Below are 226,091 nucleotides of genomic sequence, written 5' to 3' on the forward strand. Positions count from 1 at the left end.
CCCTTTGGCGCTGCCCCCCCGTTCGGGGGCCGCCCGCCCCCGCCCCGCTGGGGGGGGGGGGGAGCGCGGCGGCCCGATGCCGACTGCGCCACATCTCTCCACCGTCAGGCAACCGCACGGAGCTCCCAGCGGTCGTACCCGGTGGAGAACAGTGGGCACAATTGTCCTGGAGCACCGGGGCCACCGGCCCGGGCGCTCCAACGACTCTCTCTCAGGCCCGGGGCGACACAAGGGGAGGCTGGACCACGGTGGCTGATGGCACCAAGGCGGTCGTCGACACGTCAGCAGCTGACGGAGCGGCGGACGAGGCCGCGCTGGCCGCGGCGATCGACGAACTCGCCGACGGCACGGCCCGGGCCACCGGGGCCGACTCGCCGGCGAGCGAGCGCCCCGCCTCGGGCGGCTCCGCCACCCGGAAGGGCCCGGCCGCCGCGGCGGACACCGAGGACGACACCGCCGCGGAGGACGCCACCGAGGACGGGCCCTCCGCCGGGGGCGACACCGAGGACGGCAGCGAGGACGGCAGCGAGGACGACGAGCCGGCCGCCGGCACCCCGGCCGGGAGCGAGGAGACCTCGGAGATCACCGCCCCGCTGTCGGCCACCGAGATCGCCGCCGAACTGGCCGCCGGTGACGCCGCCCGCCGGGCCGAGGCCGCCGCGAAGGCCGCCGCCAAGGCAACCGCGAAGGGCGACCCCACCGCCGCCAAGCGCCCGCCCCGGGACCCGCAGCCCACCCACGACCCCCGGGACACCGCCACCCTGCCGCAGACCCTGCCCGCCCCGCTGCGGCACAGCGGCGACCTCATCGGCCACCGCTACCGGCTGGAGGAGTGCATCTCCTCCACCGAGACCTTCAGCAGCTGGCGCGCGGTCGACGAGAAGCTGCGCCGCGCCGTCGGCGTCCACCTGATGGCCGCCGGCCACCAGCGCGCCCGCCAGGTCCTGGCCGCCGCCAAGTCGGCGGCCCTGCTCGGCGACCCGCGCTTCGTCCAGGTCCTGGACGCCGTCCAGGAGGGCGAGCTGGTCTACGTCGTGCGCGAGTGGCTGCCGCACGCCTCCGACCTCGCCAAGCTGCTCGCCGACGGGCCGATGGAGCCGCACGAGGCGTACCAGATGGTCCGCCAGGTCACCGACGCGGTGGCCGCCGCCCACCGGCGCGGCCAGGCCCACCTGCGGCTCACCCCGCGCTGCGTGCTGCGCACCGACAGCGGCCAGTACCGGATCAACGGCATCGCGGTGGACGCCGCCCTGCGCGGCCTGCCCGCCGAGGGCTCCGACGAGGACGCCGAGCGCACCGACACCCGGGCCATCGGCGCCCTGCTGTTCGCCGTGCTCACCCACCGCTGGCCCTTCCCCGAGGACCGCTACGACCTCCAGGGCCTGCCCAGGAACGTCGGCGAGGTGGCGCCGGACCAGGTCCGGGCCGGGGTCCACAAGGGCCTGTCCGACCTGGCCGCCCGCGCCCTGTTCGACCACCCGCCGCACCACGCCGAGCCGATCACCACCCCCGAGGCGCTCGCCCGGGCGATCGCGCTGATGCCGCGCATCCGCCAGCCCGAACCCGAGCTGCCGGTCTTCACCAACCCGCCGCGGCACAACACCCACGCCCTGCCGACCGCGCCCAACCCGACCCGGGTGGTCGCCGCCCCCGGCACCGTCCCCACCCCCGTGGCGGCTCCGGTGCGGCGCGCCGGACGGCGGCTGCGCCGGGTCGTCAAGGTGACCGCCTGGACGGTCGCCCTCGGCGCCATCGGCGCGGCCTCCTGGCAGTTGGTCGACTACCTGCGCCCGGGGAGCTCCGCCATCGCGGCCCCCCAGCCCAGCGGCACCTCCGCCGCCCCCACCGCCCACACCGCGACCCACGACCCGATGCCGATCCCGGTCAAGGAGGCGATCTCCTTCAACCCCCTGGGCGACGGCCCGGAGGGCACGTCGAGCCTGGCCAAGGCCATCGACGACGACCCGAACAGCGAGTGGGTCACCAACTGGTACAACGACCTCTTCCCCAAGGGCAAGGAGGGCACCGGCCTGCTGCTCGACCTCGGCTCGGCGCAGACGGTCTCCAGAGTGAGCGTGAAGTTCGGCACCCCCACCACGGCCGAGCTCCGCGTGCCCGGCAAGGGCGTCGCCAACCCGCCGACGGCCAAGCAGAACGACTTCACCACCCTGGCGAAGAAGGCCGGCACCAACGTCGAGTACACCCTGGACAGCCCGGTCACCACCCGCTACGTCTTGATCTGGCTGACCAGCCTGTCCAAGAATCCGGAAGGCACCAAGGACGCGGGCAAGTACCAGGCCCACCTCCTCGACGTGAAGGTCTCCGGCTGACCCACGGGTGGTGCGGCGGGCAGGGCACGAACGGCGAGGGGTGGACGTGGCGGAGGACGGACCGGGGCGCGGCGACGACGACGCGGCGCTCCTCGCCCGGCACGTCGCGGGCGACCGGGAGGCCTTCGGCCTCCTGGTGAACCGCCACCGCGACCGGCTCTGGGCCGTCGCCCTGCGCACCCTCGGCGACCGCGAGGAGGCCGCCGACGCCCTGCAGGACGCCCTGGTCTCCGCCTTCCGCTCCGCCCACACCTTCCAAGGCCGCTCGGCCGTCACCACCTGGCTGCACCGGATCGTGGTCAACGCCTGCCTGGACCGCGCCCGGCGCACCGCCACCCGCCGGACCAGGCCGCTCGACGACGACCCGCAGCGGCTGGACGCCCTGGTCGGCTCCGCCGAGCCCGCCGACTCCCCGGTGGTCCGCGCCGAGGTGCACCGCGAACTGTCCGCCGCGCTCGCCGAGCTGCCCGCCGAACAGCGGGCCGCACTCGTCCTGGTCGACATGCAGGGCTATCCCGTCGCCGAGGCCGCCGCACTCCTGGGCGTGCCGGTCGGCACCGTGAAGAGCCGCTGCGCCCGCGGCCGGGCCCGGCTGCTGCCGCTCGTCCGGCACCTGCGCGAGGAGCGCGCGGGGACGGACGCCGGGGCGCCGGCGGCCGGTGTTTCACGTGAAACGGTGTCCGCCCCCGGCGCCGCCCCTCCGCCCGGGAACCCACCCGGGCCCCGTACCGTCACAGGGACAGTCCCGGACCCAGCCCGGCCGATTCTGGAAGGAGACGCGAGCACACGATGACGGCGCCCCTCTCCTCCCCCGACCCCGCCGCGGGCGCGCACCCCGAGGTCGACGAGCTGGCCGACCTCGCCGAGGACCTGCTCCCGCCCGCCGAGGCCGACGCGCTGCGCCGGCACCTGACCGGCTGCGCCGAGTGCCGGGAGACCGTCGACGCGCTCGCCGAGGTGCGGACACTGCTCGGCGGGGCCGAGTTCCCGCCGATGCCGGACGACGTCGCCGCCCGGATCGACGCCGCCCTCGCGGCCGCGGCCTCCGAGGCCGCGGAGCCGCCCCTCCCGGCCCCGCAGACCGTACGGGCGACCGCCCGGCCCGAGGACCCCCGATCCGGCCGACCGGCGGCCCCGGCAGCCGCTCCGCCCGCCCGTCCGGCCGCCGCCACCGGACCCGGCCGCACCGCCCGCCCCCGGCGCCGTCGGACCCTGCTGCTGGGCTCGGCCGCCGCGCTGCTCGTCCTCGGCCTCGGCGGGGCCTTCCTGGCCCGGCCCGACGCCTCCCCGAAGCAGGACGCCAGTACCGCCGCCAACGCGGCCGCTCCCGGCGGCACGGCCGCCGCCAAGGCCGACCGGTCCACCGGAGGCACCGTCTACCGGGAGGAGCAGCTCGCCGCCCAGGTCCGGGAGCTGCTCGCCGGGACCGCCGCCGGCCGCCCCGTGCTGCCCACCAAGCCGTCCGCCGGCGTCGGCGCCGGCAACGGCGCCGCCCCTTCGGACGGCTCCGGCCCGACCGCCGTTCCGCCCGCCGAGGGCGGCCAGGACCTCGGCGGCGGCCGCTCCACCCCGGGCTGCCCGCCGCCCAGCACCGCCGCCCTGCTGGCCACCGACCGCGGCAGCTACGCCGGGGCCCCCGCCGATCTGCTGGTCTACGCCCTGCCCGGCCGCTCCGACCAGCTCGACGTCTACCTCCGCTCCCCCGAGTGCGGACTCCTGCTGCACCGCACGATCCCGGCCGGCTGACCGTTGGTTCCCGTGCGATCCATGCCGACGGCCGCACGACACTCCCAGAGTGCGGGCGCCTGGTACTGATCCTCCTGGGAATGCGAGACACTGGTCAGTCGTTGTCCCGGGCGGCGGAGCATGACCGCCCTCCCCGCAGCAAACGCGGGTCGCGATGCGAACCAGGAGATGCAGTGAGCGACGTCCGTAACGTGATCATCATCGGTTCCGGCCCGGCCGGCTACACGGCTGCGCTCTACACGGCCCGTGCCTCCCTCGATCCGCTGGTCTTCGAGGGCGCCGTCACCGCCGGTGGCGCGCTGATGAACACCACCGAGGTCGAGAACTTCCCCGGCTTCCGGGACGGCATCATGGGCCCCGAGCTGATGGACAACATGCGGGCGCAGGCCGAGCGTTTCGGCGCCGAGCTGATCCCCGACGACATCGTCGCCGTGGACCTCACCGGTGACATCAAGACCGTCACCGACTCCGAGGGCAACGTCCACAAGGCCCGCGCCGTGATCGTCACCACCGGCTCCCAGCACCGCAAGCTGGGCCTGCCCAACGAGGACCAGCTGTCCGGCCGCGGCGTCTCCTGGTGCGCGACCTGCGACGGCTTCTTCTTCCGCGACCAGGACATCGCGGTGGTCGGCGGCGGCGACACCGCCCTGGAGGAGGCGACCTTCCTCTCCCGCTTCGCCCGCAGCGTCAAGGTCATCCACCGCCGGGACACCCTGCGCGCCTCCAAGGCGATGCAGGAGCGCGCCTTCGCCGACGAGAAGATCAGCTTCGAGTGGGACAGCGCGGTCGAGGCGATCCACGGCGACCCGAAGCTGACCGGCGTCACCCTGCGCGACACCACCACCGGCGAGACCCGCGAGCTCCCGGTCACCGGCCTGTTCATCGCCATCGGCCACGACCCGCGCACCGAGCTCTTCAAGGGCCAGCTGGACCTCGACGCCGAGGGCTACCTCAAGGTCGAGTCCCCCTCCACCCGCACCAACATCCCGGGTGTCTTCGCCGCCGGCGACGTCGTCGACCACACCTACCGCCAGGCCATCACCGCCTCCGGCACCGGCTGCTCCGCCGCCCTGGACGCCGAGCGCTACCTGGCCTCGCTGGCCGACCTGGAGGCCCAGGCCGCCACCGTCGCGGTCTGACCCCCACCGACCCCCCTCCGGGTGGGTGTGTTCCACGTGAAACACGCCCACCCCGCCGGGCCGAAACAGAACCGCCCCGCGCGGTGTTGTAGACCTGGCAGAGCCCCCCTCCCGCTTGACCCTTAGGAGTGATCGTGGCCGGCGCCACCACCACCGTGACCGACGCGACGTTCGATGCCGACGTCATCAAGAGCGACAAGCCCGTCCTCGTCGACTTCTGGGCCGAATGGTGCGGCCCGTGCCGCCAGGTGGCCCCGGTCCTGGAGGAGATCGCGGCCGACGAGAGCGACAAGCTCACCATCGCCAAGCTCGACGTCGACGCCAACCAGCAGACCGCCGCGGCGTACAACGTCATCTCCATCCCGACCCTGATCCTCTTCAAGAACGGCGAGCCGGTGAAGCAGATCACCGGCGCCCGTCCGAAGGCCGCGCTGCTGCGCGAGCTGGACGGCCTGATCTGAGGCCGCTCCCCCAGGACGCCACGAGGGCGGGACTCCCCACCGGGGGTCCCGCCCTCGTTCGTCGCCGGCCTCATCCGTGGCCGGCCCCGTTCGTTCGCCGGCCCCGTTCGTTCGCCGACGCCGCCGCCCGCGGACGGACCGCGCTCAGAACGGCCGCAGCGCCGGTTCCTTCCGCCCGCCGCCCAGCAGCCGCTCCAGCGCCCCCTCGACGTCCCCCCGCCAGGAGAGCGTGTTCCGCGCCTCCAGCCGCAGCCGCGGATAGCGGTGGTGCGGGCGGACCGTCTTGAAGCCCACCGCCAACAGGTGCTCGGCCGGCAGCACGCAGCTGACCGGCTGCCGCCCGACCGCCCCGAACGCCTCGATCGCCCGGAACCCCCGGCCCAGCAGGTCCTTGGCCACCGTCTGCACCAGGACCCGCCCGATCCCCTGCCGCTGGAAACCCGGAAGCACCCGGCTGACCATCAGCTGAACGGCGTCCGAGGAGACCGGGCTGGTCGGGAAGGACTGCGAGCGCGGCACATAGGCGGGCGGGGCGTACAGCACGAAGCCGGCCGGCCGGTCGTCCACGTAGACCACCCGGCCGCAGGACCCCCACTCCAGCAGGACCGCGGAGATCCACCCCTCCTTCTCCAACCCGGGCTTGCCGGACTCGACCGCCGCCCGGCCACTGACCGGGTCCAGCTCCCAGAACACGCAGGACCGGCAGGTCGACGGCAGGTCCGCGAGGTTGTCCAGCGTCAGCGGAACGATCCGGCGTCCCATGCCCCGCACCTCCTCGTCCACTCCACAGTCGAGCATTCCCCCCGAACGCCGACGGGTGCATGTTTCACGTGAAACAGCGCTCACGCGAACCATGCACCCGTCGCCACCGCCATGCCGACTCCGGCTCAGCCCTGCGACAGCCGCAGCCCGTCGTCGCCGGGCGCCATGCTGTCCAGGATCCGGTTGAGGTCCTCCACCGAGCCGAACTCCAGGACGACCTTGCCCTTGCCGAGCTTGCCGCCCCGCTGCGAGACCTCGACCTTCACCCGGGTGTCGAAGCGGTCCGAGAGCCGGCTCGCCAGGTCGTTGAAGGCCGGCGAGAGGATCTTGCCCGCCTTGGGTGCCTGGCGCTTGGGCTTGGGCTCCTCACCGTTCATCAGCAGGACCAGTTCCTCGGTCATCCGGACGGTGAGCGCCTCGGCGATCACCCGGGCGGCGAGCTCCTCCTGCCGCTCGGCGTCCGCGAGCCCGAGGATCGCCCGGCCGTGTCCGGCCGTGATCGTCCCGGCGGCCAGCCGCCGCTGCACCCCGGGCGAGAGCTTCAGCATCCGCAGGGTGTTGGACACGTGCGAACGCGAGCGGCCGATCCGGTCGGCCAGCTCCTCGTGGGTGCAGGAGAAGTCCCGCAGCAGCTGGTCGTAGGCGGCCGCCTCCTCCAGCGCGTTCAGCTCGGCCCGGTGCAGGTTCTCCAGCAGCGCGTCCAGGAGCAGCTTGTCGTCCTCGGTGGCCCGGACGATCGCCGGGATCTGCTCCAGCCCGGCCTCCCGGGAGGCCCGCCAGCGCCGCTCGCCCATGATGAGCTCGAAGCGCCCGGGCGCCGTCTGGCGCACCACCACCGGCTGGAGCAGGCCCACCTCCTTGATCGAGGTGACCAGCTCGGCCAGCTTGTCCTCGTCGAACACCTCGCGCGGCTGGCGCGGGTTCGGGGTGATCGCGTCCAGCGGCAGCTCGGCGAAGTAGGCCCCGGCCACCGGTGCGGGCTGCGCCTCGGCGGCCTGCTCCCGCAGGCTCTCCGCGGCCGCCCTGGCCGCCAGCGTGCCCCGGCCGGACGGCAGTACCGGCACCGCGGTCGGCGAGACCGCCCCGGGCGAGGCCACCGGGACCGCCGCCGGCTGCGCCGCGGCGCCGGTCCCGGCTCCACCACCCGCCGGGACGGCGGGGCCGATCAGCGCCTCGAGCCCTCGTCCCAGACCCCTGCGACCACCACTCACCGATTGCCCTCCGTCGTACCGTGCTGTGCCCCCGGGGCGCCCTGCCCCGAACCGTGCCGCTGCTGCCCCACCAACGAGCCTCCGCCCCCTGCGGACACCGCCCGCAACGCCAGTTCCCGGGCGGCCTCCAGGTAGGAGAGCGCCCCGGTGGAGCCCGGGTCGTAGGTGAGCACCGTCTGACCGTAGCTGGGCGCCTCCGAGATGCGGACCGAGCGCGGGATCGCGGTGTGCAGGACCTCCTGCTGGAAGTGCGTCCGGACCTCCTCCGCCACCTGGGCGGCCAGTCTGGTCCGGGCGTCGTACATGGTGAGCAGGATGGTGGAGACGTGCAGTGCCTGGTTGAGGTGCGCCCGGACCAGCTCCACGTTGCGCAGCAGCTGGCCGAGGCCCTCCAGCGCGTAGTACTCGCACTGGATCGGGATCAGCACCTCCTGGCCGGCGACCAGGGCGTTGACCGTCAACAGGCCCAGCGAGGGCGGACAGTCGATGAGGATGTAGTCCAGCGGCTGCTCGTAGGCGGCGATGGCGCGCTGCAGCCGGCTCTCCCGGGCCACCAGCGACACCAGCTCGATCTCGGCGCCGGCCAGGTCGATCGTGGCGGGGACGCAGAACAGCCCCTCGACCTCGACCACCGGCTGCACCACGTCGGCGAGCGGCTTGCCCTCCACCAGGACGTCGTAGATCGAGGGCACCTCGGCGTGGTGGTCGATGCCGAGCGCGGTCGAGGCGTTGCCCTGCGGGTCGAGGTCGATCACCAGCACGCGCAGGCCGTGCATGGCCAGCGAGGCGGCGAGGTTGACGGTGGTGGTGGTCTTGCCCACCCCGCCCTTCTGGTTGGCCACCACCATCACCCGGGTGGCCGCGGGGCGGGGCAGTCCCTCGCCCGCTCGGCCGATGGCCTGGACCGCAGCCTGGGCAGCACGCGCGATGGGCGTGTCATCGATCTGGTCGATGGTCTCCGAGTCCTGCATGGGGCTCAGTGTTTCACGTGAAACCGGAGCGGCAACAGTCGCCGCCCGGCTGCGCGAGAGGATTCCCGAGAGGAGAGAGCGACGTTTCACGTGAAACACCATGCCCGCAATGTCGGAATTCTGACGATGCGACACTCCGGTGGTCCGATGTCGTCCTCCCGTCCCCCCGTCCGTCACCCGAACGCCGCCGGGCGCCGAACAGCACACGGGCGGGGCGGTCGAAGGACCACCCCGCCCGTGTCGGGCCTCACATCCGGCTCAGCGGCCGCGCCGCCGAGGGGTCCGGCCGCGGTCGGCACCGCGCGCCGGGCTGCCGGCCCGGCCGGCCCTGGCCGCGGCCTTGGCCCGGCGGGTCGCCGCCTTCACGCCGCCCGGGCTCTCCCCCACCTTGACCTGGACCACCCGGGTCGAGGTCTCCAGGGTGCCCTCGCCGACCGCGATCACCGACCACTCCACCGCGCCGAGCTTCGCCAGCCCGGCCCGGGACTCGGCCAGCTCCTGCTCGGCGCTGTCGCCCTTGAGCGCCAGCATCTGGCCGTGCGGCCGCAGCAGCGGCAGCCCCCAGCCGGCCAGCCGCTCCATCGGCGCCACCGCACGCGCGGTCACCACGTCCACGGCCAGCTTGCCGACCATCTCCTCGGCACGGCCGCGGAGCACGGTGACGTTCTCCAGCCCCAGCTCGCGGACCACCTCCTCCAGGAAGGTGGTCCGCCGCAGCAGCGGCTCCAGCAGGGTCACCGAGACGTCCGGCCGCGCCAGCGCCACCGGGATGCCGGGCAGGCCGGCCCCGGAGCCGACGTCGCAGAGCGTCGTCCCGGCCGGCAGCAGTTCGGCGAGCACGGCGCAGTTCAGCACGTGCCGGTCCCAGAGCCGGGGCACCTCGCGCGGGCCGATCAGCCCCCGGGTCACGCCCGAGGTGGCCAGCAGCTCGGTGTAGCGGACCGCGGCGTCGTACCGGTCGCCGAAGACCTCCCGGGCCACGGCCGGCGGCGCGGGCGGCGGCTCGACCGCCGGACGCCCGCCGGCCGCCGCACCCTCGGTACCCGGACCGCCGGCGCCCGTCTCCGACCCGCCGGCAGGCGCGCTCTCCGTGTCCATCTCGAACTCTCCGCTCCCCGGATCCACCGACCCGCTCCTGCACCGTTTCACGTGAAACATCTCTCGCGGGGCCACCGCCCGCGAAGGGACGACGACCCCGCCCGCGCGTGGCGGACGGGGTCGGGTCCTCGTGTCGCATACCGACCGCCGAAGCCGCCGGCGGTCACCCTGCCGTCAGGCCGGCAGGACGACCACGCACCGCTGGGGCTCCTCGCCCTCCGACTCGCTGCGCAGACCGGCCGCGGCCACCGCGTCGTGGACGACCTTGCGCTCGAAGGGGGTCATCGGGCGCAGCTTGACCTGCTCCCCCGAGCTCTTCACCTGCTCGGCGGCCTGGCCGCCGAGGGCGGCCAGCTCCGAACGCTTGCGCGCCCGGAAGCCGGCGATGTCCAGCATGAGGCGGCTGCGCTCGCCGGTCTCCCGGTGGACGGCCAACCGGGTCAGCTCCTGCAGTGCCTCCAGCACCTCGCCGTCCTGGCCGACCAGCCGCTGCAGCGAGCGGTCGTTGCCGTCGCCGACGATGGAGACCAGGGCGCGGTCGCCCTCGACGTCCATGTCGATGTCACCGTCGAGGTCGGCGATGTCGAGCAGACCCTCCAGGTAGTCCGCCGCGATGTCGCCCTCCTGCTCCAGGCGGGCGACGAGGCTCTCGTCGGCGCCGGCCTCGGCCTCGGCCTCGACGGCGGAGGTGATGCCTTCCGTCACTGATGGACTCCTTCGGAGATGGGCCCGGGTGGTGGGCCGGTAACGAGGTTCAGGGGGCCGCGGGAACGATCCGGAGCGGACCGGTCACTTCTTCTTCGGCCGCTGACCGCCGCCGCGCTTGGGCTGCTGCCGGCCGCTCTGCTGACGGGCCGCACCCGACTTGGCGCCTGCCGGACGGGCCGCGGTCTGCTTGGCCGCACCGGAGCCGGCGGAGGCCGTGGACGTACCGGAGGTGTCGGCGGACTCCGCCGGGGCGGCGTCGGCGGGCTCCTCGGCCGGGGCGTCCTTGGTCAGGCCGACCGGCTGGGCGCCGCCGTGCTGGCGCTGCGACTTGGTCTGCTTCCGCGGCTGCTGCCGGCGCACCTGCACCGACTCCTCGACCACGGCCTCGGCGCTGACGGCCGACTTCTTCGCGGGGAGCAGGCCGAACAGCGGGCCCTTGATGACCGAGCCGTCCGGGTTCAGCCGGCCGGCCTTCCTCAGGCGCGCCTGGCGCTCGTCCCAGGCCTTGCTGCCCGGCGTCGGGTTGTTGCGGATGACGATCAGCTGCTGGCCCATCGACCAGACGTTGGTGGTCAGCCAGTAGACCAGGACACCGACCGGGAAGTTGATGCCCATCACGGCGAACATGATCGGGAAGACGTACATCAGCATCTTCTGCTGCTGCATGAACGGCGTCTTCACGGTGAGGTCGACGTTCTTCGTCATCAGCTGGCGCTGGGTGACGAACTGCGACAGCGACATCATGATGATCATCACCGCGACGACGATCTTGACGCTGACGTCGCTGCTGCCGACGAAGGTCGCCGAGAGCGGGGCGCCGAAGATGTGGGCCTGCTGGGCGCTGTCGAGCAGGGTTCCGTCGATCACGCCGATCGGCTTGCCGTCGGCGACCTTGGCCAGCACGCCGTAGAGCGCGGTGAAGAACGGCGCCTGCACGAGGATGGGAAGGCAGCTGGAGAACGGGTTGGTACCCGCCTCCTTGTACAGCTTCATCATCTCTTCGGACTGGCGCTGGCGGTCGTTCTTGTACCGCTCCTGGATGGCCTTCATCTTCGGCTGGATCGCCTGCATGGCCCGGGTCGCCTTGATCTGCTTCACGAAGAGCGGGATCAGGCAGATCCGGATGACGACCACCATCGAGGCGATGGCCAGACCCCAGGCCCAACCACCGTTCGGATCGAAGACGTGGCTGTACAGCGAGTGGAACTGGACGATGATCCAGGACACCGCTGTGTACAGGGGGTTGAGGAACGAGAAGGTCACCGGTCAGGCTCCTTGGACATTGGGATTGGCCCCATGGGGCCAATGGTCGCCGGGCCCTCGGGGTCCGGACCGGCGGGGGGCATGATCACCGGCTGATCGGCGGCGGACCGGCCCTTCAGCCGGTCCCGCAGCCGGCGGTGCCACACCGGATGCTTGCGCGGCGGGACATGATCGACCCCGCCGGGAGTCCACGGATTGCAGCGCAGGATGCGCCACACGGTCAGTGCGCCGCCCTTCACCGCCCCGTGCGTCCGCACGGCCTCGAAGCCGTAGTGGGAGCAGGAGGGGTAGTAGCGGCACACCGGACCGAGCAGTGGGCTGATGGTCCACTGGTAGACCCTGATCAGACCCATTAGCAGGTACTTCATCGCCCTGCTCCCGTCGGCGCCGAGGCGGCGTGCTCAGCCTTGAGCAGCCGCTTGAGCGCCGCGTCCAGGTCGCGTTCGAGTTCCTGGTACGAGGCGGACGCGGCCGGGGGCAGCGCACGCACCACTATCAGGCTACCGGCGGGCAGCCGGGACAGACGATCACGCACAAGGTGGCGCAACCGGCGCTTGACCAGGTTGCGCGTGACCGCCGGGCCGACGGCCTTGCTCACGACGAAACCCGCACGCGCCGAAGGAGTCCCCTCGGCGACGTGCGGGCGGGTGTCGCTGGTCCGGTCGGTGCGGCCCCCGGGGGCGTCCTCTCTGGCGAGATGGACGACCAGCAGGGGCCTACCGGCCCGGCGACCGCGTTTCACCGCGGTCGCGAAGTCCTGGCGCCGCCGCAGCCGATTCTCGGAGGGCAGCACAACAGACTCTGGTGCGGATCAGGCGGACAGGCTGGCGCGGCCCTTGCCACGGCGGGCAGCCAGGATGGCGCGGCCGGCGCGGGTACGCATCCGCAGCCGGAAGCCGTGGGTCTTCGCGCGACGACGGTTGTTCGGCTGGAAGGTGCGCTTGCTCACTCGGGGGCTCCTGAGGTGAATCGTAGGATGACGGGGAATCGCTTGGCCGTCACCGTGCGTCCGCGTGATCTCCCCATGTATCGGAAATCCGGCCCATCGCCCCAGTTCGGCTGGGGTTTGAGGCAATCCACGGCGCCCGTGCTGCGCGCCTTATGGAGCGGGTGGACCCGCGGACATGCGGCAGCGGCCATCGACAACTCGACCTGGTTACGGTACGCGGGACGGGGCGCGAGGGTCAAACCAGCCGCCTGGAGGCCGTTTACCCACAGCCTGTGGACAACGACTTGATCCGTCTCTGTTCGCTGACTACCGTTGCAGGACTTGTCTGGTTTGTTCATCGGAAAGCGTGCACCAGTGGCTGATGTCAACAGCGACCTTGTCCCGGTCTGGGCGAGGGTCGTCGAGCGGCTGGTCGGCGACCCGGACATCGGGGAGATGGACAAGCAGTGGGTGCAGCGCACCCAGCCCATGTGGATGATGCACGACACCGCCCTGCTGGCGGCCCCGAACGAGCGGGCCAAGCAGGTGCTGGAGGGCCGGCTGCTGCCGCAGCTGACCGAGGGGCTCTCCCGCGAGCTGGCCCGCCCGGTGCGGATCGCCGTGATGGTCGACGCCAACGCCGTGCCGACCACCCCCGCTCCGCAGGCCCCCGCCGAGCCGTACCCGAGCCCGTCCGAGCAGGACGCCGGCGGCTACGGCGACCAGGGCTACCCGCAGGGCTACGAACAGGACTACGAGCAGGGCTACGAGCGGCCCTCCTACGACACCGGCGGCTACGAGCAGCACCCCGCGCCGTACGGCGGCCCGCCGGCCGCCCACGCCTGGCCCGGCTACCAGGAGCAGCCGCCGGCCTACCGCGAGCCCGAGGAGCCGGCGCCCCGGCCCGCGCCGCGCCCGCTCCCCGCTCCGCCCTCGACCACCCAGGGCGACCTCTTCGGCGGCGCCTACGGCCCCGGCCCGGGCGAGCACCCGCGGACCGCCCCCGGCCGCCGCTCCCCCGCGGCCCGCCCGGCCGGCGGACGCGGCGGCGACAAGGCCCCCGCCGAGCGCGGCGCCGACCGCCCGGCGGTCACCGGCGTGCCGGCCCCGCCCGGCGCGCCCCCGGCCGGCGGCCCCCGCAAGGACGAGCCGGCCGCCCGGCTGAACCCCAGGTACCTGTTCGACACCTTCGTCATCGGCGCCAGCAACCGCTTCGCGCACGCGGCGGCGGTGGCGGTCGCCGAGGCCCCGGCCAAGGCGTACAACCCGCTCTTCATCTACGGCGAGTCCGGGCTGGGCAAGACCCACCTGCTGCACGCCATCGGGCACTACTCGCGCAGCCTCTTCCCGGGCACCCGGGTGCGGTACGTGTCCTCGGAAGAGTTCACCAACGAGTTCATCAACTCCATCCGGGACGGCAAGGCGGACACCTTCCGCAAGCGCTACCGGGACATGGACATCCTGCTCGTGGACGACGTGCAGTTCCTGGCGAGCAAGGAGTCCACGCAGGAGGAGTTCTTCCACACCTTCAACACCCTGCACAACGCCAACAAGCAGATCGTCCTCTCCTCCGACCGGCCGCCCAGGCTGCTGACCACGCTGGAGGACCGGCTGCGCAACCGCTTCGAGTGGGGGCTGATCACCGACGTCACCCCGCCGGAGCTGGAGACCCGGATCGCGATCCTGCGCAAGAAGGCGATCCAGGAGCAACTCAACGCTCCCGCCGACGTGTTGGAGTTCATCGCGTCCCGGATCACCCGGAACATCCGGGAGTTGGAGGGGGCCCTCATCCGGGTCACCGCCTTCGCCAACCTCAACCGGGCGCCGGTGGACCTGGAGCTGGCCGGGATCGTCCTCAAGGACCTCATCCCGGGCGGGGACGAGGACGCCGGACCGGAGATCACCGCCCAGGTGATCATGCAGCAGACCGCCGCCTACTTCGGGCTGGGGGTCGACGACCTCTGCGGATCCTCGCGCAGCCGCGTGCTGGTGACCGCGCGTCAGATCGCCATGTACCTATGCCGGGAGCTCACCGACCTCTCGCTGCCGAAGATCGGCGCGCAGTTCGGCGGCCGCGACCACACCACCGTGATGCACGCCGACCGCAAGATCCGGTCACTCATGGCCGAGCGGCGCTCGATCTACAACCAGGTCACCGAGCTGACCAACCGCATCAAGAGCTAGCCGGCCGGCCCGTCGGGGCGCGGCCCCCCGATGGCCGGAAAAGGGCGTCAGGAGCGATCCTGGCGCCCTTTCGGCATGTCCACAGGTGTGCGGGGCGCGCCGGCGGGGCAGGGATGCCGGTGACGGACGCTCCGCCAGTCCACAGCCCGCGCCGAACATCTGACCGGTGATTCGAACTCCACCGGCGCGCGAGGCGGAAATCCACAGGCCGGGGCGGTTCTCCGTCATCCACAGGCCGGGGCGCCGTGAGTTATCCAGAATTCCTCCACAGGGCGGCCGCCGCTACGCTCTTCCGCGCAGGTCAGGTGCCTGTGGACTTGTGCACAACCGTTATCCACAGGCTGTGGACAATTGGCGGCCCGTCAGTGGGCCGTCCGGGTTGTCCACCAGTTGTCCCCAGGCCGGGCGGAGTTATCCCCAGGTTGTCCACAGGTGTGTCCACAGTTCGACAAGCTTCTGCCGTCGTTCATGCCCAGGTGTGAAAGCCGTCACGAAAAGTTGACCGGGGCCCGTGGATAACCGCCTCCGGATCTGGGGATGGTGCTGGGGATAACCTGTGGATACCCAGCGTGCCCTGTGGGTAACGCTCCGCCGTCCACAGCGGGCCGTGTTCGTCCACAGCCCCCATCCACATGTCCTGTGGACAAAAAACCGGGTCTGACCTGCGCAAACAGGGTTATCCACGGTTTCCACAGGCCCTACTACTACCACTACACCTATAGACCGTTCGCCTGGTTCAAAAGCGGGTGGGCCCGAAATCTGTGGACAACCGCTCCCCGACATCCGTTCGACTTGCTTCCGCCCGTCTGCCCCGTCTGTCGGTGGAGTACGTCAGACTGTCCTCGGCGACTGGAAGCGGAGCGGCGGAGCTCGGCGGACAGCCGCACCGAAGACCAAGATCAGAAGAACCAGACGTGCGAGCGGGAGCGCTCGATCCAGGAGGCGGTTACCGGTGAAGTTCCGGGTGGAGCGTGACGTCCTCGCGGAGGCGGTGGCCTGGGCTGCCCGCAGCCTCCCGGCACGGCCGCCGGTGCCGGTGCTGGCCGGCCTGCTGCTGACGGCCCAGGACGGCAGCCTGGCGCTGTCCGGCTTCGACTACGAGGTCTCGGCCCGGGTCGAGCTGGAGGCCGACATCGAGGAGGCCGGCACGGTGCTGGTCTCCGGCCGGCTGCTCAACGACATCTCGCGCAACCTCCCCAACCGGCCGGTGGAGATCTCCACCGACGGCCAGCGGGTCAGCGTGGTCTGCGGCAGCTCCCGGTTCACCCTGCCCACCCTGCCGGTGGACGAGTACCCGGCCCTGCCGCAGATGCCGACCGCGACCGGCACCGTCCCCGGCGACGTCTTCGCCTCCGCGGTCAGCCAGGCCGCCGTGGCCGCCGGCCGGGACGACACCCTGCCGGTGCTCACCGGCGTCCGGGTCGAGATCGAGGGCGACCGGATCACCCTGGCCGCCACCGACCGCTACCGCTTCGCGGTCCGCGAGCTGCTGTGGAAGCCGGAGCAGGCCGACATCTCGGCGGTCGCGCTCGTCCCGGCCAAGACCCTGCAGGACATCGCCAAGTCCCTGGGCAGCGGCGACAGCGTCTCCATCGCGCTCTCCTCGGGCGGCGCGGGCGAGGGCCTGATCGGCTTCGAGGGCGCCGGCCGGCGGACCACCACCCGCCTCCTGGAGGGCGAGTTCCCCAAGTACCGCAGCCTCTTCCCGACCGAGTTCAACGCGATCGCGGCGATCCAGACCCAGCCCTTCCTGGAGGCGCTGAAGCGCGTCTCGCTGGTCGCCGAGCGCAACACCCCGGTCCGGCTGAACTTCGAGGAGGGCGTGCTCACCCTGGAGGCCGGCTCCGGCGACGACGCCCAGGCCACCGAGCGGATCGACGCCTCCCTGGAGGGCGACGCCATCTCGATCGCGTTCAACCCGGGCTACCTGGAGGAGGGCCTCAAGGCCATCGACTCCGCCTACGCCCAGCTGAGCTTCACCACCCCGACCAAGCCCGCGCTGCTCAGCGGCAAGGCCGCGGTGGACGCCGAGGCGGACGAGGCCTACCAGTACCTGATCATGCCGGTCCGCCTCTCCGGCTGAGCCGGCCGGACTCCCCGGTCGGGCCGGCCGCCACCGGCCCGACCGGGGAGTCGTTCGTCCACGGCTCCGTCCACAGCCCTGTGAACAACCCTGTGGAAGCCCCCCGGTCGGCCCGACCGCGAAGGGGCCCTTCCGCTCCAGCACGTAGGCTCAAGGAGGCGCGGCAAAGGCGCCGCCCGCAGGGACGTCACCACAGGTAAGGATTTGGCTATGGAGCTCGGCCTCATCGGTCTCGGCAAGATGGGCGGCAACATGCGCGAGCGGATCCGCCGCGCCGGCCACACCGTCATCGGCTACGACCGCAACCCCGACATCTCCGACGTCGAGAGCCTCCAGGAGCTGGTCACCAAGCTGCAGGGCCCGCGTGTCGTCTGGGTCATGGTCCCGGCGGGCGCCGCCACCCAGGCCACCGTGGACGAGCTGGCCGAGCTGCTCTCCCCCGGCGACGTGGTCGTCGACGGCGGCAACTCCCGCTGGACCGACGACGTCAAGCACGCCGAGGCGCTGGCCGCCAAGGGCATCGGCTTCGTCGACTGCGGCGTCTCCGGCGGCGTCTGGGGCCTGGAGAACGGCTACGCGCTGATGTACGGCGGCGACGCCGAGCACGTCGCCGAGGTCCAGCCGGTCTTCGACGCGCTCAAGCCCGAGGGCGACTTCGGCTCGGTGCACGCGGGCGCGGTCGGCGCCGGCCACTTCGCCAAGATGGTCCACAACGGCATCGAGTACGCGATGATGCAGGCCTTCGCCGAGGGCTGGGAGCTGCTGGAGGCCGCTCCCGAGGTCACCGACGTCCGCGAGGTCTTCCGCAGCTGGCAGGAGGGCACCGTGATCCGCTCCTGGCTGCTCGACCTGGCCGTGCGCGCCCTGGACGAGGACGAGCACCTGGGCAAGCTCAAGGGCTGGGCCGCCGACTCCGGCGAGGGCCGCTGGACCGTCGAGGCCGCGATCGACCACGCCGTCCCGCTGCCGGCGATCACCGCCTCGCTGTTCGCCCGCTTCGCCTCCCGCCAGGACGACTCGCCGCAGATGAAGATGATCGCCGCGCTGCGCAACCAGTTCGGCGGCCACGCGGTCGAGTCGAAGTAGTCCCCGCAGGTCCCTCCCCAGAAGGCGAGCGCAGTCCACCGTCATGCACGTCGCGCACCTGTCGCTCGCCGATTTCCGCTCCTACGCCCGGGCCGAGGTCGCCCTCGACCCGGGCGTGACGGCGTTCGTCGGCCCCAACGGCCAGGGCAAGACCAACCTGGTCGAGGCGGTCGGCTACGTCGCGACCCTGGGCAGCCACCGGGTCGCCACCGACGCCCCGCTGATCCGGCTGGGCGCCGAGCGCGCGGTGATCCGCACCTCGGTGGTGGACCGCGGCCGCTCCACCCTGGTCGAGCTGGAGATCACCCCCGGCAAGGCCAACCGGGCCCGGATCAACCGCTCCGACAACGTCCGCCCGCGCGACGTGCTGGGCCTGCTGCGCACCGTGCTGTTCGCCCCCGAGGACCTCGCCCTGGTCAAGGGCGACCCGGGGGAGCGCCGGCGCTTCCTGGACGAGCTGCTGACCGCCCGCGCCCCCCGGCTGGCCGGGGTCCGGCAGGACTACGAGCGGGTGCTCAAGCAACGCAACGCCCTGCTGAAGACCGCTGCGATGGCCCGCCGGGCCGGCGGCGGCAAGGGCGCCGACCTGTCCACCCTGGAGGTCTGGGACGGCCACCTGGCCCGGGCCGGCGCCGAGCTCACCGCCTTCCGCCTCCAGCTGGTGGCCTCCCTCCAGCCGCTGGTCACGGCCGCCTACGGGCAGCTCGCGCCGGGTGGCGGCGAGACCGGGCTGGAGTACCGCAGCTCCTTCGAGGGCGAGCTGCCGACCAGCCGCGAGCAGGCCGAGGAGCAGCTGCTGGAGGCCCTGCGCACGGTCCGCAAGCAGGAGGTCGAGCGCGGGGTCACCCTGGTCGGCCCGCACCGCGACGAGCTGGTGCTCAAGCTCGGCCCGCTGCCCGCCAAGGGCTACGCCAGCCACGGCGAGTCCTGGTCGTTCGCGCTGGCGCTGCGGCTGGCGTCCTACGAGCTGCTGCGCGCCGACGGGGGAGAGCCGGTGCTGATCCTGGACGACGTTTTCGCCGAGCTGGACGCCGCCCGCCGCGACCGGCTGGCCGAGCTGGTGGCCGGCGGCGAGCAGGTGCTGGTGACCGCGGCGGTGGCCGAGGACGTTCCGAAGGCGCTGGCCGGCGCCCGGTACGCGGTCGCCGACGGCGCCGTCCAGCGCGTCACCGGCTGACCGCGCCCCGACGCCCGGCACCCCCCAGCCGCCCGACGGGCCCGACCGCCCCCGACCGACCGCCGCCGGCGGTCGCACACCCCGCGTCCGTACCCCCGGCGAACGCCGACCCGAGCCGACGCGTGCCTCCCCGGCTCCCGTACGCTGGACGGCTCACCGTTGTCCACAGGGTGGGGATAAGGAGATCGCCGTGAGCGATTCGGCGGAGCACCCCGAGCCGACCGGTGCCGACCTGGCGCGTTCGGCGCTGCGGGCGGCCCGGGCGCAGGCCCGCCAGCGCGGTGAGCAGGTGCGCGAGAAGCGCGAGGCGAAGCGGCACGGCCTGCGCAGCGGGGCGCGTTCGGACGGCCGCGACCCGGTGCCGCTGGGGGCGGCGCTGACCCGGCTGCTGACCGAGCGGGGCTGGGAGTCCTCGGCCGCGGTCGGCGGGGTGATGGGCCGTTGGCCGCAGATCGTCGGCCCCGACATCGCCGCGCACTGCACGCCCACCTCCTACGACGACGAGGCCGCGGTGCTCACGGTGCAGTGCGACTCCACCGCCTGGGCCACCCAACTCCGCTGGCTGGCTCGACAGTTGGTGGCCCGTCTGAACCACGAGCTGGGCCACGGCACGGTCCGCACCATCAAGGTGCTCGGCCCCGCCGCCCCGGTGCGCGGCTACGGCCGGCTGCGCGCCCCCGGCAGCAAGGGCCCCGGCGACACCTGGGGGTGAGGGGCGGGGGGCCGCGGGCGGAGCGGACCGTAATCCTCCGGAACCCCTGACGGCCCTGCCAGGCGGTCTGAGCCCCCCGGGCGAGTATCGGGACATGTCCCGAGGGGATTCAGGGCGCCATTTCTGCCCTCAGAGGCTGCCAAACGCCCATCGATGTCAGTCGTACCGGTAGACTGGGGGCCAAACACTGTTGCTAGTGGCAACCGAGTCGAAACGCCGTGGTCGCACGCCCGCCCGTAGGGAGCGGGGATGCGGCCCGCGCTGTGCCAGAGAGGGCGCTTCGTGGCCGATTCCGGCAACCCCAGCCAGATCCCAGACCAGACCGACCAGTCCGACAGGTCGTACGACGCGAGCGCCATCCAGGTGCTGGAGGGCCTCGACGCCGTCCGCAAGCGCCCCGGCATGTACATCGGCTCGACCGGCGAGCGCGGCCTGCACCACCTGGTGCAGGAGATCGTGGACAACTCCGTCGACGAGGCGATGGCCGGGCACGCGGACACCATCGACGTGAGGCTCCTGGCCGACGGCGGCGTGCGCGTGGTCGACAACGGCCGCGGCATCCCGGTCGGCATCATGCCGGGCCAGGGCAAGCCGGCCGTCGAGGTCGTGCTGACGGTTCTGCACGCGGGCGGCAAGTTCGGCAACGGCGGCTACGCGGTCTCCGGCGGTCTGCACGGCGTCGGCGTCTCCGTGGTGAACGCGCTGTCCACCCGCCTCGCGGTGGAGATCCACACCGACGGCCACCGCTGGACGCAGGAGTACAAGGCCGGCACCCCGGTCGCGCCGCTGGTCCAGCACGAGGCCGCCGAGCGCACCGGCACCAGCGTCACCTTCTGGGCCGACCCGGAGATCTTCGAGACCACGGTCTACTCCTTCGAGACGCTCTCCCGCCGGTTCCAGGAGATGGCGTTCCTCAACAAGGGCCTGACCATCGCGCTGACCGACGAGCGCCCCGAGCACGTCGACGAGGACGGCAAGCCGCTCTCCGTCACATACAAGTACGACGGCGGCATCGCCGACTTCGTCGCCCACCTGAACTCCCGCAAGGGCGAGGCCGTCCACCCCTCGGTGATCGACTTCGAGGCGGAGGACAAGGACAAGGCGATCTCGGTGGAGATCGCGATGCAGTGGAACTCCTCGTACACCGAGGGGGTCTACTCCTTCGCCAACACCATCCACACCCACGGCGGCGGCACCCACGAGGAGGGCTTCCGCGCCGCGCTGACCGGCCTGGTCAACCGCTACGCGCGGGACAAGAAGCTGCTCCGGGAGAAGGACGACAACCTCTCCGGCGAGGACATCCGCGAGGGCCTGACCGCGATCATCTCGGTCAAGCTCGGCGAGCCGCAGTTCGAGGGCCAGACCAAGGACAAGCTGGGCAACACCGAGGCGAAGACCTTCGTCCAGAAGGTCGTCCACGAGCACCTGAACGACTGGCTGGACCGCAACCCCAACGAGGCCGCGGACATCATCCGCAAGTCCATCCAGGCCGCCACCGCGCGCGTCGCCGCCCGCAAGGCCCGCGACCTCACCCGCCGCAAGGGCCTGCTGGAGTCCGCCTCGCTGCCCGGCAAGCTCAGCGACTGCCAGTCCAAGGACCCGGCCGAGTGCGAGATCTTCATCGTCGAGGGTGACTCCGCCGGCGGCTCGGCCAAGCAGGGCCGCGACCCGCGCATCCAGGCGATCCTCCCGATCCGCGGCAAGATCCTGAACGTCGAGAAGGCCCGGATCGACAAGGTGCTGCAGAACACCGAGGTCCAGGCGCTGATCTCGGCCTTCGGCTGCGGCATCCAGGAGGACTACGACGAGTCCAAGCTGCGGTACCACAAGATCGTCCTGATGGCCGACGCCGACGTCGACGGACAGCACATCCGCACCCTGCTGCTGACCCTGCTGTTCCGCTTCATGCGGCCGCTGGTCGAGGCCGGCTACGTGTACCTGGCGATGCCGCCGCTGTACAAGATCAAGTGGGGCAAGGACGACTTCGAGTACGTCTACTCCGACCGCGAGCGCGACGCCGTGATCGCGGCGGGCGTGGCCGCCGGGCGCCGGCTGCCGAAGGACGACGCGATCCAGCGGTTCAAGGGTCTCGGCGAGATGAACGCCGAGGAGCTCCGGGTCACCACCATGGACCAGGCCCACCGCCTGTTGCTCCAGGTCACCCTGGAGGACGCCGCCCGCGCCGACGAGCTGTTCTCGATCCTCATGGGCGAGGACGTCGAGGCCCGCCGTTCCTTCATCCAGCGCAACGCCAAGGACGTCCGCTTCCTGGACGTGTGACGCCTGCCCGCAGGCCCCGCACGTACCAGTCCGCGTGAAAGGAAACTGACCACCAGTGGTCGACGACAACCGTCCCGAAGGCGAGCAGCCCGAGACCCCCGAGACCGCCAACGCGGTCACCCTGCGGATCGAGCCGGTCGAGCTCGAGACCGAGATGCAGCGCTCGTACCTCGACTACGCGATGAGCGTCATCGTCAGCCGGGCCCTGCCCGAGGTGCGCGACGGCCTGAAGCCGGTGCACCGCCGGGTGCTGTACGCGATGTACGACGGCGGCTACCGGCCCGAGAAGGGCTACTACAAGTGCGCCCGCGTCGTCGGCGACGTCATGGGCAACTACCACCCGCACGGCGACACCTCGATCTACGACACCGTGGTCCGCCTGGCCCAGCCGTGGTCGATGCGGATGCCGCTGGTGGACGGCAACGGCAACTTCGGCTCCCCGGGCAACGACCCGGCCGCGGCCATGCGCTACACCGAGTGCAAGATGGCGCCGCTGGCGATGGAGATGATGCGCGACATCGACGAGGAGACCGTCGACTTCGCGCCGAACTACGACGGCCGCTCGCAGGAGCCCACCGTCCTGCCCGCGCGCTTCCCCAACCTGCTGGTCAACGGTGCCACCGGCATCGCGGTCGGCATGGCCACCAACATCCCGCCGCACAACCTCCGCGAGGTCTCCTCCGGCGCGCTCTGGTACCTGGAGAACCCGGAGGCCTCCAACGAGGAGCTGCTGGACGCCCTGATCGAGCGGATCAAGGGCCCGGACTTCCCGACCGGCGCGCTGATCGTCGGCCGCCGCGGCATCGACGACTACTACCGCACCGGCCGCGGCTCGGTCACCATGCGCGCCGTCGTCGAGGTCGAGGAGATCCAGGGCCGGCAGTGCCTGGTGATCACCGAGCTGCCCTACCAGGTCAACCCGGACAACCTCGCGCTGAAGATCGCCGACCTGGTCAAGGACGGCAGGATCGCCGGCATCGCCGACGTCCGCGACGAGTCCTCCTCGCGCACCGGCCAGCGCCTGGTGATCGTGCTCAAGCGCGACGCCGTCGCCAAGGTCGTGCTGAACAACCTCTACAAGCACACCGACCTGCAGACCAACTTCGGCGCCAACATGCTGGCCCTGGTCGACGGCGTGCCGCGCACCCTGTCGCTGGACGCCTTCATCCGGCACTGGGTGAACCACCAGGTCGAGGTCATCGTCCGGCGCACCACCTTCCGGCTGCGCAAGGCCGAGGAGCGCGCCCACATCCTGCGCGCGCTGCTGCGCGCCCTGGACATGATCGACGAGGTCATCGCGCTGATCCGGGCCTCGGCGAGCGCCGACGCCGCCCGCACCGGCCTGATGGAGCTGCTGGCGATCGACGAGCTCCAGGCCAACGCCATCCTGGAGATGCAGCTGCGCCGCCTGGCCGCCCTGGAGCGCCAGCGCATCATGGACGAGCACGACGAGCTGCAGCGCAAGATCGACGAGTACAACGCGATCCTGGCCTCGCCGACCCGCCAGCGCGGGATCATCTCCGAGGAGCTCACCGCGATCGTCGAGAAGTACGGCGACGAGCGGCGCTCCACCCTCATCCCCTCCGACGGCGACCTCTCCATCGAGGACCTCATCGCCGAGGAGGACATCGTCGTCACGATCACCCGCGGCGGCTACGTCAAGCGGACCCGCTCGGACCTCTACCGCTCGCAGAAGCGCGGTGGCAAGGGCGTGCGCGGCGCCCAGCTCAAGCAGGACGACATCGTCGACCACTTCTTCGTGACGACGACCCACAACTGGATCCTGTTCTTCACCAACAAGGGCCGGGTCTACCGCGCCAAGGGCTACGAGCTGCCGGACGCCGGGCGCGACGCCCGCGGCCAGCACGTGGCCAACCTGCTGGCCTTCCAGCCGGACGAGCACATCGCCCAGGTGATGGCCGTGCGCACCTACGAGGACAAGCCCTACCTGGTCCTCGCCACCCGGGCCGGCCTGGTGAAGAAGTCCCCGCTGAAGGACTACGACTCCCCGCGCTCCGGCGGTCTGATCGCGATCAACCTGCGCCAGGACGACGAGGGCCGGGACGACGAGCTGATCGGCGCCGAGCTGGTCTCCGCCGAGGACGACCTGCTGCTGGTCTCCCGCAAGGCGCAGTCGATCCGCTTCACCGCCACCGACGAGGCGCTGCGCTCCACCGGGCGCGCCACCTCGGGCGTCAAGGGCATGGCCTTCCGCGAGGACGACGAACTGCTCTCGATGAACGTGGTCCGTCCGGGCACCTACGTCTTCACCGCGACCGACGGCGGTTACGCCAAGCGCACCGGGGTCGACGAGTACCGTGTCCAGGGACGCGGCGGCTACGGCACCAAGGCGGCGAAGATCGTCGAGGGCCGGGGCTCGCTGGTCGGCGCGCTCGTCGTGGACGAGACCGACGAGATCATGGCGATCACCCTGTCCGGTGGAGTGATCCGCACGAGGGTTTCCGAGGTTCGTGAAACCGGACGTGACACCATGGGCGTCCAACTGATCAACCTGGGCAAGCGCGATGCGGTCGTGGGAATGGCCCGCAACGCGGAGGCCGAGGACGAGGAGTCGGCGGAGGACGAGGTGGCGGGCACCGAGTCCACCGAGGCGGCCGAGGGTACGGAGACGGCGCCGGGCGGCGGGACCGCCCAGGCCTGACCTCGTACCGCGTCGGCCGGTACCGTCACGTCCGTACATCCGTACACGGCGTGGTGGTACCGGCCGGTGACCAGTACCGGGCAATCCCGCCGGGCGCTGGATGACGAGTGACGAAGCAGGGCGGTGCGCCGTCCCTGGTGGGAAGTGCGGGAGGACCAGTGAGTGGAGCCACGGGTGCTGGGGGAGGCGCCGCCGGCGGCCGTCCGGGCGCAGCACAGGGCGGTGGGGCGTACGGCGTTCCGCAACCGCCGGCCGAGCACTCGTCCGCGTCCACCTCGCTGATGCCGCCGGTCGGCGGGGCGGGTCAGGGCGGGACGTACGGCGGCCAGCCGACGCCTCCGCCGCCGCCGGGCGCTCCGGCGGCGGGCAACGGCTTCTCCCAGCCGACCACCTACGCCAAGGGGCAGCCGACCCCCGCCCGGGGCACCCGGGTCGGCGGCGGCAACACCCCGCCCGGCGGGACGCCCGCCGCGGGCGTGCGCCGTCCGGCCGCGCCGCCGGCCTCCGGCGGCGGGCTCGGCCGGACCAGGAAGGCGCGGCTGCGGGTGACCAAGGCCGACCCGTGGTCGGTCATGAAGGTCAGCTTCCTGCTGTCGCTGGCGGTCGGGATCATCATCATCGTGGCGGCCGCGGTGCTGTGGATGACGCTGGACTCGCTCGGCGTCTTCGACTCGCTCGGCAAGACCCTGAAGGACGTCACCGGGTCGGAGAACAACGGCGGCGGCCTGAACATCATGGACTACGTGGGCTTCGGCAAGGTGATGACCTTCACCTCGCTGATCGCCGTGGTCGACGTGGTGCTGCTGACCGCGCTCTCCACGCTCTCGGCGTTCATCTACAACGCGGCGGCCGGCTTCACCGGCGGCATCGAGCTCACCCTGGCCGAGGAGGACTGATCACCCGGGCCTGATCCGGGGTCAGTTCCCGCCTCGTGCGGGGGCCTTCCGTCCGCGGGCGGAATCAGCGGGCCCCATCGACTGTTGCAGTCGGTGGGGCCCGTCGGCATTCGGGTGGTCGCCGCTGAGCGCGGCGTGCCGCCCGGACGGGCCGGGGTCGCGGTGGGCTTGGATGGGTCCGCTCGTTCCGCGCCACCCGGCCGCCGCAGGCCTCCCCGGTCCCCGCCGGACGGGTCCGGGACGGCCGCTCAGGCACGGCAGGACGGAGACGCGCGATGGCGGAGCTCGCAAGGCGGCTGGTCGAGGCCCTGGACGGGCTGCTGGGGGTCCCGGGGCCGCTGCGGGTGCAGGCCTGGGACGGCAGTGTCGCCGGCCCGCCGGGGGCGCCCACCGTGGTGCTGCGCAACCGCCGGGCGCTGCGCCGGCTGCTCTGGCACCCGGGCGAGCTGGGCCTGGCCCGCGCCTACGTCTCGGGGGACCTGGAGGTCGCCCCGGGCACCGACCTGTACGACGTGCTGCGGGCCGTGGCGCGCTTCGCCGAGCGTCCGGAGATCCGCACGCTGCGGCTCGGCGCCGGGGACGTGCTGGGCGCCAGGGGCCGCCGGGCGGTGGGCGCGCTGCTGCGGGCCGGTGCGCTCGGTCCCGAGCCGGTGCCGCCGCCGGAGGAGGCCCCGGTGGGCCGCGGCCGGCTGCACAGCCGCGGCCGGGACCGCGCCGCGATCCACCACCACTACGACGTCGGCAACGACTTCTACGCCCTGGTGCTGGGGCCGTCGATGGTCTACTCGTGCGCCTACTGGGAGCCCGCCGCGAAGAGCCTGGAGGCGGCGCAGGAGGCCAAGCTGGACCTCATCTGCCGCAAGCTCGGCCTGCGGCCCGGGATGCGGCTGCTGGACGTCGGCTCCGGCTGGGGCTCGCTGGTGCTGCACGCGGCCCGGCACTACGGGGTGACGGCGGTCGGCGTCTCGATCTCCGAGGAGCAGGTGGCGCTGGCCCGCCGGCGGGTCGAGGAGGCCGGCCTGGCGGACCGGGTGGAGATCCGGCTCCAGGACTACCGGGAGATCCCGGACGGCCCGTTCGACGCGATCTCCAGCGTGGGCATGGCCGAGCACGTCGGCGAGGCCCAGTACCGGGTGTACGCGGAGGGCCTGTACCGGCTGCTGGTGCCCGGCGGCCGGCTGCTCAACCACCAGATCGCCCGCCGCCCCGGTCACCCCGGTGAGCCGTACCGCCCCAGCCCGTTCATCAACCGCTACGTCTTCCCGGACGGCGAACTGTCCCCGGTCGGTTCCACCGTCTCCCGGCTGGAGGAGGCCGGCTTCGAGGTGCGGGACGTCGAGTCGCTCCGCGAGCACTACGGGCTGACCCTGCGTGAGTGGGTGGCCAACCTGGAGGCACGCTGGACGGAGGCGGTCGGGCTGGTGGGGCGCGGCCGGGCACGGGTCTGGCGGCTCTACATGGCGGCCTCGGCGCTGGCCTTCGAGGAGAACCGGATCGGGGTCAACCAGATCCTCGCGGTGCGTACCACCGCCGGGGGCGCCGCGCACCTGCCGGCGACCCGCGCGGAGTGGCTGGCCGCCCCCGGCGCGGTCCCCGGCACCGCCTCCGACCTGCCGGTCCCGGAGGGGCCCGGCGCGGGCCCGGCCGCAACGGATTTGGGGGATCGGGGATCGGTCCGCTAATCTTTCAGTGCGGCAAGGGGCTATAGCTCAGACGGTTAGAGCGCTTCCCTGATAAGGAAGAGGCCACAGGTTCAAGTCCTGTTAGCCCCACCACCGCGAAGGGCCCGGAGCATCGCTCCGGGCCCTTCGGCGTTGGGGTCGCGTTCCCGGAACCACGGGTGCCCGCCGGGTGTTCTACCGGTGGAGGCCGGGGCCCGCCCCGGCGGCGTCCGACGGTGGAGGCGGTGACGCAATGGGTCTGGTCTTCGCGATGACCATCCCCGGCCTGGTCTGTCTGCTGGTGGGGCTGGCCTTCGTCGACCAGTTGGCGCTCAGGGCGCGCAGGTCGCGCCTGGTGCCCTGGCGGGGGACGGGCCGGGAGGGGCAGATCTCGGCGACCGGTTTCGAGCAGCTGCACGCGCAGTTCGCGGCCGGCAAGCAGCACCAGCTCGACGAGCGGCAGAGCACCCTGATGCTGCGCGACGAGGAGGGCGACGGGGCCCCGCCGCGCACCCGGGTGGACCTGGCCTCGGGGGTGGCGGTGGTGGTGCCGCCGTCCGCTTCCGGGCCCGCTCCGCGGCCGGGTTCCCGGCCCCGTCCGCAGCCCGGTCCGGGGCCCGCTCCCGGGTCCTTCGGGCGGGAACGGTGACGGCTCCGCGCAGGCTCCGCGCCGGGCGGACCGTACGACAGGAGGTGTGGCGTCAATCCTCCGGCCGGACGGGTCGGTTGGAGGCAGCGGTGGCTGGTCACGATTGGGACACCGGTGTGTATCATCGGCCGCAAGGGCAGTCCGGCATCCCGACCGCCCGTTCGTGCTCGTAACACAACCACGGACTCGTCGGCCCGATCGGAACGATCGGCGCCCGGCTGCTGAGTCCGTCAACGCAAGAAGGACGAGGTCCCGCGGTGAAGAAGCTTCTCCTGGTCGCCCTGGTCGCCCTCGGCGGCTTCTTTGTCTACCGTCAGGTCCAGGCCGACCGCGCCGAGCAGGACCTGTGGACCGAGGCCACCGACCCGGTCCCGGCCGGTCGCTGAGGCCCCCGACGATCCGACGATCGACAGTCTTCGGAGGCGCCGCACGGCGCCTCCAGGGCCGGCCGGCCCGGTCGGGTGACCGGGCCTGCCGGAGTTTCCGGCCCCGCACGGCAGGAGTGCCGGAACGGGGCACCGGATCGGTACCGGAACCGGGTACGCTAGTGTCCGGCGGTGCGCCTGGTGCCGCCCCGGGGCTTTAGCTCAGTTGGTAGAGCGCTGCCTTTGCAAGGCAGATGTCAGGAGTTCGAGTCTCCTAAGCTCCACAGTCCTCTCCACCGTGTGTGGACGGCGATCGGCCGCTGACCTGATCTCGGGTCAGCGGCCGTTGCGCGTTCTCACTGCGGTTCGCGCGGGTCCTGCGGCTCGGAGGAGTCCTCGGCGGGTGCCGCGCTCGACGCGGGGCCGGTGGCGTCCGGCGAGCCGTTCACCGGGGCGTCCGGGCCGGTGCCCGGGGCCTGCGAGCCGGCCGGGCGGGCGAGCGACGGGGGTTCCACCAGCCACTCCGGGTTGCTGCGGTGCCGCCACCACTGCCAGGTGGCGATGCCGCTGCCGATCGCGATCAGGCCGGCCACGGCCAGTCCGGTCGCCCAGCCGGTCCGGCACGACCTGCGGGCGTTGCGGGCGGCGAGGTCGCTGATCTCGGCCGAGGTGACGTTGCCGCGCATGGCGGTCAGCGCGGCGGCGCCGCGGGTCTGGGCCTCCTGGGCGACCGGAACGACGGCGGCGCGGGCCTCCTCGACGGCGTGCGCGACCTTGGGGGCGACGGTGCACCGCGCCTGGTCGGCGGCCCTGGCCGCCGAATGGCGGGCGGCCAGGGCGGCCTCCTGGGTGCGGTGCAGGGCCTTCAGGGCGTTCTGCTGGGCCTCCGGCGGCAGGCTGGCGAAGGCGTGACCGACCTGGGGGGCGATGTGCCGGTCGTACTGGACGCGGACGGTGTGGGCGGCCTGGGAGGCCTGCTGCCGGGCGCTGTCCGCGAAGCTGCCGGCCGTCGCTCGGGCCGAGTCCAAACGGGTCACGAGTCTCTCCTCCTGGTGGCGTCCTTTATGCACATATCCACCTGAATGCTGATCATGCATCCTGATTTGTCCGGTGGCATGCCGGAGTGGGCCGTACGCGGGGCGTGCCGGGCCGCCGGGAGGCCGCCGGAGGGCCGGTCCGGGGCCGAACGGGCCGCTCGGTCGGGTGTGCGGCCGCAGTAGGCTGGCGGTTCCGGCGGGGGTGCCCGCCGGGAGCGCGTACGTGTCGTCGCAGCAAGTCGTGGCAGAAGGGGATAGCCGATGCTCCCGGACGAGCCGAGGCCGCCGACCGACCCGACCCCCGGGACGGGTGGCGGGAGCGGGCTGTCGCACTGCTACCGGCACCCCGAGCAGGAGACCGGCATCGGCTGCTCGCGCTGCGGCCGGCCGATCTGCCCGCAGTGCATGGTGAACGCCTCGGTGGGCTTCCACTGCCCGGAGTGCGTCAGCGAGGGCGGCCGCCAGGTCCGGCGGGCGACCACCCGCTTCGGCGGGCGCCCGACCGCGGACGGCGCGCTGGTCACCAAGGCGCTGATCGGCATCAACCTGGTGGTCTTCGTGCTGGCCGGCTACGTGCTCACGCCCTGGCTGGGCCTCGACCTCGAACTGCGCAGCTTCGCCCCCGACCGGTTCTACCCGTTCCCGTCCGGCGTCGCCGAGGGCCCGGACCAGTGGTACCGGCTGCTGACCGCCGTGTTCCTGCACACCGCGCCGTGGCACATCGCCACCAACATGATGGTGCTCTGGGTGCTCGGCCCGCAGCTGGAGTCGGCCCTGGGGCGGGCCCGCTTCCTCGCGCTCTACCTGCTCTCCGGCCTGGCCGGCAGTGCCTTCGCCTTCCTGCTGGCCGGGGACGGGATGCGCTCGCTGGGTGCCTCGGGGGCGGTCTTCGGCCTGCTGGGCGCGACCGTGGTGCTCTACCGCCGGGTCCGGGCGCCGCTCGGGCCGATCATCGCGCTGCTGGTGTTCAACCTGATCGTCACCTTCTCGGTGCAGGGGATCGACTGGCGCGCGCACCTCGGCGGCCTGATCGCCGGGATGCTGACCGCGGCCGGCCTGATGTACGCCCCGCGGGCCCACCGGGCGACCGTGCAGGGGCTGACGCTGGCGGGCGTGGCCGGCCTGGTGCTGGCGATGGTGCTCGTCGGGACGGCCGCCTACGGCGGGTGAATCCCCGACGGCGGACCGTGCGGACGCGCGTCCGCTGCCCGCACGGTTGTCCACAGCCGGTACGGGGTTGTGCACAGGCCGTGCGAACGGCCCCGGCCGGACGCCTGTTCTACGCGTGTCCCGCTGTGCGGATCCGCGGGACGAAGTGAGGGCGCGCGGCGGTGCGGCAAGCGCCCCCGGCGCAAGTTATCCACAGGCTGGTGTGACTTTTCCCCAGTGTGGATAACCGTGTGGATAAGCGCGATGAGCAGATCATCGCCAGTGGTCTCCCGGTGGAAGCCCGCTGTCCGGGCGCACCACGAAGCCGCCCCGGGACGGACCCGTCCGGGGCGGCGGTGGAGGAGCTCAGGGCAGCAGCCCCGGCGTCACTTCCACTGGGTGGAGACGCCGAAACCCGCCGCGATGAAGCCGAAGCCCACCAGGATGTTCCAGTTCCGCCAGCTCTCCACCGGCCAGCTGCCGCTGGTCACGTAGTAGGTGACGATCCAGACCAGACCGATCAGGAACATCGCCAGCATCAGCGGCGCGACCCAGCTGCGGCCCGAGCTGATCTTCACCGTGGTCGTGGTCGGCGGGGTGTAGTCGGACTTCTTGCGGAGTCGAGACTTCGGCACGAGGAGCTCTCCTGTCGATGCGCTGTGACCGCGCAGGGGTTCACGGTGGTGTGGCGGCGTCCGTTAGCGTAGTGGTTCGGCGGGTCCGAAGGAGATAAGGGTACGGTGCCTAATTTGTCGATTCCCCCTCGGCCGGCCCGTACCCGCGCCTCCGGCACCCGAATTGTCGGACGTGCCCTGACCTGCGCCGTCTTCGCGCTCGCCGGACTGCTCTTCTACATCAGCGCGCAGACCGCGCGCGGCACCGACCTGCGCACCGACAACTCGCTGCTCAGCCTCTCCGACGTGATACGGCAGCGCAGCGCCCAGAACCAGCAGTCCCAGGCCCAGCTCGCCGAGCTCCAGGAACGTGCCCAGCGGCTCACCGACCGGCAGGGCAGCCCGGCCGACGCCGCCCAGCTCACCGCCCTGGAGCAGGCCGCCGCCCTGGACCCGCTCCAGGGCCCCGGCCTCACCGTCACCCTCAACGACGCGCCGCCGAACGCGACCTCGCGCCTCCCCGGGGTGCGCGAGCCGGACGTCAACGACCTGGTCATCCACCAGCAGGACATCCAGGCCGTGGTCAACGCGCTCTGGCGCGGCGGCGCCGAGGGGGTCCAGGTGATGGACCAGCGGCTGATCTCCACCAGCGCCGTCCGCTGCGTCGGCAACACCCTGCTGCTCCAGGGCCGGGTCTACTCGCCGCCGTACGTCGTCAAGGCGGTCGGGAAGACCGACGCGCTGCGCGCCGCGGTGGAGGCGGACCCGACGATCCGCAACTACCTGCAGTACGTACAGGCGTACGGACTGGGCTGGAAGGTGCAGGAGAGCGGCGACCTCGCGCTGCCCGGCTACTCGGGAACGGCCGACCTGCGAGCGGCCACCGGCCAGCAGTAGACCGGCGGGAAGGGCCTGACGCCGACGGGCCGGGGTCTAGTCTTGACCCCAGTCCGCTACGTCGAGGGAGCACCATGTACGGCTGGATCTGGCGTCACCTGCCGGGGAACACCCTGGTCAAGGCCGTCGTCTCGGTGCTCCTCGTGCTGGGGATCGTCTACCTCCTCTTCACCTACGTCTTCCCGTGGGCGGAACCGCTGCTCCCCTTCGGCGACGTCACCGTGGACGGAGACGGCGACGGCGCCGTCGGCTGACCCGGCGGCCCCGCCACCCGCTCCCGTCCCCGCACCCCCCGGAGAACGCGCGCCCATGACCTCCCGGCCGACCCCGCCCCGCATCCTGGTCGTCGACAACTACGACAGCTTCGTCTTCAACCTGGTCCAGTACCTCTACCAGCTCGGCGCCACCTGCGAGGTGGTCCGCAACGACGAGGTGACCGTCGAGCACGCGGTGCGCCGCGACGGAGACGCCGGCTTCGACGGGGTGCTGCTCTCCCCCGGCCCGGGCGCCCCCGAGGAGGCCGGCGTCTGCATCGAGATGGTGCACCACTGCGCGCGGATCGGGCTGCCGGTGTTCGGCGTCTGCCTGGGCCTGCAGTCGATCGCGGTGGCCTACGGGGCCGTCGTCGGCCGGGCGCCCGAGCTGCTGCACGGCAAGACCTCGCCGGTCGAGCACGAGGACGGCGGGGTGTTCGCCGGCCTGCCCTCGCCGTTCACCGCCACCCGGTACCACTCGCTGGCGGTCGAACCCGCCACGGTGCCGGACGAGCTGGTGGTCACCGCGCGCACCGGGAGCGGCGTGATCATGGGGCTGCGCCACCGCGACCTCGCGGTGGAGGGCGTGCAGTTCCACCCGGAGTCGGTGCTCACCGAGGGCGGTCACCGGATGCTCGCCAACTGGCTGGCCGAGTGCGGCGACCCGCAGGCCGTAGACCGGTCGGCCGGGCTCGCCCCGGTGATCGGCCGGGGCTGAGCGGCGTGACCGCGGTGCGTCCGGAAGCGGACCCGCAGGGCGGCGGCGCGTACCGGCAGCCGTACCCCCCGGCCTCGGAGCACCCGTACCAGCAGGGGCAGCCGGGCCAGTTCGGTGAGCCGGGCCAGTTCGGCGAGCAGGGCCAGTACGGCGGGGCGCCGTACCCGCCGGGGCCGTACCAGCAGGGCCAGTACCAGGGGTACGACCCGTACCAGGAGCAGCAGCTCCGGCAGGGCGGCTGGATCCCCGCCCAGCCGAACCAGGGCCAGGGCCAGGACCACAGCCAGGGCCAGGGCCACGGCTGGCCGGGCCAGCACGGGGCCGAGGACGGCTGGGGCGTCTACGAGCAGGCCGCACCCCCCGTGGCGCCCGAGCGGGCGGAGGAGGCGCTCCGCCTGCACCTGGAGAGCCCGGACGCGCCCGGGACGGAGCAGGCGGTGTTCGCCGCCGCCGAGACGGTCACCATGGACGCGGTGGCGGGCGAAGCGCCGCAGCCCGTCCCCGGCGGGCGGGCCGAGCGCCGCCGGGCCGCCCAGGGGCGCGGACGGCGCCGCGGGGGAGCCCGGACCGCCGCCGCGGACCGGCCGCGGCCGAAGGAGTCGGCGGCGGTGGTCCTCGCCCGGTTCCTCGGCGAGCTGTGCATCACCCTCGGCCTGGTCATGCTGCTGTTCGTCTCCTACCAGCTCTGGTGGACCAACGTGCAGGCCGACGCGGCCGCCGACGGGGCCCGCAGCCGGCTGGAGGAGCAGTTCGACGCGGCCGCCCCGGCCCCGGCGCCGGGACAGCCGGCCCCGGATCCGGCCAAACCGGAGACCTTCGAGCCCGGCAAGGGTTTCGCGATCATCCACCTGCCGAAGCTCGGCCAGAAGTTCCCGATCGCCGAGGGCACCGCCAAGGGCGCGGTGCTCGACAAGGGCCTGGTGGGGCACTACACGGGGACCGGCATGCCGGCCGACAAGGCGGGCAACTTCGCGCTGGCCGCGCACCGCAACACCCACGGCGAGCCGTTCCGGCGGATCAACCAGCTCGGCAAGGGCGACAGGATCGTGGTGGAGACCGCCACCGCGTACTACACCTACGAGGTCACCGGCGGCATCCCGGAGACGCCGCCGTCCAACGTGAGCGTGATCAAGCCGGTGCCGAACGGCGCCGGGTACGGCGGCGCGGGCCGCTACATCACGCTGACCACGTGCACGCCGGAGTTCAGTTCGAAGTACCGGCTGATCGTTTTTGGCAAGATGATCGAGGAACGGCCGCGCAGCCAGGGCAAGCCGACCGCCCTCACGGGAGGCTGACCGCGAGCGGGCGAGTAGCAAGGGGAGAGACGTGACGCAGCAGACCGGAGCGCTGGCGGAGGAGGCCTTCCCGGAGCCCGGGCCGGAGGCGGGGAACCGGCCGCCCCGGCGCGGGCGCGGGCGGGCACTGGCCGTGCTGGGGGTCTTCGGCGAGCTGCTGATCACCCTCGGCCTGGTGCTCGGCCTGTTCGTCACCTACTCGCTCTGGTGGACCGACGTGCTGGCGGACCGCTCCGCCGCCGCGGCCTCCGACCAGCTGCGCGACTCCTGGTCGGCCGGCGGGCCGGCCGCCCTCCCGTCCGGTGCCCCCGCCGGCTCCCCGTCCGGTGCCGCCACCCCGGGCGCCCCGGCGGCCGACGGCGGTCCGGCGTCCGGCGCGGACGGCACCGGCGGCGCGGCCGCCCCGGCGGGAACGGACGTCGGCTTCCTGCACGTCCCCGCGATGGGCCGGAACTACCAGGTGCTGATCCGGATGGGCACCGACGCCGACACCCTGGCCGAGGGCGTCGCCGGGGTCTACGAGCAGCCCTACCGCGCGGCGATGCCCTGGGACGCGTCCGGCAACTTCGCGCTGGCCGCCCACCGGGACGGGCACGGGGCGAAGTTCCACAACCTCGACGCCCTGCGCAAGGGCGACCCGATCGTCGTCGAGACCCGGGACAAGTGGTACGTCTACCGGGTCGACAGCACCCTGCCGGAGACCACCAAGTTCGACACCGGCATCGTCGCCCCGGTGCCGAAGGGCTCGGGCTACACCGAGCCTGGCCGGTACATCACGCTGACCACCTGCACCCCGGTCTACACCTCGCGCTACCGGATGGCGGTCTGGGGGAGCCTGGTGCGGGTGGACGACGTGGACGCCAAGCGCACCCCGCCCGCCGAGCTGCGGCGCGGCTGAGGCCCCGGAGAGGGCAGGGAACGCCGGGGAGCCCCCGGAGCGCACGGAAACGCCCGAGGGCCCGTCGACACCTCGTCGACGGGCCCTCGGGCGTTCCGGGGGACAACCCGGCCGGCCGTCCCGGTCCTGAGGGGCTCAGAACCAGGGGAACCAGGGCCTAGTTGTTGTTGGGTCCCCCTTTGGTGTTCGTGGGGTTGGGGAAGCCGGGGATCCCGGGGACGGTGGGTGTGTCCCCCCCTTTGGGCGGATCGACGGCCTTGGTCATCAGCCCGACCGAGGTGTTCGGGTCCACCTGGGTCCCGGCGGCCGGGTTCGAGGCGAGGACGATCGCGTTCGGGTCCTGCGGGCCGCCGGTGACGCTGTACTTCAGGCCCATGCTCTCCAGCTTCGCGATCGCGTCCTTGAGCGGGAGGTTCTGCATCGGCGGGACCGAGACCTTGTCCTGCGCCTTGTAGATGGTCAGGGTGATCTTGGTGTTGGCGGGCTGCTTGCCGCCCGCCGGGCTCTGCGAGGCCACCGTGTTGACCTTGGTCGGGTCGTTGGTCTGCGTCGTCTTCGAGGCGTCGACCTGGAAGCCCGCGCCCTCCAGCGCGGCCTGCGCGGCCTCCTTCTGCTGGCCGACCACGCTCGGCACGTTGATCTTGGCCTTGCCCTGCGAGACGGTCAGCTTGACCGGGGCGGTCGGGTCGGCGCCGCCGCCGGCCGGGTCCTGGGCGATGACCTGGTCCAGCGGGGCGTTGTCGTCGTCCTTGTAGTCGGTCGTGACGTTGGTGAAGCCGGCGTCGGTGAGCGCCTTGAGGGCCTGGTCCTTGGTCTTGCCGACCACGCCCGGCACGGTGGCCTTGGCCGGGCCGGAGGACAGCTGCACGGTGATCGTGGCGGTCTCGGCCACCTGGCCGCCGACCGCCGGGTTCTGCGTGCAGACCTGGTCCTTCTTGACGTTGGCGTCCGGGCAGGCGACCTTCTCGCCCTCGGTGACCACCAGCTTGGGACCGGCCTGCGCGGCGGCCGTCTTGGCGTCCGCCAGGGTCTTGCCGACCAGGTTGGGCACCGCGATCTGCGGCGCATCCTTCTTGTCGTCGCCCTTGTTGCCGAACATCGCCTGGGCGACGAAGAAGGTGCCGACCAGGACCAGCACGGCGGCGACCGCCAGCACGATCCAGGAGGTGTTGCTCTTCTTCGGCGGCTCCTCGCCGCGCCGGCCGCCGCGGCCGTAGCCGTCGTCGTAGCCGTCGTTGCCGCCGCCCGGGGCGCCGGCGTAGGTCTGGCCGTAGCCGTCGTCGTAGCCGCCGGCCTGCGGCTGGCCGGGGTAGCCGGCCGGGGAGGCCTGCGGCAGGACGGTGGTCGGACCGCCGGGAGCCTGCTGCGGCAGCACGTTGGTCTGGCCGTACGGGTCGTGCTGCTGCGGGTAGCCGTTCTGGTCGTAGCCGTACCCGGCGCCCATGCCGTAGGCGGCGGCCTGCTGGGCGGCGGCCACCGGCAGGCCGTCGAGGAAGCGCTCGATGTCGTCGCGCATCTCGTCGGCGGTCTGGTAGCGGTAGTCGCGGTCCTTGGCGAGCGCCTTGAGCACGATCGCGTCGACCTCGGGGCGGACCTCGGGGTCGAAGACGGACGGCGGCTGCGGCTCCTCGCGGACGTGCTGGTAGGCGACCGCCACGGGGGAGTCGCCGACGAACGGCGGGCGGACGGTGAGCAGCTCGTAGAGCAGGCAGCCGGTGGAGTACAGGTCGGAGCGGGCGTCCACCTGCTCGCCCTTGGCCTGCTCCGGGGAGAGGTACTGGGCGGTGCCGATGACGGCGGAGGTCTGCGTCATCGTCATGCCGGCGTCGCCCATCGCGCGGGCGATGCCGAAGTCCATCACCTTGACGTTGCCCTGCCGGGTCAGCATGACGTTGGCGGGCTTGATGTCGCGGTGCACGATGCCGGCCCGGTGCGAGTACTCCAGGGCCTGCAGGATGCCGATGGTCATCTCCAGCGCCCGCTCCGGCAGCAGCCGGCGGCCGGAGTGCAGCAGCTCGCGCAGGGTGGAGCCCTCGACGTACTCCATCACGATGTACGGGATCGAGATGCCGTCGATGTAGTCCTCGCCGGTGTCGTACACGGCGACGATCGCGGGGTGGTTCAACGACGCCGCGGACTGCGCCTCGCGGCGGAAGCGGGCCTGGAACGACGGATCACGGGCCATGTCGGCCCGGAGCGTCTTCACGGCGACGGAACGGCCGAGCCGGGTGTCATGGGCGAGGTACACCTCGGCCATGCCGCCGCGTCCGAGGACGCCGCCGAGCTCGTACCTGCCGCCGAGGCGACGAGGCTCTTCCATAGTTCCGACCCTCTCCCTCACCGGCCGGTGAGGTTGTGACGTAGGTGTCCCCACACGCTCCGTGTGACGCCGTCCGGGCCCCGGGTGGTTCTGCGATCAGGACCGTCCGGCACCGCGCGGACGGCAACGGACACACCCGTTGCTGCGGATACGCTACCGGTCGGACGGGGTCGGACCCGAGTCGGCCGCAGGCCGATATCAGACCGGTATCCGGACAGGGGTGCCGATCGTGACATTTCCCTCACTCGCGGACGCATGCCGTCACTTGCCCAGGACGGCCTGCATCACCGACTTGGCGATCGGCGCGGCGAGTCGGCCGCCGCTGATGCCGTCGCGGTTGTTGGAGCCGTCCTCGACGACCACCGCGACCGCGACCGAGCGGCCGTCGGAGGCCTTGGCGTACGAGGTGAACCAGGCGAACGGCAGGCCCGCGTTGCCCTCGCCGTGCTGGGCGGTGCCGGTCTTGCCGCCGACCGTCAGGCCCGGGATCTTGGCGTTCTTGCCGGTGCCGTTCTCGACGACCGAGACCATGAGGTCCTGCAGCTTCTGCGCGGTGGCCGGGCTGACCGGCTGGGAGAACTGCTTGTCGGTGTGCTTGGAGATGGTGGTCAGCGAGGCGGAGCGCTCCTCGGCGACCAGGTAGGGCTGCATCAGCGTGCCGTTGTTGGCGATCGCCGCGGAGACCATCGCCATCTGCAGCGGGGTGGCCTGGGTGTCGTGCTGGCCGATCGAGTCCTGGGCGGTGCCGTCCGGGGTGGAGTTGGACGGGAAGACGCTCTTCTCGGAGCGGATCGGGGTGTCCACGGTGCTGTTGAAGCCGAACTTCTCGGCCTGCACCCGCATCTTGTCCTTGCCCAGGTCGGCGCCCATCTTGGCGAAGACGGTGTTGCAGGACTGGTCCATGCCGGACTTGATCGTGGCGTTGCCGCACTGCTCCCGGTCGGACTCGTTCTTCAGCACGAAGTTGGTGCCCGGCAGGGTGTACGGGTCCGGGGTCGCGGTCTGGTCGTCGATGTTCTGGTACAGGCCGTTCTCGAACGCCGCCGCCGCGGTGACCAGCTTGAAGGTCGAGCCGGGCGGGTAGGTCTCGCGCAGCGCGCGGTTGAGCATCGGCTTGTTCGGATCGGCGTTGAGGTCGGTCCAGGCCTTCTCGTCCGACTTCTCGTTGCCGGCGAAGCTGGCTGGGTCGTAGGACGGCGTGGAGACCAGGGAGAGGATCGCGCCGGTCTTCGGGTCGAGCGCGACGACCGCGCCCTTCTTGTTGCCGAGGCCCTCGAAGGCGGCCTTCTGGGCCTTGGAGTTGATCGTGGTGACGACGTCGCCGCCGCGCTTCTGCTCGCCGGTCAGCATGTCCAGGGTGTTGCGGAAGAACAGCCGGTCGTCGCTGCCGGAGAGGACGCCGTCCTCCAGCTGCTCCAGGAAGCTGGAGCCGTAGGCCTGCGAGGAGTAGCCGGTGACCGGGGCGTACATCTGGGGGTCGGTCCAGGACCGCTTGTACTTGTAGCGCAGGCCGTTCACGAAGGTGGACTGGGTGATCGGCTGGCCGTCGACGATGATGTTGCCGCGCGGGTAGGCGTAGCGGTCGTAGACCTGGCGCTTGTTGTACTTGTTGCTCGCCCAGGCGTCGGCCTGCACGCCCTGGATCCAGTTGGTGCGCACCATGAGGGCCAGGATCAGCACGAGGCAGAAGATCGAGACCCGGCGGATGGGCTTGTTCACGAGGCGGTACCCCCCTGGATCTCGGGTGTGGGGGTGGGTTCCACCCCGGGGCGGCGGGCGTTGTCGCTGATCTTCAGCAGGATCGCGACCAGCGCCCAGTTGGCGACCACCGAGGAGCCGCCCTGGGCGAGGAACGGCATGGTCATACCGGTCAGCGGGATCAGGCCGGTGACACCGCCGGCGACCACGAAGACCTGCAGCGCCATCGCCGAGGAGAGGCCGACGGCGAAGAGCTTGCCGAACGGGTCGCGGGCGGCGACCGCGGTGCGCAGGCCGCGCTGGATCAGCAGGGCGTACAGCATGAAGATCGCCATCATGCCGGTGAGGCCCAGCTCCTCGCCGAAGGAGCCGAGGATGAAGTCGCTCTTGGCGGCGAAGTCGATCAGCCAGGAGCGGCCCTGGCCGAGCCCGGAGCCGGTCACCCCGCCGGAGCCGAAGGACATCAGCGCCTGGCCGATCTGCTCGGTGGCGCCCGGCGGGTGCTTCGGTTCGAAGGCCGCCATCGGGTCGAGCCAGGCGTCGATGCGGGTCTTCACGTGGCTGGTGGTGGAGGCCACCGCGACCGCGCCGCCGATCGACATCAGCAGGCCGAAGACGATCCAGCTGGTCCGCTCGGTGGCGACGTAGAGCATCACCACGAAGAGGCCGAAGTACAGGAAGGACGAGCCGAGGTCGTTCTCGAAGATCAGGATGAGCAGGCTGAGCAGCCAGATCACGATGATCGGGCCGAGGTCGCGGCCGCGCGGCAGGTACAGGCCCATGAAGCGGCGGCTGGCCAGCGCCAGGGCGTCCCGCTTGACCATCAGGTAGCCGGCGAAGAACACGGTCAGGATGATCTTGGCGAACTCGCCGGGCTGGATCGAGAAGGAGCCCATCCGGATCCAGATCTTGGCGCCGAAGTCCTCCTTGCGCGCCGGGAAGAACGCCGGCGCGGCGAGCAGCACCAGGGCCACCGCCATCGAGATGTAGGTGTAGCGCTGGAGGACCCGGTGGTCCTTCAGGAAGACGATCACCACGATGAAGAACGCGATGCCCAGGCCCGACCACATCAGCTGGTTGGCCGCGGCCGGGAAGTTGTTGTGTATCAGCGGCCCGGCCTTGTCGAGCCGCCAGATCATCACCAGCCCGAGCCCGTTCAGCAGGGTGGCGATGGGCAGCATCAGCGGGTCCGCGTACGGCGCGAACCTGCGCATCAGCAGGTGCGCGATCAGCGCGAGCGCGCCCATGCCGAGGCCGTAGCCGAGCATGCCGGTCGGCAGCGCGTCGTCCATCGCCAGGCCCACGTTGGCGTACGCCAGGACGGGCAGCACCACCGCGAAGGCGAGCATCGCCAGCTCGGTGTTGCGCCGGTTGGGCGTGGCCTGCGGGGAGATGGTGGTGTTGCGGCGGCGCCGCGAGGACGCGCGGTCGGCCGGCACGCCGGAATCCCGGCGGTTGGCGTCGCTGCTCACATCGAAGGTACTCACGTCGTAGCCGCTCCCTGACGGCCGGCGGGCCCGCGCCGGGTGGGCCTATGTCGGGTCGCGTCCATCACGGCTTCGGGCAGGAGTCGGCGCGCTGCCGCTCCTCGTCGGTCAGGCCGGGCAGGTCGCCCTGCGGGGCGGCCGGGGCCACCGGGGCCGCGGTGGCCGGGGCGGTGGCGCTCGGGGTCGGGACCGGCGGGGTCGTGGGGACGCCGGCCGCCGGGGCACGGCCGGTGGCGGACGGGCTGGGCGGCGTGGTGGCCGTCACGAACCCGGCGTGCGTCGCCACCGTTCCGGCGGCCTGCTGGGCCGCCGGGTTGGCGGCCGGGTTGGCGGCCGCGGCCCGGACGTCGGCGACCTTCTTGCAGAGCGCGGCCTGCTCGCCCAGCTTCTTCACCTTGTCGTCGGCGTCGCCGAGGCTGCTCGCCGAGATGGTGTTGGTGACGTGGGTGCGCTGGTCCTGCGGGAGGTACTTGAGCTCGATGTCCTTGTACGGCGTGTGCACCGAGGACAGGTTCAGCCCGGCCAGGCTCTGGTTGACGCCCTGGTAGACGGCGACGTGGTCGCCCTCGGCGCCGACGTAGTACTGGCCCTGGGTCCACTGGTAGCCGAAGAAGCCGCCCGCGCCGAGCAGGCCCACGGTGACCAGGCCGACCAGCGAGAACGTCAGCGCCCGGCTCCTGCGCTTCTTGCGCGGCGGCGCGTCGCCGAAGTCCTCGGTCCCGTAGACCGGGGGCTCGCCGCCCTCCGGGTAGCCCTCGGCCGGCCCGAAGCCGCCCTGGCCGTCGGGGTGGCCGGCGCCGTAGCCCTCGGCGGGGCCGAAGGCGCCCTGCGGGCCACGGCCCAGCCCGGCGGCGCGGCCGGCCGGGGTGTCCGCGATCGAGCGGTCGGCGGCGGACGAGGACGGCGGGGTCTCGGCGACCGCGCCGACCACCACCGGCACGTCGTTGAACCGGCCGCTCAGGGTGTCCGTGGCGCCGACGTCGAGGACGTCCGCCACGATGCAGGTGATGTTGTCCGGACCGCCGCCGCGCAGGGCGAGCTGGATCAGCTCCTGCACGGTCTGCTCGGGCGCGTAGAAGCTGCCCAGGGTGTCCTGGAGGGTCTGGTGGCTGACCGGGCCGGAGAGGCCGTCGGAGCAGATCAGGTAGCGGTCGCCGGCCCGGACCTCGCGGATCGACAGGTCGGGCTCGACCTGGCCGCGGCCGTCCAGGGCGCGCATCAGCAGCGAGCGCTGCGGGTGCGTCTCGGCCTCCTCGGGCGTGATCCGTCCCTCGTCGACCAGCCGCTGCACCCAGGTGTGGTCCTGGGTGATCTGCACCAGCGCGCCGTCCCGCAGCAGGTAGGCGCGGGAGTCGCCGACGTGCACCAGGCCCATCCGCTGGCCGGTCCAGAGCATCGCGGTGAGGGTGCAGCCCATGCCCTCCAGCTGCGGATCCTCCTCGACCATCTGGCGGAGCCGGTCGTTGGCGCCCTGGACCGCGTCGCCGAGCAGGGTCAGCAGGTCGGCACCCGGCACGTCCTCGTCCAGCCGGACGATCGAGCCGAGCACCTCGGAGGACGCGACCTCACCGGCCGCCGCGCCGCCCATGCCGTCGGCCACGGCCAGCAGCCGCGGGCCGGCGTAGCCGGAGTCCTCGTTCCCCTCCCGGATCAGTCCCTTGTGGGAGCCGGCGGCGAAGCGCAGCACCAGGGTCATGCGACCTGTGCCCCCCTCTGGGTCATGGACGGGATGCTGTCCCTCATGCGCTACTACTTCCGCAGTTCGATGACGGTCCTGCCGATACGGATCGGCATGCCCGGCTGGAGCGGGGTCGGCGCGGTCAGGCGCTGACGGTCCAGATAGGTGCCGTTGGTGGAGCCTAGATCCTCCACCGTCCACTGCCCAGTCTGGTCGGGATAGATCCTGGCATGCCGGGAGGACGCGTAGTCGTCGTCCAGCACGATGGTGGAGTCGTGGGCCCGGCCGAGCGTGATGGTCTGGCCCTGCAGCGCCACGGTGGTCCCGGCCAGCGAGCCCTGCACCACGACGAGCTGGGTCGGGGCGCCGCGGCGGCGTCCGCCGCCCTGGGTCGGCGGGCCGCCCGGGGCCGGCTGGCCCTGCGGGGCGCGCCCGGCGGCCGCGGCCGCTCCGGCGGCGGCCGCGGGGGCGGACGCGGTGGGGGCGCCGCCCCGGCGGGAGGCCCGCGGGTTCACCCGGGTCCCGAACAGATCGCTGCGGATCACCTGGACCGCGACGATCACGAACAGCCACAGCACGGCCAGGAAACCCAGCCGCATGACCGTGAGGGTCAGTTCTGACATAACCGCGCCCGCTCTACCCTTCGACCTGTCGGTAGACGATGGTGGTGGAGCCCACGACGATTCGAGAGCCGTCGCGGAGCGTAGCGCGCTGGGTGTGCTGCCCGTCCACCACGATGCCGTTGGTGGACCCCAGGTCCAGCACCATCGCCGGGGTGCCGGGGCGGATCTCGGCGTGCTTGCGGGAGACCCCGGGGTCGTCGATGCGGACGTCCGCCTCGGTGGAGCGGCCGAGCACGCAGGCGTTGCCGGTGATCTGGTGCCGGGCGCCGTTGACCTCGATCCAGCGGCGGACCGAGGTGCCGTGGCCGGCGCCCGGGAACGGGCGGACGTTGCCGCCGGCCGGCGCGGGCGGGCCGGGGGGCATGGCGGGGGGCGCGGCAGGCGGCGGGGGCGCGCCGTACGGGGCGGCGCCGGGCTGCTGCCACGGAGCACCGGGGGCCTGGGCGGCCGGCGGGCGGCCGTAGCCGGGCTGGGTCGGCTGCGCCGGGGCCTGCTGCTGCGGGTCCTCGGCGGCGAGGGTGCGGCTGCGCACCCGGTACAGGCCGGTGTCGAGGTCGTCGGCCTTCTCCAGGTTCACCTGGAGCGGTCCCATGAAGCTGTAGCGCTGGGCCTCGGCGTACTCGCGGACCATGCCGGCGAGCTCGTTGCCCAGCTGCCCGGAGTAGGGGCTCAGCCGCTCGTGGTCGTGCGGGCTGAGCTCGACGATGAAGTCGTTGGGCACGACGGTGCGGTCGCGGTTCCAGATGCTGGCGTTGTTGTCGCACTCGCGCTGCAGCGCGCCGGCGATCTCCACGGGCTGGACCTCGGACTTGAACACCTTCGCGAAGGTGCCGTTGACGAGACCCTCGAGTCGCTGCTCGAACTTCTTCAGCACTCCCATGGGGCACCCCCTTCCAGGGTTCGGTCGCCTGCCTGCCGACCGGTTCCCGGGGAACCGGTCACGCCTACTTGCGGTACTTCCGTACTGATCGTATCCACGCCGGGGCCATCCGTACGGTTCCCGGACCACGTGGTGCCCGGGGGTGGGCTCGGACACACAGGGTGACGCATGCGGGCGGCAACATGCCAGGGCCACCCGCCCGGCGGGGCCGCCGTCCGTCGCTCGCCTGTTCGCCGGGCATCCGTTCGGATGCGCCCGGGTGCCCCGGGGAACGGATTCGGAGGCGACCCGCAGGTCGTGCTACTGTTTTCCATGTCGGAAGGGGCGCCCACCGGGTGGCCCGATCGAAGAACCGCGAGGGCCACATGGTACCGAGCGGAACGGCTGATCGACCGGCAAGCGGTGAAAACACCCATGCGCGGGTGGCGGAATAGGCAGACGCGCTGGATTCAGGTTCCAGTGCCCGAAAGGGCGTGGGGGTTCAACTCCCCCCTCGCGCACAGCGAAGCCCCGCAGATCTTCGGATCTGCGGGGCTTTCTCGTTCTTCCCGTCCGGCTCCTCCGGGGCGGTTCCCCCGGGGGCGGCGCGGGGCGGCTCAGGAGGTCGGGGCCGGCAGGTCGGCGAGGACCTCGAATCCGCCGTCCGGGGTCGGACCGGCGGTGAGCGAACCGCCGAGCAGCTGGGCGCGCTCGCGCAGCCCGACCAGGCCGTGGCCGCCGCCCGGCAGGGTCTGCACGGGGCGGACCGGAGGCGCCTCGTTGCGCACCTCGACCCGCAGCCGCCGGCCGAGGGCCCGGATCCGGACGTGCACCGCGGCCTCGGGCGCGTACTTGGTGATGTTGGTGAGCGCCTCCTGCACCGTGCGGTAGGCGGCCCGCTCGACCGCCTCCGGCCAGGGGTGGTCGCCCGGGAGGAGCTCGGTGTCGGCGGCCAGCCCGCTCTCCTCGATCAGCCGGGGCAGGTCGGCCAGCCGGGGCTGCGGGGCCAGCGGGGTGTCCATCCGCGGACCGCCGGCCCGCAGCACCCCGACCATCTGGCGCAGCTCCTCCAGGGTGCGCACGGAGAGTTCGCGGATGGTCCGGGCGACGCCCGCGGCCGCCGGGTCGGGGGTGGACACCTGGAGCGCGCCGGCCTGGATGCTGATCAGGCTGACCTGGTGCGAGACCACGTCGTGCATCTCCCGGGCGAGCCGGCCGCGCTCCTCGCTGAGCACCCGCTCGGCGAGCAGCCGGCTCTCCCGCTCCTGCCCGCGGGTCAGCTCGTCCAGCCGGGAGGCCAGCTCCCGCCTGGTCCGGGAGAGCAGACCGGTGGCGGCCGGGCCGGCCGCGAGCATCACGGACTGGATGGCGTACAGGGCGGTGTCCCGGCTGATCGTGAAGGACTGCTCGGAGACCGGCCAGTGGAAGAACTCGACGAGCGCGAACAGGACGGCGCAGGGCACCACCACCCGGGGCCGGGGGCGTTCGGCGGCCACCGTGTAGACGGCGGTGATCGGGGCGAGCCAGATGTCGTCGACGTAGCTGCCGGGCATGGTCAGCAGCAGCACGGTGACCGGGAAGCGCCGCCGCCACGGCAGCGCGACGGCGGCCAGCACCGACAGCAGGCTCTGCCAGAGCGGGGCGCCCCGGGCCACCAGGGCGGCGTCCACCAGCGAGTAGAGGGCGGGCAGCAGGAGCATCAGCCAGGGCGCGGTCAGCCCGGCCAGGAGGCGTCGTGCGGGAAGGGCTCCGCCGCTCATGCCCCGTCGCTCGGCTTCGGGCGGACCAGCCCGGCCCGGTGGGCGATCACGGCCGCCTGGACCCGGTTGGCGGCGCCGAGCTTGCCGAGGATCGCGCTGATGTGGTCCTTCACCGTGCCGGTGCCCAGGAACAGCCGGTCGGCGATCTCGGCGTTGGACAGGCCCTCGCCCAGCAGCGCCAGCACGTCCAGCTCCCGGCCGGTCAGGGTGCGGGCCAGGGTGGCCGCCTCGGCGTCCGGGCCGCCGCCGTCCACGTAGCCGCCGATCACGGTGCGGGTGACCGTCGGGGAGAGGATGTTGCCGCCGGCCGCGAGCACCCTGACGGCGTGCACCAGCTGCTCCGGGGCGGTGTCCTTGAGCAGGAAGCCGGACGCGCCGGCCCGCAGCGCGGTGCCGATGTACTCCTCGGTGTCGAAGGTGGTGAGCATCGCCACGGCCGGCGGGTCGGGCAGCGCCCGGAGCCGGCGGAGCACCGAGATGCCGTCCAGGTCGGGCATCCGGATGTCGAGCAGCACCACGTGCGGGCGCAGCCGCCGGACGTGCTCCTCGGTCTGCGCGCCGGAGCAGTCGCCGACCACCTCCAGGTCGGGGGCGGAGCCGACGATGAGGCCGAGCCCGGACCGGACCAGGATCTCGTCGTCGACGATCAGCACGCGGGTGGTGGTGATGGGTCCCTCCTCGGTTCGGCGGCCGGGCCGGGCCGGTCCGCATGACTGGAATCGAGGGTAGGCCCTGACCGGGGGCTATGGCCGACCCCGAGACCGGTCAGGGGCACCCCCGCCGAACGGCGGGGGTGTGAATCCGCTACCTGGTTCACGCCATTCTCACCGTCAGTGGGGAACCATGGAATTGGCTGCCGCTCAGTCGGCCTGCCGGCCGAGGTGGGCGTCCGCCGGGTCGTGTGCGGATGCGACCCACCACCTGATCGTTTGGAATTGAGCTGTGTCGTCCACTGTGAAGCCGGAGCCGTCCACCTCCCCCACCGGGTCCGGGTCCGAGCCCGGCGCCGTCGTGGCGCGCTGGCGCCCGCGGGCCGCCGCGGCGACGGTCTGGTACCTGCGGCTGATCGCCCTGCTGAACCTCGTCACCGTGCTGCTGGTGCCGTTCCGGGACCAGGTCGAGACGCACAACGAGGGCGAGTACTTCACCCCCTACCTGATGACCGCGGGCCTGAGCAGCGCGGTGCTGTCGGTCTTCCTGGCGATCGCCATGCGGCGCCGCAAGCGGGCCGCCTGGATCTTCAACATCGCCCTGGCCGGGGTGTTCGCGCTGCTCTACCTGGCGGCCATGTCGCTGCCCGACGAGGGCTTCGACCGGCACCCGCTGAACTATGTCTCCACCGTGCTGACCTGCGGTTTCGTGCTGGCACTGCTGGTCGGCCGGAAGGAGTTCACCTCCAAGGGCGACCGCTCCAACCCGAAGACCGCCGCCGCGACCTTCGTGGCCGGCCTGGGCTTCGGCGGCGTGGTCGGAGCCGCGCTGGTCGCGCTGACCAACAACCTGCCGACCGCGGACTTCTGGGACATGTTCCGCTACTCGGTCGGCCGGATGGTCACCGTCACGCCGTCCGAGCACCTGCGCTCCGTGATCGACGCGCCGACCTGGGTGAACGCGGTCATCAACGCGATGGGCGCGCTGCTCTTCCTGCTCGTCCTCTACGTGGCCTTCCGCAGCCCGCGCGGCACCGAGCTGCTCAGCGCCGAGGACGAGCAGCGGCTCCGGGTGCTGCTGGACAAGCAGGGCGAGCGGGACTCGCTCGGCTACTTCGCGCTGCGCCGGGACAAGGCGGTGGTCTTCTCGCCGAGCGGCAAGGCGGCGATCGCCTACCGGGTGGTCGGCGGCGTCTCGCTGGCCTCCGGCGACCCGATCGGCGACCCGGAGGCCTGGCCGGGCGCGATCGACGTCTGGCTGGCCGAGGCCCGCGAGCACGCCTGGGCGCCGGCCGTGATGGGCGCCTCCGAGGAGGCCGGCGTGATCTACGCCCGGCACGGCCTGGACGCGCTGGAGCTGGGCGACGAGGCGATCGTCGAGCTGGACGAGTTCTCGCTGGACGGCCGGGCGATGCGGGTGGTGCGCCAGGCGTACAACCGGGTCAAGCGGGCCGGGTACACCGTGCGGATCCGCCGCCACGAGGAGATCCCCGAGTGCGAGATGGCCGACCTGGTGGCCAAGGCCGACCAGTGGCGCGACGGCGCGACCGAGCGCGGCTTCTCGATGGCGCTGGGCCGGCTCGGCGACCCGGGCGACGGGCGCTGCGTGATGCTGGAGTGCCACGACGCCGACGGCGAGCTGCAGGCCCTGCTCAGCTTCGTGCCGTGGGGTGCGGACGGGCTCTCGCTGGACCTCATGCGCCGGGCCCGGGACACCGAGAACGGGCTGATGGAGTTCATGGTGATCGAACTCCTTCAGCGCGCCCGTGAGGTGAATCTGGCGCGGGTCTCGTTGAACTTCGCCATGTTCCGTTCCGTTTTCGAACGCGGGTCGAAGCTCGGTGCCGGGCCGGTGCTGCGGCTCTGGCGTTCCGTTCTGGGCTTCTTCTCGCGCTGGTGGCAGATCGAATCCCTCTACCGGGCCAACGCGAAGTACCGGCCGATCTGGGAGCCGCGTTATCTGCTCTTCGAGAAGAGCAGCGAGATTCCGCGGATCGGCATCGCGAGTGCCCGGGCCGAGGGCTTCATCACCGCACCGAGCCTGCCCGCGCTGTTCCGTCGCCGACACCAGGGGCCGCCCGCCGCCGAGGCGCCCCGCGTGCCGGTGGCGGCACGGAACGGGAAGGGGTAGACCCTCCGCCGGGGGGCGGAGGGGGCCGGTCGTCCGGATGGGGGGATTTCGGGGTGATCCCTCCCCCCAGAGGATGACGGGGATCCGCACAAATGCCGATGTGGATTACCGAGGCGCCTTCTAATCTGGGGGTAGTCGGGAAGGCGCTTGCGCCGACGGGGATTTGGAGAACCGGTTGTGATGCGGAGGACCCACGCGGGGGGCGTGCGAAAGGGGCCGGTGGCTATTGCCGGAGAGGCCGCTGTCGCCGAGTGGGGAACGCTGTTCGGCACGGTGCGGGAGCAGGTGGTGCGCAAGAAGTTCGCGGCCGTCCCGCTGGCGACCGCGGCGACCTGTCTGATCCTGCTGTTCAGCATCGTCCAGCACCTGCCGGGCGGGGAGCACTTCGTCACCCGGATCGGCGTGGTGAAGGCGGCCCTGCCGCTGGACGTCTCGCTGCTGCGGACGCCGCTGTCGCTGTACGTGCCGGCCCTGGACCTGCCGGTGTGGGGCGCGCTGGCGCAGGTCTTCGTGGTCTTCGGGATCGCCGAGATCGTGCTCGGCCGGCGGCTGACCCTGGTGGTGGCCTACACCTGCACGCTGGCCGGGACGCTGTTCGCCCGGGTCGGGGTGGCGATCGGGCCGGACCACCTCTTCGGGTTCCCGAAGTGGGTCGCCCACGTGCGGGACACCGGGCCGTCGGCCGCGGTGGTGGCGCTGGCGATCTGCATCGCGTTCCGCTGCCGGGCCTGGTTCACCGCCGGGCTGGTGGTGACGCTGATGGTCGGCGAGGCGATCGTGCTGCCGAACCTGGCGGGCATGGAGCACGTGGTCGCGGTGATCGCGGCGCTGCTGATCGCGGTCTCGGTGGAGGTGTTCGGGGACTTCTGGCCGCGGGTGCTGGCCGGGGTCGGGGCGGCCACCGTGGTGGCGACGGCCGCCGAGCCCCGCCGCCGGGCCCCGGCCGGCGCCTGAGCGCGCGGGCCCGCGGCCCGAAGCGCCGGGTCGAGGCGGCCCGGAGGCGAGTGGGCTCCATCAGAGCGGCAGTTCGAACCAGACCACCTTGCCGACGGCCTTGCGGGCGGTGCCCCAGCGGTCGGCGAGCTTGGTGACCAGGGTCAGACCGCGGCCGGTCTCGCCGAGTTGTTCGGCGGGTTCCAGGGACGGCAGGTTGTGGCTGTCGTCGCTGACCTCCACCAGCAGCTTGTCGACCCGGATCAGCTGGAGCTGGACCCGGTCGCGGGCGACCCGGACGGCGTTCGTGACCAGCTCGCTGACCAGCAGCACGGCGGTGTCGCCGATCGACTCCAGGTGCCAGGCGGCGAGCTGCTCGCGGACCAGGGCGCGGGCCCGGCCGACCTCGCGCTGGTCGACGGTGAGGTCCCAGGTGGCGACCTCGCTCGGCGCGACCCCGTCGAAGCGGGCCACCAGCAGCGCGACGTCGTCCTTGCGGTCGTCCGAGTGCAGCCGCTCCAGGACCACGTCGCAGGCCTGCTCGGGGCTCTGCGTCGGGTCGATGAGGTTGCCGCAGAGCGCGGCCAGCCCGGCTCCTATGTCGCCGCCCCGGACCTCGACCAGACCGTCGGTGCACAGCACCAGCATCGAGCCGTCCGAGACGTCGATGGTCTTGGCGACGAACGGGACCCCGCCCACGCCGATCGGGGCGCCGGCCGGGATCTCCAGCAGCTCGCCGGTCCCGTCCGGGTGGACCAGGACCGGCGGGACGTGGCCGGCGCTGGCCAGCTCGCAGGTCCGGTTGATCGGGTCGTAGACCGCGTACAGGCAGGTGGCGAGGTGGTCGTCGCCGAGCTTGTGGGCCAGGTTGTCCAGGTGGCGCAGCAGTTGGCCGGGCGGCAGGTCGAGTGCGGCGAGGGTCTGCATCGCGGTGCGGAATCGGCCCATCGCGGCGGCCGAGTGCAGGCCGTGGCCCATGACGTCGCCGACCACCAGGGCGACCCGGCTGCCGGGCAGCTGGATCGCGTCGAACCAGTCGCCGCCGACCTCGGCCCGGGAGTCGCCGGGCAGGTAGCGGTGGGCGATCTGGACGCCGGGGATCTGCGGCGGCCGGGTCGGGATCATCGACCGCTGGAGGGTGGTGGCGACCCGGGCCTCGGCCCGGTGCAGCCGGGCGTTGTCCAGCGAGAGCGCGGCCCGGGCGGCCAGCTCCTTGAGGGTGGCGGCGTCGCTCTCGTCGAAGGGGCCGCGGTCGGGGAGCCGGAGCAGCTTGAGGATGCCGAGCACGGTGCCGCGGGCGGAGAGCGGCACCACCAGCATCGAGCGGCCGGAGACCACCGGGACGAGTTCCGGGCCGCCGAGCGCGGCGGCGTAGTCGACGGCGACGTCCACGGTGACCACCGGGACCAGCACCGGCTGGTTGAGCTGGAGGGCCATCCCGGGCGGGGTGCGGCGGGGCATCGCGACCAGCGAGCCCTCGGCGAGCACGTGGTCCCACTGGCCGGTGGACTCGTTGCAGGCGAGCGCGACCCGGCGGAGCATCGTGTCGTCGTCCGGGCGGGCCTCGGGCAGCTCGGAGTCGGAGATCAGGCCGTCGACGAGGTCGACGCAGGCGAAGTCGGCGACCCGGGGGACGAGCACCCGGCACAGCTCGTGGGCCGTGAAGCCGAGGTCGAGGGTGGTGCCGACCTTGCCGCCGACCTCGTTGAGCAGGGCCAGCTGCTCGCCGGCGTGGCCGTTGGTGAGGAACGGGCCGAACCGGCCGGCCGACGGCGCGGGGGCGGGCGGCGCGGCGGGCGGCTCGTCCGGGAGGAGCCGGTGCCCGTTGGCGGGCGGCCCGACGGTGGTCTCGACGGTGGTCTGCTCGATGGCGGTGCCTCCTCTCGGCGGGGCCGGGACGGCCGGGCCGGCGGCCGGCGTGCCGAGGCCGGCCGCGGTCGGGGCGGTGGAGGTCGGGGCGTTGGCCTGCGCGGCGGCGGCCTCGCGCTGGGCGGGCAGCGGTCCGGCCGGACGGCGGCCGGGCGCGGACTGCTCGGGCTGCGGGGGCGGGCCGAGCCGGGCGGTGCGCTGCTGCGCGGTCGGGTAGCGGCGGCCGATCCCGGCCGCGGCGTGCGCGGTGCCGGCCGCCGGGTCGGCCGGGCGCAGCGGCAGCACGGTGGCCGGGTCCAGCCGCAGGGCGGGCAGCCCGGCGCGGGCCAGGGCGGCGAGCAGCGGTCCGCGGCGTTCGGTGGAGCCGGGCAGCAGCGCGGCGAGCGGCTCGGGGACCGGCCGGCCGGGGGCGGTCAGCGCGGCGGAGAGCCGGTGGAACCCGCCCAGCGCGCCGGGGGCGGCGGCGAACGGCAGCAGCCGCTCGCCGACGGCCAGCCGGGGGCCGGAGGAGCGCAGCGGGCGGGCGTCGGCGGCCAGCGCCAGCAGTGCGCCGGCCGGGCCGTGCACCGGGTAGGCCCACCAGAGCACGTCCCGCAGGTGGTCCTCGCGGTCGACCACGGGCAGCTGACCCGCCCAGGGGGTGCCGGCGGCGGTCAGTTCGGCGAGGGTGGTGAAGGTGTCCCGGCGGCGTCCGGCGGCCGGGAGCGCGGCCGGGCCGGGCACGCTGCGCGGCTCGGCGGCGGGCAGCAGGCCGGCGGCCGGGCGGTCGTGCACGGCGTCCGCGCGGTGTCCGAACAGCTCCTCGGCGGCCCGGCTCCACTGGGCGATCCGCCCGTCGCGGTCGACCAGCACGAGGGCGAGCCGCACCAGGGCGACCACCCCTGGGGGTTGGTCGCCCGGTGCGGTGGCGGGCCCCGGGTCGGTGCCCGCCGGACGCGGTGTGGAGTTGGGATCGTCCACCATGGATTCGGTCTGCTCCCGCCTGGCCGCCCTGTCGGGAGACGGCCGTTTCTCCGGAGGAAGGCATGCTGTGCGGATACCAGCGAAGCACGGACGGGCCGGGAGTCGATAGCGAAACGGGGAGATTCCTCGGTATCAGTTGCGTGTCACGTGCCGTGCGCCGGTGCGCGCTCCCCGGCCATCGCGGGGCGGCCCCGCGCGGGCGGACGGTAGGGTCGCAGGACGGCACGCAGGAGGAGGCGAGAGGTGACCGCGCAGATCCCGGTCCGCTGGACCGATCCGGAGCAGCAGGAGCTGGAGGAGCGGGTCGAGGCCGCCGAACTCGCGTGGCTCACCATGGACGTCGACGTGCGGACGCTGCGGGTCGAGATCGACAACTTCGCGCTGATCCACCACCAGCTGCTCGGACCGCTGTACGCCCGGCTGGACGAGCTGGACGCGCTGCTCGCCGAGGCGGTGGCCGTCCGCACCGGGGACCCGGAGGACCTGCGGCGGGCCCGTGCCGCGCGGCAGCGGGTCGAGGACCTGCCGGACCTGGACGCGCTGTTCGACAGCGTCCGGGAGCAGAGCGAGCAGGAGCAGGCCCCGCCGCCGCCCGCCGCGCCCGCCCGGGTGCGGCCCGGCCGGGACGCCCAGCGGATCTACCGCGAGCTGGTCCGCCGCGCCCACCCGGACCTGTCCACCGACCCGGCGGAGCAGGGGCGCCGGGCGGCGTTCCTGGCCCGGGTCAACGAGGCCTACGCATACGGCGACACCGGCGCGCTGGAGGCGCTGGCCGCCGAGTGGTCCACCGCGCCCGAGGCGGCGCCCGCCGTCGACTCCCCCGACCGGCTCGGCTGGCTGCGCCGCCGGCTGGAGTGGCTGACCGGCCGGATCGGCGAGCTGGCCACCGAGCAGGTCCGGCTGGAGCGCAGCGCGATGGGCGAGCTGCTGGCACTCGCCCCGCAGGACCCGGACGGGCTGCTGACCGAGTTGGCCGAGCAGTTGCTGGCCAAGGCCGCCGCCCAGCAGACCGAGCTGGAACGCCTGCTGGGGACCCGGCCGGTGGGGGACAATGGCGGGGCCGATCCCGACCCCCAGGAGAATCAGACGATGTTCGCGCAGATCCCCACCATCACCGCCGCCGCCGTGCCGGCCGACGCCGCCCTGCTGGACGTCCGGGAGCAGGACGAGTGGGACGCCGGGCACGTGGAGGGCGCGCTGCACATCCCGATCGGCGAGGTGGTCGCGCGGATCGGCGAGCTGCCGGACGAGAAGCTGTACGTGCTCTGCCGGGTCGGCGGGCGTTCCGCGCAGGTCGTCCAGTACCTGGTGCAGAACGGCCGGGACGCGGTCAACGTGGACGGCGGGATGTTCGCCTGGGACGGCGCGGGCCGTCCGATGGTGAGCGGCGACGGACAGGACGCCTTCGTCCTGTAGGGCCGGTCCGAAGGGCGCGACGGGCGGGGGCGGCGGGGCGGACGGACCGGGGGGGTCCGCCGGGCACCGCGCGTAGGGCAGGATGGGCGCGCGACCGGGCCGGCGCGGTGCCGGCCCCACCCGTCCCCGGGGGAGTTCATGGCCGAGAGTGCCGAGGCCGCCGAGAACGCCGAGACCGTCGACAGCACCGGGAACGCGGACCCGCCGCCGGTCCGCCGGACCTGGTCGACGCTGGCGCGGGCCGTCCTGGGCACGGCCGCCGCACTGCTGGTGTCGGCCACCGGGCTGTTCCTCGGCGCGGTCTTCCTGCACGTGGCGCCCGCCAACCCGCTCTCCCGGGAGTACCGGGAGCAGCTGGACGGCCTGATCTACCCGGAGTTCGAGCAGAACTGGAAGCTGTTCGCGCCCAACCCGCTGCAGCAGAACGTCGCGGTGGACGCCCGGGTGCGCACGGTGTCGGCGGACGGGGAGCCCGTGGTCCACGACTGGGTGGGGCTGACCGCGCAGGACGTCGCGGCGATCCGGGGCAATCCGGCGCCCAGCCACGCCGACCAGAACCTGCTGCGCCGGGCCTGGGACTTCTACGACGGCTCGCACAGCGCGCAGGACGAGTCGCCGACCACCGAGCGCGGGCGGCTCGCCGAGGAGTACCTGAAGCGGATCGCGGTGCAGCGGATCGGCCGCGGTGTGGCGGGGCGGCCGGTGGTGGCGGTCGAGCTGCGGGTGACCACGGCGACCATCACCCCGCCGGAGTGGAGCGGGGAGGCGGCGCCGCCCGCGCCGAAGGTGCGCGAGCTGCCCTGGTGGCCGGTGCGGGACGAGGACGTGCGGGGGCTGTGGTGAGCGGCACGACACCGGCCGGAGCGCAGGAGCGGCTGCTCGACGGGATCCCGCGCCAGCCCGGACCGGCGGCCGGCGAGGGCGGGCCGGCCGGTCCGCACCGGCCGGGGCCGGCCGGGCTCGCGGCCCGGGCGTTCGCGGTGTTCACCGGCCGGGTGCTCGGGCGGTACCAGGCGGCGGCGGTGCGGATCGGCTTCGGGCTGGTCTGGCTGGCGTACCTGCTGCGCGAGTGGCCCAACCGGCGGCTGCTGTACGGCGACACCTCGCCCTGGTCGGCGGAGCTGGCGGACCGGCTGCTGGCGGACAACGGGGCGTTCACCGTGCTGCCCTGGTTCGGCGGGCGGCTCTGGTTCGAGCTGGTGTACCACCTGGCGGTGCTGGCCGCGCTGGCGGTGCTGCTCGGTTGGCGGACCAGGGCGGCCACCGTGCTGTTCCTGGTCACCGTGCTGTCGCTGCAGAACCGCAACGTCTTCCTCGGCGACGGCGGCGACAACATCGTCCACCTGATGGCGGTCTACCTGGTCTTCACCCGGTGCGCCGAGGTGTGGTCGCTGGACGCCCGGCGGGCCGGGTCCGGGCGGGGCGGGGCGGCCGGGGTGCTGCTGTGGGCGGTGCTCGGGGCGGTGCTGCTGCTCTGTCAGCTGGGGGGCTTCGCCGGGACGAGCCTGGACTGGACGGTCCCGGCGTTCCCGTACGTCGGCTGGGGGCCGCTGTTCTGGCTGCTCTGGGCGGTGGCCGGGCTCTGGTGGCTGGTGGACCGGCTCGCGCCGCGGGGCGAGACCCGGGCGGTGCTGGACGCGCTGGCGACCATGGTGCACAACTGCGCGATGCTGGTGATCGCCGTCGAGGTGGTGCTGATCTACGCGACGGCCGGCTGGTACAAGGTGCAGGGCTCGCGCTGGCAGGACGGCACCGCGCTGTACTACCCGCTGAACCTGGACTACTTCACGCCCTGGCCGGGGCTGTCCGGGCTGGTCGGCGGGGCGCTGCTGCCGGTGTTCCTGATCACCTACGGGACGGTGCTGCTCCAGGTGGCCTTCCCGTTCACCTTGGTGAACCGGCGGATCAAGAACGCGCTGCTGGTGGTGATGATGGCCGAGCACGCCGGGATCGCGGTGCTGCTCGGGCTGCCGGTGTTCTCGCTGGCGATGATCGCGGCGGACGCGGTGTTCCTGCCGACGGCGGCGCTGCTGTGGGCCGGGGCGCGGGTCGCGCGGATCCGGCCGGGGGGCCGCCACTAAGCTGACCGGTATGTCCTGGTTCGCCGCTCTTCGAGACACCGCGCGGACCGGACTGACCGTCGACCGGGAGCTCACCGACCCCAAGCGCGCGGCGCGCGGGGCGGTCGCCGTCGCCCTGGTGCTCTTCCCGACCCTCGCGCTCGGCGACGCCCGGCTCGCCACCTCGGCCGCGATGGGCGCCTTCATCGCCGGGACGGCGACCTTCCAGCGCAGCTTCCGCCCCCGGGCCACGCTGGCCGTCGCGGCCGGGGTCGGACTCGGCGTCAGCACCTTCCTCGGCTACCTGGCCGCCGGGGTGACCGGGCTCTTCCCGGTGCTGCTGGCGGTGTGGGCCTTCGGCGCCGGGCTCGCCTGGGCGGTCGGGCCGACCGCCGGGGTGGTCGCCGCCAACACCCTCTCGGTGATGCTGATCGTCGTCCAGCTGCCGGTCAGCGCGCTCACCGCGCTCGGCCACGGACTGGTCTGCGCGCTCGGCGGTGCCGTCCAGGCGCTGGTCATCACCGTCTGGCCGATCGGCAGCTGGACCGCCCAGCGCGAGGCGCTCGCCGACACCTACGCCGAACTCGCCGACTACGCCCGCCGGCTGCGCCAGGACCCGACCGCGCACGTGGACCCGGAGCCGTTCATGGAGGCCCGGCACGCCGCCGCGCTGACACCCTGGCAGGACCGGCACCGGCCGCCCGAACTGCGCGGCCTGCGCGGCCTCGCCGAGCGGATCCGGCCCACCCTGCCGGCGATCGCCGACCCCAAGGTCGGCGCACCGGAGGAGGGGCCGGAGCGCGACCGGGCCCGGGAGGTGCTGGCCGCCTCCGCCGAGGCGATGGACGCGCTGGCCCGGGCGATCCGCACCGGTGCCCCGCTCCAGTTGCCGCGCTCCGCGCCGGCGCTCACGCTGGTCGCCCGGACCGAGGGGCCGGAGCTGCGCGGAGCCGCCCGCCGGGCCGCGCGCCGGCTGGCCGGGCTGCTCCGCAAGGCCTCCGACACGCTCGACCGGAGCTCCGAGGACACCATCGACACCCCCGTGCTGCGGCCCGGCGGGGCGCTGCGCAAGCCGCCGCTGATCCGGATGCTGCCGACGGCGCTGCGCGCGGTGCGGCGGCAGTTCCATCCGCGCTCGGCGGTGTTCCAGCACGCCGTGCGGCTGTCCGGCGTGGTCACCGTCGCCTATCTGATGGCCCGGCTGGTCGGCTTCCACCACGGCTACTGGGCGCCGATGACGGCCGCGATGGTGATGCGGCCGGACTTCGCGCAGACCTACAGCCGGGGCGTGGCCCGGCTGGCCGGGACGGTCGTCGGGGTGGCCGTCTCCACCCTGGTGGTCCAGCTGGCCCGGCCCGGCGAGTGGGTGCTGGCCGCGCTCGCGGTGGTCTCGATCGCCGGCGCCTATCTGACCCTCCGCACCGGCTACGCGGTGATCACCGTCTGCATCTCCTCCTACGTGGTCTTCCTGCTCGGACTCCAGGAGGGGAACCCACTGGTCACGGCGGTGGAGCGGGTCGGGCTCACGCTGCTCGGCGGCTCGGTCGCGCTGCTCGTCTACGCGCTCTTCCCGACCTGGCAGACCGCCCGGCTCGGTGAGCGGCTGGCCGAGTGGCTGGCCGCCGGCGGGCGGTACGCGGCCGAGGTGGTCGCCGTCTACGAGCGGCCGGCGGCGCCGCGCGGACGGGAGGTCCGCGCGGCGCTGCTGGACTCCCGGGAGGCGCGCTCGGAGCTGCTCCAGGCGATGCAGCGGGCCGACGCCGAGCCCGGCCGGCACGCCTCCGGGCTGCCCGGGGTGAGCCGGCGGCAGTTGGACCGGGCGCGCGCGGCGGTCGGCCACCTCGGTCGGGTCGCCGTCCTGTTGGAGGCCCACCTGCCCGGCGCGGACGCCGAACCGGTGCCGGGGGCGGGCGAGTTCGCCGAGGAGCTGCGGCTGGCCACGGCGCTGGCGGCGGGGGCGCTGCTGACCGGCCGGCCGGTGGAGTTCGACGCCGTCCGGGAGGCGCAGGCGCAGTTGGAGCGCCGGCTCGCCGAGCAGCCGGCCGGGGTGCAGGGGGACGTCGTGCGCTCCGGTAGCCGGCTGATGCTCCAGGCGCTGAAGGACCTCGAACGGGCCCTGCGTGGCGGCGGTACGGCGGCCGCCGCCGAGCGGCGCGAGCCGGAGCCCACCGCGCGTTAGCGCGCTTCCCCGGCTTCCCCGGCGGCCTCGGCTTCCCCGGCGGCCGCGGCGGCCTCCAGCCAGTTGGCGAACTCGCAGGCGAAGTGCCACTGGTGACCGGTGGACAGCTCGGCCGGGGCGGCGGCCGGGAACTCGACGGTGAGCCGGATCCGCAGGCCCTCGGGGGAGTCGGCGAACTCGTGCATCACCCGCAGCACCTCGGAGCCGTCCGCCAGGTGGCCGGTGCCGCCGATCCGGACCGGGTACCGCGCGGTGGCGGGGGTCGGGTGGAAGCGCAGGAAGAAGCGCAGCGGGCCGCCGCCGACCGTCTCGACGATCTCGACGGTGTCGCCGGCGGAGTCGGCCAGGTAGTGCTCGGGGTTGGCGGCGAGCAGGGCGGCCCGGTCGGGGGCGTGCAGCCGGCCCCGCCACCAGTCGAGGAAGGCCGCGGCGTCGATGCCGGTGGCGGTCAGCTCGGTGACGGCGGCGCGCCACCGGCCCCCGGAGGCGCGCAGCCAGCCGGCCATGGCGGTGTCGGCGGCGGCGGTGTCGGGGGCGAGCAGGTCGCGGGTGCGGTCGTCGCCGAGACGCCGCTTCAGCAGGCGCAGGGCGGTCCGGCCGCGCTCCAGTTCCCAGCCGAGGACGGCGGCGCGGTCGTGCCGGACGCCGTCGATGTCGGTGCGGATGCGCAGGGGGGTGGTGGTCGTCATGGCGTTGCTCCTCGGAGGGTGCCCGACTGAAGCGGAGAGATTTTCTCCGTCTCTGCTGACGCTAGCATAGGAGGAGAGAATCTCTCCGGTTAAGGAATTGGTGATGAGGGCGGACGCGGAACGCAGCCGGCGCAGGATCCTGGACGCCGCCTGCGAGGTCTTCCTGGAACGCGGTCCGGACGCCCCGCTGGACGCGGTGGTCCGCCGGGCCGGGATCGGCCCGGGCACCCTCTACCGGCGCTTCCCCGACCGGACGGCGCTGGTCCGGGCGCTGGTCACCGACCTGCTCGGCCGGCTCGCCGAGGCCGCCCGCGAGGCCCGGACCGCCGAGCCCGACCCCTACCGGGCGCTGCGCCGCTTCGCGCACGCCGCCGCCGACCTGCGGATGGGCGCGGCGATCGTGGTGCTGCTGGACCGGCTGGTCGTCGACGCGGACCTGGTCGCCGCCCGCTCCCGCGCGGTGGCCGGGGCCGAGGCGCTGCTGCGCGCCGCCCAGGACGCCGGGCAGCTGCGGGCGGACGTCGGCACGGGCGACCTGGTGCTGCTCTGCGTGCGGGTCTCCCGGCCGCTGCCGGGCGGCCTGGCCGCACTGGACGCCGACGGCACGCTCGTCCACCGGCACCTGGACCTCGCCCTGGCGGGCCTGCGGCCGGGCGGCGGCGACGGTGAGGGGGAGGGGGAGGGGGAGGCCGGCGCGGTGCCGCTGTCGTTCGCACAGGTGATCGCGGCCGCCGGGCGGCCCGGTGAGCCCGGCGCGACCGGGATGGCAGAGTGAGCGGGATGAACGAGGAACTGCTGCGGGGCTGGCGGGCCGGTGCCGAGGAGCCGGGAACGGTGCTGCTGGACGGGTTCCACCCGCTGAAGCACGCGCTGCGGTTCGGCGGCGCCGTCCGGCGGGTGCTGACCGCCGACCGGGCCGCACTGCTGGCGCTCGCCGCCGAACTCGCCCCGGACGTCGCCCCCGCGCTGGACGCGCTGGCCGTCGAACTGCCGGAGGCCGCGCTGCGCACGCTCGCGCCCCGGCTGCACCCCACCGGGGTGATCGCGCTGGCGGTGCGGCCCACCGCCGCGGCCAACCGCGCCGCGCTGGCCCGCTCGCCCCGGCCGGCGCCGGTCGTGCTGCTGGAGAACCCGCGCAACCTGGGCAACGTCGGCGCGGTGATCCGGCTGGCGGCCGGCTTCGGCGCGGCGGGCGTGGTCACCACCGGCGAGCTGGACCCCTGGCACCCGGCGGTGCTCCGCGGCAGCGCGGGCCTGCACTTCGCCACCGCCGTCGAGCGGCTGACCCTGCCGGAGCTGCCGGCCGGCCCGCTCTACGTCCTGGACCCGGAGGGCGCGGACATCCGGGCGACGGCCTTCCCGGACGACGCGGTGCTCGCCTTCGGCACCGAGCGGCACGGCGTGACGCCGGAGCTGAAGGCGCGGGCCGACGAGCTGGTCGCGGTGCCGATGCGGCCCGGGGTCTCCAGCTTCAACCTGGCGACCAGCGTGGCGATGGGCCTGTTCCACTGGATGTCCGGACGCCCGCCCGGCACGCCGGCGTGAACCGGCGGCCGGGGCGGGGCCGGGGCGTGTCCGACCGTCAGGAGAACAGCCGCTTCCAGGTGTCCGGGCCGGGGTAGCCGTCGGCCTCGGCGCCGCGCCAGCCCTGGGCCTCCTGGAAGGCCTGCACGTTGCGCCGGTCGGCGTCCGTCCAGCGCGGGCCCGGGCCCTGGGTGTAGAAGCGGCCGTAGCCCTTGCGGAGCAGCTGCTCGCCGAGAAGGCGCACGAAGTCGTTGCTCGCGCCCGGACCGAACGCGTCGGCGCCCGGGAAGGCGGGCACCCCGGTGCCGGGGTTCACCGGCGGGGTCACCGGGGGGTTCACCGGCGGGGGCGGCTGCGGGGTGCCGCCGCCGATGTCGCGGCCCTTGCCGTTGACCAGGTAGTCCCAGGTGGCCTTGCCCGGGATGCCGTCCGCCTCGCTGCCGCGCCAGCCCTGGGCGAGCTGGAAGGCCTCGGTGGCCCGCCGGTCCGCCTCGCCCCAGCGCGGGCCGGGACCCTCGCGGTAGAACTGTCCGCCGCCGCGCTGCACCAGCAGCCGGCCGAGCTGGGTGACGTACGCGTTGTCGGCGCCCGGGCCGAACGAGCCGGCGCCCGGGAAGGCCGTCGACGAGGAGCCCCCGGTGCCGCCGCCGGTGGAGAGCCCCTTGTAGCGGTACGGGACGTAGGAGGCCGAGTTGTTCCAGTACGCGTACGGGGTGGAGCGCTTGAGGGTGCTCGGGGAGGTCTGCTCGTACGCCACGTAGCGGGTGCGGCTGGAGTCCGTCCAGCCGCCGAAGATCGTCACGTGCGAACCGGACTGCGGGCTGGCCGGGTTGTTGTAGATCAGGACGTCGCCGGGCTGGAGGTCGGCCTTGGTGATCCGCTCGGCGAAGTCCGGCAGGGTCCAGGTGGTCTGGCTGCTGCCCAGCCCCCAGGCCATCGAGACGAAGCCGGAGCAGTCCTGGCGGTAGCCGTCCGACCAGTAGCGGCTCATGCTGTACGGGACCTTCTGGTCGACCCAGCGCTGGGCCCGTTCGATGATCTGGGCCCGGGTGACCGGCGTCGTCGTGGCGCGCGGGGCGGCGAACGAGCGGGCGGAGGGTGACTCGCCGTAGAGGCCGCTGACCTCGCCCTGCGGGGTCCCGTCGCGGGGGACGGCCGGGCCGCCCGGGGTGGGCGCGGGGGCGGCGACGGCGGTGGCCGCGCCGGCCGCTCCCCCGCCGAGGGCCGTGCCGACGGCGGCCATCAGCACGGCGGCCCGGCGCCGGACGCTGTGGGCCGCCGCGTGTCCGCCCTCGTGCACCGGCGCGGAGCGCATCCGGGCGCGGCGGCGGGTGCGGCAGCCCCCGCATATGCAGTCGTCCTCGGGTTCCACCTCGTCGAATTCCCACAGGGGGGTCAGCTGCTCGGTTCGGGTCATTCTCCGCCTCTTGTCTCTCCTGGTGGGGGCGCTGCGGTCAGGCCGCTGACGGCGTGACAGCACGGTCCTTCCCAGGGGCACACCGCGTGTTATCGGGACCAAAGTCCCAAAGCGGACGCCTGTTCGGCGCGGCGGACTGATCCGAACGGGTGAAAGCTGTTCGGAGCCCCGGGCCTGGCGCGGTGCGGCGAGGGGTGCTAGGGCGTGTCTGACAATTCCCGCCGGGCGCGCATTGTCAGACGCGCCCTAGGCGGTCCTCCCGCCGGTGCGGTGGCGGGCCGTCAGCCGACGGGGTGTCGGACGGACGGCGGGTTGGCGGGCGAGTGGGCGGGCTCGGTCCAGGTCAGCGGGGTGGCGTCGGCCAGTTCGACGACGCCGGTGACGGTCAGGTCGACCACCCGCTCGGCGCCCGGCAGCTCGGCGGCGGCCGGCCCGGTCCAGTCGGTCCTGGCCTCGCCGGTGATCAGCAGCGCGCCGCCGGTCTCCCAGTCCGGGACGAGCAGCCCGGCCCGGGGGTCGAGTTCCAGGTTTCCCAGCGTCATGAACATGCTGTTGCCCGGGTAGTCGGGCCAGCGCAGCCGGTCCGGTCCGAGCACCCGCAGGAACCCCGGGTTGCCGCCGCGGTGCGAGGCGTCCATCCGGCCGTCCGGCCCCGCGGTGGCGATGAAGAAGGTGTCGGCGGTCGCCGCCAGCAGTTGCTGGGCGGTGCTCAGCGCGGTGCCGGCCGCCACCCGGCGCGGGGTGCCGGCCCCCGGGCGGTCCACCGGGTGGCGGCGCTGGATGTACTTCGGGCAGTTGGCGTACACCTGGTCGGCGCTGATCACCAGGCCGCCCCGGCCGTCCGGCACGGAGCGGCCGTTGACCCGCATCCGGCGCCGTCCGGCCGGGTCCAGGGCGATGGTGCCCACCTCGGCCGGGCCGGCCAGGGCGGCCGCCAGCGGGTCCTCCTCGGCCGGGCGGGCGGCCACCGCCACGGTCCGTTCACCGGTGGCCCGCAGGAAGCCGGCCGGGCCGCTGAGCTGGGTGGCCCAGAGCCGGCCGTCGGCGTCGGCCGCGCCGGCCACCAGCACCCGGCGCTCGGTGAGGAAGCGGGCGGCCACGGCCGGGACGGTGCCGCCGACGGCGCGCCCGGAGTGGTCGGCGCGGTCCGTCCGGCCGGCCCGGTGCTGCACGGCCCGCTCGCCGGGGTGGTAGGGCCCGGGGTGGTGCGGGGTGGCGGCGGTCATCGCGGGTGCCTCCCTCGGGGGTGCCGCGGCCTAGAAGAAGCCGCAGGTCGGGGCGGACGGGGTGGGGGCCTCGGCGCCGGTGCCGCGGACGCCCGTCGGGGTGTAGATCTCCAGCCGGATGCCGTCCGGGTCGGTGAAGAAGATGCCGCCGGAGTCGGCGCCCTCGCCGTGCGGGACGACGCCCTCGTGGGTGAAGGAGGCGCCCAGCTCGTGCAGCAGCGCCTCGGCGGCGCGGACCTCGTCGAGCGAGTCGACCTGGAAGGCGAGGTGGTGCAGGCCGGGCGCGCCGACGGGGAAGGAGCCCTCGCTCTGCTGCCAGAGGGTCAGCACCGGGCGGCCGTCGCGGCCGAGGAAGGCGAAGGGCTGCTCCGGGTCGGTGCCCTCCTTGACCAGCTCCAGGCCGAGGACGCGCCGGTAGAACGCGGTCGAGCGGGCCAGGTCGGTGACGTTCAGTCCCACGTGGCCGGTCTGCAGGGTGCTGCTGATGGTGCCGGACATGCCTGATCACTCCCGTGGTCGGGCGCCTCGGGGCGCCGTCCTTAACCGTTGTGATCGACCGTAGGGGTTAGAAAGGAAGGGGGTCAACCGGTACTGTCGATTTCAATGGTTAGATTTTTCGGGAATGGCTGCGCCATGACAAGAATGGCGGGAGGGCGTGCGGAGGAGGCGGCGCGCGGGCGCCGGGCCGCGGTGCGGCTACTCCCACTCCCAGCGGACGCCGATGTGGCCCGGCTGCTGGTCGGGGGCGAGGACGTGGGCGCTCGCCGAGGCGCCGATCCAGAGCTGCTCGCGGCGGCGGTCGACGTCCGCGCCCGGGTCGCGGTCGTACCGCTCGCAGTGCACCGGCACGGTCGCCGGGTCGAAGTGGACCTGGAGCACGTACTCGCGCACCGGCGTGGCGAAGCGGCGGCTGTACTCGGTGGTCTGGGCCCCGCCGGACGGGATCTCCACCTCGTACTCGAAGACGGTGCTGTCGCCGAGGCCCAGCGGGCGGTCCAGCATCACCTCGCCGACGATCAGTCCGGCGTCCGGGCGGCGGCGCACCCGGCCGAGCCGGCCGTGCCGCACGCCGGTGATCTCCGGACAGCCGGTCGCCTCCTCGTCGGCCTTGTGCACCACCAGGCAGCGGGTCACCCCGGCCACCGTGGCGCGGACCACCTGGCGCAGCCTCAGCAGGTTGCCGCGCCGGTCGGCGTCCACGTAGTAGGAGTCGTGGACCGAGAGCCGCTCCAGCTCGCCGGCCGGCGGCGCGTCCAGCTCGGCGAACACCTCGGAGATGTCCTGCTCGCCCGGCCAGACGTCCTCCAGCCGCAGATGGCTGGTGCTCGCGTTGGCCGCCCAGCGGCCGCGCGGGCGCGGCGGGCCGAGCAGCGCGGACAGCGTGGAGTGCGGCAGCCCGAGCAGTTCCTCGAGCAGGTGCACGGCGCGCAGCGAGCTGGCCCGCTCGGGCTGGCTGCGTCCGCGCCGCCAGTAACTCAGCGTCGTGACGCTGACCCTGACGCCCCGTTGGGCGAGTGCGGCGCGGATCCGGTCCAGGCTGAGGCCGCTGGCCTCGATCGCCACGTGCAGGGTGTCGGCGAAGCCGCCGGTGGGGCTGGGGCGTCCGGGCGTCGGGGCGGGCGACAGCGGCGGAGCGGGTGGCCGGGGGGCGGGCGCGGAGGCGTCCTGGCGCGGCCCGACCAGTCTGAGTCGTGCGTCCTGGGGGTGCTGTGAGGCCATGTGGTTACCTTCCCCACCGAGCGGGTTCGGCAGACCCGGTACGGCGCCGGAACGCGCCGTCAATGGCCTCGCCGAGCTGTGGGGAACCCTATGCACGGTCGAGAGGCTACGTCATCAGTCGTGCGTATGACAGTGGTCACGGGGGGTGGACCGCCCGGTGAGCGATCTTGAAACAGTACGGAAACAGACCGCCCGCTCCCCGGGCGGGCGGCGGGATCCGGCCGGTCGACTGTCCGGTTCCGGCCAGGAACCGCCCGGGCGGTGCCGGACGTAGACTCGGGGACCGTTCGAGAGCGAGGGAGTGCCGATGACGGAGCGGACAGCAGACCCGCGGGACCCGCGCCCGCTGCTCGGAGAGCCGCTCGCGCTGGACCTGTTGAACACGCGGTGGGCCGGGGTGCCGGTCAACGACCTGCTCGCCGCGCCGGACGGCCACGGGATCTGGCTCTCCTCGGCCGGGCTGGCCGGGCGGTGCGCGGCGGACGAGGCCGGGCTGACCGCCCTCCGGGAGGCGCGCGAGGCGCTGGCGGCGGCGGTCCGCGAACTGGACGCGGGCCGGCTGCCCGGGGCGCCCGCGCTGGCCGGGCTGGACGCCGTGCTGCGGCACGGACGGGTCCGGCGGGAGGCCTCGGCGGCCGGGCCGGTGGACCGGGTCGAGGTGGACGAGCCGCACCGGCTGGCCGCCTGGCTGGTGGTGGACGACTTCCTGGGGCTGCTGGCCCAGGGGCCGGGGCGGATCAAGAAGTGCGCGCACGAGGCCTGCATCCTGCACTTCTTCGACACCTCGCAGAACGGCCGCCGCCGCTGGTGCCGGATGGCGGTGTGCGGCAACCGGGCGAAGGCGGCCCGGCACTACGAGAAGGCGAAGGGCTGACCCCGGGACGGTCCGTCCGCCCCGGGGCCGCCCCGGGGGGTCAGGCCTCGCCGAGCCACTCGGTGAGCGCGGCGCGCAGCTCGCCGGCGCCCGGGTCGACGGCGGCCCAGGCGGCGTAGCCGTCCGGGCGGATCAGCAGCACGGTGTCGCGCAGCTTGCCGTGCGGGTCGGCCGGGGCGGCGGTGACCAGGCGGTCCGCCCACGGGGCGGCGGCCGCCACCTCGTCATTGCTGACCAGGACGAACTTCCCGGCCCGCAGGGCCTCGTAGAGCCGCTGCGGTGCGGCCGGCCCGCCCTCGCGGGGCGGCTCCAGGCCGGTCAGCCGGAGGTCGGGGACGCGCTTGCCGACCAGCGGGTGGGCGTCCTTGGGCGCCGGGTAGGCGATGCCGATGCCGGAGATGGTGCGGGCGCCGCGCTCGACGACCGCGTCGAGGTGACCGGCGACCGAGACCAGCGCGCCGCGCAGCGCCCGGGTGGCGGCGGACTGCGCGACGGCCACCCGGATCATGGCGCCGGACACCCGCAGCGCGGCCTTGCCGACCGGGTGCCGCTCGGCCTGGTAGCTGTCGAGCAGCGCGTCGGTGGCCCGGCCCCGCAGGACGGCGGCGAGCTTCCAGGACAGGTTGGCGGCGTCCTGGAGGCCGGTGTTCATGCCCAGGCCGCCCGCCGGGGAGTGGCAGTGGGCGGCGTCGCCGGCCAGCAGCACCCGCCCGGAGCGGTAGGAGGGGGCCTGCCGCTCGTCGCTGTGGAAGGTGGAGCTCCAGCGGACGTCGTGCAGTCCGTAGTCCTCGCCCAGGGCGCGCCGGGCGATGGCGGCCAGCAGGTCGAGCCCGGGCTCGGCGCCGTCGGGGAGCCGCTCGTTGCGGTCCCAGGCGAGGACGCGGTACCAGCCGTCGCCGAACGGGACCAGGAGCGCGAGGCCGTCGTCGTCGGCGCCCGCGGCCAGGCCGTCCTCGGGCTCGCGCTCCAGCCGGACGTCGGCCAGCAGCACCGACTCGATCACCGACTCGCCAGGGAAGGGCAGGCCGAGCAGGTCGCGGACGGTGGAGTGGACGCCGTCGGTGCCGACCGCGTAGCGGGCCCGGTGGACGGCGGGGGCGCCGTCCTCGACCGTCTCCAGGGTGACGCCCTCGGCGTCCTGACGCAGGCCGGTGACCTCGGCGCCGCGCAGGACCACCGCACCCGCCTTCACGGCCCGGTCGAGGAGCAGCCGCTCGGTCCGGTACTGCGGGGTCATCAGGACGAAGGGGAAACGGGTGGGCAGGCCGCCGAGGTCGATCCTGGCCCGGTTGAAGGCGAGCAGCGAGGTGACCGGGCGGCCGTCGGCGATGAGCTCGTCGGCGAGGCCGCGGGCGTCGAGCAGTTCGAGGGTGCGGGCGTGCACGGCGAAGGCCCGGGTGAGGCCGGAATCCTCGGTGCGCTTCTCCAGCAGGGTGACGCCCACACCGGCGGCGGCGAGGTCGCCGGCCAGCAGCAGGCCGGTCGGTCCGGCGCCGACCACGATGACGTCGGTGACGGTCTGCTTCTCGGTCATGTGTCAGCTCCCGGTGCTCGAACAGTGGCTGGACGCCGGGTGTGGCGTTTCCCCGCCACCATCATCGCTGCCCGGGAGCGGCGTTGTGAATCTCCGGTCCCCGGCGAGTGGCCGGGGACCGGAGGAGGGCACGGTCAGCTGTGGCGGCGGATCTCCACAGTGCGGAACCGGTTGGCGACGAAGGCGCCGTCGCAGTACGCGGAGTTGGCGGCCGGGTTGGCGCCGGTGCCGTGCAGGTCGGAGAAGGCGGCGGTCTGGTTGGCGTACACCCCGCCGGTGAGGTTGAGCGAGAGCGAGACGCCGGCGTCCAGGGCGGCCTCGACCAGGGCGGCCTCGACCTCGGGCGAGGTGGTGTAGCCGGAGGCGGTCATCGCGCCTTGGGCCCGGACGGTGTCGCGCAGCAGCCCGACGGCGGCGGCGGTGTTCTCGACCGCGACGGCGAAGGAGACCGGGCCGAAGCACTCGCTTTGGTAGACCGCCCGGTCGTCCGGCTTGTCGGCGTCCAGCTTGACCAGCGCGGGGGTGCGGACCGTCGCGCCGGGGAACTCCGGGTGCTCCACCGCCCGCGGGGCGAGGGCGAGTTCGCCGTACTCGCCGCCGGCCGCGGCGGCCGAGCGCTGCAGCACACCCGGGTTGACCACGGCGCCGAGGACGGCGGTGGCGCGGGCGTCGTCGGAGAGCAGCCCCTCGATGGCGGCGGCGAGGTCGCGGACCACCTCGTCGTAGGACTTGGCGCCCTGGTCGGTGTCGATGCCGCCGCGCGGGATCAGCAGGTTCTGCGGGGTGGTGCACATCTGGCCGCTGTACAGCGAGAGCGAGAAGGCCAGGTTGTTCAGCATGCCCTTGTAGTCGCCGGTGGAGTCGACGACCACGGTGTTGACGCCGGCCTTCTCGGTGTAGACCTCGGCCTGCCGGGCGTGCTCCTCCAGCCAGTCGCCGAAGGCGGTGGAGCCGGTGTAGTCGATCAGCTTGATCTCCGGGCGCACGGCCAGGACGGCGGCCACCGTGCCGCCCTCGTGCTCGGCGGCCAGGCAGACCAGGTCGGGGTCGAAGCCGGCCTCGGCGACCACCTCGCGGGCGATCCGCACGGTGAGCGCCAGCGGCAGGACGGCGCGCGGGTGCGGCTTGACCAGCACCGGGTTGCCGGTGGCCAGCGAGGCGAACAGGCCGGGGAAGCCGTTCCAGGTGGGGAAGGTGTTGCAGCCGATCAGCAGCGCCAGGCCGCGCGGGACGACGGTGAAGTCCTTGGTCATCACCAGCGGGTCGCGCTTGCCCTGCGGCTTGGTCCAGCCGGCGGTCTCGGGCAGCCGGGTCTGCTCGGCGTACGCGTAGGCGACGGCCTCCAGGCCGCGGTCCTGGGCGTGCGGGCCGCCGGCCTGGAAGGCCATCGGGTAGGCCTGGCCGGTGGTGTGCATGACGGCGTTGGCGTACTCGTGCGAGCGGGCGTTGATCCGGGCCAGGATCTCCAGGCAGACGGCGGCGCGGGCGAGCGGTCCGGCGGCGGCCCAGGCCGGGCGGGCGGCGGTCAGCGCGGCGATCAGGGCGTCCGGGCCGGCGTGCGGGTAGCCGATGCCCAGCTCCAGGCCGTACGGGGAGGCCTCGCCGCCGACCAGGTCGCCGTCGGCGGGGTGGCCGGGCAGCTCGAAGGGCCGGTTCAGCAGGGACTCGAAGGCGGCCTTGCCGTCCGCGGCGGCGCTCTCGCCGTAGGCCTTGGGGAACTCGGGGTAGGGCGACCAGTAGTCGCGCTTGGCGGCGGCGTCGACGGCGGCCTCCAGGGTGGCCCGGTGGCGTTCGACGAGCTCGGCGACGTGGGGGTGGGTGACCGCTGCGGACATGGTGTGCGCTCCTCAGAGGGGAGGACGGGACACGTCACAGAGTAACCGAACGATCGGTCGGCTCAAGAGGGCGAACCGGGCAATGACGGAGGGGCGCGTCCGGATCAGGACGCGCCCCTCCAGGTGGTGGGAGCCGGGGTCTACGGCACGGTCTACGGGATGCCCAGCTCGAAGATCACGTACCCGCCGTACCAGCCGGAGGCGATCGCGCCGGTGCCGAGCACGCCGGCCAGCACCGGCCAGCTCAGCTTGCGCATCGCCACCGCGAGCGCGATCAGCAGCGGGAAGGCCGGCAGCAGGTAGCGCGAGGTGTTGCCGAAGATGCCCAGGCTGCCGAGCACCGAGACGATGGTGGCCAGCGTGTAGGCGGTCAGCACCAGCGGCGGGCGCAGCCGGATCAGCAGCACGATCAGCACCGGCAGGCTCAGCACCAGCAGCGTCGCCAGCATGTCGGCCGTGTGGTACGCGAACGGGTAGTCGTTGCGGCCCAGCAGCACGCCGCGGACCGCGTACCAGGTGCCCTGGCCCCAGTCGAAGTAGTGCAGCCAGGCGTCCCGCTGGAGCGTGAAGTAGCCGCCCCAGTCGCCCATCCGCCAGCCCACCCAGCCGACGTAGCCGAGCAGTCCGACGGGGGCCAGCAGCATCGCGGTCAGCGGGCGCAGCACCCCGCTCTCCCGCCGGTACAGCTCCACCAGCGCGGCCAGGCCGACCGCGCCGATCAGGGCCGCCGAGGTGGGCCGGTTGAGGCCGGCGATCAGGGTGATCACCCCGGCCGCCACCCACTGCTTGCCCATCGTGAAGTAGCAGGCCCAGGCGGCCAGCGCGATGAACAGCGAGTCCGAGTAGAGCGCCCACTCGGCGCCCGAGCCGGGGGCGATCGCCCACAGCCCGGCCGCGATCACGCCCGCGCGCGGACCGGCCATCCGGTCCACCACGGCGTAGATGCCGGCCGCGGCGAACAGCGAGGCGACCACCGAGACCAGCATCCCGGCGCCGTACAGGCCGAACGGGCTGATCTCCGAGACCAGCCGCATCAGGCCCGGGTAGAGCGGGAAGAAGGCGGCCGAGTTCTGCTCGATGGTGAAGCCGGGGGTGCCGCCCGGTACCGGTACCAGGGCCGGGTGGTAGCCGAACTGGGCGACCTGCTGGTACCACCAGCCGTCCCAGCTGGCCAGCACGTCCCAGGGGTTGGCGCCGCCGCCGAACCGGGGGTGCTTCTTCAGGTAGTCCCCGGAGAAGGAGAGGAGCTTCATGAAGACGGTGAAGCCGACCAGCTTCAGCACGGCGTAGCACCAGACGGCCGGGCCGAAGCGCAGGACCAGCTCGCGAGCGCGTTCGCGCCAGTCGGCCGCGGACTCGGCCGCCGATTCGCCGTGGCGCTGTTCGGGCAGATCGGATTCGACTGCCGGTATTGCGCTCATGCGACTTCCCCACCTGCTTGCTCATGGACGGATCGTCCGCCGAGTCTAGGGTCTGCCGCCGCTGTTTGGTGTGGACCAGGGCACCCGGGCGCCGCCGTACCGGGGCGGGCGGGGATACTCGGAGGATGGCCGATCACACCACGCGTACCGCCTACACCGTGGAATCCCTGCTCGCGGTGACCGTCGACGTCTTCAACGAGCGCGGCTACGACGGCACCTCGATGGAGGACCTGTCGCGTGCGGCCGGGATCTCCAAGTCGTCGATCTACCACCACGTGCGCGGCAAGGAGGAACTGCTGCGGCTCGCCGTCGGGCGGGCGCTGGACGGGCTGTTCGCGATCCTGGCGGAGCCGGCCGCGCTGGACGGCCCGGCGGTGGAGCGGCTGGAGCACGTCGTGCGGCGGACCGCCGAGGTGCTGCTGGCGGAGCTGCCCTACGTCACCCTGCTGCTGCGGGTGCGCGGCAACACGGCCACCGAGCAGTGGGCGCTGGAGCGCCGCCGGGAGTTCGACCACCAGGTGGCCGAGCTGCTGCGGGCCGCCGTGGCGGACGGCGCGCTGCGGGCGGACGTCGAACCGCGGCTGGCCACCCGGCTGCTCTTCGGCATGATCAACTCGATCGTGGAGTGGTACCGGCCGGGCCTCAAGGCCGCCGACGGGGTCGCGGACGCGGTGGTCCACCTGGCCTTCGACGGCCTGCGGGCGCGCTGAGCCCAGGGGCCTCCAGCTAGTCGGGCGGGACCTGGTCGGTCTCCTCGAAGACCAGCATGGTGCGGGTGCCGAGGACCTGCGGGATGGACTGGATGCGGTTCAGCACCAGCTCCCGCAGGGCGTGGTTGTCGGCGGTGTGCACCAGCAGCAGGACGTCGTAGTCGCCGCCGACCAGGGCGATGTGCGCGACCCCCGGCAGGGCCAGCAGCTGCTCCCGCACGGTGCGCCAGGAGTTCTGCACGATCTTCAGGGTGATGTAGGCGGACGCGCCCTGACCTGCCCGTTCGTGATCCACCCGGGCGGTGAAGCCGCGAATGACGCCGTCCTCGACCATCCTGGATATCCGGGCGTACGCATTCGCCCGGGACACGTGCACCCGCTCGGCCACCGAGCGGATCGAGGCGCGACCGTCCTGCTGCAGCAGCCGCAGGATCGCCCGGTCGACCCGGTCGAGTCTGGACATCTGTTCAGCCGACATGACCCCCCACCCCCACGGATTGGACGCACTGCCACCAGTCGACCGCCACCCGGGCCGATTGTCCACCACCTTCGCACGCTTCTGGTCAAGATGAACAGACGACCGAACAATCGGTAGGGAGCCCCCGCCACCCCTGGAGGTGCCCCGAGATGACCGTTCTCGACCACAGACACCACACGGCGGTGCCCGGTTGGCTGCCCGGGGCCACCGCCCCCCGCACCGACCCGTCCCCGCTGCTCCCGGACCCCGCTCCGGTCCGCGTCCTCGGTACCCCCGCGCTGGAGAAGTACGACCCGGCCCTGCTCCGCGAGCTGTACCGCCGCCTCGTCGTCGGCCGCCGGTACAACCAGCAGGCCACCACCCTCACCAAGCAGGGCCGGCTCGCCGTCTACCCGGCCTCGACCGGGCAGGAGGCCTGCCAGGTCGCCGCCGCGCTGGTGCTCGGCGAGCGCGACTGGCTGTTCCCCAGCTACCGCGACACCCTGGCCGTCGTCTCGCGCGGGGTGGACCCGCTGGAGGCGCTCACCCTGCTGCGCGGCAACGCCCACACCGGCTACGACCCGCGGGCCAGCCGGACCGCCCCGCTCTGCACCCCGCTGGCCACCCAGGGGCCGCACGCCGTCGGGCTGGCGCACGCCGCCCGGCTGAACGGCGACCCGGTGGTCGCGCTGGCGATGCTCGGCGACGGCGGCACCAGCGAGGGCGACTTCCACGAGGCGCTGAACTTCGCCGCCGTGCTGCGCGCGCCGGTGGTCTTCCTGGTGCAGAACAACGGCTACGCCATCTCCGTCCCGCTCAGCGCGCAGTCCGCCGCCCCGACGCTCGCCCACAAGGCCGTCGGCTACGGGATGCCCGGCCGACTGGTGGACGGCAACGACGCGCCCGCCGTGCACGGCGTCCTGGCCGAGGCCGTCGAGCGGGCCCGGACCGGCGGCGGCCCGACCCTGGTGGAGGCGCTGACCTACCGGGCCGAGGCGCACACCAACGCCGACGACGCCACCCGCTACCGGACCGAGGCCGAGGTGGCGGCCTGGCGCGAGCACGACCCGATCCTGCTGATGGAGCGGGCGCTGCGCGAGCTCGGAGTGCTGGACGACGCCCTGGTGCAGGAGGCGGCCGACGAGGCCGAGGCGCTCGCCGCCCGGATGCGCGCGGAGTTCCACGCCGACCCGGAGCTCGACCCGATGTCCCTGTTCACCCACGTGTACGCCGAGCCGACCCCGCAGCTGCGCGAGCAGGCGGCGCGGCTGGCCGAGGAGCTGGCCGCCGAGGCCGAGGTGCAGCACTGATGACGACGGCCTCATCCACCCCCGCAGCCGCCGGGGCCCGGACCGCCAGCATGGCGCAGGCGCTCAACTCGGCGCTGCGCGACGCCCTGCGCGAGGACCCGACGGTGCACGTGCTCGGCGAGGACGTCGGCGCGCTCGGCGGCGTCTTCCGGATCACCGACGGGCTGACCGCCGAGTTCGGTCCGGACCGTTGCCTGGACACCCCGCTGGCCGAGGCGGGCATCCTCGGCACCGCCGTCGGCATGGCCATGTACGGGCTGCGGCCGGTGGTGGAGATGCAGTTCGACGCCTTCGCCTACCCGGCGCTGGAGCAGCTGTTCTCGCACGTCGCCAAGATGCGCAACCGCACGGCCGGCCGGCTGCCGCTGCCGATCACCGTCCGGATCCCGTACGGCGGCGGCATCGGCGGCGTCGAGCACCACAGCGACGCCTCCGAGGCGTACTACGCCGCGACCCCGGGCCTGCACGTGGTCACCCCCGCGACGGTGGCCGACGCGTACGGGCTGCTGCGGGCCTCGATCGCCTCGGACGACCCGGTGGTCTTCCTGGAGCCCAAGCGGATGTACTGGGGCAAGGCGGAGTTCGACCCGGCCGCCCCGGTCGAGCCGGTCGGGCGGGCCGTGCTGCGGCGGACCGGCAGCTCGGCGGTGCTGATCACCTACGGTCCCTCGCTGCCGGTCTGCCTGGAGGCGGCCGAGGTGGCGAAGGCCGAGGGGTGGGACCTCGCGGTGCTGGACCTGCGCACCCTGGTGCCGTTCGACGACGAGACGGTCTGCCGGGTGGTGCGCTCGCTCGGCCGGGCCGTGGTGGTGCACGAGGCCGGCGGCTTCGGCGGCACCGGCGCGGAGATCGCCGCCCGGGTCACCGAGCGCTGCTTCCACCACCTGGCCGCGCCCGTGCTGCGGGTCACCGGCTTCGACATCCCGTACCCGCCGCCGATGCTGGAGCACCACCACCTGCCCGGGGTGGACCGGATCCTGGACGCGGTCGCCCGGCTCCAGTGGGAGGACTGAGGATGATGCCCGTCGTGCGCGAGTTCACCCTGCCCGACCTCGGTGAGGGGCTCACCGGGGCGGAGGTGGTGCGCTGGCTGGTCGAGGTCGGCGAGGTGATCGCGGTCGACCAGCCGGTGGTCGAGGTGGAGACCGCCAAGGCGGTGGTCGAGGTGCCCTGCCCGTACGGCGGGGTGGTGACCGCGCTGTTCGGCGAGGTCGGCCAGGAGGTCGCCGTCGGCGCGCCGCTGGTGACGGTCGCGGTGTCGCCGGGCGAGGGCGAGCAGCCGCTCGTGGCGGTGGCGGCCGCGGCGGTGCCGGCGGAGCCCGCGGCGGAGGTGGAGCGGCCGCTGGTCGGGTACGGGGTCGCCGAGCCGGGGCGGAGCGGTCGGCGGCGCCGGGTCGGGGTCGCGGCCGCGGCTCCGGTCGCTCCCGTGGCCCCGGTGGTCGTGCAGGAGCCGCCGGCCGTGCGGGCGTCGGCCGTGCCGCCGGTGATCTCGCCGCTGGTGCGCCGGCTGGCCCGGGAGCAGGGGGTCGACCTGGCGGCGGTCACCGGCAGCGGGCCGGACGGCCTGATCATGCGGGCGGACGTCGAACGGGCGGTCGCGGCGAAGGTCTCCGGACGGGCCTTCCCACCGGTCGGCGCACCGGCGACCGCGCAGGTGCCGCCGGCACCGTCGGTGGCCGCCGCCGGGGAGGTCGTCCCGCTGCGCGGGCTGCGCAAGGCGGTGGCCGAGAAGCTCGGCCGCAGCCACCGGGAGATCCCCGCTGCGACCTGCTGGGTGGACGCCGACGCCACCGGACTGATGGCGCTGCGGCGGCAGTTGAACGCCGCTGCGGGTCCCAAGGTGAGCGTGCTGGCGCTGCTCGCCCGGATCTGCACGGTTGCGCTGGAGCGCTTTCCCGAGCTCAACTCCAGTGTGACCGCGGACGGTTCGGGCATCCTGCGGCACCCGGCGGTGCACCTGGGCTTCGCGGCCCAGGGCGAGCGCGGGCTCGTCGTCCCGGTGGTGCGGGACGCGCAGCGCCTGACCACCGAGCAACTCGGCGTCGAGCTGGGCCGGTTGACCGAGGCGGCGCGGACCGGGTCGATCGCCCCGGCCGAGCTGACCGGGGGCACGTTCACCCTGAACAACTACGGGGTGTTCGGGGTGGACGGCTCCACCCCGATCCTCAACCACCCGGAGGCGGCGATGCTCGGCGTCGGCCGGATCGTCGCCAAACCCTGGGTTCACCAGGGGGAGTTGGCGGTGCGTGAGGTCACCCAGCTGTCGTTCACCTTCGACCACCGGGTCTGCGACGGCGGTACCGCGGGCGGGTTCCTGCGGTTCGTGGCGGACTGCGTCGAGCAGCCGGGCACGCTGCTGCGGCAGCTCTGAGCGGGCCGGGCCGGAGCAGGGTCGCCCTGGGTGGCGGAGCCGCCACCCAGGGCGACACGGATCGAGCGAGAGTAGCGCGTCCCGGGGGCGGGTGTCCGGGCTTCGCGCGATTCGTCGGATGAGCAGTCCGGGCGTGGCACGCTTCCTGGGCGTCAGCAGAGACAAGCCAGGTGGTGGCGAAGGCCGGCCGGAGGCGAAACGATTCTCTTGGGTACTCGAAACGTTGCGGTGAAGTCCCGCAGAACACTCCTGGTCCGGACCGGTCACGGCTCGGCGGCGGCCTCGGCCGTGCCCGGTCTGCCGGGCGCCGCTCCGGGTGCCGCGCAGGCCGTCCGACCGGTGCCGCCGGTGCCGTTGGACCCGCCGGACCTGCCGCCGGCCGTCCCGCCCGCGGCACCGGCGGCCGCACCGCCGGTCGTGCCGCCGCGGCCGGTCGACCCGCCCGCGGTCCCGGCGCCGAGCCGCCCGGACGCCGCCGTGCCGGGGCCCGTGCCCGAACCGCTGTTCACCAGCGCCCCCGGCCTCAACTGGGCCGCCCCGGCACCCGCGCCGGTGCCGCCCGCGCCGGCGCCGCCCGGGCCGGACCCGCGCGCGGCGGCCGATCTGCCGCCCACCGCCCGGGACCTCGAACTGATCCGGGCCAGCCTGGCGGTGGTCGAGCCGGTCGCCGACCGGGCCACCGCGCACTTCTACGCGCTGATCTTCCTCGGCCACCCCGAGGTCCGGGCGCTCTTCCCGGCCGCCATGGACGTCCAGCGCGACCGCCTCTTCCGCGCCCTGCTGCTGGCCGCCCGCGGCGCCGGCGATCCGGCGGGCCTGCGCGCGTACCTGCGGGCGCTGGGCTGCGCCCACCGCCGGTACGGCACGCTGACCGGCCACTACGGCCCGGTCGGCGACTGCCTGGTGGCGGCGCTGGCCAGGTACGCGGGCAGCCGGTGGACCGCCGAGACCGAGCTGGCCTGGCGCCGGGCCTACCGGCTGATCTCCTCGATCATGATCGAGGCCGCCGAGGAGGACGCCCGCACCTCGCCGCCCTGGTGGCAGGGCGAGGTGGTCGCGCACCAGCGCCGCACCCCGGACGTCGCGGTGCTCACGGTCCGCCCCGACCAGGCGTACCCGTACCGGGCCGGGCAGTACACGAGCCTGGAGACGCCCTGGTGGCCGCGGGTTTGGCGGTACTTCTCGTTCGCCTCGGCGCCCCGGCCGGACGGTCTGCTGACCTTCCACGTCAAGGCGGTGCAGGCGGGCTGGGTCAGCAACGCGCTGGTGCACCGGGCCGCGCCCGGGGACGTGCTGCGACTCGGTCCGGCGGCCGGCGGGATGACCCTGGACCACACCGACGGCGCGGACCTGCTGCTGGTGGGCGGCGGTACCGGGATCGCGCCGATGCGGGCGCTGGTCGAGGAGGCGGTGGAGTACGGCGCGGCGGGCCGCTCGGTGGAGGTGTTCTACGGCGCCCGGCGCGCCGAGGAGCTGTACGAGCTGGCCGGTTTGCGGGAGTTGGCGCAGCGGCACGGCCGGCTGACCGTCCGGCCGGTGCTGTCCGGTCCCGGGGCCGGCCCGGCCGGGGCGGCCACGACCGGCCCGCTGACCGGCGAACTCCCGGAGGCTGTGGCCCGGTTCGGGCCGTGGACCGGGCGGACGGCGTACCTCGCCGGGCCGCCCGCGATGGTCCGGCGGACCACGGGGGTCCTGCTGCGGGCCGGGGTGCCGGCCGAGCGGATCCGGCACGACCTGGCCGCGCGGTGAGCGGGCCCGGGAGCCGGGGGCGGGGCCGGCGTCAGCCGAGGTCGGGCGCGAGCAGCGCGCGGATGCCCTCGATGTTGGCGGCCAGGTACGCCCGCAGGGTCGGCGGCACCACGTTGACCGAGGTGACGCCCTCGCGGGTGAACGGCACCCGGACGACCTCGTAGCCGCCGTTGGGCTCGTCGACCTCGGGGCCGTGCCGGCGGTCGAGGTCCATCGAGGCGAGCCGGCAGACGAAGAAGTGCTGGACCTTGACCCCGTGCGGGTGGAGCAGGGTGCCGTCGGGGTGGTGGGTGTGGCTGATGGTGTCCACGAAGGCGGGGACCACGTCGACCACCTTGCCGCCGAGCTCCTCGTCCACCTCGCGGTGCAGCGCCTCCACCACCGTGCGGTCGCCCCGCTCGACACCGCCGCCGGGGGTGATCCAGTACGGATGGGGGGAGCCGGGGCGGGTGCGCTTGATCAGCACGAGCGAGGCCGGTCCGTACGGGTTGTCCGGGTCGACCTCCAGCAGGATCGCCCGGGCGGTGCGCTGGACGACGGGACGGGGCGGGGTGCGCATGGCGACCTCCGGGGCTGGAGCGTTGTGCGGGAGTCTCCCGCGACCCGGCGTGCCCGAAACGCGGCTTGCCGACCGGTGCGTCCGTCCGTGATGGGTTCGTTGCGGCGATAGATCTTGGATAGCGAAGATGAACATTGAACAGATCTTCGGAATCCAGGTTTTACGCTTTGATGACCTTTGATTCGAAGGATTTTACCGAGTGAACCGTGTCAGAGTCATTGCAGCCGCGCCGCGCCTGTGCTGCAATGGGCGACTATCGGGCAAATCGGAGTGATTCACTCCGCATGCTCTTCTCTGCAACGACTCGGGCTGGGGGCTGGCTGTGGCCATGGATCGGATCGCAGAGCGTACCGCGCCGCCGACGCGGCCGGCGCGCGCTTCGCGCAAGGAGCGGCAGCCCACCCTGATCTCCTCCGTCCAGCGGGCCTTGCACCTGCTGGAGGCCGTCGGAGGGTTCCGGCACGGGGCCACCGCCAAACAGCTCGCCCGCGCCGCCGGCCTCCCGCTCGGCACCGCGTACCACCTGCTGCGGACCCTGACCCACGAGGGCTACCTGCGGCGGGCCGACGGCCGCTTCTTCTACGGCGACTCGGTCGAGGGCATCGTCCGGGCCGACGACCAGCAGGCCGAACGGCACGGGCTGCGGGTGCGGATGGAGCGGTTAAGCGACGAACTCGGCGCGGCCGTCTACTTCGCCCTCTACCAGGACGGCGAGGTCACCGTGGTGGACACCGTCGACGGCGCCCACCAGCCGGCCGTCGAACCGTGGGCCGACTTCCGGGCCACCGCCCACGCCCACGCGATCGGCCAGTGCCTGCTGAGCCAGCTCCCCGAGGAGGACCGGCGCGACCACCTCGCGCGCCACCCCCCGGTGGGGCTCACCCCGGCCACGCTCGCCGACGAGTCGGCCGTCCTGCGCCGGATCGCCGGGGTGCGGCACACCATGCCGGTGGTCGAGCGCCAGGAGTACGCGATCGGCACCGTCTGTGCGGCCGTGCCGATCACCGTCGGCTCGGTGGTCGCCACCATGGCGGTCTCGCTGCCGGTCGAGCAGGCCGACCGGCTCGCCGTGGTCGCGGGCCAACTGCGGCGCGGCGTCGGTGCGATGACGCCTTCGTTCGTGCTCTGACCGCCCCGCCGCACCCGACCGGTCCGGCCGCGGACCGGGCAATCCCGCTCGTTCACCATTTGAAAAAGCACATCTTGTCCACGACGTCCCCGGGCGGGGACGATGAGGCTGGACGTAGCGCACGCAATTCCTCCCCCTGTCAGCCAACAGCCTTGTCCGGGTACCCGCGAACCCTCACCCACGCGCGGCCGGGCAGAACGAGAGGTGTCGGTGCCATGCAGCACAGCACAGTCCAGGGCCACCTGACCATGAACCTGGTGGTCTCGGAGGAGCTCACCTTCCGCATCGTGGTCGACCTCGACTACGACCCCGCCGACCCCTACGCGGTCCGCTTCACCTTCCACCTGCCCGGCGACGAGCCGGTGACCTGGGTCTTCGCCCGCGAGCTGCTGCTCGACGGGCTGGCCCGGCCGTCCGGTGAGGGCGACGTCCACATCCACCCGGTCGGCGGGGAGCTGGGCGAGGTCTGCCTGGTGCTGCGCTCCCCCGAGGGCGACGCCGTGCTGCACGGCGCCGCGCCGCCGCTGATCGCCTTCCTGGCCCGCACCGACCGGCTGGTGCCGATCGGGGAGGAGGCCGCCGCCGGCGACCTCGACGCCCAGCTCGCCCTCATCCTGCACGGCCACGAGAACGCCGGGTGAGCCGCCGGCGGGCACCGGACGCGCATCGAAAGGGGCCCGTACCCGGGTGGTTCACCGGGTACGGGCCCCTTCCGTGCGGGTCGGCACGGGAGGCGCTCAGTCCTCGTCGAGGGCGAGGCTGAGGCCCCAGGACACCAGGCTGACGATCAGCGCGCCGAGCAGCGCCGACCAGAAGCCCTCGACGTGGAAGTCCAGGTCGAGCTTGTCCGAGGCCCAGGAGGTCAGCCAGAGCATCAGCGCGTTCACCACGAAGGTGAACAGGCCCAGGGTGAGGATGAACAGGGGGAGCGAGAACAGCTGCACCACCGGCTTGATCAGCCAGTTGACCACGCCGAACACCAGCGCCACGGCGAGCACCGTGAGCGTCTTGTGCTGCCAGTCGTCCCCGGTGAGCGTGATCCCGGTGACGATCCAGGCGGCGACCCAGATGGCCGCCGCGTTGATCAGTGTCTTGATGACGAAACCCTTCATGGGGCCAGCGTCCCAGGTCGGTCAAGGTGGGGCCATGTCCTGACCGGCTCGGTGGTGTTGAATGCCGGTGGGCCGAAGCCGCACGAGGAGGGGTGCCCCGATGAAGTTGTTCCGGCTGGACCGTCTGGACGCCGAGCGCGCCGCCAACGACGGCGCGTACCTGCGCTTCCTGCGCGAGCCGCGGATGTCCGCCGGCCTGTACGCGCTCTCCCCCGGCGACACCGACACCCAGACCGCGCACGCCCAGGACGAGATCTACCAGGTGATCAGCGGCCGGGCCGAGCTGACCGTCGGGGACGAGACCGCCACGGTGGGCCGGGGCACCGTCGTCTACGTGCCGGCCGGGACGCCGCACCGCTTCCACCACGTCACCGAGGAACTGCGGGTGCTGGTGGTCTTCTCGCCGCCGGAGGATTAGGGCGCTCAGGGCTCCGGGCAGGCCCCCGAGCAGGGCCGGTTAGGGTCGGGGCATGAGCAGCCTGAGCCTGACCGAAGAACTCTGGGCGGCGATCGAGCCGGTCTACGCCGAGATCCTCGCCCACCCCTTCATCGCCGGCCTGACCGACGGCACCCTGCCGCGGGAGGCGTTCCGCCACTTCGTCGTCCAGGACTCGCACTACCTGCGCGACTACGCCCGCGCGCTGGCCGTCTGCGCGGCCAAGGCGCCCGGCGAGGAGGAGGTGCGGGCCTTCGCCGACGACGCGATCGGCGCGCTGGCCGCCGAGCAGGGGATGCACGCCGAGTTCCTGGACGCCTTCGGCGACACCGCCGAGGGCGCCGCCGCCGAGCCGGTGCTGCCGACCACCCGCGCGTACACCAGCTACCTGCTCGCCACCGTCTACGGCGGCTCCTTCGCGGAGGCGGTCGGCGCGGTGCTGCCCTGCTACTGGATCTACGCCCGGGTCGGCGACCGGCTGCTCGCCGAGGGCTCCCCGGACCCGCTGTACGCGAAGTGGATCTCCACCTACGGCGACGAGGCGTTCCAGTCGGTGGTGCGCCGGGTGCTGGCACTGACCGACCGCCTCGGCGAGGAGATGTCCCCGGCCGAACGGCGCCGGGTGACCGAGCACTTCGTCACCACCTCGCGCTACGAGTGGATGTTCTGGGACGCCGCCTGGCGCGGGGAGTCCTGGCCGGTCTGAGCCCCGCCGCAGGACCGCGCCGGGGCCGTGGCGGGGCCGTGCCGGGGGTCCTGTCCGGGGTGTTCCCCGAGGTCGGGGCGGGGGTTCACCCCGGGGCCGGGGTCGGGGGGATCTCCGGGTTCTCTCGGGGCCGTTGGGCCTCGTTCCGCCTCTCGCGTCACCGTACGATCGAAGTACCGAAAGTGAACGGGATGCGGCACCGGACGGCAGCCGACCCCCTGGGGAGAGAAGGAACGGACATGGCTGAGCTCTGGAAGTCGCTGCCCTCGTGGGTGCGGAACATCGTCGTGCCGGTGCTGGTCCTGGTGCTGGCGTGGAACCTGCTGACGTTCGTCTTCGGGGTGGTCGGCGCGCTGCTGGCCTTCGCCGTCAAGGCGCTGGTGGTGGTCGGCATCGCCGCCGCCGTGGTGGTGCTGGTGAAGAAGGCCGCCAAGAACTAGGACACCAGGACACCCGGGACACCGGGAGCAGACATCGAGGCCCGACGCCCGCGCCCCTCCGGGGGGACGCGGGCGTCGGGCGTTCCCGGGGGCGCTCAGACGGCGGGCCCGCGCAGGAAGGCGTCGAGGTCCCGCTGCGGCCGCCAGCCCTGGGAGCGGGCGCGGGCGAGGTCCAGCACCACGCTGCGGGAGAGCTGGTCCACCGCGTACGGGGTCAGGCCGGGGAGCCGTCCGGTGCGGGCGGCCAGCCGGGCCAGCGGGGCCGGGACGTGGTGGATCCGGGCGCTCACCCCGTGCGCGGCCAGGACCGCGCGGACCACCGCGTCGCGCCGGTAGGGGCGGGCGTCGGCGATGTTGTAGGCGACCGGTGTCCAGGGGCGGTCGCCGGTGCGGCCCGCGCCGACCGCGGACAGGCAGGCGTCGGCGAGGTTCTGCACGGCGGTGAGGCTCAGCCGGACGTCGCCGCCGGGCAGCAGCAGCCGGCCGTGCCGGACCCGCTCCAGCAGCCGGGGCACCAGGTGCGGGTCGCCCGGGCCGTAGACGGCGCGCGGGCGCAGCACCACGGCGCCCGCCGCCAGCGCGAGCCGTTCCCCGACGGCCTTGGTGCGGCCGTACGCGTTGAGGTGGCCGGCCTCGGTGGGGTGGTGCTCCTGGACGGACTCGCGGTCGGACCGGGGGTCGTAGACGCTGGCGCTGGAGACCCAGGCGAGCGGCCGGTCCCCGGCGGCGCGCAGCAGGCGCTCGGTGCCGGTGACGTTGACGGCGTGCTGGGCGGCCTCGGCCGCGGCCCCCGGGGGCAGGTCGGCGACGGCGGCGGCGCAGTGCACCACCGCGTCGACGCCGGTGAAGTCGGGCTCCCCGGCGGTGGCGTCCCAGCGGACGTGGTGCCCGGCGGGGCCGGGGCGGCGGCCGTAGCAGAGCACGTCGTGGCCGGCGGCGACGGCGGCCCGGACGACGTGCGAGCCGCAGAAGCCGCTCGCGCCGGTGACGGCGATCCGCATCGGAGGTCTCCTCGGGGGTGCTGTTCGGGTGGGAGCGGGTGGGGGTCAGGCGGGTGTGCGGGTGGCGCGCAGGGTGAGGGCGGACCAGCCGGGCAGGGCGGACCGGCGGTCGGCGCGGGCGCCCGTGACCACCGGGGCGTACGGCGCGAGCGCGAGCAGCAGCTCGGCGAGCAGGGCGCGGGCCGCTCCGGCGCCGGGGCAGGCGTGCGGGCCCGCGCCGAAGACCGCCTGGGCGGCGGCGGGTCCGGGGGACGGCGCCGGGCGGTGCGCGCCGGCGGCGTGCCGGGCGACCAGGATCAGCCGGTCGCCCTTGCGGACGGCCCGGCCGGCCAGCTCGGCGTCGGCGGCGGCCACCCGGGGGAGCAGCGGTGAGGGGGCGGTGAGCCGGAACAGTTCGGCCGCCAGCGCGGGTGCGCCGGCGGCGTCGGCCGAGGACCAGAGCCCGGCGTCCGCGCACCAGGCGGCGGCCCGGGGGAGGGCGGCGACGGTGGTGTTGACGGTGGCCACCGCGACCATCGCGTCCCGGGGGTCGGGCAGCAGGGCGGCCAGCTCGGCGGCCCGCGCGGCGGCGGTCCGGGCGGCGCCGGGCGGGCGCGGGCCGGGCAGGTGGTCGCGGGCGGCGGCCGCGGCGGCCTCGGCGGCGGCGCCGGCCAGGGCCTGCGGGCAGCCGGTTGCGCCGGTCAGCGCGGCGGCCGTCACACCGGCCAACGCGCGGGACAGCGCGACGAGTTCGAGTTCCCCGGCGGCGAGCGCCGGGATCCGGTCGGCGAGCACCGCCTGCCAGCGCGGGCGGAGCCGGTCCACCGCCGCCGCGTCCAGGGCGGCCGCCAGCTCCCGGCGGGCGGTGCGGTGGCCGGCGCCCTCCTGGTCGAACAGCACGCCGCCGTCGGTGAGTTCGGCGGCGGCTCCGCCGGTGGTGCCGGGCGCGGTGCGGTCCAGCGGGATCCGGGTGAGCGCCTCGCGGTAGGCCTCGGGGCCGTGCACCAGCACGGTGCGGCCGAGCCGGGCCACCGGACGGCGGCGGGTGGCGGCGAGCAGCGCGAACAGCAGCGGGTGGCTGCGCAGATAGACCCGGCGGTCCCGGCGGCGGGCGCCCGGGTGCCGGGCCGGCTCCGGTCGCGTCGCGCCGTTCACAGCGCCAACTCCCGGGCGCAGTGGGCCGAGGCGGCCGCCCGGTCGGGCTTGCGGGAGCGGCCGGCCAGCGGCACCTCGCCGAACAGCAGGGCGTCCGGGCGGGCCGAGCCCATCCGTTCCAGCGGGCCGGCCAGCGCGCCGCGCAGCCGCCGCGGGTCGGTGCCGGGCGAGGGCTGGACCAGGGCGACCAGCCGTTCGTCGCCCTGCCCGTCCGGGACGCCGACCAGCACCGCGAGTTCGACGCCCGGCAGGTGCAGGGTCGGCTCGTACAGGCCCGGGTAGATGTTCTCGGCGCGGCGCAGCACCATGTCCTTGAGCCGGCCGGCGAGCACGATCCGGCCGTCCGGGCCGAGCGCGGCGCGGTCGCCGGTGCGCACCCAGGGCTCGGGTTCCTCGCCGAGGTGGCGGTGGCGGGCGCCGGGGCCGGCGAGCAGCAGTTCGCCGTCCGTGCCGAGTTCGGCGCGCACGCCCGGCAGCGGGGCGCCGACCAGGTCGCCGGGCCCGGTGAAGGCGCTCTTCTCGGCCTCCTCGACGGCCGCCGCCGGGAACAGCTCGGTGAGCGCGTAGACGCCCCAGGCCTGCTCGGCCCCGGCCTGTTTGACCCGGCGCAGCAGGGTCGCGTCGGCGGGCGCCGAACCGGTCCAGACCCGGCCGGTGAACCGGGCCCCGGCGGCGAGTGCGGCGCGCAGCTGCGGCGGGGTGAGGTAGCTGTGGGCGGGGGCGAGCCGGCCGAGCTGGCGGGCCAGTGCGGCGGGCTCGCGGGCCGGCAGGGCGACGGCGGCGCCGGCGGCGAGCGCGGGGACCAGCACGAAGAAGGTGCCGCCCAGCACCACCGTGCCGGGCCGCGGGTCGACCAGCTCGGTGACGGTGCGCAGTCCGGCGGCCAGCCCGTCGCGGGAGTGCACGACGGCGCGCGGGCGGGCGGTGGTGCCGGAGGTGAAGACGATCACGGCGTCGCCGTCGCGTTCGGGCGTGTCGCGTCCGGGGATGCTCGGCACCGACGCGCCGAAGGGGTTGGTGCGCAGCCGGGGCGCGCAGCCGGGCAGCCGGCGCCCCAGGGTGGCGACCGGGCCGAGGGCGTCGAGCGGGGGCAGCGCGAGGCCGGCGCGGCGGGCGAGCGGTCCGGCCCAGCCGGCCACCGCCTGGGCGGCGGCGTCGGCGAGCACCAGGTCGGGCCGGGCCAGCGCGAGCCGGGCGGCCAGCACGTCGGGGCCCGCGGTCGGGTCGAGGACGGCGGTGCGCAGGCCGAGCCGGTGCGCGGCCATCAGGACGGCGAGGGCGCGCGGGCCGGGGCGGACCGCGACACCGAGGGTGTCGCCGTCGCGCAGGCCGCGGGCGCTCAGGGCGACGGTGTGGTTGTCCGCGAGGTCGGCGAGTTCGCCGCGGCGGATCCCCACCCGGGTGGTGCCGAGCCGGGTGTGCCGCAGCACGGCCGGGCGGTCGGGGTGGACGGAGCGCAGGGCGTGGGCGAGCCGGTCGAGCACGGCGGGTCCTCGGGTTTCGGCGGGGCGGGACGGGCGGGACGGGCGGGGGGAGGGGTCAGCGGACGTCGACGGCGCGGGCGCCGGCGCCGCGGTCCAGGTACCAGCGGGCGGTGCCGACCACCCCGTAGGCGCGGATCCGCCGGGTGGAGTTCTGCACCACCATGTCGCGGCGGCGGACGATCGCGCGGGTGTGCCGGCGGACCCGGTTGATGAACAGCCGGTCGGTCGGCGAGGGGCGGCGCGGCATGCCGCCGACCGCCCGGTACAGCTCGGCGGTGATCGCCATGTTGTTGCCCGCGTGCATCCGGTACGGGGTGAGGTAGCCGTGCCGGCGCCGGTGCGCGGGCCGGATCCGGCCGAAGAGGGCGCCGAGCGCGACCAGGACCAGGAAGACGGCGCGCCCGGCCGGCCCGTGCTCGTCCCGGCGGGCGGTGACCCGGCCGCAGACCAGGCCGCCGCCGGCGAGCAGCGCGGCCCTGGCGGCGGCCGTCCAGCCGGGTTCGGGCAGGCAGTCGGCGTCGGTGCGGGCGAGCAGGGCGGCGCCCCGGGCGATCGCGTGCCGGAACGCGGTGTCGACGGCGGAGCCCACGCCCTTCTCCGGCTCGACCAGCACCTCGACCGGGAACGGCGCCCGGGCGGCGAAGGCGCGGACGGCGTCCACGGTGCCGTCGGTGGAGCCGTTGTCGGCGACCAGCAGGGTGAAGTCCCGGTCCCGCTGGGCGGCGAGGGCGTCCAGGGTGGCGGTGATCCGGGCCTCCTCCTGGTAGGCGGGGACGATCACCCACAGCGCGGTCACGACGCCTCCCAGACCATGGTCATCAGACTGGCGCCGCCGCCGAGGCCCACCATCAGCACCTTGTCACCCGGAACCAACGTCGAGCGTATTCGGTCGAGTTGGACGCCGATCGTGGCACTGGCGACATTGCCGAGCTCGGGCACGGTGACCACCAGCTTCTCCTCCGGGACGCCGGTGGCCTCGACGAACCGCTCCAGGTAGGGGACGGTCACCTGGTGCACCAGCACCCGGGCGTAGTCGTCCCAGCCGAGGCCGGTGCGGGCGGCCGTCCGGGTCAGGATGTCCGCGCCGATCTTCTCGAAGACCGTACGCAACTCCGTGCCGCCGCCCCGGAAGTAGCTGTACTCGTCGCCGCGCGGATGGCGCGAGCCGCCGCCCGGGATGCCGCCGACCTCCCAGTGCTCGGAGGCGGTCTCGGTGTCCACGTCGAGGATGCCGCCGCGCTCCACCGCCTCGACGACCACGGCGGCGCCCGCGTCGCCGAAGGTGTAGCCCGCGAAGCCGTCGCGGAACTCCTCCGCGCCGCGCGGGTCGCGGCGCATCGCCCGGCTGGGCGTCTCGCCGGTGACCACCAGGGCCCGCCGGGCCCGGCCGGCCAGGATCATCGCACGGGCCAGGTCGATCCCGTTGAGGAAGCTGTTGCAGGCGTTGCTGACGTCGAACGCGTGGGCGCGGGAGCCGAGTTCGGCCTGGACGAGGTGGGCGGTCGCGGGCTCGGCGACGTCCCGGGTGGCGGAGGCGAAGAGCAGCAGGTCGAGGTCGAGCGGGTGCAGTCCGCGGGAGTCCAGGGCGCGCCGGGCGGCCCCGACGGCCAGGGTGGAGGCGTACTCGCCGTCGGCGGCGAAGTGCCGGGTGACGATGCCGGTGGCCTTCTCGAAGGTCCGCTCCGGCAGGCGCAGCCGGCCGCCGGCGGTGATCTCGTCCTGGAGCTGCCGGGAGGTCAGTCGGCGGGCGGGGAGGTGGGATCCGACGGCGGTGATGCCGATCCGCGCGGTGGCTGCTGGATGCATGCCCTCATCGTCCGGCGCACCCGGTCGCGGGGGGGGGGGGGGCCCGGCGGGGGGGGGGGCCCCCCCGGGCGCCCAAACCCCCCCGCCGGCGGGGGGGGCCTGGGGGCGCCACCCCCCCCCCCCCCCCCCCCCCCGGGCCCCCCCCCCCCCCCCCCCCCCCCCCCGCCCCCCGCGACCGGGCTACCCAAACGCGTCAGTCCTGGTCGGGGGCCTGCTCGGCGAAGCCCGCGGGCACCGCGTCCACCGGCCCCGCGTCCACCGGTGCGGCGTCCAGCGGCACCGGGACGGCCGCCTGCGCCGCCGACGCCGGTCCCGCCCCCGGGCCGGCGCCGTCCGGGCCGACGGTGGACAGCAGCTGCCGGGCCAGCCCGAGCCCGGTGCCGCCCATCGCGAGCGCCTTGGCGAACAGCTCGCCCATCCCGTCGGCCCCGTTCAGCAGCACCATGTGCTCGACGTTGCCGAAGGACTCCGCGGCGGCCCGGACGATCTGCGGCCACTGCTCCGCCAACTCCTGCGCCACCACGGCGTCCTGGTTCTCGGCCAGGGCGTTGGCGCGCGCCTTGATGCCCTCGGCCCGGGCCAGCCCGATCGCCCGCGCCGCCGCCGCGTCGGCCAGACCGCGCGCCTCGGCCGCCGACGCCTCCGCCTGCCCGGTCGCCGTGGTCGCCTCGGCCTGCGCCAGCCCGCGCACCCGGGTGGCCTCGGCGTCCGCCTCGGCCGCGATGCGCACCCGGCTGGCCTCGGCGGCCGCCGCCAGCTCGGTCTCCCGGGCCTGCGCCTGCGCGGCCGAGATCCGCGCGTCGCGGGCCGCCTCGGCGGAGGTGCGGGTGTCGTACGCGCGGGCGTCGGCGGGCTTGCGCACGTCGATCTGGAGCTGCTGCTCCTTGCGCTGCGCCTCCAGCTCGGCGACCCGGGTCTCCTGGACCACCACCTCCTGCCGGGAGGCGGCGTCCGCGAGCGGACCGGCCTGCCGGGCGCGGGCGGTGGCGGTGTCCATCTCGGCCTGGTACGAGGACTGCTGGATCTCGCTGTTGCGGGTCGCCTCGGCCTTGCGGGCGGCGGCCTCCTGCTCGGCCTCGGTGGCCAGCCGGTCCGCCGCGGCCTGGGCGATCCGGGCGTCCCGCTGGACGGCGGCGGCGTGCGGGATGGCGAGGTTCTTGATGTAGCCGGTCGGGTCGATGATCTCCTGGATCTGCAGGGTGTCGATGATCAGCCCGAGCTTCTCCATCTCCAGCCCGGAGGCGGCCCTGGTCTCGCCGGTGAGCCGCTCGCGGTCGCGGATCATGTCCTCGACGGTGAGCCCGCCGACGATCGAGCGCAGGTGGCCGGCGAAGACGTTGTGGACGCGCTGGCTGATCAGCTTCTGCTGGTCCAGGAAGCGGCGGGCGGCGTTGGCGATCGAGACGTCGTCGTCGCCGACCTTGAAGATCACCACGCCCTTCACCCGGACCGGGATGCCCTGGGTGGTGACGCACTCGACGTTCAGCTCGGCCTCGTTGAGGTCCAGCGAGAGCCGCCGCACCCCCTGCAGGCCGGGGGTGACGAGGGTGCCGCGCCCGGTGACGATCCGGAAGCCCAGACCGTCGCCGACCCCCTCGGTGCGGTGCCGGGAGCCGGAGATGATCAGTGCCTCGTTCGGCTCGGCCACCCGCCACATGAGTTTGAAGAGCGTGATCCCGATGATCACTGCCCCGGCGGCCGCCGAGGCGATGATGATTCCCATGGTTCAACTCCCCCTTCCGGCGCAGCAGATGCGCCGATTCGGATTGTCCGCCCGGGCCGGTCCCGGGAAAAGGGAAGTGACATGACCCACCGTCACAAGGTCGTCACCGGAGGGTCATCGGAGTGTCACGGGCCGATCGGCGCCACGTACACCGTCCGCGGCGGCTGGTACTCGATCACCACCACCGGCGTCCCGACCGTCAGCCGCTCGCCGGGCACCGCCAGGTAGGCGAGGAACGCCTCGGTGCCCTGGCGCTCCGGCACGTGCACCATCACCTCGCCGACCAGCCCCGCGCCAACCGCCCCGGTGACCCGCCCCGTGCTCCCGACCACGCCGGCCTCCTCGCCTCGTCCGCTACGGGGCCAGTCTGCCCGCAGCGGCGGCCTCGCGCCCCCCGTTCACCGTCCGGACCTCGACGTTCCCCCTCCCCGACCCGCTCTGGACCTCCGGCGATCGGCTCGCTACGGTGTTGGACGTCATGCGCGGGCAACACCGCCTGCGGACGCGGGAGCTCGGAGCACCGGGCTGAGAGGGCGCTGAACGGGACGTCGACGGACGGACCGGCGGCTGCGTCGACCGCAGGAACCTGACCGGGTAATGCCGGCGTAGGGAGTTTGAGGTCCGATGACCACCTTCGATGCACAGCCGCAGTCTGCCCAGGCCCAGGCCCAGGCCCAGGACCAGGACCAGGACCGGTCCGGCCCGGGAGCCGCCGTCACCAGCGCGGGCACCGGCTACCCCACCCCGGCCTGGCGCAAGGCCCACCGCGAGGGGTCCCGCCCCGACCTGCGCGTGCCGTACCGCGAGGTCGTGCTCACCAACGGGAGGACCGTCCCGCTCTACGACACCTCCGGGCCGTACACCGACCCCGCCTACGAGCCCGACGTGCGGCGCGGCCTGCCCGCCCTGCGCGACGCCTGGATCCGCCAGCGCGGCGACGTCGAGGAGTACGACGGCCGCGAGGCGCGGCCCGAGGACGACGGCATCCGGCACACCTCGCCGCGCGGCGGCGACCTGCGCAACCTCGACGCGGTCTTCCCCGGCCGCCCGCGCCGCCCGCTGCGCGGCCGCGACGGTGCCGCGGTCACCCAGCTCGGGTACGCCAAGCGCGGGATCGTCACGCCCGAGATGGAGTTCGTGGCCCTGCGCGAGGGCCTGGCGCCCGAGTTCGTCCGCGAGGAGGTCGCCCGCGGCCGCGCCGTCATCCCGGTCAACGTGAACCACCCCGAGGTCGAGCCGGCGATCATCGGCACCAACTTCCTGGTGAAGATCAACGCCAACATCGGCAACTCGGCCGTCACCTCCTCGATCGAGGAGGAGGTGGAGAAGATGACCTGGGCCACCCGCTGGGGCGCCGACACCGTCATGGACCTCTCCACCGGCCGCAACATCCACACCACCCGCGAGTGGATCCTGCGCAACTCCCCCGTGCCGATCGGCACCGTCCCGCTCTACCAGGCGCTGGAGAAGGTCGACGGCAGGGCCGAGGAGCTCAGCTGGGACGTCTACCGCGACACGATCGTCGAGCAGTGCGAGCAGGGCGTCGACTACATGACGGTGCACGCCGGCGTGCTGCTGCGCTACGTGCCGCTGACCGCCCGCCGCAAGACCGGCATCGTCTCGCGCGGCGGCTCGATCATGGCCGCCTGGTGTCTGGCGCACCATCAGGAGAACTTCCTCTACACCAACTTCGAGGAGCTCTGCGACATCCTGGCGCGCTACGACGTCACCTTCTCCCTCGGTGACGGCCTGCGCCCCGGCTCGATCGCCGACGCCAACGACGAGGCGCAGTTCGCCGAGCTGCAGACCCTGGGCGAGCTGGGCCGGATCGCCCGGGCCAAGGACGTCCAGGTGATGATCGAGGGGCCGGGCCACGTCCCGATGCACAAGATCAAGGAGAACATGGATCTCCAGAAGGAGATCTGCGACGAGGCCCCCTTCTACACCCTGGGCCCGCTCACCACCGACGTCGCGCCCGGCTACGACCACATCACCTCGGGCATCGGCGCCGCGATGATCGCCTGGTGGGGCACCGCGATGCTCTGCTACGTCACCCCCAAGGAGCACCTGGGCCTGCCCAACCGCGACGACGTGAAGACCGGCGTCATCACCTACAAGATCGCCGCCCACGCCGCCGACCTCGCCAAGGGCCACCCCGGCGCCCAGGCCTGGGACGACGCCCTCTCCGACGCCCGCTTCGAGTTCCGCTGGGAGGACCAGTTCAACCTGGCCCTCGACCCGGAGACGGCCCGCGACTTCCACGACGAGACCCTCCCCGCCGAGCCCGCCAAGACCGCCCACTTCTGCTCGATGTGCGGTCCGAAGTTCTGCTCGATGAAGATCTCCCAGAAGATCCGCGACGAGCACGGCGACGGCTCCACCGCGGTCGGCTCCGGCTACGACGCGGATGCCCTGGCCGGCATGGCCGAGAAGTCCGCCGAGTTCGCCGCCCAGGGCAACAAGGTCTACCTCCCCCTGGCCGACTGACCCGCGACACCCGAGCGCCGCCCCGGTCGCCCCGGGGCGGCGCTGTGCCGTCCCCGGCTACTCCTCGGCGCCGCCGAAGACCATGCGGTGTCCGCGCGCGGTGTCCAGGTACTCGCGGACGCGGTGGATCAGCCCGTCGCGGAGTTCGAAGACGAGGCAGTAGTCGTTGGCGTAGTGGCGGCCGTCGGCGAGCGTCGCGGTCATGGTCTCCTCCACGACCACGCGCTCGCCGTCGGCGTGGAAGCCGTGGAAGGCGACGTCGACGTCACCGGCGAACAGGCGGGAGAAGTCCTCGGCGAGGAAGCGCGTGATCGCCGCCCTTCCGACCATGTGGCTGGGGCGGTCCAGCGCGGTGGCCGTCGCGTTCCCCGGAGGTGCCAGCCACTCGGCGTCCTCGGTGAAGACCGCGGAGATCTCATCGGCGTCGTGGGTGGCGAACGCCTTCCAGGCGGCCCGGACGACGTCGCGGCTGCTCGCCGGGTCGCGGTCGGGGCGGGCACCGGTCCGGGCGGGGGCCGAGGGAGCGGCCTCCAGCGTGCGGCGGATCACCGTCGAACCGTGCTCGACGAACTCGGCGATCGGTGCGGCCAGGGCGTCGGGCAGGACATCGATGTGCCACACGAATCTCGTCCGGCCGCCGGCCTCCGGAAGGGCCTGCATGGACGCGTGGTGGTGGGACGGGTGGAGGCTTCCGCCGACGACCGTGTAGGCGACCCGCATCGCCTCGTGGTCGAGGTCGACGAGCCGTTCGAGCACGATCGTGCCGTCGGCGAAGGTGACGGTGCGCGTGTCCGAGCTCAGCCGGGTGCCGGTGACGAACCCGGGTGCCATCCGCTCGTGCACCGCGCCGTAGTCGCTGAGCACCGACCACACCGCTTCGGGGCGGGCATCGATGACGATTTCCTTGTGGATCGAGGCCATGGACGGTTCCCTTCGTGTCATCACGTGAGCCCCAGCATCCGGGGCGGTGGCGCCGGAGGTCTTGAAGATCCTTGCGGGCCGTCCTGTCCTACCCGGCGGGTACCGTTCGCGGCATGCTGTCCGCCTCGACCCTCGCCGCCCGGCCGGAGTTCACCGTGACCGTGGTGGGGTGCCGCTCCGACCACGCCCGGTGGTCGCGGCCGGAGACCCGCGACGACCACCGGCTGGTGCTGGTGCGACGCGGCAGGTTCCGGCGGTCGGCCGACGGCGCCGACGCCGATCTGGACCGGACCACGGCCTACGTGGGCACGCCCGGCGAACAGGAGCGCTTCGCGCACCCGGCCGGCGGCGACGTCTGCACGTCGGTCAGCTTCGAGCCCTCCCTCCTCGGGCGCCCGCCCGCCGCGACGACGGTGCACGTCGACGCGCGCGTCGATCTCGCCCACCGCCGTCTGGTGGCCGCCGCGGGCACCGGCGACATCGACTACGCGCTGGCGGAGGAACTGCTCCGCCTCGTCGCGGCCGCGGCCGGCGGGCCGACCGTCCGCTCCCGGCCGGCCGACCGGGCACTGGCCGCGGCGGCGCGCGAGGCGATCATCGAAGAGGCCCCGGAGGCCGCGGGGCTCTGCGCACTGGCCGCGCTGCTGGAGGTGTCGCCCTACCGGCTGAGCCGGGTGTTCTCCAGGGAGACGGGCGTCCCGCTGACCCGCTACCGCAACCGGGTGCGCGTCGCCCGGGCCATGGACCGGATCGCCGAGGGCGAACCCGGCCTCGCCGACCTGGCGGCACAGCTCGGCTTCGCCGACCAGGCGCACCTGACCCGCACCATCCGCGAGCACGTGGGACACACCCCCACGGCGCTGCGCCGGCTGCTCGCCCCGGCCCGCACCCGCCCCGGGCCGACGGGCCGGTGAAGGTGCCGCCTTCGGGCCGAAGTCGTCCTTGACGATTTCGGGGAGGCCGTCCACATTCCGGAGCCGTTCGGCTTCACCCTCGACACCGCGGTTCTGCTTCCGTACTGACGGGCTCGCCCGGTACGGCGCCCGGGGGCGCCGGAGGTCAGGCGGCGTCCTCGGGGTACCAGCGGAGTTCGACGGTGTTGCCGTCCGGGTCCTGGACGTAGACGGAGGTGGCGTTGCCGCGGGCGCCGTAGCGCTGGACGGGGCCCTCCAGGACCGTGAAGGTGCCGGCGGCGATGACCTCCTGCCAGTCGAGCGGGTCGACGGTGAGACAGATGTGGTCGACGTTGGACTCGCCGCGCGGGCGGTCGGTCAGGTCGATGATCGTCTCGGGGGTGATCCGGACCGACACGAACGGGGCCTTCCCGGCCCGCCACTCGTCGACCCGGACCGGCTCCAGGCCCAGCTGCCCGCTGTAGAACTCCAGCGAGCGCTCGACGTCGCGGACGTTGAGCACGAGGTGGTCGAAGGCCTTCACGCGGAGGGCGGTCATGGTGGCTCCAGTCGGGAGGGAGGCTGCCGGGTGACGTCTTCCACGATCCGCCGGGCGGCCGGTCCCATCAAGGGGCGGTCGGTGAACGATCATTGAGCCGGACTGAATGACGGGAGGGGTGCACAGGGCGTTCGTCCGGGCGGCGGCGGACTCGGCGGCCGACTCGGTGACGGCCCCCGAGTAGCCCCGGAGCAGCCCCGGGGCGGGCCGGGCCCCGCGGGTCAGACCGGGAGGCGGGAGACCAGCAGCCGGCCCTCCATCGTCACGCCGCCGTCCATGGCGACGGCCAGTTCGTCCGCGTAGACGTACGGGCCCGGGACGTGCGGCGGCATGCCGTCGTCGGCGTGCACCGCGCCGGTGAGGTACGGGATCGGGCTGTGCCCGTGCACGACGCGCGCGCCGCCGTAGGTGTCCAGCAGCTCGCGGACGGCCATCGGGCCGGCGTCGCCGCGGAAGGCGAAGCGCTTGGTGAACCGGCGGAAGCAGTCCCACCACTCGTCGACGCCCTCGTCCGCGAGCAGGTCGTGGACGGCGTCGTTGACCTCGGCGATGGACTCGCCGTACTCCAGGTACGCGGTGGTGTCGGAGTGCAGCAGCAGGTGGCCGTCCTCCAGGGCGACCGCCGGGAGCCGGGAGAGCCAGCTGATGTGGTGCGCCTCCAGGCGGTCCAGGTCGTTCTGCTGGCCTCCGTTGAGCCGCCAGGCGGCGAGGAAGGAGGCGGTGCCGGCGGTGGACTGGACCGGCTCGTCGCCGTACCGGGCGGCGCCCAGGAAGAGCAGTTCGTGATTGCCCATCAGGGCACGGCAGTAGCCGCCGGCCGCGGCCGCCTCGGCGGCGAGCTGCATGACCAGGTCGATGACGCCGATGCCGTCCGGGCCGCGGTCGGTGAAGTCGCCGAGGAACCAGATCCGGGAGCGGCCGGCCGACCAGTGGCCGTCGGCGTCGATCAGGCCCTGGTGGCGCAGCTCGGCGCGGAGCTCGTCGAGGTAGCCGTGCACGTCCCCGACCACGTAGAGCGGGCCGGGCGGCTCGCCGGGGCCGGGGGCCGGGTACGGGTGGTAGGGCAGGGCGGGTTCGGTGAGCGGGGGGCCGAGCTCGATGGTCGGCGGGTCGTCGCCGCCGCTCTGGGCGTGCACGGTGTGGCCGTGCTCGGGGCCGGCGGCCGGCCAGTGCTGTTCGAGGTAGCGGGCGCCGCCGTAGCCGCTGTAGGTCTCGGCCTCGTAGCCGCCCCCGGAGTAGTCGGCGACGGGTTCGGGTTCGTAATAGGTGCCGTACGGCAGCACGTCGAGGTCCGGCTGGTGGCGTGGGCCTGAGTCCGGGTGTTCAGGCCCGGGGAAGCGGTCCTCGGGTGTCATTCGCCCATCATAGGAAGACCACTCTCCCGGCGTCGTCACCTGGTGGGTATCCAATCCTCCGGAGCGTCAGCCGGTCGGTCCGTCAGGTCCGATTTGTCCCGACTCGGCAGGGGGGTGGGCCACACACCCGGGGGTGCGGCCCGGGGTCACACCTCGCCCGGCGGGCGGGGCGGGCTGACCGTGGTGCGCGGGCTCCGCCGTTGGGAGGAGGCCCGGACGATGAGTTCGGTGGGCATCAGGGTGCCGGGCGGCGGGCCGGTTCCGGCGGTGCGGAACCGCGGCGGGAAGAGCCGGGCGATGTCGACGCCGGTGCCGGAGTCCACCCCCTCGATGGCGTCGATCAGCAGGTTGACCACGGTGGTGCCGATCCGCCGCGGCTTGAGCGACAGGGTGGTGATGGGCGGCTCGGTGGTCGCGTACACGTCGCTCTCGCTGCAGCAGACCAGCAGCAGGTCGTCGGGCACCCGCAGCCCGTAGCGGCGGGCGGCGGCGAGCAGGTCGGTGCCGTTGGGGTCGAAGAGGCCGTAGACGGCGTCCGGCCGGTCGGGTCGGGCGAGCAGCCGGTCGGCGGCGACGGCGCCGGCGGCCGGGTCGTGCGCGGGGTAGGTCTCGTAGACCGGCTCCTGGCCGACCTTGGCGCACCAGCCGAGGTAGGCCTCGGTGGAGAGCCGGGTGTAGGTGTCGGTGCTGGTGCCGGTGAGCAGGCCGATCCGGCGGGCGCCGGCCTCGGAGAGGTGGTCGAGGATGCCGAGCACGGCGGCCTCGTGGTCGTTGTCGACCCAGGCGGTGACCGGGCAGTTGCCCGGCTTGCCGTCGCTGACCACCGGGACGCCGGACCGGTACAGCTCGCTGACCAGGGGGTCCTGGTCGGGCGGGTCGATCACCACGGTGCCGTCCAGGGCGATGTTGCCCCAGACGTCGTGGCGGGAGGAGGCGGGCAGCACCACCAGCGCGTAGCCGCGGCCCAGGGCGGCGCTGGTGGCGGCCCGGGCCATCTCGGCGAAGTAGGCGAACTCGGTGAAGGTGAACGGCTCTTCGCCGTAGGTGGTGACGGTCAGCCCGATCAGGCCGGACCGTCCGGTGCGCAGGGTCCGTGCGGCCGCCGAGGGGCGGTAACCGAGGCGCTCGGCGACTTCGCGCACCCGGCTTCTGGTCTCGTCGGGCAGGCGGCCCTTCCCGTTCAGCGCGTCGGAGACGGTGGTGATCGACACTCCGGCGGCTGCTGCCACATCCCGGATGCCGGCCCGCTCCAGACGCCGTGAGGTGGTGGGACGCCGACCGCTCTGGTTGGCTGCTGCTGTCATGGCGGACCGATCGTATGGCTCCTGACAAGGGTCTGTGACCGGCGCATTGGGAGCCTGTGGAGATACGTTTCTCCATGAGTGAGCCCGCGCGCGCCCCTTCGATCCCCGGACGAAACCAGCCGGTTTACCTCTGACATGTGCCAAAGGAACCCGGCAGAATGGCTGATCTGCACCTGTAGCCCGACCGGGCATCTCACTCCTACGGGTGAGTGCTGATCGGTATCGTTCAGGGCACCCGACCGGGGTGGACCGGGTGCGTTCCCAGATCCCGGGCACGGCGGCGATCCCGACCGTGGCGGGCGAACGCAGCGGGAAAGACAGAAGGAGACCGACCGTGACCGCAGCACAGGGCCCCCGCCTCAGGCCGACCCTGGACGGCATCCCCACCTACAAGCCCGGCAAGCCCGCCGGCGCCGACGCGTACAAGCTGTCGTCCAACGAGAACCCCTACGAGCCGCTCCCCGGCGTGCTGGAGACGGCGGTGGCGGCGGCCGGCAAGCTCAACCGCTACCCCGACATGGCCGCCACCGAGCTGACCGCCGTGCTGGCCGAGCACTTCGACGTGCCGGCCGAGCACATCGCCACCGGCACCGGCTCGGTCGGCGTCGCCCAGTCGCTGATCCTCGCCACCGCCGGCCCCGGCGACGAGGTGATCTTCGCCTGGCGCTCCTTCGAGGCCTACCCGATCATCACCCAGATCGCCGGCGCGACCCCGGTCCCGGTGCCGCTGACCGCCGGCGGGGACCACGACCTGGACGCGATGCTCGCCGCCGTCACCGAGCGGACCCGGCTGATCTTCGTCTGCAACCCCAACAACCCCACCGGCAACGTGATCCACCGCGCCGAGCTGGAGCGCTTCCTGGACGCCGTCCCGTCCGACGTGCTGATCGTCGTCGACGAGGCGTACATCGAGTTCATCCGCGACCCCGAGGTGCCCAACGGCATCGACCTCTACCGGGACCGCCCGAACGTCTGCGTGCTGCGGACCTTCTCCAAGGCCTACGGCCTGGCCGGGATGCGGGTCGGCTTCGCGATCGCGCACGAGCCGGTCGCGGGCGCGCTGCGCAAGACCGCGGTGCCGTTCGGCGTCACCCAGCTCGCCCAGGACGCCGCCGTCGCCTCGCTGCGCGCCGAGGACGCCCTGATGGTCCGGGTGGACGCGCTGGTGGAGGAGCGGACCCGGGTGGTGGCCGGGCTGCGCGCCCAGGGCTGGGAGATCCCGGACTCGCAGGCCAACTTCGTCTGGCTGGAGCTGGGCGAGCGCTCGCAGGACTTCGCGGCGGCGTGCGCCGAGGCCGGGGTGATCGTCCGGCCGTTCCCGGAGGGCGTGCGGATCTCGATCGGCGAGGTCGAGGGCAACTCGATCTTCCTCGCGGTGGCGGAGGCGTTCCGCAAGGAGCTGTGACCCCTGCTCCGGCACGCGGCGGAGCGGGCGGCCCGACGGGGCGGCCTGCTCCGCCGCGGCGTTTCCGGGGGCCGGCGGCGGGTCCGGTGGACCAGGGCCCGGTGGATCAGGGTCCGGTGGACCAGGGCCCGGTGGATCAGGGTCCGGTGGACCAGGGCCCGGTGGATCAGGAGTGCCTGGGGGTTCCTGGGAGGCGGCTGGGAGGTCGGTCAACGGCGGACCCGGCGGCCGCCAAGGCGGCGCCCGGCGGCGGGCGAACCGTGGACATATGCCCGGTTCGGGCGGTCAGCCATCTCCCAGGCGGTGTCCAGGGCGGTGCAAGAGCGCCCCGGGATGCTGTCCGCCATGAAGGTGTTCCCGCGACGGCGAGGCGCGGTCCTCGTCAACTCCGCGCTCGGCGTGGCCCTGATCGGTGCCGCCGCGCTGGCGTACACGGTGCTGGACGACGGCACGGACAGGGCGGCCGCCAAGGCCCCGGTCCGGACGGCGACCGTGGCCAGGGGCACGGTCCTGGCCACGGTGTCCGGAACCGGCACCCTGGCCTCGCCCACCGACGCGGCCCAGGACTTCACCACCGGAGGGCGGCTCACGGCCGTCGAGGTCGCCGTCGGTGACACGGTGGCCAAGGGACAGGTGCTCGCCACCGTCGACACCACCTCGGCCCAGCAGCAGGTGGACGCCGCGCAGGCCGCGCTGAACACCGCCACGGTCAACCTGGCCAAGGCCCGGGCGGGGGTCACCACCACCACCGTCCAGCAGCTGCCGGCCAAGTCCAGCGGCTCGTCCGGCTCGGCCGGGTCGAGCGGACGCGGGGCGGGCGGGAGCAGTACGTCCGCCCCGCAGTCCGACCCCTCCGCGCAGTCCGGCCCCTCCCAGCAGTCCGACCCCTCCGCGCAGACCGGCCCGTCCGCGCAGGCCACCGCCCCGGCGGCGCAGAACACCGTGCCCGAGCCGCAGACCACCACCATCAGCACCACCAAGGTCGACGACGCGGCGGTCGCCCAGGCCGAGCAGCAGCTCGCCACCGCGCAGACCAACCTCGCCAACGCCCGGGCGGCGCTGGCCGGGACGACGCTCACCGCCTCGGTGGACGGCACGGTCGCCTCGGTGGCGGGCAAGGCCGGCGACACGGTCGGCTCGACCGGCGGCGGCTCCTCCTCGGCCTCGTCCGGGACCAAGTCTTCGACCGGCTCCTCCACCGCCCCGAGCGGCTTCATCGTGCTGACCAACCCGACCGGGATGCAGGTCACCGCCAACTTCTCCGAGCTGGACTCGCTCAAGCTGAAGAAGGGCGAGGCCGCCACCGTCACCCTGAACGCGCAGTCCGACAGCACGTTCAACGCCTCCGTGCTGTCGGTCAGCCCGCTGCCGGTGAGCGGTTCCGGCGGGGGGTCGTCCGCCGTCCAGTACGCGGCGACGCTGCAGCTCTCCGGGGACGTCGGCAAGCTGCGCACCGGTCTGAGCGCGACCGTCTCGGTGGTCACCGGGGAGGCGGACAACGCCCTCTCGCTGCCCACCGCCGCGCTGTCCGGCACCGGCGCGAGCCGGACCGCCACCGTGGTGCACGCCGACGGCGGCACCGAGCGGGTCACCGTCGAGGTGGGCGTCGAGGGCGACACCACCGTTCAGGTGCTCTCCGGGCTGGCCGAGGGCGACACGGTCGAACTGGCCTCCACCAGCGGCTCGAACGGCTTCCCCAACGGCTCCTTCCCGGGGACCGGCGGCAACCGGGCCGGCGCCGGCGTGGCCGGGATCGGCGGCGGCACGGGCGGCACGGGCGGTGCGGGCGGCGCCGGCGGCGCGGGCGCCGGACGGGTCGGTGGCCGCTGATGCCGCACCGCCTCCCCGCCCGCCCCGAGGCCCCGGCCCCGGTGATCAGGATCCGCAGCCTGACCAAGTCCTACGGCCACGGCGACGCCACCGTCCACGCGCTGCGCGGCCCCGTCGACCCGGCCACCGGCGCCCCGCCGGGCGTCGACCTGGACGTCGAACAGGGCGACTACGTCGCCGTGATGGGCAGCTCCGGCTCCGGCAAGTCCACCCTGATGAACATCCTCGGCTGCCTCGACGTGCCGACCTCCGGCCGCTACCTGCTGGACGGCATCGACGTCGGCCACCTCGACGAGCAGCAGCTCGCGCTGGTCCGCAACCGCAAGATCGGCTTCGTCTTCCAGTCCTTCAACCTCGTTCCCCGCACCACCGCGCTGGCCCAGGTCGAGCTGCCGCTCGCCTACGCGGGCGTGCGGTCCGCCGAGCGCCGCCGCCGGGCGCTCGCCGCGCTCTCCCTGGTCGGCCTGGCCGAGCGCTCCGGCCACAAGCCGGGCGAGCTCTCCGGCGGCCAGCAGCAGCGCGTCGCGGTGGCCCGGGCGCTGGTCACCGCGCCCGCGATGCTGCTCGCCGACGAGCCCACCGGCAACCTGGACAGCCGCTCCACCGAGGAGGTGCTGGCGCTCGTCGACGGCCTCAACGCCACCGGCCGCACGGTCGTGCTGATCACCCACGAGGACGAGGTCGCCCGGCACGCCAAGCGGGTGCTGCGGCTGGTCGACGGCGCGATCGTCGCCGACGTCCGGCAGGCCCCGGTGGACGGGCCGCCGCCCGCCCTGCTCCGGGCGGGGGTGCCGGCGTGATCCTCTGGCAGACGCTCCGCTTCGCCGCCGGCGGCCTGGCCGCCAACAAGGTGCGCTCCGCGCTCACCATGCTGGGGGTGCTGATCGGCGTCGCCGCGGTGATCCTGCTGCTGGCCGTCGGCAACGGCTCCTCGGTCGCGGTCAAGGAGTCGATCACCTCGCTCGGCACCAACGCGCTCACCGTGACGTCCGGCTCCGCCACCGGCGGTGCCCGCTCGGCCGGCACCGCCAGGAAGCTGACCGTGGCCGACGCCAAGGCGCTGGCCACCGGGACGGACGCCGAGGCCGTCCGGTCGGTGGCGCCGGTGGTGACGGCGAGCGGCACCGCGCTGTACGGGGACATCTCCTACAGCCCCGGCTCGATCGTGGGCACCTACCCGGCGTACTTCGAGACCGCCAACCAGAAGGTGGAGCACGGCGAGTACTTCACCGAGGACGACGTCCTGAACTCCCGCAAGGTGGCGGTGCTCGGAGCGACCACCGCCCGGCAGCTGTTCGCCGGGGCCGACCCGGTCGGCCGGTCGATCACCGTCGGCGGGACCCCGTTCACCGTGGTCGGCGTGCTGCGGGCCAAGGGCGGCACCGGGTTCACCGACCCGGACGACGTGCTGATCGCCCCGCTGCCGACGGTGCAGAACGCGTTCACCGGCTTCGGCTCGGTCAACCAGATCCTGGTCCAGGCCGGTTCGGCGGACAGCACCGCCGCGGCCCAGTCCGAGATCACCCGCGTCCTGCTCGGCACGCACGCCATCGCCGACCCGAGCAAGGCGGACTTCCGGATCAGCAGCCAGGCCTCGCTGCTCAGCGCCCGTGAGTCGACCACGAAGACCTTCACGGTGCTGCTCGGCGCGGTGGCCGCGATCTCGCTGCTGGTCGGCGGGATCGGCATCACCAACATCATGCTGGTCACGGTCACCGAGCGGACCAGGGAGATCGGCATCCGCAAGGCGCTCGGCGCCCCGCGCGGGGTGATCCTCGGGCAGTTCCTCACCGAGGCCACCCTGCTGTCGGTGGTCGGTGCCGGGCTGGGCGTGCTGGTCGGGATCGCCGGCGCGCACGTCAGGATCGTCGGCATCGAACCGGTGGTGATCCCCGAGTCGGTGCTCGGGGCGTTCGGCATCGCCGTCGCCATCGGCCTGTTCTTCGGCAGCTACCCCGCCAACCGGGCCGCCTCGCTGCGCCCGATCGACGCCCTCCGCCACGAGTGACCAAGGACCGGACCATGAGCAACGAGATCGAGCCGCGCACCCCCGCCGAGCAGGTCGCCCTGCTCTCCACCGCGCCGGACGCCCGGGACGTCGGCGGCGAGCTGGCCGCCCCGCCGCGCCGCCGGCTGCCCTGGGTCCCGCTCGTGCTGTCCGGGGCGGTGATCGCCACGGCGGCCTTCGCGGGCGGCGTCGGGTACCAGAAGGACCAGGGCTCCGACCGCGCCGGCGGCTCCGGCCGGACGACCGCCTCCGGGGCGCAGCAGCCGCGGGGCGCCGGGGCGACCGGCTTCCCCGGCGCGGGCAACGGCAGCCGCCGCAACGGCCAGGGCGGCCAGGGCGGCCAGGGGACCGGTACCGCTCAGGGCGCTCAGGGCGGCTTCACCCGGGGCACGGTCAAGGCCGTGGACGGCACCACGGTCTACCTCACCGACGCCAACGGCAACACGATCAAGGTGACCACCGCCGACAGCACCAAGGTGCAGCTCAGCAAGGAGGGCAAGGTCGGCGACCTGCAGCCCGGCCGGAGCGTCACGGTGATGGGCACCCCCTCCGGCGACGGCGGCTACGCCGCGACCCAGCTGGTCGAGGGCACCGCCGGCTTCGGGGCGGGCGGAGCCGGCGGTGCCGGCTCCGGCGGAGGGCCCGCCGCCGCCCCCTCCCGAACCGCGTCCGGCGGCTGACCCGGCCGCCCCGGACGCCCGCGCGGCCCGGCCGTCTCCTCCGGAGGCCGGGCCGCGCACCCTTCCCGCGCCACCGCGTGCCGCCGCGCACCCGCCCGCCGCCGGAACCGTGCGCACACCACCCGGGCCCGCCCCCCGCGGGTCCACACGGACAAAACCGCCCGATAAGGTGTTAATCCAACATTCATCGATGGCCCATAGCCTCCCCGGGCTAGCCTCAAGCTGAACGCCATCGTCCGACCGGGAGGCGGAACCCCCGTGCAAGGCACTGTGTCGACACCAGGAACCTCGGCGGTGAACAGCGGCGGGCAGGGGGAGGCCTTCCTCCTCGTCGTCGACGACGAACCGAACATCCGCGAACTGCTGTCCGCCTCGCTCCGCTTCTCGGGCTTCCGGGTGGCCTCCGCCGCGACCGGCGCCGAGGCGCTCCGGCTGATCGCCGCGGACCGCCCCGACCTGGTCGTCCTCGACGTGATGCTGCCCGACCTCGACGGCTTCACCCTCGTCGGGCGGCTGCGCGAGCAGACCAGCCGCGGCCTGATCGCCGGCCCCGCCCACGGCCACGCCGGCGACCACCTGCCGGTGCTCTTCCTCACCGCCAAGGACGGCGTGGGCGACAAGGTCCAGGGCCTCGCCGCCGGCGCCGACGACTACGTGACCAAGCCGTTCAGCCTGGAGGAGCTGATCGCCCGGATCCGCGCGATCCTGCGCCGCTCCGGCGGACCGGCCGAGGACGGCCGGCTGATCGTCGCCGACCTCGTCCTGGATCCGATAGCCCACGAGGTCACCCGCGGCGGCAGTGTCGTCGCGCTCTCCCCGACCGAGTTCAAACTGCTGCACTACCTGATGGCCAACGTCGGCCGGGTGGTCTCCAAGGCGCAGATCCTCGACCACGTCTGGGCCTACGACTTCGGCGGGGACCTCTCCATCGTCGAGTCCTACATCTCGTACCTGCGCCGCAAGCTCGACTCCGGTCCGGCGCACGGGCCCAAGCTGATCCACACCGTGCGCGGCATCGGCTACGCCCTGCGCCGCCCGCCGCAGGGCTGAGCGGCCCGCAGGTGGCCACCGCAGAATCGACCGCCGCGGAGCCGGCCCCCGCCCCGCGGCGGCGCCGCGGCCGGGTGTCGCTGCGCGCCCGGCTGCTGGTGCTGGTGCTCGCGCTGGTCACCACCGGGCTGGTGGTCAGCGACACCGTGGTGCTCGGCACCGTCCGGCACCAGCTGGCGCAGCGGCTCGACGAACAGCTGGAGCGCTACGGCGAGCCGCTCGCCCGCCGCGCGCCGTCCCGGCTCAACTGGCCGGAGGCCAAGCAGCAGCAGCTGCCCGCGGTCGGCGGCAAGCGTTCCACGCCGCAGTACCTGGCCGCCCTGCCCAGCCAGTACCTGGTCCAGTACCTGTCCGCCGACGGCAAGGTGCAGTTCGTGGTGCGCCAGCCGGTCTCCGAGAACGACCCGGCGCCGCAGCTGGCCGGCTTCGACCCCGCCCGGGTCGACCCCGACACCCCCTTCGACCTGCCCGACCAGCGCGGCGGCCGGCACCGCTGGCGGGCGCTGGTGCTGCCGGTCCAGCGGCAGACCAGCGCCCCGGCCAGCGTCTTCGCCGCGCCCGCGCCCAGCTCCGCGTACGTGATGGTCGCCGTCTCCCGGGAGGACATCGACGGCACCGTCGCCCGGCTGCGCACCGCCTTCCTCGGCATCGGCGGCGCCGTCCTGGTGCTGATCGCCGCGCTCGGCTTCTTCGCCGTCCGCACCGGGCTGCGGCCGCTGCGCAAGATCGAGGAGGGCGCCCAGCGGATCGCCGCCGGCGAGCTCTCGCACCGGATGCCCGCCCTCCCGCCGCACACCGAGGTCGGCCGGCTCTCCATCGCGCTGAACGGGATGCTGGCGCAGATCGAGTCCGCGTTCGCCGCCCGCGCGGAGTCCGAGGCCCGGATGCGGCGGTTCGTCGCGGACGCCTCGCACGAGCTGCGCACCCCGCTGGCCGGCATCCGCGGCTTCGCCGAGCTGTACCGGATGGGCGCCCTGCCGACCGAGGCCGACGTGCGGCGCACCATGGGCCGGATCGAGAACGAGGCGGTGCGGATGGGCGCCCTGGTCGAGGACCTGCTGGTGCTCGCCCGGCTCGACGAGGAGCGCCCGCTCGACCTCGCCCCGATGGACCTGCGCACGCTCGCCGCCGACGCCCTGCACGACCTCACCGCGCTGGACCCGAGCCGCCCGGTCGCGCTCACCGGTCCGGCCGGCAGCGGCCCGCCCGGTCCCGCGCCGGTCCTCGGCGACGAGGCCCGGCTCCGCCAGGTGGTCACCAACCTGGTCGGCAACGCGGTCAAGCACACCCCGCCCGGCACCCCGGTGCGGATCGGCGTGGGCACCGACGGCGGCCTCTGCCTCCTGGAGGTCGCCGACTCGGGCCCCGGCCTCACCGCCGACCAGGCCGCCCTGGTCTTCCACCGCTTCTACCGCGTCGACGCCTCCCGCAGCCGCCACGACCGCCGCGGCGGCGCCGGCCTCGGCCTGGCCATCGCCACCGCCCTCACCCACGCCCACGGCGGCGCCCTCACCCTCCACACCGCCCCCGGCACCGGCGCCACCTTCCGCCTCGAACTCCCCCACCAGCGCTGAGCCCGGCCGGGCTCACCGGGGGCCGGCCGGGGCGGCCTCCTCGTCCAGCAGGCCCCGGGCGAGGAGGCCGGCCTGGAAGCGGGAGGTGGCGCCGAGGGCGGTCATGAGCTCGGCGACCCGGCGGCGGTAGGTGCGCAGCGAGACGCCGAGCAGGCGGGCCCCGGCCTCGTCGGTGTGGCCCGCGGCGAGGGTGCGCAGGATGTGGCGGGCCCGCTCGTCCAGCGGGGGCGGCGGGACGGCGCAGTCGGCGAGGTCGGTGGCGGTCTCCCAGCTGGCGCGGAACAGCGAGCGCACGCCGTCCACGACCTCCGGGGTCTGCACCACGGTGTAGGAGCGGACGCCGCGCACCGGTGGGCCGGCCAGGATCGCGGTGCGCCGGTCGATGACGACGGCCTCGCGGGCGATCGGCCCGTCGGAGATCCGGACCTCGATGCCGGTGCCGGCGATCCGCCGCAGCCGCCGGTGCTGCTCGGGGTCGGCGAGGGCGCGCCGGGTGTACAGCTTGCGCATGGTCAGACCGGGGACGACGTGCGGCCGCTTCCCTTCGCGGAAGGCCGCGTTGACGCCCGGCGACCAGGTCATCAGATCGGCGGCGGCGACCAGGAACTCCTCGCGCGAGCCGAGGAAGAGGTGGCCGGCCCGCTGGACGAGTTCACGTTCGCCGCGCAGGGTGATGATCTGATCAGTACTCATGGCAGCAAGCTGCCAGATCGGACGGTGCCCCGGCGAGCCCGGGTGAGGCTGAACGCCATGACGACGACTCCTCATGCCTCCGCCGCCGGCACCTTCCCCCTGGGCGGCGGGCTGCCCGTCTCCCGGATGGGCTTCGGCGCGATGAAGCTGCCCTCCCGCGACTGGGGCGGCCCCGCCTGCGACCCCGAGCAGAGCCTGCGGGTGCTGCGCCGGGCGGTGGAGCTGGGCGTCGACCACATCGACACCGCCTGGTTCTACTTCTTCCGCGACGTCTCCGCCAACGGCCTGATCCGGCGGGCCCTGCACCCCTACCGGGACGACCTGGTGATCGCCACCAAGGTCGGCCCCGGCCGCGAACCGGACGGCGCGTGGATGGACCCGGCCGACCGGGACGGGCTGCGCGCGGCGGTCCACCGCAATCTGCGCGAGCTGGGCGTGGAGCGGCTCGACCTGGTCTACCTGCGCCGGCTGCCCAGTCAGTCCTCGATCGCCGAACCCTTCGCCGCCCTGGCCGAGTTGCGCGAGGAGGGCCTGATCCGACGGCTGGGCGTCAGCAACGTGGACGCGGCCCGGCTCGCCGAGGCCGAGGCGATCGCCCCGGTGGTCGCGGTGCAGAACAGGTACAGCGTGCTGGAGCACGACGAGGCCGACGACCGGCTGCTGGCCGACTGCGCGCGGCGGGGCATCGCCTTCGTGCCGTTCTACCCGCTGGGCGGCACCGGTGTGCCCGACCACCCGGCCCTGCGCGCGGTCGCCGAACGGCACGGCGCCACCCGGGCCCAGGTGATGGTGGCCTGGCTGCTGGCGCTCTCCCCGGCGATCCTGGCGATCCCCGGCACCTCCTCGCCGGCGCACCTGGAGGAGAACGTCGCCGCCGCCGCGCTGCGCCTGGACGCGGCGGACCTCGCCGAGCTCGCAGAACTGACAGCTCCTGCCAACTAGGACCGTCTGATCAATCCGGCGCCGGGTTTCCCCGCCGGACGGCCGGGAAGGGCCCCGCCCGTACGCGAAGGTCCCGCAACTCCCAGGAGATTCCCGGATGGCAGCGTCAGCAGCGTCGGAAGCGTCGGCAGCACGTCCCGGGGTGTCCTTCCGCCGGGACCTCTCCGAGTGGCGGATCGTGCTCGTCGCCTGGCGGCTGCTGGTGCTCCAGGCCTCCCACCCGGTGGTCGCGGCCGGGATGGAGGAGCACTCCACCTACCGCGGCCACCCCTGGCGCCGGATCGAGCACACCCTCGGCAGCGGGCGGCGGCTCTTCCAGGCCGACCAGGAGCAGCTCTGGCGCGAGGTCCAGCGGCTCGACCGGGCGCACCGGCGGATCCGCGGCACCACCGAGGACGGCCGGTCGTACGACGCCCACGACCCGGCCACCCGGGCCTGGGTGCTGCTCACCCTCTTCGAAGCCGTGGCCGCCATGCGGGAGTTGAGCGGCGATCCGTACACGGCGGACGAACTCGACGCCCTCTACCAGGAGTTCGCCGAGATCGCGGCGGTGTTCGGGCTGCCGCCGGGGGAGTTGCCCGCGACCGCCGCCGAGCTGCCCGGCTACCTGCGGCGGACGGCCGCCGAGCGGCTGGAGTTCACCGGGACGGTGCGGCACCTGCTGTACGACATGCTGCACGAGGCGCCCTGCCCGCGCCGGCTGCGCTTCCTCGGGCCGGTGGGCTGGCGGGTGCTGCGGTCGGTGGTGGCCCGGACGGTCACCGAGCTGACCGTCGCGGACCTCCCGGCGGTGTACCGCGAGCGGTTCGGCCTGGTCCGCACCCGCCGCGGCGCACTGCTCTCCCGGGTGCTGCACCGCGGCGGCCGGGCCGTGCTGACCGGGCTGCCGGACCGCTACCGGTACCGCGCCCCCGGTGTCCGCCCGCCGTCCGGCCCCCGGCGGATGCCGCGCCAGGACACCCGGCCGCCCCGGCTGGAACGGTTCTTCCGGGAGGTCCTCGACCAGACCGGCGACGGCCTGCTGACGGCCCGCGACCTGCAGGCGATGGCGCACAACGTCTGCTGGCAGCTGGAGCTCTCCGAGGAGGGCGAGGACCGGGTGCACGCCGCGTTCGAGGCGTGGTGGGAGCAGCTGCGGTCGACCATGGACACCGACGGCGACGGCCGGATCGGCCGGGACGAGTACGTCGCCGCGACGCTGGCCGGCTGCGACCGCGACCCGGCCTACCTGGAGGGCGGCCTGCTCCCCGCGCTGCGGGCGGTGTTCACGGCGGCCGACGCCGACGGGGACGGCCTGCTGGACTTCGCCGAGTACCGGGTGCTGTTCGGCGGCCGGCGGGTGCACCCGGCCGAACTCTCGCACGGCTTCCGCCGGCTGGACACCGACGGCGACGGCGTCATCACGGCGGCCGAGTTCCTGCGCGGCTTCGTCGACTTCTTCACCGCCCGCGCCCCCTCCGCCCCCGGCACCCAGCTCCTCGGCCGGGCCTAGGCGTCGGCAGGCCCGGAGAGCGGCCCCGGCGCCGACGACCGGGGCGTCGGCGACCGGGGCGTCCTCGAATCCGCCGTCCTGGATGATCCGACGGCTGTCAATGGACGGATCGTCCAGATTTTCCGCGGCGCGCGCCCGCCCGCTCGTTGTGGTCCGACGACCCCCTTCGCAGACTGTGCGCACGGCATCGCTGCCGGTCAAACCCCACCCCGCCGGTGAATCACCTGTAAGGGTGGTGGATACTGATGCTTGTGAACGTGTTCACGTTCACAAGCGGACAAGCTTGCGCGCTTGAGCAGCGGTCTCCCGCTATAGATGAAGTTTGTCCGGAAATGTGACCTCGACAGGGTCGGTTGGAGAGAGGGCGACGTGGAACTGGCAATCGCTCACGAGACCATCGCGCGATGGCAATTCGGCATCACCACCGTCTACCACTTCCTCTTCGTCCCGCTCACCATCAGCCTGGCCGCGATCGTCGCCGGCCTGGAGACCGCGTGGGTGCGGACGGACAAGGAGAAGTACTTCCACGCCACCAAGTTCTGGGGCAAGCTCTTCCTGATCAACATCGCGATGGGCGTGGTCACCGGCATCGTCCAGGAGTTCCAGTTCGGCATGAACTGGTCCGACTACTCCCGCTTCGTCGGCGACGTCTTCGGCGCCCCGCTCGCGATGGAGGCGCTGATCGCCTTCTTCTTCGAGTCGACCTTCATCGGCCTGTGGATCTTCGGCTGGGACAAGCTGCCCCGGAAGCTGCACTGCGCCTGCATCTGGATGGTCGCGCTCGGCACCGTGCTCTCCGCCTACTTCATCCTGGCCGCCAACTCCTGGATGCAGCACCCGGTCGGCTACGCGATCGACCCGGCCACCGGGAAGGCCCAGCTCAACGACATCGCGCGGGTGCTGTTCCAGGACACCACCGTCACCGTCGTCCTGCACACCCTGACCGCGGCCTTCCTCACCGGCGCGGCGTTCGTGGTCGGCATCGCCTCCTTCCACCTCTGGAAGGCCAAGCGCAAGCCGGAGACCGCCAACCCCAAGCGGGTCGCCGCGATGCGCACCTCGCTGCGCCTCGGCCTGGTCCTCGCCGTCATCGCGGGCCTCGGCACCGCGCTCAGCGGCGACCAGCTCGCCAAGGTCATGTTCCGCCAGCAGCCGATGAAGATGGCCGCCGCCGAGGCCCTCTGGGACACCAAGGCGCCCGCGCCGTTCTCGATCTTCGCGGTCGGCGACGTCAGCAAGGGCCACAACTCGGTCGAGCTGGAGATCCCCGCCGCACTGTCCTTCCTCGCCAACAGCGACTTCAGCTCCTCCGTCCCCGGCATCAACGACACCGCCGCCGCCGAGGCCGCCAAGTACGGCGGCGACCCCAAGGACTACATCCCGAGCATCTTCGTCACCTACTGGGGCTTCCGCCTCATGATCGGCTTCGGGATGACCTCCTTCGTGGCCGGCCTGATCGGACTCTGGACCACCCGGAAGAAGCGCTTCCTGGCACCGGAGTTCCGCACCGGCGACGAAGAGGTGCCGAGGCTGATGCTCACCCCGAAGCGGGAGCTGGGCCCGTTCCTCACCAAGTGGAGCTGGCGGATCGGCATCCTCACCATGGGCTTCCCGCTGATCGCCAACAGCTTCGGCTGGATCTTCACCGAGATGGGCCGCCAGCCCTGGGCGGTCTTCGGACTGATGACCACCGCCAGCGCCGTCTCGCCCAACGTGAGCGTCGGCACCCAGATCGGCGCGCTGTGCACCTTCACCGCGCTGTACGCGATCCTCGCCGTCATCGAGGTCAAGCTGCTGGTCAAGTACGCCAAGGCCGGCCCGGCCACCGACGAGCAGCCGCCCGCCAAGGATCCGTCCCTGCGCGGCCCGGCCTCCGACGACGACGCCGACAAGCCGCTCGCCTTCGCCTACTGAGGCCTCTGAGGATCGATAGGACCGACACACCATGGAACTTCACGACGTCTGGTTCGTCCTGATCGCCGTCCTCTGGATCGGCTACTTCTTCCTGGAGGGCTTCGACTTCGGCATCGGCGTCCTGACCAAGACGCTGGCCAGGAACACCACCGAGCGGCGGGTGCTGATCAACACCATCGGCCCGGTCTGGGACGGCAACGAGGTCTGGCTGCTGACCGCCGGCGGCGCCACCTTCGCGGCCTTCCCGGACTGGTACGCCACCCTGTTCAGCGGCTTCTACATCCCGCTGCTGATCATCCTGGTCTGCCTGATCGTCCGCGGCGTCGCCTTCGAGTACCGGGCCAAGCGGCCCGAGCCGCGCTGGCAGCGCAGCTGGGAGGAGGCGATCTTCTGGACCTCGCTGATCCCGTCCTTCCTCTGGGGCGTCGCCTTCGCCAACATCGTGCGCGGCGTCGACATCGACGCGCAGAAGAACTTCGTCGGCAGCTTCTGGGACCTGCTCAACCCGTACGCGCTGCTCGGCGGCCTGGTGACGCTCGTCCTGTTCGTCTTCCACGGCTCGGTGTTCGCCGCGCTCAAGACGGTCGGCGACATCCGCGACCGGGCCCGGGCCACCGCCCTGCGCACCGGTCTGGCGACGGCGGTGCTCGCCGCGGTCTTCCTGATCTGGACCCAGGTCGACCACGGCAACGGCTGGAGCCTCGCCGCCCTGGTGATCGCGGTGCTCGCGCTGGTCGGCGCGCTGGCCGCCAACCAGGTCGCCCGCGAGGGCTGGGCGTTCGTCCTGTCGGGCGCGACGATCGTGGCCGCCGTGGCCATGCTCTTCCTCTCGCTCTTCCCCGACGTCATGCCCTCCACGCTCGACCCGGCCTGGAGCCTGACCGTGAGCAACGCGGCCTCCTCGGCCTACACGCTCAAGCTGATGACCATCGTGGCGGTGGTCTTCACCCCGCTCGTGCTGCTCTACCAGGGCTGGACGTACTGGGTGTTCCGCAAGCGGATCGGTGTCCAGCACATCCCCGGGCACGACCCGGCCGCCGCCCTCGACCAGGCCTGACGCCGTGAAGCCGGTCGACCCCCGACTCCTCGGGTACGCCCGCACCACCCGGGCCTTCCTCGCCGGGACCGTCCTCCTGGGCGCGGCGAACGCGGCCCTGGTGGTCGCCCAGGCGGGCCTGATCGCCGAGCTCGTGGTCCGCGGCTTCCAGCAGCGGGCCGGGCTCGACGAGCTCACCGCGCCGCTGGCGCTGCTGGTGCTCACCGCGATCGGGCGCGGGCTGGTCGGCTGGCTCACCGAACTGACCGCGCACCGGTCCGTCGCCCGGGTGAAGTCCACCCTGCGGCGCCGGCTGCTCGACCACGCCACCGCGCTCGGTCCGGCCCACCCGGCGGGCCGGCGCACCGGCGAGCTCACCGCCCTCGCCACCCGGGGCGTCGACGCGCTCGACGACTACTTCGCCCGCTACCTGCCGCAGCTGGCGCTCGCGGTGGTCGTCCCGGCCGCCGTGCTGCTGCGGATCGTCGGCGCCGACGCCACCTCGGCCGCGATCATCGCCGGCACCCTGCCGCTGATCCCGCTGTTCATGGTGCTGATCGGGATGGCCACCCAGGCCCGGATGGACCGCCAGTGGAGCACCCTGTCCCGGCTCTCCCACCACTTCCTGGACGTGGTCGCCGGACTGCCCACGCTCAAGGTCTTCAACCGGGCCCGCGCCCAGGCCGCCACCATCGCCCGGATCACCGCCGACTACCGCAGGGCCACCCTGCGCACCCTGCGGATCGCCTTCATCTCCTCCTTCGCCCTGGAACTGCTCTCCACCCTCTCGGTGGCGCTGGTCGCCGTCTCGATCGGCTTCCGGCTGGTGAACGGCAGCCTCGACCTGGAGACCGGGCTGCTGATCCTGATCCTCGCCCCCGAGGTCTACTTCCCGATCCGCCAGGTCGGCGCGCTCTACCACTCCAGCGTCGAGGGCCTGACCGCCGCCGACCGGATCTTCGAGGTGCTGGAGACCCCGCTCCCGGCCGCCGGCACGGTGCCCGCGCCCGACCTCGCCGGGGCCACCGTCGAGGCCGACGGCCTCACCGTGCGCTTCCCCGACCGCACCGCGGCCGCCCTCGACGGCGCCGCGCTGACCCTGCCCCCGGGCGGGACCGTCGCGCTCACCGGCCCGTCCGGGGCCGGCAAGTCCACCCTGCTCGGCGTGCTGCTCGGCCTCACCGCCCCGGACGCCGGCACCGTCCGGATCACCGCCGCCGACGGGCGGACGTACGACCTGGCCGACCTGGAACCGGAGAGCTGGCGGCGGCAGATCGCCTGGGTGCCGCAGCACCCGCACCTGTTCGCCGGCACCGTCGCCGACAACCTGCGGCTCTACCGGCCCGGGGCCACCGACGAGCAGCTGTGGACGGCGCTGCGCTCCGCCCACGCCCTCGACTTCGTCACCCGGCTGGACACCCTCCTCGGCGAGGACGGCGCCGGGCTCTCCGCCGGGCAGCGCCAGCGGCTCGCGCTCGCCCGGGTGCTGCTCGCCGACGACCGTCCGCTCGTGCTGCTCGACGAGCCCACCGCCAACCTGGACGGCGCCTCCGAGGCGGCCGTCGTCGACACCGTCCGGGCGCTGGCCGCCGACCCGGCGCGCACCGTGCTGCTGGTCGCGCACCGGCCCGCGCTGCTGGCCGCCGCCGACCGGCGGGTCCGGCTGGCCGGCCCGGCCGCTCCCCCGGCCTCCCCGGCGGCCGTCCCGGCGCTCGCGCACCGCGGCCGGCCCACCCCGCCGGCGCCGGCGGACGAGCCGTCGTCCGGCCCGGACGCGGTCAGGCCCCGCCTCGCCCTCTCCGTCCTCCTCGGCGCCCTCGCGCTCGGCTGCGCCGTCGCGCTGATGGCCACCTCCGGCTACCTCATCTCCTACGCCTCCGAGATGCCTCCGGTCCTCTACCTGATGATGGCGGTCACCTCGGTACGCGCCTTCGGCATCGGCCGCAGCGTCTTCCGCTACGCCGAGCGGCTGGTCTCGCACGACGCCGTGCTGCGCACCCTCGGCACGCTGCGCGCCGCCGTGTACCGCAGGCTCACCGCGCTCGCCCCGGCCGCGCTGCCCGCCTTCCGGCGCGGCGACCTGCTCTCCCGGCTGGTCGCCGACGTCGACGCCGTCCAGGACCACTACCTGCGCTGGCGCCTGCCGGCCGCCGTGGCCGCGGTGGTCTCGCTGGCCGCCGCCCTCGCGATGGGCGCCTTCCTGCCCGCCGCGGGGCTGGTGCTCGGCGCCGGCCTGCTGCTCGCGGGCCTGGTGGTGCCCGCGCTGACCGCCCGCTGGTCGGCCGCCGCCGAACGCCGTCAGGCCCCGGCCCGCGGCCGGCTCGCCACCACCGTGCTGGACGCGTTCAGCGGGACGGCCGAGCTCACCGTGGCCGGCGCGCTGCCCGGCCGGCTCGCGGCCGTCCGCGCCGCCGACACCGCGCTGACCGGGCTGGCCGCCCGCTCGGCCGCCACCGCCGCGCTCGGCACCGGGCTGATCACCCTGCTCACCGGCCTCACCGTGGCCGCCGCCGCGGCCGTCGGCCTGCGCGGCGTCGAGTCCGGGGCGCTCGCCCCGGTCTGCCTGGCGGTGGTCGTGCTCACCCCGCTGGCCGCCTTCGAGGCCGTCACCGGGATGCCGCTCGCCGTCCAGGCCCGTCGGCGCAGCCTGGCCGCCTCGGCGCGGCTGGCCGAGGTGCTGGACGCGCCCGCCGCCGTCGCCGAACCGGACGCGCAGAAGGCCCTGCCCGAGCAGCCGCTGCCGATCGCCGTCCGCGGGCTGACCGCCCGCCACCCCGGCCAGGGCACCGACGCGCTGTCCGGCGTGGACCTCGACCTCGCCGCCGGCCGGCGGGTCGCCGTGGTCGGCCCGTCCGGCTCCGGCAAGACCACCCTCGCCCAGGCACTGCTGCGTTTCCTCGACCAGGACGCCGGGAGCGTGCTGCTCGCCGCCGGTCGTCCACAGGCTGTGGACAGCCGGGAGCTCGCGGGGGAGGACGTCCGCCGGGTGATCGGGCTCTGCGCCCAGGACGCCCACGTCTTCGACAGCTCGCTGCGCGAGAACCTCCGCCTCGCCCGGCCGGACGCCGGCGAGGACGAGCTGCGCGCCGCCCTCGCCGCCGCCCGGCTGCTGGACTTCACCGAGACCCTGCCGGACGGCCTGGACACCATGGTCGGCGAGCACGGCGCCCGGCTCTCCGGCGGCCAGCGCCAGCGGCTCGCGCTCGCCCGGGCGCTGCTCGCCGACTTCCCGGTGCTCGTCCTGGACGAGCCCGCCGAGCACCTCGACCTGCCCACCGCCGACGCCCTCACCGCCGACCTGCTCACCGCCACCGCCGGCCGCACCACCGTCCTGATCACCCACCGGCTGGCCGGTCTCGACGACACCACCGTCGACGAGGTCCTCGTCCTGGACGCCGGCCGGGTCGTCGAGCGCGGCCGCTGGTCCGAGCTCCTCGCCCGCCCGGCCGGCCGCCTGCGCGCGATGCACGACCGCGAGCGGGAGACCGACGGGCTGCCGCTCGCGGTCGGCTAACAGGGGCGGGGCCGCCGCGTCGTTCCTTCTGTCGAAAACCGTACAAACTACGCTCTTCACCATGGACCCCACGCCAGACCTGCCGGACTTCACCCCGCCGGAGCCGGAGACCGACCCGGCGCCGCACCGGGTGCCCGAGATCTCCTCGCTCGGGCTGGACACGCTGGTCACCGAGGTGTCGGAGCGGCTGCAGTCCGCCGCCGCCGTCACCGACCGGATGCAGCGGCTGCTGGAGGCGGTGGTCTCGGTCGGCGCCGGGCTGGACCTGCACGCCACCCTGCACCGGATCGCCGCCGGCGCCGCCGAGCTGGTGGACGCCCGGTACGCCGCGCTCGGGGTGGTCGCGCCCGGGGGGCAGGGGCTGCAGGACTTCATCCACGTCGGCGTCGACGACGAGTCCGTCCGGGAGATCGGCGAGCTGCCGGTCGGCCGGGGCATCCTCGGCGCGCTGATCGACCGGCCCGAGCCGCTGCGGCTCACCGACCTCACCGCCGACCCGCGCTCGTACGGCTTCCCGCCGCACCACCCGGCGATGAAGACCTTCCTCGGTGAGCCGATCCGGATCCGCGACGAGGTGTTCGGCAACCTCTACCTCACCGAGAAGCGCAGCGGCGGCGCCTTCACCCCGGAGGACGAGCAGGTGGTGCACGCGCTGGCCGCCGCGGCCGGCGTCGCGATCGAGAACTCCCGGCTCTACGAGGAGGGCCGGCGCCGCGAACGGTGGATCGCCGGGGCCGCCGCCGTCACCACCGCGCTGCTCTCCACCGACGAGGCCGAGGTGGCGCTCACGGTGGCCGCCGAGCAGGTCAGGGAGCTGGCGGACGCCGCGCTGGGCATGATCCTGCTGCCGACCGTCGACGGCCAGATGCGGGTCGCCCACGCGTCCGGGGAGGCCGCCGAGTTCCTGCGGGGCGAGCTGATGCCCTCCGACAGCGTCGCGGGCAAGCTCTTCAAGGGGGAGAGCGTCCACCTCGACGACATGTCCACCGATCCGACCGTGGTGATCCGGCTCGCCCGCAGCTTCGGCCCCTCGCTGGCCGTGCCGATGGTCGCCGCCGGCCGGGTGCTCGGCGGGCTCTGCGTCTGGCGCCCGCGCGGCGCCGTGCCGTTCTCCGAGGCCGAGAAGCAGCTCGCCGAGACGTTCGCCTCGCAGGCCGCGCTCGCGCTGCGGCTCGCCGAGGGCCAGCGCGACCAGCAGCGGCTGGCCGTCTTCCAGGACCGCGACCGGATCGCCCGGGACCTCCACGACCTGGTCATCCAACGGCTCTTCGCCACCGGCATGATGCTGGAGAGCGCGGCCCGGCGGGCCGTCGTCCCGGAGGTGAAGGTCCGCGTCGGCGAGGCGGTGGACGAGCTGGACGCCACCATCCAGGAGGTCCGCACCACCATCTACGCGCTCCAGCACGACGACCACGGCGACGAGCCGGACACCCTGCGGACCCGGGTGCTGCGCGAGTGCAGCCAGGCGGCGGCCGCACTCGGCTTCAAACCCTCGGTCTCCTTCGTCGGGCCGGTGGAGAGCCTGGTCGGCGAGAAGACCGGCCGTCAACTGCTCGCCGCGCTGCGGGAGATGCTCTCCAACACGGCCCGGCACGCGCGGGCCTCCCGGGTCGGCGTCGAGATCGACGCCACCGTGCACCTGGACCGCTGCGGCCGACCGGTCGGCGGTGACCCGGAGTCACTGGACCGGGCCGGGCGGCCCGGCGTCCTGCTGACCGTCACCGACGACGGCGTCGGCATCCCCGAGGGCGGGCGGCGCAGCGGCCTGCGGAACCTGGCGCGGCGCGCCGAGGCGCTCGGCGGCGAAGCCTGGCACGAGCCCGGCCCGGGCGGCCGGGGCACCCGGGTGCGCTGGACGGCCCGGCTGTGAACGCCCGTCCGACCGGTGGGGCCGACCTCGGGCGGCTTCGAACGGTTTGTAAACGACGGGGAGCCGTCCCGGGGTCGGTTGGCGCTCACACCGTGTGTACTCCGTGAAAGTTTAACGAGAGAGAACTTCCCGGCCAACGGAGCAAGTTGTGCATTTCGCGGCCTTCCGGCGCTCTCGTGTGCACACATAGCTTTACTCCCGTCTCGGAGAGCAAACCGGACTGTGGGGGAGCAGTGGACGCGTCGAGCCGCGGTCACACCGCAGCAGGGGCAAGTCGAGGGGGGTTCCGGGCCGAACGGGCACCGGACGGGCGGTACCGCTGGCAGTTGAAGGCACCGAACGGACGCGTCGTCGCGGTCACCCCGGCCGCGTACGAGACGGCCGGGGAGGCGGAGCGCGGCTTCGACGGCTTACGGGCCGTCGCGGACGGGCTCACCGCCCGGATCACGCACGTCCGGGACGGCATCGGCTGGATCTGGGTGGTCCCCGGATCGCGCACCCTGCCGGAGGTGCGGTCCAGCCGCGCCTACGAGCGGTACGCCACCTGTCAGAACGCCTTCCGGCGGTTCGTCGTGCTGCTGGCCAAGCAGCCCGCCCTGGAACTGCCCGATCTCTCCGAACGGGGGCCCTCGTTGAGAACGTCCGATGTCCGCTGACCGGCGCGGGCCGCGCCTGCTGACCGTCCCGGTCGGTGACCGCTCGCTGTCCTGGGCGCTGCGCGCGGCCAACGGGCGGCAGCTCGGCGTCGGCGTGCGCACCTACCGCGGCGAGTCGGAACTCGCTGACGCGGTCCGCGAGTTGATCATCGAACGGGCCGCACTGCGATGTACCGTCGGCCAGTCCGAGGCGAGGCTGTGGGTGTGGACGGCGTACCTGCCGGTGCGCACCACCCGCCCGGGCGCCGCCGACGCGGCCGGCCCGGTCGCCCGCAGCGCCCGCGGCTACCTGAGACGCGACCAGTGCCAGGCCGGCGTGACCGGCTTCCTCGCCGGGCTCCAGCGCCTGGGGCAGGACCTGCGTCGTCCCGGACGGGACGACGCCTGGCCCTTCTGACGCAACGTCAACCCCGCTCCGCCGGCCGCCTTCGGGCGGCTTCTCGCGTTGGCCCCGGCCGCGACCCCGTTTCCCCCTCTTCCGGTGAAGCGCAGGTATCCGGCAACCCCCCGAGCCGCCACCTGGAGAAGAACGTCACCGGCCTCTGACCTGCGGCTTTCCACCCCTCCGCAGCCGGGCTGACCTGTTGCTAAACCTCTCCGAACCGAGAAATCGACAATTGCCCGCGGCGACGGTCCGCCCTTCCGACGGAACCGCGCCGACCGACAGGATCGGCACTGCCGAAACGGCCACCGCGGACGTGGCCGCCGGCCCCGGGACTGACCAGCAGGACCCGGGAAAAGCGATGTACATCTCTCCCACCGGAGGAAGACGAACATGCGCAAGACCGCTGCCAAGCTGCTCGCCGCCGTCGCCATCGCGACCTCGGTCGCCACCGTCGCCACCGGCACCGCCGTTGCCGACCCGGCCGCCGGTGTCACCCCCGCCGCCCAGGACATCGTGGGTGTCGGCTCGGACACCACCCAGGCCGTCCTGAACCAGTTCTCCACCGACTACAACGCGTTCCTCGGTGCGAGCAGCACCCTGCCGCGCCTGTACAGCTGGGACGCGATCGGCACCTCGCCGATCACCACCAAGACCGGCGCCACCTCGATCGCGCGTCCGAACGGCTCCGGCGCGGGCATCTCCGCGCTGAACGCCAACACCAAGACCACCGTCGACTTCGCCCGCTCCTCGCGCGGCCCGAAGGCCGGCGACCCGGCGAGCGACCTGTTCGTCGCCTTCGCCAAGGACGCGGTCTCCTACGCCACCGCCACCACGGGCAGCCACGCTCCGGTCGACCTGACCAAGGACGCCCTCACCAAGATCTACAACTGCACCTACACCAACTGGAACCAGATCCCGGGCTACACGGGCGTGGGCGGCGCCATCAAGGCCTACCTCCCGCAGACCGGCTCGGGCACCCTGTCCTTCTTCCTGTCGGCGCTGGGCCTCGCCGCCGGTGGCACCTGCGTCCAGCCCACCGCCGTCCAGGAGAACCAGGGCACCGACCCGCTGCTGGCCGACGCCGACGCGATCGTCCCCTACTCCGTCGCCCACTACATCGGCCAGGTCTACAACGGCCACGGCAGCGGCACCGACCAGGCCGGCGCCGTGACCGTCCGCTCGATCGACGGCATCGCGCCGATCGACGCCGCCCACGTCCTGACGAAGACCTTCTCCGACACCACCTTCGGCCGCGTGGTCTACAACGTCGTCCGCGAGGCCAACTGGAACGCCGGCGACACCCAGGCCACCGCGCTGCGCGCGATCTTCGGCACCAACGGCTGGGTCTGCAAGAACGCCACCGCCGCCGCCGACATCACCAGCTACGGCTTCCGCACCCTGCCGGTCGGCGCCTGCGGCAGCACCACCCACGCCTGATCGAACACCCCGTACTTCCGGCGGCCAGGGGCTCCCGCCCCTGGCCGCCGGGCCACGCCGGGCCGCACCGGCACAGCACCGACCGCCGGCCCGGTGACGCACCACCGCACCACCGCACCACCGCACCACCGAGTGAAGGCACCACCGCACAGCACGAACCCACGGCCTCACGGCCGAACCGTTCCATTTGCGCACTTAGGAGAGCAGTATGTCCCGCACCAGCGCCCGTCTCGCCGCCGTTGCCACCGCTGTCGTGCTCGCCACCACCGGCGCGGCCACCTCGGCCACCGCCGAGGCCGCCACCCCTGCCACCGGCAGCGCCGTGGTGAACGAGAGCAACACCTTCCTCATCAACTCCCTCTCGGCGGGCGTTATGGTCTTCGCCCTCCCGACGGCCACCGGCTCCTACGACAGCGCCACCGGCCTGTCCGCGGCGTTCCCGGTGACCGGCGGTTCCGCCAACCTCGCCGCCTACTACGGTGACATCCAGCTGGGTGGCGGGCTGCTCTTCATCAACCTGCGCACCGGCAAGTCCGCCGTCTTCAAGGACCTGGCCTTCCGCGTCGGCACCTGGCAGATCACCGGTGTCCCGCAGGGCGGCACCGCCCCGGTCGCGCTGCTCGACCCGGCCGGCGACACCTCGGTCTCCGGCAACGCCGCCGCCAGCTCGCTGACGGCCAGCGACCTCCAGGTGGACGAGGAGGGTGCGAAGTTCCTCGACACCAAGCTGAACACCACCTTCTTCGCCGCCGGTCAGTCGGTGGGATCGCTCAACCTCACCTTCAAGGCCGGCAGCTGACACGCACCAGGCAACGGCGGCGGGGTCCGGATGTCCGGGCCCCGCTGTTCCGCGCGCCGGGGAAACAGCCGGTGACGGGAGATCAACCAGGGCGGTTCGCAGGCGTGTTGTGGCCTCGTACACCCTGGCGATCCACGGCGTCCATGTACGGCTGGCCGAATGGTGGCGGACCATCGGCGGCATCTGGCCACTCGCGCCGGGGTCCGGCCGGTTCCCCGTCTACGCGCGCAGCGCGTCCCTGGAGGTGCACGTCATGAGAGTCCGTCCACCGGGTTCGAGAGCCCTGGGGAGGTGGGGAAAGGGGCTGCTGGCGCTGGGGACGGCCTGGGCCGTCGTGGGGGTCTCGGCGATCCTCCCGCTGGGCGCGGGAACGGTGTCGCAGGCATCGGCCGCCACGCCGACGAGCGTGGAGGGACCGGCCGTCTGGAACCCGGCCACCGGGACCTACGGGCCCAAGGGGAAGGTGACCGTCTCCTCGACCAGCAACCTCACCAACGAGGTCGTCCACGTCTCCTGGGAGGGGTTCACGCCGACCGTCGACCCGCAGGGACGGCCGGTGAAGTTCGTCAAGCTGGGGAGCACGTCGGGCAACGAGCTCTACTCCGTCCGGATCTACCAGTGCCGCGGCAAGAACCCCACCGTGTTCGACTGCTACGGCAGCACCAAGTTCGACGCGGACCCGTCCAAGGGCTTCCTGCAGCCGGCGCCCCCGCCGGGCACCATCACACCGGAGTTCCCCTTCAACGGCGGGGTCCGGGTCACCGGGCCGGACGGCCGCGGCGAGGCGGACATCGAGGTGTGGACCTCGCAGGAGAGCCAGCGGCTCGGCTGCGACGCCACCCACCCCTGCTCGATCGTCGTCGAGGCCAACTACGGCGGCGACTCGCTGGGTTGGAGCACCGAGGACTTCTCGCTCAACTGCAAGGACCACTCGCTGGACAACCCGGCGATCAGCGGCTACTTCGCGCTGGCCTCGGAGCAGGCGTTCAACCTGAGCGCGGCGGCGGACGACCGCTGGAACCCGGGCGAGGCCTGCGCCTGGGAGAACCGGACGGTCATCCCGATCACCTTCGCGCCCACCGCGAGCGACTGCGAGAGCAGCGCCATCGACCTGGAGGTCGGCGGCCTGGCGATGGCCAACCGGGCGGTGCAGCAGTGGCGTTCCGGCCTCTGCCAGGGCGAGAAGCCGCTCGGGGTCTCGTACGTCCCGAACACCGGTGAGCCGCAGGCCCGGGCCGCCTTCCGGAGCGGGAAGGGGCCGGACATCGCGCTCACCGCGCTCCCGGAGGGCGAACCCGCCAACCGGCCCTACGTCTACGCCCCGCTCGCCACCACCGGGATCTCGGTGGCCTACGTGGTCGACGACTTCAAGAACTCGGGGCAGATCAAGCAGCTGAACCTGACCCCGCGGCTCGTGGCGAAGATGCTGACGCAGTCCTACGCGATGGCCATCGGCAGCACGATCGACTCGGTGGCCGGCAACCCGGTCTGCATCTTCGAGGACAAGGAGTTCCTCGCGATCAACCAGCTCGACCCGGCGAGCGACCAGCGCTGGCCGGCCTGCACCGAGCAGTCCTGGCTGGCCGACTCGGCGCCGATCGTGCTCGGCGGCACCACCGACCTGATCTACCAGCTGACCTCGTGGATCGCGGGCGACCCCGAGGCCGCGCGCTTCCTGCAGGGCGAGCCGGACCCGTACGGCGCGCACGTGAACACCGCCTACCTGCGGCCGAAGTTCCAGGGCTACCCGGTGGACGCGATCCGGGTCCAGGACTACTCCGGTCCGGGCGGCTGGAAGCAGTACGAGATCAACCCGCTCAACAACGGCCTGGCCCAGGTGGCACGCAACCTCCTGCTCAACAAGCCCACCTGCCAGCTGCCCACGCTCGACCCGGACGGCAAGCACCCCGCCTGCCCGATCGTCGACCCGGGCCGTCGCGGCCTGTTCGCGATCCTCGACAGCGGCCAGGCGAAGGCGTACGGCATGCCCGAGGCGGCGCTGCGCAACCCGGCCGGGCAGTTCGTGAAGCCGACCCTGGAGAGCCTCCAGGCGGCCGTCTCGGCGATGCCGGTCGACCCCGCCACCGGTACCCAGAAGCTGCCGTACGGCCAGGCCGGCACGGAGTTCGCCAAGTCGGCGAACGCCTACCCGCTGTCCGTCGTGCAGTACGCGATGGTGCCGACCGGCGGCCTCTCCACGGAGAAGGCGAAGGCGGCCTCGGACTTCCTGCGGCGGGTCACCGACCTCGGCGAGGGCCAGCGCTACGGCTCCGGCCCCGGCCACCTCGCCTCCGGCTTCCTCGGTCTGACGCAGGATCAGCGCTCCCAGGCGCAGTCCGCCGTGGCGCACGTGACGGCGCAGGACGGCACCTACCCCGGGAACCAGACCGCTCCCAAGCCGCCGGAGGGCGGCAACGGCGGTCAGTCCGGCGGGACGGGTGACAACGGCGGTACCACCGGAGGGTCCGGCACCGCGGGCGGCTCCTCCGGATCCACCGGGTCCACCGGCTCGACCGGCTCGACCGGCACGGACGGCGGCACCGGTTCCTCCGGCGGCACCGGTTCGACCGGCTCCGGCAGCACCGGTTCGTCCGGCTCGCTCGGTTCCTCCGGCTCGCTCGGTACCGGCGGTTCCGACGGCCTGACCGGTGGCACCGCGCCGGCGGCCGCCGCCGGAGCGGCCGGCGCGCCCGCCGCGGCGGCCAAGCCGGGCGCGACCCCGGGCGCGACCTCCGGGCCGCTCGCCGCGGCCCCGGTCGCCGCCGGCACGCCGATCGCCGACCGCTCCGGAGGCGCGCGGCTGCTGCTGCCGATCGCGCTGATCGCCGGTGCGGTGCTGCTGGCGGGAGGCCCGCTGGCGCTCGTCCTGGCCGGTACTCCGGCCGGTGCGCGGATCGCCGCCGGGGCGTCCGGTGTCTGGGCGCGCCTGCGCCCGGGCCGCGGCGCCTGACGACCGCACCTTCCGACTCGGCGGGGCCGCTGTCCCGGCCCCGCCGAGTCCCTTCCCCTTCCCGCCAGGTCCCCCGCACCTGTCCCCGTACCGAGCGCGCCGGAGAGCAGACCATGACAGCCGCCGCCGAGCCCGCGACACCGTTCGCCGAGACTCCAGGCCAGCCGGATCCCGATGTACCCCGCACCATCACCGCCCCGTCCACGCCCGGTGACCGGGTGTTCCGCGGCTTCCTCCGCGCGGCCGGGCTCTCAGTCTTCGCGATCATGGGCCTGATCGCCTTCTTCCTCATCCTGCGCGGCGCCGACGCGCTGCGGGCGGTGGGCTTCTCCTTCTTCACCGAGAAGAAGTGGCTGACCCAGGCGCACAACTTCGGCATCGCCTCGGTACTGCCGAACGGCCTGCTGATCGCGGTGATCGCCCTGGTGATCGCCGTGCCGGTGGCCCTGGCCACGGCGATCTTCATCTCCGAGTACGCGCCGGTCCGGCTGCGGGCGACGCTGATCTCGCTGATCGACCTGATGGCCGCGATCCCCAGCATCATCTACGGCCTCTGGGGCCTGTTCTTCCTCCAGCCGCGGATCATCGGCTTCGTCCGCTGGCTGTCCAACCACCTGGGCGACACGATTCCGTTCCTCAAGGTGCGCACGGGCGACATCGGCACCTCCTACACCTCGTCGACCTTCATCGCCGGTGTGGTCGTCTCGCTGATGATCATCCCGATCGTCACCTCGCTCAGCCGCGAGGTGTTCTCCCAGGCCCCGCAGGGCGAGCGGGAGGGCGCGTACGCCCTCGGCTCGACCCGCTGGGGGATGGTGCGCACGGTGGTGCTGCCGTTCGGCCAGGGCGGTGTGATCGGCTCCGTGATGCTCGGCTTCGGCCGTGCGATGGGCGAGACGATCGCCGTCGCGCTGATCATCTCGCCCAACTTCGAGCAGATCACCCACGTCCTGGAGAACGGGGCGAACTCGATCTCCGCGCTCATCGCCCTGCGCTTCGGCGAGTCGGACCCGCTCTCGCTCTCCGCGCTGATGGCGGCCGGCCTGGTGCTGTTCGCGCTCACGCTGCTGGTCAACGTGGCGGCGGGCTTCGTGATCAGCCGGTCCCGTTCCGGCGCGGCCACGGCGGACTGACCGTGGACCCTTCACTCCGCTCCCGTCCGCTGCCGCCCCGTCCTGGAGGGACGACCCGATGACCACCCTCGACCTGTCGGCCGGCACCGCGCCCGCGTCGGCGCCCACCCCCGCGAAGACCGCGCCGCCGCCGGAGCGGAAGATCCGGATCGGCGGGGTGACCCGCGAGGACGTGCTGACCATCCTCGGCGCGCTGACCGGCTCGCTCGCACTGGACTGGATCCTGTACGAGCGGGTCATGCCGTTCAGCGGCGCGCTGGGCTTCCTGCTCTGCTGGTACGCGCTCTTCCTCGCCGGGTACACGCTGCTCGGCCGGCTCCAGTGGGGCCCGGTGCTGGTGCGCGAGCGCCTGGTGTCGGTGGTCGCCTGGAGCGCGGGCCTGCTGGTGCTCGCCCTGATCGCCGACCAGATCGGCTACATCGCGATGCGCGGCTACGAGGCGGCGCAGCACCTCAACTTCTTCACCGAGTCGATGGAGACCACCTCCGCGCTCTCGCCGATCACCTCGGGCGGCGCGATCCACGCCGTCGTCGGTTCGCTCGAACAGCTGGGCCTGGCGACGCTGTTCGCCGTTCCGCTGGGGATCTCGGCGGCGGTCTTCATGTCCGAGGTCGGCGGCCGGATGGCCCGCCCGGTGCGGACGCTGGTGGAGGCGATGACGGCGCTGCCGTCCATCGTGGCCGGCCTGTTCGTCCTCGGCGTCGTGATCATCACCCTGGGCTTCGAGAAGAGCGGCTTCGCCGCCTCGCTGGCCCTGGCGGTGATGATGATGCCGATCGTCACCCGCGCCGCCGAGGTGGTGATCCGGCTGGTGCCGGGCACCCTGCGGGAGGCGTCCTTCGCCCTGGGCGGCAGCCAGTGGCGCACCGTGTGGAACGTCGTGCTGCCGACCGCCCGGCCCGGCCTGGTGACCGCGGTGGTGCTCGGCATGGCGCGCGGCGTCGGCGAGACCTCCCCGGTGCTGCTCACCGCGGGCTTCACCACCCAGTTCAACGCCAACCCGTTCAGCGACCGCCAGGTGTCGCTGCCGCTGTACATCTGGAACTACGTCAAGACGCCGTACCCGGACATGGTCGCCCGGGCCTTCGCGGCCGGTCTGACCCTGATGACCGTGGTGCTGATCCTCTTCGTGACCGCGCGCGTGGTCGGCGGTCGACGCCCCGGCCAGCTGACCCGCCGGCAGCGCCGCCGGATCGACCGCGCGGCCCGGGCGGCCGAGACCGCCGCGGCGGACGCCCGCCGTACCTCCGGGAGCGCCGCCCCCGTCGTGGCGGGAGCGCACTGATGTCCGTAACAACCACCCTCCGTACCAGAGGAGTTCCCATGTCGTGGGAGGCCGCTCGCCGCCCCGTGGCACGTACCGCCGCCATGCTGGTCACCCTGTGCCTGACCGCGGCCACGCTGTTGCTGGGGCAGAGCGTCCCGGCCTTCGCGGCCACCTCGCTGAACGCCGACGGGTCGAGCTGGGCCGGTCCGGCCATCGACCAGTGGCGCAACGACGTCAACCCGATGGGCATCAAGATCAACTTCAGTGCGACCGGCTCCGCGGCCGGCCGCGCCCAGTGGGCCATCGGGCAGAACGACTTCACCGCCTCCGACGTGCCCTTCCGCACCCAGGTCGACACCGGTCTCGGCCAGGGCGGCCACGAGGGCGGTGCGGGCAACGTCGAGAACCCGGTCTACGGGTACTCCTACGTCCCGATCACCGCGGGCGGCACCGCCTTCATGTACAACCTGTCCATCGGCGGCAAGCAGATCCGCGACCTGCGGCTCTCGCCCAAGACCATCGTGGACATCTTCACCGGCAAGATCACCAACTGGAACGACCCGAAGATCACCGAGGACTACGGCAAGGCGCTGCCGTCGATCGTGATCACGCCGGTGATCCGCTCGGACGGTTCGGGCGCCACCGCGCAGTTCACCCGCTGGATGCAGCACACCCACAAGTCCGACTGGGAGGCCTACTGCCGCAGCGTCAACAACGTGCCCTGCGGTGACTACACGGAGTTCTTCCCGAAGTCCGGCCGGATGACCGCGCTGAACGGCTCCGACGTCGTCGCGAACTACATCATGGGCTCCGCCGGCCTCGGCACCATCGGCTACGACGAGTACGCCTTCGCCAAGTCCAGCAACTGGCCGGTCGTCAAGGTGCTGAACCCGGGCGGGTACTACACGCTGCCGACTGCCTCCAACGTGGCCGTGGCCCTCACCGCCGCCAAGATCCGCGGCGTCGACGACAGCACCTCGCCGAGCGACCCGAACTACCTCCAGCAGAACCTCGACGACGTCTACACCAACGCGGACCCGCGGTCCTACCCGGTCTCCAGCTACAGCTACCTGATCGTGCCGCGCAAGGGCGTGGAGCTGCCCGTGCCACCGCGCTTCAACGACGACAAGGGCAACGCGCTCAGCCGCTTCATCTCCTACGTGCTCTGCGCCGGCCAGGGCAAGGCCGACGAACTCGGCTACTCCCCGATCCCCCGCAACCTGGTCCGCGGCGGCGTCCTGCAGACCACGCACATCCCCGGCAACGCCAGCCCGGTCGACCCCAATACCCTGGCCAACTGCCCCAACCCCACCTTCACCGGTGAGGTGCTGACCGTCCTCCAGAACGCCCCCCAGCCCAGCGACTGCGACAAGAAGGGCGCTCCGCTGGACTGCAAGCCGGGTTCGACCGGCGGCGCGTCCTCCGGCGGCGCGTCCTCGGGCGGCTCCGGCGGCGCGTCCTCCGGCGGCACGGGTGGTGCGGGCTCCACCGGGGGTGCCGGCGCCACGGGCGGCACCGGCGGTACCGGCAAGGCGGGCACCGGCAAGGCCACCACCACCAAGTCCCCCGGTGCCGCCGGCAGCGGCGGCACCGGCGCCGGTTCCGCGGGCGGTGCCGCCGGCACCGGCGGGGCGGCCGACCCGAACGCCCCGGCGGCCGGTGCGGCCGACCCCAACGCCGCCGCCGACCCGAACGCGGTCGGCGAGGGCGACGGCCAGACCGCCGAGGACGTCGTCGACCCGCAGACCGGCCAGGTGGTCGCGCGCGGCCGCGGCGGTGCCACCGAGGTGGCGGCGGACGTCGTGGAGGTCGCGGGCCGTCCGGAGGACTGGACCCTGAGCACCCTCACCGCGCTCGAACTGCTCGCCGTCGTCATCGTCCCGCCGCTGCTCGGCCGCCGCCTGCTGCGCCGCCGTTCGCAGACGGGCGGCCGGTCATGACGGCACCCGCTCTGGAGAAGCCCGTCGGGCCGGCGCAGTCCGCGCCGGTCCCGGCGGCCCCCGCCGCGCCGGAGCCCGCCGCGGCCGGGCCCGGCTCCGGCGGCTCCGGCCGCACGGCCAAGCGGGTCCGGTTCCTGCAGGCGGCCTGGGCGGTGAGCCTGCTGGCGGTGCTCGTCCTGGGCTTCGTCGGCTACCTGTTCACGCTCTCGCACGTGCAGCAGAAGCACTTCCAGTCGACCGCCTACAAGTCCTTCCAGGACCAGCTCGCCCAGGCGATCGCGCCGACCGGCAAGGCGCCGGACGGCGCCCCCGTCGCGCTGCTGGACATCCCGGCGATCGGGCTGCACCAGGCGGTCGTGGTCGAGGGCACCACCGGCCGGGACCTCATGCGCGGGCCCGGCCACCGCCGGGACACCGCGCTGCCCGGGCAGACCGGCGTGGCGGTGGTGTTCGGCCGCGGGGCGACCTTCGGGGCGCCGTTCGGCGAGCTCAGCAAGCTGCGGGTCGGCGACAAGATCGAGGCCACCACCGGGCAGGGCAAGTTCACCTACACCGTCAACGTGTACGGCGACGGGGACCACCCGATCGTCGACCCGGTGCGCAACCGGCTGGTGCTGGTGACCAGCGACTCCAACTGGATCCCGAGCTCGACGGTGCTGATCGGCGCCCGGCTGGACGGCGACCCGGTGGCCAACCCGGGCGGCCGCCCCGCCACCGTGCCGTACGACAAGGCGCTGGCCGCCGACAAGGGCGCGCTGGCCACGCTGCAGCTGTGGTCGCTGGGACTGCTCGGCTCGGTGGTCGCCGTCGTCGTGCTGGCCCGGTACTGGCACCGCTCGGCCGCCTACCTCAGCCTCGCGCCGGTGATCGGCGCGCTGCTCTGGGCGGTCTACGAGAACGCCGCCGCCCTGCTGCCCAACCTCTACTGAAGCGCGCCCGGAGGACCGTACCGATGACGGATGCACCGATGACCGACCTGCCGCCGAACCAGGCCCCGGTGGCCGACGAGACCACGATGACCCTGCCCGCCGTCGGCCACGACGGGCAGCAGCTGCTGTACCCCCAGGACGCGCACTACGAGGGCTACGACCAGGAGCCCGTCCTGGCCGGCCTGGAGACCCGCGACGTCTCCGCCTGGTTCGGCTCCCGCAAGGTGCTGGAGCGGGTCTCGCTCGCCATGCCCGCCGGGGAGGTGACCGCCCTGATCGGCCCGTCCGGCTGCGGCAAGTCCACCTACCTGCGGATCCTCAACCGGATGCACGAGATGGTCCGCGGCGCCGCGCTCTCCGGCGAGGTGCTGCTGGACGGCGACGACGTCTACCGGCCGGGCCGGCGTCCCGCCGAGGTGCGCCGCCGGATCGGCATGGTGTTCCAGCGGCCCAACCCGTTCCCGGCGATGTCCATCAAGGACAACGTCTCCAGCGGGCTCAAGCTCGCGGGCATCAAGGTCTCCAGGGACGAGCGCGAGCACCTGGTGGAGACCAGCCTGCGCCAGGCCGGCCTCTGGGACGAGGTGGCCAGCCGGCTGGACGCCCCGGGCGGCTCGCTCTCCGGCGGCCAGCAGCAGCGCCTGTGCATCGCGCGCTCGCTCGCCGTCTCGCCGGACATCCTGCTGATGGACGAGCCCTGCTCGGCGCTCGACCCGACCTCGACCCGCCGGGTCGAGGAGACCATCGCCGAGCTACGCGGCCGGCTCACCATCGTGATCGTGACCCACAACATGCAGCAGGCCCAGCGCGTGTCGCAGAGCTGCGCGTTCTTCCTGGCCACCCACGACACCCCCGGCCGGATCGTCGAGGCCGGGCCGACCGAGCAGGTGTTCCACAACCCGTTCGACCAGCGGACGTCGGACTACGTCAACGGCCGCTTCGGCTGACCGGTCCCGTCGCCCGCCCTCACTCGCCGCGGTGCCGGAGGATCTCCTCCAGCACCGCGGCGACGCCGTCCTGCTCGTTGCTCACGGTGTGCAGCGGCACCGCCGCCAGCACCTGCGGATGGGCGTTCGCGACGGCGTAGGCGGTGCCGGCCCAGGCCAGCATCTCCAGGTCGTTCGGCATGTCGCCGAAGGCCACCACCTCGCTCCGGTCGATCCCGCGCCCGGCGCACCAGCGGGCCAGCGTGCTGGCCTTGGTGACGCCGGGCGCACTGATCTCCAGCAGCGGTATCGGCGCCGAGCGGGTGATCTCGGCCAGCTCCCCGGCGGCCTCCCGGGCCTCGGCCAGCAGCTTGTCCGGGTCCAGGTCCGGGTGCTTGGCGAGCAGCTTGAACAGCCCGCTCACCGGGCCGCCGGGGCCGAGCAGCTCCTCGGCCGGGCCGACCGGGTGGTTCTCGTCCTGCCCCCACATCCGCACCTCGTACCCGGGCTCACGGGCGAACCCGGCCGGGTACTCGAAGGCGAACGCGGTGCCCGGCAGCTTGGCCCGCAGCCGCGCCACCACCGCGAGCGCGTCCTCGGACGCCAGCGGGAAGGACTCCAGCAGCGCGCCGCGCCGCACGTCCACCACGGCGCCGCCGTTCGAGCAGATCGCCACCCCGTGGCCGCCGATGTGCGCGCTCACCTGCTGCATCCAGCGCGGCGGGCGGCCGGTCACGAACACCACCTGGATCCCGGCGGCCTCGGCGGCGGCCAGGGCGGCGGCGGTGCGCTCGGTGACGGTGCCGCCGGAGCAGAGCAGCGTGCCGTCCAGGTCGGTGGCGATCAGCCGGGTGGGGGGAGCGGTGCGGGGTGTGGTCACCGCTCCATCTTCGCCCACCGGCGCCGCACTCCCTACCCTCCCCGTGCACCGCTCCGGAGCGATCACTGCGGCGCGTTTCGGCCCCCGCTGCGCCAGTTCCGGCCGAACCGCCCGCTTCCGGGGTGTTCCACCGCCTCCGACCGGGCAGGACTCCCTCGGCCACCCCGTCGGCAGGAAGAGCCATGCGAACTCGCCAGGTCCCAGACGAGATCGAGATCGAGCCCGCGCCCCTCCCCGAGGAGGAGGCCCCACCGTCGTCCCGCGAGCCCGTCCTGATCGGCGACATCCTCTTCGAGACCCTCGCCGAACTCGCCCGGCGCACCACCCCCGCGCACCCGCTGCACCTCCCCGCCCAGCGCCCCCACCCCTGACCGCCCCCGGCGAGTCGCCCGCCGCGCCGCCCCCCGGGGCCCGCGTAAGGTCGGGGCCATGCGACTGAGCACCGTGATCCTCCCCATCCACCGGTGGGGCGAGGGGCAGAAGATCTGGCGGCGGGCCGAGGAGCTCGGCTTCCACGCGGCGTACACCTACGACCACCTCTCGTGGCAGAGCTTCCGCGACGAGCCGTGGTTCGGGGCCGTCCCGACCCTGACGGCGGCCGCCGCGGCCACCGAGCGGCTCCGCCTGGGCACACTGGTGACCTCGCCGAACTTCCGGCACCCGGTGACCCTGGCGAAGGACCTGCTCACGATCGACGACGTCTCGGACGGGCGGCTGACGGTGGGCATCGGGGTCGGCGGGACCGGCTTCGACGCGACCGTGCTGGGCCAGCGGGCGTGGTCGCCGAAGGAGCGGGCGGACCGCTTCGACGAGTTCCTGCCGTTGCTGGACGAGCTGCTGACCCAGGACGCCACGACCCGCGAGGGCACCTACTACTCGGCGGTCGGGGCCCGGAACATCCCCGGCTGCGTGCAGACGCCCCGGGTGCCGTTCTACGTCGCCGCGACCGGACCGCGCGGCCTGCGGCTGGCGGCCGAGTACGGGCAGGGCTGGGTGACCTACGGCGACCCGAAGGGCCCGGCGGACGTGCCGGCCGAGCAGGCGCCCGGAGTGATCGCCCGGCAGATCGAGAAGCTGACGGCCGCCTGCGAGGAGAAGGGCCGCGATGTCGCGACCCTGGAGAAGATGCTGCTCCAGGGCTCGACGGCGGAGCGGCCGCTGGCCTCGCTGGACGCCTTCGTGGACTGGGCCGGGACGTACCGGGAGCTGGGCGTCACCGAGCTGGTGGTTCACTGGCCGGTCCCCGACTCGGTCTTCGAGAACGACCTCGATGTCTTCGAGCGGATCGCCACCGAGGGCCTCGCCCAGCTGGGTTGACGGTGGCCCGGGGGCGGCGCGCCGCGGCCGCCGCCCCCGGGGGCGGGCACGGTGATCCCCTAGGGGAAGGGGGCGGTGCCGTCATACCGCAGCAGCAGGCGGGGTCGTCATCGCAGCTCATGACCCGCCGCGGGGGCGGGGACTACGTTGAGGAACGTGTCCACTGTCATCAAGACGGACGGCCTCACCAAGAGGTTCCCCCGGGTGACCGCCCTCGATCAGCTGACCGTTGAGGTCGAGCCCGGGGTGGTCGGTCTGGTGGGGGCGAACGGGGCGGGCAAGTCCACACTCATCAAGATCCTGCTGGGGCTGGCCCCGGCGACCTCCGGGACCGGGCGGGTGCTCGGGCTGGACATCGCCACCCAGGGGTCGGAGATCCGCGAGCAGGTCGGCTACATGCCGGAGCACGACTGCCTGCCGCCGGACGTCTCGGCCACCGAGTTCGTGGTGCACATGGCGCGGATGGCCGGGCTGCCGGCCGCCGCGGCGCGCGAGCGGACCGCCGACACGCTGCGGCACGTCGGGCTGTACGAGGAGCGCTACCGCCCGATGGGCGGCTACTCGACGGGCATGAAGCAGCGGGTGAAGCTGGCCCAGGCGCTGGTGCACGACCCGAAGCTGGTGCTGCTGGACGAGCCCACCAACGGTCTCGACCCGGTGGGCCGGGACGACATGCTGGCGCTGATCCGCCGGGTGTACACCGACTTCGGCATCTCGGTGCTGGTCACCACCCACCTGCTGGGCGAGCTGGAGCGCACCTGCGACCACCTGGTGGTGATCGACGGCGGCAAGCTGCTGCGCTCCTCGTCCACCGCCTCCTTCACCGGGACGACGGCCACCCTGGCCGTCGAGGTGACGGACCACCCGGAGGACCACGCCCTGGACGCGGGCGCCGCGGTGCGCGAGCGGCTCGCGGGGGCGGGGCTCTCGGTGGAGACCGAGGGCGCGCGGATCCTGCTGGTACGGCTGGCGGGTGACGACACGTACGACACCATCCGGGACGCGGTCGCGGACCTCGGGCTCGGACTGGTGCGGCTGGAGGAGCGGCGGCACCGGGTCGCCGAACTGTTCACGCAGGGCGCGGAGCCGGCGGGGACGACGGGAACGACGGAGAACGAAGGGGGTACCGCAGATGTCGCTGCCCTCTGAGTTCCGGCCGGCCGACACCGGCGTCATCCACGACATCGGCTACCGCGGCTACGGCGGCCCCCGGCTCGGCCGCGGGTACGCCACCCGCTCGCTGTTCACCCAGAGCCTGCGCGCCGCGTACGGCCTGGGGCGGTCCGGCAAGTCCAAGGTGCTGCCGATGATCGTGCTGGGCGTGACCACCGCGCCGGCCCTGATCATCGTGGCGGTCGCGGTGATGACCGCGTCCGACAAGCTCCCGGTCGACTACACGCAGTACCTCGGCTCGATCGGGCTGGTGGTCTCGATCTTCCTCGCCTCGCAGGCGGCGGTGCTGTTCTCCCGGGACCTGCGCCACCACACCGTGCCGCTGTACTTCTCCCGCCCGATCACCCGCGCCGACTACGTGCGGGCCAAGTTCGGGGCGATGGTCTGCGCGCAGCTGCTGCTGATGATCGCGCCGCTGGTGGTGCTGTACGTCGGCGCGCTGCTGATCAAGCTGGACTTCGGGGACCAGACCGAGCACTTCTTCTACGGCCTGGTGGCGGCGGTGCTCTACGCGCTGGTACCGACCTCGGTCGCGGTGGTGATCGCCGCCGCCACGCCGCGGCGCGGCTTCGGGGTGGCCGCGATCATGGGCTACCTCGCGGTCAGCGCCACGGTGTTCGGGGTCGTGGTCGGGATGAGCCTGGACGCCGCCCCCGGCGAGGCGCTCCCGGACTCCGCGCAGTGGGCCGCGCTGATGTCGCCCATCGCGATGGTGGAGAGCCTGACCAACCAGCTGTTCGACCTCGGCACCGGCGTCGAGCGGATCCACGCGCCGGGCGGGCTCGGCCTGCTGGTGTTCACCGCCGTCGCCGCCGCGATGGTGGCCGGTTCGTACCGGCTGCTGCTGAGCCGCTACCGCAACGTTTGAGAGGGCGTCATGGCCACCATCACCATCGACAAGGTCTCCCGCTGGTTCGGGAACGTGGTCGCCGTCAACGACGTCAGCATGGCGATCGGCCCCGGCATCACCGGCCTGCTGGGGCCGAACGGGGCCGGGAAGTCGACCCTCATCCACATGATGAGCGGCTTCCTGGCGCCGTCCACCGGCACGGTGACCCTGGACGGCGCGCCGATCTGGCGCAACCAGGGGGTGTACCGGCAGATCGGCCTGGTCCCCGAGCGGGAGTCGATGTACGACTACCTGACCGGTTGGGAGTTCGTTCTCGCCAACGCAGAACTGCACGGCCTGCCGCACCCGGGCGCCGCCGCCCGCAAGGCGCTCGCCCTGGTCGAGATGGAGTACGCCCAGGAGCGGCGGACCGGCACCTACTCCAAGGGCATGAAGCAGCGGGTCAAGATGGCCTCGGCGCTGGTCCACGACCCGGCCGTGCTGCTGCTCGACGAGCCGTTCAACGGGATGGACCCCCGCCAGCGGCTCCAGCTGATGGAGCTGCTGCGGCGGTTCGGCTCGGACGGCCGGACGGTGCTGTTCTCCTCGCACATCCTGGAGGAGGTCGAGCAGCTGGCCCGGCACATCGAGGTCGTGGTGGCCGGCCGGCACGCCGCCTCCGGAGACTTCCGGAGGATCCGCCGGCTGATGACCGACCGTCCGCACCGCTACCTGGTCCGCTCCAGCGACGACCGGCGGCTCGCGGCGGCGCTGATCGCCGATCCGTCGACCGCCGGCATCGAGCTGGACTGGCAGGAGAAGGCGCTGCGGATCCAGGCGGTGAACTTCCAGGGCTTCACCACCCTGCTGCCGCGGGTCGCCCAGCGGGCCGGCATCCGCCTCTACACCGTGGCCCCGGCGGACGAGTCGCTGGAGAGCGTGTTCTCCTACCTCGTCTCCGCCTAGCGACGGCACCGCCCCGCAGACCGGCACCCACCACCAGGACCCCAGGAAGGCCGACCCACCATGAACCCGACCGTCGCCAGGCTGACGCTGCGCGGCCTGCTCGGCCGCCGCCGCGGCTTGCTGCTGCTGGTGGTCCCCGTCCTGCTGCTGGCGATCTCGGCGCTCGCCGCCGGGTCGAGCGGCGACAAGCACGACCTCGTCGTGAACGTGCTCGGCAAGCTCGGCCTCGGCACCCTGCTGCCGATCCTCGGCCTGGTCGTCGGCACCGGCGCCATCGCCACCGAGATCGACGACGGCTCGATCGTCTACCTGCTGGCCAAGCCGCTGCCGCGCTGGAAGATCGTCACCACCAAACTGGCGGTCGCGATCGGCACCACCTGGGCCTTCGCGGCCCTGCCGATGCTGCTCTCCGGGCTGCTGCTGTACGGGACGAAGGAGGGCCTGGCGCTCGCCTACACGGTGGCCGCGCTGGTCTCCGGGGCGGCGTACAGCGCGCTGTTCCTCCTGCTCGGCGTGGTGACGCGGCACGCGGTGGTGGCCGGGCTGGCGTACGCGCTGGTGTGGGAGTCGCTGGTCGGCAACTTCGTCGAGGGCGCGCGGACGCTCAGCGTGCAGCAGTGGGGGCTGGCGGTGGCCGAGTCGGTGGCCGCCGAGGGCTCGCTCACCTCGGCGGTCTCGCTCGGCGTGGCCGTGCCGCTGCTGCTGGTGGCCGCCGTGGCGGCGACCGCGCTGGCCTCGGTGCAGTTGGCCGGGCTCACCCTGGCCTCGGACGAGTAACCCCGTCGACGAGGCCCCCGCCGGTGAGCCACCGGCGGGGGCCTCGTCGGTGCGAGGGGGTCGTCAGAGCGTCCGGTTGCGGCCGGCGCCCCAGCCCGCGGCGGCGACCACGGCGGCCAGCGCCAGCATCAGCGCCAGCGGCACGGTCCAGTCGCCGGTCAGCTGGTGCAGGGCGCCGGCGCCGACCGGGCCGGCCGCCGCGACCAGGTAGCCGACCGCCTGCGACATGCCGCCCAGCTGGGCGGCGCCGGCGGCGCTGTCGGTGCGCAGCACGATGAAGGCGAGGCCGAGGCCGAGCGAGCCGCCCTGGGCGACGCCGAGGATGGTGGCCGCCACCCAGGCGCCGGACACCGGGGCGATCAGCAGGACGGCGATGCCGAGCCCGTTGAGCGCGGCCATCGAGACGGCCAGCGCCCGCTGGCGGGTCATCCGGCCGGCGAACAGCGGCACCAGGAAGGCACCGGCCACCTGCACCAGGTTGGAGAAGGCGAAGACCAGGCCGGCCTCCCCGCGGTCCATGCCGTGGTCGGCCAGGATGGTCGGCATCCAGGCGACCAGGGTGTAGACCAGCAGCGACGAGATGCCCATGAACAGGCTGATCTGCCAGGCCAGCGGCGAGCGCCAGATGCCCTCGATCGGCCGGGAGGAGGCGGCCTGCGCGGCCGGGCCCGCGGTGCCGCCGGCGGCGGCACCGGCCCTCGCCCGCAGCACCTGGGGCAGCCAGGCCACCGCCGCGACCAGCGCCAGCACCGACCAGGCGCCGAGCGAGGCCTGCCAGCCGCCGCCGAGCGCGTGCTCCAGCGGCACCGAGAGACCGGCCGCCATCGTCGCGCCGACCAGCATGGTGGTCGAGTAGACGCCGGTCATCGCGGCCGCCCGGCCGGGGAACTCCCGCTTGACCAGGCCCGGCATCGAGACGTTCAGCACGGCGATCGCGACACCGATCACCACGCACCCGGCGTACAGCGCCGCCACCGAGGGCAGCACCCGCAGCAGCACGCCCGCGCCGAGCACCAGCACCGCGCCCAGCACCACCCGCTCGGTGCCGAACCGCCGGGTCAGCCGCGGGGTGAGCGGGGCGCCGACGCCCTGGAAGAGCACGGGCACGGTGGTGATCAGCCCGCTCGCGGTGGCGGAGAGCCCGAAGGTGCGCTGGATCTCGGCCACCATCGGCGACACCGCCGCCAGGCAGGCGCGCATGTTCAGGGCGACCAGCACGATGCCGGTCAGCAGCAGCGCGGGGTGGGCCAGCCGGCTGCGGACGGGGAGCGGGACGGAGCCCGCGGCGGTGGTGGCAACCGGCTGCTGGGCACGGGTGACGGCCATGGGTGGTGCTGCTTTCGTGGAGTCCGAGGCGTGCGGGGGCACACCGGGTGAGCGGGGAACGGGGGCCTCGGCCCGCTCACTTCCGGGCGGCGATGGCGGCGAGGAGCTGCTCGACGGCGGCGGTCGGCTCGGCGAGCAGCGCGCGACACGCCCGCTCGGCCCGCTCCGGGTCGCCGCTCTCGATCGCGTCGACCAGGGCCTGGTGGGTCGCCACGACCACCTCGGGCATCTCGTGGTCGCCGAACGCCGTCCGCATCGACTCGCGCACCGAGGCGCCGAAGTAGCGGTACACCTCGGTCAGCGCCGGGTTGTGCGCGGCCTCGACGACGGCGGTGTGGAACTCCAGGTCGTGCTCGACGGTCGCCTCGCGGCCGGCCCGCTCGGGGTGCGCGGCGATCACCTCGGCCTCGCGGGCCAGCGCGGCCCGCATCCGGCGGATGTCCTCGGGGGTGTGCCGCAGGGCCGCCAGCCGGGCGGCCTCGGTCTCCAGCGCGGCGCGGACCTCCAGGACGTCCCGCACCCCGGAGCGCTGCACGCCACGCAGCACGGCGGCCGGGTCGCTGGTGGAGCGCACGAAGGTGCCCTCGCCCTGCCGGGAGACCAGCATGCCCGCGTGCACCAGCACCCGGATCGCCTCGCGGACGGTGTTGCGTCCGATGCCGAGGCGCTCGGCGAGCTCGTGCTCGGTCGGGATCCGCGAGCCGACTGGCCAGACGCCGGCGCTCAGCTGCTCCCGCAGCTGCTCGATCGCGGTGTCGACGAGGGAGCGCCGCCCGGCGGTCTGCAGCGTGTCGTGGCCGCTGTGCGTGCTGCTCATGGCGGGCTCTCCTCCCCGGGGCGGGTCGTGTTCGGGCGGTGTCCGGGCCGTGCGGGGCCCCGGTCGTCGGTCATCCTACAACTGCTTGCCCGGTCATCCTACAACTGGGGATGAACAGCGCGGGAACCGTCCGGGGCGGCCTGGCGTTCCTTCGGACGACCGGCGATCCGGTGAGACGGAACCCGGCCCACACCCCTTGATGCGAGGAGAGCGTCCGCATGGTGTTCAAGAAGCTGCTCGGTGCCCTGGGCGTCGGCGGTCCCGGCGTCGACACCGTTCTGGGCACGCCGGTCGTGCAGCCCGGCGGGACCATGGCCGGCACGGTCGAGCTGACCGGCGGGACGGTGGAGGCGGACATCCGGGGGATCACGCTGACCCTGGTCGCCCGGGTCGAGATCGAGCACGAGGACGGCGAGAGCACCGGCCTGTACCCGTTCGCGCGCTTCTCGGTGACCGCGCCGCTGAAGCTGGCGCCGGGCGAGAACCGCTCGATCCCGTTCGCCGTCCAGGTGCCGTGGGAGGCGCCGGTCACCACCGTCGCCGGGCAGCGCCTGCACGGCATGCAGCTCGGGGTGCGCACCGAGGTCGACATCGCGGGCGCGCTGGACAAGGGCGACTCGGACCCGCTGGAGGTCGAGCCGCTGCCGGTCCAGCGCCGGATCCTGGAGACGCTGCTCCAGCTGGGCTTCCGGTTCCGCTCGGCGGACCTGGAGGCCGGGCACATCCGCGGCACCGGCCAGACGCTGCCGTTCTACCAGGAGATCGAGTACTCCTCGGCGCCGCAGTACGCGCACGCCTGCAACTCGCTGGAGGTCAGCTTCGTGACCACCCCGGACAAGGTCGAGGTGGTGCTGGAGGCGGACCGCCGCGGCGGCCTGTTCGGCGGCGGCGGGGACGTGATCCGCACCCATGTGGTCGGCCACGGCCAGGCCGGCGAGGACCTCACCGAGCTGGTCGACGGCTGGATCCGCGCCGCGCTCTGAGGCTCCGGCGCCGGGACCGGGGCGGTGCTGTCCCGGCCCCGGCGCCGGCCGTCAGCCGTAGGAGACGTTGCTGCAGATGTCGTCGTCGGCGGACCTGGCCCCGCTGACCACCTCGGCGGGCAGCGCCGCCGCCCCGGCGACCCCGCCGCCGACCGCCGCGCCCGGCGCCCCGGCCGGCGCGGCGGCGGCCGGGGCGGCCACGGCGGCGTAGTCCAGGCCGAGCCGCAGGCTGATCCCGGCGCCCCTCCCGGGCGCCACCGCGGCGCCCGGGAACAGTGCGGCGACCCGCTGCGCGTTGGTCCGCTGCCCGGCCCCGTACTCGACGGTGGTGGTCGCCGCCCGGGCGGTGCCGCGCGCGGTGGCCGTCGCGGCGACGGTGACCCGGGCCGCCCGGAGCGTCTCGGCGGCCCGGGCGGCCAGGCCGGGGGTGCCGGTGCCGTTGTGGACGGTGACCCTGATCGGCGCGCCGTCGGCCCCGGGCGTCGGCCCCGGCGGCACCGGTGGGGACGGGGTGGGCGGCGCGGGCGCCGGCGGGGACGGCGCGGCGGTCGCGTCCGGCTGCCGGCCGGTGGCGTCCTGGCCGTCGATGGTCCGGTCGGCCTGCAGGGTCCGCCACAGGGTGTCGACCGCCGGGTGCACCAGGTCGATCCGCGCGCCGCTGTAGCGCCAGGGCGTGGTCAGGAACTTGACCTCGTGCAGGTCGATGTCCTTGAGCGTCAGCGCGAAGTCCACCAGCTTGGCGGGCGAGTCGAGGCCCGGGTCGACGGTCATCGACCGGGTGGCGGCGTCGGCCAGCGGCAGCAGTGTGCCGGGGTTCAGCCCCTTGCTCTTGATCCGGGCCAGCAGCGAGGCGAGGAACGCCTGCTGACGCTTCATCCGGCCGACGTCCGAGTCGTCGCCGATGCCGTGCCGGAGCCGGACGTAGTCCAGCGCCTGCTGCCCGGAGACCCGCTGGCGGCCCTTGGCGAGCACCACCTTGCCCTTGCGGCCCAGGTTGGGGTTGATGTTCCCCTCGTGGACGGCGTTCGGCAGGCAGACGTCGACCCCGCCGACGGCGCCGGTCATCGCGGCGAAGCCCGCGAAGTTGACCTCGATGGTGTGGTCGACCCGGATCCCGGTGAGCTTCTCCACCGTGTTCTGCGTGCAGGCCGGGTTGCCGGCCTCGGAATTGCCGACCGAGAAGGCGGAGTTGAACATCTGTCCGGGCTGCTCCCGGGTCCAGGTGCCGTTCGGGAGCTTGCACCGGGGGATGGTCACCAGGGCGTCGCGCGGGATCGAGACACCGACGGCGTGCCGGTGGTCGGCGTGGACGTGCAGCAGGATCGTGGTGTCGGAGCGGGCGCCGCCCTCGTCGCCGCCGCCGAGGTCGCCGTTCCGCCCGGCGCGGGAGTCGGAGCCGATCAGCAGCAGGTTGACCGGCCGGTGGCCGTGCGCGTCGGCGGACGGTTCGGGCGGGCGGTCGGGGGCGATGGCGTCGGGGTCGAAGGACCGGAGGTTGCCGTTCAGCCGGTAGTACACCGCTCCGCCGGTTCCGGCCAGGGCCACCAGCACCCCGGCCACCGACCAGGCGATCAGCCGCCGGGCGCCGCCCCGGGCGCCGCGCGGCCGGCCCTGCGGGGCGGCCCGCCGGCGGGTCTGGGTGATCCGGCCCTGGGCGGCGCGCTTCCGGTCGGCCGGGTTCGGGCCGGCGGGGTTCGGCACAGCCGGGTTCGGGACAGCGGGGTTTGGGACAGCGGGGTTCCGGGCGGCACGGTTCTGCGCGGCGCGGCGGGCCTCGGCCCGGCCGCCGGTGCGCGGCACCGGGACCCGGCCGGGGGCGTCCTCGGGGGGGTCGGTCCGGAGGCCGCCGTCGGCACGCCGCCGCCCCGCCGGATCCGGCGGGCTCTGGTCCCACTGGACTGACATGGCGCGCACCTCTCAGGGGCGGAAGCGGGCAACCCTGGGAGCATACAAACTCCTCGGGTGCCGCCCGGCGGCCCGGAACGGCCGCACCCCCGCCGACCCGCGGCTTCGCCGTACGGGCTCACCGCAGGGTCACTCCAACGGTTGAACCGGAGGGGGCCGGAACGGGGTTCACCCGGCCGCGGAGGGGCCGGCGGACGGAGGCGGTGCCGGAGGGTGCCGGGGGCGCGGGAGCCGTCAGACCCCGGCGGGGTACAGCCGCTCCAGCACGGCCGCGACGCCGTCCTCGTCATTGCTCAGGGTGACCTCGTCGGCGACCGAGAGCAGTTCGTGGTGCGCGTTGGCCATCGCGACGCCGTGCCGCGCCCAGCCGAACATCGGCACGTCGTTGGGCATGTCGCCGAAGGCGATGGTGTCGGCGGCCTTCACCCCGAGCCGGTGGGCGGCGACGGCCAGGCCGGTGGCCTTGGAGAGGCCGAGCGGCAGCAGCTCGACGATGCCGGCGCCGGCCATCACCACGCCGACCAGGCCGCCGGCCGCGCGGCGGGCGGCCTCGGCCAGGGCGTCGTCGCTCAGGTCGGGGTGCTGGATGTAGAGCTTGCTGACCGGGGCGGCGAGCAGTTCGTCCCGCGCGGCCCGGACGACCGGCAGGTGGGAGGCGATCTGCAGCTCGTAGCCGGGGCCGGCCAGCACGTCGCCGTCCAGGCCGTCCTGGCTGGCGGCGATCGCCAGCGGGCCGGTCTCCTCCTCGATCCGCTCGATCGCGAGCGCGGCCACCTTGCGGTCCAGGGTGAGCGAGGTGAGCAGCTTGTGCGAGCCCGCGTCGTAGACCTGGGCGCCCTGGCCGCAGACGGCTATGCCCCGGTAGCCGATCTCGTCGAAGACCGGGCGGGCCCAGGCGGCGCCGCGGCCGGTGACGATGATGTGCAGCGCCCCGGCCGCGGTGGCACCGGCCAGCGCGGCACGGGTCCGCGCGGAGACGCCCTCCGTGCTGTTCAGCAGGGTGCCGTCCAGGTCGGTGGCGACCAGCTTGAAGGGCAGGCCGCCACCGTCCGCGAGGGAGACGGGGCTGGGGCTGGTGGTGCTCATGGGCCGTGGTCTCCCGGGAGTTGCTTCGTCACTGCTGTCCGCGTCGCCGCGGTGCCGGCTCGTGCCGGTGGTCCTACTGGACGGGCTCCAGAACGCTGCGGCCGCCGAGGTAGGGGCGGAGCGCCTCGGGGACGACGACCGAGCCGTCGGCCTGCTGGTGGTTCTCCAGGATCGCCACGATGGTGCGCGGGACGGCGACCAGGGTGCCGTTCAGCGTGGCCAGCGGGCGGACCTTGCCCTCCTCGCGCATCCGGATGGCGAGGCGGCGCGACTGGTACTCGGTGGTGTTCGAGGTCGAGGTGACCTCGCGGTACTTGCCCTGGGTGGGGATCCAGGCCTCGATGTCGAACTTGCGCGCGGCCGAGGCGCCGAGGTCGCCGGAGGCGACGTCGATCACCCGGTAGGGCAGTTCGAGGGCGTTGAGGAAGTCCTTCTCCCACTGGAGCAGGCGGCGGTGCTCGTTCTCGGCGTCCTCGGGCGTGGTGAAGACGAACATCTCCACCTTCTCGAACTGGTGGACGCGGATGATGCCGCGGGTGTCCTTGCCGTAGGTGCCGGCCTCGCGGCGGAAGCAGGACGAGTAGCCGGCGTAGCGCAGCGGCAGCTTGTCGGCGTCGAGGATCTCGTCCATGTGGTAGGCCGCGAGCGGGACCTCGCTGGTGCCGACCAGGTAGCGGTCGTCGCCCTCCAGGAAGTACACGTTCTCGGCGGCCTGGCCGAGGAAGCCGGTGCCGTCCATGGCGGCCGGGCGGACCAGGGCCGGGGTGATCATCGGGGTGAAGCCGGCGGCGGTGGCCTGGGCGATCGCCATGTTGACCAGGGCGAGCTCCAGCAGCGCGCCCACACCGGTCAGGTAGTACGACCGGGCACCGGCGACCTTGGCGCCGCGCTCGGTGTCGATCGCGCCCAGCCGCTGGCCCAGCTCGACGTGGTCGCGGGGCTCGAAGCCCTCGGCGGCGAAGTCGCGCGGGGTGCCGATCTCCTCCAGGGTGACGAAGTCCTCCTCGCCGCCGACCGGGGCGGCCGGGTCGATGAGGTTCGCCAGCGAGCGGAGCAGGCGCTCCGCCTCGTCCTTGGCCTCGGTCTGCTCGGCGTCGGCGGCCTTGACCTCGGCGGCCAGCTCCTTGGTGCGCTGGAGCAGGGCGGCCTTCTCCTCGCCCTGGGCCTTGGCGACGAGCTTGCCGAGGCCCTTCTGCTCGTTGCGCAGTTCGTCGAAGCGCGTGCCCGAGGACCGGCGGCGCTCGTCGGCGGAGAGGAGGGCGTCGACCAGGTCGACGTCCTCGCCACGGACGCGCTGCGAGGCGCGCACTCGGTCAGGGTCCTCACGGAGCAGGCGAAGGTCAATCACGGGGCAAGCCTACCGGGCGGGGGCCCGTCCACCGGTACCGGTTTTCCCCTGGGGATAACTCGCGCCGGCCTGTGGATAACCGCGGTGGGAAACCGCCCCGGGGCCGGTTATCCACAGGTTCGGGGCGTGGGCTGTGGATCGCGGGGAGCTGTCGGCGGGCCGGGAAGCGAACCATGGAATTCAGGTTTCAAACCTGAATTGACCTTCTCGGGTGAGCGAATTGAAGCACTCGGACGGGTGATTTGCTGGCACCCGGGTGACTCTGGTCCGATTGGTCATCTCTGCGACGCAAACCGATGATCCGACCGAAACGTGCAGTGGCTATACCGGTTTGTCGACTCATCCCCAGGCCTGTGGATAACCCGGACCTGTGGACAGCGCCCACCCCTGTGGACAAGCCCCGCAGCGGGGCGGCCGCCCTGTGGACGGCCGCCCGGCGGGGTGGAAAACGGTTCGAAAAGGGCGGATGGCCGCCGAATGGCGCCCGGATGTCCGGTGAACCCGGGAGGGTCCGGACGGACTCAGATGTCCCCGCGGCCGTCGAGGCAGCGCGAGAGCCAGTCCGAGGCCGCGGTGAAATCGGCGTCCGAGATACCGGGCCGACCGTGGCCCGCCGCCTGCTGGTCGGCGCGCGGATAGGAACCGAGGAACCGCACCTGCGGACAGGTCCGCTTGAGCCCCATCATCGCCTCGCCCACCCGGCGGTCGCTGAGGTGCCCCTCGCAGTCGATGAGGAAGCAGTAGTTGCCCAGCCCCTCCCCGGTCGGCCGGGACTCGATCCGCATCAGGTTGACCCCGCGCACCGCGAACTCCTGGAGCAGTTCCAGCAGCGCACCCGGGTGGTCGTCCGGCAGCCAGACCACCATCGAGGTCTTGTCCGCCCCGGTCGGCGAGGAGACCCGCCCGGGCCGCCCCACCAGCACGAACCGGGTGGTCGCGCTCTGCGCGTCCACGATGTCCCTGACCAGCGGGTCGAGACCGTAGATCGGCGCCGCGAACTCGCCCGCGAACGCCCCGTCGTACCGGCCCTCGGCCACCAGCCGGGCGCCGTCCGCGTTCGAGGCGGCGGACTCCCAGTGCGCGTCCGGCAGGTGGGCGGCCAGCCACTTGCGCACCTGTGCCTGGGCCACCGGGTGGCTGGTGACGGTCTTCACGTCGGACAGCGCGGTGCCCGGCCGCACCAGCAGAGCGAAGGTGATCGGCAGCAGCACCTCGCGGTAGATCATCAGCGGCGCGCCGGAGGCCAGCTCGTCGTTGGTCGCCGTGACGGCGCCCTCGACCGAGTTCTCGATCGGCACGAACGCGCCGGACGCCTCGCCGCCGCGCACCGCGTCCAGCACCAGCTGCACCGAGGACATCGGCACCAGTTCCCGGGTCGCCGCCTCCGGCAGGGTGCGCAGGGCCGCCTCGGTAAAGGTGCCCGCCGGCCCGAGGTACGTGTAGCGGGTTGCCGACATGACGCCTCCAAGGGGAACGGGACCTGTGGGAAAGAACGGCGGACCGCCGAAAGGAGTCACCTTAGCCACTCCGTCCTCCTCCCGTGACCGCGTTCCGCTCCGTGGGAGGAGGACGGACGACCGGTGGACATCCGGCCGGACCGGGCAGGTCAGGCGGGGCCGGGGTCAGTCGAGCAGGGCCTGCCCGACGTACCCGCCCTGCGGCGCGCCCGGCGGGACGGCGTACACGCCGCTCGCCTCGTGCCGCAGGAAGCGGGAGAGCCCGTCGCCCCGGGCCAGCTTGCGCTGCACGGGGGTGAACCCCCGGCGCGGGTCGGCCTGGAAGGCGAGGAAGAGCAGCCCGGCGTCCGGCGAGCCGTCGGCCAGCAGCCCGTCGTGGTACGAGAACCCGCGCCGCAGCATGGCCGCCCCGCCGTTGGCGGCCGGCGCCGCGACCCGGACGTGCGCGTCCGCCGGGATGGCCGGCGTGCCGTCCGCCCCCTGGGCGGCGAGGTCCACCGGCGTCCGCTCGCCCGCCTCGGCGGGGGCGCCGAGCGGGGCGCCGTCCGACTTGCGCCGCCCGATCACCCGCTCCTGGCGGTCCACCGGCAGCGCCTCCCAGTTGTCCAGCAGCATCCGGATCCGCCGGAACACCAGGAACGAGCCGCCGGCCAGCCAGGCCGGCTGCTCTCCCCCGGCGGCGACGAACACCTTGGCCGCGAAGCCCTCCTCGGCGGGCTGCGGGTTGTTGGTGCCGTCGATCTGGCCCATCAGGTTGCGCCCGGTCATCGGGCGGGCGGTGGCGCCGGGCGTCCGGGCGAAGCCGGACATCTGCCAGCGCAGCGCCGCGGTGCCGGCCGCCTGGCGCTGCAGCACCCGCAGGGCGTGCACGGCCACCAGCGCGTCGTCGGCGCCGATCTGCACGAACAGGTCGCCGTCCCCGCGGGCCGGGTCCAGCGCGTCGGCCGGGAAGGCGGGCAGCGGCTCCAGCCCGGCCGGGCGGCGGTCGGCCAGGCCGGCCTTGTCGAACAGGCCCGCTCCGAAGCCGAAGGTGACGGTGAGCGAGCAGGGGCCGGCGTCCAGGGCGACCTGGTTCTCGAACTCGTCGGCCGGCTCGCCGGCGGCCATCCGGGCGGCCGTCCGCGACCAGCGCTTCAGCAGCGCGCGCAGGCCGTCCCGGCCGGCCCCGCCGGCCAGGTCGAAGGCGGCCAGCTGGACCCGGGCCTGCTGGGGTTCGAGGATCCCGCCCTGGTGCTCGCCGTGGAACGCCACCCGGGCGGGCCCGAGGCCGTGGGCCGGGCCGGGCGCGGGGCCGTCGCCGGCCGGGCCCGGCCGGTCGTGCCGGCCCGCGGTCAGGGCCGCGGCGGCGCCGGCGCCCGCGCCGACCACCAGGCCCGCCCCGGCGGTGCCCAGCAGGGCCCGCCGGGTGAAGCCGGGGGCGGGGCTCCCGGTGGTGGCGTCGTGCCGGCCCGCGCTGTCGGTGCTGGTCTCCATGGGGATGGTCCGCCCTATCCGATCTTCAGCTGCTTGATCTCCGTGGCCTGGTCGATGTCGGAGGATCTGATGACCACCGACACCACCCAGTTCCCGGAGAGCGGCAGTTGCGCCGTCCCGGTCCAGCGCCCGGTGCCCTCGCCGGTCAGCGGGACGGTGAGCGGGCCGAGGTCGCGGTCCGGCAGGGTGAAGGCGAGCTGCACCTCCGGCACCTCGACCGGCTGCCCGTCCGTGCCGTCCAGCTTCAGGTGCACCTCGTTCGACCCGGTGCCCGCCGGGTTGAGGGTGACCGTCGCGGTGCCCTTGGCGTTCGGCGTGCGGCCCTTGGTGTCGTACGGGAGCGTCAGCTCCACCGTCCGGCCCGGCGCCGTCTGCGGGGCGGACGCGCCGCCGCCGGTTCCGCCGGCCGTCGGGGCGGTGCCGTTGGCGGCCCCGGCCCCGACCTCGTCCGCCACCCGTCCGGGCGGGGCGTTGGTGAGCAGGGTGGTGGCGACCAGCACGGCCACCGCGACGGCCGCCTCGACCAGCACCGAGCGGCGCAGCCCGGCGCGGGTCGGGGTGAGCCCGCGGGCCCGGTCGGCGTTCACCCGGGCGGCCCGCTGCCGGGCCAGCTGGGCCCGCCGGACCGGGTCGTCGGAGTCCGCGCCGTCCTTGCCGAGGTCGGCACCCTCGGCGGTCTCGTCGCCCTCGTCGCTCCTGCCGTTCTTGCCGCTCTTGCCGAGGTCCGCGCCGGTGGAGCCGCCGGCCGCGACGGCGACCGCCGCCGGGACGACCTCGGCCGCCTCCTCCGGGGCGGCCCGCAGCCGGGCCAGCCAGCCGCGGGACATCCAGGCGGCGCCGAGCATGGCGATCACGCAGCCGGTCTTCACCAGCAGCAGCCGCCCGTAGTCGGTGCCGGTCAGCGCGCCCCAACTGCCGAGGCCGCGCCAGGACTGGTACAGGCCGGTGCCGGCCAGCACCAGGACGGCGCCGAACGCGACCTTCGAGAAGCGCTCGGCGACGTCCGCGCCGATCCCCTCGCGCAGTCCGACCAGGATGGCCGCGAGGCCGCCCAGCCAGAACGCCATCGCGACCAGGTGGAGCATGCCGAGCGGCAGCGCGAGCCAGACCTGGATGCCCACCGAGGCGTGGTCGGCGCCGACCCAGGTCGCCGAGAGCGCGACGGCCAGCACCAGCCCGGCCACCCCGAGGCCCAGCCGGGCCTCGCGCTGCGGGCGTTCGGCGGCGCGCCGCTCCAGCTCCCGCAGCTCGGCCTCCTCGGCGTCGGCGTCCGCCGGGCCGGCCCCGTCGGCGCGGGTGCCGTCCCCGGTGCGGCGGGTCGGCTGTCCGAGCTGGCCGACCAGCAGCGACAGGAACACCCCGCTCGCTGCGAGCAGCAGCAGCCGGGCGGCCAGCGCGGTGCCGATCCGCTCATCCAGGGTGGCGCGGACCAGCGACAGGTCGAAGGCCTTGCCGATCCCCGAGCCCCGCTCGTAGGGGCCGCGCAGCATCAGCACCGCGACGGTGGACACCAGCAGCGCCACCCAGCCGCTCATCAGCAGCCGCTGCACCGGGCGCCGGGCCGCCCCGGCCGGCCAGCAGAGCAGGACGAAGGCGGCCGCGCCGACGAGCAGCGCGAACGCCCCGTACGCGACCGCCCGGCCGGTGCCGTAGAGCGCGGCGACCAGGCCGTCCGCCTCGGCGCCCTGCAGCGCGGTGGTGGAGACGGTGGTGGCCGAGGGCGCGCCGATGGAGAAGGTGAACGCCCCGCCGATCGGGTGCGAGTCGTCGGACACGGCCCGCCAGGCGACGGTGTAGGTGCCGTTGGCGAGGCCGCTGCCGAGCCCGACCCGGGCGGTGTTGTCCTTGCCGTCGGCGTGCGCCGGGTTGCCCGTGTCCACGGCCTTGCCGGCCGGGTCGAGCACCCGCACCGAGTCCGAGGAGAGCGAGACGGCCTCGCTGAAGGTCAGGGTGACGGACGGCGGCGCGGCGGGCAGGACGGCGTTCTGCCCGGGGTCGGTGGACTGCAGGGTGGCGTGCGCGGCGGCCGGTCCGGCGCCGCCCAGCAGCAGCGCGAGGACGGCGCCGAGCACGCCGATCAGCCCGGCGATCCGCCGTCCCGCCAGTCCCGGTGCGATGAGCATCGTGCGGGTCCCTTACTGCTGGCCGGGGCGGTAGGTGAGCTCCTTGACCGGCACCTTCACCGAGATGGTGCCGGTCCTGGTGAAGGTCAGGTCGAGTTCGACCTCGTCGCCGAGGGCGGGCGCCTTCTCCCACCCCATGATCATCAGATGGTTGCCGCCGCGGGAGAGCTGCAACGCGCCGTGCGCGGGGACGTCCAGCTTGTCGACCTGCTCCATGGTGCTGGCGGTGGAGCGGTGCATGGTGACCGAGGAGGCGCCGGGGCTGGAGACCTTGACCAGCTCGTCGCCCTGCCCGCCGTCGTTGCGCACGGTCAGGTAGCCGGCCGCCATCCCGCCGGCCGGCGGGAGCGGGATGTAGGAGTCCGCGACGCTCAGCTCGGCCGCCCCGCCGCCGGAGGTGTCGCCGGCCCCGCAGGCGACCAGGAACGCTCCGGCGCCCAGTGCCGTCGCCAGCGCCGCCCCGGCGAGTGCCGTCCGGCGGAAGCCGAGGGCGCCCTTCACGCGGCGACTCCCTTGGCGAGCAGCGGCAGGTCGTGCTCGTAGGTCTGCACCTCGGTGCCGCTCAGGTAGAGCAGGTGCGCCTTGTCGTCGGAGGGCAGGAAGGCCAGCACCTGGGCGCCGTGGGTGGAGGTGACGGTGCCGTCCGCGTTGGTCACCGGGTCCTCGATCAGGATGCCGAGCGTCTTGGCGGCCGCCTTCACCTTCTCCAGGTCGCCGGTCAGGCCTATGAAGTCGCTGCCCATCGAGTCCAGCCAGGTGCGCAGCACCTGCGGGGTGTCGCGCTGCGGGTCGGTGGAGACGAACACGATGTTGACCTTCTGCCGCTCCTCCGGGGAGAGCTTCTTCATCGCCACGCCGATGTCGCCCATGGTGGTCGGGCAGACGTCCGGGCAGCTGGTGTAGCCGAAGAAGAGCAGGGTGGTCTTGCCGTTGGTCTTCTGGCGCAGGTCGTACGGCTGGCCGGAGGTGTCGGTCAGCTGGAGGTCCGGCTTCTCGAAGTTCTTGCCGAGCACGGTGCCCTCGTAGGGCGAGTCGGCCTTCTGCTGGACGACCTTGGCGGGGGAGCCGGAACCGCCCCCGTCGGAGCCGCAGGCGGTCAGGGTGAGCGCGGCGGCCAGGGCGACGGCGGCCGCGCCGGCCAGCCGGGCGGTGCGGGGGGTGCGGGCGGAGCGGGGCATGGGAGAGGTCCGATCGTGTGCGGTGGATCACCGGCGGGGCCGCGCCCGGAGGCGGGCGGGGCCCGCCGCGGGTGCCGGGCGCGGCCCCGCCGGTGCGGGGGTCAGGAGGCCGAGCCGCCGCTCCTGCGGCGCAGACCGAGGACACCGACGGCGGTGCCGATCACGCCGACCACGATGCCGACGACGCCGAGCACCCGGGCGGTGGAGTCACTGGCCTTGTCGTCGGACGCCGCGCTCCCGCCCTTGGCCGCGTCGCCGTGCGCGTGGTCGCCGGAGGCGGCCGACGGGGAGGCGGTGGCGGTCACGCCGTGGCCGTCGCCGGCGGCGGCCTTGGTCAGCTTCAGCACCGGGGCGGGCTTGGCCGGCTCCGGCTGGCCGTCCTTGGCCTCGTCGATCCAGCGGACGACGTCGCCGTTCTCGTAGCTCTGCAGCGCCTTGAAGACCAGCGAGTCGGCGTCGGTCGGCAGCGGGCCGAGCGAGACGCGGAACTCCTGGAACTGGCCGGGGGCGATCTTCACGCCGGCGTCGGCGGTCCAGGTGATCTTGGAGACGGCCTCGTTGACGTCGTTGCCGTGCACCTTGATCGGCTTGTCCAGCTTGGACTTCTCGACCACGGCGGTCCAGCCCGGCAGCGGCTGGGTGCGGACGGAGGCCAGCGGGTGGTCCAGCGGGAGGTTGACCTCCACCTTCACGGTGCCGGCGGTGTCGTTCTCGTTCGGGACCCGGAAGTCGACGGCGGTGTAGCCGCCCTGCTCGGCGCTGCCCGGGTTCACGGTGACGTGCGCGGAGGCGGGTCCGGCCAGCGCCACCACCGCGGCGGCTGCGGCGAGGGCGACGGCGGCGGTACGGCGGGGGGAAAGGGAACGCATGGGGTTCGTGTCTCCGTTCGGAGGCTCGGCGGGGGCCCGCTCCGGGGCACGGGAGGATCCGTGCCGCGGCGGGGCCGCGCGGCGTGGGGACGAGGTGGGGGAGGCCGCAGGACCGCACGAGTGGGCGGGTACGGCTCGGCTGCCGCGTACACCCGTCCGCCGTCGGGCCGAAACCGGTGGGGGACCGGGGGACCGGGGGCGGGTCAGTACGCGAGGGCCCCGAGCGGGGGGCCGCGCCGCACCACGCTGTGCCGCAGCGCGGCACCGATCGGCAGCGGGTCGTCCCCGCCGCGGCCGCCGGACCGGCGGACCGGGCCGGCCGGCAGGCCGAACAGGCCGCGCAGCAGCACCGCGGCCAGGGCGCACGCGGTGCGCAGCGGCTCCGCGCCGCGGGCGCGCGCGGCCGACGCGGCGATCCGCACCAGCCGCCAGAGCGCCGCCTCGCCGCGCCGCAGCCACCAGCCGGCCACCAGGGCCGCGGCCAGGTGGGCCGCCAGCATCGTCGGCGTCATCCCGAGCACCCCGCCCTGCCACCAGGGCGCGGCCGCGTACGCCTGCGGGTCCAGCCCCGCACCGGCGACCAGCTGCTCGGCGGTCGGGCTGCCGGGCAGCCCGACCAGGGTGCCGGGCCGGGACTCGTTGCAGATCAGCCGGCCGGCCACCTGCGGCAGGGTCAGCGGGCCGGAGCCCGGCGGACCGCCGTGGTGCGCACCGGCCGCGGCGGCCGCGTGGCCGCCGAAGGAGTGGAAGAGGCAGTGCAGCCCGAACTGGACCGCCGCCAGCGCCCCGGCGATCGCGCCGAGCGAGCGCTCCCGCCGGCCGAAGGCGGCGGCGAGCAGCAGGGAGGCGGTGAAACCCGCCGAGAGCGCGGGAAGGGCGACGTCCCCGCCGCCCGCCAGCGCGTGCCCGGCCGCCGCGATCAGCGTGCTCACCAGGGCGAACGGAACCGCCCGGGCAAGCCGCAGGTCCCAGGCGGCGGCCCCCACCGGCGCGTCCGGTGCGGGGGCGCCCGGGTGCGGGGCGGCGGCTGGGGCAGTCATGGCCGGGCCATCATCTCATCGCGTACGGCCGCCGGACCGGCAGGGTGGGAAATCCCTACGAATGCCCCGATCGGCCCCGCGCGCCGCCCCGCGCACCCCCCGCACGCGCGCCGCCCGGCACATGCCCGTCCCCCCGTCCATCCGCCGAACGGGCGGTAGCGGACCCCCGGCACGGTTCACCTGCGCACCGTCCGGAGATACCTCGTTATATGTGGAGCCGCAGCCAGGAGGGACCTCCCGTGGACATCTGGTGGACTCTGCACCTCAAGCGCGACCCGGCCAGCGTGCCGCTGGCCCGCCGCATACTGCTGGGCGCGATGGCGACCGCGGGCGTCGATCCGCAGATCGCCCAGGACCTCGGCGTCGCCCTCAGCGAGGCCTGCGCCAACGCCGTCGAGCACGGCGCGGGCGGCCGTCCCGACGACGGCTACCAGGTCACCGCGTCGATCAGCGGCGACCTGCTGCGGATCGAGGTGACCGACTCGGGCCCCGGCCTGCCCGGCCCCGCCGCCCCGGCGGCCCGCCGTCCGGTCCCCGCCCCGGCGTCCCCGCCCGCCCGGCCCGCCGGGCGGGCGCAGCCCCGGCGCCGCTCCCGGCGCGGCCGGGCCACCGTGCCCGGGCCGCTGCTCACCGCGCACCGCCCGCGCCGCGACGGCCGCCCGTACGACACCCACGTCCTGCCCACGGCCGCCGACCCGGTGCCGCTGCCCTTCCTGCGGCCGCTGGACCTCGACGCCCTCCCCGACCTCACCGCCGAGTCCGGCCGCGGCCTCTTCCTCATCCACGCCCTCACCGACCACGTCCAGCTCCGCAACCACCCGCTGCGCGGGGCGATCGTCAGCTTCGACAAGATCCTCAAGTGGCAGGACGACGCCCTGCTGCGCCGGGCGTCGTAACGCTCATGGCTCTCTGACCTGTGCAAATGGCCACTATTGGTGTCGAGGTCCCGGTGGGGGCGAGGTAGAGATCAGGCCGCCAGGGCACACGTAGGGCACATGCCCTCGGATTTCGGCGGGGTGTGCCCCGCGCCCGCACCCGGAAGCACCCTGTCGATCGCGGAACGGGTCCGCGACTCGCTGGTCGGCATCAGGTGGGTGTAGGTCCGGAGCGTGAAGCCTGGGTCGCTGTGGCCGAGGTAGGCAGCGAGCGCCTTGATCGTCTCGCCGGCATCCAGCAGCACCGAGGCGTAGGCGTGCCGCAGGGCGTGCATGCCGTCGTCCGGGGCCGCCTGGAAGTACTTCGCCCCCTTCTCGCGCGGCGGGATCACCCCGGCCGCGACGAGCGCCAGCTTCCACGCGCCGGCGTTGAAGACGCTGCGGTGGTACGGCTTGGCGCTGTCATCGGTGAAGAGCAGGTTCGCCGTGTGGGCCTCACCATCGGCGAGGCGCCAGGGGAGCGTGACCCGAGTCGGGGGGAACCTCTTCATGTGGGCTTTCAACGCGCGCGCCAGACCATCGGGCAGTGGTACCTGCCGGACCTTGCCGCCCTTCGGTAGCGCGAACACCATCTTCTTCGCCACGAAGCGGACCTGCCGTCGCACCGTCACCATGCGGCGGCGGAAGTCGATGTCGTCGACGGACAGGGCGAAGACCTCGCCCTGTCGCAACCCACAGCCGAACGCGACCGAGCCGCCGGCCTGGAAGCGCTCCGGTAGGCCGTTGATGACCGCGTGGACGCGCTCTACGGACCACGGGACGACCGGCTCCTTCTCCACCTTCGGGAAGCTCACCGACTTGGCCCGGCAGGGGTTGGTGGCGATCGCTCCGTCGTCAACTGCGGAATCCAGCATCATGATCAGGACCGAGCCGTACCAGCCGATGGTGGACGGCGCGAAGCCTTCGTCCTGAAGCCGCCTCACCCAGCGCTTGATCGTGGTCGGCTTGAGCGCCCGGAGCTCCAACGTCCCCAGGCGGGCCGCGATGTGGTTGCGAACCACGCCGTCGTAGCGCTCCAAGGTGGTCGGGCCGGGAGTGACGGCCTCCAGCCACGTCTCGGCGTACTCGGCCACGGTCGTCTTCCCCGCGTTCGGGTCGACGTAGGTGCCGTCCTTGAGCATGACCTTGAGCTCGGCAGCGCGGTCATCGGCCTTGGTCTTGAGCTCGAAGTCCTCCTTGCGCTGGACGTCGTCGGGGTCGCGGTAGCGAACCTGCCAGCGCTTGCCCTTGCCGTGGTCGGTGGTGGGGTACTTGCCCTTGTGCTCGCGGCAGGGCTTGTCGGTCGGGCGGGGGTAGGTCTTGTGCCAGGTGTCGTAGACGGTCGCCATTCGGCTCCTTCGGTCGGGGGCATGGGAGGGCGCGGCCTGTGGCCGGCGGTTGGGTGAAGTGGTGACGTGAGGCGCGACGCCTGATAGGCGGCGCACTGGGAGGCGCACGAAAGTTGCTCTCCCGGGGCGGGTGTTGGATGTTTATCGACCGGCAGCCTTTTGTCAAGGAGAAGTCGCCGGATCGTCCCGGGAAGACTGGATGGTGTCCGATCGTTCCGAATCGTCCCGGGCTTCCAGGGTGCTTTTCGGGTGGGTTCGCACAGAAGCCTGGGAGCCGGTAAGGGAAGGTCGGGAGCCCGGGGTGTCGCCCCTTCCGCCCTGGTGGGACGCCTGTGACGGGGCTGATCAAGATTTTTTTCGGGGAAACCGCCGAATTCCTGGCTCGGGAGCTATGCCAGCAGATAGCGTCTTCAACGGCCGCCGCGAAAGTGGAACCTCCACACTCCCGTCGGGCGGCCAGCAAGCCAGCCTCGGGCCCATTTTAGGTTCCGAGCCGGGTTGCATGGAGACTTCCCTCCTCGCGGCCTCGGGACGCCCCATTCTTGGGGATTCTTCGGCGTGCCCGCACACCCCCTATCCCCTACCCGTTGGAGACCTCTTGCCCAAGACGTTCCGCGCCGCCACCACCGATCGCCGGCCACTGGCCACCGCGGAGGAGATTGCCGCGTACCTCGGTGTCCCGCTGGGTACCGTGTACGCCTGGCGGCACCGCGGCCAGGGCCCAACCGCGATCAAGGTCGGTCGGCATCTGCGCTACCGCTGGACGGAGGTGGAGGCCTGGCTGGACGGCCAGCGCGCCGACCACGCCGCCGCCTGATCCCGCTCGTCCCACCACCGCGCCGAAGCCCGGAAGCCGTTTCGTCCGCCGTCGGCTGATCTTGCCGCCCCGCGATGGATCCCGGCCCCGAGCGGTCCTACCGTTCGCGCTCGCCGCCGCACTGCTCACGCCTGTCGAAGGCTCACGCTGCGGCGCCCCCATCTCCTGTGATCCTCTTCCCCTTTCGCGGTGCGGCAGTTTGCCGCCGCACCGCAGTCTGGAGTCCCCACCATCACCTCCACGCCCCGCCTGCCCGAGGCCGCCTGGCCGCCGGTCGTCAACCCGGGCCGGCCCGACGCCAGCCTCCACGCCCAGCCCCTGGCCGAATCCACAGCTGGTGGAGAGTCGGCCGCGCACGACGACGACCTTGCGGCAGACGGCACGCCGGCCCTCGACGCGATGCCGCAGTCACCGGGTGCCGATCTGCTGACGGAGCTGCACGCCCACATCCGCCGGTACGCGGTCCTGCCCTCTGCCGAGGCGCTGGACGCGGTCACGCTATGGGCGGCCGCGACGCACCTCCAGGCGGTGTGGCACCACGCGCCGCGCCTGGCGATCGTGGCTCCGGCCCGCCGGTGCGGCAAGTCCCGCCTGCTCGATGTCCTGGTCGAGACCGTCCACGACCCGCTGATCACCGTCAACACCAGCGCGGCGGCGATCTACCGCACGATCAGCGACCGGCCCAGGACCCTGCTGGTCGACGAGGTCGACACCATCTTCGGCAATCCCCGGACCGCCGAGAAGTACGAGGACCTGCGCGGTCTGCTCAACGCCGGGCACCAGCGCAACCGCCCGGTGACCCGGGCCGTCGGCAACGACCACCAGGCCCGGGAGTTCGACACCTTCGCCATGGCTGCCCTCGCCGGCATCGGCGACCTGCCGGACACGATCATGGACCGGTCGATCGCGATCCGCATGCGTCGGCGCGCCGACGGCGAGGTCGTCGCGCCGCTGCGGGACCGCCGTGACGGTGTCCTGTTGCGGGAGACCCGCGCCAAGCTCGCGCTCTGGGCCTCCGAGGTTGCCGAGCAGGCCCAGGTGATGGAGCCGGACATGCCCGTCGAGGACCGGGCCGCCGATACCTGGGAGCCCCTGGTCGCGGTCGCCGACCTCGCCGGAGGCTCGTGGCCGGGCCGGGCCCGCCGGGCGTGCGTCCGCATGGTCGCGGCCGAGGAGGAGATCGAGGAGGAGAACTGCGGCGGGGCGAGGATCCTCGCCGACATCCGCAGGATCTTCTTCGCTCACGGCGATCCGGACACCCTGCCCACCACGGCCGTCCTCGCGGCGCTGAACGACGACCCCGAGGCGCCGTGGGCCGAGCACGGGCGCGGCGGCCTCACCGCCCGCGCGTTGGCCGGGCTGCTGAAGGACTATCAGATCTCCTCGGCCAACATCCGCCTGCCCGACGGCACCCAGCGCAAGGGCTACACCTTCAACAAGTTCGTCGACTCCTGGCGCCGCTACTGCCCCAAGGTCCACCCGCGTCCCACCGGAACGACCGCCGGCTCCTGACACTTCCGCCCGAAACGGTAGATGCCGTCCCCGCCGTCGCATCCCAAGACCCACACGCCGCCACGGGGACACCACACCCCACCAGCCGTCCCACGGCCGACCCGCCGCCATGCTCCGGGCGCGCCGCCCAGGACGGCGGGCGGGACGGTTCCAGCGGTGCCACAGGCCAAGCCGAGCAAGGGCCGTGGACGCCCGAAGACGGATGCGACGGCCCACCACCTCCAACACCCCGACCACCCTACGGAGGACCACCACCCGTATGTCCGACGCCGCCACGGACCGCACGGCCCGCACCAGCCATGTGACTGCCTGGGACTACTCCGCGATCGGCCTGCTCGCCGCGACCGGCTTCGCCCTCTCCTACGACGCCTTGCGCCAGATGGCCCTCGCCATCCACATCCGCGACCAGCTCGCCTACCTGTTCCCCCTCATCATCGACGGGTTCGTCGCCTACAGCGTCCGCGCCCTCCTGCTCCTGCGTACGGCCCCGCTGACCGCCCGCTCCTACGTATGGCTGCTGTTCGGCCTCTCCACTGCGGCCAGCATCTGGGCCAACACCCTCCACGCCGTCCGCCTCAACCAGCAGGCCCTGCCCCTCACCAGCGGCCTGCACCTGGGTAACTCCCCCGTCGCCGTCCTGTCCGCCATCTCCCCGCTCGCCCTCGCCGGAGCTGTCCACCTCGGTATCCACACAATCCGCCACATCCGACCGACGGTCCGGACGGATGGCGGAGCACCGGTCCCGGTGCCTGGGGACGGACGGTCCGCGGACACCTGGCGGTCCGCCGGACCAGACCAGATGGTGACAGTCCGGCAAACCGGACCGGACCACCGGACCGTGGACGGGCCCGCCGGACCGGACCAGACCACGGCGGTTCGGCAGACCGGACCGGACGGAGGCGGTCACCCGGGACCGGACCCGGACGAACAGTTCCACCCGGATCGCCCCACCGACGGTGAGTGCCTTATGCGGACGGACCGGGACCGTACGGCCCGGACCGGCGACAGCACGGACGGGAAAGCCTCAGGCCAGAGGCCGAGCGGAAGTACCGCTCACCCCGAGGAGTCCAAGCCCGCCGGCCGTCCGCCGGGCGCCTCCCTGGACGAACTGGCCGACATTGCCGTCCAGGCGTGGACGGACAAGGGGAGGCTGAGCCGGTCCGTCGTCCGGGACGCGGTCCGCGCCCAAGGCCTCACGCTCTCCGACGAGCGCCTCACCACGGTCATGACGATGGTCCGCCCGGACGAACCGGACGACCACGGCCCCGCCGACGTCTGATCTGCGTACTTCCGCTCACCCCGGGCACCTCGTCCGAACCCGTCCCGCGAGGAGCCGGCCTTGCCGCCCTGCGGTCCGGTCTCCGTCCGGTCCGGTCCACTCCACTGCTCCCGTCCGCCCCCAGGAGTTCTCCTGACAAACCACCAGTACGACCCCGAGCGTGCCGAAAGCCCCGATGTCGGTCTGGAAGCGCTTCTCGACTCGCCTGCGTTCGCCCGTGATCTGCGGCGGGCGTTCGGCCTGGATGCCCCTGGCGGAGCCAGTAGTACCCCGAGTCCGACTCGCGGCCGGACACGGGGAGGCTCCGCCCCAGGGGTGGCGGAGCGGTCCCGGCGCGAGGGCGCGCCGGGCCAGGGCTTCGAGGCCGAGGGCAGCCCCGAACCGGACGAACTCCACACCGTGCAGACGGCGATCCTCACCGACCGCCGCCGGCATGACAGCGCCACCGAGGCCGGCGGAGCCGAACCGCGCAACCGCCGCTTCGAAGGCGTCAAGCGCGAGGAACGCGTCGGCCCGCTTCGGTTCAAGCCCGACGAGCACGCCAGGCTGCAAGCGGCTGCCCTCGCCCACGGCTACAACGGCGTGTCCGGCTTCGCCGCCGACGTCGTCATGGCGTTCATCGACGGACGGTTCTTCATCGACCTCCCCCTCGCCGAGGAGCGGCGGGCCACCCACCACTTCCGCTCGGTCTTCCTGCGCAAGCACGACCGGCTGGGCAACAACCTCAACCAGATCGCCCGCGCCGACAACGGCGGCTACGACCGGCCGGACGACAGCCCCCGGACCATCGACCAGTTGCTCCGCCTCCAGACCGAGATCGCCCACGCATTTCGCCCGTCCCCCACCCAGGAGACTCCGCCCCGCCCGTGATCGCCGCCATCAAGGACCCTGGCTCCAACACCCGAGGCCTGCTCGCCTACCTCTACGGCCCCGGGCGCCATGACGAACATCGCGACCCGCACATCGTCGCCGGCTTCGCGATGCTCGCCATGCCCGACCCCGGCCGCGAGGAGCAGGCGACCCTCACCCAGCTCGCCCGCTACCTCGACGAGCCCGTCCACCTGCGCAACAGCGAAGTCGGTCTCAAGCTCACCAACCACGTCTGGCACTGCCCCGTCCGCGCCGCCCCCGAGGACCGCTACCTTTCCGACACCGAGTGGGCCGACATCGCCCACCGCATCGTGCGGACCGCCGGTATCGCCCCCGACGGCGACGACCTCGCCTGCCGCTGGATCGCCGTACGCCACGCCGACGACCACATCCACATCGTCGCCACCACCGTCCGCGAGGACGGCCGCCGTCCCAAGCTCCACGGCAGCGGGCGACGCGCCGCCGAAGCCTGCCGCCAGATCGAGAAGGACTACGGCCTGCGCCGGCTCAAGCCCGGCGACGGCACCGCCGCCAAACGCCCCACCCAGGCCGAGATGCACAAGGCCAAGCGCCTCGGCTGGAACCAGACCAGCCGTGCCTGGCTCGAAGACCGCATCCGCGACGCCATCCCCCACGCCGCCGATATCGAGGAGTTCCTCGCCTACCTCCAAGCCGACGGCGTCGAGGTCAACATCCGCCGACTGCCCTCCGGCGACCTGCGGGGATACTCCGTCGCCCGGCCCGGCGACCTCAAGGCCGACGGCACACCCAACTACCTCTCCGGCGGCAAGATCGCCCCCGACCTCTCCCTGCCCAAGCTCCAAGCACTCCTCTCCACCAGCACCCCGGAGGAACACCCCACCGCCCGCCGCTACCGCCACAGCACCAGCTGGCAGCGCACCACCGACACCCTCGACACCCTCCACCTCGCCGAAACCGACGGAGACACCGAGGCCGACGCCCTCGCGCAGGCCCAGATCACCGCCCTCGGCGACATCATCAACGCCACCACCCAGGCCGCACCCCACGAGCTGCGCGCCGAACTACGAGCCGCCACCCGCGTGTACGCCCGCGCCCAACGCTCCCAGATACGCGCCGATCACCAGGCCGCCGCCGACCTGCGACGGGCCGCCCGCGACATCCTCCACGCCGCTGACGGACCCGGCGGCAGCACCCTCGCCGCACTGATTGCCGCCCTCGTCTGGGCGGCGGTCCTCGCCGGCCGCTGGCACCAGGCCCGAGGCCACCACCAGCAGGCCCACGCCACCCACCTCGCCATCCAGCACCTCCAAGCCGCCTACGACCAGGCCGCCGCCGAACACCTCGCCGCCCTCACCCACCGCCAGCCCGCCCAGGAGACGATCAACGACCTCGCCCACGACCTGCGCGCCGCCGTCCCCGACCACGCCGCACGCATCCTCACCGACCCCATGTGGCCGCCCGCCCTCGCCACCGCCCTCGCCGACGCCGAAGCCGGCGGCCACCAGCCCCGCCAACTCCTCACCGAGGCAGCCGCCCGCCGCGAACTCTCCACGGCCCGCCAGCCCGCCAAGGTCCTCCTCGGCCGCATCCAGCACACCAGCCGCAACCCTCCACCCAACCGCGCCGCCGACGCCGCCCGCCTCCGCACCACCAGGCTCACCACCCCCGGCCGCGACACGGCACAGCCCTCGCCTTCGTTTCGGCCCGGCCCCGGCTCGCAGCACCGCAGGCGCTGAAACTCCAGGGCAGGCCCGTCCCATCCGCGCAGGAGGATTTCTCCTGTTCCTTGGCGCCAGGCTTCCCTGGGCACAGCTCGGGCCGCCGTCGAGAGGCCCGCCTGGCCAGGCGCCGGTTCGACCTCTTCTGACGGCGGCCGGCAACCAGCTCGGCCGCCCGCCCCCACCTCTGCTGCCTTCGGCATACCCATCCCCTTCCACCAGGAGACTCATGACCCAGCCCAGCATCCGCCCCAACGTCATCGACCTGCTGTGCAACGCGGACTTCTCGCAGTACCGCAGCACCAACACCCTGCTCCACAAGGACGGGCGTCCCTTCACCACGGAGGAGCGCGCCCTCGCCGACAGCGCCACCCGCGAAGAGCTCGATGCGTGCATGACCCGGCACAACCGCGAGGTCGCGCACGCACGAATGACGGACGACGCTACCCAGGCCCTCGTCGCCCTCCTGCTCCGGTACTTCGCCAAGCTCCCGGCCGGCAGCGTCGCCGGCGACGCCATCAACGCCATGTCTGACCATGACCGGGCCGAGTTCGACCGCCTCTACGCCATCGTCGGCGACAGCGACTGGCTCTTCATCCCCAGCGAGGACTGACCCTCCACCGCACTCCGGCCGGGCAACTACCCGGCCGGGGTGTCGATTTGATGTCTTCCTGCGCGATCGGGAAGTATCCCAGCCCCTCCGTCGTCGTGTGGTGCTTGAACCCGTCACACCACGGAAGGGCACCACAGTTGACCAACCGCGCCGACGCCAACCGCAACCCTCACCGCAACGTCGTCCTCGCCGTCCCCCACCCCGAACCCCTCAACCCCCGCAGCATCACCATCACCTGCGCCATGTGCGACGCCGCCCGCGACTGGCTCCTGATCCACGTCCAACCCGACCTGGTCTTCGTCCGCTGTCGCTGCGCCCACGAGTGGCGCGAACACGACCTGGAGACCGCCGACGTCACCGCAGCCCGAGGCGACATCGGAGAGGACCGTGTGTGGGAGTCGTTCGAGCAGATGTACTGCGGACTCGGCTTCGATGGTCTCTTCCGGTGCACCTACCTCGGATAGCGGGGCACAGCGCGATGATGGGGGATCGGCGTCATGCCGATCCCCCATCAGTGCGCCAAGGTGCCGGGACGTCGCGTCATGCCTGACTACTAATGAGGCGAAGCACGGGCCGTTCATTCCGTACGCCTAGCAGCTCGCAGACGCGCTCAGGCTTCCATGCGAGCTCACGTGCGAGCTTCTCGACCGTGAGGCCCTCTTCGGCCGCAAGCTCGAAGGCCTGGCGCAGGAGGGCAGGTTGTTCGCCGGAGAAGCTGTTGACCGACTCCGAAGTGAACCCCGGCTGCCCGTCGAGCGCACGCAGCCGCTGGTATGCCCGGCTGGCCGTCGCGTCAGAGATCAGCCCGAGCTCGCGGCAGCGGTAGATCAACGAGTGGATAGAGACACCCCAGATCCGCCTTAGCTCTGCCAGGCGCGCGAGGTCCATGCGGCGAGGGAGGAGCGGCAGGATGCTGGACTGGGGGGTGAGGAACTCAGCCGCGAAAGCGTCCGCCTCCTTCTCCTGGCGGCTGTCCCCGGTGGCATCTCCGTGAAGCACCAGATGACCAAGCTCGTGTGCGGCGGTGAAGCGGTGCCGGTAGACGTCATCAGCGCGATTGGAGGTCAGGACCGCAAGAGGCCGGGCGGTGCGAGAGGAGAAGGCGTCGACGGTTGCGGCTGACGTATCGCCCGCTGGCGGCGTGACGACGATGATGCCGTGAGACTCCATGCGTCTCACCAGGTGAGTGACTGGTCCATCCCCCAGACCCCACCGGCGCCGCAGCTCTCGCGCCGCCGCCGCAGGCTCAGCCGGAAGTTCTTCGCCAGGGTGGACCTCCCCTCCGGCGAACCCGGGCAGGTCCACGATCGGCAGTTGCACACGCAGTTCCAGCGCGTACGTGAGTTCCCAGACCTGCTCGGCGAAGGCCAGCGCGCGCTCGCGCTGGGCTTTCGGAGTGCTGCGAAGGCTTCGGAAGTGAGCCATCGAGGCGTCGAGTCGGCTGCTCGGCCGTCCGGCCAGAAAGAACGAGAGCGGCACACTGAGGATGTCCGCAAGACTGGGCACCAGTTCGGGTCTGGGCTTCGAGACGCCCGTCTCGTACTGGCCGACAGCGGCCGGCGTGACGCCAAGCCGCTTGGCGACATCCTTCTTGGTCATTTCCGCTAGTCGGCGGGCCTGGGTGAGCCGGGCTGGGTCGAAACCGTCAACGACGGCACGAGGGGTGATCCCACGTTCTTCCAGTCCCGGGATGAGGTCTTGCCTAGTTCGTCGCATCGTTTTCGTTGGTCTGAGGCTTGGCTGGTTCCGCTTCGGTCAATGGCGTCACGTTGAGCGTTCGATCCACGTTCGAACGGGACGACAGGGTAAGAATAGGCGTCTCGCCCTGGTCGAAGCTGGTGTGCTCCAGGACGGCGGGTCCGGGCTGAGCCGGAACGGACGACAGTCGCTTCCCGTGGAAGGTGACAGTCTCCGGAAGCGGAAGTTCGTCGGGTCCGGCAACCCAGTCCAACAGCCCGTCGGCGCCAGGGGCGGCGGTGCCCCAGTGTGCCTCCAGCAGCTCCGATGAGTTGCAGGCGAAGGGAACCAGGACCAGGCAGGTGTCCGGAGGCACGGTGGTGAGACCGCCGTGCAACTCGACCGCAGATTCCTCAGCCGACCCGGCGAACTCGAAGTCGAAGACGCCCTGGACGCTTGCCGGAGCTGGAGCGAACGTGAACAGCTCGCGGACCATCCCGGAGTCGCTGGGAACGTGCGCGGTCCGGATGTCGGAACGGGTCTTCGAGTACATGAACGGGAAGATCAGGCCGCGGCCGACCAGCATCAGCTCGAACGGGAAGCGGTGCGGCTTCACCGGCTTGGCGTTGGGAAGGTCCTTGAGCTCCTCGTGAACCCGCTCGAACTGACCAGCCCAGCGCGCGGAGCCGAACGGATGCTTCGTCCGGACATCCGCCTGCTCCTGGACGGCCTGAGCGTTGGCCTGCATGTTGCGAAGGGCTTGTCCCAAGCCGGTGCGGACGGCGAGCGACTGCTTGCCGAACAGCTCGGTCGTCCAGGGGGAGAGCGGAACGTCCACGCGTCAGAGCTCCTTGAGGTCAGCACTTTCCACCGAAGCGCATCACGGTCAAGAGCACTTTAGTTGATGTCTGAGATCTTGCACAAGCGCTTCAGTGATTGCTGTGTTCGCGGTGCCGAGGACAGTCTGGTGCCTCCCGTTGAGCTGGAAGCATCGGAGTCGGATGAAGCCGTGTCGACACTGGGGTGGGCGTGGTCCAGGACGCCGACACAGAGGGTGCGCGCCGGTGCTCGCGGAACCCCGCAGCGGCGGGCACGAGGCCGGGCCAGGCGTTCAGATCAGGTCCACCCGGGGCGTACCGATGCGGTACTTGAACGCGATCGCGCCGATCACCTGCCGGTGATCACGCCACCGACCGCCCCGCCTCGGCGCCCGGTCCGGCAGCAACGGCTCGATCCGCGTCCACTGAGGCTCAGTCAACGACACACATCAACCAACGATCCGATGATCTGAAGCAAACGGCCTAGTAGGCCTGGTTCGTTCGTGCCCCTCAGACGTGGGTGACCCGACTGGTCGGCCGTCCAGGAAGACCACGGGCGGCCGACTGATCGTCAGAAGTCTCGGGGCAGGGTCCGGGGCGCTCCCTGCTGGCTTCAGGCGCACGGACGGTGCTGCCGGGTGACCGACTACCTGGCCGGGACGATCCGGACGTCGCTGACGCCTTCCTTCGCCCGTTTGAGGTCGGCGTAATCCCCGACCGCCGCCGCGCTATAGCAGACCGCAGACGTTTGGCGGCAGTTGTTCTGCACCCATGTGATCTTGTAGCTCGGCAAGCCGAGGTTTCTCCCCCTGGCCGCCGGGATCCCCGTTCCGTTGAACGATCCGCGGCAGAAGTCGTCATTTTCGGCCCAGGCGTCGTACGCCACCCCTGCCCAGCCGTTCAGGTCGTTGGCTTGGTGGCTCGCGGCCAGGTCCTTCAGGTAGACCCTGAGTCCGGTCGCGCCGCTCTTCTTCAACTGGGTGTCGAACATCTGACGCATGCCGCTGAGGGTCTGCTGGGCCCTGCTGCCGTAGCGCGTCGCCATTTCCATGAACTTGAACTGGTTGCGGACCCGGTCGGCGAGCACGGGGCCCCAGTGGGGTGGCGGATCCACGGAGTACTTGAGGGCTCCCTTGGTTCCGGGTATGACCTTCGCGGCGAGCCAGGCGCCTGTGGAGACGTTCTCGAAGTGGGGATGCAACAGCACTCTTCGTGCGTCGTCCGAGGTGAAGTCGCCCTTCTTGGAGTTGCAGAACTCGCAGATCCCGACGAGGTTGTCAGGGGCGACGCACAGCGCGGGGAACGCCTTCTTGGGCAGGACGTGGTCGAGCTCGGACACGTCGCTGTGCCGGCACATGGGGCAGAGGTCCTCGTCACGGCCTTCCATGACTGCCTCGTAGATAACCCGGCCGGGGCCGCCCCGCATGCCGCTCTCGTAGACGATGTCCGAGACCTTACCGCTCGGAACCCCCGTGATCTGGAAGTCCTGCGCCTTGAGGGTGTGCAGGGTACTGGTGAGAGCAGCCGCCCGATAGGTCTCGGCGGCCTCTTCCACCGCCGGGGCGGCGTCACGGAGCTTGCTGCCCAGCTGTTGGTTGTTCACCGTATCGCGCGACACTCCCGTGCAGATGTCCCAGCTGGCTCTGGCGCTCACCTGTGTCACGGGTTGGGAGGGCCACATCAGCGACCCTCCGCCCACTTGTCCGCGAACAGGACGTGGACCAGGCCCTTGGCCTCGTCTCCCAGCTGGCCGCCGAAGGAGTCGAGGACCTCCTCGTATGTGTCGAGCCGCTCGACTGCGTTCTCGATCTCGGCGTAGAAGCCGGACTTCTTCACTTCGAGGCCGAAGATCTCGTGGGTGAGCACTCCGACGTTCTCTCCGTACGTCTCCATCCTAGGCCGCCGGGCGCGCCCTCGGGAGCGGCGGATCTTGTAGGCGCAGGACCGGGGGACCTCCTGAAGCACTACGGGCGAGTGCGTCGCGGCGATGGCGACACCGTTGCGATTGGTCAGAAGCTCGGACAGGGCGCGGACGAACGAGGACAGGAGCGGGGGGTGAAGATGCGCCTCGGGTTCGTCGAGGAGGACGAGTGTCCTCTCCGCGACCAGGTCCACGAGCCGGGTGAGGGTGAGCAGCATCAGGGCATGGCCGGAGCTGAGGCTCATGAAGATGTCACGCCATGGGCGGTCCGCACCGTTGGTCAGCTTGTCGTCGATCTTCTTGAGCTGTCCGATCGGGGTGTCCCCGAGAGGGGTGTCTCCGTAGTCGTCGCCGATGACCGCGGCACTGAAGTGGCGATCGCTTGCCAAGGTGTGCAGGGTGTTGACCCATTGACCGTAGTGCCCGGAGGTGGCGATCGATCTGAGGCTATCGATGAACTCGCCCGCCAACTCCTCACGCTCTTTCAACCGGGACACGTGAGTTCCGCCCGGCTCGTTACCGTTTCCGTGTGCGGTGAGGCCGACGTGCTGGAACTTGACCCCGGGCTCGGGGTCCACGCCGACGAAGGGGTCGAATGCGCTGAAGGTGACGAGCAGGACGTTGGCGAAGCCGACATCGTTGTTGTAGGTGAGGCTTCCCTCGGTGGGCACCGGCATACGGCTCGGGTGTACTGCGGCCGTGGCCAGTGAGCGCAGGAGCGTGGTCTTCCCAACCCCGTTGGGGCCGATGAGCACGTGGATGTTGCTGGAAGGTACGGATGCGGGACGGACCTCGAACTCCAGCGGGGGGTGGGCGATCTCGCCGGCCGCTGGAGGAAAGTGGTAGCTGAACCGGTACTCGGTGCGCCGTGGGCCCCCGGTGGCGATGCGCATCCATTGCTGCAGAATCGTGCTGACGGAGACGTTGCGCAGGAGCGAGGTGCGGAACACGGTGCTCGACCTCGCCAAGTCCTCCAGCTTTCCCTCCGCGCGCGCGGGGCTCTCCATGGTGGTGACATCGCCCAGGCCCCGGAGGATCTCCTGCCCCGCCCGCCCGAACGAATTGAGCGTGTCGTAGTAGAGGGCGTCCTGGCCGACGGAGATCCATGGGCCTTCGTCCGTCGGCAGACCGTCGGGGAAATCACCCTGCGGTACGGGGCTCGGCCCGGGCTGCTGACTGGCCAGCGCGATCTTGACGCGGCCGACGTCGACCGGACTGGTGTCCTCGGTGGGGCGGAACCACAGGTCGTAACTGGTCCTGAAGCCGAAGTCGTCCCAGCTGTCCGGCACGAGGATGGCGGCGCGGGGGCCGACATCGGAGGGAACCCATCGGTCGGGCTGGACGATGAAACGCACTTGGGGGCCTCCGGGGTCACGGCACTGCTCGGACCCGAAAGCCTAGGCCGCCCCTCCCGCGACGAGCACGGGGGACTACCGCGACCAGCGCCAGCGCCCGCGGCCTCACCGGCAGGTCACGGTGTTCCCGGAGGGTCGGCCATACGACAAGACCGCCACCATCTATCTCGCCGGACTCCACATCGCCGCCATCTTCATCTGGTCAGCGAGATGATCCGAAAGAAACGACCTAGCCGTGCGCGAGCTGCGGGCTCGTTCATGCTCGACACCATGGCGTCCTCGTCCCCTCGATTCGGCGCGGTGAACCGCGACGGCCCGCCGTCGGTGATTATGCCCGCGCGGCGGGCGGACTCACCTCGGTGTGATCGTTGCAGCGGCTTCTGTGATCTCGGCTCGACTCGTGGGCTCACTTCCGCCAAGGAGACCCAGCACCACGACGCTCAGGCCGCCATGGCCGGCAGTGCGCGCAGGCGCTCACGGAACTCGGCGACGGCGGGCTCGGCGGTGTAGGGCTTGAGGTAGCTGCCGAACTTGGTGAGGCGGTTGACCGCGCGGACGGAGTGGACCTTGGTTTCGAGGAGGCCGAGGCCGCGGTTGGCGGCGTCGAGGGCGCCGTCGAGGTCCTTGCCGGCGAGGCGGGCGGTGGCGAGGCGGCCTGATCGGACGGCCTGGTCGCGGGGGACGGCCTGGGCGATGGAGGAGGCGAGGGCGCTGGTGGCGCGCTCGACCTGGCCGGCGCGGAGCATGATCTTGCCCTCGGTGGAGCTGAGCTGGGCGTCGCCGTACCAGGAGAGCCAGGGCGGGAGCTGGTCGCCGCCGTTCCTGGACCAGAGGTCGTGGGCGCGGTTGAGGGCGGAGCCGGCCTTCTGATGCTGGCCGTCGCGGGAGAGGCTCTCGGCGTGGTGGAGTTCGAGGTAGCTGCGAACGCCGGGCTGCATCGTCGAGGGGGTGTTGGCGAGCGCGGTCTCGACCTGGGCGACGCGCTCGGCCGGGTTGCCGGCGTCGGAGAGGTGGACGCCCATCTCGGCCAGCAGGAAGGCACCGAGGGCGTCGTCGCCGACGGTCTTGGCGGCGCGCAGGGCGCCGAGGTAGTACTGCTGGCCGACTGAGCGCAGGCCGCTGTCGTAGGCCATCCAGCCGGAGATGTAGTTGACCTGGGCGGCCAGGCCGTACAGGCGGGCCTCGACGGCTTCGGTGTGGCGGCCCTGCTTGAGCAGGGTGGTGATGATCGCCAGGTCGCCGCGGGCCTGCTCGATGAGGCGGGCGCCGCCCATCTGGGCGTCCAGGGTCTGGAGGGTGGCGACACGGGCTTCGAGGGTGTCGACCATGGAGTCGGTCACCTGGTCGCCGTTCAGGGCGGAGGCGAAGGCGGGCGAGGCCGAGGCCCAGCTCGCGGCGACGGTGGCCATGGCGGCCCCGGAGATGGTGAGAAAGCCCCGCCGATCCATACGACCACTCCTGACCAGTTCCACCAGTACGTCCACGGTACCGGCCTTCGTCCACGGCGCCGTGACGCCGGTCACCTCCCAGACAGGAAGCCACCCCGGCCACGGATTGGCAACCAGAGTACGGGGATTGACGCCGAGCAGGTCGGCCAGAACGTACTGGGCGTCCGGCTCGGGTTCCTGGCCCTGCTCCCACTTCCAGACCAGCGTTCGGTTGGTCGCCAGGTGGATCTTCAGGGCGGCGCCGCGGTCGCGCATCATGCCCGCGAACTGGTTCTTTCCCCACCCGCGCGACTGCAGCAGGTAGGTGAGCGGGTGGACCGCCAGCGTGCCTTCGACCATCTCAACCCCCGGCTTTTGAGGCCCTGTTGGTGAGCGTACTGCTACCCGTCGCAGCCAGGGTGCTCTCGGAGAGAAACCCCCTGGAAACGTTCCGCGACGCTCCGCCTCGCCGTGACGCTGGACCGGCCGTCGTCCGAGGAGAGCGGAGGCAAGGGCCCATGGACAGAGCCGCGAGCGCACAGCGAGGCCGCCACCGCGGCGCGCACCGCGACCCGCTGGGAGTCCGGTTCACGGTGCTGTGGGGGCTCGGTCACGTCGCGGCGCTGGTGCTGTTCGGGACCGTCGCCCAGCACCAGCTCGGCGCCGAGCACCAGTACGCGGCACCGCCGGAACACGCCGTCCCGGATCGGGAGCCGACCGCCTGAGGAGCCACGGCTCCGTGCTCAGCCCGCCACCCACCAGCGAGTTGGAGGAGAAGCACCGTGTCCTACCCGCAAGAAATACCGCCGCCCACGGCAGTGGCCAGCGCCTTCGCCCGCCGCACCGCCGTCGTCACCGGGGCCGCCGGGTTCATCGGCTCGCACCTGTGCGAGCGCCTGCTCAACCTGGGTGCCGAGGTGGTCGGCGTCGACAACCTGCTGACCGGCCGCCTCGACAACCTGTCGGGCCTGCGCTCGGCCGGCGGCTTCCGCTTCCAGACCGACGATGTCACCCGGCCGTTCGCCGTGGCCGGGCCGGTGGACTTCGTCTTCCACCTGGCCTCGCCCGCGTCGCCGCTCGACTACGCCCGCCACCCGCTGGCCACCCTGAAGGTCGGCGCGATGGGCACCCTCAACGCCCTGGAGCTGGCCGAGGCCAAGCGGGCCCGGTTCCTGCTCGCCTCGACCTCCGAGGTGTACGGCGACCCGCTCGTGCACCCGCAGCCGGAGCGGTACTGGGGCAACGTGAACCCGGTCGGCCCTCGCAGTGTGTACGACGAGGCCAAGCGGTACGCCGAGGCTCTGACCTCGTGCTTCCAGCGCTCCGGCAGCACCCGTACCCGCATCGTGCGGATCTTCAACACCTACGGGCCGAGGATGCGCGCCGACGACGGCCGCGCGGTGCCCGCATTCATCCAGCAGGCGCTGGCGGGCGAGCCGCTCACCGTGGCCGGCGACGGCAGCCAGACCCGCTCCCTGTGCTTCGTGGCCGACACCGTCGAGGGCCTGCTCGCCGCCGCCGTGGCGGAGCACACCGAACCGGTGAACCTGGGCAACCCGCACGAGATCACCATGCTCCGGCTCGCCGAGGAGATCCGGGCACTGGCCGGCTCCCCGTCCGCGATCACCTTCGTGCCGCTGCCCGCCGACGACCCGAAGCGCCGCTGCCCCGACATCACCTCGGCCCGCGCCCACCTCGGCTGGGAGCCCACCACCCACCTGAGCGACGGCCTGCGCCGGACCCTCGACTGGGCCGAGCAGCACTTCCCCCGCCAGACCGCCACCGCCACCACCGGAAGGAGCGCCTCGTGAACACCGCCTCCCACCCGCTGCCCGCGCTCGTCTGCGGGGTCGACGACGGATACGCCCGCCCGCTGCGGACGCTGATGCACTCAATCGCCGCCGCCCACCCGGGCGCCGTCGACGAGCTCCGCCTGATCGTCCTCGACCAGGAGATCAGCGAGGCCAACCGGCAGGCGATCCGGCGAGACGCTGACCGCACGGGCCTTCGGACCGAGTTGCGGCCGGCGCCCATGACCGACCCGCGCTACCCGGTCTCGGACTGGGTGAGCGGCGCGGTGTACGTTCGCCTGGCCATCCCGGAGGTCATCCCCGACGAGCGCCGGATGCTGTACCTGGACGCCGACACCCTGGTGCTCGGGGACCTGCGCCCGCTGCTGCGGCACTCCCTCGGCGGGCGCCTGATCGGCGCGGTGCGCGACCCGCAGAACCCGGTCATCGGCCGGGGCATCCAGCTGCCGGGCTGGGAGAAGCTCGGTGTCCCGTACGGCAGGGACTACTTCAACAGCGGCGTCATGCTCATCGACCTCGACCGCTGCCGGCGGCTCGGCGTCTTCGAGCGGTCGCGGCAGTTCCTGTCCGAGCACCCGGACAAGGTCCGGTTCTGGGACCAGGACGCGCTGAACTGGGCCGTCGACGACAACTGGCACCGGCTGGAGCGGCGTTGGAACACCTTCGCCATGTCCCCGCAGGCGGCTCAGCCCGGGTTCATCCACTACGCCGAGGCGGACAGCCCGCTCGCCCAGCTCCTGGAGGACGAGCAGACCGCCGCCCTATTGCACTTCGCCGGCCCCGACAAGCCCTGGCAGGACGGCTACCCGGAAGGCCAGCTCCGGGACACCTACCGACTGTTCCACGACTACGTCGACTCGCGAGGAGCCGAGTGAACGGCCGGAAGCCGCTCTGGCGGCGGCCGTCCTGGTGGATCGCCGCCGCTGTGGCCGCTCGCAACGTGAACGGGCTGCGGCAGGTCCGCCAAACGCTGGCCCACGTCGACCGGCCCGCCCAGGCCGTGTCGGTGGAGCCGATGGTGCTGCATGTCGTCATTCCGGTGTTGCGCGAGCAGCAGCACATCAGCGGCGCCCTGGCGTGGTTCGTGCCGCTCCTCCGTGACTTCCCGGGTTCGACGCTGACCCTGGTGTCCACGGCGCGCGAGGAGCGCGAACGCGCACACCTCGTCGGCCGGCTCGCCGGGGCGACGGCAGACGACCTCACGGTGCAGCGCTTCCCGCAGCTGACCAGTGAGGAGTTGACCGCCCTCGCCGAAGCCCTGGCCAAGACCGGCGGGCGTGTGCTCACCCTGGCGACGGCCGCCGAGGCCCTGTCGGCCTTCCCCACGACGGCGGACGTCATCGCGAGCGGGATCGCGGGCCTCCGTGAGCCGGTGGTCCGGCACGTCCACTACGAGGGCGACGGGCGGAAGGCGGCGCAGGTGAACGCCGCCGTCGAACAGCTCGCGGCCGACTCCGCCGAGGAGTACGTCGCCGTCTACGACGTGGACTCCCGCCCCAGCCTGGAGCTGCTGCAACGCACCGCCGAGTTCCTGGCCTACCGACGAGCGGAGGACGGCGAGCTGCCCCGTGTCGTCCAGCAGTCCGCCCGCTTCGCCGCCCAAGGCGCCGCCGACACCTGGTGGGAACGGGCCCTGTGCCGAGGTGCTGCCCGTGCCCAGACGCTGTGGACTCTCCGTCGCGAGATCCCTAACCTCCGCGGGTACGCCGAATCGGCCCACCGCACGCGTCCCGGCCTTCGGGGCCTCGCCCAAACTGTCGGGCACGGCCTGCTCGTCCGCACCGACGTCTTCCGGCAGGTCGGCGGGCTGCCCACCTTCACGATCCTCGACGACGTCGCCTTCGGCTACCGGCTCACCCTGGACGGCATCCCGGTCGACAGCCTCCCCTTCACCACCACCGTGTCGGCGGCCGAGTACCTGCCCGAGCTGCTGTCCCAGAGCGATCGCTGGTTCCAGAACTACCTCGACTACCCGCAGTGTGCCGCCCGCTGGCACGCCCAGGGCCACGGCAGCCGCCTCGACCACGCCGCTGCGCTCGCCATCGGTACCTACCGCGGCATGGCCTGGCTGCTGGTCTCGCCCGCGACGGCCGCCTGCCTGGCCCTCGTGCTCGGACCGCGCACGCGCCCGCCGGTCCGGGCAGCGGCCACAGCCGCGCTCTGGACGGCCACTGTCGCACCGGTCTGCCAATTCGCCAAGGCGGAAGGGCGCCCGCTGACCGTACGAGAGACCGCCGTGCAGAGCGCGGAGACGCTGGCCGGGCTCCTGCTCAAGAGCATCGGCCCGATGACCGCCCTCGGCCGCTGGGCCGCCACTGGCACCAGGCACTCGGCACTCGCCCCCAAGAGCAACCGCCGCATCAAGGACAGGGAGACACCGTGATCCTCGGCATCGAGGGCGTCAGCTGCGTCGGCAAGACCACGCTCGCTGCCATGCTCACCCCTCACCTCAACTGGCCCGCCGTCATCCCCTGCTACTTCCACGCCAGCCCCGACCCCACCCGGCTGCCGGCCCCCGAACCCTTCACCCCGGACCACCAACTCGCCAACATCGCCCGGTTCCTCGACGTCGAAGACCTCAGGCTCGCCCGAGCCCGACAGGCCCTCGCCGAGGGCCGGGACGTGATCCTCGACCGCACCGTGGACACCCTCCTCGCCCACGCGCACGCCGTCGGCCGTATGAACGGCTTCGACTGCGACGACCAGGCCCAGCACGCCGTCACCAGCAGGGCCGTGGCGATGCCCGACCTGACCGTCGTCCTCACCGCAGACCCGGACGTGCTCGCCCGCCGGGCCCGTCTGCGCAAGGGCATGCCGACGATCTTCTACGACCGCCACTTCAGCGAGCACTTCAACGGCTACTTCGACCACCCGCTCGCCTCCGTGGTCGTCCGTCTCGACACCACCACCGGCTCGCCCGAGGAACTCGCCGAACGCACCCTCGACCACCTCCGCCGCCACCTCGGCGAGCACACGTTGCGGGAGGCATCGTGAAGGCCGCGCTGATTGGCTGCGGCGCCATCGCCAGCCGCTGGGTCCGCTCCCTGCTCGCGGATGGCCGCATCGAGATCGCTGCCCTCGTCGACCCCGACCAGCAGGCGGCACGAGCCCTCGCGAACCGGTACGAGCTGAGCCCGCAGTTCGCCACGACGCTCGACGAGGCGCTCGCGCTGGCCCCGGTCGCTGTCGTCGTCAACCTCACTCCGCCCGACCACCACTACCGGGTCAGCCGCGACGCCCTCGCCCGCGGCCTCCACGTCCTGACCGAGAAGCCCTTGGCCCTCAACCTGCCCGACGCGCTCGACCTCGTCCACCTCGCCCGCGAGCGCGGCCTACTGCTGGCCGTCATGCAGAACCGCGGTACCGACCCCGGCTTCCTCGCCTTCCGCGACAACGTCCACCTCAGCGCCGAGCCGCCCTTCGTGGTCACCGCTGACACCCTCGTCACCCTTCCCTGCCCGGGATTCCGCAGCAGCCAGCACCTGCCCGTCACCACCGACCTCGTGGTGCACGCCTTCGACCAGGTCCGCACCCTGGTCACCGCACCGCCGACCGAGGTCACCTGCACCGAGACGCCGACCGGCTTCCTCACCCCGCACAGCGCGATCGCCATGATCACCATGCGGTTCGCCGACGGCTCCCTGTTCACCTACCGGGGCGGGTATATCGCGGACCCGCTCCTGCGGACCGATGCCAACGGCGACTGGCGGGTGGAGGCCCACGACTTCGCCACCCGCTGGGCACCTGACCCGGCCAGCAGCCCCAAGTCGGCCGAAACTGGCCCGCCGGCGTACCAGCGCTGCATCACCGCCATGGTGGACGCCCTCCACCAGCCTGGCGCCGCACCCGTCCCGGCCGTTGGCAACCTCGGCTCCATCGCCCTGCTGGACGCCGCCCTCCAATCGGCGACCAGCCGCCGCCCCGTCCCGGTGCCGGAGGTGCCCGATGTCCGCCCCTGACACCGTGATCAACCGCCCGCATCCGCTGCTGCTCGACGCACTCACCGAAGCAGGCTTCGACGCCACCGGCGCGCGCTTCACGCTTATGCGGTCCGGAACCGACAGCCTTCCCTTCGCCGCCACCACCCGCGACGGCGACGAGCTAGTCATCAAGGTCCGCCGAGCGGGCAGCCGCTCGCGCTACCCAACCGCCGTCTGGGCCTCCGCCCGGATGCGCGAAGCGGGAATCCCCGCCGCCCGCGTCCTCTGGCACAGCAGAGAGGCCTGCGTCGAGGTCCGGTGCCCGGGCCAAGCGATCGAAGCGGAGCCGCCGCAGCCGCAGGACCTGGACGCCGCCGTCCGAGCCGGCGAAGTCCTCCGTCGCCTGCACACCATCGAGGTCAGCAGCTTCGGTCAACTCGACGGACAGGGCGTCGGCCAACACTCCACTATCCAGGGCTGGTTCCTCGCCCTACCCGACCGCCGCGCTCCCAGCCTGGGTGGCCTTCACCTGCCCGGGCTTCTGAACCGCGCCCGCTTCGTCCTCGAAGCCGGAGCCGACCGCCTCCCGGTAACGGCGCCCAAGCTCTTGCACGGAGACTGGGTCGGCCGCCACCTGTTCACCGACGGCCACCACATCACCGGAGTCGTCGACCTGGAGAGCGCCCGCGGCGGCGACCCACTGGCCGAACTCGCCGGCTGGTCCCTGCGCGAACCAGCCCCGATGACCGAAGCCCTCCTCGCCGGCTACTTCGACGGACCGTTGCCTGCCGAGAGCCTGCTGCCGCTCGTCCTGTTCCGCCTGCGCATCGCGGTCTCGCTCCTCCACGTTCACGTCGCCTTCGACGACCAGGACATGGTGCGGCTGCGGGCCGCCCAGATCCAGGCCGACCTCGACGACCTCGACCACGGCCACCTCACCGCCGTCCCCCGCATCACCCCCAACGAGCACTCCGCCGGACACCGACGCCCGTAGGCAACCGAGCCCCGACTGGAAGGACGCCATGAACGACCCCAAGGTCACCCTCCCGTTCCCCCGCGAGCCCAAGTACGGGCAGGCCGAGAAGGACGCCGCCCTCAAGCTCCTCGACGACGGACACCTCTCCGAGATCAACCGCGGCCCGGCCACCAACGCCCTCGAAGCCGCCTTCGCCCGCCTCACCGGCACCCGCCACGCGCTGTCGTTCAACTCCGGCACCGCCTCCCTGCACGCCGCGCTCCACGCGGTCGGCGCCAACCCCGAAGCCGGCGTCGCCGTCTCCCCGATGACCTGGATCTCCGCCATCACCGCCGTATTCCAGGCCGGCAGCTACCCCGTCTTCTGCGACATCGACCCGGACAGCCCGAACATCACCGCCACCGCCGTCGCCCAGGTCGCCGACGAGTGCTCCGCCGTCCTCGCCACCCACACCTGGGGCATCCCCGCCCGCATGGACCAACTCGCCCAGGCCACCGACCTGCCGATCGTCGAGGACTGCTCTCACGCCCACGGAGCCCACTACCAGGGCCGGGCCGTCGGCTCCTGGGGCGCCGCCGGGTGCTTCAGCCTCCAGGAGTCCAAGTCCGTCTCCGGTGGCGAAGGCGGCGTTCTCACCACCTCCGACCGGGAGGTCTACGAGCGCGCCCTCACCCTCGGCCACCACCCCGCCCGGCTCGCTGCCGAACTCACCCTCCCCGAACTGCCGCTCGCTGACACCGGAGCCGCCTACAAGTACCGGATGCCCGCCCTCTCCGCCGTCATCGCCCGCCAGCAACTGCATTCCCTGCCCGACCGGATGCTCGCCGCCGAACAGAACCTGGCCACCCTGCGCCAGGCCCTGGAGGAGTATGACGCACCCGTCGCCTGGCCGGAGATCGGCGAACTCTCCGTCCGCGGCTGGTACGGCACCCCGCTGGCGATCAACGTCCGCGTGCCCGACCCGAAGACTCTCCACGAGAAGTGCCGGGCCGCCGGCATCCCCGTCCGCTCCCAGTACGAGGACTGGACTCAGACACCGCTGCTGCAGCGTCTCGACCTGGCCGCCCGCTACTGGCCCCACCTCGCCGACAGCCCCTACCAGCCGCCGAGCAGGGATGCGCTGCCGAACTACTACAAGGCTCTGCGCCAGATGATCGTCCTCAAGGTGCCGCAGGTCCTCGCCCCGGACTACATGGAGCAGGTGGCCGAAGCCCTCGCCGCCGTCCTGTCCCGCACGGTGCTCACGGCATAGCCGCGAACGCCTCCTGCACATCCCCGCGCCGCTCTGTCCACCAGGCCAGGAAGCGCTCGGCAGGCAGAAACAAGTGGTCGCAGGAGGGATCGTCGCGGTCGTAGTGGAAGACCAGCTGCCAGTAGTCCGACATGCGCTTCCACCATAGCCGCTCCACCGCGTCCGCCAGGGCCGGCACCGGAATCGGCACCACCGACCGGTAGCCGGCCACGAACGCGGCCGACCGCTCAAGATCGAGGAAGCCGTCCTCACCGCCGAACTGCACCGTGGCGGTGCGGGCGACCTCCTCGCCGAACGGCCGCACCCGGATCCGGTCCCAGTCGATCACCCCGACGATCCCGCCGTCCCGCCACAGCACGTTCCGGTGCTGCACGTCACCGTGCGTCCACCCCACCGGGCCGACCGTCACCTCGTCGGCTGGGCGCTCGTGCCCGTACTTCTCCAGCAGCACCTTGCGCTCGACTAGCGCCGAGGCCGCCTCGGCGTCGAACACCGTCCGGCTTTCCAGCCCCGCGATAAGGGCGAGGAAGCGGTCCGCCTCCTGGTGAGCCTCGGCGGGCGTGGTCACCGAGACGGTCACCTGCTCCGGCCCGGGAGGCAGCAGGCCAGCCATTTGCTCACCGTTCAAGCTCTGGTGGATCCGACCAAGGAGAACGCCGAGGTCAGCAGCCTGCTCAGTCGAGAGCGCCGTACCCGGCAGATGGCTCCCCTCCATCCACGGGATCAAGCAGTACCCGCGGCCGGCGACCTCGATCACCGCATCCCCGGTTGCGGAGAGCCGTGTCCTTCCCACCGGCAGGCCATCATCAGCCAGCTTCGCTAGGACAGCCAGGTTCCGACGTGCCAGCGGCAGCGGCACATCCATGATCCGTTTCAACGCGAACGAGCCCTCGGCCGAATCCAGCCGCCAGTTCCCGTTCATCAACCCGTCCGACAGGAAGCGGCACGCCCCAACTTTACCCAGCCTGAAGACCTCGCCGAGAAGCGGTAGGTCCTCTGCGATCTCGCTGTACCGGGTGCCACTTGGGCCGTCGAAAGCTACTTCCGTCACCCCACGCAGGCTAGCGGAGCGGAAGCACGAACGGGGCCGGTTCAAGCATCGCCGAACCTCACCACCGACACACATGGAATGTGATCAAGGCCGCTGCGGAAAAAGGCCCTTGGTGTCCGGCGGGACGTGGTACGTTCCGTGGTCCAATCGAGAATAGGCGACCCCGGCAGCGCGCCAACGCTCCGGGGTCCGGCAACAGGAGCTGACACTCCCGATGCGTGTCCATCGTAGCGCCCACGTGCGCAACTTCACCGTGCTGCCCAACTGCATGCTGCAGGATCGGCAGCTGTCCTACACCGCCCGTGGCCTCCTTGCGGACCTCCTCTCCCGCCCCGACGGCTGGCGCGAGGACGGTCGGCACATGGCCGACACCAGCCCGCAGGGGCGCGGCGCGATCCGCAAGGCCCTGAAGGAGCTGACTGAGGCCGGCTTCTATCGCGTCGAGAAGAACCGCATGCCCGACGGCACCATCCGCACCGAGACCCACGTCTACGACATCCCGCAGATCGCGCTGCCGGGTGCCACCCGTCCGGTCTCCGGTGAAGCGACCACCGGCGGTTCTGACGCCCTTGTAAAGGACCTGGTGAAAGAACCCTCCCTCCTTGCCGTGCTCGCCGACGGCCAGGCGACCGCCGACGAGGCGGGCGAGGAGCTGGGAGGACGGGAGGAATACCACCAGGACGACATGGACGCCCCGGCGCTGCCGGACGAGCAGGTCCGCGAGGCGGTCGCCACACTGTTCCGGGTGATCCGCCCCGAGCCGCGCCTGCGACTGGGCGAGGCCGAGGCCACCGAGCTGGCGCCACTTGTCGCCCAGTGGCTGGAGCGCGGCAGCACCACCCAGGAACTGGCCCATGCCCTGCTGCCCGGCCTGCCTGTTCCCCTGCACTCTCCGGTCGGCGTACTTCGTAGCCGCCTGCAACGCAAGATGCCGCCCGTCCCAGCCCCGCAGCAGCCCTCCAAGCCCCGGTATGTCGAGTGCGCCAAGTGCCACGACCCAGTGCCGCAGCCAGGCATCTGTGCCGCGTGCTTGGGCATTGGTGGGCGAACGGTCCAGGCAGGCGGTGGGGCGTCCGTGGCTGCCGCTGGAGCCGCGCGGGTCCGGGAGGCCATGCTCGCTGCCAGGCTGGCGCTGAGTACCGGGCAGCTCACCGCTGTCGGCGCCAGGTAGGTGATCGACGTTGCGAATTCAGACGCCGATTCTTCCAGCGCCTTCTATGCTCCCGCTATGACAACCCGGTCCCGCAGCGTGTGGCAACAGATGCCCGCGAAAGAGCGACGCGCCATCGGCGCATCCGTCGGTAGCGCAGGTCTCCCCACCGCAGCGCTGGCTCTGTACGCCCGCTGGTGGCAGCTTGAGACCTGGCTACGGTCGTTGCTCTATGTCGAACTCAGGGCCGCTCATGGAGTGGACTGGGCGTCACATATTGGCCAAGGTGCTCTGTCTCGGCAGGAAAAGGACAAGCTTCGGACATACATGGCTAGTCCAGACTGGGACGACCCGCTGGCTTACCTCGATGTGGGCAAGCTGTTCCCCTTGCTGGATAACTCATGGGACCTGGTAGGGCCAAGCCTGTTTGAACAGTCTGCTTTTCAGGGGCGAGTGAATGAGCTCTTGGCGATCCGAAACAGAATTGGCCATCTCCGCCGCCCCCACGCTGATGACCTGAGCCGACTCGAACAAACGTTGCGAGACTTGGAGAAGGGGGCGTTTGAGGCACTAGCGTCCTACAATCGTGAAGCGTACATTGACGAGCACCTTCAAGATCCAGTAGCTGATGCATGGATCGCTGGTAACCACCGTACGGCTCGGCGCCTCATAGATCACGCGCAGCGTCAGTACGACACGGACATCCGGGTAACGTATACCAAACGCCCGTGGGCTGGGCCGCTCGATTCTGGTGACCCAATTAGTGGATCGCGTGGCTACCTGTGGCGAGTCGACTTCATCATGCGCGGTCGCCACCTGAACATCCCCGCCCTTTGGCGTGACTCCTACCTGGACCGTCACGCGCGCAAGCTGCTGGTCCATCTTATCGTTCGCCATGCCAGTGGTGTTTCTGTCGTGTTCCCGGCCGTTGACAACTCGGTGGAGATTTCGGACGCCATTGGCGACGTTTTTGACGCAGTTCTCGCCAATTCTTCGACCTTCCCACCAGGGGTGTCGCTGAAAGGCGACTATCTCGCTCGCATTCCTCCGCTTGATCCTCGAGTTCAGATCAGCACTGGCTGGACGATCGTCGACGACACAACTGTGCCGATCACAATCTTCGCTGCGTAGCACCTTGTGGCGCATCAGTGCCGGGAGCAGCGATGAAGTAGGTCATGCTCCCGGCGCTCCGCTCATCTGGCGAACTACTGGAGCTTCCGTACAGCGTTCTTGATCGCCCGAAACTCGCCCATCAGGCGATCAATGGCGGCGTCCAAGACGAGGAGCGGGTCCTGCGCCGACCAGAATCGGAGTGTCCGGTCCAGCTCTTCCTGCCAGAAGGTTTCGTCGTTTTCGACCCTGAGGTTGAGGTGGCGAGCCAGCTTGGTGAAGCCCGGCCCCGGAACTCGTGAGCTTTCGATGACGACAAGGGCTGAGAGCATTGGCTGGCCGTGCTCGACCTCGTACATGCTGACGTGGCCAAGGGCCGGAAACATCCCCCACGGAAAGGTGTACGGCTCATGCCGGTGTTGACCCCATCTGGGTCGATCTGCTGGCCGAGCGCCTTGTAACTCAAGCAGGCGTCGAATGGCTTCTTCGGGTCGGCGGCCCGAGCCCGGTCCAGCAGAACGCGGTGGATCTTTTACTCGCCCGCCTCGACGGCGCCACATACCCTGCCGCCTTCATGCGCGCTGCCACCACCTTCGCTGCCTCCCTCAAGCTCGCCGCTGCGGTCACCGGAGCGCTCGCCCATTTGCTCTCCTGAGCCTGCCCACGCCGCACCACCCCGCCTGATTGTGTCGGCTGCCCCGGCGCGCCGCAGAGCATCGGCGGAGTCATCCTCTAGGCTCGATCAGGTCGGCTCGCGGAAGCCGACTCCGGCTCGTGGTCCGCCGACCTACAGGGCCAGCAGGGCAGGCAAGGGGCTTGGCCCCATCCGCCCCTCCCAGGAGGGAGATCATCACCCACCACACGGTCTCTGCGGACGCACACGACTCCGCGCTCTGGTCGGCGGCGCGGCGATGGAGTTCCAGTGCCCCACAGTGTCCTCGGTGACCTCGCCCGGCAGCGCATGCTCTACACGAACGAGCGCTACCGCAACGCGCTTCAAGCCATTCGCGAGCTATCTCCCGGCTCCTGCCCGCTCCCGGCGGCAGAGGGAGACCAAGAACTCTTCGAAGCGGCCATCTTCGCGCACATCCTGAAGCCGTACCGCTTTGGCCTGCATCCGCTGCGCATCGCCCAGACGCGGCCCTATCCCGAGAGCCTTGTGCTCGTGATCGACGCCTCCGAGCGCCTGGTTCTCGACATGCTGCGTGACTTGCTGCCGAGTGCGGACCGAGAAGGGGAAGAGGTTCAGGGCGTCGAGGGCTTGCGAATCTTGCGCTGGCGGGACGATGGCCTGGAACTTCACCGCCCAGGTCAGCACACGCTTGTCCGCCTTGCCGGCGCGCCGCGCGCCGTCTGGCGCCGGGCTGAGAAGCAGGTTGTGGACGACCTCAAGGATTCCGGCTACTGGGCTTGCTGGCGTACTCACCCTGATGCCTGGACCGAGGTGGAGCACTTGCAGGAGAGGGATGACGAAGGTTGGTACACCGGGCTCGCCCGCCGTGGCGCCTGGCTGGCCAGCGGGCTGCTTCGTCGAATCGCCCTCTTCCACACCACCGCCATTCCATGGGCTGCTGATGGCTGGCGGGGGCTGGCCAGCGAGCTGTTGTGGAAGTTCGACTTGGCTTGCTACCCAGACCTTCCGCCACGCATCGAAGAACTTGCCGCTGCGCTCACTGATGTGCGCTTTGGGCTCCCCATGCGAGCCGCTCCACGATCGCTGGACTCTCTGTACAGGCTTCGCCTCGCTGCCACACATGGCAACGAGGCGCTCGAACTGTACTTTGCGCCCTGGGAGGCAGATGGAGACCAGTGGATGGCTGACCCCCAGCGAGTCCGCGTGGTGCGGGAACGCGCTGAGCGAGTCGTTGCTGGTGCCACCAGGTAGGCGGTGATTGGTGCCCCGCAGGGCACATCTGGGGCACATGAGGGCCGAAAGTGCCGCTGACCAGTGCGAACTACTGAAGGTAGTTTCGCCTGGTCAGCGGCACTTTTCTGGTCGAACCCACAGGTCAGGGGCCTGTGTGGATCAAAAGATCCTCAAGTGGCAGGACGGCGCCCTGCTGCGCCGGGCCTCGTAGCGCCGGGTCTCGTTGCGCCGGGCCTCGTAGCGCCGGCCTCGTAGCGCCGGGTCTCGTTGCGCCCGGCCGGAGCGCGAGGTCCCGCCCGGGCGGCGGCCCCGCGGCGGTGGCCGGAGCCGTTCGGGACGGCCGGCCGGTCTGCCCGGTTCCCGGTGATGGACCTGACCGGTCGTCCGGCGCGAGGGTGGGCGCATGACCGCCGACGCGAACTCCCGCCCGAATCCCGCCCAGTTGTCCGACGCCGCCGCCCCTCCGTACGGGGGCGGCGACCCGTACGCCGACTACCGCGCCGCCGAGTTCCCGTTCACCGCGCTGGTCGACCTCGCCGACCGCCGGCTGGGCGGCGCCGTCCTCGCCGCCAACGACGAGCTGTTCGCCGAACGGGAGAACCTGCTGCTGCCCCGGCCGGCCGAGTTCCGCCCGCACACCTTCGGCAACAAGGGCCAGATCATGGACGGCTGGGAGACCCGGCGGCGGCGCGGCGCCGACGCCGGCCACCCGCACCCGGCCGACGGCGACCACGACTGGGCCCTGGTCCGGCTGGGCGTGCCGGGCGTCGTGCACGGCGTGGTCGTCGACACCGCCCACTTCCGGGGCAACCACCCGCGGCAGATCGCCGTCGAGGGCGCCGAACTCCCCGGCACCCCGGGGCCGGAGGAACTGCTGGCCCCGGAGGCGGTCTGGCACCCGCTGGTCCCCCGCTCCCCGGTGCGCGGCCACGCCGCCAACGGCTTCGCCGTCGCCGACCGCCGCCGCTTCACCCACCTGCGGCTCAGCCAGTACCCCGACGGCGGTATCGCGCGCTTCCGGGTGCACGGCGAGGCCCGGCCGGACACCGCCTGGCTGGCCGCGCTCGGCACCTTCGACCTGGCGGCGGTGGAGAACGGCGGCGCCGTCGAGGACGCCTCGGACCGCTTCTACTCGGCCCCGGTCGGCCTCGTCCTGCCCGGCAGGTCCCGGGCGATGGGCGACGGTTGGGAGAACCGCCGGCGCCGCGACGCGGGCCACGACTGGGTCCGGCTGCGGCTGGCCGGGCGGGGCGCGGTCCGCGCGGTGGAGATCGACACCGGCTACTACGTCGGCAACGCGGCCGGCTGGGCGGCGCTGTCCGGCCGGGACGAGCACGGCGCGGACCCCGGGGAGTGGTTCGCGCTGGTGCCGCGCACCCGGCTGCAGCCGGACGCCGTGCACCGCCTGGTGATCGACGCGCCGCGCCCGGCCACCCACGTCCGGCTGGACGTCTTCCCGGACGGCGGGATCGCCCGGCTGCGGCTGTGGGGCGGGCTGGTCTGAGGGCACCGCGCCCGGCCCGGCGCGCGGGATCCGGCGCCCGGCCCGGCTCCGCTTGCCGGGCCGGGCGGGCCGCCGGACGATGGGGGAATGATGCACCGGATGCGCGCCGAGTACGCCGACGGCGGCGCCTCCGCCGCGGTGCGGCTGTGGCACATGGTCCGCGGCGGCGGGAGCGTGGCGATGTGCGGCCGGGAGCTGGACGCCCGGGCGCCCGCCCGGGAGGCGGTGGACTGGGGGCGCACCCCCGAACTCTGCTGCCACACCTGCGGGGCCTACCTGCTGCGCGAGGCGCCCTGGCTGGCCGACGAGCACCGGCCGGGCCCGCCGGGCGAACAGCCGGAGACGGCCTGGCCGTCGGGCTGAACGCCGCACCGGCGGTGCGGTGGACGGCCGCCCCGGGGCCGGGGCTACCGTGGTCGCCATGGAGGAATCCCCGGTCCGGCCGCGGTCGTTGACCCGCGAGGCCGCCGCGCTGCGCGCGGGCGTACCCGCCCTGGCCGTCCACGTCGACCGGCTCTGCGCCCGGATCGAGCAGGTGGACCCGCTGATCCGCGCCTTCGTCCCCGAGCCCGGCCGCGCCGACCGGCTGCACGCCGAGGCCAGGGCGCTCGCCGCCCGCCACCCCGATCCGGCGCAGGCGCCGCCGCTGTACGGGGTGGCCGTCGGGGTCAAGGACATCGTGCACGTGGACGGCCTGCCCACGCACGCCGGCTCGGTGCTGCCGCCGGGCGTCCTGGCCGGGCCGCAGGCCGCCGTGGTGGACCGGCTGCGGGCGGCCGGCGCGCTGGTCGCGGGCAAGACGGTGACCGCCGAGTTCGCCGGCGGCGCCCCGGGCCCGACCCGCAATCCGCACCACCCGGCCCATACCCCGGGCGGCTCCAGCAGCGGCTCGGCGGCGGCGGTCGCGGCCGGGCTGGTGCCGCTGGCGATCGGCACCCAGACGGTCGGCTCGGTCGTCCGCCCGGCCGGCTACTGCGGTGTGGTGGGCTTCCGGCCGACGCACGGGCGGATCCCGACGGCCGGCGTGATCCCGAACGCGCCCAGCCTCGACACCCTGGGCCTGTTCACCGCCGACCTGGCGGGCGCCGCGCTGGCCGCCCCGCTGCTCTGCGACGACTGGGACAGCGGGTACCGGAGCACCCGGGACGACGACGTGCCGGTGCTCGGCGTCCCGGTCGGCCCGTACCTGGAGCGGGCCCGACCGGAGGCGCTGCTGGCCTTCCGGCGGCAGCTGGAGCGGCTGGCCGCCCGGGGGCTGATGGTCCGTCAGGTCGACCTGTTGCCGGACTTCGCCGAGCTGGAGCGGCAGTTGCAGACGATCAACCGGTTCGAGATGGCCGCCTCCCACGCCGAGTGGTTCGACCGCTTCGGCGGCCTCTACCGGCCGGAGACGGCGGCGGGCATCCGGCACGGCCGGAACGTCGCCCCGGCCGCCTACCGGGCGGCGCTGGCCGCCCGCGCGGACTTCCGCGCGCTGCTCGCCGAGCGGCGCCGGCGGGCCGGGGTGGACCTGCTGGTGGCGCCCTCGGCGACCGGCCCGGCCCCGTTCGGGCTGGACAGCACCGGCAGCGCCGTGATGTCGCTGCCGTGGAGCTGCGCCGGGCTGCCCGCGCTGAGCCTGCCCGCCGGGGTGACGGACCAGGGTCTGCCGCTGGGCCTCCAGGTGGTCGGCGAGGCCGGGGCGGACGAGCGGCTGCTCGCCCAGGCGGTGGTCCTGGAGCGGGTGCTCGACGCCGTCTGAGCGCCCGCCGTCCGGCCCGGTCCGCTCAGCCCGCCCGGTCCGCTCGGTCCGGCAGCAGCGCGGGGGTGTCCGGGTCGACGGCGTCCGAGCGCAGCCGGCGCAGCGCGGCGCGGTGGGCGCGCTCGTACGGGGTGTCCTCGTCGAACAGCAGGGCCTGCGGGTTGGCGTTCTCCAACAGGGCGATCAGGGTGAAGGCGATGTCCTCCGGGTCGGCGTCGGCGCGCAGTTCGCCGGTGCCGACGGCCCCGTTCACCAGGCCGAGGACGGTGGCGTGCCACTCCCGCCAGTTGGCCGCGAGGGCGTCGCGCAGCGGGCCGGGGCGGGCGTCGTACTCGGCGTTGACCTCGTAGAAGAAGCAGCCGCCGGGGAAGACCCGGGCGCGCGAGTAGGCCAGCCAGGACTCGCAGAGCAGGCGGAGCTTGCGCAGCCCGGGGGGCTCCGCGGCGATCGGGTCGAGCACCGCGTCGGAGAAGATCCGCCGGGCCGCCCGGAGGGTGGCGAGCTGGAGCTCCTCCTTGGAGCCGAAGCCGGCGAAGACGCCGCTCTTGCTGAGCCCGAGGTCGGTGGCGAGCCGGCCGATCGACAGCGCGTCCAGGCCCTCGACCGAGGCGATCTCCACGGCGCGGCGCAGCACCGTCCGGCGGGTCTCCTCACCGCGCAGCACCCGTCCGTCCGTGCGGGACGTGGTCGCTCCGGCCACCGCTCTCACCCCAGTTCTCCGGCATCGGTCCGTGCCGCCAGGGTAGCGGGGCGGACGGCCGCCCAGAAAAATGCACGAACGGTCGTGCTAATATCTCTCCCAGTTCGGCTCTTGCCCCTCGGCATCCCAGGGAGTTCCGCATGGACCCGGCCGTCGCACTGATCCGCACCACCCTGAACGCCGCCTCGCGGGCCGCCCCCGGCCTCGCCGGCCGGGCCGCGTTCGAGCTCTACCGCCACCCCCTGCGGCGCGGCCGCGTCCGCACCCGCGAGCGCGAGGTGCACGACCGGGCCGCCACCCGGAGGCTGCGCCACCTCGGCGACCCGGTGGTCGTCCACCGCTGGGGCGACGGCACCCGCCCCGTCCTGCTGATGCACGGCTGGCGGTCCCGGGCCTCCCGCTTCGCGGACTTCGTGCCCCGGCTGCGCGCGCTCGGCCTGACCGCCGTCGGCTACGACGCCCCCGGGCACGGCGACTCCGGCGGCCGGACCGCCACCGTGCTGGACCACCGTGCCATCGCGCTGCGGCTCCAGGAGGAGTACGGCCCCTTCGAGGCGGTGATCGCCCACTCGCTGGGCGTCAACGCGGCCTTCCTGGCGCTGCGCGAGGGGTTGGCGGCCGAGCGGCTGGTCGCCCTGGCCGGCGTCGCCGAGGTGTCCTGGATGCCCGCCGCGTTCTGCGCCCGTCTCGGCCTGAACGCCACCGTGGAGCGGGAGTTGCGGCGCCGGGCGGAGAGCGGAGCGATGTTCCCCGGGGTCGCGGACGTCCGGACGTACTTCGACGCCGCCCGCAGCCCCGAGGAGATCGCCCCGCCGATCCTGGTGGCGCACGACGAGGACGACGACGTCGTCCCGTTCGCCCAGGCCCGCCGGCTGCGGGCCGCCTACGGGGACCGGCTGGACCTGCTGGTCACCCGGGGGCTGGGCCACCGGCGGATCCTCACCGAGCCGGCCGTGATCGACAACGTGATCGGCTTCCTGTCCGCCGACCCGGTGCCGGCCCCGGTACCCGATCCGGTTCCCGGCCCGGCGCCGGCGGCCGAGGCGGCGGTCGGGGCGGCGGGTGCGGCATGAGCCTGCTCGAACTGCACACCCGATCCCTGGAGTTGGCCGCGGCCGTGGTGGACACCGTGCAGCCGGAGCAGCTGGTGCTGCCGACGCCCTGCGGGGACTGGCCGCTGCGGCGGCTGCTGGAGCACCTGGTCGGGCAGCACCGGGGCTTCGCCGCCGCGGCCGACGGGGCCGGGCCGGACCTCGCGCTCTGGCGCGACGTCCCGGTGCACGGCGATCCGGCCGGCGCCTTCCGGCACTCGGCGGCGCGGCTGACCGCCGCCTTCGCCCGCGCCGCCGCCGCGCCGGGGCCCGCCCCGCTCCGGCTGCCGGAGATCCACGACGCCGGGCCGGTCCCGTTCGAGCGGGCGGTCGGCTTCCACCTGCTCGACACCCTGGTGCACGCCTGGGACGTGGCGGTCGCGCTGGGCCCGCCGGCCCGGCTGGTGGCCGCCGTGGACGAGGACCCGGCGCTGGCCGGGGCCCTGCTCGCGGTGGCCGAGGCCGTGCCGGCGGGCCCGGCGGACCGGGCGCCGGGGCGGGCCTTCGCCGCCGTCCGGGCGGCCGACGGCCCGGCCGGCCCGTTCGAGCGCGCGCTGGCCCTGCTGGGCCGCGACCCGGCCTGGGCGGTCCCGGTGCGCTGAAGCGCGCCGGGACCGGGGCGCTACCGGTCCTCGCGCTGCTCGTCGGGGAAACGGGGTCCGCCGATGAAGAACAGCAGCGCGGCGGTCGGGAAGCCGAACGAGGCGACCACCAGCACGATGAACTGCCAGAACATCCGTCGCTCCTCACCCTCGGCCGACAGATCCACTCCTGGTCCGACGGTAGGGCCGGATCCCCCGCGCTGCCACCGGGGACGGCCCCGCCGACGCCCGACGCCCGACGGCCGCTAGGCGTGGCCGAGTGCGTCGAGGCGGACCGGGCCCAGGCCCGCGGCATCGAGGGCGGGGACGACCGACGAGGCGTCGCCCTCGACCACCACCGCCGACCGCTCGGTCCCGAGGAACTCCCGTGCGGCGTCCCGGACCTCGCCGGGGACGAGGCCGGCGAGCTCGGCGTGGCGCCGGGTGTGGAACGCGTCGGCGGCCCCGGTGGAGGCGAGGGCGCAGAGCGCGAGGCCGACCGCGCGGGGCGTGTGGAGGTCGATCGGCAGCCGCCCGGTGACCAGGTCGACGCTGCTCGCCAACTCCCCTTCACCCACCCCGTGTTCGCGCAGTTCGTCGATCCGGTCGAGGACACGTGCGACGACGGTGCCCGCGTGCCGGGGCGCGCTCTGGGTGGCCACGCCGAACACACCGGTGTCCCGGGTGAGCTGCAGGGCCGCGTGCACCGCGTAGACGAGACCGCGGTCGTCCCGCAGGTCGCGGGTCAGCCGGGAGTGGACGGTGCCGCCCAGGACGTGGACGGCGATCGCCAGGGCGCTGTGCTCGGACCGGGCCACCAGCGGGAGGTGGTGGGCCACCCTGATCACGGCCTGCGCCGCCCCCGGGCGGTCGACCACGACGATGTCGCGCCCGGCCGGGGTCCGCGGCTCGGGAGGCGTGGACGGCGGGGCCCCGACCGGTTCCGCGGCCTGGCGGTCCGGCGGCCGGGGGACCAGCCGCGCCGCCGTCCCCGCCGCCCGGTCGAGGGCGATCCGGCGGAGGTCCCCGACCAGGACCACGCGCGGTCCGGAGGCCAGCAGCGCGCCGTGGTGGTCGCGCAGCACCTGCGCGGAGAGCCCGCCCAGCGTGCGCGTGGTTCCGTGCGGCAGGACGGTCGGCCGGCCGGTCCGGTAGAGGGCGCGGCCCAGCGCCTCGGCGGCCGCGGTCCCGGGCCTGGCCCAGTTCGCCCGGACCTGGGCCGACTGGGCGTCGCGCAGGCGGGCGACCGGTCCGTCCTCGAAGGAGGGGAACCGGGCGGCCCGCGCGACCTGCTCCAGGACCTGGAGGACGGTGTCGGCCGGAGCGGTGGCGGACAGCAGCAGGCTGTCCTCGCCGAGGGTCGTGGTCCACGCGGCGCCGAGCCCCTCCAGGGCGGAGGCGAACTCCTCGGCGGGGCGTGTTCCGGGGCCCTCCCGCAGGACCGCGGCGAGCAGGTGGCCGAGGCCGGCCCGGGACGTCGGTTCGCTCCGGATGCCCGCGTCGAACTGGACCGCGGCGAAGGCGGTGGGGCACCCGGGCAGGTCGGCGGCCAGCACGGCGCCCGACCGGGTCACCGGGGGGAACTGGTAGGGCGCGCGGACCGGAACGGGCGGCGGGCCGGGGACGAGGAACGGGCTCATCCGCGGTTCTCCTTGGTGGTGCCGGTGAAGACCAGGGCGAAGCGGTTCTCCCGGCCGAGGTGTGTCCGGGCGACGCGGGCCAGGTCGGCCGCGGTGACCGCGGCCAGCCGGGCCGGCCGGTCGCCGATGCCGTCGGCCCGGCCGTGCAGGGCCGCGTGCCGGGCCAGTTCGTCGGCCCGCGAGCCGAAGGGGGTCAGCGAGCGCAGCCACGCCGCGTGCAGCACGGCCCGGGCCCGCTCCAGGTCGGACGGGTCGATCCGGCCGGCCGCGATCTCGTCGAGCACCGGTTCCACGGCGGCGGCCAGCCGGTCGCCGCCGGTGCCGCGCAGGGCGGTCAGGCCGACGGTGAAGAGCGACGAGCCGTGGGTCAGCCCCCAGGCGAAGGCGGCCCGTTCCTCGGCCCGGGCGAGCGGCCGCTCGACCACCAGCCGCCGGTGGAGGAGCGCTCCGCGGCCCCGGCCCAGGAGGGCGGCGAGCACGGTCAGCGCGTCGTGGTCGGGACCCGGCGCCGGCGGTACCCGGTGGACGAGGTAGACGCGGTCCGTGTCGGCCCGCTCCTCGGTCTCCCGGCGCAGCACGGGACCGGGCAGCGGCTCCGGCGGTCGTGCGGGCGGCTCCGGAGGACTCGCGGGGCCGGCCGGGACGCCGCCGAAGTACCGCTCCGCCTTGGCGAAGACCTCGTCCGGGCGGACCGCTCCGACGACGGTGAGCACCGCGTTGTCCGGCGCGTAGTGGCGCCCGTGGAACGCCGCCAGCGTGCCCTGGTCGACCTCGGCCAGGCGCTCGACCGAGCCGATCGGCGGATGACCGTACGGATGGCCGCCGGGATACACCGAGGCCAGCGCGAACTCCTGCCAGCGTCCGTACGGCGTGCCCAGGTGCTGCTGGTGGTGCTCCCTGCGGACGACGGCCACCTGGTTGCGGAGGACGTCCCCGGACCACCGGAGCCCGGCCATCCGGTCCGCTTCCAGCCACAGGGCGAGGTCGAGGGCGCCGGCCGGCACGGTCTGGTGGTACTCGGTGCGGTCCAGGGTGGTGCTCGCGTTGACGCCGTCCGCGCCGGCCGCGTGGAGCAGCGCGGTGTGCTCCCCGCGGCCGACCTGCTCGGACCCCTCGAACATGAGGTGCTCGAAGAGGTGGGCGAGTCCGGGCAGTTCGGCCGGGTCGTGGCGGGAGCCGACCCGGTACCAGAGGTTCACGGCGGCGACGGGGGCGGGCCGGTCGGGGGAGACCACCACCCGCAGGCCGTTGGCGAGCCGGTGCTCGGCCACCGGCCAGGGGAACCCGGGCCGTCCGCCCGCGGCCCCCGCCGTCGAATCCGTCCCCGTCATCGCCACTCCTCGGTCCGGACCGGTGCCGTCCCCGCCAGCATCGAGCTGTACTCCCCGCCCGATTCCGCGAGTTCGGCGTGGCTGCCGCGTTCCGCGATCCGGCCGCCGTTGAGCACGACGATCTGGTCGGCGTCCCGCACGGTGGAGAGCCGGTGCGCGATCGTGATCGTCGTCCGGTTCCTGGCGAGCTGTGCCAGGGCCTCCTGCACGGCTCGCTCGGTCCGGGTGTCCAGCGCGCTGGTGGCCTCGTCCAGCAGGAGGACCGGCGGATCGCGCAGGATCGTCCGGGCGATGGCCAGCCGCTGCTTCTCGCCCCCGGAGAAGCGGTAGCCCCGCTCGCCGACCACCGTCGCGTACCCGTCGGGCAGGCCCGCGACCAGATCGTGGACGTGCGCCATCCGGGCGGCCGCGACGAGTTCCTCGTCGGTGGCCCCGGGCTTGCCGAGCCGGAGGTTCTCGGCCACCGTCGCGTGCAGCAGGTGGGAGTCCTGGGAGACCACCCCGACGGTCCGGGCGAGGGTCTCGAAGTCGAGCTCGCGCACGTCGACGCCGTCGATGGTGATCCGGCCGGCGGTGACGTCGTGGAGCCGCAGCAGCAGGTAGCCCAGCGAGGTCTTCCCGGCCCCGGTCGGCCCGACCACCGCGAGCCGGGTGCCGGGCCGGACGTCGAGGCTGATGTCCCGCAGCACCGGTTCGTCGCCGTAGCCGAAGTGCACCCGCTCGAAGCGGACGTGCCCCCGTGCGGCCGTGAGCGGCGTGGGGGAGGCCGGCTCCGGGACGTCCACCGGCAGGTCCAGGTACTCGAAGACCCGCTCGAACAGCGAGAGCGAGCTCTGGAGCAGCGCGCCGACCTGGGTGAGCTGGACGGCGGGACCCAGCAGGGACTGCTGGAGCGCGGCGAAGGCGACCAGCGTGCCGACGGTGACCGGTTCTCCGCGCAGACCGGCCGCCCAGTAGATGAGCACCGGCATGGCGGCGACCACCACCTGGAGGCCCGCCTGGCGCCAGCGCCCCGCCATCGTGGTGCGGACGCTGACCTCGCCCAGCTCCGCCGACTGCCGCGCGAACTCCTCGGTCACCGCCCGGGACCGGCCCAGCAGACGGCCCAGCAGGAAGCCCGAGACCGACAGCGACTCCTCGATCAGGGTGGTCAGCGCGGCCACCCTCTCGTACCGCTCGCGGACGATCTCGCGGCGTTCGCGGCCGACCCGGTTGTTCACCCAGACGAACGCGGGCAGCAGCGTGAGCGAGACCAGCGCGAGCCGCCAGTCCAGGAGCGTCATCGCGGTCAGGGCGGCCAGGACCGTCGCGCCGCTGCCGAGCACCGTGGTGACCGCGCTCGTCACCACGGTGTCCATGCCGCCGATGTCGTTGGAGATCCGGGACTGCACCTCGCCCGTGTGGGTGCGGGTGAAGAAGCCGAGCGACATCCGCTGGAGGTGCGCGTAGACCTCGGTCCGCAGACCGCTCATGATCCGCTGGCCGACGATCATCGACTGGTGGGCCTGGTACACCCCGAGGGCGGTGCTCGCCGCGGTCAGCGCGATCATCACCAGGGCGAGCAGCGTGAGCAGTCCGGTGCGGCCGTGCGGGAGCGCGTCGTCGAGGATCAGCCGGGTCAGCAGCGGGGGCACGGTCGCGACCCCGGCGGAGAGCAGCACCAGCAGGGCGACCACGGCGAGCCGCCCGCGGTGCGGGGCGAACAGCCGGATGATGCGCGGGCGGATCGCGGCCGGTCCCGCCGGTTGCCTCTTCACTCGTGCCCTCTCCCCTCCCCGGTCGGTGGCGTGGCTGCTGCCCGCAGCGCCCCGGGCCGGCCCCGGACGACAGGGCCGGCCTGCGGCGGAACCGGGCGAGCGCCGGTCGGCGGACGGTCAGCAGACGGTCAGGAAGCCTTCCTTGACCAGCGTCCGGACGAGCACCACGCGCCCCGGCTCGTCCAGCTCGCCGGGAATGCCGGCGGGGGTGAAGACACCGCTGCGCCGTTCGGCGGTGAACCGGACCTCGTCGGTGACGTGCGCGGGCAGCCGCACCGTCTTGCCGTGGAAGTGGAGCTGAACGGCCTCCGCGCCGGTCTCGATGCTCCACTGCAGGGAGAGCCGGCGGCGCACCTCGGTGTCCTTGTCGATCCGCTCCAGCCGCTCCAGGTCGTCCAGGTGCCCTTCCAGGGAGGGCGGGTTGAGCGCGACGCCGGCCTTGACGGTGCGGCGCAGCTCCTCCTCGGCGGAGACCTTCCGCGGCAGTTCGGCGATCAGCGCGGCGATCCGCTCCTCGACCTGCTGTTCGAGCTCGGGGTTGCCGAGGAAGCCGAAGGGCAGCGCCTCGCGGTAGGCGACGTCCCGTTCGAACAGGGACTGCAGGGCCTCGGCGACGACGTTGCTCCACAGGATGGGGTGGATGCCGATGGTCAGGTGCAGCGAGGCCTCGTCGGTGGAGGTGCCGGCGTGCACGGTGCCGCGCGGCAGGTAGAGCACGTCGCCGGCGTTCAGCTCGAACTCGGAGACCGGCTCGGTGGGTTCGGGCGCGCTCCGGTCGTACGGCTGGCTGCGCAGCGGCAGCGGCAGCGGCGCCCCGAAGAGCTGCCAGCGCTTGGTGCCGTGGACCTGCACGATGAAGACGTCGTGCATGTCGTAGTGCGGCTTGAAGCCGCGGGCGCCGGCCGGGGTGAGGTAGGTGTTGATGTTGATCCGCGCGGAGATCTCCGCACCGAGCGCGCGCATCAGCTGGTTCAGCGCCGGGAAGCGGTCCTGGATGCCGTTGAGCACCAGCGACGAGCCGGAGCGGTACCGGTCGTAGATCCGCTCGACCGCCGTCAGCGTACTGCCGGCGCCGAGTTCGGCGACCGGTGTCTCCTTGCCGTCCACCACGACCCGGAAGTCGCTGAGGTCGTTGCCCGAGGTGTGCAGGGCCCGGTCCACGTCCGCGAGGGTCAGCAGCTCCGCGAAGTACGAGGGGTCGTCACGCCGGATGAGCAGCGGCTTCTTCTCGTAGTTCTCCTCCCGGAAGGTCGTGACGTTCAACGGGTGGAGGAGCCGGGCGAGCCCGAAGTAGTCGTCCGGACCGCTGCGGTGATCGGTCCCGTTGTGCGGAGATGTCATGCGGAGAGTCCTTTGTGCGTGCGGAGGAATGCCGGCGCCGTGACCGTGCCCTTGCGGACCGCGGGTGCCCCGCCCGGGAGGGCGGGGCACCGAGAACGGACCGATCAGTCGTGGTCGTCGATCGGACCCCAGTAGCCACCGGTGGCCTTCGCCCAGAAGTCCGCCCCGCCACTGTTGTTGTAGTCGTTGTCGTCGTACCAGCCCTTGCTGTTGTCGTGCGCCGACGACACCGGGCCGGCCGACTGAACGACCGTGATGTCCTCGGGGTTGAGGGACGTGGACATTGTTGATCCTCTCTCGTTCCGTGGATGGGACGCGGGATTCCTTGCAAGTCCCTGGCAAAGTGCAAGGCCAGGCGGTCCAGTGAATTCGCGTATTTCTCCTCCGGCGAATTCGGACACGATCCAAGAGTAGCCAGGCGATGTTGCCGGCGGTCAAGAGTGATTTCCCGTCGGCCATTTCGTGCAGGCCGGGCAAAACGCCGATCCGGCGGTGGTTTCGGATTGGTATGTATGCATATGGAAGTGAGATTGATCACAGTGACCATTTCACTCCCCCCTACTCCGATCGGTTATTGCGGTAATTTCGGACAACTGGGCGGCCGAGGGCGAAACGGCTGTTTCGGGGGAATGAAAAAACGGATCGCCCACCACCGTTTGGCGAGTGGGCGATCCGTTTCACAGGTGCTGAATAACTGATTTCAGGGCAGGCGGGCAGGGCGGCGCGGAGCGGGGCGGGGCGGTTGCCCGCGAGGGTGTCAGCGGCCTCGCCGGTGTGCGTCGGCGAGGCCGGTCTCGTAGGCGGCGATCACCAGCTGGGTGCGGTCGCGCGCGTCCAGCTTCATCAGCAGCCGGCTGACATGGGTCTTCACCGTGCCCGTGGTGAGGTTGAGCAGCCCGGCGATCTCCAGGTTGGACAGCCCCCGGGCGATCAGGTGCAGGACCTCGCGCTCGCGCACGGTCACGCTCTCCAGGCGCTCCTCCGCGCCGGCCGGGACGGTCGGGCCGGTCAGGTACTCCTCGATCAGCCGGCGGGTGACCCGGGGCGACAGCAGCGCCTCGCCCGAGGCCAGCACCCGGACGGCGGACAGCAGTTCGCGCGGCGGGGTGTCCTTGAGCAGGAAGCCGGCCGCACCGGCCCGCAGCCCCTCGAAGGCGTACTCGTCCAGGTCGAACGTGGTCAGCAGCATCACCCGGACCGGCCCGGCGTCGTCCTGGGCGAGGATCTGCCGGGTGGCCGAGATCCCGTCCAGCACCGGCATCCGGATGTCCATCAGGACGACGTCGGGCCGGAGTTCGCGGGCCAGCCGGACGGCCTGGTCGCCGGAGCCGGCCTCGCCGACCACCGCGAGGCCGGGATCGCCGTCGATCAGGGCGCGGAACGCGTCGCGCACCAGGACCTCGTCGTCCGCGAGCACCACCCGGATCGTCATCGGGCCGCCCCCGGCGCGCCCGCGGCCTCGGTGGCCGAGGCGCCGCCCGGGGCGGCGGCGTCCCTGAGCGTGACGGCCACCCGGAAGCCGTGCGGTCGCAGCGGCCCGCTGGCCGCCTCGCCGCCGTACAGCGCGGCCCGCTCGGCGATGCCGATCAGGCCGTTGCCCGGCGCCGTCGGCTCGCCGGGAGCGGCCGCCCCGGCGTCGGTGACGGTGAGGGTGATTCCGCCCTCCCGGTACCCGATCGCGGCCTCGGCCCGGTCCGTCCGGGCGTGCCGGACCACATTGGTCAGCGCCTCCTGGAGGATCCGGTAGGCGGCCCGGTCGACGCCCGGGGGCAGCCGGCGCACCGTCCCGCTCACCGAGAGCCGCACCCGCACCCCGGTCCGCTCGATCTGCGTGAGCAGCTCGGGCAGATCGGCGAGCCCGCCCGGCAGCAGTTCGGCGGGGTCGCCGTCGCGGAGCACCCCGAGCAGCAGGCGCATCTCGCCCAGTGCGGCCCGGCTGGTGGTCTCGATGACGGCCAGTGCCTTCGCGGCCTCCTCGGGCCGGGTCGCGGACACATGGTGGCCGACGCCGGCCTGCACCGCGATCACGCTCATGCTGTGCGCGACGACGTCGTGCAACTCCCGGGCGATCCGCAGCCGTTCCTCGACCAGGGTGCGGCGGGCCAGGTCGGCCTCGGTCTCGGCCCGGTACTCCGCCTGCCGCCGCAGCCCCTCGCTGTACGCCCGGCCGCGCCCCACCGACCAGCCCAGCGCCCAGGCGGTTCCGGCCGCGACGACGGCCTCCACCAGGTAACCGGGCCCGAGTTGGTAGTGGATCTGCCGGGAGTGGGCGACGGTCCCGACCAGGCACAGCAGGGCCACCGTGGCGGCCAGCGCTCCGGCCGACACCCGGGTCGGGCGCTCCACCGCCACGACGTACCCGGCCAGCACCATCGCCAGGATCGAGAAGCTCGCCGACCGGTCGAACACGCCCACCGAGGCGGCGGCCGCGGTCAACGCCAGTGCGGGCAGGGGCAGGAGGCGCCGCACCGCGGTGCCGACGACCGAGAGCGCCAGGAGCACCGCGTCGACCGGCCGGCCGTCGCGCGCGACGACGGGCAGGAACGGCACCGCCAACAGCACCGCCAGCACGCAGTCCGCCCCCACGAGGTGGGAGCGCCCCAGGCGTCTGGTGAGCGGCGGGTGCAGCGGCTGGTCCACGGCGCGATCGTAGACGGAGGGTCCGGCCCGCGCATCTGTCTCCAGACAGATGCGCGGGCCGGGTCCGGTTGTCCAGACTGGGCACCGGAACGCCGGCATCCGCCGCCGGACGGGCATCCCCTCCTCCCGAGCGCCGACCGGCGCCGACGACCGGGCCGTGCCCTCGGCCGGGCGGGCCGGACGCGGGCTCGGCGCTAGGCCGGCTGGACACGAGGGCCACAGATGATCACCGTCACCGGACTCACCAAACGCTACGGCCCGACCACGGCGGTCGACGGCCTGGGCTTCGAGGTGGGGCCGGGCCGGGTGACGGGGTTCCTGGGGCCCAACGGCGCGGGCAAGTCCACCACCCTGCGGATGATCCTCGGACTGGACGCGCCGACGAGCGGCTCCGCCCTGGTCGACGGCGCGCCCTACGGCACGCTCGGGCGCCCGCTGCACCGGGTCGGCGCGCTGCTGGACGCGACGGCCGTCCACGGCGGCCGCAGCGGCCGCCGGCACCTGGCGGCGCTGGCGCGCAGCAACGGCATCGGCCGGGCCCGGGTGACCGAGGTACTCGCCGAGGTCGGACTGGCCGACGCCGCCGGGAGGCGCGCGGGCGGCTACTCGCTGGGGATGAAGCAGCGGCTCGGGATCGCCGCCGCCCTGCTCGGGGACCCGCCCGTGCTGATCTTCGACGAACCGGTGAACGGCCTCGACCCGGAGGGCGTGCGGTGGATCCGGCTGCTGCTGCGGCGGCTGGCCGGGGAGGGCCGCACGGTCCTGGTGTCCAGCCACCTGATGAGCGAGATGGAGCACACGGCCGACCACCTGATCGTGATCGGCCGGGGGCGCCTGCTCGCGGACTGCGCCCTGGCGGAGTTCGTCGCCCGCGGCGGCCCGGGCGCGGTGAGGGTCCGGACGCCGGCCGCCGCCGACCTGCGGCGGGCCCTACTCGCGGCCGGTGCCACCGTCGCCGCCGGGTCCGGCGACGTCCTGGACGTCACCGGTCTCGGCGCGCCGCGGATCGCCGACATCGCCCTGGCGGAGGGCATCGCCCTGCACGAGCTGACCGACCGGTCGGCCACTTTGGAGGACGTCTTCATGGAGCTCACGGCCGAGGCCGGGGACCACCGCGCCGGCGGCGCCCTGCCCGGAAAGAGGGGCTGATCATGGCCGTCGTCACTCCCGGGGCACCGGCCGGTGCGTCCGTCCGGGCCGGCGATCTGCTCGGCGCCGAGTGGATCAAGCTGTCCTCCGTCCGCTCGACCGTGCTGACCGGTGTGCTCGGCGTCGTCGGGGCGGTCGGTGTCACCCTGCTGTTCGCCGACTCCGCGATGAGCCGGTGGGACCGGATGTCGCCGGAGTCCCGGGCCTCGTTCGACCCGATCGGCGGGTCCTTCGGCGGCTTCCTGCTGCTGCAACTGGCGGTGCTGGTGATCGGCGCGCTGGCGATCGGCGGCGAGTACTCCAGCGGTCTGATCCGCACCACCCTGACCGCGGTGCCGGACCGCCGCCGGGTGCTGCTGGCGAAGGCGGCGCTGGTCGGAGGTCTCGGGCTGGCGGTCGGCGGGGCGGCGGCGCTGTTCTCGGCGGGCGTCGCCCAGGCGCTGTTCGCGGAGCACGGGGTCGGCCTGCCGCTGCTCTCCTCGGAGCTGCTGACGGGAGTGGCGGCGACCGCCGTCCGGCTCGGGGCGGTGGCGGTGGTCGGCCTGGCGCTGACGGCCCTGCTGCGGAGCACCGCGGGGGGCGTGGTCACCGGATTCGCGGTGCTGTTCGTCGCCCCGGCCTTCCTGCGCGGCTCCGAGGGCTGGACGCTGACGGTGCACCGGGTCCTGCTGGAGAGCGCCGTACGCCGGCTGACGACCCACCACCACGATGTGCTCGGCCCGTCCGCCGGCGGCGCGTGGGCGAGCCTGCTCCTCCACCCCGCCGTCGTCCTCGCGCTCGCGGTGTTCGTGATCGGCCGCCGGGACGTCTGACCCGCCCGCCCGCGTGTCCTCCACCCCGCCCACCCGGAGTCCACGGATGCCCTCGCCCGTCCGGCGCCTGCTCGCCCGCACCCCCCTCCGCCTGCGGTCCGCGGTGGTCCGTCACCGCCGACTGGCCGCGTTCCTGGCGGTCGGCGGGAGCTGCTTCCTGCTGACGCTGGCGATCAACTACGTCCTCAAGCTGACGGTGCTCCGGGCCCACCCGGTCGGGGCGCAGACCGTCGGCATCGCGGTGGCGACGGTGGCCTCGTACCTGCTCAACCGCCGCTGGTCGTTCCGATCGCGGGGCGGCCACGGCGAGGCGGTGCCCTTCGCCGTGGTCAGCGTCCTGGCGGTGGGCGTCAACGACCTGCCGATGCTGGTGTCGCGCTATGTGCTCGACCTGCGGGAGCCGTACGTCAGCGGTTTCACCCAGGAGACCGCCGACTTCCTGAGCGGGATGGTCCTCGGCACGCTGCTCGCGACGGTGTTCCGGTACTGGGCCCTGCAACGGTGGGTGTTCGTCCACCAGGACGCCCCGGCCCCCGCCCCGGCCCCCGCCCCGGCCCCCGTCCCCGCCCCCGCTCCGATCCCTGCGCCCGTCCCCGCCCCGGCCCCGGGAACGCGAGAGGTCCCGCGGAGCGAACTGTCGCTCGCTCCGCGGGACCTGGCCGATCCACCGGTCCCCCGGCCGGCCGGTTGATCAGTGGCCGTCGGCCGGGACGGTGCCGAGGCGGCCGGCCTGGAAGTCCTCCATGGCCTGCTGGAGCTCGCGGTGGCTGTTCATGACGAACGGGCCGTAGTGGGCGACGGGCTCGCGGATCGGCAGGCCGCCGAGGAGGACGACCTCGAAGTTGTTGTCGCGGGAGTCCTGCTTCTCGTCGGCGCGGATGGTGATCGAGTCGCCGTCGCCGAAGACGACGGCCTGTCCCCGGTGGAAGGGGCGGTGCTCGGTGCCGGCCGAGCCGTTGCCGGCCAGGCCGTAGGCGAGGGCGTTGAAGTCGGAGCGCCAGGGCAGGGTGATCTGGGCGCCGGGGCTGACCGAGGCGTGGATCATGGTGATCGGGGTGAAGGTGGTGCCCGGGCCCTGGTGGCCGTCCAGCTCACCGGCGATGACGCGCAGCAGCGCGCCGCCGTCCTCGGTGCTGAGCAGCTTGACGCTGCCGCCGCGGATGTCCTGGTACTTGGGGGCGATCATCTTGTCCGAGGCGGGCAGGTTCACCCACAGCTGGAGGCCGTGGAACAGGCCGCCCGACCTCACCAGGGACTCCGGCGGGGTCTCGATGTGCAGCAGGCCCGAGCCGGCGGTCATCCACTGGGTGTCGCCGTCGGTGATGGTGCCGCCACCGCCGTGCGAGTCCCGGTGGATGAAGGTCCCGTCGATGATGTAGGTGACGGTCTCGAAGCCGCGGTGCGGGTGCCACGGGGTGCCCTTGGGCTCGCCGGCCGCGTAGTCCACCTCGCCCATCTGGTCCATCATGATGAACGGGTCGAGGTACTTGGTGTTGATCTTGGCGAAGGCGCGGCGGACCGGGAAGCCCTCGCCCTCGAAGCCCTCGGGGGCGGTGGCCACCGTGAGGACCGGGCGGGCGCTCGTGACGGTGGGGTCGGGGGTGGTGACGCGCGGGAGGGTCAGCGGGTTGTCGACGGTCACGGCGGGCATGTCGGCCTCCTTCGGTGGATGCTCCTCTGGCCTGTGTCCACGAGATTAGTTCAATCCTCAACAAGAAGCAAGTTGAAAGTTGAACCAAATCTGCGCGGGCCGACCGGCGGGCGGGGCCGGGAGGGCCCCCGTCCATCCTCGGTCAGCCGTACATCCGGCGCATGGTGAAGTCGACCATCTGCTCGACCGCCTTGGCGTCGAACACCATCCGGTGCTCGCCCTCCATGTCCAGCGCGAAGCCGTAGCCGGTCGGCAGCAGGTCGAGGACCTCGGCGCCGGTGACGGTGAAGTGCTTGGAGTCCTTGCCGGCGTACCGGCGCAGCTCCTTCAGCGAGCTGAACATCGGGATGACCGGCGTCGGGGTGTTGTGCAGGGCCAGGAAGCCCGGCCGGTCGCCGCGCGGGCAGTGCACCTTGGAGGTGATGAAGATGGCCTGGAAGTCCTCCACCGCCATCGAGCCGGTGGTGAAGGCCCGGACGGCGTCCGCGAGGGACGGCGGCGAGGGCTCCGGGTAGAGGGACTGCTGTGCGCTCGGCGGCTGCTCGCCGTACGGGCCGGGGCCGGGCATGCCGTTCATGCCGGGCTGCGGCCCCGCCTGCTGGTAGGGGTCGCCCGGGTACGCGTTCTGCTCATAGCCGTACACACGGACAGGCTATCGGGAGCGCGGCGCCCCGCGCGGGCGTCGATCCTGACAAGAGCGGACCGTCCCGCCTTGTGGGACGTGACCACGTTCATACGGTAATCCGCAGAGGATTCACCGACGGGGGCTTGAAACAAGTTACCGCTGGGTAGCATCATGAGGCCTACTGGTGGGTACGGGCGCCCGAACGCGGAGATGTCCCGGAAGCGACGAACCGGAGATAACGGCCATGGGTCACTACAAGTCCAACCTGCGGGACGTGGAGTTCAACCTCTTCGAGGTGTTCGGCCGCGAGCAGGTGTACGGCACCGGACCGTTCGCGGAGATGGACGTCGAGACCGCGAAGAACATCCTGAGCGAGATCGCGCGCCTCGCCGAGAACGACCTCGCCGCGTCCTTCGCCGACACCGACCGCAACCCCCCGGTCTTCGACCCGGAGACCAGCACCGCGCCGATCCCCGAGACGTTCAAGAAGAGCTACCAGGCCTTCATGGACGCCGAGTGGTGGCGCCTGGGCATCCCGGAGTCGATCGGCGGCCAGGTCACCCCGAACTCGCTGGTCTGGGCCTTCGCCGAGCAGATCCTCGGCTCCAACCCGGCCATCTGGATGTACTCCTCCGGCCCGGCCTTCGCCGGCGTCATCGCCGAGGAGGGCACCGAGGCCCAGCTGGAGATCGCCAAGCGGATGACCGACCGCCTGTGGGGCTCCACGATGGTCCTCACCGAGCCGGACGCCGGCTCGGACGTGGGCGCCGGCCGCACCAAGGCCGTGCAGCAGGAGGACGGCTCCTGGCACATCGAGGGCGTCAAGCGCTTCATCACCTCGGGCGAGCACGACATGTCCGAGAACATCGTCCACATGGTGCTGGCCCGTCCCGAGGGCGGCAAGCCGGGCACCAAGGGCCTGGGCCTGTTCATCGTCCCCAAGTACGACTTCGACTGGGAGACCGGCGAGCTGGGCGAGCGCAACGGCGTCTACGCCACCAACGTCGAGCACAAGATGGGCCTGAAGGCCTCGAACACCTGCGAGATGACCTTCGGCGCCAAGCACCCGGCCAAGGGCTGGCTGCTCGGCGAGAAGGTCGACGGCATCCGCCAGATGTTCAAGATCATCGAGTTCGCCCGGATGATGGTCGGCACGAAGGCCATCGCCACCCTCTCCACCGGCTACCTGAACGCGCTGGAGTACGCCAAGGAGCGCGTGCAGGGCGCCGACATCTCGCAGTTCCTGGACAAGACCGCCCCGCGCGTCACCATCACCCACCACCCGGACGTGCGCCGCTCGCTGCTGACCCAGAAGGCGTACGCCGAGGGCATGCGCGCCCTGGTGCTGTTCACCGCGTCCACCCAGGACGACATGGCGGCCGCCAAGCTGCGCGGCGAGCGCGACGAGGCCGCCGAGCGCCTCAACGACCTGCTCCTGCCGATCGTCAAGGGCTACGGCTCGGAGAAGTCCTACGAGCAGCTGGCCCAGTCCCTGCAGACCTTCGGCGGCTCCGGCTACCTGCAGGAGTACCCGATCGAGCAGTACATCCGGGACGCCAAGATCGACACCCTCTACGAGGGCACCACGGCCATCCAGGGCCAGGACTTCTTCTTCCGCAAGATCGTCAAGGACGGCGGCCAGGCGCTCACCGCGCTGTCCGAGCAGATCCAGAAGTTCCTCGGCTCCGCCGCGGGCGGCGACGCCCTGGCCGCCGAGCGCGAGCTGCTCGCCAAGGCCGCCGGCGACCTGGAGGCCATCGTCGGCAAGCTGCTCGCCGATCTCTCCTCGGTCGAGCAGGACGTCAAGAACATGTACAAGGTGGGCCTGAACACCACCCGCCTGCTGATGGTCTCCGGCGACGTCGTGGTCGGCTGGCTGCTGCTGCGCCAGGCCGCGGTGGCCCTGGCCAAGCTGGAGGCCGGCGCCTCCGAGAAGGACGTGCCGTTCTACCGCGGAAAGGTCGCGGCCGCCCGCTTCTTCGCCAAGAACGTGCTGCCGACCGTCGCCTCGCAGCGCCTGATCGCCGAGGGCATCGACAACGAGATCATGGAGCTGGCGGAGGAGGCGTTCTGATCCCGCCCGCACCGACCGCCTGACCCCACCCTCGCGCCGAAGGGCCCGGTCCTCCCGACCGGGCCCTTCGGCGCGTCCGGCGGCCCGGGGGCCCAGCGGGGCCGGAGGGGGCGTCAGTTCACGTTTCTGTCTGCGTTCTGCATCCGTTGGGCCGCTCCGAGTGTCATGTCCGTGTACGGGCATATGCTCAAGGTGCGAAGCCGATCCCCCATTTCGGCCTCGGCCCTCCCTCGACCCAGGAGCAGCATGTCGACCGCCGCCCGCCAGGCCTTCTTCGACCGGACGCACACCGATGACCTGATCGCCTTCCTCGGCACCTCGCCGTCGCCCTATCACGCGGTCGCGAGCGCGGCCGAGCGTCTGGAGAAAGCCGGCTTCCGGCAGGTGCTGGAAACGGACGCCTGGGACGGGGTGGCCGGCGGCCGGTACGTCGTCCGCGGCGGCGCGCTGATCGCCTGGTACGTGCCGGCCGGCGCGGGCCCGGAGACACCGTTCCGCGTGGTCGGCACCCATACCGACTCGCCCAATCTCCGGGTCAAGCCGATCCCCGACACCGGGTCGGCGGGCTGGCGGCAGGTGGCGGTGGAGATCTACGGCGGGGTGCCGCTGAACACCTGGCTCGACCGGGACCTCGGCCTCTCCGGCCGGCTCACCCTGCGCGACGGCAGCCGGCGGCTGGTCCAGCTGGACGAGCCGCTGCTGCGCGTGCCGCAGCTGGCGATCCACCTGGACCGCCAGGTCAACGACGGCATGAAGCTGGACAAGCAGCGCCACCTCACGCCGATCTGGGGCCTCGGCCCGGTCGACGAGGGCTCGCTGATCGCCTACGTCGCCCAGCGGGCCGGGGTCGACGCGGCCGACGTGACCGGCTGGGACCTCATGACCCACGACGTCCAGCCCGCCTCCTACCTGGGCCGGGACCGCGAGCTGCTGGCCGGCCCGCGGCTGGACAACCTGCTCTCGGTGCACGCGGCCACCGCCGCGCTGGCCGCGGTGGCCACCGCCGCCGAGACGGACGGCGCGGCCCTGCCGTACATCCCGGTGCTGGCCGCCTTCGACCACGAGGAGACCGGCAGCGAGTCGGACACCGGCGCGCAGAGCCCGCTGCTCGGCAACGTCCTGGAGCGCAGCGTGTACGCGCGCGGCGGCGGCCTGGAGGACCGGGCCCGGGCGCTGGCCGGCACCGTCTGCCTCTCCTCCGACATGGGCCACGCCGTCCACCCGAACTACAGCGAGCGGCACGAGCCGGGCCACCACCCGCTGCCCAACGGCGGGCCGATCCTCAAGGTCAACGTCAACAACCGGTACGCCACCGACGGCGTCGGCCGGGCGGTGTTCGCGGCGGCCTGCGAGAAGGCCGGCGTGCCGTGGCAGACCTTCGTCTCCAACAACGCCATGCCCTGCGGCACGACGATCGGCCCGATCACCGCGGCCCGCCTCGGCATCCAGACCGTGGACTGCGGCATCGCGGCGCTCTCCATGCACTCGGCGCGCGAGCTGTGCGGCGCGGAGGACCCGTACCTGCTGGCGAGCGCGATCAAGGCGTTCCTGGAGGGCTGAGCCCCCCGGTGACGCGGAAGGGGCCCGGCGAGCACGCGCTCGCCGGGCCCCTTCGCGCGGGCCGCGGGCCGGCTACTCCAGGCCCGCCAGCACCAGCGGCAGCCGGCGCGCGCCGTCGGCGGTGAGCTTCACCGGCACGCCCCAGTCCTGCTGGTGGACGTGGCAGGCCGGGTACTCGATCTCCGGGTCGTCGTCGCAGGACGCCGCCATCGCGGAGACGTGCAGCACGCCCTCGGCGACCGTGTCGGAGAGCACCAGCTCGCGGGAGAGCGCGGAGTCCGCGCCCGCGCCGGAGACCAGCAGCTCGGGCGGGGTGGCGCTGACCAGCAGCCGGGTGGACGGGCCGTAGCGCTCGTCCAGCTTCTGGCCGGTGGGCGCCCGGAAGACCACGTCCAGCCGCAGGGCGCCCGGGGCGACCTCGGTGGCGGCCCGCTGGGTGCGGTGCGCCACCGCGTCCACCCGGACGGCCTCCTCGGGCAGCCGCAGCCGGGTCAGCCGGTGGCGGGCGGACTCGACGACCACGATGTCGCCGTCGGCCAGCACCGCGCCGGAGGGCTCGCGCAGGTCGGTGGCCAGCGTGCTGACCTCGCTGCTCGCCGGGTCGTAGCGGCGCAGCGCGTGGTTGTAGGTGTCGCTGACGGCCACCGAGCCGTCCGGGAGCACGGTGACGCCCAGCGGGTGCTGGAGCAGCGCCTGCCCGGCGGCGCCGTCCCGGTGCCCGAAGTCGAACAGACCGGTGCCGACGGCGCTGTGCACGGTCTTGGTTTCACGTGAAACCCAGCGCAGCGCCGAGGTCTCGGAGTCGGCGACCCAGAGCCGCTCGCCGTCCGCCGAGACGGCCAGGCCGGAGGGCTGGGCGAACCAGGCCTCGGCGGCGGGGCCGTCGACCAGGCCCTCGTTGGTGGTGCCCGCCGCGACGCCGACCGTGCCGGCGGCCGGGTCGTACGCCCACAGCTGGTGGACGCCGGCCATCGCGATCCACACCCGGCCGTCGAACCAGGCGACGTCCCAGGGTGAGGAGAGGTCCACCTCGCGGGCCGGTCCCCCGGTCGCCGAGCCCTGCCACCACTGCCGGCCGGTGCCGGCCAGGGTGGTCACGGAGCCGTCGGCGAGCCGGACGCCGCGCAGCGCGTGGTTGACGGTGTCGGCGACGATCACGTCGTACCCGGCGGTGCCCTCCGGCAGCAGCGCCAGGCCCTGCGGCTCGCTGAACCGGGGGCTGGTGCCGTCCACCAGGCCGCGGACCCCGTCGCCGATCCGGCGCACCACGGTCTCGCCGTCGGCCTCCAGCTCGACGAGGCTGTGGTGGCCGGAGTCCGCGACCAGGAAGCGGCCGTCGGGCAGCAGGACGGCCTTGCCCGGGAACTTGAGGTCCCCGGCGGTCGGCTCGGGCGCCACGTACGGGCCGTCGCCGCGCCGCAGGGTGCCCTTCGCCGCGTGCTCGGCCTCCAGCTCCTCGACCAGCCGGGCGATCGCGTGCGCGTGCCCCTCGCCGGCGTGCTGGGCGACCACGTAGCCCTCGGGGTCGATCACCACCAGCGTCGGCCAGGCCCGCACCGCGTACTGCTTCCACGTCGCGAGCGCGGGGTCGTCCAGCACCGGGTGGTGCACCTCGTAGCGGTCCACCGCGTCCACCACGGCCCGGTGGTCGGCCTCGTGCACGAACTTGGGCGAGTGCACGCCGACGATCACCACGGTGTCCCGGTGCTTCTCCTCCAGCTCCCGCAGCTCGTCGAGGACGTGCAGGCAGTTGACGCAGCAGAACGTCCAGAAGTCCAGGATGGTGATCTTGCCCCGGAAGTCGGCGAGCGCCAGCTCCTTGCCCCCGGTGTTCAGCCAACCGCCTGCCCCGACCAGCTCGGGGGCGCGTACACGTGCACGAGATGCCATGCCCTCATCCAACCCCATCGGGTGGTGGAAGCATTCCGGCCGGGCCGCCGGCCGGGCGAGCGGGCGGCGGCCCGGTGGGTCAGCGGCTGAGCGGTTCGGCGAGTGCGCCGGGGCGGTCGGTGGGGTGGTCCGCGGGGGCGGCGGGGGCGGGGACGGGGGCGGCGGGCTTGCGGAGGAAGCGCTTGATCAGCTTCCGGCCGACCTCGATCATGGGCTGCTCCAGCCGGTGGTACAGGGCGTCGGCCACGAACAGGCTGACCAGGGTGACGACCACGCCCCGGAGCGCGGTGCCGCCGGCCACCCAGGGGGCCAGCACCCCGGCCAGGCCCACCGCGAGGGCCTGGAACAGGTAGAGGCCGTAGGAGCGCTCGCCGACGAACACCATGGGCCGCAGCGAGAGCAGCCACCGCCCCGGGCCCGGGCTCAGCAGCGAGGGCAGGACGAGGGCCAGGGCGAGCGAGTAGAGGAAGATCACCGGCTCCTCGGCGCCGTAGTAGGCCTTGAGGTCCGGGATGTGCATGTGCAGGACGACGAACGCGACGGCCGCCACCACGCCGACGACCGGGTGGGTGACGGGCCGGAGCAGGGAGTAGCCGCGCGGCGAGTGGAGCACCAGCGCCAGCAGTGCGCCGATCAGCAGGATCGAGTAGTGGATGCCCATCTTGTGCCAGGTGTCCGACCAGTCCACGAGCACGAGGGCGATGGCGGCGACGGCCACCGGGATGCGCAGCCGCTTGGAGATCGCGGTGACGAGGATCAGCACCAGCGGCCAGACCATGTAGAACTTCCACTCGATGCCGATGGTCCAGGTGTGCAGGTACGGCTCCCAGCCCTGGAGGTGGTACTCGTTCATGAACAGCAGGAAGTGCGGCAGGTGGTTCATGAGCGCGTCCCAGCCGCCGCCGCTGCGGTACACGCCGACGGCGGTGACCGCGAGCCCCAGGTAGTAGAGCGGCCAGATCCGGAAGATCCGGCGGACGTAGAACTCGCGGAGCGAGATCCGTCCGTTGCGGTCGTGCTCACGCAGCATCAGCGTGGTGATCAGGAAGCCCGAGACCACGAAGAAGATGTGCACGCCGATCCACCCGGACAGCCCGGTGGCCCACGGCCGCGCGTAGTGGAAGAAGACCACGATGACGGCGGCTATCGCGCGTAGGCCGTCCAGGGCGTCGAACCGCCGCAGCGCCAGGAATTCGGCGTGGGTCATGGTGCGCAGGCGCATGGGGAGGATCTCCGGGGTCCAGGAAGACGGCGCCCGGATCGTACGGATACCGACGGGCGCGAGGCAGGCGGCATTATCGCGGATCGCGGTGGCCGGTTGCCAGTCGTCCGGCGTACGGTTCCGGGCCCGGCGGCCCGCTCGGCCCGGACGCCGGATCAGACGATGAGGTGGGGCAGGAAGCGGGCGCCCTGGTGGGTGATGGGGCTGTCGTCGGTCTCGCGGATGCCGAGCCCCGCGGCCTCGCCGTCGACCACCCAGGTGCCGAGGACGGGGCGGTTGCCGTCGAAGTCGGGCAGCGGGTGGAGCTGCTGGTAGCAGTGGCCCTCGGCGCCGTAGCGGTCCGGGTCGCCGGCCCAGTCGGCGAGCCGGGTCTCGCGGCCGCCCGGCTCGACGATGCGCACGCCCGCGCCCTCGCGGCCGAGCAGCGGCTTGGCGGCGTAGCCCGGGCCGTCCGGGGCGGCGAGCTCGCGCGGGCCGTCCAGGTAGGCGGGCAGCAGGTTGGGGTGGCCCGGGTTCAGCTCCCAGAGGACGGCCAGCAGGGCCTTGTTGGAGAGCAGCATCTTCCAGGCCGGCTCGATCCACATCGTGGAGCCGGTGGAGCCGCCGTGGTCGACGACGTCCAGCAGCTGTTCGCCGAACTCGTCGGAGGCCAGCCACTCCCACGGGTAGAGCTTGAACGCGGCGCGGACGAAGCGGTGCTCCAGGTCGACGAAGCGGCCGGACAGGCCGTCCCAGCCGATGTCCTCCACGGCGATGCCGACCGTCTCGACGCCCGCCTGCTCGGCGCACTCCTGGAGGTAGAGGGTGGTCATCCAGTCCTCGCCCTCGGTGTCGCCGCGGGAGTGCGCGAAGTGCACCGGGCCGGGCGGCAGCAGGTGCTTCTGCCGGGCCCAGGAGGCGACCAGCCGCTCGTGCAGCGAGTTCCACTGGTCGGCCTGCGGGAACCGCTCCTCCATCCAGAACCACTGCGGACCGGCCGCCTCGATCAGCGAGGTCGGGGTGTCGGCGTTGTACTCGAACAGCTTGGCCGGGCCGGTGCCGTCGTAGGCGAGGTCGAACCGTCCGTAGAGGCTGGGCTGTTCGTCGCGGCGGTGCCAGGACTCGGCGACGGCGGCGGCGAGCCGCGGGTCGGTGATGCCGTAGTCGGCGAACCGGCCGGTGCGCACCACGTGGTCGGCGGCGGCCAGCGACAGCTCGTGCAGCTCCTCGACCACCTCCTCCAGCGCCTCCACCTCGGGCAGCGAGAACTCGTAGTAGGCGGACTCGTCCCAGTAGGCGTGCGGGCCGCCCTGGTTGCACGGGTCGGAGCACATCGCGTAGATGAGGCCCTGGCCCTCGACGGTGGCCAGCCAGTCGGGGCGGGGTTCGACGGTGCGGCGGCGCACGGCGGATCAGCCCCCGCCCGAGCCGCTGGAGCCGGACGGGCAGCCGAAGCCGCCGCGCTTGGTCGCGGCCTTGTCGAAGGTGCCGCCGATGGCGGTGGTGCCGCCGGAGCCGCAGTAGTACCAGCGGCCGGCGGTGGTGGTGCTCTTGGTCGTGCAGGAGTGGCTGTCGAGCACCTTGAGGGTGGCCGGGTCGACGCAGCGGCTGGGCGGGTTCTTCCCGGAGGAGGACGAGCAGCCGGAGAGGGCGAGCGCGAGGGTGCCGACCATGCCCAGGGCGACGAAGCCCGAGCGGCGGCGGGCGGGGCCGCCCGGTGCTCCGGTGCCCGGTGCGGCGGCGTGCGGGGCCGCGGCGGGCGGCGCTGCGGTGTCCGGCGACGCGGCGTCCGGACGGGGGACGTCCGGTATCCGGGCGGGAGCGGCGGGCGGCGGCTGGGTCATGGCGCTTGATGGTACGCGTGCACCGGATGGTGCGGGAGGGGCTGTTCCCCCTCGGAGTCCGACCGCGATGGGTTATCTTTTGCCGATCCTTGACCGTGGGAGGGGGCCTGCGCTCGGGCCGTCCGCACCACGGCGTGCGACCTGCGACACGGACCCCGGGGGCAGACACCCATGAACGACATCCTGCACGGTCTCGGCGCGGCGGCCGCCTTCGGCGGCGTCGGGGTGGTCCTGCTGCTGCTCGGCATCGTCCTGGTGGACGTCCTGACGCCCGGCAAGCTCGGCCGCCAGATCTGGGTGGAGCGCAACCGCAACGCCGCGGTGCTGCTCAGCTCGGCGCTGCTCGGCATCGGCGGCATCGTCTTCACCGCGATCCTCTACACCTACGAGGACTTCGGGAAGGGACTGGCCTCCACCGCCTCCTTCGGCGTGCTCGGCCTGGTGCTGATGGCCGTCGCGTTCTGGGTGGTGGACGTGCTGACGCCGGGCAAGCTGGGCGCGATACTCGTCGACCCGGAGCCGCACCCGGCGGTCTGGGTGACCGCCAGCTGCAACCTCGCGGTGGCGGCGATCGTGTCCGCCTCGATCGCCTGAGCCCGGCCGGACCGCGCGTCAGGCCGGGTGCGCGGCGCCGTCCAGCACGTGCTGCCGGCCCCAGGCGCCCAGCGGAGCCAGCGCCTCGTTGAGCCGCCGTCCGGCCTCCGTCAGCGAGTACTCGACCCGCGGCGGCACCTCGTCGTACGACGCGCGGTGCACGATGCCGTCCGCCTCCAGCTCCCGCAGGTGGGCGGCGAGCACCTTCTCGGTGATGCCCGGCACCTGCCGGCGCAGCTCGCCGAAGCGCAGGCTCGGCCGCTCGGCCAGCGCCCAGAGGATCAGCACCTTCCACTTGCCGCCGATCACGTCCATCGCGGCGTCGATCCCGCACACGTACGCACCGGGCCTCGGCACGGTCACCGCCATGTCCTGCCCCCACCCCTCGCCGGCCTGCTCGCTCACCCCAGGGTAACCACCCACTCCGAAGTGCGTACTTGATGGTTTCCGGGGGCCGGAACGAGGCTGATCGGCATGACAGAGAACACCGCTGACACCGTTTCGGGGACTCCGCTCACCCCGCCGAGCACACCGCCGCTCACCCCGCCGCCCGCCCCGCTCACGCTGCTCGGCCTCGGCGCGATGGGCGCCGCCCTGGCCGGGGCCTGGCTCGCCGCCGGGCACCCGCTCACCGTCTGGAACCGCACCGCCGCCCGGGCCGAACCGCTCGCCGCCCGGGGCGCCGCCGTCGCCGCCACCGCGGCCGAGGCGGTCGCCGCCAACCGGCTGGTGGTGGTCTGCCTGCTCGACGACGCCTCGGTCGAGGAGGCGCTGGCCGGCGCCGACCTCACCGGCAAGGACGTCGTCAACCTGGTCACCAGCACCCCCGGCACGGCCCGCGGGCGCGCCGCCCGGGTGACCGCGCGCGGCGCCCGCTACCTGGACGGCGGCATCATGGCCGTCCCGCCGATGATCGGCGTCCCGCAGACCGGCCCGTACGTCTTCTACAGCGGCTCGCGGGAGCTGTTCGAGGAGCACCGCGCGACCCTCGCCGCCCCGGCCGACGCCCGGTACGTCGGCTCCGACGCCGGCTTCGCCGCGCTGCACGACGTGGCGCTGCTGAGCGCCATGTACGGCATGTTCGGGGGCGTCGCGCACGCCTTCGCGCTGGTCCGCGACGAGGCCGTGGACCCGCGTGCGCTGGCCCCGCTGCTCTCCTCCTGGCTCACCGCGATGACCGGCTCGGTCGCGGCCACCGCCGAGCGGCTGGTGGCCGGCGACTACACCGGGGGCGTCGTGTCCGACCTGGCGATGCAGGTCGCCGGGGTGCCGACCTTCCTGCGCACCGCCGAGGAGCAGGGCGTGAGCGCGGAACTGCTCACGCCCTACTTCGAGCTGATGGGGCGGCGGCTCGCCGCCGACCCGGAGCGGAACGGCGCGGAGGACCTCACCGGCGTGGTCGACCTCCTGCGCGGGTAGGCCCGGGCCCTGCGGCTCAGCCGGCCGCCGGGCGGTCGGCGGCGGGGCGGTCGGCGGCGGGGCGGCGGCGCAGCGCGGGGTCGGTCAGGCTGCGGGGCCGCCAGACGCCGTCCGGGGGGTAGACGTCGGTGCCGGGCGGGACGATCGCGTCGATGCGGTCCAGGACGGCGTCGTCGAGCACGAGGTCGGCGCCCTTGAGCGCCGCCGCCAGCTGCTCGGAGGTGCGCGGCCCGATGATCACCGAGGTGACCGCCGGGTGCGCGAGCGGGAAGGCGAGGGCCAGTTCGGGCAGGGTGCGGCCGAGGTCCTCGGCGACGGCGGTCAGCTCCTCGACCGCGTCCAGCTTGGCCTGGTTGACCGGCAGCGCCGGGTCGAACCGGGCCGGCATCAGGGCGGCCCGCCCGCTGCCCAGGTCGACCGGCCGGTCCTTGCGGTAGCGGCCGGTGAGGAAGCCCGAGGCCAGCGGGGACCAGGTCAGCGCCCCCATGCCGAGCCGCCGCACGGTCGGCAGGACGTCCCGCTCGATGCCGCGGGCGAGCAGCGAGTACGGCGGCTGCTCGGTGCGGAACCGGGGCAGTCCGCGCCGCTCGGCGAGGTGGTGGGCCTCGACGAGCTCGTGGGCCGGGAAGGTCGAGCAGCCGAAGGCGAGGATCTTGCCGGCCCGGACCAGGTCGCCGAGGACGGCGAGGGTCTCCTCAAGGTCGGTGGCGGGGTCGGGCCGGTGCACCTGGTAGAGGTCGATCCGGTCGGTGCGCAGCCGGCGCAGGCTCTCCTCGACCTCGCGGACGATCCAGCGGCGGGAGTTGCCGCCGCGGTTGCGGCCCTCGCCCATCGGGAAGTGCACCTTGGTGGCCAGCACGACGTCGTCGCGGTCGCCGCGGGCCTGCAGGGCCTTGCCGACGATCTCCTCGGACTCGCCGGCCGAGTACATGTCGGCGGTGTCGACGAAGTTGACGCCCGCGTCGAGGGCGGCGTGGACGATCCGGGCGCAGTCGTCGTGGTCGGCGTTGCCGATCGCGCCGAACATCATCGTGCCGAGGCAGTAGGTGCTGACCTCGATGCCGGTGCCGCCGAGAGTGCGGTAGCGCATGGTGGTGTCCCCCTGGAGACGCGGGTCGGTGATTCGGCTGCCGACCCTAGGAGTTGGAGTGGACTCCAGCGCAAGGCGCTTCCCCCTGCCGGGGGAGCCGGCTCGTCCCGGCGGGCGAGGTGCGGCCCGCCCGGCCGCTGCGAGCGTGGCGGTATGGCGACGACGGTGGGCGGGTGGCGGCGGCGGTGGTGGGCGGACGGGCGGGTGGTGGCCGGCTGGGGCGCCGGGTACGCGGCGTTCGGCGCGGGCTGCGCGCTGGGCGGGACGCCGCTGTTCGGCGCCGCCGCCGCGGGCTGGGCGGTGGCGGCGGTGGGCCTCTGCGCCGCCGCGGCCGGGGCGGCGCAGAGGCCCACCGCCGGACCGCGCCCGGCGCTGCGGGGGCTGCTGTGGGCGCTCTGCGGGCTCGCCGGGGCGGGTGCGTTCGGCCTGCTGATGGACGTGATCACGCTGCTGTTCGGCCAGGGCGTGGACAGCGGGCCGGGGGCGGCGCAGCACGCGCTGGCGGCCCTCGGCGCGGTGCTGCTCGCGGCGCTGGCGCGCTCCGGCCCGGCCCCCGTCCGGTCGGCCCCCGTCCGGTCGGCCGCCTCGGGGACGGTCCAGCTCGCGGCGCTGGCGGGGAGCGCGGCGTTCGTCCCGTACGCCGCGATGAAGCTGCTCTGGGCGTCCGGCGGCACCTTCGCCGGGGTGAGCGGGAGCGACGTGCACGCCGCCTCGGTGCGCAACGGCGCCTCGGGGATCTGGCTCGCCCTGGAGTCCTGGGGGCTGGACGGGACCGCGCTGCTGGCGGCGCTCGGGGTGTTCCTGCTCTGGGGGCTGGTCCGCCCCTGGGGGCAGGTGTTCCCGCGCTGGACCCTCCTGCTGGCCGGCCGCCCCGTCCCGCGCTGGCTGCCGCTGGCCCCCGCCCTGCTGGGCGCGGCCACGCTCGCGCCGTACGGGGTGGTGGGCGTCGGCTGGACGGCGCTGGCCACGGCGGGGGTGGTGGAGGTGCCGCGCGGTGACTTCCCGACGGCCGCGGACACCCTGCTGGTCGCCTGGATCGGGCTGGGCGCGTTCGCGGTGTACGGGGTGGCGCTGGCGGTGGCGGCGCGCTCGTACTGGCGGCGCACCGCCGGCTGACCCGGGCCGGTGCCGACCGGTGCCGACCGGTGTCGGGGGGTGCCGGCGGGTGTCGGCGGGTGTCGGCGGCCGTTCGGCCAGGTGTTGCCGAAACAGCAACGAAAGTTGCCTCCCACCCGGCGGTCGGCGCAGCCTGGCGGTGGAGGTGATCGCCGTGAGCGACACGCGAAACGGGACCGTTCCCGAGACCCCCGGCGCTGCCGACGGCTACGAGGTCGTGGTGGTCGGCGGCGGCGCCGCCGGACTGAACGCGGCCCTGGTGCTGGCCCGGGCCTGCCGCCGGGTGGCCGTGGTGGACGCCGGGCAGCCGCGCAATGCCCCGGCCGCGCGGATGGGGGGCTTCCTCTCCCGGGACGGCGTGGCCCCGGCCGCGCTGCTGGAGACCGGCCGCGCCGAGCTGGCGGGGTACGGGGTCGACCTGCTCGACGCCCGGGTGGACCACGTCGAGCCGGTGCCGTCCGGGGACGCCCCCGCCTTCGACGTGCACCTGGCCGGCGGCCCGGCCCTGCGGGCCCGCCGGGTGGTCGTCGCCACCGGGCTGCGCGACGGCCTGCCGGAGCTGCCCGGCCTGGCCGAGCGGTGGGGCCGCGACGTGCTGCACTGCCCGTACTGCCACGGCTACGAGGTCCGCGACCGCCCGCTCGGCGTGCTCGGCAGCCACCCGGGCGCGGTGCACCAGGCGCTGCTGCTGCGCCAGTGGTCGGCGGACGTGGTCCTCCTCGCGCACACCCTGGAACTGTCCGCGGACGACCGCGCCCGGCTCGCCGCCCGGGGCGTACGGGTCGTCGAGGGCGCGGTCGAGCGGGCGGTCGTCGCCGACGACCGGCTGCGCGGCGTCGAACTGGCGGACGGCACGGCCGTGCCGCGCGAGGCGCTGTTCCTCTTCCCGCGCATGGTGCCCCGGGACGCCCTGCTGTTCGGCCTGGACTGCGAGCGGGACGCGCAGGGCTGGGTGACCACCGACCGCACCGGCCGCACCAGCGTGCCCGGGGTGTGGGCGGTGGGCAATGTCGCCGACCCGCGCGCCCAGGTGGTCACCGCCGCCGGAGCGGGCGCCGCGGCGGCGTTCGCGCTCAACCACGATCTGGTGGACGAGGACGTCGAGCGCGCCCTCGTCGCCGCGTAAGCCACCCCGAGCGGAAGGACCTCCCGATGACCGGGTACGCCCCGACCCATCAGCACCACCACGCCCACACCCCTGCCCACACCCCTGCCCACACCCCTGCCCACGCCCACCACCACGGCCAGGACGCCGAGTTCGACTGGGACGCCCTCGCCGGGCACCTGGAGCGCGAGGCCGAACTCCAGGCCCCGGCCGTCACCGGGGCCGCCCGGTGGCTGGGCGGCCTGCTGGACGGCACGCCCGTCCACCGGGTGCTCGACGTGGGCAGCGGCCCCGGGGTGATCGCCGGACTGCTCGCGGACGCCTTCCCGGCCGCCGAGGTCGTCGCCGTCGACCGGTCCGCCGCCCTGCTGGAGCGCGCCCGCACCCGCTCGGCCGGCCGCGTCGGCACCCACCGCGCCGACCTGCCCGAGGACTTCGGCACGCTCGGCCGCGCCGACCTGGTCTGGTCCGGCAACGCGATCCACCATCTCGGCGACCAGCAGGCCGCGTTGACCGCGCTGGCCGCCACCCTGCGCCCGGGCGGCCTGCTGGCCGTCGCCGAACGCGGCCTGCCGGCCCGCTACCTCCCGCGCGACCTCGGCCTCGGCCGCCCCGGCCTCCAGGCCCGCCTGGACGCGGCGCACGAGGACTCCTTCACGGCGATGCGGGAGTCCGTCCCGGGCACCGTGGCGGTGGTCGAGGACTGGCCCGCCATGCTGGCCGCCGCCGGCCTGGTCCCGGCCGGCACCCGGACCTTCCTGGTCGACCGCCCGGCCCCGCTGGACACCCCGGCCCGCGCCTTCCTGCACGCCCAACTCGCCCGCCGCCGCGACCAGCTGGCCGGCCTCCTGGACGACACCGACCGCGCCGCCCTGGACGCCCTGCTGGACCGCGACGCCCCCACCGGCATCCTCTCCCGCCCCGACGCCTTCTACCTCACCGCCCTCACCGTCCACACCGCCCGTGCGGCCGGAGGGCGTGGCTGACCGGGCGGAGCGGTCGTCAGAGGTCGGGCTTGCGGTGGCGGCCGGTGCCGCGGCGCAGCAGGGGGACCGGGGTGTCGGCCTGGGGGAAGACCGCCGGGGGGCCGGCGGCGTGGGCCGGGCGGACGATCAGCGGGTAGGCCTCGGCGTAGTTCTCGGCCACCGCGACGGGCTGCCAGCTGTGCCCGTCCCACTCGACCACCAGCCGGGGCACGTCCTGGAAGAGGTGCGCCGCGCGCCGGGGGCCGGGGGCGAGGGTGATCGCGTCCCGCGTCCCCGGGGCCCGGCGGCGGCGCGCCCGCTTGGCGTACCAGTCGGCCAACGGCTCGTCGGCCAGGGGCTCTTCGGCGAACGGATCGTCCTCGGCGGCCATCGTCGGGGCCTCCCTCGGGTGTCGGTCGGGGACGGCCAGTCTTGCCGATCCGCCGTGGGCCGGGCGATTCCACGATCGGGTGAAAAACCGATGGACGGCCGCCTCCCCCGCGAGGGGAGGGCGGCCGCCCACCGGCTGTCGGAGGCCTGCGCCGTGCCTACTGGCCGCCGCCGAAGCGCTCGGTCCAGCCGGCCAGGTCCTCCTCGGTGATCTTCGCGAAGAGCACCGGCGGCACCGTGAACGGCGTTCCGGCCGGCACCGCGTCCAGCGCCCGCGCCGCGTCCGCGTCCACCCAGGTGGCGGTGCGCGCCGGGGCGTCGGCCGGCAGCGCGAAGGCCTCGCGCATCGCCTGCGCCGCCGCCGGGATGAACGGCTCGGAGACCACCGCGTACAGGTGGATGAGGTTCATCGCGGTGCGCAGCGTCAGCGCCGCCGCCTCCGGGTCGGTCTTCACCTGCAGCCAGGGCGCCTTCTCGTCCAGGTAGGCGTTGCCCGCGCTCCACAGGGTGCGCAGGCTTTGCGCCGCCTTGCGGAAGTTGAGCGCCTCCAGCTGCGCCTCGTAGTCGGCCAGCAGTTCGGCGATCTGCGCGCCCAGGCGCTCCTCGGCCTCGCCCGCCGGGTTCCCGGCCGGCACGTCGTCGCCGAACCGCTTGCGGCTGAACGACAGCACCCGGTTGACGAAGTTGCCGAGGGTGTCGGCGAGGTCCTTGTTGACCACCGAGGAGAAGAGGTCCCAGGTGAAGCTGGAGTCGTCGGACTCGGGGGCGTGCGCCATCAGGAAGTAGCGCCAGTAGTCGGCCGGCAGCAGCTCCAGGGCGACGTCGGTGAAGATGCCGCGCTTCTGGCTGGTGGAGAACTTCCCGCCGTAGTACGTCAGCCAGTTGAAGGCCTTGACGTAGTCGACCTTCTTCCACGGCTTGCGCGAGCCGAGGATGGTCGCCGGGAACATCACGGTGTGGAACGGGACGTTGTCCTTGGCCATGAACTCGGTGTAGCGGACGGTCTCGTCGGCCTCGTACCACCAGGACTTCCAGTCCCGCAGCTCGCCGGCCGGTGCCGCGTCCGCCCACTCCTTCGTCGCCCCGATGTACTCGATCGGCGCGTCGAACCAGACGTAGAAGACCTTGCCGGCGGCCGCCAGCTCCGGCCAGACGTCGGCCGGCACCGGCACGCCCCACTCCAGGTCACGGGTGATCGCGCGGTCCTGGAGGCCCTCGGTCAGCCACTTGCGGGCGATCGAGGAGGCCAGCACCGGCCACTCGTCGGCGTGCGCGGAGACCCAGTCCTCGACCTGTCCGGTCAGCTTCGACTGGAGCAGGAACAGGTGCGAGGTCTCCCGCACCTCCAGGTCCGCGCTGCCGCTGATCGCCGAGCGCGGCTCCAGCAGGTCCGTCGGGTCCAGCACGCGGGTGCAGTTCTCGCACTGGTCGCCGCGCGCCTTGTCGTAGCCGCAGTGCGGGCAGGTGCCGACGATGTACCGGTCCGGCAGGAAGCGGCCGTCCGCGTTCGAGTACACCTGGCGGATCGCCCGCTCCTCGATGAACCCGTTGGCGTGCAGCTCGCGGGCGATCTCCTGGGTGATCTCCCGGTTCTGCGGGGAGGAGCTGCGGCCGAAGTAGTCGAACGACAGCCGGAAGCCGTCGTACACCGCCTTCTGCTGCTCGTGCGCCCGGGCGCAGAACTCCGCGACCGGCAGCCCGGCCTCCTGCGCGGCCAGCTCGGCCGGCGTCCCGTGCTCGTCGGTCGCGCAGATGTAGAGCACCTCGTGCCCGCGCCGGCGCAGGTACCGCGAGTAGACGTCCGCCGGCAGCATGGACCCGACCATGTTGCCCAGGTGCTTGATCCCGTTGATATAGGGGAGGGCGCTGGTGATCAGGTGCCGAGCCATCCTCGGATGCTCCGATTTCTCCCGCACGCACCCCTGTCCCGGAGTGCCGTGACGGGCGCAGGGTCTGGGCGGCGAGGGGGTCCGGGCACAGGCGTCGCCTCCCGGGCTGCCGGCCAGAGCGACGTTCCACTGTGGGCTCCCCAATCCTATCGAAGCCCGCCCCTTCCCCTCGCGCCCATTTCCCCGGGCCCCGCCGCCGGCTCCCGCCGCCCCGGACACGGAGCGCGGGGGCGGCGGGAGCGGGCGGCGGGGGCGGCTACGGGGCGACGAAGTGGTCGAACTCGCCGGCCTTCACGCCGAGGACGAAGGCGGCCCACTTGCGGGGGGTGGTGCGGACGATGACGGCGTCGTTCCGGGGGTCGCGGATCTCGACCATGCCGTCGACGGTGCGGATCTCCAGGGCGTCGTCGCCCTCGCCGCCGGGGGCGGCCTTCTGCCAGGTGTCCATGGAGGGCTGGGCTCCTTCGGGGGTCGGGGTCGGGGTCGGGGGTCGGTGTCGGAACGGTGCGGTGCGGTCGGGCGGTGCGGTCAGGCGTGGGTGAAGCGGTCGAACTCGCCGCGCTTGACGCCTGCGATCCAGAGCGCGAACGTCTCGGGGGTGGTGGTGACGACCGCCTCGGGGGCGTCGGATTCGCGGATCTCGATGCGGCCGCCGGCGGTACGGACCTCGACGCACTGGTTGCTGTTGCCGCTTATGGAGGACTTCTGCCAGTCGGTCATCGGGGTGGCCAGCCTTTCAGGTCCGTCATGATGCGCCGGATGAAGCCGCGGGACTCCTCGGGGCTCAGGGCGAGGGAGCCGGATTCGGCCACGATGGCGCGGTAGGACGTCAGGTCCGCCTCCGAGTCGATGAACTGCGGCCCCTGGGTCAGGTCGATCTGCACGGTGTCGAGTTCGGGGACCGGTCCGTGGGCGAGGAAGAGGTCCTCGCCCGAGCCCGGATAGGTGTCGACGCTGAAGGGGATCGCGCGGACGGTGACCCCGGGGCGCTCGGCATCGTCGAGCAGGCTCGCGAGCTGTTCCCGGAGGACGGCGGGACCGCCGAACTGCATCCGGAGCGCCGCCTCGTGTATGAACGCGGTGAACGGCCGTCCGGCGGACAGGACTTGCTGGCGCTCCGTGCGGAAGGCGGCCCGTACGTCGGCGTCGTGGCGCGGCAGCGGCGGACGCAGCCGGGCGAACATCGCGGCGGCGTAGCGACTGGTCTGGAGCAGGCCCGGGATCGAGGTGGTGTTCAGGACGAGCAGCGACTCCGCGTGGTGTTCGAGCTCGGCGATGTCGAGCATCCCGGTGGGGACCCGGCCGCGGAAGTGGTGCCACCACTGCTTGCCGCGGTCCTGCGTCATCAGGGTCAGGGCTTCGATGAGCGGGAGGTTCGCGCACCGGCAGGCCGAGGCCCAGGACCGGAGGCGGTCGGTGCTGATGCCCGACTTCCCGTTCTCCATCTGGGAGATCTTGGGGACGTCGGTGCCCAGCGCGGCCGCCATGGCCTTGGGGGTCATGCCCGCGTGCTCGCGCAGCCTGCGCAGTTCCGAGCCGAGTCGTTGCTGGCGCACGCTGGGCGACAGGCGTGGTGGCATGCGCGTCTCTCCTCGCTCGGTGCCTTCGGTGCAGTTTGCCGCCCCGTGGACACCGGGTCCACCGAGTAGCCCGATGGGGTGAAGTGCACCAGGAGTAGTAGCAACTGTTGCCCCTGGACCCTAGCGTCGTCGCTGCAGGGCCGGCCTGCTGCGGGTAGCCGACTTCCCCCCTCAACTGGACTGGAGACAGTCGATGGTGCTTGCCCTCCTGCGTCCGCTCGACAGCGATCCCGGCAGAGGGTTCCGGCTCGGCCCCCGCCCGCCGGCAACGGCTCGAACGTGTGGGCGGGGGCTTGACCCGGTCGCCACTTCGGCCGATGACTGGGGTGTGGAACTCATCGGGGTGTGCGGCAAGGCGGTCCGGGCCGTGGCGGCGGTCGATCGCTGATGGCCGTGGTGTTGCTGACGGGCCTGCTGGTGTCGGTGGTCTTCGTCGGAGTGGTGGCGCAGATCATCGCGACCCGTCAGCCGCGGGAACGGCGCACGGGCAAACGGGACTTGGCGCCCCGCAAGGACCAATAGCGCTCAGCCGGCGGCCAGCCGCCGCTCCAGGCGGGCGCGCGCGGACGGCCACTCGTCGCGCAGCATCGAGAAGTACGCGGTGTCCCGCCAGACGCCGCCGGCCCGCCGCTTCTCCCGGCGGTGGACGCCCTCGAACCGCGCGCCCAGCCGCAGGATCGCGTTGCGCGAGCGCTCGTTGAGCGCGTCGGTCTTCCAGAACACCCGACCCATGCCCAACTCCTCGAACGCGTGGACGAGAAGCAGCAGCTTCGCCTCCGTGTTGACGGCACTGCGCCACACCGACCGGGCGTACCAGGTGCCGCCGATCTCGACGAGCTCGTCCTCCGCGCTGAACGCGTAGTACCCGGTGATGCCGACGGCCCGGCCGGACGCGAGGTCGATCACGGCGAACTTCACGGCGCTCCCGGCCGCCGTCGCGGCGAGCCGGATGTCGAGGATCGCCCCCAGCTCCTCCTCCGTGGCCGGCGCGTGGAACGGGATCCACCGCCACACCTCGGGGTCGGGGCCGACGGTGGCCCACAGGTCGGACAGGTGCCGGCGGTCCAGCGGCTCCAGACGGACGTGGCGGCCGGTGAGGGTGACGGGGGCGGGCAGCTTCGCGGTCATGATCGGAGACGGTAGCCCTCCAATGCACTAGAGGCAATGGATTTTTGCGCTAGTGCAAAAGTTCGGAGGCGGCGAAAGGCCCCGCGGGCGAACCCGCGGGGCCTCCGGTGCGAAGGGCCGACCGGCCTACAGGAACGAGTTGATCTGGATCGTCTCGTCCCGGCCCGGGCCGACGCCGATGGCGGAGATCGGGGCGCCCGACATCTCCTCCAGCGCCTTCACGTACGCCTGGGCGTTCTTCGGCAGCTCGTCGAAGGTCTTCGCCTTGCTGATGTCCTCGCTCCAGCCCGGCAGCGTCTCGTAGACCGGCTTGGCGTGGTGGAAGTCGGACTGGTTGTACGGGAGCTCCTCGACCCGCCGGCCGTCGATCTCGTACGCCACGCAGACCGGGATCTGCTCCCAGCCGGTGAGCACGTCGAGCTTGGTGAGGAAGAAGTCGGTGAGGCCGTTGACCCGGGTCGCGTAGCGCGCGATCACCGCGTCGAACCAGCCGCAGCGGCGGTCGCGGCCGGTGGTGACGCCGCGCTCGCCGCCGATGCGGCGCAGCGCCTCGCCGTCCGCGTCGAGCAGCTCGGTCGGGAACGGGCCGGAGCCGACGCGGGTGGTGTAGGCCTTCAGGATGCCGATGACCCGGTCGATCTTGGTGGGGCCGATGCCGGAGCCGGTGCAGGCGCCGCCCGAGGTCGGGTTGCTGGAGGTGACGAACGGGTACGTGCCGTGGTCGACGTCGAGCAGGGTGCCCTGGCCGCCCTCCAGCAGGACGACCTTGCCGGCCTTCAGTGCCTCGTCCAGCACCAGGGTGGTGTCGGCCAGGAACGGCTTGATCTTGTCCGCGTAGCCCAGGTACTCCTCCAGCACCAGGTCGGCGGGGATGGCGCGGCGGTTGTACAGCTTGACCAGCAGCTGGTTCTTGTCGTGCAGCGCCGCCTCGATCTTCTGGCGGAGGATCGACTCGTCGAAGAGGTCCTGGACCCGGATGCCGACGCGGTTGATCTTGTCCGCGTAGGTCGGGCCGATGCCGCGGCCGGTGGTGCCGATCCGGCGCTTGCCGAGGAAGCGCTCGGTGACCTTGTCCAGGGTGCGGTGGTACGGCGTGATCAGGTGGGCGTTGCCCGAGACCAGCAGCTTGGAGGTGTCGATGCCGCGCTCGTTCAGGCCGTTGAGCTCGGAGAGCAGCACGCCCGGGTCGATGACGACGCCGTTGCCGATCACCGGCGTCACGTTCGGGCTGAGGATGCCGGAAGGCAGCAGGTGCAGCGCGTACTTCTGGTCGCCGATGACCACCGTGTGACCGGCGTTGTTGCCGCCCTGGTAGCGGACGACGTAGTCGACGGAGCCGCCGAGGAGGTCGGTCGCCTTCCCCTTGCCCTCGTCTCCCCACTGAGCGCCAACGAGCACGAGTGCCGGCACAGGCGTACACCCCTTCCGGTTGGGGCATCCTGCGTAGGCCGCAGTCTGCCCCGAGATAGACGAAGCCCCTGGCGCAATAGCGCAAGGGGCTCTTGCACCGAGAGATTACCTGAGGAAGGACCGGTTGTGTCGTCCCTGTCCACGCCTGCAACCGGCGGCCCGGAGCCGCTTCTCCTGCTCCTCGACCCGGCGGCCCGGCAGTCCGACGGCGAGTCGGTGCGGATCGCGAAGGACGTTCTCTCCGGTGGAACGGACGTCAAGGTGGCCTATCCGGAGACGCCCTCCGAGCTTGACCGGGTGCTTTCGCACCGCGGCCGGAGGCGACCGGTGGTGATCGGTTCCGATCTCGCGCTCCAGCGGGTGCTCCAGGCCCTGTACCGCCAACGTGAGCTGGGGACGGACCCGGTGGGCCTGGTGCCGGTCGGCCGTCCGGAGGAGGTGGCGGCGGCCCGCGGGCTGGGCGTGCCGGCGGCCCCGGTGGCGGCCGCGCGGGCGGTGCTGACGGGGGCGGTGCGGAAGCTGGACCTGCTGGTGGACGACGGCGGCGGGGTGGCGCTCGGCGGGGTGCGGATCTCGGGGAGCGGAGTGCGTCGCCCGGTGGGCCGTCCGAGCGGCTGGCGTTCGCTATGGGCGAAACTGGCTGCGGCCGAGCAGGGGACCGTACTCACCCCGGAGCGCACCGGTCCGGGCCGGCCCGTCCGGGGCGAGCCGGGCCTGGAGGGCCAGAGCTCCCGGCTGCGGGTCGAGGCGGACGGCCGGCTGCTCGCCGACGTGCACCGGCCGGTCCGGGTGGTCCAGGTGACCCTGCCCTCCGGCGGCGCGGCCGGCGAGGGCGTGCTGGAGATCGTGGTCCGCGCCCCCGGCGCCCTGCTCCGGGCCCGGGCGGCCAGCGTCTCGGTGGCCGGCCGCGGCTTCGGGTACGAGGCGGACGGCCACCCGGTCGGCCCGGTCCGGGCCCGCACCTGGACCGTCCAACCGGGCTGCTGGGGCCTGCTGCTGCCCGCCGCCCGGCCGCCCCGCGCCGACGGCGCCGCCGGGTGAGCAGGCTCACGTTGGACGAACGGCGGACGAACGCCGGGCGAAGCGCCGTGCGCGCCCGGAGCGGGCCAACGGGCGCGAGCCGCAAGGCCGGGCGCGTTCGCCGGCCGTTCCGGCGGGCCGAAATCCGCCTCGGGTAAGGGGTTTTGTCTACGCGCGTTACCGACCCGCGCCCGGCCGCCTCCGGCCGCCCGGGTTCCCGGAGGGCGGATCGGCTGGCCTAGACTCGAAGGCGTGCCACGTGGTGACGGAAGACTCAACCACGATCTTCTTCCCGGCGAGAAAGGCCCCCAGGACGCTTGCGGCGTCTTCGGTGTCTGGGCTCCCGGCGAGGAGGTCGCCAAGCTCACGTTCTTCGGCCTTTACGCCCTGCAGCACCGCGGTCAGGAATCCGCGGGCATCGCAGTGAGCAACGGCTCCCAGATTCTCGTCTTCAAGGACATGGGACTCGTCTCCCAGGTCTTTGACGAGGCCTCGCTGGGGTCGTTGCACGGGCATATCGCCGTCGGACACGCCCGCTACTCGACCACCGGATCCTCGGTCTGGGAGAACGCCCAGCCGACCTTCCGGGCGACCGTGCACGGCTCGCTGGCCCTCGGTCACAACGGAAACCTGGTGAACACCGCCGAACTGGCGGCGATGGTCGCCGAACTCCCCGGCGAGGAGCACGTCTCCCGCTCCGGGCGGACGGCCGCGACCAACGACACCGACCTGGTGACGGCGCTGCTCGCCGGCCACCCGGACCTCTCCATCGAGGAGACGGCCAAGGTCGTCCTGCCCAAGGTCAAGGGCGCCTTCTCGCTCGTCTTCATGGACGAGAACACGCTCTACGCCGCCCGCGACCCGCAGGGCATCCGCCCGCTGGTGCTGGGCCGGCTGGAGCGCGGCTGGGTGGTCGCCTCCGAGACGGCGGCGCTGGACATCTGCGGCGCCTCCTTCATCCGCGAGGTCGAGCCCGGCGAGCTGATCGCCATCGACGAGAACGGCATGCGCACCTCGCGGTTCGCCGAGGCCAAGCCCAAGGGCTGCGTCTTCGAGTACGTCTACCTGGCCCGCCCGGACACCACCATCGCCGGCCGCAACGTCCACCTCTCCCGTGTGGAGATGGGCCGCCGGCTGGCGAAGGAGGCCCCGGCCGAGGCCGACCTGGTGATCGCGACGCCCGAGTCCGGCACCCCGGCCGCCATCGGCTACGCCGAGGCCAGCGGGATCCCGTACGGCTCCGGCCTGGTGAAGAACGCCTACGTCGGCCGCACCTTCATCCAGCCCAGCCAGACCATCCGCCAGCTCGGCATCCGCCTCAAGCTCAACCCGCTGCGCGAGGTCATCCAGGGCAAGCGCCTGGTCGTGGTCGACGACTCGATCGTCCGCGGCAACACCCAGCGCGCCCTGGTGAAGATGCTCCGCGAGGCCGGCGCCGCGGAGGTCCACATCCGGATCTCCTCGCCGCCGGTGAAGTGGCCGTGCTTCTTCGGCATCGACTTCGCCACCCGCGCGGAGCTGATCGCCAACGGCATGACCATCGAGGAGATCGGCCGCACCCTCGGTGCGGACTCGCTCTCCTACATCTCGATCGACGGCATGATCGAGGCCACCAAGCAGCCGAAGGACCGGCTCTGCCGGGCCTGCTTCGACGGTGAGTACCCGATGGAGCTGCCGGACCCCGCGCTGCTCGGCAAGCTCCTGCTGGAGGCCGAGATCAAGGGCGGCCAGCAGGCCCCCGCGGTCCGCGGCAAGCCGACCAGCGGCAGCGACCTGGACGGCGTCCAGTCGCTGCTCGGCGGGGCGGGCGCGGCCGACGCGCTGCGCCGCCCGTAACGACGAACCCCGGCGGGGTCCCGCACCCGGGACCCCGCCGCCGTTCCAACCCCCACCACAGACCCGAAAGGGCCGCACAGCAGTGACTACCGACCAGAACGGCGCCACCTACGCCGCCGCCGGCGTGGACATCGAGGCGGGCGACCGCGCCGTCGAGCTCATGAAGCAGTGGGTGAAGAAGGCCAACCGCCCCGAGGTGGTCGGCGGTCTCGGCGGCTTCGCCGGCCTCTTCGACGTCTCGGCCTTCAAGAACTACGAGCGGCCGCTGCTGGCCTCGGCCACCGACGGCGTGGGGACCAAGGTGGCCATCGCGGCCGCCATGGACAAGCACGACACCATCGGCCACGACCTGGTCGGCATGGTCGTCGACGACATCGTGGTGTGCGGCGCCGAGCCGCTGTTCATGACCGACTACATCTGCGTCGGCAAGGTCGTCCCGGAGCGGGTCGCCGCGATCGTCAAGGGCATCGCCGAGGGCTGCGCGCTGGCCGGCTGCGCCCTGGTCGGCGGCGAGACCGCCGAGCACCCGGGCCTGCTCGGGCCGGACGAGTACGACGTCGCGGGCGCCGGCACCGGCGTGGTCGAGGCGGACGCGCTGCTGGGCGCCGAGCGCGTCCGGGCCGGCGACGTGGTGATCGCGATGGCCGCCTCCGGCCTGCACTCCAACGGCTACTCGCTGGTCCGCCACGTGCTGCTGAACCAGGCCGGCTGGAAGCTGGACCGCAAGGTCGAGGAGTTCGGCCGCACGCTCGGCGAGGAGCTGCTGGAGCCGACCCGGATCTACTCGCTGGACTGCCTGGCGCTGATCCGGGCCACCGAGGTGCACGCCTTCTCGCACGTCACCGGCGGCGGCCTGGCGGCCAACCTGGCCCGGGTGATCCCGGACGGCCTGCACGCCCGCCTGGACCGCGGCACCTGGACCCCGCTGCCGGTCTTCCGGACCGTCGCCGAGGTCGGCAAGGTGGCCACCCTGGAGATCGAGAAGACGCTCAACATGGGCGTCGGCATGGTCGCGGTCGTCCCGCCGCACTCGGTGGACGCCGTGCTGGCGGTCCTGGAGGACCGCGGCGTGGAGTCCTGGGTGCTGGGCGACATCGTCGAGCGCACCGGTGAGCACGGGGACGGCGCGGCCCTCTACAACGCCTACGAGGGCTTCACGGGCTGAGTCCGGCCGCTGGACACCGAAGGCCCCTCCGGCACCGCCGGAGGGGCCTTCCGCGTGCGGCCCGGCTGCGGGCCGACGGGTGCGGGAACGCCGAAGACCGGCCCGGTGCGCTGGGCACCGAGGCCGGTCAGGTCAGACTGGGAGACTACGCGCGACGGCGGGCCTGGGAGGGCCCGGTACCCGACTCGGTGTCGTCGTCCTCGCCGTCATCGGCGTAACGAGCCGCGTACTCCGCGTACGGGTCGTCGTCCTCGTCCTCTTCGATCGGCTCCGGCTCGATCGGGGAGGTGGAGGGCGATACGCCCAGCTCGCTGGAGAGACGATTGGCGTCGAACCCGCCGCTGTTGTACTTCAGCTCGCGGGCGACCTTCGTCTGCTTGGCCTTGGCCCGGCCGCGCCCCATGGGTCGACCCCCTCAACGATGGGGCTCACGGCCCCGAGTCTGACACGTGTTCATGATCAAGAGCGGCCTGCCCGAATGGGGAGAACCGTCCCTTGGAGCATTAACGGTACCTGTTTCTGCCGCTGGACGGTACGTCGTCAGTGTGACGTGGCGCGCACCAGCCGCACCCGCGACCAGGTCGTCCCAGGTCAGGGGAGGTTTTGCGGCTTTTTGCACGCCGTCCGGAGGTGTCTCAGGTCCGTTGTTTCCTCACCGATTATCCCCCCAAGGGGGACCTTGGATCACCCGATCGGGTGCAGAAGTGAGAATCCGGTTCCACATTGTGATGCGCGGGGGGCGGATGGTGGACGCCCCCCGCGCATCGCCGGTCGGCCCCGGGCCGGCCGGACCGGAATCAGCCGCGGCGGGCGCCCGGCAGCAGCACCGAGCGCAGCGCGCTGATCTCGCGCATGCGCTTCTCGGCGAGGCGGTCGGCGGCGACGGCCGGCGGCACGCCGTCGGAGGCGGCCCGGGTGAAGATCTCCAGGGTGGTGTCGAAGATCTTCGTCGCCTTGTTCTTGGCGCGCTCGAAGTTGAAGCCGTCGATCTCGTCGGCGACCTGGATGACGCCGCCGGAGTTCACCAGGTAGTCCGGGGCGTAGAGCAGGCCGCGGTCGGCGAGGTCCTTCTCGACGCCCGGGTGGGCCAGCTGGTTGTTGGCGGCGCCGCAGACGATGGCGGTGCCGGCCTCGCCCAGCGCGGCGACCGTGTCGTCGGTGAGCGCGCCGCCGAGCGCGCAGGGGGCGTAGACGTCCAGCTTCGCCCGGAGCAGCGCGGCGGTGTCGGCGACCACCTCGACCTCCGGGTGGGCGGCCCGCACGCGGTTGACCGCGGCCTCGGAGACGTCGGTGACGACGACGGTGGCGCCGTCCGCGACCAGGTGGCCGACCAGGTAGTGGCCGACCTTGCCGACGCCGGCCACGCCGACCCGCTTGCCGCGCAGGGTGGGCTGGCCCCAGCGGGCCTGGGCGGAGGCGCGCATGCCCTGGAAGACGCCGAAGGCGGTCAGGATGGACGAGTCGCCGGCGCCGCCGTGCTCGGGCGAGCGGCCGGTGACGAACTCGGTCTCGCGCGCGATCACGTCCATGTCCTGGACGTAGGTGCCCACGTCGCAGGCGGTGATGTAGCGGCCGCGCAGCGACTCGACGAAGCGGCCGTAGGCCCGCAGCATCGCCTCGTTCTTGTCCTTGTTCGGGTCGCCGATGATGACGGCCTTGCCGCCGCCGAGGTCGAGGCCGGCCAGCGCGTTCTTGTAGGACATGCCGCGGGAGAGGTTGAGCGCGTCCTCCAGCGCCGCCTCCTCGGAGGCGTACGGGAAGAAGCGGGTGCCGCCGAGGGCCGGGCCCAGGGCGGTGGAGTGGACGGCGATGATCGCCTTCAGGCCGGAGGAGCGGTCGTGGCAGAGGACGACCTGCTCGTGGCCGTCGCCGGTGGCGCCGTCCTGGGAGTTGCCGAAGATCCTGCCGAGCACGCCGGGTGCGGAGTGCGTGGGGGCGGCGGTCTGTACGTCGGTCACTGTGGTGACTCCAGTAATCGAGGCCCGCTTGCTGTGGTGCGGGCGCCTAGGGCGAAGCGTAGCCCCGAGGGCCGTGCCGGTCCGCTCCCTTGGCGAAGCTCGGGCCGGTTGTCCGAGGGGTGAGACGGGAGTGGGCCCCAGCAGCCCGTTCGTGTCCCGCGGGTGCGTCCGCGAACGGGGCCGCCGCCCCGCGCCCGCCGGGTGGCGGCCGCCGGGCACTCCCGGGCGACGGGGGGTGCGTGCGACGATGCAGGACGTGACCGTCGTCCGTACCTCCGTGCTGCCGCCCTACGCCGCGCACCTGCGGGTCTACGAGCCGCTGGCCGCCTACCCGGAGCCCGAGCGGGCGCACTGGCAGGCCTACGCGGCGGAACACGGCCCGGACGCGCCGGAGGCCGGCCGTTCGGTGGCCGCGGCGGCGCTGGCGGAGCAGCGCACCGCGCTGGCCGAGCTGGTCGGCCGCACCCCTCGGGCGCTGCCGGAGCGGGAGAGCGAGCGCGCCTTCGTCCGGCTCGTGGACGGGGTGCTCTACATCTGCCCGTGGGCGACCAGGCTGCGCAACTGGCAGGCGCTGGACGAGCTGCGGGCCGGGGCGCCGGTGGCGCTGGTGGACACCGCGCTGCCGCCGGCCACCCGGGCGGAGGCGGAGGCGGACCGGGAGCGCTGGCGGGCGGAGCACCCGGACGCCCGGCCGTGGATCCTCACCAGCCGGTGGGAGGTGCCGGTGCGGTGGTTCCTTCCGTTCGGGGACGAGGATCGATGCTTCGTTCCCGCAGGGACGGGGGAGAAGGGGGAGGAAGGAGTTCGGGGGGACCGGGTGTCGTTGTTCTATCTGACGCCGATGGCGCAGGCGCGCCGCCGGGTGGCCCGGGCGTACCGGGCGTTGCGCGAGGCGGTGCCGGAAGGGGAGCTGGTGCGGGGGGCGGAGCAGGTCGGGCGGTGGCTGGAGGAGTTCCATCCGCGGTCGCTGGTGGAGCTGGACTACGGGGGGCTGGTGCATCTGCTGGGGCCGGAGCGGCTGTTGGCGGACCATTCGGCCGGGGAGCTGGAGGACGGGCTGCGCGCGATGCGGGCGGGGGACAAGGCCGAGGCGGTGCGCGCCTACGAGGGGCTGCTGGTGCGCTGGCGGAGGGTGCTGGCACTGCGCCACGCGAACTGAGCCGGGCGGGCCGGGTACGGCGGG

At 73.2% G+C, this 226,091-nt stretch carries 200 protein-coding genes, 3 tRNA genes, 1 pseudogene and 1 riboswitch; of the genes and pseudogenes, 114 read left to right on the forward strand and 90 right to left on the reverse strand.

Annotated elements, in window-relative coordinates:
• Nucleotides 1-248: 248 nt before the first annotated feature.
• The 5 genes from ACFC0B_RS15870 to trxA all read left to right on the forward strand — a co-directional run bounded on the left by ACFC0B_RS15870 (nt 249) and on the right by trxA (nt 5,676).
• Nucleotides 249-2,330: a serine/threonine protein kinase gene (locus ACFC0B_RS15870; RefSeq protein ID WP_376086395.1), complete on the forward strand. Its 2,082-nt coding sequence runs from the start codon at nt 249-251 to the stop codon at nt 2,328-2,330.
• Nucleotides 2,331-2,370: 40 nt separating this feature from the next.
• Nucleotides 2,371-3,123, forward strand: a complete 753-nt coding sequence (gene sigM, locus ACFC0B_RS15875; protein WP_376086396.1) for an RNA polymerase sigma factor SigM — start codon at nt 2,371-2,373, stop codon at nt 3,121-3,123.
• The gene (locus ACFC0B_RS15880; protein ID WP_376086397.1) at nt 3,120-4,076 is read left to right on the forward strand and encodes an anti-sigma factor family protein; all 957 of its coding nucleotides are present in this window, start codon (nt 3,120-3,122) and stop codon (nt 4,074-4,076) included. Before sigM ends, ACFC0B_RS15880 begins: the two co-directional genes overlap by 4 nt.
• Before the next feature lie 173 nt (nt 4,077-4,249).
• Nucleotides 4,250-5,215, forward strand: coding sequence for a thioredoxin-disulfide reductase (gene trxB / locus ACFC0B_RS15885; protein WP_376086398.1), 966 nt, complete (start codon nt 4,250-4,252; stop codon nt 5,213-5,215).
• A 134-nt stretch (nt 5,216-5,349) separates the two neighbouring features.
• Nucleotides 5,350-5,676, forward strand: a complete 327-nt coding sequence (trxA, locus tag ACFC0B_RS15890) for a thioredoxin (RefSeq protein WP_376086399.1) — start codon at nt 5,350-5,352, stop codon at nt 5,674-5,676.
• A gap of 144 nt (nt 5,677-5,820) precedes the next feature.
• Here trxA and ACFC0B_RS15895 read toward each other — a convergent pair whose 3' ends face one another.
• The 9 genes from ACFC0B_RS15895 to rpmH all read right to left on the reverse strand — a co-directional run bounded on the left by ACFC0B_RS15895 (nt 5,821) and on the right by rpmH (nt 12,638).
• Nucleotides 5,821-6,438: a GNAT family N-acetyltransferase gene (locus ACFC0B_RS15895; RefSeq protein WP_376086400.1), complete on the reverse strand. Its 618-nt coding sequence runs from the start codon at nt 6,436-6,438 to the stop codon at nt 5,821-5,823.
• Between the two features lie 125 nt (nt 6,439-6,563).
• On the reverse strand, nt 6,564-7,649 hold the full coding sequence (locus ACFC0B_RS15900; protein ID WP_376086401.1) for a ParB/RepB/Spo0J family partition protein: 1,086 nt from the start codon (nt 7,647-7,649) through the stop codon (nt 6,564-6,566).
• Nucleotides 7,646-8,620, reverse strand: coding sequence for a ParA family protein (locus ACFC0B_RS15905; RefSeq protein WP_376086402.1), 975 nt, complete (start codon nt 8,618-8,620; stop codon nt 7,646-7,648). Before ACFC0B_RS15905 ends, ACFC0B_RS15900 begins: the two co-directional genes overlap by 4 nt.
• 258 nt (nt 8,621-8,878) lie before the next feature.
• Nucleotides 8,879-9,718, reverse strand: coding sequence for a 16S rRNA (guanine(527)-N(7))-methyltransferase RsmG (rsmG, locus tag ACFC0B_RS15910; RefSeq protein WP_376086403.1), 840 nt, complete (start codon nt 9,716-9,718; stop codon nt 8,879-8,881).
• Between the two features lie 174 nt (nt 9,719-9,892).
• Nucleotides 9,893-10,423 (reverse strand): protein jag, encoded by a 531-nt coding sequence (locus tag ACFC0B_RS15915; protein WP_376086404.1) that lies wholly within the window; start codon nt 10,421-10,423, stop codon nt 9,893-9,895.
• A gap of 84 nt (nt 10,424-10,507) precedes the next feature.
• A complete protein-coding gene (yidC, locus tag ACFC0B_RS15920) occupies nt 10,508-11,689 on the reverse strand; it encodes a membrane protein insertase YidC (protein ID WP_376086405.1) in 1,182 nt (393 codons plus the stop codon).
• On the reverse strand, nt 11,686-12,057 hold the full coding sequence (yidD, locus tag ACFC0B_RS15925) for a membrane protein insertion efficiency factor YidD (protein WP_376086406.1): 372 nt from the start codon (nt 12,055-12,057) through the stop codon (nt 11,686-11,688). Before yidD ends, yidC begins: the two co-directional genes overlap by 4 nt.
• Nucleotides 12,054-12,482: a ribonuclease P protein component gene (gene rnpA / locus ACFC0B_RS15930; protein ID WP_376086407.1), complete on the reverse strand. Its 429-nt coding sequence runs from the start codon at nt 12,480-12,482 to the stop codon at nt 12,054-12,056. Before rnpA ends, yidD begins: the two co-directional genes overlap by 4 nt.
• 18 nt (nt 12,483-12,500) lie before the next feature.
• On the reverse strand, nt 12,501-12,638 hold the full coding sequence (gene rpmH, locus ACFC0B_RS15935) for a 50S ribosomal protein L34 (RefSeq protein ID WP_030059672.1): 138 nt from the start codon (nt 12,636-12,638) through the stop codon (nt 12,501-12,503).
• Between the two features lie 354 nt (nt 12,639-12,992).
• Between rpmH and dnaA the strand changes: the two genes are divergently transcribed.
• The 13 genes and pseudogenes from dnaA (at nt 12,993) to ACFC0B_RS16000 (ending at nt 28,656) form a co-directional block, all read left to right on the forward strand.
• Complete coding sequence (gene dnaA, locus ACFC0B_RS15940; RefSeq protein WP_376086408.1) at nt 12,993-14,801, forward strand: chromosomal replication initiator protein DnaA; 1,809 nt, start codon at nt 12,993-12,995, stop codon at nt 14,799-14,801.
• 952 nt (nt 14,802-15,753) lie between these two features.
• Entirely contained in the window at nt 15,754-16,884 is a 1,131-nt protein-coding gene (dnaN, locus tag ACFC0B_RS15945) for a DNA polymerase III subunit beta (protein ID WP_376086409.1), read from the forward strand.
• A 189-nt stretch (nt 16,885-17,073) separates the two neighbouring features.
• A pseudogene (gene gnd / locus ACFC0B_RS15950) lies at nt 17,074-17,970 on the forward strand (phosphogluconate dehydrogenase (NAD(+)-dependent, decarboxylating)); the annotation flags it as partial.
• Between the two features lie 43 nt (nt 17,971-18,013).
• Nucleotides 18,014-19,147, forward strand: coding sequence for a DNA replication/repair protein RecF (gene recF, locus ACFC0B_RS15955; RefSeq protein ID WP_376086410.1), 1,134 nt, complete (start codon nt 18,014-18,016; stop codon nt 19,145-19,147).
• Between the two features lie 184 nt (nt 19,148-19,331).
• Nucleotides 19,332-19,859: a DUF721 domain-containing protein gene (locus ACFC0B_RS15960; protein WP_376086692.1), complete on the forward strand. Its 528-nt coding sequence runs from the start codon at nt 19,332-19,334 to the stop codon at nt 19,857-19,859.
• A 249-nt stretch (nt 19,860-20,108) separates the two neighbouring features.
• Nucleotides 20,109-22,139 carry a DNA topoisomerase (ATP-hydrolyzing) subunit B gene (gene gyrB, locus ACFC0B_RS15965; protein WP_376086411.1) on the forward strand — a complete coding sequence of 677 codons (2,031 nt, stop codon included), beginning with the start codon at nt 20,109-20,111 and terminating at the stop codon, nt 22,137-22,139.
• A 121-nt stretch (nt 22,140-22,260) separates the two neighbouring features.
• The gene (gene gyrA, locus ACFC0B_RS15970) at nt 22,261-24,801 is read left to right on the forward strand and encodes a DNA gyrase subunit A (RefSeq protein ID WP_376086693.1); all 2,541 of its coding nucleotides are present in this window, start codon (nt 22,261-22,263) and stop codon (nt 24,799-24,801) included.
• 158 nt (nt 24,802-24,959) lie between these two features.
• On the forward strand, nt 24,960-25,697 hold the full coding sequence (locus tag ACFC0B_RS15975; protein ID WP_376086412.1) for a DUF3566 domain-containing protein: 738 nt from the start codon (nt 24,960-24,962) through the stop codon (nt 25,695-25,697).
• 275 nt (nt 25,698-25,972) lie between these two features.
• A complete protein-coding gene (locus ACFC0B_RS15980; RefSeq protein WP_376086413.1) occupies nt 25,973-27,379 on the forward strand; it encodes a class I SAM-dependent methyltransferase in 1,407 nt (468 codons plus the stop codon).
• 16 nt (nt 27,380-27,395) lie between these two features.
• Nucleotides 27,396-27,472, forward strand: a tRNA-Ile gene (locus tag ACFC0B_RS15985).
• 139 nt (nt 27,473-27,611) lie between these two features.
• Nucleotides 27,612-28,007, forward strand: coding sequence for a DUF6191 domain-containing protein (locus tag ACFC0B_RS15990; protein WP_376086414.1), 396 nt, complete (start codon nt 27,612-27,614; stop codon nt 28,005-28,007).
• Nucleotides 28,008-28,264: 257 nt separating this feature from the next.
• Nucleotides 28,265-28,393: a DLW-39 family protein gene (locus ACFC0B_RS15995; RefSeq protein ID WP_014137031.1), complete on the forward strand. Its 129-nt coding sequence runs from the start codon at nt 28,265-28,267 to the stop codon at nt 28,391-28,393.
• 190 nt (nt 28,394-28,583) lie between these two features.
• Nucleotides 28,584-28,656 (forward strand) — tRNA-Ala (locus tag ACFC0B_RS16000).
• Nucleotides 28,657-28,728: 72 nt separating this feature from the next.
• Here ACFC0B_RS16000 and ACFC0B_RS16005 read toward each other — a convergent pair.
• Nucleotides 28,729-29,409 (reverse strand): DUF5324 family protein, encoded by a 681-nt coding sequence (locus ACFC0B_RS16005; protein ID WP_376086415.1) that lies wholly within the window; start codon nt 29,407-29,409, stop codon nt 28,729-28,731.
• A gap of 261 nt (nt 29,410-29,670) precedes the next feature.
• On the opposite strand from ACFC0B_RS16005, the gene ACFC0B_RS16010 reads away from it, so the two are divergent.
• A complete protein-coding gene (locus ACFC0B_RS16010) occupies nt 29,671-30,579 on the forward strand; it encodes a rhomboid family intramembrane serine protease (RefSeq protein ID WP_376086416.1) in 909 nt (302 codons plus the stop codon).
• Nucleotides 30,580-30,944: 365 nt separating this feature from the next.
• Here ACFC0B_RS16010 and crgA read toward each other — a convergent pair whose 3' ends face one another.
• Nucleotides 30,945-31,193 carry a cell division protein CrgA gene (gene crgA / locus ACFC0B_RS16015; protein WP_376086417.1) on the reverse strand — a complete coding sequence of 83 codons (249 nt, stop codon included), beginning with the start codon at nt 31,191-31,193 and terminating at the stop codon, nt 30,945-30,947.
• Nucleotides 31,194-31,307: 114 nt separating this feature from the next.
• Between crgA and ACFC0B_RS16020 the strand changes: the two genes are divergently transcribed.
• The 5 genes from ACFC0B_RS16020 (at nt 31,308) to ACFC0B_RS16040 (ending at nt 35,234) form a co-directional block, all read left to right on the forward strand.
• Nucleotides 31,308-32,069: a DUF881 domain-containing protein gene (locus ACFC0B_RS16020; RefSeq protein ID WP_376086418.1), complete on the forward strand. Its 762-nt coding sequence runs from the start codon at nt 31,308-31,310 to the stop codon at nt 32,067-32,069.
• Nucleotides 32,070-32,143: 74 nt separating this feature from the next.
• Nucleotides 32,144-32,323, forward strand: a complete 180-nt coding sequence (locus ACFC0B_RS16025; RefSeq protein ID WP_355362472.1) for a hypothetical protein — start codon at nt 32,144-32,146, stop codon at nt 32,321-32,323.
• Nucleotides 32,324-32,378: 55 nt separating this feature from the next.
• Complete coding sequence (locus tag ACFC0B_RS16030) at nt 32,379-33,041, forward strand: aminodeoxychorismate/anthranilate synthase component II (RefSeq protein ID WP_376086419.1); 663 nt, start codon at nt 32,379-32,381, stop codon at nt 33,039-33,041.
• Between the two features lie 5 nt (nt 33,042-33,046).
• Nucleotides 33,047-34,336, forward strand: coding sequence for a class E sortase (locus ACFC0B_RS16035; RefSeq protein WP_376086420.1), 1,290 nt, complete (start codon nt 33,047-33,049; stop codon nt 34,334-34,336).
• 52 nt (nt 34,337-34,388) lie between these two features.
• Complete coding sequence (locus ACFC0B_RS16040; RefSeq protein WP_376086694.1) at nt 34,389-35,234, forward strand: class E sortase; 846 nt, start codon at nt 34,389-34,391, stop codon at nt 35,232-35,234.
• A gap of 157 nt (nt 35,235-35,391) precedes the next feature.
• On the opposite strand, the gene pknB is transcribed toward ACFC0B_RS16040, so the two are convergent.
• From pknB to ACFC0B_RS16070, 6 genes are all read right to left on the reverse strand, one after another.
• Entirely contained in the window at nt 35,392-37,554 is a 2,163-nt protein-coding gene (pknB, locus tag ACFC0B_RS16045) for a Stk1 family PASTA domain-containing Ser/Thr kinase (RefSeq protein WP_376086421.1), read from the reverse strand.
• Nucleotides 37,555-37,815: 261 nt separating this feature from the next.
• A complete protein-coding gene (locus tag ACFC0B_RS16050; RefSeq protein WP_376086422.1) occupies nt 37,816-39,273 on the reverse strand; it encodes a peptidoglycan D,D-transpeptidase FtsI family protein in 1,458 nt (485 codons plus the stop codon).
• On the reverse strand, nt 39,270-40,691 hold the full coding sequence (locus ACFC0B_RS16055) for an FtsW/RodA/SpoVE family cell cycle protein (protein ID WP_376086695.1): 1,422 nt from the start codon (nt 40,689-40,691) through the stop codon (nt 39,270-39,272). Before ACFC0B_RS16055 ends, ACFC0B_RS16050 begins: the two co-directional genes overlap by 4 nt.
• A 112-nt stretch (nt 40,692-40,803) precedes the next feature.
• Nucleotides 40,804-42,435, reverse strand: a complete 1,632-nt coding sequence (locus ACFC0B_RS16060) for a PP2C family protein-serine/threonine phosphatase (protein WP_376086423.1) — start codon at nt 42,433-42,435, stop codon at nt 40,804-40,806.
• 53 nt (nt 42,436-42,488) lie between these two features.
• Nucleotides 42,489-43,040 carry an FHA domain-containing protein gene (locus ACFC0B_RS16065; RefSeq protein WP_376086424.1) on the reverse strand — a complete coding sequence of 184 codons (552 nt, stop codon included), beginning with the start codon at nt 43,038-43,040 and terminating at the stop codon, nt 42,489-42,491.
• 13 nt (nt 43,041-43,053) lie between these two features.
• Nucleotides 43,054-43,920 (reverse strand): FhaA domain-containing protein, encoded by an 867-nt coding sequence (locus tag ACFC0B_RS16070; RefSeq protein ID WP_376086425.1) that lies wholly within the window; start codon nt 43,918-43,920, stop codon nt 43,054-43,056.
• 416 nt (nt 43,921-44,336) lie between these two features.
• Between ACFC0B_RS16070 and ACFC0B_RS16075 the strand changes: the two genes are divergently transcribed.
• Nucleotides 44,337-44,420 (forward strand) — tRNA-Leu (locus ACFC0B_RS16075).
• 96 nt (nt 44,421-44,516) lie between these two features.
• On the opposite strand, the gene ACFC0B_RS16080 is transcribed toward ACFC0B_RS16075, so the two are convergent.
• Both ACFC0B_RS16080 and ACFC0B_RS16085 read right to left on the reverse strand, forming a co-directional pair.
• On the reverse strand, nt 44,517-45,659 hold the full coding sequence (locus tag ACFC0B_RS16080; protein ID WP_376086426.1) for a sensor histidine kinase: 1,143 nt from the start codon (nt 45,657-45,659) through the stop codon (nt 44,517-44,519).
• A complete protein-coding gene (locus ACFC0B_RS16085; RefSeq protein ID WP_355362651.1) occupies nt 45,656-46,306 on the reverse strand; it encodes a response regulator transcription factor in 651 nt (216 codons plus the stop codon). The genes ACFC0B_RS16080 and ACFC0B_RS16085 overlap by 4 nt, the downstream gene beginning before the upstream one ends.
• A gap of 295 nt (nt 46,307-46,601) precedes the next feature.
• Here ACFC0B_RS16085 and ACFC0B_RS16090 point away from each other — a divergent pair, with 295 nt between their 5' ends.
• Nucleotides 46,602-48,440 carry a phosphatidylglycerol lysyltransferase domain-containing protein gene (locus ACFC0B_RS16090; RefSeq protein WP_376086427.1) on the forward strand — a complete coding sequence of 613 codons (1,839 nt, stop codon included), beginning with the start codon at nt 46,602-46,604 and terminating at the stop codon, nt 48,438-48,440.
• Nucleotides 48,441-48,659: 219 nt separating this feature from the next.
• Nucleotides 48,660-49,394 carry a hypothetical protein gene (locus tag ACFC0B_RS16095; RefSeq protein WP_376086428.1) on the forward strand — a complete coding sequence of 245 codons (735 nt, stop codon included), beginning with the start codon at nt 48,660-48,662 and terminating at the stop codon, nt 49,392-49,394.
• Between the two features lie 60 nt (nt 49,395-49,454).
• On the opposite strand, the gene ACFC0B_RS16100 is transcribed toward ACFC0B_RS16095, so the two are convergent.
• Nucleotides 49,455-52,205, reverse strand: coding sequence for a SpoIIE family protein phosphatase (locus tag ACFC0B_RS16100; protein ID WP_376086429.1), 2,751 nt, complete (start codon nt 52,203-52,205; stop codon nt 49,455-49,457).
• A 243-nt stretch (nt 52,206-52,448) separates the two neighbouring features.
• Between ACFC0B_RS16100 and ACFC0B_RS16105 the strand changes: the two genes are divergently transcribed.
• The 4 genes from ACFC0B_RS16105 (at nt 52,449) to ACFC0B_RS16120 (ending at nt 57,860) form a co-directional block, all read left to right on the forward strand.
• Nucleotides 52,449-53,621 carry a rhodanese-like domain-containing protein gene (locus tag ACFC0B_RS16105; protein ID WP_376086430.1) on the forward strand — a complete coding sequence of 391 codons (1,173 nt, stop codon included), beginning with the start codon at nt 52,449-52,451 and terminating at the stop codon, nt 53,619-53,621.
• 138 nt (nt 53,622-53,759) lie between these two features.
• The gene (locus ACFC0B_RS16110; protein ID WP_376086431.1) at nt 53,760-54,464 is read left to right on the forward strand and encodes a DUF5819 family protein; all 705 of its coding nucleotides are present in this window, start codon (nt 53,760-53,762) and stop codon (nt 54,462-54,464) included.
• A complete protein-coding gene (locus tag ACFC0B_RS16115) occupies nt 54,461-55,702 on the forward strand; it encodes an HTTM domain-containing protein (protein WP_376086432.1) in 1,242 nt (413 codons plus the stop codon). Before ACFC0B_RS16110 ends, ACFC0B_RS16115 begins: the two co-directional genes overlap by 4 nt.
• A 10-nt stretch (nt 55,703-55,712) precedes the next feature.
• The gene (locus ACFC0B_RS16120) at nt 55,713-57,860 is read left to right on the forward strand and encodes an FUSC family protein (protein ID WP_376086433.1); all 2,148 of its coding nucleotides are present in this window, start codon (nt 55,713-55,715) and stop codon (nt 57,858-57,860) included.
• Here the strand turns inward: ACFC0B_RS16120 and ACFC0B_RS16125 are convergent.
• The gene (locus ACFC0B_RS16125; protein ID WP_376086434.1) at nt 57,857-58,549 is read right to left on the reverse strand and encodes a hypothetical protein; all 693 of its coding nucleotides are present in this window, start codon (nt 58,547-58,549) and stop codon (nt 57,857-57,859) included. The two genes, ACFC0B_RS16120 and ACFC0B_RS16125, sit on opposite strands and share 4 nt — an antisense overlap.
• 103 nt (nt 58,550-58,652) lie before the next feature.
• Between ACFC0B_RS16125 and ACFC0B_RS16130 the strand changes: the two genes are divergently transcribed.
• Both ACFC0B_RS16130 and ACFC0B_RS16135 read left to right on the forward strand, forming a co-directional pair.
• A complete protein-coding gene (locus ACFC0B_RS16130) occupies nt 58,653-59,324 on the forward strand; it encodes a TetR/AcrR family transcriptional regulator (RefSeq protein ID WP_376086435.1) in 672 nt (223 codons plus the stop codon).
• 5 nt (nt 59,325-59,329) lie between these two features.
• The gene (locus ACFC0B_RS16135; RefSeq protein ID WP_376086436.1) at nt 59,330-60,094 is read left to right on the forward strand and encodes a TrmH family RNA methyltransferase; all 765 of its coding nucleotides are present in this window, start codon (nt 59,330-59,332) and stop codon (nt 60,092-60,094) included.
• A gap of 37 nt (nt 60,095-60,131) precedes the next feature.
• Here the strand turns inward: ACFC0B_RS16135 and ACFC0B_RS16140 are convergent, their stop codons facing one another.
• From ACFC0B_RS16140 to ACFC0B_RS16155, 4 genes are all read right to left on the reverse strand, one after another.
• Nucleotides 60,132-61,490 (reverse strand): peptidoglycan-binding protein, encoded by a 1,359-nt coding sequence (locus ACFC0B_RS16140; RefSeq protein WP_376086437.1) that lies wholly within the window; start codon nt 61,488-61,490, stop codon nt 60,132-60,134.
• A gap of 281 nt (nt 61,491-61,771) precedes the next feature.
• On the reverse strand, nt 61,772-62,716 hold the full coding sequence (locus ACFC0B_RS16145; RefSeq protein ID WP_376086438.1) for a pyridoxamine 5'-phosphate oxidase family protein: 945 nt from the start codon (nt 62,714-62,716) through the stop codon (nt 61,772-61,774).
• A gap of 30 nt (nt 62,717-62,746) precedes the next feature.
• Nucleotides 62,747-63,214 carry a VOC family protein gene (locus ACFC0B_RS16150; protein WP_376086439.1) on the reverse strand — a complete coding sequence of 156 codons (468 nt, stop codon included), beginning with the start codon at nt 63,212-63,214 and terminating at the stop codon, nt 62,747-62,749.
• 198 nt (nt 63,215-63,412) lie between these two features.
• Nucleotides 63,413-64,435, reverse strand: coding sequence for a hypothetical protein (locus tag ACFC0B_RS16155; RefSeq protein WP_376086440.1), 1,023 nt, complete (start codon nt 64,433-64,435; stop codon nt 63,413-63,415).
• Between the two features lie 307 nt (nt 64,436-64,742).
• Here ACFC0B_RS16155 and ACFC0B_RS16160 point away from each other — a divergent pair, with 307 nt between their 5' ends.
• A complete protein-coding gene (locus ACFC0B_RS16160) occupies nt 64,743-65,309 on the forward strand; it encodes a CGNR zinc finger domain-containing protein (protein WP_376086441.1) in 567 nt (188 codons plus the stop codon).
• A 40-nt stretch (nt 65,310-65,349) separates the two neighbouring features.
• Here ACFC0B_RS16160 and ACFC0B_RS16165 read toward each other — a convergent pair whose 3' ends face one another.
• The 3 genes from ACFC0B_RS16165 to ACFC0B_RS16175 form a co-directional block, all read right to left on the reverse strand.
• Nucleotides 65,350-66,843, reverse strand: a complete 1,494-nt coding sequence (locus ACFC0B_RS16165; RefSeq protein WP_376086442.1) for an FAD-dependent monooxygenase — start codon at nt 66,841-66,843, stop codon at nt 65,350-65,352.
• A gap of 134 nt (nt 66,844-66,977) precedes the next feature.
• The gene (paaN, locus tag ACFC0B_RS16170) at nt 66,978-68,678 is read right to left on the reverse strand and encodes a phenylacetic acid degradation protein PaaN (RefSeq protein WP_376086443.1); all 1,701 of its coding nucleotides are present in this window, start codon (nt 68,676-68,678) and stop codon (nt 66,978-66,980) included.
• 152 nt (nt 68,679-68,830) lie between these two features.
• The gene (locus ACFC0B_RS16175) at nt 68,831-70,099 is read right to left on the reverse strand and encodes a hypothetical protein (RefSeq protein ID WP_376086444.1); all 1,269 of its coding nucleotides are present in this window, start codon (nt 70,097-70,099) and stop codon (nt 68,831-68,833) included.
• A 125-nt stretch (nt 70,100-70,224) separates the two neighbouring features.
• Between ACFC0B_RS16175 and ACFC0B_RS16180 the strand changes: the two genes are divergently transcribed.
• On the forward strand, nt 70,225-70,809 hold the full coding sequence (locus ACFC0B_RS16180; RefSeq protein WP_376086445.1) for a TetR/AcrR family transcriptional regulator: 585 nt from the start codon (nt 70,225-70,227) through the stop codon (nt 70,807-70,809).
• A gap of 16 nt (nt 70,810-70,825) precedes the next feature.
• Here ACFC0B_RS16180 and ACFC0B_RS16185 read toward each other — a convergent pair whose 3' ends face one another.
• On the reverse strand, nt 70,826-71,272 hold the full coding sequence (locus ACFC0B_RS16185; RefSeq protein WP_376086446.1) for an Lrp/AsnC family transcriptional regulator: 447 nt from the start codon (nt 71,270-71,272) through the stop codon (nt 70,826-70,828).
• Between the two features lie 164 nt (nt 71,273-71,436).
• Here ACFC0B_RS16185 and pdhA point away from each other — a divergent pair, with 164 nt between their 5' ends.
• The 4 genes from pdhA to ACFC0B_RS16205 all read left to right on the forward strand — a co-directional run bounded on the left by pdhA (nt 71,437) and on the right by ACFC0B_RS16205 (nt 76,696).
• Nucleotides 71,437-72,576: a pyruvate dehydrogenase (acetyl-transferring) E1 component subunit alpha gene (gene pdhA, locus ACFC0B_RS16190; protein ID WP_376086447.1), complete on the forward strand. Its 1,140-nt coding sequence runs from the start codon at nt 71,437-71,439 to the stop codon at nt 72,574-72,576.
• Nucleotides 72,576-73,589 carry an alpha-ketoacid dehydrogenase subunit beta gene (locus tag ACFC0B_RS16195; RefSeq protein WP_376086448.1) on the forward strand — a complete coding sequence of 338 codons (1,014 nt, stop codon included), beginning with the start codon at nt 72,576-72,578 and terminating at the stop codon, nt 73,587-73,589. The genes pdhA and ACFC0B_RS16195 overlap by 1 nt, the downstream gene beginning before the upstream one ends.
• A 5-nt stretch (nt 73,590-73,594) precedes the next feature.
• Entirely contained in the window at nt 73,595-74,947 is a 1,353-nt protein-coding gene (locus ACFC0B_RS16200; RefSeq protein WP_376086449.1) for a dihydrolipoamide acetyltransferase family protein, read from the forward strand.
• 228 nt (nt 74,948-75,175) lie between these two features.
• The gene (locus tag ACFC0B_RS16205; protein ID WP_376086450.1) at nt 75,176-76,696 is read left to right on the forward strand and encodes a globin domain-containing protein; all 1,521 of its coding nucleotides are present in this window, start codon (nt 75,176-75,178) and stop codon (nt 76,694-76,696) included.
• A 31-nt stretch (nt 76,697-76,727) separates the two neighbouring features.
• Here ACFC0B_RS16205 and ACFC0B_RS16210 read toward each other — a convergent pair whose 3' ends face one another.
• Nucleotides 76,728-77,255 (reverse strand): NUDIX domain-containing protein, encoded by a 528-nt coding sequence (locus ACFC0B_RS16210; protein WP_376086451.1) that lies wholly within the window; start codon nt 77,253-77,255, stop codon nt 76,728-76,730.
• 328 nt (nt 77,256-77,583) lie between these two features.
• Between ACFC0B_RS16210 and ACFC0B_RS16215 the strand changes: the two genes are divergently transcribed.
• Nucleotides 77,584-78,384 carry an IclR family transcriptional regulator gene (locus tag ACFC0B_RS16215; RefSeq protein ID WP_376086452.1) on the forward strand — a complete coding sequence of 267 codons (801 nt, stop codon included), beginning with the start codon at nt 77,584-77,586 and terminating at the stop codon, nt 78,382-78,384.
• Between the two features lie 215 nt (nt 78,385-78,599).
• Nucleotides 78,600-79,025: an SsgA family sporulation/cell division regulator gene (locus ACFC0B_RS16220; RefSeq protein ID WP_376086453.1), complete on the forward strand. Its 426-nt coding sequence runs from the start codon at nt 78,600-78,602 to the stop codon at nt 79,023-79,025.
• A 96-nt stretch (nt 79,026-79,121) separates the two neighbouring features.
• Here ACFC0B_RS16220 and ACFC0B_RS16225 read toward each other — a convergent pair whose 3' ends face one another.
• Complete coding sequence (locus tag ACFC0B_RS16225) at nt 79,122-79,496, reverse strand: phage holin family protein (RefSeq protein ID WP_376086454.1); 375 nt, start codon at nt 79,494-79,496, stop codon at nt 79,122-79,124.
• Between the two features lie 100 nt (nt 79,497-79,596).
• Here ACFC0B_RS16225 and ACFC0B_RS16230 point away from each other — a divergent pair, with 100 nt between their 5' ends.
• The 3 genes from ACFC0B_RS16230 to ACFC0B_RS16240 all read left to right on the forward strand — a co-directional run bounded on the left by ACFC0B_RS16230 (nt 79,597) and on the right by ACFC0B_RS16240 (nt 81,078).
• A complete protein-coding gene (locus ACFC0B_RS16230; protein ID WP_376086455.1) occupies nt 79,597-79,914 on the forward strand; it encodes a cupin domain-containing protein in 318 nt (105 codons plus the stop codon).
• 52 nt (nt 79,915-79,966) lie between these two features.
• Nucleotides 79,967-80,638: a thiaminase II gene (gene tenA, locus ACFC0B_RS16235; RefSeq protein WP_376086456.1), complete on the forward strand. Its 672-nt coding sequence runs from the start codon at nt 79,967-79,969 to the stop codon at nt 80,636-80,638.
• Between the two features lie 239 nt (nt 80,639-80,877).
• Nucleotides 80,878-81,078 carry a DUF5326 family protein gene (locus tag ACFC0B_RS16240; RefSeq protein WP_376086457.1) on the forward strand — a complete coding sequence of 67 codons (201 nt, stop codon included), beginning with the start codon at nt 80,878-80,880 and terminating at the stop codon, nt 81,076-81,078.
• 95 nt (nt 81,079-81,173) lie between these two features.
• On the opposite strand, the gene ACFC0B_RS16245 is transcribed toward ACFC0B_RS16240, so the two are convergent.
• The 7 genes from ACFC0B_RS16245 to ACFC0B_RS16275 form a co-directional block, all read right to left on the reverse strand.
• On the reverse strand, nt 81,174-82,079 hold the full coding sequence (locus ACFC0B_RS16245; RefSeq protein WP_376086458.1) for an NAD-dependent epimerase/dehydratase family protein: 906 nt from the start codon (nt 82,077-82,079) through the stop codon (nt 81,174-81,176).
• Between the two features lie 45 nt (nt 82,080-82,124).
• On the reverse strand, nt 82,125-83,213 hold the full coding sequence (locus ACFC0B_RS16250) for a cytochrome P450 (RefSeq protein WP_376086459.1): 1,089 nt from the start codon (nt 83,211-83,213) through the stop codon (nt 82,125-82,127).
• Entirely contained in the window at nt 83,210-84,697 is a 1,488-nt protein-coding gene (locus tag ACFC0B_RS16255; protein WP_376086460.1) for an AMP-binding protein, read from the reverse strand. Before ACFC0B_RS16255 ends, ACFC0B_RS16250 begins: the two co-directional genes overlap by 4 nt.
• A gap of 55 nt (nt 84,698-84,752) precedes the next feature.
• Nucleotides 84,753-85,493, reverse strand: coding sequence for a glycosyltransferase (locus tag ACFC0B_RS16260; RefSeq protein ID WP_376086461.1), 741 nt, complete (start codon nt 85,491-85,493; stop codon nt 84,753-84,755).
• On the reverse strand, nt 85,490-86,503 hold the full coding sequence (locus ACFC0B_RS16265) for a 3-oxoacyl-ACP synthase III family protein (protein ID WP_376086462.1): 1,014 nt from the start codon (nt 86,501-86,503) through the stop codon (nt 85,490-85,492). The genes ACFC0B_RS16260 and ACFC0B_RS16265 overlap by 4 nt, the downstream gene beginning before the upstream one ends.
• 193 nt (nt 86,504-86,696) lie before the next feature.
• Nucleotides 86,697-88,226, reverse strand: coding sequence for an SPFH domain-containing protein (locus ACFC0B_RS16270; RefSeq protein ID WP_376086463.1), 1,530 nt, complete (start codon nt 88,224-88,226; stop codon nt 86,697-86,699).
• A 125-nt stretch (nt 88,227-88,351) separates the two neighbouring features.
• Nucleotides 88,352-88,558: a hypothetical protein gene (locus ACFC0B_RS16275; protein ID WP_350560485.1), complete on the reverse strand. Its 207-nt coding sequence runs from the start codon at nt 88,556-88,558 to the stop codon at nt 88,352-88,354.
• A 162-nt stretch (nt 88,559-88,720) separates the two neighbouring features.
• Nucleotides 88,721-88,855: riboswitch (TPP riboswitch) on the forward strand.
• On the opposite strand from ACFC0B_RS16275, the gene thiC reads away from it, so the two are divergent.
• Nucleotides 88,851-90,713, forward strand: a complete 1,863-nt coding sequence (thiC, locus tag ACFC0B_RS16280; protein WP_376086464.1) for a phosphomethylpyrimidine synthase ThiC — start codon at nt 88,851-88,853, stop codon at nt 90,711-90,713. It overlaps the preceding riboswitch by 5 nt.
• A gap of 57 nt (nt 90,714-90,770) precedes the next feature.
• Here thiC and ACFC0B_RS16285 read toward each other — a convergent pair whose 3' ends face one another.
• On the reverse strand, nt 90,771-91,634 hold the full coding sequence (locus tag ACFC0B_RS16285) for a nuclear transport factor 2 family protein (protein WP_376086465.1): 864 nt from the start codon (nt 91,632-91,634) through the stop codon (nt 90,771-90,773).
• Nucleotides 91,635-91,747: 113 nt separating this feature from the next.
• Here ACFC0B_RS16285 and ACFC0B_RS16290 point away from each other — a divergent pair, with 113 nt between their 5' ends.
• Nucleotides 91,748-92,548, forward strand: a complete 801-nt coding sequence (locus ACFC0B_RS16290; protein WP_376086466.1) for a helix-turn-helix domain-containing protein — start codon at nt 91,748-91,750, stop codon at nt 92,546-92,548.
• 145 nt (nt 92,549-92,693) lie between these two features.
• Here ACFC0B_RS16290 and ACFC0B_RS16295 read toward each other — a convergent pair whose 3' ends face one another.
• The 3 genes from ACFC0B_RS16295 to ACFC0B_RS16305 all read right to left on the reverse strand — a co-directional run bounded on the left by ACFC0B_RS16295 (nt 92,694) and on the right by ACFC0B_RS16305 (nt 95,745).
• Nucleotides 92,694-93,086, reverse strand: a complete 393-nt coding sequence (locus tag ACFC0B_RS16295; RefSeq protein WP_376086467.1) for a VOC family protein — start codon at nt 93,084-93,086, stop codon at nt 92,694-92,696.
• A 221-nt stretch (nt 93,087-93,307) separates the two neighbouring features.
• Nucleotides 93,308-94,441, reverse strand: coding sequence for a metallophosphoesterase (locus tag ACFC0B_RS16300; RefSeq protein ID WP_376086468.1), 1,134 nt, complete (start codon nt 94,439-94,441; stop codon nt 93,308-93,310).
• Nucleotides 94,442-94,587: 146 nt separating this feature from the next.
• A complete protein-coding gene (locus ACFC0B_RS16305) occupies nt 94,588-95,745 on the reverse strand; it encodes a LacI family DNA-binding transcriptional regulator (RefSeq protein WP_078879728.1) in 1,158 nt (385 codons plus the stop codon).
• 334 nt (nt 95,746-96,079) lie between these two features.
• Between ACFC0B_RS16305 and hisC the strand changes: the two genes are divergently transcribed.
• From hisC to ACFC0B_RS16340, 7 genes are all read left to right on the forward strand, one after another.
• Nucleotides 96,080-97,150, forward strand: a complete 1,071-nt coding sequence (gene hisC / locus ACFC0B_RS16310; RefSeq protein WP_376086469.1) for a histidinol-phosphate transaminase — start codon at nt 96,080-96,082, stop codon at nt 97,148-97,150.
• Nucleotides 97,151-97,495: 345 nt separating this feature from the next.
• A complete protein-coding gene (locus tag ACFC0B_RS16315; protein WP_376086470.1) occupies nt 97,496-98,980 on the forward strand; it encodes an efflux RND transporter periplasmic adaptor subunit in 1,485 nt (494 codons plus the stop codon).
• A complete protein-coding gene (locus ACFC0B_RS16320) occupies nt 98,980-99,780 on the forward strand; it encodes an ABC transporter ATP-binding protein (RefSeq protein WP_376086471.1) in 801 nt (266 codons plus the stop codon). Before ACFC0B_RS16315 ends, ACFC0B_RS16320 begins: the two co-directional genes overlap by 1 nt.
• Nucleotides 99,777-100,988, forward strand: coding sequence for an ABC transporter permease (locus ACFC0B_RS16325; protein WP_376086472.1), 1,212 nt, complete (start codon nt 99,777-99,779; stop codon nt 100,986-100,988). The genes ACFC0B_RS16320 and ACFC0B_RS16325 overlap by 4 nt, the downstream gene beginning before the upstream one ends.
• Before the next feature lie 14 nt (nt 100,989-101,002).
• Entirely contained in the window at nt 101,003-101,668 is a 666-nt protein-coding gene (locus ACFC0B_RS16330) for a hypothetical protein (protein ID WP_376086473.1), read from the forward strand.
• Between the two features lie 294 nt (nt 101,669-101,962).
• Entirely contained in the window at nt 101,963-102,718 is a 756-nt protein-coding gene (locus ACFC0B_RS16335; RefSeq protein ID WP_376086474.1) for a response regulator transcription factor, read from the forward strand.
• A gap of 11 nt (nt 102,719-102,729) precedes the next feature.
• Nucleotides 102,730-104,292, forward strand: coding sequence for a sensor histidine kinase (locus ACFC0B_RS16340; protein WP_376086475.1), 1,563 nt, complete (start codon nt 102,730-102,732; stop codon nt 104,290-104,292).
• Nucleotides 104,293-104,304: 12 nt separating this feature from the next.
• On the opposite strand, the gene ACFC0B_RS16345 is transcribed toward ACFC0B_RS16340, so the two are convergent.
• Nucleotides 104,305-104,985 carry a DNA-binding response regulator gene (locus ACFC0B_RS16345; protein WP_376086476.1) on the reverse strand — a complete coding sequence of 227 codons (681 nt, stop codon included), beginning with the start codon at nt 104,983-104,985 and terminating at the stop codon, nt 104,305-104,307.
• A 57-nt stretch (nt 104,986-105,042) separates the two neighbouring features.
• Here ACFC0B_RS16345 and ACFC0B_RS16350 point away from each other — a divergent pair, with 57 nt between their 5' ends.
• From ACFC0B_RS16350 to ACFC0B_RS16425, 16 genes are all read left to right on the forward strand, one after another.
• The gene (locus tag ACFC0B_RS16350; RefSeq protein ID WP_376086477.1) at nt 105,043-105,927 is read left to right on the forward strand and encodes an oxidoreductase; all 885 of its coding nucleotides are present in this window, start codon (nt 105,043-105,045) and stop codon (nt 105,925-105,927) included.
• Nucleotides 105,928-106,024: 97 nt separating this feature from the next.
• The gene (locus ACFC0B_RS16355; RefSeq protein ID WP_376086478.1) at nt 106,025-107,419 is read left to right on the forward strand and encodes an oxygenase MpaB family protein; all 1,395 of its coding nucleotides are present in this window, start codon (nt 106,025-106,027) and stop codon (nt 107,417-107,419) included.
• A 369-nt stretch (nt 107,420-107,788) separates the two neighbouring features.
• A complete protein-coding gene (locus ACFC0B_RS16360) occupies nt 107,789-109,333 on the forward strand; it encodes a cytochrome ubiquinol oxidase subunit I (protein WP_376086479.1) in 1,545 nt (514 codons plus the stop codon).
• A 31-nt stretch (nt 109,334-109,364) separates the two neighbouring features.
• Nucleotides 109,365-110,390 carry a cytochrome d ubiquinol oxidase subunit II gene (cydB, locus tag ACFC0B_RS16365; RefSeq protein ID WP_376086480.1) on the forward strand — a complete coding sequence of 342 codons (1,026 nt, stop codon included), beginning with the start codon at nt 109,365-109,367 and terminating at the stop codon, nt 110,388-110,390.
• A gap of 4 nt (nt 110,391-110,394) precedes the next feature.
• Nucleotides 110,395-113,883: a thiol reductant ABC exporter subunit CydD gene (gene cydD, locus ACFC0B_RS16370; RefSeq protein WP_376086481.1), complete on the forward strand. Its 3,489-nt coding sequence runs from the start codon at nt 110,395-110,397 to the stop codon at nt 113,881-113,883.
• A gap of 61 nt (nt 113,884-113,944) precedes the next feature.
• Nucleotides 113,945-115,753 carry a GAF domain-containing sensor histidine kinase gene (locus ACFC0B_RS16375; protein ID WP_376086482.1) on the forward strand — a complete coding sequence of 603 codons (1,809 nt, stop codon included), beginning with the start codon at nt 113,945-113,947 and terminating at the stop codon, nt 115,751-115,753.
• 326 nt (nt 115,754-116,079) lie between these two features.
• Nucleotides 116,080-116,409 (forward strand): hypothetical protein, encoded by a 330-nt coding sequence (locus tag ACFC0B_RS16380; protein ID WP_376086483.1) that lies wholly within the window; start codon nt 116,080-116,082, stop codon nt 116,407-116,409.
• On the forward strand, nt 116,399-116,806 hold the full coding sequence (locus ACFC0B_RS16385; RefSeq protein ID WP_376086484.1) for a hypothetical protein: 408 nt from the start codon (nt 116,399-116,401) through the stop codon (nt 116,804-116,806). Before ACFC0B_RS16380 ends, ACFC0B_RS16385 begins: the two co-directional genes overlap by 11 nt.
• 378 nt (nt 116,807-117,184) lie before the next feature.
• Nucleotides 117,185-118,231, forward strand: a complete 1,047-nt coding sequence (locus tag ACFC0B_RS16390) for a substrate-binding domain-containing protein (protein WP_376086485.1) — start codon at nt 117,185-117,187, stop codon at nt 118,229-118,231.
• 208 nt (nt 118,232-118,439) lie between these two features.
• The gene (locus ACFC0B_RS16395) at nt 118,440-119,030 is read left to right on the forward strand and encodes a hypothetical protein (RefSeq protein ID WP_376086486.1); all 591 of its coding nucleotides are present in this window, start codon (nt 118,440-118,442) and stop codon (nt 119,028-119,030) included.
• Nucleotides 119,031-119,139: 109 nt separating this feature from the next.
• A complete protein-coding gene (locus ACFC0B_RS16400) occupies nt 119,140-121,980 on the forward strand; it encodes a hypothetical protein (protein WP_376086487.1) in 2,841 nt (946 codons plus the stop codon).
• Nucleotides 121,981-122,093: 113 nt separating this feature from the next.
• Complete coding sequence (gene pstC, locus ACFC0B_RS16405; RefSeq protein ID WP_376086488.1) at nt 122,094-123,113, forward strand: phosphate ABC transporter permease subunit PstC; 1,020 nt, start codon at nt 122,094-122,096, stop codon at nt 123,111-123,113.
• A 58-nt stretch (nt 123,114-123,171) separates the two neighbouring features.
• On the forward strand, nt 123,172-124,398 hold the full coding sequence (gene pstA / locus ACFC0B_RS16410) for a phosphate ABC transporter permease PstA (protein WP_376086489.1): 1,227 nt from the start codon (nt 123,172-123,174) through the stop codon (nt 124,396-124,398).
• A 65-nt stretch (nt 124,399-124,463) separates the two neighbouring features.
• Complete coding sequence (locus tag ACFC0B_RS16415) at nt 124,464-126,320, forward strand: substrate-binding domain-containing protein (RefSeq protein ID WP_376086490.1); 1,857 nt, start codon at nt 124,464-124,466, stop codon at nt 126,318-126,320.
• Nucleotides 126,317-127,249, forward strand: coding sequence for a class E sortase (locus ACFC0B_RS16420; RefSeq protein WP_376086491.1), 933 nt, complete (start codon nt 126,317-126,319; stop codon nt 127,247-127,249). Before ACFC0B_RS16415 ends, ACFC0B_RS16420 begins: the two co-directional genes overlap by 4 nt.
• Before the next feature lie 23 nt (nt 127,250-127,272).
• Nucleotides 127,273-128,196: a phosphate ABC transporter ATP-binding protein gene (locus ACFC0B_RS16425; RefSeq protein ID WP_376086492.1), complete on the forward strand. Its 924-nt coding sequence runs from the start codon at nt 127,273-127,275 to the stop codon at nt 128,194-128,196.
• A gap of 19 nt (nt 128,197-128,215) precedes the next feature.
• Here ACFC0B_RS16425 and ACFC0B_RS16430 read toward each other — a convergent pair whose 3' ends face one another.
• Nucleotides 128,216-129,055 (reverse strand): HAD-IIB family hydrolase, encoded by an 840-nt coding sequence (locus ACFC0B_RS16430; protein ID WP_376086493.1) that lies wholly within the window; start codon nt 129,053-129,055, stop codon nt 128,216-128,218.
• 182 nt (nt 129,056-129,237) lie between these two features.
• Between ACFC0B_RS16430 and ACFC0B_RS16435 the strand changes: the two genes are divergently transcribed.
• The 6 genes from ACFC0B_RS16435 (at nt 129,238) to ACFC0B_RS16460 (ending at nt 134,117) form a co-directional block, all read left to right on the forward strand.
• Complete coding sequence (locus tag ACFC0B_RS16435; RefSeq protein ID WP_376086494.1) at nt 129,238-129,426, forward strand: hypothetical protein; 189 nt, start codon at nt 129,238-129,240, stop codon at nt 129,424-129,426.
• Nucleotides 129,427-129,484: 58 nt separating this feature from the next.
• Entirely contained in the window at nt 129,485-130,372 is an 888-nt protein-coding gene (locus ACFC0B_RS16440) for an LLM class flavin-dependent oxidoreductase (RefSeq protein ID WP_376086495.1), read from the forward strand.
• Nucleotides 130,373-130,528: 156 nt separating this feature from the next.
• Nucleotides 130,529-131,521 (forward strand): ABC transporter ATP-binding protein, encoded by a 993-nt coding sequence (locus ACFC0B_RS16445; RefSeq protein ID WP_376086496.1) that lies wholly within the window; start codon nt 130,529-130,531, stop codon nt 131,519-131,521.
• Complete coding sequence (locus ACFC0B_RS16450; protein WP_376086497.1) at nt 131,505-132,413, forward strand: ABC transporter permease; 909 nt, start codon at nt 131,505-131,507, stop codon at nt 132,411-132,413. The genes ACFC0B_RS16445 and ACFC0B_RS16450 overlap by 17 nt, the downstream gene beginning before the upstream one ends.
• 9 nt (nt 132,414-132,422) lie before the next feature.
• Nucleotides 132,423-133,340, forward strand: a complete 918-nt coding sequence (locus tag ACFC0B_RS16455; protein ID WP_376086498.1) for an ABC transporter ATP-binding protein — start codon at nt 132,423-132,425, stop codon at nt 133,338-133,340.
• 60 nt (nt 133,341-133,400) lie between these two features.
• Nucleotides 133,401-134,117, forward strand: a complete 717-nt coding sequence (locus tag ACFC0B_RS16460) for an ABC transporter permease (RefSeq protein ID WP_376086499.1) — start codon at nt 133,401-133,403, stop codon at nt 134,115-134,117.
• Nucleotides 134,118-134,180: 63 nt separating this feature from the next.
• Here the strand turns inward: ACFC0B_RS16460 and ACFC0B_RS16465 are convergent, their stop codons facing one another.
• Both ACFC0B_RS16465 and ACFC0B_RS16470 read right to left on the reverse strand, forming a co-directional pair.
• A complete protein-coding gene (locus ACFC0B_RS16465) occupies nt 134,181-135,443 on the reverse strand; it encodes a CynX/NimT family MFS transporter (protein WP_376086500.1) in 1,263 nt (420 codons plus the stop codon).
• 76 nt (nt 135,444-135,519) lie between these two features.
• Nucleotides 135,520-136,260, reverse strand: a complete 741-nt coding sequence (locus ACFC0B_RS16470) for a FadR/GntR family transcriptional regulator (protein ID WP_376086501.1) — start codon at nt 136,258-136,260, stop codon at nt 135,520-135,522.
• 218 nt (nt 136,261-136,478) lie between these two features.
• Between ACFC0B_RS16470 and ACFC0B_RS16475 the strand changes: the two genes are divergently transcribed.
• Nucleotides 136,479-137,243, forward strand: coding sequence for a sporulation protein (locus ACFC0B_RS16475; protein ID WP_376086502.1), 765 nt, complete (start codon nt 136,479-136,481; stop codon nt 137,241-137,243).
• A gap of 51 nt (nt 137,244-137,294) precedes the next feature.
• Here the strand turns inward: ACFC0B_RS16475 and ACFC0B_RS16480 are convergent, their stop codons facing one another.
• The 10 genes from ACFC0B_RS16480 to ACFC0B_RS16525 all read right to left on the reverse strand — a co-directional run bounded on the left by ACFC0B_RS16480 (nt 137,295) and on the right by ACFC0B_RS16525 (nt 149,722).
• A complete protein-coding gene (locus ACFC0B_RS16480) occupies nt 137,295-138,944 on the reverse strand; it encodes an LCP family protein (RefSeq protein ID WP_376086503.1) in 1,650 nt (549 codons plus the stop codon).
• Nucleotides 138,945-139,382: 438 nt separating this feature from the next.
• A complete protein-coding gene (locus ACFC0B_RS16485) occupies nt 139,383-140,234 on the reverse strand; it encodes an HAD family hydrolase (RefSeq protein ID WP_376086504.1) in 852 nt (283 codons plus the stop codon).
• Between the two features lie 73 nt (nt 140,235-140,307).
• A complete protein-coding gene (serS, locus tag ACFC0B_RS16490) occupies nt 140,308-141,582 on the reverse strand; it encodes a serine--tRNA ligase (RefSeq protein ID WP_376086505.1) in 1,275 nt (424 codons plus the stop codon).
• A 521-nt stretch (nt 141,583-142,103) separates the two neighbouring features.
• Nucleotides 142,104-143,039: a prephenate dehydratase gene (gene pheA, locus ACFC0B_RS16495; RefSeq protein ID WP_376086506.1), complete on the reverse strand. Its 936-nt coding sequence runs from the start codon at nt 143,037-143,039 to the stop codon at nt 142,104-142,106.
• Between the two features lie 165 nt (nt 143,040-143,204).
• The gene (gene efeB, locus ACFC0B_RS16500; RefSeq protein WP_376086507.1) at nt 143,205-144,512 is read right to left on the reverse strand and encodes an iron uptake transporter deferrochelatase/peroxidase subunit; all 1,308 of its coding nucleotides are present in this window, start codon (nt 144,510-144,512) and stop codon (nt 143,205-143,207) included.
• A 14-nt stretch (nt 144,513-144,526) separates the two neighbouring features.
• Entirely contained in the window at nt 144,527-146,635 is a 2,109-nt protein-coding gene (locus tag ACFC0B_RS16505; protein WP_376086508.1) for a FixH family protein, read from the reverse strand.
• A gap of 12 nt (nt 146,636-146,647) precedes the next feature.
• Entirely contained in the window at nt 146,648-147,136 is a 489-nt protein-coding gene (locus ACFC0B_RS16510; protein ID WP_376086509.1) for a copper chaperone PCu(A)C, read from the reverse strand.
• The gene (locus ACFC0B_RS16515) at nt 147,133-147,813 is read right to left on the reverse strand and encodes an SCO family protein (RefSeq protein ID WP_376086510.1); all 681 of its coding nucleotides are present in this window, start codon (nt 147,811-147,813) and stop codon (nt 147,133-147,135) included. Before ACFC0B_RS16515 ends, ACFC0B_RS16510 begins: the two co-directional genes overlap by 4 nt.
• 101 nt (nt 147,814-147,914) lie before the next feature.
• A complete protein-coding gene (locus ACFC0B_RS16520; RefSeq protein ID WP_376086511.1) occupies nt 147,915-148,682 on the reverse strand; it encodes a YcnI family protein in 768 nt (255 codons plus the stop codon).
• A 203-nt stretch (nt 148,683-148,885) separates the two neighbouring features.
• Complete coding sequence (locus tag ACFC0B_RS16525; protein ID WP_376086512.1) at nt 148,886-149,722, reverse strand: hypothetical protein; 837 nt, start codon at nt 149,720-149,722, stop codon at nt 148,886-148,888.
• Nucleotides 149,723-149,961: 239 nt separating this feature from the next.
• On the opposite strand from ACFC0B_RS16525, the gene ACFC0B_RS16530 reads away from it, so the two are divergent.
• Nucleotides 149,962-150,618, forward strand: a complete 657-nt coding sequence (locus tag ACFC0B_RS16530; RefSeq protein WP_376086513.1) for an ATP-binding protein — start codon at nt 149,962-149,964, stop codon at nt 150,616-150,618.
• A 71-nt stretch (nt 150,619-150,689) separates the two neighbouring features.
• On the opposite strand, the gene ACFC0B_RS16535 is transcribed toward ACFC0B_RS16530, so the two are convergent.
• Complete coding sequence (locus ACFC0B_RS16535) at nt 150,690-151,985, reverse strand: tyrosine-type recombinase/integrase (RefSeq protein WP_376086514.1); 1,296 nt, start codon at nt 151,983-151,985, stop codon at nt 150,690-150,692.
• A gap of 598 nt (nt 151,986-152,583) precedes the next feature.
• On the opposite strand from ACFC0B_RS16535, the gene ACFC0B_RS16540 reads away from it, so the two are divergent.
• The 7 genes from ACFC0B_RS16540 to ACFC0B_RS16570 all read left to right on the forward strand — a co-directional run bounded on the left by ACFC0B_RS16540 (nt 152,584) and on the right by ACFC0B_RS16570 (nt 159,240).
• The gene (locus ACFC0B_RS16540) at nt 152,584-152,802 is read left to right on the forward strand and encodes a helix-turn-helix transcriptional regulator (RefSeq protein WP_376086515.1); all 219 of its coding nucleotides are present in this window, start codon (nt 152,584-152,586) and stop codon (nt 152,800-152,802) included.
• Nucleotides 152,803-153,033: 231 nt separating this feature from the next.
• Nucleotides 153,034-154,314, forward strand: coding sequence for a DUF3631 domain-containing protein (locus tag ACFC0B_RS16545; RefSeq protein WP_376086696.1), 1,281 nt, complete (start codon nt 153,034-153,036; stop codon nt 154,312-154,314).
• A 259-nt stretch (nt 154,315-154,573) separates the two neighbouring features.
• Nucleotides 154,574-155,593, forward strand: a complete 1,020-nt coding sequence (locus tag ACFC0B_RS16550) for a DUF2637 domain-containing protein (RefSeq protein WP_376086516.1) — start codon at nt 154,574-154,576, stop codon at nt 155,591-155,593.
• 315 nt (nt 155,594-155,908) lie between these two features.
• On the forward strand, nt 155,909-156,463 hold the full coding sequence (gene mobC / locus ACFC0B_RS16555) for a plasmid mobilization relaxosome protein MobC (RefSeq protein WP_376086517.1): 555 nt from the start codon (nt 155,909-155,911) through the stop codon (nt 156,461-156,463).
• Nucleotides 156,460-158,181 (forward strand): relaxase/mobilization nuclease domain-containing protein, encoded by a 1,722-nt coding sequence (locus ACFC0B_RS16560; protein ID WP_376086518.1) that lies wholly within the window; start codon nt 156,460-156,462, stop codon nt 158,179-158,181. The genes mobC and ACFC0B_RS16560 overlap by 4 nt, the downstream gene beginning before the upstream one ends.
• Nucleotides 158,182-158,392: 211 nt before the next feature.
• On the forward strand, nt 158,393-158,776 hold the full coding sequence (locus tag ACFC0B_RS16565; RefSeq protein WP_376086519.1) for a hypothetical protein: 384 nt from the start codon (nt 158,393-158,395) through the stop codon (nt 158,774-158,776).
• Between the two features lie 137 nt (nt 158,777-158,913).
• Entirely contained in the window at nt 158,914-159,240 is a 327-nt protein-coding gene (locus ACFC0B_RS16570) for a hypothetical protein (protein WP_376086520.1), read from the forward strand.
• 76 nt (nt 159,241-159,316) lie between these two features.
• Here ACFC0B_RS16570 and ACFC0B_RS16575 read toward each other — a convergent pair whose 3' ends face one another.
• From ACFC0B_RS16575 to ACFC0B_RS16600, 6 genes are all read right to left on the reverse strand, one after another.
• Nucleotides 159,317-160,492, reverse strand: a complete 1,176-nt coding sequence (locus tag ACFC0B_RS16575; RefSeq protein WP_376086521.1) for a helix-turn-helix domain-containing protein — start codon at nt 160,490-160,492, stop codon at nt 159,317-159,319.
• The gene (locus ACFC0B_RS16580) at nt 160,479-161,291 is read right to left on the reverse strand and encodes a hypothetical protein (protein ID WP_376086522.1); all 813 of its coding nucleotides are present in this window, start codon (nt 161,289-161,291) and stop codon (nt 160,479-160,481) included. The genes ACFC0B_RS16575 and ACFC0B_RS16580 overlap by 14 nt, the downstream gene beginning before the upstream one ends.
• 273 nt (nt 161,292-161,564) lie before the next feature.
• Nucleotides 161,565-161,717, reverse strand: coding sequence for a transposase (locus tag ACFC0B_RS16585; protein WP_376086523.1), 153 nt, complete (start codon nt 161,715-161,717; stop codon nt 161,565-161,567).
• 200 nt (nt 161,718-161,917) lie between these two features.
• Entirely contained in the window at nt 161,918-162,925 is a 1,008-nt protein-coding gene (locus tag ACFC0B_RS16590; RefSeq protein WP_376086524.1) for an HNH endonuclease, read from the reverse strand.
• 26 nt (nt 162,926-162,951) lie between these two features.
• Nucleotides 162,952-164,547 carry an AAA family ATPase gene (locus tag ACFC0B_RS16595; RefSeq protein ID WP_376086525.1) on the reverse strand — a complete coding sequence of 532 codons (1,596 nt, stop codon included), beginning with the start codon at nt 164,545-164,547 and terminating at the stop codon, nt 162,952-162,954.
• Nucleotides 164,548-164,987: 440 nt separating this feature from the next.
• Entirely contained in the window at nt 164,988-166,334 is a 1,347-nt protein-coding gene (locus ACFC0B_RS16600; protein WP_376086526.1) for a transcriptional regulator, read from the reverse strand.
• A 158-nt stretch (nt 166,335-166,492) separates the two neighbouring features.
• Here ACFC0B_RS16600 and ACFC0B_RS16605 point away from each other — a divergent pair, with 158 nt between their 5' ends.
• From ACFC0B_RS16605 to ACFC0B_RS16640, 8 genes are read left to right on the forward strand one after another with little or no spacing between them, the layout of a single operon-like run.
• Nucleotides 166,493-166,699 (forward strand): hypothetical protein, encoded by a 207-nt coding sequence (locus ACFC0B_RS16605; RefSeq protein ID WP_376086527.1) that lies wholly within the window; start codon nt 166,493-166,495, stop codon nt 166,697-166,699.
• A gap of 57 nt (nt 166,700-166,756) precedes the next feature.
• Nucleotides 166,757-167,785, forward strand: a complete 1,029-nt coding sequence (locus tag ACFC0B_RS16610) for a UDP-glucuronic acid decarboxylase family protein (protein ID WP_376086528.1) — start codon at nt 166,757-166,759, stop codon at nt 167,783-167,785.
• Nucleotides 167,782-168,660 carry a glycosyltransferase family 8 protein gene (locus ACFC0B_RS16615; protein WP_376086529.1) on the forward strand — a complete coding sequence of 293 codons (879 nt, stop codon included), beginning with the start codon at nt 167,782-167,784 and terminating at the stop codon, nt 168,658-168,660. The genes ACFC0B_RS16610 and ACFC0B_RS16615 overlap by 4 nt, the downstream gene beginning before the upstream one ends.
• A complete protein-coding gene (locus ACFC0B_RS16620; protein WP_376086530.1) occupies nt 168,657-170,168 on the forward strand; it encodes a glycosyltransferase family 2 protein in 1,512 nt (503 codons plus the stop codon). Before ACFC0B_RS16615 ends, ACFC0B_RS16620 begins: the two co-directional genes overlap by 4 nt.
• The gene (locus tag ACFC0B_RS16625; RefSeq protein WP_376086531.1) at nt 170,165-170,779 is read left to right on the forward strand and encodes a dTMP kinase; all 615 of its coding nucleotides are present in this window, start codon (nt 170,165-170,167) and stop codon (nt 170,777-170,779) included. The genes ACFC0B_RS16620 and ACFC0B_RS16625 overlap by 4 nt, the downstream gene beginning before the upstream one ends.
• On the forward strand, nt 170,776-171,744 hold the full coding sequence (locus ACFC0B_RS16630; protein WP_376086532.1) for a Gfo/Idh/MocA family protein: 969 nt from the start codon (nt 170,776-170,778) through the stop codon (nt 171,742-171,744). The genes ACFC0B_RS16625 and ACFC0B_RS16630 overlap by 4 nt, the downstream gene beginning before the upstream one ends.
• Nucleotides 171,731-172,699, forward strand: coding sequence for a phosphotransferase family protein (locus ACFC0B_RS16635; protein ID WP_376086533.1), 969 nt, complete (start codon nt 171,731-171,733; stop codon nt 172,697-172,699). Before ACFC0B_RS16630 ends, ACFC0B_RS16635 begins: the two co-directional genes overlap by 14 nt.
• Before the next feature lie 28 nt (nt 172,700-172,727).
• Nucleotides 172,728-173,933 (forward strand): DegT/DnrJ/EryC1/StrS family aminotransferase, encoded by a 1,206-nt coding sequence (locus ACFC0B_RS16640; protein WP_376086534.1) that lies wholly within the window; start codon nt 172,728-172,730, stop codon nt 173,931-173,933.
• On the opposite strand, the gene ACFC0B_RS16645 is transcribed toward ACFC0B_RS16640, so the two are convergent.
• Nucleotides 173,923-174,984: a phosphotransferase gene (locus tag ACFC0B_RS16645; protein WP_376086535.1), complete on the reverse strand. Its 1,062-nt coding sequence runs from the start codon at nt 174,982-174,984 to the stop codon at nt 173,923-173,925. The genes ACFC0B_RS16640 and ACFC0B_RS16645 overlap by 11 nt on opposite strands.
• A 238-nt stretch (nt 174,985-175,222) precedes the next feature.
• Here ACFC0B_RS16645 and ACFC0B_RS16650 point away from each other — a divergent pair, with 238 nt between their 5' ends.
• The gene (locus ACFC0B_RS16650; RefSeq protein WP_376086536.1) at nt 175,223-176,155 is read left to right on the forward strand and encodes a hypothetical protein; all 933 of its coding nucleotides are present in this window, start codon (nt 175,223-175,225) and stop codon (nt 176,153-176,155) included.
• Nucleotides 176,156-176,212: 57 nt separating this feature from the next.
• Nucleotides 176,213-177,265, forward strand: coding sequence for a hypothetical protein (locus ACFC0B_RS16655; RefSeq protein WP_376086537.1), 1,053 nt, complete (start codon nt 176,213-176,215; stop codon nt 177,263-177,265).
• Nucleotides 177,266-177,339: 74 nt separating this feature from the next.
• Here ACFC0B_RS16655 and ACFC0B_RS16660 read toward each other — a convergent pair whose 3' ends face one another.
• The gene (locus ACFC0B_RS16660) at nt 177,340-177,603 is read right to left on the reverse strand and encodes a hypothetical protein (protein ID WP_376086538.1); all 264 of its coding nucleotides are present in this window, start codon (nt 177,601-177,603) and stop codon (nt 177,340-177,342) included.
• A gap of 602 nt (nt 177,604-178,205) precedes the next feature.
• Between ACFC0B_RS16660 and ACFC0B_RS16665 the strand changes: the two genes are divergently transcribed.
• The 4 genes from ACFC0B_RS16665 (at nt 178,206) to ACFC0B_RS16680 (ending at nt 182,356) form a co-directional block, all read left to right on the forward strand.
• On the forward strand, nt 178,206-179,129 hold the full coding sequence (locus ACFC0B_RS16665; RefSeq protein WP_376086539.1) for a hypothetical protein: 924 nt from the start codon (nt 178,206-178,208) through the stop codon (nt 179,127-179,129).
• 385 nt (nt 179,130-179,514) lie between these two features.
• Nucleotides 179,515-180,615 carry an allantoicase gene (alc, locus tag ACFC0B_RS16670; protein ID WP_376086540.1) on the forward strand — a complete coding sequence of 367 codons (1,101 nt, stop codon included), beginning with the start codon at nt 179,515-179,517 and terminating at the stop codon, nt 180,613-180,615.
• A gap of 87 nt (nt 180,616-180,702) precedes the next feature.
• Nucleotides 180,703-180,978, forward strand: coding sequence for a hypothetical protein (locus ACFC0B_RS16675; RefSeq protein ID WP_376086541.1), 276 nt, complete (start codon nt 180,703-180,705; stop codon nt 180,976-180,978).
• A gap of 58 nt (nt 180,979-181,036) precedes the next feature.
• The gene (locus ACFC0B_RS16680) at nt 181,037-182,356 is read left to right on the forward strand and encodes an amidase (RefSeq protein ID WP_376086542.1); all 1,320 of its coding nucleotides are present in this window, start codon (nt 181,037-181,039) and stop codon (nt 182,354-182,356) included.
• Between the two features lie 25 nt (nt 182,357-182,381).
• Here ACFC0B_RS16680 and ACFC0B_RS16685 read toward each other — a convergent pair whose 3' ends face one another.
• Nucleotides 182,382-183,056, reverse strand: coding sequence for a TetR/AcrR family transcriptional regulator (locus tag ACFC0B_RS16685; RefSeq protein WP_376086543.1), 675 nt, complete (start codon nt 183,054-183,056; stop codon nt 182,382-182,384).
• Between the two features lie 140 nt (nt 183,057-183,196).
• Here ACFC0B_RS16685 and ACFC0B_RS16690 point away from each other — a divergent pair, with 140 nt between their 5' ends.
• A complete protein-coding gene (locus ACFC0B_RS16690) occupies nt 183,197-184,129 on the forward strand; it encodes an alpha/beta hydrolase (protein ID WP_376086544.1) in 933 nt (310 codons plus the stop codon).
• Entirely contained in the window at nt 184,126-184,749 is a 624-nt protein-coding gene (locus tag ACFC0B_RS16695) for a TIGR03086 family metal-binding protein (protein ID WP_376086545.1), read from the forward strand. The genes ACFC0B_RS16690 and ACFC0B_RS16695 overlap by 4 nt, the downstream gene beginning before the upstream one ends.
• 245 nt (nt 184,750-184,994) lie before the next feature.
• Here the strand turns inward: ACFC0B_RS16695 and ACFC0B_RS16700 are convergent, their stop codons facing one another.
• The 7 genes from ACFC0B_RS16700 to ACFC0B_RS16730 all read right to left on the reverse strand — a co-directional run bounded on the left by ACFC0B_RS16700 (nt 184,995) and on the right by ACFC0B_RS16730 (nt 193,437).
• Complete coding sequence (locus ACFC0B_RS16700; protein WP_376086546.1) at nt 184,995-186,368, reverse strand: M16 family metallopeptidase; 1,374 nt, start codon at nt 186,366-186,368, stop codon at nt 184,995-184,997.
• Complete coding sequence (locus ACFC0B_RS16705) at nt 186,365-187,699, reverse strand: M16 family metallopeptidase (RefSeq protein ID WP_376086547.1); 1,335 nt, start codon at nt 187,697-187,699, stop codon at nt 186,365-186,367. The genes ACFC0B_RS16700 and ACFC0B_RS16705 overlap by 4 nt, the downstream gene beginning before the upstream one ends.
• Complete coding sequence (locus ACFC0B_RS16710; RefSeq protein WP_376086548.1) at nt 187,696-189,456, reverse strand: ABC transporter ATP-binding protein; 1,761 nt, start codon at nt 189,454-189,456, stop codon at nt 187,696-187,698. Before ACFC0B_RS16710 ends, ACFC0B_RS16705 begins: the two co-directional genes overlap by 4 nt.
• Nucleotides 189,457-189,573: 117 nt before the next feature.
• Nucleotides 189,574-190,797, reverse strand: coding sequence for a cupin domain-containing protein (locus tag ACFC0B_RS16715; RefSeq protein ID WP_376086549.1), 1,224 nt, complete (start codon nt 190,795-190,797; stop codon nt 189,574-189,576).
• A 104-nt stretch (nt 190,798-190,901) separates the two neighbouring features.
• The gene (locus ACFC0B_RS16720; RefSeq protein WP_376086550.1) at nt 190,902-191,081 is read right to left on the reverse strand and encodes a hypothetical protein; all 180 of its coding nucleotides are present in this window, start codon (nt 191,079-191,081) and stop codon (nt 190,902-190,904) included.
• 473 nt (nt 191,082-191,554) lie between these two features.
• Nucleotides 191,555-192,229, reverse strand: coding sequence for a response regulator (locus ACFC0B_RS16725; RefSeq protein ID WP_376086551.1), 675 nt, complete (start codon nt 192,227-192,229; stop codon nt 191,555-191,557).
• Entirely contained in the window at nt 192,226-193,437 is a 1,212-nt protein-coding gene (locus ACFC0B_RS16730; protein ID WP_376086552.1) for a sensor histidine kinase, read from the reverse strand. The genes ACFC0B_RS16725 and ACFC0B_RS16730 overlap by 4 nt, the downstream gene beginning before the upstream one ends.
• Nucleotides 193,438-193,659: 222 nt before the next feature.
• Between ACFC0B_RS16730 and ACFC0B_RS16735 the strand changes: the two genes are divergently transcribed.
• From ACFC0B_RS16735 to ACFC0B_RS16745, 3 genes are read left to right on the forward strand one after another with little or no spacing between them, the layout of a single operon-like run.
• Nucleotides 193,660-194,586: an ABC transporter ATP-binding protein gene (locus ACFC0B_RS16735; protein WP_376086553.1), complete on the forward strand. Its 927-nt coding sequence runs from the start codon at nt 193,660-193,662 to the stop codon at nt 194,584-194,586.
• Between the two features lie 2 nt (nt 194,587-194,588).
• The gene (locus tag ACFC0B_RS16740; protein ID WP_376086554.1) at nt 194,589-195,398 is read left to right on the forward strand and encodes a hypothetical protein; all 810 of its coding nucleotides are present in this window, start codon (nt 194,589-194,591) and stop codon (nt 195,396-195,398) included.
• A 46-nt stretch (nt 195,399-195,444) separates the two neighbouring features.
• Nucleotides 195,445-196,089: a GtrA family protein gene (locus tag ACFC0B_RS16745; protein ID WP_376086555.1), complete on the forward strand. Its 645-nt coding sequence runs from the start codon at nt 195,445-195,447 to the stop codon at nt 196,087-196,089.
• On the opposite strand, the gene ACFC0B_RS16750 is transcribed toward ACFC0B_RS16745, so the two are convergent.
• Together ACFC0B_RS16750 and ACFC0B_RS16755 are read right to left on the reverse strand one after the other, a co-directional pair.
• The gene (locus tag ACFC0B_RS16750; protein WP_376086556.1) at nt 196,090-197,049 is read right to left on the reverse strand and encodes a pirin family protein; all 960 of its coding nucleotides are present in this window, start codon (nt 197,047-197,049) and stop codon (nt 196,090-196,092) included.
• A 142-nt stretch (nt 197,050-197,191) separates the two neighbouring features.
• Nucleotides 197,192-197,692: an SseB family protein gene (locus ACFC0B_RS16755; protein WP_376086557.1), complete on the reverse strand. Its 501-nt coding sequence runs from the start codon at nt 197,690-197,692 to the stop codon at nt 197,192-197,194.
• Nucleotides 197,693-197,918: 226 nt separating this feature from the next.
• Between ACFC0B_RS16755 and ACFC0B_RS16760 the strand changes: the two genes are divergently transcribed.
• Nucleotides 197,919-199,748 carry an acyl-CoA dehydrogenase gene (locus ACFC0B_RS16760; RefSeq protein ID WP_376086558.1) on the forward strand — a complete coding sequence of 610 codons (1,830 nt, stop codon included), beginning with the start codon at nt 197,919-197,921 and terminating at the stop codon, nt 199,746-199,748.
• Between the two features lie 246 nt (nt 199,749-199,994).
• Nucleotides 199,995-201,308 (forward strand): M18 family aminopeptidase, encoded by a 1,314-nt coding sequence (locus tag ACFC0B_RS16765; RefSeq protein ID WP_376086559.1) that lies wholly within the window; start codon nt 199,995-199,997, stop codon nt 201,306-201,308.
• A gap of 72 nt (nt 201,309-201,380) precedes the next feature.
• Here the strand turns inward: ACFC0B_RS16765 and ACFC0B_RS16770 are convergent, their stop codons facing one another.
• From ACFC0B_RS16770 to ACFC0B_RS16785, 4 genes are all read right to left on the reverse strand, one after another.
• Complete coding sequence (locus tag ACFC0B_RS16770; protein WP_376086560.1) at nt 201,381-203,198, reverse strand: NHL domain-containing thioredoxin family protein; 1,818 nt, start codon at nt 203,196-203,198, stop codon at nt 201,381-201,383.
• Between the two features lie 79 nt (nt 203,199-203,277).
• Nucleotides 203,278-204,420, reverse strand: a complete 1,143-nt coding sequence (locus ACFC0B_RS16775) for an acyltransferase family protein (protein WP_376086561.1) — start codon at nt 204,418-204,420, stop codon at nt 203,278-203,280.
• A 155-nt stretch (nt 204,421-204,575) separates the two neighbouring features.
• Nucleotides 204,576-205,805, reverse strand: a complete 1,230-nt coding sequence (locus tag ACFC0B_RS16780) for a glutathionylspermidine synthase family protein (RefSeq protein WP_376086562.1) — start codon at nt 205,803-205,805, stop codon at nt 204,576-204,578.
• Nucleotides 205,806-205,811: 6 nt separating this feature from the next.
• Nucleotides 205,812-206,243: a hypothetical protein gene (locus ACFC0B_RS16785; protein ID WP_376086563.1), complete on the reverse strand. Its 432-nt coding sequence runs from the start codon at nt 206,241-206,243 to the stop codon at nt 205,812-205,814.
• Nucleotides 206,244-206,414: 171 nt separating this feature from the next.
• On the opposite strand from ACFC0B_RS16785, the gene ACFC0B_RS16790 reads away from it, so the two are divergent.
• The gene (locus tag ACFC0B_RS16790; protein WP_376086564.1) at nt 206,415-206,837 is read left to right on the forward strand and encodes a DUF350 domain-containing protein; all 423 of its coding nucleotides are present in this window, start codon (nt 206,415-206,417) and stop codon (nt 206,835-206,837) included.
• A gap of 18 nt (nt 206,838-206,855) precedes the next feature.
• Here ACFC0B_RS16790 and ACFC0B_RS16795 read toward each other — a convergent pair whose 3' ends face one another.
• The gene (locus tag ACFC0B_RS16795; RefSeq protein ID WP_376086697.1) at nt 206,856-207,206 is read right to left on the reverse strand and encodes a winged helix-turn-helix transcriptional regulator; all 351 of its coding nucleotides are present in this window, start codon (nt 207,204-207,206) and stop codon (nt 206,856-206,858) included.
• Between the two features lie 213 nt (nt 207,207-207,419).
• On the opposite strand from ACFC0B_RS16795, the gene ACFC0B_RS16800 reads away from it, so the two are divergent.
• Complete coding sequence (locus tag ACFC0B_RS16800; protein WP_376086698.1) at nt 207,420-208,256, forward strand: NAD(P)-dependent oxidoreductase; 837 nt, start codon at nt 207,420-207,422, stop codon at nt 208,254-208,256.
• Between the two features lie 16 nt (nt 208,257-208,272).
• On the opposite strand, the gene ACFC0B_RS16805 is transcribed toward ACFC0B_RS16800, so the two are convergent.
• Entirely contained in the window at nt 208,273-209,346 is a 1,074-nt protein-coding gene (locus ACFC0B_RS16805) for an aldo/keto reductase (RefSeq protein WP_376086565.1), read from the reverse strand.
• 153 nt (nt 209,347-209,499) lie between these two features.
• Here ACFC0B_RS16805 and ACFC0B_RS16810 point away from each other — a divergent pair, with 153 nt between their 5' ends.
• The 3 genes from ACFC0B_RS16810 (at nt 209,500) to ACFC0B_RS16820 (ending at nt 212,553) form a co-directional block, all read left to right on the forward strand.
• On the forward strand, nt 209,500-210,462 hold the full coding sequence (locus tag ACFC0B_RS16810) for a hypothetical protein (RefSeq protein WP_376086566.1): 963 nt from the start codon (nt 209,500-209,502) through the stop codon (nt 210,460-210,462).
• A 148-nt stretch (nt 210,463-210,610) separates the two neighbouring features.
• Nucleotides 210,611-211,588, forward strand: a complete 978-nt coding sequence (locus ACFC0B_RS16815; RefSeq protein WP_376086699.1) for an NAD(P)/FAD-dependent oxidoreductase — start codon at nt 210,611-210,613, stop codon at nt 211,586-211,588.
• Nucleotides 211,589-211,614: 26 nt separating this feature from the next.
• Entirely contained in the window at nt 211,615-212,553 is a 939-nt protein-coding gene (locus ACFC0B_RS16820) for a class I SAM-dependent methyltransferase (RefSeq protein ID WP_376086567.1), read from the forward strand.
• Between the two features lie 16 nt (nt 212,554-212,569).
• Here ACFC0B_RS16820 and ACFC0B_RS16825 read toward each other — a convergent pair whose 3' ends face one another.
• The 7 genes from ACFC0B_RS16825 to ACFC0B_RS16855 form a co-directional block, all read right to left on the reverse strand.
• The gene (locus ACFC0B_RS16825; RefSeq protein ID WP_376086568.1) at nt 212,570-212,923 is read right to left on the reverse strand and encodes a DUF6087 family protein; all 354 of its coding nucleotides are present in this window, start codon (nt 212,921-212,923) and stop codon (nt 212,570-212,572) included.
• A 157-nt stretch (nt 212,924-213,080) separates the two neighbouring features.
• Entirely contained in the window at nt 213,081-214,811 is a 1,731-nt protein-coding gene (gene metG / locus ACFC0B_RS16830; protein ID WP_376086569.1) for a methionine--tRNA ligase, read from the reverse strand.
• 256 nt (nt 214,812-215,067) lie between these two features.
• Nucleotides 215,068-215,259 (reverse strand): DUF397 domain-containing protein, encoded by a 192-nt coding sequence (locus ACFC0B_RS16835; protein ID WP_376086570.1) that lies wholly within the window; start codon nt 215,257-215,259, stop codon nt 215,068-215,070.
• An 80-nt stretch (nt 215,260-215,339) separates the two neighbouring features.
• Entirely contained in the window at nt 215,340-215,531 is a 192-nt protein-coding gene (locus ACFC0B_RS16840; protein ID WP_376086571.1) for a DUF397 domain-containing protein, read from the reverse strand.
• Nucleotides 215,528-216,391: a helix-turn-helix domain-containing protein gene (locus ACFC0B_RS16845; RefSeq protein ID WP_376086572.1), complete on the reverse strand. Its 864-nt coding sequence runs from the start codon at nt 216,389-216,391 to the stop codon at nt 215,528-215,530. Before ACFC0B_RS16845 ends, ACFC0B_RS16840 begins: the two co-directional genes overlap by 4 nt.
• 525 nt (nt 216,392-216,916) lie before the next feature.
• Entirely contained in the window at nt 216,917-217,519 is a 603-nt protein-coding gene (locus ACFC0B_RS16850) for a GNAT family N-acetyltransferase (RefSeq protein ID WP_376086573.1), read from the reverse strand.
• A 126-nt stretch (nt 217,520-217,645) separates the two neighbouring features.
• Complete coding sequence (locus ACFC0B_RS16855; RefSeq protein WP_376086574.1) at nt 217,646-218,929, reverse strand: adenylosuccinate synthase; 1,284 nt, start codon at nt 218,927-218,929, stop codon at nt 217,646-217,648.
• A 126-nt stretch (nt 218,930-219,055) separates the two neighbouring features.
• On the opposite strand from ACFC0B_RS16855, the gene ACFC0B_RS16860 reads away from it, so the two are divergent.
• From ACFC0B_RS16860 to purM, 3 genes are all read left to right on the forward strand, one after another.
• Nucleotides 219,056-219,970 (forward strand): diacylglycerol kinase, encoded by a 915-nt coding sequence (locus ACFC0B_RS16860; RefSeq protein WP_376086575.1) that lies wholly within the window; start codon nt 219,056-219,058, stop codon nt 219,968-219,970.
• 231 nt (nt 219,971-220,201) lie between these two features.
• Nucleotides 220,202-221,785 (forward strand): amidophosphoribosyltransferase, encoded by a 1,584-nt coding sequence (gene purF, locus ACFC0B_RS16865; RefSeq protein WP_376086576.1) that lies wholly within the window; start codon nt 220,202-220,204, stop codon nt 221,783-221,785.
• Between the two features lie 82 nt (nt 221,786-221,867).
• Complete coding sequence (purM, locus tag ACFC0B_RS16870) at nt 221,868-222,950, forward strand: phosphoribosylformylglycinamidine cyclo-ligase (protein WP_376086577.1); 1,083 nt, start codon at nt 221,868-221,870, stop codon at nt 222,948-222,950.
• A gap of 145 nt (nt 222,951-223,095) precedes the next feature.
• Here purM and ACFC0B_RS16875 read toward each other — a convergent pair whose 3' ends face one another.
• Together ACFC0B_RS16875 and ACFC0B_RS16880 are read right to left on the reverse strand one after the other, a co-directional pair.
• On the reverse strand, nt 223,096-223,353 hold the full coding sequence (locus tag ACFC0B_RS16875; protein WP_327679361.1) for a DUF3073 domain-containing protein: 258 nt from the start codon (nt 223,351-223,353) through the stop codon (nt 223,096-223,098).
• A gap of 394 nt (nt 223,354-223,747) precedes the next feature.
• On the reverse strand, nt 223,748-224,908 hold the full coding sequence (locus ACFC0B_RS16880; protein WP_376086578.1) for a Glu/Leu/Phe/Val dehydrogenase dimerization domain-containing protein: 1,161 nt from the start codon (nt 224,906-224,908) through the stop codon (nt 223,748-223,750).
• 247 nt (nt 224,909-225,155) lie between these two features.
• On the opposite strand from ACFC0B_RS16880, the gene ACFC0B_RS16885 reads away from it, so the two are divergent.
• On the forward strand, nt 225,156-226,067 hold the full coding sequence (locus tag ACFC0B_RS16885) for a hypothetical protein (protein ID WP_376086579.1): 912 nt from the start codon (nt 225,156-225,158) through the stop codon (nt 226,065-226,067).
• Nucleotides 226,068-226,091: the final 24 nt, after the last annotated feature.

Source organism: Kitasatospora sp. NPDC056184 (assembly GCF_042268405.1).
Taxonomy (GTDB): Bacteria; Actinomycetota; Actinomycetes; order Streptomycetales; family Streptomycetaceae; genus Kitasatospora.

What these genes read in the sequence shown, in the direction of transcription:
- ACFC0B_RS16220 (WP_376086453.1), top strand. Translation starts at nt 78,600, where the DNA reads ATGCAGCACAGCACAGTCCAGGGCCACCTGACCATGAACCTGGTGGTC.
- ACFC0B_RS16465 (WP_376086500.1), bottom strand. Translation starts at nt 135,443, where the DNA reads ATGGCCGTCACCCGTGCCCAGCAGCCGGTTGCCACCACCGCCGCGGGC.
- ACFC0B_RS16745 (WP_376086555.1), top strand. Translation starts at nt 195,445, where the DNA reads ATGCCCTCGCCCGTCCGGCGCCTGCTCGCCCGCACCCCCCTCCGCCTG.
- ACFC0B_RS16845 (WP_376086572.1), bottom strand. Translation starts at nt 216,391, where the DNA reads ATGCCACCACGCCTGTCGCCCAGCGTGCGCCAGCAACGACTCGGCTCG.
- pheA (WP_376086506.1), bottom strand. Translation starts at nt 143,039, where the DNA reads ATGTCGGCAACCCGCTACACGTACCTCGGGCCGGCGGGCACCTTTACC.
- ACFC0B_RS16820 (WP_376086567.1), top strand. Translation starts at nt 211,615, where the DNA reads ATGACCGGGTACGCCCCGACCCATCAGCACCACCACGCCCACACCCCT.
- alc (WP_376086540.1), top strand. Translation starts at nt 179,515, where the DNA reads ATGACCGCCGACGCGAACTCCCGCCCGAATCCCGCCCAGTTGTCCGAC.
- ACFC0B_RS16025 (WP_355362472.1), top strand. Translation starts at nt 32,144, where the DNA reads ATGTACGGCTGGATCTGGCGTCACCTGCCGGGGAACACCCTGGTCAAG.
- ACFC0B_RS16715 (WP_376086549.1), bottom strand. Translation starts at nt 190,797, where the DNA reads ATGACATCTCCGCACAACGGGACCGATCACCGCAGCGGTCCGGACGAC.
- ACFC0B_RS16185 (WP_376086446.1), bottom strand. Translation starts at nt 71,272, where the DNA reads ATGTCCAGACTCGACCGGGTCGACCGGGCGATCCTGCGGCTGCTGCAG.
- ACFC0B_RS16125 (WP_376086434.1), bottom strand. Translation starts at nt 58,549, where the DNA reads ATGACGACCACCACCCCCCTGCGCATCCGCACCGACATCGACGGCGTC.
- ACFC0B_RS16520 (WP_376086511.1), bottom strand. Translation starts at nt 148,682, where the DNA reads ATGCGTTCCCTTTCCCCCCGCCGTACCGCCGCCGTCGCCCTCGCCGCA.
- ACFC0B_RS16355 (WP_376086478.1), top strand. Translation starts at nt 106,025, where the DNA reads ATGGCAGCGTCAGCAGCGTCGGAAGCGTCGGCAGCACGTCCCGGGGTG.
- ACFC0B_RS16695 (WP_376086545.1), top strand. Translation starts at nt 184,126, where the DNA reads ATGAGCCTGCTCGAACTGCACACCCGATCCCTGGAGTTGGCCGCGGCC.
- ACFC0B_RS16120 (WP_376086433.1), top strand. Translation starts at nt 55,713, where the DNA reads ATGTCCTGGTTCGCCGCTCTTCGAGACACCGCGCGGACCGGACTGACC.
- ACFC0B_RS16840 (WP_376086571.1), bottom strand. Translation starts at nt 215,531, where the DNA reads ATGACCGACTGGCAGAAGTCCTCCATAAGCGGCAACAGCAACCAGTGC.
- ACFC0B_RS16875 (WP_327679361.1), bottom strand. Translation starts at nt 223,353, where the DNA reads ATGGGGCGCGGCCGGGCCAAGGCCAAGCAGACGAAGGTCGCCCGCGAG.
- ACFC0B_RS16385 (WP_376086484.1), top strand. Translation starts at nt 116,399, where the DNA reads ATGTCCGCTGACCGGCGCGGGCCGCGCCTGCTGACCGTCCCGGTCGGT.
- ACFC0B_RS16195 (WP_376086448.1), top strand. Translation starts at nt 72,576, where the DNA reads ATGACGACGGCCTCATCCACCCCCGCAGCCGCCGGGGCCCGGACCGCC.
- thiC (WP_376086464.1), top strand. Translation starts at nt 88,851, where the DNA reads ATGACCACCTTCGATGCACAGCCGCAGTCTGCCCAGGCCCAGGCCCAG.
- ACFC0B_RS16130 (WP_376086435.1), top strand. Translation starts at nt 58,653, where the DNA reads ATGAGGGCGGACGCGGAACGCAGCCGGCGCAGGATCCTGGACGCCGCC.
- ACFC0B_RS16065 (WP_376086424.1), bottom strand. Translation starts at nt 43,040, where the DNA reads ATGTCAGAACTGACCCTCACGGTCATGCGGCTGGGTTTCCTGGCCGTG.
- ACFC0B_RS16215 (WP_376086452.1), top strand. Translation starts at nt 77,584, where the DNA reads ATGGATCGGATCGCAGAGCGTACCGCGCCGCCGACGCGGCCGGCGCGC.
- ACFC0B_RS16435 (WP_376086494.1), top strand. Translation starts at nt 129,238, where the DNA reads ATGCGAACTCGCCAGGTCCCAGACGAGATCGAGATCGAGCCCGCGCCC.
- yidD (WP_376086406.1), bottom strand. Translation starts at nt 12,057, where the DNA reads ATGAAGTACCTGCTAATGGGTCTGATCAGGGTCTACCAGTGGACCATC.
- ACFC0B_RS16750 (WP_376086556.1), bottom strand. Translation starts at nt 197,049, where the DNA reads ATGCCCGCCGTGACCGTCGACAACCCGCTGACCCTCCCGCGCGTCACC.
- ACFC0B_RS16080 (WP_376086426.1), bottom strand. Translation starts at nt 45,659, where the DNA reads ATGAGCGGCGGAGCCCTTCCCGCACGACGCCTCCTGGCCGGGCTGACC.
- ACFC0B_RS16070 (WP_376086425.1), bottom strand. Translation starts at nt 43,920, where the DNA reads ATGGGAGTGCTGAAGAAGTTCGAGCAGCGACTCGAGGGTCTCGTCAAC.
- ACFC0B_RS16305 (WP_078879728.1), bottom strand. Translation starts at nt 95,745, where the DNA reads ATGACAGCAGCAGCCAACCAGAGCGGTCGGCGTCCCACCACCTCACGG.
- ACFC0B_RS16655 (WP_376086537.1), top strand. Translation starts at nt 176,213, where the DNA reads ATGACAACCCGGTCCCGCAGCGTGTGGCAACAGATGCCCGCGAAAGAG.
- ACFC0B_RS16770 (WP_376086560.1), bottom strand. Translation starts at nt 203,198, where the DNA reads ATGGCATCTCGTGCACGTGTACGCGCCCCCGAGCTGGTCGGGGCAGGC.
- ACFC0B_RS16425 (WP_376086492.1), top strand. Translation starts at nt 127,273, where the DNA reads ATGACGGATGCACCGATGACCGACCTGCCGCCGAACCAGGCCCCGGTG.
- ACFC0B_RS16760 (WP_376086558.1), top strand. Translation starts at nt 197,919, where the DNA reads ATGGGTCACTACAAGTCCAACCTGCGGGACGTGGAGTTCAACCTCTTC.
- ACFC0B_RS16440 (WP_376086495.1), top strand. Translation starts at nt 129,485, where the DNA reads ATGCGACTGAGCACCGTGATCCTCCCCATCCACCGGTGGGGCGAGGGG.
- ACFC0B_RS16525 (WP_376086512.1), bottom strand. Translation starts at nt 149,722, where the DNA reads ATGACTGCCCCAGCCGCCGCCCCGCACCCGGGCGCCCCCGCACCGGAC.
- ACFC0B_RS16100 (WP_376086429.1), bottom strand. Translation starts at nt 52,205, where the DNA reads ATGGTGGACGATCCCAACTCCACACCGCGTCCGGCGGGCACCGACCCG.
- ACFC0B_RS16635 (WP_376086533.1), top strand. Translation starts at nt 171,731, where the DNA reads ATGTCCGCCCCTGACACCGTGATCAACCGCCCGCATCCGCTGCTGCTC.
- metG (WP_376086569.1), bottom strand. Translation starts at nt 214,811, where the DNA reads ATGGCTCGGCACCTGATCACCAGCGCCCTCCCCTATATCAACGGGATC.
- ACFC0B_RS16720 (WP_376086550.1), bottom strand. Translation starts at nt 191,081, where the DNA reads ATGTCCACGTCCCTCAACCCCGAGGACATCACGGTCGTTCAGTCGGCC.
- ACFC0B_RS16330 (WP_376086473.1), top strand. Translation starts at nt 101,003, where the DNA reads ATGAGCAACGAGATCGAGCCGCGCACCCCCGCCGAGCAGGTCGCCCTG.
- ACFC0B_RS16140 (WP_376086437.1), bottom strand. Translation starts at nt 61,490, where the DNA reads ATGACCCGAACCGAGCAGCTGACCCCCCTGTGGGAATTCGACGAGGTG.
- ACFC0B_RS16810 (WP_376086566.1), top strand. Translation starts at nt 209,500, where the DNA reads ATGGCGACGACGGTGGGCGGGTGGCGGCGGCGGTGGTGGGCGGACGGG.
- ACFC0B_RS16150 (WP_376086439.1), bottom strand. Translation starts at nt 63,214, where the DNA reads ATGTCCGGCACCATCAGCAGCACCCTGCAGACCGGCCACGTGGGACTG.
- ACFC0B_RS16390 (WP_376086485.1), top strand. Translation starts at nt 117,185, where the DNA reads ATGCGCAAGACCGCTGCCAAGCTGCTCGCCGCCGTCGCCATCGCGACC.
- ACFC0B_RS16240 (WP_376086457.1), top strand. Translation starts at nt 80,878, where the DNA reads ATGGCTGAGCTCTGGAAGTCGCTGCCCTCGTGGGTGCGGAACATCGTC.
- ACFC0B_RS16245 (WP_376086458.1), bottom strand. Translation starts at nt 82,079, where the DNA reads ATGCGGATCGCCGTCACCGGCGCGAGCGGCTTCTGCGGCTCGCACGTC.
- pdhA (WP_376086447.1), top strand. Translation starts at nt 71,437, where the DNA reads ATGACCGTTCTCGACCACAGACACCACACGGCGGTGCCCGGTTGGCTG.
- gyrB (WP_376086411.1), top strand. Translation starts at nt 20,109, where the DNA reads ATGCGGCCCGCGCTGTGCCAGAGAGGGCGCTTCGTGGCCGATTCCGGC.
- ACFC0B_RS16515 (WP_376086510.1), bottom strand. Translation starts at nt 147,813, where the DNA reads ATGCCCCGCTCCGCCCGCACCCCCCGCACCGCCCGGCTGGCCGGCGCG.
- paaN (WP_376086443.1), bottom strand. Translation starts at nt 68,678, where the DNA reads ATGTCCGCAGCGGTCACCCACCCCCACGTCGCCGAGCTCGTCGAACGC.
- pstA (WP_376086489.1), top strand. Translation starts at nt 123,172, where the DNA reads ATGACCACCCTCGACCTGTCGGCCGGCACCGCGCCCGCGTCGGCGCCC.
- ACFC0B_RS16850 (WP_376086573.1), bottom strand. Translation starts at nt 217,519, where the DNA reads ATGACCGCGAAGCTGCCCGCCCCCGTCACCCTCACCGGCCGCCACGTC.
- ACFC0B_RS16135 (WP_376086436.1), top strand. Translation starts at nt 59,330, where the DNA reads ATGAACGAGGAACTGCTGCGGGGCTGGCGGGCCGGTGCCGAGGAGCCG.
- ACFC0B_RS16660 (WP_376086538.1), bottom strand. Translation starts at nt 177,603, where the DNA reads ATGTACGAGGTCGAGCACGGCCAGCCAATGCTCTCAGCCCTTGTCGTC.
- ACFC0B_RS16885 (WP_376086579.1), top strand. Translation starts at nt 225,156, where the DNA reads ATGCAGGACGTGACCGTCGTCCGTACCTCCGTGCTGCCGCCCTACGCC.
- ACFC0B_RS16600 (WP_376086526.1), bottom strand. Translation starts at nt 166,334, where the DNA reads ATGGTCGAAGGCACGCTGGCGGTCCACCCGCTCACCTACCTGCTGCAG.
- ACFC0B_RS16180 (WP_376086445.1), top strand. Translation starts at nt 70,225, where the DNA reads ATGGCCGATCACACCACGCGTACCGCCTACACCGTGGAATCCCTGCTC.
- ACFC0B_RS16505 (WP_376086508.1), bottom strand. Translation starts at nt 146,635, where the DNA reads ATGCTCATCGCACCGGGACTGGCGGGACGGCGGATCGCCGGGCTGATC.
- ACFC0B_RS16455 (WP_376086498.1), top strand. Translation starts at nt 132,423, where the DNA reads ATGGCCACCATCACCATCGACAAGGTCTCCCGCTGGTTCGGGAACGTG.
- ACFC0B_RS16800 (WP_376086698.1), top strand. Translation starts at nt 207,420, where the DNA reads ATGGGCGCCGCCCTGGCCGGGGCCTGGCTCGCCGCCGGGCACCCGCTC.
- ACFC0B_RS16265 (WP_376086462.1), bottom strand. Translation starts at nt 86,503, where the DNA reads ATGCATCCAGCAGCCACCGCGCGGATCGGCATCACCGCCGTCGGATCC.
- ACFC0B_RS16450 (WP_376086497.1), top strand. Translation starts at nt 131,505, where the DNA reads ATGTCGCTGCCCTCTGAGTTCCGGCCGGCCGACACCGGCGTCATCCAC.
- ACFC0B_RS16155 (WP_376086440.1), bottom strand. Translation starts at nt 64,435, where the DNA reads ATGGCCTCACAGCACCCCCAGGACGCACGACTCAGACTGGTCGGGCCG.
- ACFC0B_RS16320 (WP_376086471.1), top strand. Translation starts at nt 98,980, where the DNA reads ATGCCGCACCGCCTCCCCGCCCGCCCCGAGGCCCCGGCCCCGGTGATC.
- ACFC0B_RS16805 (WP_376086565.1), bottom strand. Translation starts at nt 209,346, where the DNA reads ATGCGCTACCGCACTCTCGGCGGCACCGGCATCGAGGTCAGCACCTAC.
- ACFC0B_RS16605 (WP_376086527.1), top strand. Translation starts at nt 166,493, where the DNA reads ATGGACAGAGCCGCGAGCGCACAGCGAGGCCGCCACCGCGGCGCGCAC.
- ACFC0B_RS16700 (WP_376086546.1), bottom strand. Translation starts at nt 186,368, where the DNA reads ATGAGCCCGTTCCTCGTCCCCGGCCCGCCGCCCGTTCCGGTCCGCGCG.
- ACFC0B_RS16575 (WP_376086521.1), bottom strand. Translation starts at nt 160,492, where the DNA reads ATGCGACGAACTAGGCAAGACCTCATCCCGGGACTGGAAGAACGTGGG.
- ACFC0B_RS16470 (WP_376086501.1), bottom strand. Translation starts at nt 136,260, where the DNA reads ATGAGCAGCACGCACAGCGGCCACGACACGCTGCAGACCGCCGGGCGG.
- ACFC0B_RS16785 (WP_376086563.1), bottom strand. Translation starts at nt 206,243, where the DNA reads ATGACCCAGCCGCCGCCCGCCGCTCCCGCCCGGATACCGGACGTCCCC.
- ACFC0B_RS16290 (WP_376086466.1), top strand. Translation starts at nt 91,748, where the DNA reads ATGCTGTCCGCCTCGACCCTCGCCGCCCGGCCGGAGTTCACCGTGACC.
- ACFC0B_RS16300 (WP_376086468.1), bottom strand. Translation starts at nt 94,441, where the DNA reads ATGACACCCGAGGACCGCTTCCCCGGGCCTGAACACCCGGACTCAGGC.
- ACFC0B_RS16535 (WP_376086514.1), bottom strand. Translation starts at nt 151,985, where the DNA reads ATGGCGACCGTCTACGACACCTGGCACAAGACCTACCCCCGCCCGACC.
- ACFC0B_RS15880 (WP_376086397.1), top strand. Translation starts at nt 3,120, where the DNA reads ATGACGGCGCCCCTCTCCTCCCCCGACCCCGCCGCGGGCGCGCACCCC.
- ACFC0B_RS16675 (WP_376086541.1), top strand. Translation starts at nt 180,703, where the DNA reads ATGATGCACCGGATGCGCGCCGAGTACGCCGACGGCGGCGCCTCCGCC.
- ACFC0B_RS16315 (WP_376086470.1), top strand. Translation starts at nt 97,496, where the DNA reads ATGAAGGTGTTCCCGCGACGGCGAGGCGCGGTCCTCGTCAACTCCGCG.
- ACFC0B_RS16175 (WP_376086444.1), bottom strand. Translation starts at nt 70,099, where the DNA reads ATGAGCGCAATACCGGCAGTCGAATCCGATCTGCCCGAACAGCGCCAC.
- ACFC0B_RS16145 (WP_376086438.1), bottom strand. Translation starts at nt 62,716, where the DNA reads ATGACCGCCGCCACCCCGCACCACCCCGGGCCCTACCACCCCGGCGAG.
- ACFC0B_RS16350 (WP_376086477.1), top strand. Translation starts at nt 105,043, where the DNA reads ATGACGACGACTCCTCATGCCTCCGCCGCCGGCACCTTCCCCCTGGGC.
- ACFC0B_RS15905 (WP_376086402.1), bottom strand. Translation starts at nt 8,620, where the DNA reads ATGCAGGACTCGGAGACCATCGACCAGATCGATGACACGCCCATCGCG.
- ACFC0B_RS15895 (WP_376086400.1), bottom strand. Translation starts at nt 6,438, where the DNA reads ATGGGACGCCGGATCGTTCCGCTGACGCTGGACAACCTCGCGGACCTG.
- ACFC0B_RS16765 (WP_376086559.1), top strand. Translation starts at nt 199,995, where the DNA reads ATGTCGACCGCCGCCCGCCAGGCCTTCTTCGACCGGACGCACACCGAT.
- ACFC0B_RS16735 (WP_376086553.1), top strand. Translation starts at nt 193,660, where the DNA reads ATGATCACCGTCACCGGACTCACCAAACGCTACGGCCCGACCACGGCG.
- ACFC0B_RS16110 (WP_376086431.1), top strand. Translation starts at nt 53,760, where the DNA reads ATGGCCGAGAGTGCCGAGGCCGCCGAGAACGCCGAGACCGTCGACAGC.
- efeB (WP_376086507.1), bottom strand. Translation starts at nt 144,512, where the DNA reads ATGGAGACCAGCACCGACAGCGCGGGCCGGCACGACGCCACCACCGGG.
- ACFC0B_RS16375 (WP_376086482.1), top strand. Translation starts at nt 113,945, where the DNA reads ATGGACCCCACGCCAGACCTGCCGGACTTCACCCCGCCGGAGCCGGAG.
- ACFC0B_RS16790 (WP_376086564.1), top strand. Translation starts at nt 206,415, where the DNA reads ATGAACGACATCCTGCACGGTCTCGGCGCGGCGGCCGCCTTCGGCGGC.
- ACFC0B_RS16565 (WP_376086519.1), top strand. Translation starts at nt 158,393, where the DNA reads ATGACCCAGCCCAGCATCCGCCCCAACGTCATCGACCTGCTGTGCAAC.
- ACFC0B_RS16475 (WP_376086502.1), top strand. Translation starts at nt 136,479, where the DNA reads ATGGTGTTCAAGAAGCTGCTCGGTGCCCTGGGCGTCGGCGGTCCCGGC.
- ACFC0B_RS15980 (WP_376086413.1), top strand. Translation starts at nt 25,973, where the DNA reads ATGGCGGAGCTCGCAAGGCGGCTGGTCGAGGCCCTGGACGGGCTGCTG.
- ACFC0B_RS16210 (WP_376086451.1), bottom strand. Translation starts at nt 77,255, where the DNA reads ATGCGCACCCCGCCCCGTCCCGTCGTCCAGCGCACCGCCCGGGCGATC.
- ACFC0B_RS16395 (WP_376086486.1), top strand. Translation starts at nt 118,440, where the DNA reads ATGTCCCGCACCAGCGCCCGTCTCGCCGCCGTTGCCACCGCTGTCGTG.
- cydB (WP_376086480.1), top strand. Translation starts at nt 109,365, where the DNA reads ATGGAACTTCACGACGTCTGGTTCGTCCTGATCGCCGTCCTCTGGATC.
- ACFC0B_RS16030 (WP_376086419.1), top strand. Translation starts at nt 32,379, where the DNA reads ATGACCTCCCGGCCGACCCCGCCCCGCATCCTGGTCGTCGACAACTAC.
- ACFC0B_RS16165 (WP_376086442.1), bottom strand. Translation starts at nt 66,843, where the DNA reads ATGACCGAGAAGCAGACCGTCACCGACGTCATCGTGGTCGGCGCCGGA.
- ACFC0B_RS16270 (WP_376086463.1), bottom strand. Translation starts at nt 88,226, where the DNA reads ATGGGAATCATCATCGCCTCGGCGGCCGCCGGGGCAGTGATCATCGGG.
- ACFC0B_RS16690 (WP_376086544.1), top strand. Translation starts at nt 183,197, where the DNA reads ATGGACCCGGCCGTCGCACTGATCCGCACCACCCTGAACGCCGCCTCG.
- ACFC0B_RS16680 (WP_376086542.1), top strand. Translation starts at nt 181,037, where the DNA reads ATGGAGGAATCCCCGGTCCGGCCGCGGTCGTTGACCCGCGAGGCCGCC.
- ACFC0B_RS15990 (WP_376086414.1), top strand. Translation starts at nt 27,612, where the DNA reads ATGGGTCTGGTCTTCGCGATGACCATCCCCGGCCTGGTCTGTCTGCTG.
- ACFC0B_RS16835 (WP_376086570.1), bottom strand. Translation starts at nt 215,259, where the DNA reads ATGGACACCTGGCAGAAGGCCGCCCCCGGCGGCGAGGGCGACGACGCC.
- ACFC0B_RS16285 (WP_376086465.1), bottom strand. Translation starts at nt 91,634, where the DNA reads ATGGCCTCGATCCACAAGGAAATCGTCATCGATGCCCGCCCCGAAGCG.
- ACFC0B_RS16460 (WP_376086499.1), top strand. Translation starts at nt 133,401, where the DNA reads ATGAACCCGACCGTCGCCAGGCTGACGCTGCGCGGCCTGCTCGGCCGC.
- pstC (WP_376086488.1), top strand. Translation starts at nt 122,094, where the DNA reads ATGACAGCCGCCGCCGAGCCCGCGACACCGTTCGCCGAGACTCCAGGC.
- ACFC0B_RS16640 (WP_376086534.1), top strand. Translation starts at nt 172,728, where the DNA reads ATGAACGACCCCAAGGTCACCCTCCCGTTCCCCCGCGAGCCCAAGTAC.
- ACFC0B_RS16295 (WP_376086467.1), bottom strand. Translation starts at nt 93,086, where the DNA reads ATGACCGCCCTCCGCGTGAAGGCCTTCGACCACCTCGTGCTCAACGTC.
- ACFC0B_RS16725 (WP_376086551.1), bottom strand. Translation starts at nt 192,229, where the DNA reads ATGACGATCCGGGTGGTGCTCGCGGACGACGAGGTCCTGGTGCGCGAC.
- ACFC0B_RS16485 (WP_376086504.1), bottom strand. Translation starts at nt 140,234, where the DNA reads ATGAGCACCACCAGCCCCAGCCCCGTCTCCCTCGCGGACGGTGGCGGC.
- ACFC0B_RS16160 (WP_376086441.1), top strand. Translation starts at nt 64,743, where the DNA reads ATGACGGAGCGGACAGCAGACCCGCGGGACCCGCGCCCGCTGCTCGGA.
- ACFC0B_RS16345 (WP_376086476.1), bottom strand. Translation starts at nt 104,985, where the DNA reads ATGAGTACTGATCAGATCATCACCCTGCGCGGCGAACGTGAACTCGTC.
- recF (WP_376086410.1), top strand. Translation starts at nt 18,014, where the DNA reads ATGCACGTCGCGCACCTGTCGCTCGCCGATTTCCGCTCCTACGCCCGG.
- tenA (WP_376086456.1), top strand. Translation starts at nt 79,967, where the DNA reads ATGAGCAGCCTGAGCCTGACCGAAGAACTCTGGGCGGCGATCGAGCCG.
- rsmG (WP_376086403.1), bottom strand. Translation starts at nt 9,718, where the DNA reads ATGGACACGGAGAGCGCGCCTGCCGGCGGGTCGGAGACGGGCGCCGGC.
- ACFC0B_RS16665 (WP_376086539.1), top strand. Translation starts at nt 178,206, where the DNA reads ATGCTCTACACGAACGAGCGCTACCGCAACGCGCTTCAAGCCATTCGC.
- ACFC0B_RS16825 (WP_376086568.1), bottom strand. Translation starts at nt 212,923, where the DNA reads ATGGCCGCCGAGGACGATCCGTTCGCCGAAGAGCCCCTGGCCGACGAG.
- ACFC0B_RS16225 (WP_376086454.1), bottom strand. Translation starts at nt 79,496, where the DNA reads ATGAAGGGTTTCGTCATCAAGACACTGATCAACGCGGCGGCCATCTGG.
- ACFC0B_RS16775 (WP_376086561.1), bottom strand. Translation starts at nt 204,420, where the DNA reads ATGCGCCTGCGCACCATGACCCACGCCGAATTCCTGGCGCTGCGGCGG.
- ACFC0B_RS16230 (WP_376086455.1), top strand. Translation starts at nt 79,597, where the DNA reads ATGAAGTTGTTCCGGCTGGACCGTCTGGACGCCGAGCGCGCCGCCAAC.
- ACFC0B_RS16420 (WP_376086491.1), top strand. Translation starts at nt 126,317, where the DNA reads ATGACGGCACCCGCTCTGGAGAAGCCCGTCGGGCCGGCGCAGTCCGCG.
- ACFC0B_RS16550 (WP_376086516.1), top strand. Translation starts at nt 154,574, where the DNA reads ATGTCCGACGCCGCCACGGACCGCACGGCCCGCACCAGCCATGTGACT.
- ACFC0B_RS16740 (WP_376086554.1), top strand. Translation starts at nt 194,589, where the DNA reads ATGGCCGTCGTCACTCCCGGGGCACCGGCCGGTGCGTCCGTCCGGGCC.
- ACFC0B_RS16795 (WP_376086697.1), bottom strand. Translation starts at nt 207,206, where the DNA reads ATGGCGGTGACCGTGCCGAGGCCCGGTGCGTACGTGTGCGGGATCGAC.
- ACFC0B_RS16010 (WP_376086416.1), top strand. Translation starts at nt 29,671, where the DNA reads ATGCTCCCGGACGAGCCGAGGCCGCCGACCGACCCGACCCCCGGGACG.
- pknB (WP_376086421.1), bottom strand. Translation starts at nt 37,554, where the DNA reads ATGGAAGAGCCTCGTCGCCTCGGCGGCAGGTACGAGCTCGGCGGCGTC.
- ACFC0B_RS16200 (WP_376086449.1), top strand. Translation starts at nt 73,595, where the DNA reads ATGCCCGTCGTGCGCGAGTTCACCCTGCCCGACCTCGGTGAGGGGCTC.
- ACFC0B_RS16060 (WP_376086423.1), bottom strand. Translation starts at nt 42,435, where the DNA reads ATGACCCTGGTGCTGCGCTTCGCCGCCGGCTCCCACAAGGGACTGATC.
- ACFC0B_RS16705 (WP_376086547.1), bottom strand. Translation starts at nt 187,699, where the DNA reads ATGACGGGGACGGATTCGACGGCGGGGGCCGCGGGCGGACGGCCCGGG.